General features: G+C 70.8%; 196 protein-coding genes, 4 tRNA genes and 1 pseudogene (1 of these 201 running past the window's edge). 123 read left to right on the top strand and 78 right to left on the bottom strand.

Annotation, left to right across the window (positions count from 1 at the left end; all coding sequences use genetic code 11):
* From CHC09_RS03655 to CHC09_RS46100, 3 genes are all read left to right on the top strand, one after another.
* A protein-coding gene (locus CHC09_RS03655; protein ID WP_275407849.1) for an NAD(P)-dependent malic enzyme crosses the window boundary here: on the top strand, positions 1-16 show its end. 1,217 nt of this gene lie to the left of the window's left edge; the window shows 16 of its 1,233 coding nt (coding positions 1,218-1,233); the start codon falls outside the window, past its left edge; it ends in the stop codon at positions 14-16.
* A gap of 337 nt (positions 17-353) precedes the next feature.
* Positions 354-1,295, top strand: a complete 942-nt coding sequence (locus tag CHC09_RS03650; RefSeq protein WP_089291481.1) for a zinc-binding dehydrogenase — start codon at positions 354-356, stop codon at positions 1,293-1,295.
* 149 nt (positions 1,296-1,444) lie between these two features.
* On the top strand, positions 1,445-1,600 hold the full coding sequence (locus tag CHC09_RS46100; RefSeq protein ID WP_179276927.1) for a hypothetical protein: 156 nt from the start codon (positions 1,445-1,447) through the stop codon (positions 1,598-1,600).
* Positions 1,601-1,694: 94 nt separating this feature from the next.
* Here the strand turns inward: CHC09_RS46100 and CHC09_RS03645 are convergent, their stop codons facing one another.
* From CHC09_RS03645 to CHC09_RS03625, 5 genes are all read right to left on the bottom strand, one after another.
* Complete coding sequence (locus CHC09_RS03645) at positions 1,695-2,810, bottom strand: acetate/propionate family kinase (RefSeq protein WP_089291480.1); 1,116 nt, start codon at positions 2,808-2,810, stop codon at positions 1,695-1,697.
* Complete coding sequence (gene pta, locus CHC09_RS03640; RefSeq protein ID WP_089291832.1) at positions 2,807-4,885, bottom strand: phosphate acetyltransferase; 2,079 nt, start codon at positions 4,883-4,885, stop codon at positions 2,807-2,809. Before pta ends, CHC09_RS03645 begins: the two co-directional genes overlap by 4 nt.
* A gap of 69 nt (positions 4,886-4,954) precedes the next feature.
* Entirely contained in the window at positions 4,955-5,131 is a 177-nt protein-coding gene (locus CHC09_RS46095) for a DUF6104 family protein (protein ID WP_089291479.1), read from the bottom strand.
* 58 nt (positions 5,132-5,189) lie between these two features.
* Positions 5,190-8,903: a multifunctional oxoglutarate decarboxylase/oxoglutarate dehydrogenase thiamine pyrophosphate-binding subunit/dihydrolipoyllysine-residue succinyltransferase subunit gene (locus tag CHC09_RS03630; protein WP_089291478.1), complete on the bottom strand. Its 3,714-nt coding sequence runs from the start codon at positions 8,901-8,903 to the stop codon at positions 5,190-5,192.
* A gap of 167 nt (positions 8,904-9,070) precedes the next feature.
* On the bottom strand, positions 9,071-9,733 hold the full coding sequence (locus CHC09_RS03625) for a hypothetical protein (protein ID WP_089291477.1): 663 nt from the start codon (positions 9,731-9,733) through the stop codon (positions 9,071-9,073).
* 93 nt (positions 9,734-9,826) lie between these two features.
* Here CHC09_RS03625 and CHC09_RS03620 point away from each other — a divergent pair, with 93 nt between their 5' ends.
* The 7 genes from CHC09_RS03620 to CHC09_RS03590 all read left to right on the top strand — a co-directional run bounded on the left by CHC09_RS03620 (position 9,827) and on the right by CHC09_RS03590 (position 18,889).
* The gene (locus CHC09_RS03620) at positions 9,827-10,588 is read left to right on the top strand and encodes a GNAT family N-acetyltransferase (protein WP_089291476.1); all 762 of its coding nucleotides are present in this window, start codon (positions 9,827-9,829) and stop codon (positions 10,586-10,588) included.
* Complete coding sequence (locus tag CHC09_RS03615) at positions 10,585-11,352, top strand: lysophospholipid acyltransferase family protein (RefSeq protein WP_089291475.1); 768 nt, start codon at positions 10,585-10,587, stop codon at positions 11,350-11,352. The genes CHC09_RS03620 and CHC09_RS03615 overlap by 4 nt, the downstream gene beginning before the upstream one ends.
* A 74-nt stretch (positions 11,353-11,426) precedes the next feature.
* Positions 11,427-12,140 (top strand): response regulator transcription factor, encoded by a 714-nt coding sequence (locus CHC09_RS03610; RefSeq protein ID WP_089291474.1) that lies wholly within the window; start codon positions 11,427-11,429, stop codon positions 12,138-12,140.
* 8 nt (positions 12,141-12,148) lie between these two features.
* On the top strand, positions 12,149-13,699 hold the full coding sequence (locus CHC09_RS03605; protein WP_089291473.1) for a sensor histidine kinase: 1,551 nt from the start codon (positions 12,149-12,151) through the stop codon (positions 13,697-13,699).
* Between the two features lie 39 nt (positions 13,700-13,738).
* A complete protein-coding gene (locus CHC09_RS03600) occupies positions 13,739-15,307 on the top strand; it encodes a S1C family serine protease (RefSeq protein ID WP_089291472.1) in 1,569 nt (522 codons plus the stop codon).
* Between the two features lie 221 nt (positions 15,308-15,528).
* A complete protein-coding gene (locus CHC09_RS03595; protein WP_089291471.1) occupies positions 15,529-18,648 on the top strand; it encodes a cyclic nucleotide-binding protein in 3,120 nt (1,039 codons plus the stop codon).
* A gap of 25 nt (positions 18,649-18,673) precedes the next feature.
* A complete protein-coding gene (locus CHC09_RS03590; RefSeq protein ID WP_089291470.1) occupies positions 18,674-18,889 on the top strand; it encodes a hypothetical protein in 216 nt (71 codons plus the stop codon).
* A gap of 197 nt (positions 18,890-19,086) precedes the next feature.
* Here the strand turns inward: CHC09_RS03590 and CHC09_RS03585 are convergent, their stop codons facing one another.
* Positions 19,087-19,434 (bottom strand): thioredoxin family protein, encoded by a 348-nt coding sequence (locus CHC09_RS03585; protein ID WP_089291469.1) that lies wholly within the window; start codon positions 19,432-19,434, stop codon positions 19,087-19,089.
* Positions 19,416-19,808: a MerR family transcriptional regulator gene (locus tag CHC09_RS03580; protein ID WP_089291468.1), complete on the bottom strand. Its 393-nt coding sequence runs from the start codon at positions 19,806-19,808 to the stop codon at positions 19,416-19,418. The genes CHC09_RS03585 and CHC09_RS03580 overlap by 19 nt, the downstream gene beginning before the upstream one ends.
* 339 nt (positions 19,809-20,147) lie before the next feature.
* On the opposite strand from CHC09_RS03580, the gene CHC09_RS03575 reads away from it, so the two are divergent.
* Both CHC09_RS03575 and CHC09_RS03570 read left to right on the top strand, forming a co-directional pair.
* Positions 20,148-21,005 carry a patatin-like phospholipase family protein gene (locus tag CHC09_RS03575; RefSeq protein WP_089291467.1) on the top strand — a complete coding sequence of 286 codons (858 nt, stop codon included), beginning with the start codon at positions 20,148-20,150 and terminating at the stop codon, positions 21,003-21,005.
* The gene (locus CHC09_RS03570) at positions 21,002-22,054 is read left to right on the top strand and encodes a 1-acyl-sn-glycerol-3-phosphate acyltransferase (RefSeq protein WP_089291466.1); all 1,053 of its coding nucleotides are present in this window, start codon (positions 21,002-21,004) and stop codon (positions 22,052-22,054) included. The genes CHC09_RS03575 and CHC09_RS03570 overlap by 4 nt, the downstream gene beginning before the upstream one ends.
* Positions 22,055-22,057: 3 nt before the next feature.
* Here CHC09_RS03570 and CHC09_RS03565 read toward each other — a convergent pair whose 3' ends face one another.
* On the bottom strand, positions 22,058-22,858 hold the full coding sequence (locus CHC09_RS03565; RefSeq protein WP_089291465.1) for an SCO4651 family lipoprotein: 801 nt from the start codon (positions 22,856-22,858) through the stop codon (positions 22,058-22,060).
* A 177-nt stretch (positions 22,859-23,035) separates the two neighbouring features.
* On the opposite strand from CHC09_RS03565, the gene CHC09_RS03560 reads away from it, so the two are divergent.
* Complete coding sequence (locus tag CHC09_RS03560; RefSeq protein ID WP_089291464.1) at positions 23,036-24,184, top strand: FHA domain-containing protein; 1,149 nt, start codon at positions 23,036-23,038, stop codon at positions 24,182-24,184.
* 58 nt (positions 24,185-24,242) lie between these two features.
* Here the strand turns inward: CHC09_RS03560 and rocD are convergent, their stop codons facing one another.
* The 4 genes from rocD to CHC09_RS03540 all read right to left on the bottom strand — a co-directional run bounded on the left by rocD (position 24,243) and on the right by CHC09_RS03540 (position 27,799).
* Positions 24,243-25,457 carry an ornithine--oxo-acid transaminase gene (rocD, locus tag CHC09_RS03555; protein WP_089291463.1) on the bottom strand — a complete coding sequence of 405 codons (1,215 nt, stop codon included), beginning with the start codon at positions 25,455-25,457 and terminating at the stop codon, positions 24,243-24,245.
* Positions 25,454-26,251, bottom strand: a complete 798-nt coding sequence (ddaH, locus tag CHC09_RS03550) for a dimethylargininase (protein WP_089291462.1) — start codon at positions 26,249-26,251, stop codon at positions 25,454-25,456. Before ddaH ends, rocD begins: the two co-directional genes overlap by 4 nt.
* Positions 26,252-26,544: 293 nt before the next feature.
* Positions 26,545-27,069, bottom strand: coding sequence for a hypothetical protein (locus CHC09_RS03545; protein ID WP_143232200.1), 525 nt, complete (start codon positions 27,067-27,069; stop codon positions 26,545-26,547).
* Between the two features lie 124 nt (positions 27,070-27,193).
* Positions 27,194-27,799 (bottom strand): ATP-dependent Clp protease proteolytic subunit, encoded by a 606-nt coding sequence (locus tag CHC09_RS03540; protein WP_089291460.1) that lies wholly within the window; start codon positions 27,797-27,799, stop codon positions 27,194-27,196.
* A gap of 176 nt (positions 27,800-27,975) precedes the next feature.
* On the opposite strand from CHC09_RS03540, the gene CHC09_RS03535 reads away from it, so the two are divergent.
* Positions 27,976-28,782 carry an Fpg/Nei family DNA glycosylase gene (locus CHC09_RS03535; protein ID WP_089291459.1) on the top strand — a complete coding sequence of 269 codons (807 nt, stop codon included), beginning with the start codon at positions 27,976-27,978 and terminating at the stop codon, positions 28,780-28,782.
* 49 nt (positions 28,783-28,831) lie between these two features.
* On the opposite strand, the gene CHC09_RS03530 is transcribed toward CHC09_RS03535, so the two are convergent.
* Positions 28,832-30,088 carry a polysaccharide deacetylase family protein gene (locus tag CHC09_RS03530; protein WP_239138026.1) on the bottom strand — a complete coding sequence of 419 codons (1,257 nt, stop codon included), beginning with the start codon at positions 30,086-30,088 and terminating at the stop codon, positions 28,832-28,834.
* A 292-nt stretch (positions 30,089-30,380) separates the two neighbouring features.
* Entirely contained in the window at positions 30,381-31,541 is a 1,161-nt protein-coding gene (locus CHC09_RS03525; RefSeq protein WP_089291458.1) for a carboxylate-amine ligase, read from the bottom strand.
* Positions 31,542-31,608: 67 nt separating this feature from the next.
* Here CHC09_RS03525 and CHC09_RS03520 point away from each other — a divergent pair, with 67 nt between their 5' ends.
* From CHC09_RS03520 to CHC09_RS03500, 5 genes are all read left to right on the top strand, one after another.
* Entirely contained in the window at positions 31,609-31,881 is a 273-nt protein-coding gene (locus tag CHC09_RS03520; protein ID WP_089291457.1) for a hypothetical protein, read from the top strand.
* A 97-nt stretch (positions 31,882-31,978) separates the two neighbouring features.
* Positions 31,979-32,683 carry a YidC/Oxa1 family membrane protein insertase gene (locus CHC09_RS03515; protein ID WP_089291456.1) on the top strand — a complete coding sequence of 235 codons (705 nt, stop codon included), beginning with the start codon at positions 31,979-31,981 and terminating at the stop codon, positions 32,681-32,683.
* 95 nt (positions 32,684-32,778) lie between these two features.
* The gene (locus CHC09_RS03510; RefSeq protein WP_089291455.1) at positions 32,779-34,152 is read left to right on the top strand and encodes a carbohydrate-binding protein; all 1,374 of its coding nucleotides are present in this window, start codon (positions 32,779-32,781) and stop codon (positions 34,150-34,152) included.
* Between the two features lie 178 nt (positions 34,153-34,330).
* The gene (locus tag CHC09_RS03505) at positions 34,331-35,605 is read left to right on the top strand and encodes a chitinase (RefSeq protein WP_089291454.1); all 1,275 of its coding nucleotides are present in this window, start codon (positions 34,331-34,333) and stop codon (positions 35,603-35,605) included.
* A gap of 77 nt (positions 35,606-35,682) precedes the next feature.
* Positions 35,683-36,864, top strand: coding sequence for a chitinase (locus tag CHC09_RS03500; RefSeq protein WP_089291453.1), 1,182 nt, complete (start codon positions 35,683-35,685; stop codon positions 36,862-36,864).
* Here the strand turns inward: CHC09_RS03500 and CHC09_RS03495 are convergent.
* Complete coding sequence (locus CHC09_RS03495; protein ID WP_089291452.1) at positions 36,848-37,504, bottom strand: DedA family protein; 657 nt, start codon at positions 37,502-37,504, stop codon at positions 36,848-36,850. The genes CHC09_RS03500 and CHC09_RS03495 overlap by 17 nt on opposite strands.
* Positions 37,505-37,576: 72 nt before the next feature.
* Between CHC09_RS03495 and CHC09_RS03490 the strand changes: the two genes are divergently transcribed.
* The 6 genes from CHC09_RS03490 (at position 37,577) to CHC09_RS03465 (ending at position 43,351) form a co-directional block, all read left to right on the top strand.
* On the top strand, positions 37,577-37,924 hold the full coding sequence (locus CHC09_RS03490; RefSeq protein ID WP_089291451.1) for a PadR family transcriptional regulator: 348 nt from the start codon (positions 37,577-37,579) through the stop codon (positions 37,922-37,924).
* Entirely contained in the window at positions 37,921-38,910 is a 990-nt protein-coding gene (locus CHC09_RS03485; RefSeq protein WP_143232199.1) for a hypothetical protein, read from the top strand. Before CHC09_RS03490 ends, CHC09_RS03485 begins: the two co-directional genes overlap by 4 nt.
* A gap of 64 nt (positions 38,911-38,974) precedes the next feature.
* Entirely contained in the window at positions 38,975-40,621 is a 1,647-nt protein-coding gene (locus CHC09_RS03480; protein ID WP_089291449.1) for an alpha-amylase family protein, read from the top strand.
* Positions 40,622-40,674: 53 nt separating this feature from the next.
* Positions 40,675-41,439: a 3-oxoacyl-ACP reductase FabG gene (gene fabG, locus CHC09_RS03475; RefSeq protein WP_089291448.1), complete on the top strand. Its 765-nt coding sequence runs from the start codon at positions 40,675-40,677 to the stop codon at positions 41,437-41,439.
* Positions 41,440-41,475: 36 nt separating this feature from the next.
* Positions 41,476-41,883 carry a hypothetical protein gene (locus tag CHC09_RS03470; protein WP_239138028.1) on the top strand — a complete coding sequence of 136 codons (408 nt, stop codon included), beginning with the start codon at positions 41,476-41,478 and terminating at the stop codon, positions 41,881-41,883.
* 4 nt (positions 41,884-41,887) lie between these two features.
* Complete coding sequence (locus tag CHC09_RS03465; protein ID WP_089291446.1) at positions 41,888-43,351, top strand: glutathionylspermidine synthase family protein; 1,464 nt, start codon at positions 41,888-41,890, stop codon at positions 43,349-43,351.
* 241 nt (positions 43,352-43,592) lie between these two features.
* On the opposite strand, the gene CHC09_RS03460 is transcribed toward CHC09_RS03465, so the two are convergent.
* Both CHC09_RS03460 and CHC09_RS03455 read right to left on the bottom strand, forming a co-directional pair.
* Complete coding sequence (locus CHC09_RS03460; protein WP_089291445.1) at positions 43,593-44,033, bottom strand: hypothetical protein; 441 nt, start codon at positions 44,031-44,033, stop codon at positions 43,593-43,595.
* A complete protein-coding gene (locus tag CHC09_RS03455) occupies positions 44,026-44,391 on the bottom strand; it encodes a hypothetical protein (protein ID WP_089291831.1) in 366 nt (121 codons plus the stop codon). Before CHC09_RS03455 ends, CHC09_RS03460 begins: the two co-directional genes overlap by 8 nt.
* 77 nt (positions 44,392-44,468) lie before the next feature.
* On the opposite strand from CHC09_RS03455, the gene CHC09_RS03450 reads away from it, so the two are divergent.
* Positions 44,469-45,365, top strand: a complete 897-nt coding sequence (locus CHC09_RS03450) for a Gfo/Idh/MocA family protein (RefSeq protein WP_089291444.1) — start codon at positions 44,469-44,471, stop codon at positions 45,363-45,365.
* Between the two features lie 68 nt (positions 45,366-45,433).
* Here the strand turns inward: CHC09_RS03450 and CHC09_RS03445 are convergent, their stop codons facing one another.
* A complete protein-coding gene (locus CHC09_RS03445) occupies positions 45,434-45,625 on the bottom strand; it encodes a hypothetical protein (protein ID WP_089291443.1) in 192 nt (63 codons plus the stop codon).
* A gap of 380 nt (positions 45,626-46,005) precedes the next feature.
* On the opposite strand from CHC09_RS03445, the gene CHC09_RS03440 reads away from it, so the two are divergent.
* Positions 46,006-46,365 carry a hypothetical protein gene (locus CHC09_RS03440; RefSeq protein ID WP_089291442.1) on the top strand — a complete coding sequence of 120 codons (360 nt, stop codon included), beginning with the start codon at positions 46,006-46,008 and terminating at the stop codon, positions 46,363-46,365.
* Between the two features lie 145 nt (positions 46,366-46,510).
* Here the strand turns inward: CHC09_RS03440 and CHC09_RS03435 are convergent, their stop codons facing one another.
* On the bottom strand, positions 46,511-47,506 hold the full coding sequence (locus tag CHC09_RS03435; protein ID WP_089291441.1) for a helix-turn-helix transcriptional regulator: 996 nt from the start codon (positions 47,504-47,506) through the stop codon (positions 46,511-46,513).
* 287 nt (positions 47,507-47,793) lie between these two features.
* Here CHC09_RS03435 and CHC09_RS03430 point away from each other — a divergent pair, with 287 nt between their 5' ends.
* Positions 47,794-48,150, top strand: a complete 357-nt coding sequence (locus CHC09_RS03430) for an STAS domain-containing protein (protein ID WP_089291440.1) — start codon at positions 47,794-47,796, stop codon at positions 48,148-48,150.
* Between the two features lie 123 nt (positions 48,151-48,273).
* Here the strand turns inward: CHC09_RS03430 and CHC09_RS03425 are convergent, their stop codons facing one another.
* A complete protein-coding gene (locus tag CHC09_RS03425) occupies positions 48,274-48,732 on the bottom strand; it encodes a hypothetical protein (RefSeq protein ID WP_089291439.1) in 459 nt (152 codons plus the stop codon).
* Positions 48,725-50,377 carry a CocE/NonD family hydrolase gene (locus tag CHC09_RS03420; RefSeq protein ID WP_089291438.1) on the bottom strand — a complete coding sequence of 551 codons (1,653 nt, stop codon included), beginning with the start codon at positions 50,375-50,377 and terminating at the stop codon, positions 48,725-48,727. Before CHC09_RS03420 ends, CHC09_RS03425 begins: the two co-directional genes overlap by 8 nt.
* Before the next feature lie 119 nt (positions 50,378-50,496).
* Between CHC09_RS03420 and CHC09_RS03415 the strand changes: the two genes are divergently transcribed.
* A complete protein-coding gene (locus CHC09_RS03415) occupies positions 50,497-51,987 on the top strand; it encodes a serine/threonine-protein kinase (protein ID WP_089291437.1) in 1,491 nt (496 codons plus the stop codon).
* 47 nt (positions 51,988-52,034) lie between these two features.
* Positions 52,035-52,421 carry a VOC family protein gene (locus tag CHC09_RS03410; protein ID WP_089291436.1) on the top strand — a complete coding sequence of 129 codons (387 nt, stop codon included), beginning with the start codon at positions 52,035-52,037 and terminating at the stop codon, positions 52,419-52,421.
* Between the two features lie 113 nt (positions 52,422-52,534).
* Here the strand turns inward: CHC09_RS03410 and CHC09_RS03405 are convergent, their stop codons facing one another.
* A complete protein-coding gene (locus tag CHC09_RS03405) occupies positions 52,535-54,292 on the bottom strand; it encodes an FAD-binding dehydrogenase (RefSeq protein ID WP_089291435.1) in 1,758 nt (585 codons plus the stop codon).
* Between the two features lie 212 nt (positions 54,293-54,504).
* On the opposite strand from CHC09_RS03405, the gene valS reads away from it, so the two are divergent.
* From valS to CHC09_RS03385, 4 genes are all read left to right on the top strand, one after another.
* A complete protein-coding gene (gene valS, locus CHC09_RS03400) occupies positions 54,505-57,039 on the top strand; it encodes a valine--tRNA ligase (RefSeq protein WP_089291830.1) in 2,535 nt (844 codons plus the stop codon).
* Positions 57,040-57,107: 68 nt separating this feature from the next.
* On the top strand, positions 57,108-57,743 hold the full coding sequence (lepB, locus tag CHC09_RS03395; RefSeq protein WP_089291434.1) for a signal peptidase I: 636 nt from the start codon (positions 57,108-57,110) through the stop codon (positions 57,741-57,743).
* Between the two features lie 79 nt (positions 57,744-57,822).
* Complete coding sequence (locus tag CHC09_RS03390; protein WP_089291433.1) at positions 57,823-58,641, top strand: MOSC domain-containing protein; 819 nt, start codon at positions 57,823-57,825, stop codon at positions 58,639-58,641.
* A gap of 372 nt (positions 58,642-59,013) precedes the next feature.
* On the top strand, positions 59,014-61,884 hold the full coding sequence (locus CHC09_RS03385) for an NACHT domain-containing protein (RefSeq protein WP_089291432.1): 2,871 nt from the start codon (positions 59,014-59,016) through the stop codon (positions 61,882-61,884).
* 366 nt (positions 61,885-62,250) lie between these two features.
* On the opposite strand, the gene CHC09_RS03380 is transcribed toward CHC09_RS03385, so the two are convergent.
* The 3 genes from CHC09_RS03380 to CHC09_RS03370 form a co-directional block, all read right to left on the bottom strand.
* A tRNA-Arg gene (locus CHC09_RS03380) sits at positions 62,251-62,322 on the bottom strand.
* A 54-nt stretch (positions 62,323-62,376) separates the two neighbouring features.
* A complete protein-coding gene (locus CHC09_RS03375) occupies positions 62,377-63,036 on the bottom strand; it encodes a DUF305 domain-containing protein (RefSeq protein ID WP_089291431.1) in 660 nt (219 codons plus the stop codon).
* Complete coding sequence (locus tag CHC09_RS03370) at positions 63,036-63,875, bottom strand: thioredoxin-like domain-containing protein (protein WP_089291430.1); 840 nt, start codon at positions 63,873-63,875, stop codon at positions 63,036-63,038. Before CHC09_RS03370 ends, CHC09_RS03375 begins: the two co-directional genes overlap by 1 nt.
* An 86-nt stretch (positions 63,876-63,961) precedes the next feature.
* Between CHC09_RS03370 and argS the strand changes: the two genes are divergently transcribed.
* From argS to thrC, 5 genes are all read left to right on the top strand, one after another.
* The gene (gene argS, locus CHC09_RS03365; protein WP_089291429.1) at positions 63,962-65,626 is read left to right on the top strand and encodes an arginine--tRNA ligase; all 1,665 of its coding nucleotides are present in this window, start codon (positions 63,962-63,964) and stop codon (positions 65,624-65,626) included.
* Positions 65,627-65,628: 2 nt separating this feature from the next.
* Entirely contained in the window at positions 65,629-67,014 is a 1,386-nt protein-coding gene (gene lysA, locus CHC09_RS03360; protein ID WP_089291428.1) for a diaminopimelate decarboxylase, read from the top strand.
* Entirely contained in the window at positions 67,011-68,309 is a 1,299-nt protein-coding gene (locus CHC09_RS03355) for a homoserine dehydrogenase (protein WP_089291427.1), read from the top strand. The genes lysA and CHC09_RS03355 overlap by 4 nt, the downstream gene beginning before the upstream one ends.
* Complete coding sequence (locus CHC09_RS03350; protein WP_089291426.1) at positions 68,309-68,677, top strand: VOC family protein; 369 nt, start codon at positions 68,309-68,311, stop codon at positions 68,675-68,677. The genes CHC09_RS03355 and CHC09_RS03350 overlap by 1 nt, the downstream gene beginning before the upstream one ends.
* Positions 68,678-68,753: 76 nt before the next feature.
* On the top strand, positions 68,754-69,803 hold the full coding sequence (thrC, locus tag CHC09_RS03345; protein WP_089291425.1) for a threonine synthase: 1,050 nt from the start codon (positions 68,754-68,756) through the stop codon (positions 69,801-69,803).
* On the opposite strand, the gene CHC09_RS03340 is transcribed toward thrC, so the two are convergent.
* Positions 69,789-70,214 carry a MarR family transcriptional regulator gene (locus tag CHC09_RS03340; protein ID WP_239138030.1) on the bottom strand — a complete coding sequence of 142 codons (426 nt, stop codon included), beginning with the start codon at positions 70,212-70,214 and terminating at the stop codon, positions 69,789-69,791. The genes thrC and CHC09_RS03340 overlap by 15 nt on opposite strands.
* 174 nt (positions 70,215-70,388) lie before the next feature.
* On the opposite strand from CHC09_RS03340, the gene CHC09_RS03335 reads away from it, so the two are divergent.
* From CHC09_RS03335 to CHC09_RS03315, 5 genes are all read left to right on the top strand, one after another.
* A complete protein-coding gene (locus CHC09_RS03335) occupies positions 70,389-73,634 on the top strand; it encodes an efflux RND transporter permease subunit (RefSeq protein ID WP_089291423.1) in 3,246 nt (1,081 codons plus the stop codon).
* Positions 73,635-73,726: 92 nt separating this feature from the next.
* Positions 73,727-74,977, top strand: coding sequence for an MFS transporter (locus CHC09_RS03330; protein ID WP_089291422.1), 1,251 nt, complete (start codon positions 73,727-73,729; stop codon positions 74,975-74,977).
* 25 nt (positions 74,978-75,002) lie between these two features.
* Positions 75,003-75,947: a homoserine kinase gene (gene thrB / locus CHC09_RS03325; protein ID WP_089291421.1), complete on the top strand. Its 945-nt coding sequence runs from the start codon at positions 75,003-75,005 to the stop codon at positions 75,945-75,947.
* A 297-nt stretch (positions 75,948-76,244) separates the two neighbouring features.
* Positions 76,245-78,260, top strand: a complete 2,016-nt coding sequence (gene rho, locus CHC09_RS03320; RefSeq protein WP_089291420.1) for a transcription termination factor Rho — start codon at positions 76,245-76,247, stop codon at positions 78,258-78,260.
* A gap of 132 nt (positions 78,261-78,392) precedes the next feature.
* Positions 78,393-79,562, top strand: coding sequence for a nitric oxide synthase oxygenase (locus CHC09_RS03315; protein ID WP_089291419.1), 1,170 nt, complete (start codon positions 78,393-78,395; stop codon positions 79,560-79,562).
* 155 nt (positions 79,563-79,717) lie between these two features.
* Here CHC09_RS03315 and CHC09_RS03310 read toward each other — a convergent pair whose 3' ends face one another.
* The 3 genes from CHC09_RS03310 to CHC09_RS03300 are packed head-to-tail and all read right to left on the bottom strand — an operon-like array spanning position 79,718 to position 82,303.
* Positions 79,718-80,338: an RNA ligase family protein gene (locus tag CHC09_RS03310; protein WP_089291418.1), complete on the bottom strand. Its 621-nt coding sequence runs from the start codon at positions 80,336-80,338 to the stop codon at positions 79,718-79,720.
* 1 nt (position 80,339) lies between these two features.
* Positions 80,340-81,236 carry a phosphatase domain-containing protein gene (locus CHC09_RS03305; RefSeq protein WP_089291417.1) on the bottom strand — a complete coding sequence of 299 codons (897 nt, stop codon included), beginning with the start codon at positions 81,234-81,236 and terminating at the stop codon, positions 80,340-80,342.
* Entirely contained in the window at positions 81,233-82,303 is a 1,071-nt protein-coding gene (locus CHC09_RS03300) for an RNA ligase (RefSeq protein WP_089291416.1), read from the bottom strand. Before CHC09_RS03300 ends, CHC09_RS03305 begins: the two co-directional genes overlap by 4 nt.
* Before the next feature lie 215 nt (positions 82,304-82,518).
* Between CHC09_RS03300 and rpmE the strand changes: the two genes are divergently transcribed.
* Positions 82,519-82,743, top strand: coding sequence for a 50S ribosomal protein L31 (gene rpmE, locus CHC09_RS03295; protein ID WP_089291415.1), 225 nt, complete (start codon positions 82,519-82,521; stop codon positions 82,741-82,743).
* Positions 82,744-82,828: 85 nt separating this feature from the next.
* Positions 82,829-83,920, top strand: coding sequence for a peptide chain release factor 1 (gene prfA / locus CHC09_RS03290; protein ID WP_089291414.1), 1,092 nt, complete (start codon positions 82,829-82,831; stop codon positions 83,918-83,920).
* Here prfA and CHC09_RS03285 read toward each other — a convergent pair.
* The 3 genes from CHC09_RS03285 to CHC09_RS03275 form a co-directional block, all read right to left on the bottom strand.
* On the bottom strand, positions 83,904-85,211 hold the full coding sequence (locus CHC09_RS03285; RefSeq protein WP_089291413.1) for an outer membrane protein assembly factor BamB family protein: 1,308 nt from the start codon (positions 85,209-85,211) through the stop codon (positions 83,904-83,906). The genes prfA and CHC09_RS03285 overlap by 17 nt on opposite strands.
* A gap of 50 nt (positions 85,212-85,261) precedes the next feature.
* Positions 85,262-86,575, bottom strand: coding sequence for a PQQ-binding-like beta-propeller repeat protein (locus CHC09_RS03280; RefSeq protein ID WP_089291412.1), 1,314 nt, complete (start codon positions 86,573-86,575; stop codon positions 85,262-85,264).
* A 92-nt stretch (positions 86,576-86,667) separates the two neighbouring features.
* Positions 86,668-88,164 carry a GGDEF domain-containing protein gene (locus CHC09_RS03275; RefSeq protein ID WP_089291411.1) on the bottom strand — a complete coding sequence of 499 codons (1,497 nt, stop codon included), beginning with the start codon at positions 88,162-88,164 and terminating at the stop codon, positions 86,668-86,670.
* 82 nt (positions 88,165-88,246) lie between these two features.
* Here CHC09_RS03275 and prmC point away from each other — a divergent pair, with 82 nt between their 5' ends.
* From prmC to CHC09_RS03255, 4 genes are read left to right on the top strand one after another with little or no spacing between them, the layout of a single operon-like run.
* Positions 88,247-89,119 carry a peptide chain release factor N(5)-glutamine methyltransferase gene (gene prmC, locus CHC09_RS03270; protein ID WP_089291410.1) on the top strand — a complete coding sequence of 291 codons (873 nt, stop codon included), beginning with the start codon at positions 88,247-88,249 and terminating at the stop codon, positions 89,117-89,119.
* Positions 89,120-89,156: 37 nt separating this feature from the next.
* A complete protein-coding gene (locus tag CHC09_RS03265) occupies positions 89,157-89,801 on the top strand; it encodes an L-threonylcarbamoyladenylate synthase (RefSeq protein ID WP_089291409.1) in 645 nt (214 codons plus the stop codon).
* A gap of 1 nt (position 89,802) precedes the next feature.
* Positions 89,803-90,393, top strand: a complete 591-nt coding sequence (locus tag CHC09_RS03260) for an arsenate reductase/protein-tyrosine-phosphatase family protein (protein WP_089291408.1) — start codon at positions 89,803-89,805, stop codon at positions 90,391-90,393.
* Positions 90,390-91,352, top strand: coding sequence for an L-threonylcarbamoyladenylate synthase (locus CHC09_RS03255; protein WP_089291407.1), 963 nt, complete (start codon positions 90,390-90,392; stop codon positions 91,350-91,352). The genes CHC09_RS03260 and CHC09_RS03255 overlap by 4 nt, the downstream gene beginning before the upstream one ends.
* Before the next feature lie 72 nt (positions 91,353-91,424).
* Here the strand turns inward: CHC09_RS03255 and CHC09_RS03250 are convergent, their stop codons facing one another.
* Positions 91,425-92,873, bottom strand: a complete 1,449-nt coding sequence (locus CHC09_RS03250) for an SDR family oxidoreductase (protein WP_089291406.1) — start codon at positions 92,871-92,873, stop codon at positions 91,425-91,427.
* Between the two features lie 81 nt (positions 92,874-92,954).
* On the opposite strand from CHC09_RS03250, the gene CHC09_RS03245 reads away from it, so the two are divergent.
* From CHC09_RS03245 to CHC09_RS03185, 14 genes are all read left to right on the top strand, one after another.
* Complete coding sequence (locus CHC09_RS03245; RefSeq protein WP_275407850.1) at positions 92,955-94,244, top strand: serine hydroxymethyltransferase; 1,290 nt, start codon at positions 92,955-92,957, stop codon at positions 94,242-94,244.
* Positions 94,241-94,696 carry a hypothetical protein gene (locus tag CHC09_RS03240; protein WP_089291404.1) on the top strand — a complete coding sequence of 152 codons (456 nt, stop codon included), beginning with the start codon at positions 94,241-94,243 and terminating at the stop codon, positions 94,694-94,696. The genes CHC09_RS03245 and CHC09_RS03240 overlap by 4 nt, the downstream gene beginning before the upstream one ends.
* A 210-nt stretch (positions 94,697-94,906) precedes the next feature.
* Complete coding sequence (locus CHC09_RS44915; protein ID WP_143232197.1) at positions 94,907-95,140, top strand: AtpZ/AtpI family protein; 234 nt, start codon at positions 94,907-94,909, stop codon at positions 95,138-95,140.
* A 12-nt stretch (positions 95,141-95,152) separates the two neighbouring features.
* On the top strand, positions 95,153-95,944 hold the full coding sequence (atpB, locus tag CHC09_RS03235) for a F0F1 ATP synthase subunit A (RefSeq protein WP_373871879.1): 792 nt from the start codon (positions 95,153-95,155) through the stop codon (positions 95,942-95,944).
* Between the two features lie 76 nt (positions 95,945-96,020).
* A complete protein-coding gene (locus tag CHC09_RS03230; RefSeq protein WP_089291403.1) occupies positions 96,021-96,257 on the top strand; it encodes an ATP synthase F0 subunit C in 237 nt (78 codons plus the stop codon).
* A gap of 47 nt (positions 96,258-96,304) precedes the next feature.
* On the top strand, positions 96,305-96,853 hold the full coding sequence (locus CHC09_RS03225) for a F0F1 ATP synthase subunit B (RefSeq protein ID WP_089291828.1): 549 nt from the start codon (positions 96,305-96,307) through the stop codon (positions 96,851-96,853).
* Positions 96,853-97,671, top strand: a complete 819-nt coding sequence (locus CHC09_RS03220; protein WP_089291402.1) for a F0F1 ATP synthase subunit delta — start codon at positions 96,853-96,855, stop codon at positions 97,669-97,671. The genes CHC09_RS03225 and CHC09_RS03220 overlap by 1 nt, the downstream gene beginning before the upstream one ends.
* A gap of 78 nt (positions 97,672-97,749) precedes the next feature.
* A complete protein-coding gene (gene atpA, locus CHC09_RS03215) occupies positions 97,750-99,318 on the top strand; it encodes a F0F1 ATP synthase subunit alpha (RefSeq protein WP_089291401.1) in 1,569 nt (522 codons plus the stop codon).
* Between the two features lie 2 nt (positions 99,319-99,320).
* Complete coding sequence (locus CHC09_RS03210; RefSeq protein ID WP_089291400.1) at positions 99,321-100,253, top strand: F0F1 ATP synthase subunit gamma; 933 nt, start codon at positions 99,321-99,323, stop codon at positions 100,251-100,253.
* Positions 100,253-101,695 (top strand): F0F1 ATP synthase subunit beta, encoded by a 1,443-nt coding sequence (gene atpD / locus CHC09_RS03205; protein WP_089291399.1) that lies wholly within the window; start codon positions 100,253-100,255, stop codon positions 101,693-101,695. Before CHC09_RS03210 ends, atpD begins: the two co-directional genes overlap by 1 nt.
* 89 nt (positions 101,696-101,784) lie before the next feature.
* Positions 101,785-102,933, top strand: coding sequence for an LCP family protein (locus CHC09_RS03200; protein WP_239138039.1), 1,149 nt, complete (start codon positions 101,785-101,787; stop codon positions 102,931-102,933).
* Between the two features lie 74 nt (positions 102,934-103,007).
* Positions 103,008-103,289 (top strand): F0F1 ATP synthase subunit epsilon, encoded by a 282-nt coding sequence (locus CHC09_RS03195; RefSeq protein ID WP_089291398.1) that lies wholly within the window; start codon positions 103,008-103,010, stop codon positions 103,287-103,289.
* A gap of 8 nt (positions 103,290-103,297) precedes the next feature.
* The gene (locus tag CHC09_RS03190; protein ID WP_089291397.1) at positions 103,298-103,765 is read left to right on the top strand and encodes a DUF2550 domain-containing protein; all 468 of its coding nucleotides are present in this window, start codon (positions 103,298-103,300) and stop codon (positions 103,763-103,765) included.
* Positions 103,766-103,822: 57 nt separating this feature from the next.
* Positions 103,823-104,641 (top strand): PhzF family phenazine biosynthesis protein, encoded by an 819-nt coding sequence (locus tag CHC09_RS03185; RefSeq protein WP_089291396.1) that lies wholly within the window; start codon positions 103,823-103,825, stop codon positions 104,639-104,641.
* 59 nt (positions 104,642-104,700) lie between these two features.
* On the opposite strand, the gene CHC09_RS03180 is transcribed toward CHC09_RS03185, so the two are convergent.
* The gene (locus CHC09_RS03180) at positions 104,701-105,276 is read right to left on the bottom strand and encodes a cob(I)yrinic acid a,c-diamide adenosyltransferase (RefSeq protein WP_089291395.1); all 576 of its coding nucleotides are present in this window, start codon (positions 105,274-105,276) and stop codon (positions 104,701-104,703) included.
* Positions 105,277-105,318: 42 nt separating this feature from the next.
* Between CHC09_RS03180 and murA the strand changes: the two genes are divergently transcribed.
* The gene (murA, locus tag CHC09_RS03175) at positions 105,319-106,608 is read left to right on the top strand and encodes a UDP-N-acetylglucosamine 1-carboxyvinyltransferase (RefSeq protein WP_089291394.1); all 1,290 of its coding nucleotides are present in this window, start codon (positions 105,319-105,321) and stop codon (positions 106,606-106,608) included.
* A 149-nt stretch (positions 106,609-106,757) separates the two neighbouring features.
* On the opposite strand, the gene CHC09_RS03170 is transcribed toward murA, so the two are convergent.
* Entirely contained in the window at positions 106,758-107,129 is a 372-nt protein-coding gene (locus tag CHC09_RS03170; RefSeq protein WP_089291393.1) for a hypothetical protein, read from the bottom strand.
* Between the two features lie 120 nt (positions 107,130-107,249).
* Between CHC09_RS03170 and CHC09_RS03165 the strand changes: the two genes are divergently transcribed.
* A complete protein-coding gene (locus CHC09_RS03165; RefSeq protein ID WP_089291392.1) occupies positions 107,250-108,098 on the top strand; it encodes a 3-hydroxyacyl-CoA dehydrogenase family protein in 849 nt (282 codons plus the stop codon).
* 58 nt (positions 108,099-108,156) lie between these two features.
* Here the strand turns inward: CHC09_RS03165 and CHC09_RS03160 are convergent, their stop codons facing one another.
* From CHC09_RS03160 to CHC09_RS03145, 4 genes are read right to left on the bottom strand one after another with little or no spacing between them, the layout of a single operon-like run.
* A complete protein-coding gene (locus tag CHC09_RS03160; RefSeq protein ID WP_089291391.1) occupies positions 108,157-108,927 on the bottom strand; it encodes a hypothetical protein in 771 nt (256 codons plus the stop codon).
* Entirely contained in the window at positions 108,914-111,511 is a 2,598-nt protein-coding gene (locus CHC09_RS03155) for an FtsK/SpoIIIE domain-containing protein (protein WP_089291390.1), read from the bottom strand. The genes CHC09_RS03160 and CHC09_RS03155 overlap by 14 nt, the downstream gene beginning before the upstream one ends.
* Before the next feature lie 47 nt (positions 111,512-111,558).
* Positions 111,559-112,884, bottom strand: a complete 1,326-nt coding sequence (locus CHC09_RS03150; protein WP_239138040.1) for a hypothetical protein — start codon at positions 112,882-112,884, stop codon at positions 111,559-111,561.
* Between the two features lie 8 nt (positions 112,885-112,892).
* The gene (locus CHC09_RS03145) at positions 112,893-113,513 is read right to left on the bottom strand and encodes a DUF4126 domain-containing protein (protein WP_089291388.1); all 621 of its coding nucleotides are present in this window, start codon (positions 113,511-113,513) and stop codon (positions 112,893-112,895) included.
* Between the two features lie 92 nt (positions 113,514-113,605).
* Between CHC09_RS03145 and nucS the strand changes: the two genes are divergently transcribed.
* Positions 113,606-114,265, top strand: a complete 660-nt coding sequence (nucS, locus tag CHC09_RS03140; RefSeq protein WP_089291387.1) for an endonuclease NucS — start codon at positions 113,606-113,608, stop codon at positions 114,263-114,265.
* Here the strand turns inward: nucS and CHC09_RS03135 are convergent.
* From CHC09_RS03135 to CHC09_RS03120, 4 genes are all read right to left on the bottom strand, one after another.
* Complete coding sequence (locus CHC09_RS03135; RefSeq protein WP_089291386.1) at positions 114,252-114,653, bottom strand: hypothetical protein; 402 nt, start codon at positions 114,651-114,653, stop codon at positions 114,252-114,254. The genes nucS and CHC09_RS03135 overlap by 14 nt on opposite strands.
* Before the next feature lie 74 nt (positions 114,654-114,727).
* On the bottom strand, positions 114,728-116,218 hold the full coding sequence (locus CHC09_RS03130; protein WP_089291385.1) for a DUF6297 family protein: 1,491 nt from the start codon (positions 116,216-116,218) through the stop codon (positions 114,728-114,730).
* The gene (locus tag CHC09_RS03125; RefSeq protein ID WP_089291384.1) at positions 116,215-116,853 is read right to left on the bottom strand and encodes an ABC transporter ATP-binding protein; all 639 of its coding nucleotides are present in this window, start codon (positions 116,851-116,853) and stop codon (positions 116,215-116,217) included. The genes CHC09_RS03130 and CHC09_RS03125 overlap by 4 nt, the downstream gene beginning before the upstream one ends.
* A 9-nt stretch (positions 116,854-116,862) precedes the next feature.
* Positions 116,863-118,356, bottom strand: a complete 1,494-nt coding sequence (locus CHC09_RS03120) for an aldehyde dehydrogenase family protein (RefSeq protein WP_089291383.1) — start codon at positions 118,354-118,356, stop codon at positions 116,863-116,865.
* A gap of 70 nt (positions 118,357-118,426) precedes the next feature.
* Here CHC09_RS03120 and CHC09_RS03115 point away from each other — a divergent pair, with 70 nt between their 5' ends.
* From CHC09_RS03115 to CHC09_RS03105, 3 genes are all read left to right on the top strand, one after another.
* On the top strand, positions 118,427-118,768 hold the full coding sequence (locus CHC09_RS03115; RefSeq protein ID WP_203833017.1) for a hypothetical protein: 342 nt from the start codon (positions 118,427-118,429) through the stop codon (positions 118,766-118,768).
* Between the two features lie 62 nt (positions 118,769-118,830).
* Entirely contained in the window at positions 118,831-119,631 is an 801-nt protein-coding gene (locus CHC09_RS03110; RefSeq protein WP_089291381.1) for an alpha/beta hydrolase, read from the top strand.
* A 66-nt stretch (positions 119,632-119,697) separates the two neighbouring features.
* Positions 119,698-120,054, top strand: a complete 357-nt coding sequence (locus CHC09_RS03105; RefSeq protein WP_089291380.1) for a DUF6401 family natural product biosynthesis protein — start codon at positions 119,698-119,700, stop codon at positions 120,052-120,054.
* 10 nt (positions 120,055-120,064) lie between these two features.
* On the opposite strand, the gene CHC09_RS03100 is transcribed toward CHC09_RS03105, so the two are convergent.
* The 4 genes from CHC09_RS03100 to mce all read right to left on the bottom strand — a co-directional run bounded on the left by CHC09_RS03100 (position 120,065) and on the right by mce (position 124,957).
* Positions 120,065-121,198: an AI-2E family transporter gene (locus CHC09_RS03100; protein WP_089291379.1), complete on the bottom strand. Its 1,134-nt coding sequence runs from the start codon at positions 121,196-121,198 to the stop codon at positions 120,065-120,067.
* Positions 121,199-121,266: 68 nt separating this feature from the next.
* On the bottom strand, positions 121,267-122,652 hold the full coding sequence (locus CHC09_RS03095) for a coiled-coil domain-containing protein (protein ID WP_089291378.1): 1,386 nt from the start codon (positions 122,650-122,652) through the stop codon (positions 121,267-121,269).
* 237 nt (positions 122,653-122,889) lie between these two features.
* Positions 122,890-124,209 carry a coiled-coil domain-containing protein gene (locus CHC09_RS03090; RefSeq protein WP_089291377.1) on the bottom strand — a complete coding sequence of 440 codons (1,320 nt, stop codon included), beginning with the start codon at positions 124,207-124,209 and terminating at the stop codon, positions 122,890-122,892.
* Positions 124,210-124,459: 250 nt separating this feature from the next.
* Positions 124,460-124,957: a methylmalonyl-CoA epimerase gene (mce, locus tag CHC09_RS03085; protein ID WP_089291376.1), complete on the bottom strand. Its 498-nt coding sequence runs from the start codon at positions 124,955-124,957 to the stop codon at positions 124,460-124,462.
* A gap of 76 nt (positions 124,958-125,033) precedes the next feature.
* Here mce and CHC09_RS03080 point away from each other — a divergent pair, with 76 nt between their 5' ends.
* On the top strand, positions 125,034-126,221 hold the full coding sequence (locus tag CHC09_RS03080; protein ID WP_089291375.1) for an acetyl-CoA C-acetyltransferase: 1,188 nt from the start codon (positions 125,034-125,036) through the stop codon (positions 126,219-126,221).
* Positions 126,218-127,189, top strand: coding sequence for a methylmalonyl Co-A mutase-associated GTPase MeaB (gene meaB, locus CHC09_RS03075; RefSeq protein WP_089291374.1), 972 nt, complete (start codon positions 126,218-126,220; stop codon positions 127,187-127,189). The genes CHC09_RS03080 and meaB overlap by 4 nt, the downstream gene beginning before the upstream one ends.
* A 140-nt stretch (positions 127,190-127,329) precedes the next feature.
* Here the strand turns inward: meaB and CHC09_RS03070 are convergent, their stop codons facing one another.
* On the bottom strand, positions 127,330-127,914 hold the full coding sequence (locus CHC09_RS03070) for a PadR family transcriptional regulator (protein ID WP_089291373.1): 585 nt from the start codon (positions 127,912-127,914) through the stop codon (positions 127,330-127,332).
* Positions 127,915-127,970: 56 nt separating this feature from the next.
* Between CHC09_RS03070 and CHC09_RS03065 the strand changes: the two genes are divergently transcribed.
* The 4 genes and pseudogenes from CHC09_RS03065 to CHC09_RS47380 all read left to right on the top strand — a co-directional run.
* Positions 127,971-129,152 (top strand): FAD-dependent oxidoreductase, encoded by a 1,182-nt coding sequence (locus CHC09_RS03065; protein WP_239138041.1) that lies wholly within the window; start codon positions 127,971-127,973, stop codon positions 129,150-129,152.
* 52 nt (positions 129,153-129,204) lie between these two features.
* Entirely contained in the window at positions 129,205-130,878 is a 1,674-nt protein-coding gene (icmA, locus tag CHC09_RS03060) for a coenzyme B12-dependent isobutyryl-CoA mutase large subunit (protein WP_089291371.1), read from the top strand.
* A gap of 154 nt (positions 130,879-131,032) precedes the next feature.
* A complete protein-coding gene (locus tag CHC09_RS03055) occupies positions 131,033-131,971 on the top strand; it encodes a tetratricopeptide repeat protein (RefSeq protein WP_089291370.1) in 939 nt (312 codons plus the stop codon).
* Positions 131,972-132,920, top strand: a pseudogene (locus tag CHC09_RS47380) (arginase family protein); the annotation flags it as partial.
* 842 nt (positions 132,921-133,762) lie between these two features.
* Here the strand turns inward: CHC09_RS47380 and CHC09_RS03045 are convergent.
* Complete coding sequence (locus CHC09_RS03045; protein WP_089291368.1) at positions 133,763-135,667, bottom strand: penicillin-binding transpeptidase domain-containing protein; 1,905 nt, start codon at positions 135,665-135,667, stop codon at positions 133,763-133,765.
* A 211-nt stretch (positions 135,668-135,878) separates the two neighbouring features.
* Here CHC09_RS03045 and CHC09_RS03040 point away from each other — a divergent pair, with 211 nt between their 5' ends.
* The gene (locus CHC09_RS03040) at positions 135,879-140,825 is read left to right on the top strand and encodes an NAD-glutamate dehydrogenase (RefSeq protein WP_089291367.1); all 4,947 of its coding nucleotides are present in this window, start codon (positions 135,879-135,881) and stop codon (positions 140,823-140,825) included.
* A 583-nt stretch (positions 140,826-141,408) separates the two neighbouring features.
* Here the strand turns inward: CHC09_RS03040 and CHC09_RS03035 are convergent.
* On the bottom strand, positions 141,409-142,032 hold the full coding sequence (locus tag CHC09_RS03035) for a type IV toxin-antitoxin system AbiEi family antitoxin domain-containing protein (RefSeq protein WP_089291366.1): 624 nt from the start codon (positions 142,030-142,032) through the stop codon (positions 141,409-141,411).
* Between the two features lie 556 nt (positions 142,033-142,588).
* On the bottom strand, positions 142,589-144,073 hold the full coding sequence (locus tag CHC09_RS03030) for a glycoside hydrolase family 3 N-terminal domain-containing protein (RefSeq protein ID WP_089291365.1): 1,485 nt from the start codon (positions 144,071-144,073) through the stop codon (positions 142,589-142,591).
* Positions 144,074-144,245: 172 nt separating this feature from the next.
* Between CHC09_RS03030 and CHC09_RS03025 the strand changes: the two genes are divergently transcribed.
* The 3 genes from CHC09_RS03025 to CHC09_RS03015 all read left to right on the top strand — a co-directional run bounded on the left by CHC09_RS03025 (position 144,246) and on the right by CHC09_RS03015 (position 147,215).
* Positions 144,246-145,424, top strand: coding sequence for an ROK family transcriptional regulator (locus CHC09_RS03025; protein WP_089291364.1), 1,179 nt, complete (start codon positions 144,246-144,248; stop codon positions 145,422-145,424).
* 74 nt (positions 145,425-145,498) lie between these two features.
* Positions 145,499-146,323: an ABC transporter ATP-binding protein gene (locus tag CHC09_RS03020; protein WP_089291363.1), complete on the top strand. Its 825-nt coding sequence runs from the start codon at positions 145,499-145,501 to the stop codon at positions 146,321-146,323.
* 1 nt (position 146,324) lies between these two features.
* The gene (locus tag CHC09_RS03015; protein WP_089291362.1) at positions 146,325-147,215 is read left to right on the top strand and encodes a ribokinase; all 891 of its coding nucleotides are present in this window, start codon (positions 146,325-146,327) and stop codon (positions 147,213-147,215) included.
* 7 nt (positions 147,216-147,222) lie between these two features.
* Here the strand turns inward: CHC09_RS03015 and CHC09_RS48300 are convergent, their stop codons facing one another.
* Genes CHC09_RS48300 through CHC09_RS03000 form a run of 3 tightly spaced genes read right to left on the bottom strand, consistent with a single transcriptional unit; the run spans position 147,223 to position 149,191 of the window.
* Complete coding sequence (locus CHC09_RS48300; RefSeq protein ID WP_275407851.1) at positions 147,223-148,110, bottom strand: methyl-accepting chemotaxis protein; 888 nt, start codon at positions 148,108-148,110, stop codon at positions 147,223-147,225.
* A 23-nt stretch (positions 148,111-148,133) separates the two neighbouring features.
* A complete protein-coding gene (locus CHC09_RS03005; RefSeq protein WP_089291360.1) occupies positions 148,134-148,676 on the bottom strand; it encodes a PAS domain-containing protein in 543 nt (180 codons plus the stop codon).
* Between the two features lie 53 nt (positions 148,677-148,729).
* On the bottom strand, positions 148,730-149,191 hold the full coding sequence (locus tag CHC09_RS03000) for a DUF6232 family protein (protein ID WP_089291359.1): 462 nt from the start codon (positions 149,189-149,191) through the stop codon (positions 148,730-148,732).
* 87 nt (positions 149,192-149,278) lie between these two features.
* Here CHC09_RS03000 and CHC09_RS02995 point away from each other — a divergent pair, with 87 nt between their 5' ends.
* Both CHC09_RS02995 and CHC09_RS02990 read left to right on the top strand, forming a co-directional pair.
* Positions 149,279-150,052, top strand: coding sequence for an enoyl-CoA hydratase/isomerase family protein (locus tag CHC09_RS02995; protein ID WP_089291358.1), 774 nt, complete (start codon positions 149,279-149,281; stop codon positions 150,050-150,052).
* 42 nt (positions 150,053-150,094) lie between these two features.
* On the top strand, positions 150,095-152,038 hold the full coding sequence (locus tag CHC09_RS02990; RefSeq protein WP_089291357.1) for an Hsp70 family protein: 1,944 nt from the start codon (positions 150,095-150,097) through the stop codon (positions 152,036-152,038).
* 14 nt (positions 152,039-152,052) lie between these two features.
* Here CHC09_RS02990 and CHC09_RS02985 read toward each other — a convergent pair whose 3' ends face one another.
* The 3 genes from CHC09_RS02985 to CHC09_RS02975 are packed head-to-tail and all read right to left on the bottom strand — an operon-like array spanning position 152,053 to position 153,104.
* A complete protein-coding gene (locus CHC09_RS02985) occupies positions 152,053-152,379 on the bottom strand; it encodes a PLD nuclease N-terminal domain-containing protein (protein ID WP_089291356.1) in 327 nt (108 codons plus the stop codon).
* 39 nt (positions 152,380-152,418) lie between these two features.
* On the bottom strand, positions 152,419-152,721 hold the full coding sequence (locus CHC09_RS02980) for a DUF202 domain-containing protein (protein ID WP_089291355.1): 303 nt from the start codon (positions 152,719-152,721) through the stop codon (positions 152,419-152,421).
* The gene (locus CHC09_RS02975; protein ID WP_089291354.1) at positions 152,718-153,104 is read right to left on the bottom strand and encodes a YidH family protein; all 387 of its coding nucleotides are present in this window, start codon (positions 153,102-153,104) and stop codon (positions 152,718-152,720) included. The genes CHC09_RS02980 and CHC09_RS02975 overlap by 4 nt, the downstream gene beginning before the upstream one ends.
* Positions 153,105-153,509: 405 nt before the next feature.
* Between CHC09_RS02975 and CHC09_RS02970 the strand changes: the two genes are divergently transcribed.
* From CHC09_RS02970 to gatA, 8 genes are all read left to right on the top strand, one after another.
* Entirely contained in the window at positions 153,510-154,289 is a 780-nt protein-coding gene (locus CHC09_RS02970; protein WP_089291353.1) for an electron transfer flavoprotein subunit beta/FixA family protein, read from the top strand.
* Between the two features lie 14 nt (positions 154,290-154,303).
* Positions 154,304-155,236, top strand: a complete 933-nt coding sequence (locus tag CHC09_RS02965; protein WP_089291352.1) for an electron transfer flavoprotein subunit alpha/FixB family protein — start codon at positions 154,304-154,306, stop codon at positions 155,234-155,236.
* Positions 155,237-155,376: 140 nt separating this feature from the next.
* Positions 155,377-156,552, top strand: coding sequence for a cysteine desulfurase family protein (locus CHC09_RS02960; protein WP_089291351.1), 1,176 nt, complete (start codon positions 155,377-155,379; stop codon positions 156,550-156,552).
* 9 nt (positions 156,553-156,561) lie between these two features.
* A complete protein-coding gene (gene mnmA / locus CHC09_RS02955; RefSeq protein WP_089291350.1) occupies positions 156,562-157,650 on the top strand; it encodes a tRNA 2-thiouridine(34) synthase MnmA in 1,089 nt (362 codons plus the stop codon).
* On the top strand, positions 157,643-158,638 hold the full coding sequence (locus tag CHC09_RS02950) for a methionine synthase (protein ID WP_089291349.1): 996 nt from the start codon (positions 157,643-157,645) through the stop codon (positions 158,636-158,638). The genes mnmA and CHC09_RS02950 overlap by 8 nt, the downstream gene beginning before the upstream one ends.
* Positions 158,639-158,797: 159 nt before the next feature.
* Complete coding sequence (locus CHC09_RS02945; protein ID WP_089291348.1) at positions 158,798-160,822, top strand: putative bifunctional diguanylate cyclase/phosphodiesterase; 2,025 nt, start codon at positions 158,798-158,800, stop codon at positions 160,820-160,822.
* Positions 160,823-160,869: 47 nt separating this feature from the next.
* Positions 160,870-161,169, top strand: a complete 300-nt coding sequence (gene gatC, locus CHC09_RS02940) for an Asp-tRNA(Asn)/Glu-tRNA(Gln) amidotransferase subunit GatC (protein WP_089291347.1) — start codon at positions 160,870-160,872, stop codon at positions 161,167-161,169.
* A gap of 2 nt (positions 161,170-161,171) precedes the next feature.
* Positions 161,172-162,635: an Asp-tRNA(Asn)/Glu-tRNA(Gln) amidotransferase subunit GatA gene (gene gatA, locus CHC09_RS02935; protein ID WP_089291826.1), complete on the top strand. Its 1,464-nt coding sequence runs from the start codon at positions 161,172-161,174 to the stop codon at positions 162,633-162,635.
* Positions 162,636-162,751: 116 nt separating this feature from the next.
* Here gatA and CHC09_RS02930 read toward each other — a convergent pair whose 3' ends face one another.
* Positions 162,752-164,200: a M1 family metallopeptidase gene (locus tag CHC09_RS02930; RefSeq protein ID WP_089291346.1), complete on the bottom strand. Its 1,449-nt coding sequence runs from the start codon at positions 164,198-164,200 to the stop codon at positions 162,752-162,754.
* Positions 164,201-164,344: 144 nt separating this feature from the next.
* Here CHC09_RS02930 and gatB point away from each other — a divergent pair, with 144 nt between their 5' ends.
* Both gatB and CHC09_RS02920 read left to right on the top strand, forming a co-directional pair.
* Positions 164,345-165,844: an Asp-tRNA(Asn)/Glu-tRNA(Gln) amidotransferase subunit GatB gene (gatB, locus tag CHC09_RS02925; protein ID WP_089291345.1), complete on the top strand. Its 1,500-nt coding sequence runs from the start codon at positions 164,345-164,347 to the stop codon at positions 165,842-165,844.
* 434 nt (positions 165,845-166,278) lie between these two features.
* On the top strand, positions 166,279-167,217 hold the full coding sequence (locus CHC09_RS02920; RefSeq protein WP_089291344.1) for a tetratricopeptide repeat protein: 939 nt from the start codon (positions 166,279-166,281) through the stop codon (positions 167,215-167,217).
* 412 nt (positions 167,218-167,629) lie between these two features.
* Here the strand turns inward: CHC09_RS02920 and CHC09_RS02915 are convergent, their stop codons facing one another.
* From CHC09_RS02915 to CHC09_RS02905, 3 genes are all read right to left on the bottom strand, one after another.
* Positions 167,630-169,276 (bottom strand): metallophosphoesterase family protein, encoded by a 1,647-nt coding sequence (locus tag CHC09_RS02915; protein ID WP_089291343.1) that lies wholly within the window; start codon positions 169,274-169,276, stop codon positions 167,630-167,632.
* 49 nt (positions 169,277-169,325) lie between these two features.
* Positions 169,326-170,486, bottom strand: a complete 1,161-nt coding sequence (locus CHC09_RS02910; protein ID WP_089291342.1) for a PQQ-dependent sugar dehydrogenase — start codon at positions 170,484-170,486, stop codon at positions 169,326-169,328.
* A gap of 71 nt (positions 170,487-170,557) precedes the next feature.
* A complete protein-coding gene (locus CHC09_RS02905; protein ID WP_239138045.1) occupies positions 170,558-170,989 on the bottom strand; it encodes a PH domain-containing protein in 432 nt (143 codons plus the stop codon).
* A 199-nt stretch (positions 170,990-171,188) separates the two neighbouring features.
* Between CHC09_RS02905 and CHC09_RS02900 the strand changes: the two genes are divergently transcribed.
* A complete protein-coding gene (locus CHC09_RS02900; RefSeq protein WP_089291340.1) occupies positions 171,189-173,807 on the top strand; it encodes an EAL domain-containing protein in 2,619 nt (872 codons plus the stop codon).
* A 28-nt stretch (positions 173,808-173,835) separates the two neighbouring features.
* On the opposite strand, the gene CHC09_RS02895 is transcribed toward CHC09_RS02900, so the two are convergent.
* Positions 173,836-174,852 (bottom strand): LacI family DNA-binding transcriptional regulator, encoded by a 1,017-nt coding sequence (locus tag CHC09_RS02895; RefSeq protein WP_089291339.1) that lies wholly within the window; start codon positions 174,850-174,852, stop codon positions 173,836-173,838.
* 273 nt (positions 174,853-175,125) lie between these two features.
* Between CHC09_RS02895 and CHC09_RS02890 the strand changes: the two genes are divergently transcribed.
* A complete protein-coding gene (locus CHC09_RS02890; protein WP_089291338.1) occupies positions 175,126-177,255 on the top strand; it encodes a PKD domain-containing protein in 2,130 nt (709 codons plus the stop codon).
* 33 nt (positions 177,256-177,288) lie between these two features.
* On the opposite strand, the gene CHC09_RS02885 is transcribed toward CHC09_RS02890, so the two are convergent.
* Positions 177,289-179,016: an AfsR/SARP family transcriptional regulator gene (locus tag CHC09_RS02885; RefSeq protein ID WP_179276924.1), complete on the bottom strand. Its 1,728-nt coding sequence runs from the start codon at positions 179,014-179,016 to the stop codon at positions 177,289-177,291.
* A 131-nt stretch (positions 179,017-179,147) separates the two neighbouring features.
* Between CHC09_RS02885 and CHC09_RS02880 the strand changes: the two genes are divergently transcribed.
* The 3 genes from CHC09_RS02880 to CHC09_RS02870 all read left to right on the top strand — a co-directional run bounded on the left by CHC09_RS02880 (position 179,148) and on the right by CHC09_RS02870 (position 186,810).
* Positions 179,148-180,827: a multicopper oxidase family protein gene (locus CHC09_RS02880; protein ID WP_089291336.1), complete on the top strand. Its 1,680-nt coding sequence runs from the start codon at positions 179,148-179,150 to the stop codon at positions 180,825-180,827.
* Positions 180,827-181,594 (top strand): hypothetical protein, encoded by a 768-nt coding sequence (locus tag CHC09_RS02875; protein WP_089291335.1) that lies wholly within the window; start codon positions 180,827-180,829, stop codon positions 181,592-181,594. Before CHC09_RS02880 ends, CHC09_RS02875 begins: the two co-directional genes overlap by 1 nt.
* A 143-nt stretch (positions 181,595-181,737) precedes the next feature.
* Entirely contained in the window at positions 181,738-186,810 is a 5,073-nt protein-coding gene (locus tag CHC09_RS02870) for a peroxidase family protein (RefSeq protein ID WP_089291334.1), read from the top strand.
* A 323-nt stretch (positions 186,811-187,133) separates the two neighbouring features.
* Here the strand turns inward: CHC09_RS02870 and ilvD are convergent, their stop codons facing one another.
* Complete coding sequence (ilvD, locus tag CHC09_RS02865) at positions 187,134-188,981, bottom strand: dihydroxy-acid dehydratase (protein ID WP_089291333.1); 1,848 nt, start codon at positions 188,979-188,981, stop codon at positions 187,134-187,136.
* 119 nt (positions 188,982-189,100) lie between these two features.
* On the opposite strand from ilvD, the gene CHC09_RS02860 reads away from it, so the two are divergent.
* The 5 genes from CHC09_RS02860 to serA all read left to right on the top strand — a co-directional run bounded on the left by CHC09_RS02860 (position 189,101) and on the right by serA (position 196,728).
* Entirely contained in the window at positions 189,101-191,446 is a 2,346-nt protein-coding gene (locus tag CHC09_RS02860) for a putative bifunctional diguanylate cyclase/phosphodiesterase (RefSeq protein WP_179276950.1), read from the top strand.
* A gap of 144 nt (positions 191,447-191,590) precedes the next feature.
* A complete protein-coding gene (locus CHC09_RS02855) occupies positions 191,591-193,420 on the top strand; it encodes an acetolactate synthase large subunit (RefSeq protein WP_089291331.1) in 1,830 nt (609 codons plus the stop codon).
* Positions 193,420-193,938 carry an acetolactate synthase small subunit gene (gene ilvN / locus CHC09_RS02850; protein WP_089291330.1) on the top strand — a complete coding sequence of 173 codons (519 nt, stop codon included), beginning with the start codon at positions 193,420-193,422 and terminating at the stop codon, positions 193,936-193,938. The genes CHC09_RS02855 and ilvN overlap by 1 nt, the downstream gene beginning before the upstream one ends.
* A gap of 73 nt (positions 193,939-194,011) precedes the next feature.
* Positions 194,012-195,025 (top strand): ketol-acid reductoisomerase, encoded by a 1,014-nt coding sequence (gene ilvC / locus CHC09_RS02845; RefSeq protein ID WP_089291329.1) that lies wholly within the window; start codon positions 194,012-194,014, stop codon positions 195,023-195,025.
* A 128-nt stretch (positions 195,026-195,153) separates the two neighbouring features.
* The gene (gene serA, locus CHC09_RS02840; RefSeq protein ID WP_089291328.1) at positions 195,154-196,728 is read left to right on the top strand and encodes a phosphoglycerate dehydrogenase; all 1,575 of its coding nucleotides are present in this window, start codon (positions 195,154-195,156) and stop codon (positions 196,726-196,728) included.
* On the opposite strand, the gene CHC09_RS02835 is transcribed toward serA, so the two are convergent.
* Positions 196,725-197,060, bottom strand: coding sequence for a hypothetical protein (locus tag CHC09_RS02835; protein WP_373871880.1), 336 nt, complete (start codon positions 197,058-197,060; stop codon positions 196,725-196,727). The two genes, serA and CHC09_RS02835, sit on opposite strands and share 4 nt — an antisense overlap.
* Before the next feature lie 366 nt (positions 197,061-197,426).
* Here CHC09_RS02835 and CHC09_RS02830 point away from each other — a divergent pair, with 366 nt between their 5' ends.
* Positions 197,427-198,458: a 3-isopropylmalate dehydrogenase gene (locus tag CHC09_RS02830; RefSeq protein WP_089291326.1), complete on the top strand. Its 1,032-nt coding sequence runs from the start codon at positions 197,427-197,429 to the stop codon at positions 198,456-198,458.
* Positions 198,459-198,585: 127 nt separating this feature from the next.
* On the top strand, positions 198,586-199,683 hold the full coding sequence (locus tag CHC09_RS02825) for a branched-chain amino acid aminotransferase (RefSeq protein WP_089291325.1): 1,098 nt from the start codon (positions 198,586-198,588) through the stop codon (positions 199,681-199,683).
* A 182-nt stretch (positions 199,684-199,865) separates the two neighbouring features.
* On the opposite strand, the gene CHC09_RS02820 is transcribed toward CHC09_RS02825, so the two are convergent.
* Positions 199,866-200,609: a tyrosine-protein phosphatase gene (locus CHC09_RS02820; RefSeq protein WP_239138047.1), complete on the bottom strand. Its 744-nt coding sequence runs from the start codon at positions 200,607-200,609 to the stop codon at positions 199,866-199,868.
* A gap of 195 nt (positions 200,610-200,804) precedes the next feature.
* Between CHC09_RS02820 and cimA the strand changes: the two genes are divergently transcribed.
* A complete protein-coding gene (gene cimA / locus CHC09_RS02815; protein ID WP_089291323.1) occupies positions 200,805-202,379 on the top strand; it encodes a citramalate synthase in 1,575 nt (524 codons plus the stop codon).
* 149 nt (positions 202,380-202,528) lie between these two features.
* Here cimA and thrS read toward each other — a convergent pair whose 3' ends face one another.
* From thrS to CHC09_RS02790, 5 genes are all read right to left on the bottom strand, one after another.
* A complete protein-coding gene (gene thrS, locus CHC09_RS02810; RefSeq protein ID WP_089291322.1) occupies positions 202,529-203,725 on the bottom strand; it encodes a threonine--tRNA ligase in 1,197 nt (398 codons plus the stop codon).
* A 136-nt stretch (positions 203,726-203,861) separates the two neighbouring features.
* Entirely contained in the window at positions 203,862-204,398 is a 537-nt protein-coding gene (locus CHC09_RS02805; protein ID WP_089291321.1) for a GNAT family N-acetyltransferase, read from the bottom strand.
* Positions 204,395-205,405 carry an endonuclease/exonuclease/phosphatase family protein gene (locus CHC09_RS02800; RefSeq protein ID WP_089291320.1) on the bottom strand — a complete coding sequence of 337 codons (1,011 nt, stop codon included), beginning with the start codon at positions 205,403-205,405 and terminating at the stop codon, positions 204,395-204,397. Before CHC09_RS02800 ends, CHC09_RS02805 begins: the two co-directional genes overlap by 4 nt.
* A 69-nt stretch (positions 205,406-205,474) precedes the next feature.
* The gene (locus CHC09_RS02795) at positions 205,475-206,815 is read right to left on the bottom strand and encodes a M16 family metallopeptidase (RefSeq protein WP_089291319.1); all 1,341 of its coding nucleotides are present in this window, start codon (positions 206,813-206,815) and stop codon (positions 205,475-205,477) included.
* On the bottom strand, positions 206,812-208,143 hold the full coding sequence (locus CHC09_RS02790; RefSeq protein ID WP_239138067.1) for a M16 family metallopeptidase: 1,332 nt from the start codon (positions 208,141-208,143) through the stop codon (positions 206,812-206,814). Before CHC09_RS02790 ends, CHC09_RS02795 begins: the two co-directional genes overlap by 4 nt.
* 263 nt (positions 208,144-208,406) lie before the next feature.
* On the opposite strand from CHC09_RS02790, the gene arfB reads away from it, so the two are divergent.
* On the top strand, positions 208,407-208,829 hold the full coding sequence (gene arfB / locus CHC09_RS02780) for an alternative ribosome rescue aminoacyl-tRNA hydrolase ArfB (protein ID WP_089291317.1): 423 nt from the start codon (positions 208,407-208,409) through the stop codon (positions 208,827-208,829).
* 782 nt (positions 208,830-209,611) lie between these two features.
* Here arfB and CHC09_RS02775 read toward each other — a convergent pair.
* A complete protein-coding gene (locus CHC09_RS02775; RefSeq protein ID WP_089291316.1) occupies positions 209,612-210,553 on the bottom strand; it encodes a 3-methyladenine DNA glycosylase in 942 nt (313 codons plus the stop codon).
* Positions 210,554-210,920: 367 nt separating this feature from the next.
* Between CHC09_RS02775 and CHC09_RS02770 the strand changes: the two genes are divergently transcribed.
* From CHC09_RS02770 to CHC09_RS02730, 9 genes are all read left to right on the top strand, one after another.
* Positions 210,921-211,766 carry an ABC transporter ATP-binding protein gene (locus CHC09_RS02770; RefSeq protein ID WP_239138068.1) on the top strand — a complete coding sequence of 282 codons (846 nt, stop codon included), beginning with the start codon at positions 210,921-210,923 and terminating at the stop codon, positions 211,764-211,766.
* A 150-nt stretch (positions 211,767-211,916) separates the two neighbouring features.
* Positions 211,917-212,756: an ABC transporter permease gene (locus CHC09_RS02765; RefSeq protein ID WP_089291315.1), complete on the top strand. Its 840-nt coding sequence runs from the start codon at positions 211,917-211,919 to the stop codon at positions 212,754-212,756.
* A gap of 7 nt (positions 212,757-212,763) precedes the next feature.
* Positions 212,764-213,021, top strand: coding sequence for a helix-turn-helix transcriptional regulator (locus CHC09_RS02760; protein WP_089291314.1), 258 nt, complete (start codon positions 212,764-212,766; stop codon positions 213,019-213,021).
* Positions 213,022-213,059: 38 nt separating this feature from the next.
* Entirely contained in the window at positions 213,060-213,854 is a 795-nt protein-coding gene (locus CHC09_RS02755; RefSeq protein ID WP_089291313.1) for a fumarylacetoacetate hydrolase family protein, read from the top strand.
* A gap of 23 nt (positions 213,855-213,877) precedes the next feature.
* Positions 213,878-214,681, top strand: coding sequence for an NAD(P)H-binding protein (locus CHC09_RS02750; RefSeq protein ID WP_089291312.1), 804 nt, complete (start codon positions 213,878-213,880; stop codon positions 214,679-214,681).
* A 63-nt stretch (positions 214,682-214,744) separates the two neighbouring features.
* Positions 214,745-214,816, top strand: a tRNA-Gln gene (locus tag CHC09_RS02745).
* 59 nt (positions 214,817-214,875) lie between these two features.
* Positions 214,876-214,948, top strand: a tRNA-Glu gene (locus CHC09_RS02740).
* Positions 214,949-215,638: 690 nt separating this feature from the next.
* Positions 215,639-215,714: transfer RNA gene (locus CHC09_RS02735), tRNA-Glu, on the top strand.
* A gap of 683 nt (positions 215,715-216,397) precedes the next feature.
* Entirely contained in the window at positions 216,398-217,066 is a 669-nt protein-coding gene (locus CHC09_RS02730) for an N-acyl homoserine lactonase family protein (protein WP_089291311.1), read from the top strand.
* A 608-nt stretch (positions 217,067-217,674) separates the two neighbouring features.
* On the opposite strand, the gene CHC09_RS02725 is transcribed toward CHC09_RS02730, so the two are convergent.
* Complete coding sequence (locus CHC09_RS02725; RefSeq protein WP_014447202.1) at positions 217,675-218,361, bottom strand: IclR family transcriptional regulator; 687 nt, start codon at positions 218,359-218,361, stop codon at positions 217,675-217,677.
* Positions 218,362-218,410: 49 nt separating this feature from the next.
* Here CHC09_RS02725 and leuC point away from each other — a divergent pair, with 49 nt between their 5' ends.
* From leuC to CHC09_RS02705, 4 genes are all read left to right on the top strand, one after another.
* Positions 218,411-219,865 carry a 3-isopropylmalate dehydratase large subunit gene (gene leuC, locus CHC09_RS02720; protein ID WP_089291310.1) on the top strand — a complete coding sequence of 485 codons (1,455 nt, stop codon included), beginning with the start codon at positions 218,411-218,413 and terminating at the stop codon, positions 219,863-219,865.
* Positions 219,866-219,882: 17 nt separating this feature from the next.
* Positions 219,883-220,473 (top strand): 3-isopropylmalate dehydratase small subunit, encoded by a 591-nt coding sequence (leuD, locus tag CHC09_RS02715; protein WP_089291309.1) that lies wholly within the window; start codon positions 219,883-219,885, stop codon positions 220,471-220,473.
* A 161-nt stretch (positions 220,474-220,634) separates the two neighbouring features.
* Positions 220,635-221,456 (top strand): HU family DNA-binding protein, encoded by an 822-nt coding sequence (locus tag CHC09_RS02710; protein ID WP_089291308.1) that lies wholly within the window; start codon positions 220,635-220,637, stop codon positions 221,454-221,456.
* A gap of 91 nt (positions 221,457-221,547) precedes the next feature.
* Entirely contained in the window at positions 221,548-221,958 is a 411-nt protein-coding gene (locus tag CHC09_RS02705) for a hypothetical protein (protein ID WP_089291307.1), read from the top strand.
* On the opposite strand, the gene CHC09_RS02700 is transcribed toward CHC09_RS02705, so the two are convergent.
* From CHC09_RS02700 to cofC, 4 genes are read right to left on the bottom strand one after another with little or no spacing between them, the layout of a single operon-like run.
* Positions 221,915-222,793 carry an NUDIX hydrolase gene (locus tag CHC09_RS02700; protein ID WP_089291306.1) on the bottom strand — a complete coding sequence of 293 codons (879 nt, stop codon included), beginning with the start codon at positions 222,791-222,793 and terminating at the stop codon, positions 221,915-221,917. The genes CHC09_RS02705 and CHC09_RS02700 overlap by 44 nt on opposite strands.
* On the bottom strand, positions 222,793-225,060 hold the full coding sequence (locus CHC09_RS02695) for an RNA degradosome polyphosphate kinase (RefSeq protein WP_089291305.1): 2,268 nt from the start codon (positions 225,058-225,060) through the stop codon (positions 222,793-222,795). The genes CHC09_RS02700 and CHC09_RS02695 overlap by 1 nt, the downstream gene beginning before the upstream one ends.
* A gap of 55 nt (positions 225,061-225,115) precedes the next feature.
* A complete protein-coding gene (locus CHC09_RS02690; RefSeq protein ID WP_089291304.1) occupies positions 225,116-225,313 on the bottom strand; it encodes a cold-shock protein in 198 nt (65 codons plus the stop codon).
* A 10-nt stretch (positions 225,314-225,323) separates the two neighbouring features.
* The gene (cofC, locus tag CHC09_RS02685) at positions 225,324-225,959 is read right to left on the bottom strand and encodes a 2-phospho-L-lactate guanylyltransferase (protein ID WP_089291303.1); all 636 of its coding nucleotides are present in this window, start codon (positions 225,957-225,959) and stop codon (positions 225,324-225,326) included.
* Positions 225,960-226,098: 139 nt separating this feature from the next.
* On the opposite strand from cofC, the gene CHC09_RS02680 reads away from it, so the two are divergent.
* From CHC09_RS02680 to CHC09_RS02665, 4 genes are read left to right on the top strand one after another with little or no spacing between them, the layout of a single operon-like run.
* Positions 226,099-226,824, top strand: coding sequence for a lysophospholipid acyltransferase family protein (locus CHC09_RS02680; RefSeq protein WP_089291302.1), 726 nt, complete (start codon positions 226,099-226,101; stop codon positions 226,822-226,824).
* Positions 226,821-227,813 carry an NAD(P)H-dependent glycerol-3-phosphate dehydrogenase gene (locus tag CHC09_RS02675; RefSeq protein WP_089291301.1) on the top strand — a complete coding sequence of 331 codons (993 nt, stop codon included), beginning with the start codon at positions 226,821-226,823 and terminating at the stop codon, positions 227,811-227,813. The genes CHC09_RS02680 and CHC09_RS02675 overlap by 4 nt, the downstream gene beginning before the upstream one ends.
* Positions 227,810-228,913 carry a cystathionine gamma-lyase gene (locus CHC09_RS02670; protein ID WP_089291300.1) on the top strand — a complete coding sequence of 368 codons (1,104 nt, stop codon included), beginning with the start codon at positions 227,810-227,812 and terminating at the stop codon, positions 228,911-228,913. Before CHC09_RS02675 ends, CHC09_RS02670 begins: the two co-directional genes overlap by 4 nt.
* The gene (locus tag CHC09_RS02665) at positions 228,910-229,269 is read left to right on the top strand and encodes a hypothetical protein (RefSeq protein ID WP_089291299.1); all 360 of its coding nucleotides are present in this window, start codon (positions 228,910-228,912) and stop codon (positions 229,267-229,269) included. Before CHC09_RS02670 ends, CHC09_RS02665 begins: the two co-directional genes overlap by 4 nt.
* A gap of 35 nt (positions 229,270-229,304) precedes the next feature.
* On the opposite strand, the gene CHC09_RS02660 is transcribed toward CHC09_RS02665, so the two are convergent.
* Complete coding sequence (locus CHC09_RS02660; RefSeq protein ID WP_244911589.1) at positions 229,305-229,697, bottom strand: hypothetical protein; 393 nt, start codon at positions 229,695-229,697, stop codon at positions 229,305-229,307.
* Between the last annotated feature and the right edge of the window lie 115 nt (positions 229,698-229,812).

Below are 229,812 nucleotides of genomic sequence, written 5' to 3'. Positions count from 1 at the left end.
CCGCCAGCACGCCTGACCCGCTGTCACCCCACGCGCCGCCCTGCCTCCCGCAGGGCGGCGCGTCGCTTCCCCCTCGCTCTCCTCCTCCCGCCCCGACCTTTCCGACGTGCGCTTCAACCCCGAACGCATTGCGCCCCCGATGTCGAGGCGCCGAAACCGCAAGCACCGCGTGGTCCAGCCGTATCCCACTCGCGTTGCGCCCGCCGATGTCGAGAGGCCCGAAAACGACTAGCGAAGCGTGGTTGTTTTCGGGCCTCTCGACATCGGCCGCTAAGGGCGCAATGCCTGCGAGCCGAAGGCGACGCCGGTCAGCACAGCTTGCGAGCCGAAGGCGGCGCCGGTAGACAGAGTTCATGCGCGCCGCCTATGCCTCCTCGCTTCAGCCCGACACGCCGCTGAGCGCGTTGACCGTGGGCGACCTGCCCTTCTCTGTGCCCGAGGGCTGGGTGCCGATCGACGTCCGGGCCAGCTCCCTCAACCAGCACGACATCTGGTCGCTGCGGGGTGTCGGCCTGCCCGCCGACCGCCTCCCGATGATCCTCGGCTGTGACGCCGCCGGTGTGACCCCGGACGGCGCGCCGGTCCTGGTCTACCCGGTGGTCGAGGACAAAGCCGACCCGCGTGGTTACTCGCTCTTCTCCGAGCGCTATCCCGGCACGCTCGCCGAGCGGATCGCCGTCCCCCGGGAGAACCTGCTCCCGATCCCCGACGGAGTCTCCTTCGCCGAGGCGGCCTGCCTGCCCACGGCCTGGCTCACCGCGTACCACATGCTCGTGACCCGCGGTCGTGCCGCGGAGGCCGGCGCGGTCCTGGTCCAGGGCGCCGGGGGCGGCGTCGCCACCGCCGCGATCGCACTGGCGGTCGCGCTCGGCAAGCGGGTCTACGCAACCAGCCGTGAGCAGTGGAAACGTGACCGGGTCGCGGAGCTGGGCGCGATCCCGGCCGAGCCCGGCGCGCGTCTTCCGGAGCGTGTCGAGGTGGTGATCGAGTCCGTCGGCGAGCCGACCTTCGAGCACTCGATGAAGTGCGCCGCTCCCGGGGCCCGCATCGTCGTCTGTGGCGCGACCGGCGGCCACCTGGCCCGGGTCGATCTGCGCCGGGTCTTCGCCATGCAGTTGGAGATCCTCGGCAGCAGCATGGGCACCCCCGCCGAACTGGCCGAACTGCTCCAGATGTGCGCCACCGCCCAGATCCACCCCGTGATCGATTCCCGGTACCCGTTCGACTCGGTCGCCGACGCCTTCGCCCGGCTCTCCTCCGGCGACGTCTTCGGCAAGGTCGTCATCGAACACTGACCGCACCGTCATCGAGCGCCGACCAAGCCCGGCCGGGCGCCGGGCACCCCGGCACCGGCCGGGTGACCTGATCGATGGGTCGGACACGCTGTCCGTCGGGTGCCGGTCATCTTGGCGAAAGGGTGCGCGGCTTGGTTAGGGTCGGGCCCATGCCTGACAACAGCGTCGACCCGAGCGGCAACACCGAGGCGTTCCGGGCCTTCACCCGGACCCCCGATGACGCGGCACGGTCCAAGATGCCCTACCTCATCGGCGGTGTGGCCGCAGTGGTCCTCATCGCCCTGATCGCCTGGCTCGTCCTGTAACACTTCGCGGACCGGTTCCGGCCCGGCTCCGCTCAGCGCGTGCCGGATGCCGAGCGGGTACAGGGAAGCCGCCGGGCCGCCCGGCCGCGGGGACCTAGGCCGGCAACGAGAGCGCCTTACGGGCCTCGTCGGCGATCTCCAGCTCCTCCTCGGTGGGTACGACGCATACCGCGACCGGTGCGCCGTCGGCCGAGATGATCAGGTCGTTGCGCTGGTTGCGTGCCTCGTCCACGGTGATGCCGAGGGGTTCGAGCCCGGCCAGCGCGGCCGCGCGCACATGCGCCGAGTTCTCCCCGACGCCCGCGGTGAAGGTGATCGCGTCCACCCGGCCCAGCAGCGCCAGGTACGACCCGACGTACTCCCGGAGCCGCCGGGTGTAGATCGCGAAAGCGAGCTCCGCGTCCGGGTCACCGGCCGTGAGCCGCTGTTCCACCTCACGCATGTCGTTCGCGCCGGTCAGGCCGGCCATACCGCCGCGCCGGGTCAGCGACTCCTCGATCTCGTCCACCGACAGCCCGGCCACCCGGTGCAGGTGGAACACCAGGCTCGGGTCGATGTCGCCCGATCGGGTCCCCATCACCAGGCCGCTGAGCGGGGTCATCCCCATCGAGGTGGCCTCGCAGCGGCCGCCGCGCACCGCAGCGGCACTGGCACCGTTGCCCAGGTGCAGGGTGATCACATTTGTCTCGGCGACCGGCGTGCCGAGGAGCCGGGCGGTCTCCCGGGAGACGTACGCGTGGGAGGTCCCGTGAAATCCGTATCGCCGCAGCCCCCACCGCTGGGTGAGCTCCCGATCGACGGCCCAGAGCACCCCCTCCGGCGGGATCGTCGCGTGGAAGGCCGTGTCGAAGACCGCCACCTGGGGCACGTCCGGCAGCAGCTTGCGGGTCGCCCGGATGCCGGTCAGCGCGCCGGGGTTGTGCAGCGGCGCCAGCGGGATCAGCTCCTCGATGGCGGCCACCACCTCGTCGGTGATCACAGTGGCCTCGGTGAACCGCTCGCCGCCGTGCACCACCCGATGTCCGACCGCGGCCAGCCCGCTGAGGTCAAGCCGGTCCATCAGGTTCTGCAACGCCTCGCGATGGTCGGCGGCGTCGCCACCCTCCTCGCCGATCTGCTGGATCAGGCCCTTGGCGTGCACCTCGGTGCCGTCGAACAGCCTGTACCGCACTGACGAGGAGCCGCAGTTGAGCACCAGTACCCGGGTCATTTCGCCCCCGCCTGGATCGCCGTGATGGCCACGGTGTTGATGATGTCCTTGACCGTCGCGCCGCGGGACAGGTCGTTGACCGGGCGGCGCAGGCCCTGCATGACCGGGCCGACCGCGACCGCGTTCGCCGAGCGCTGCACAGCCTTGTAGGTGTTGTTGCCGGTATTCAGGTCGGGGAAGACGAACACCGTCGCCTGACCGGCCACCGTGCTGCCGGGCAGCTTCGCGGCGGCCACGGCGGGGTCGACCGCCGCGTCGTACTGGATCGGGCCCTCCACCGGCAGGTCCGGACGGCGTTCCCGGACCAGGGCGGTGGCGGCGGCGACCTTCTCCACGTCGGCACCGGCGCCGGACTTGCCGGTCGAGTAGGAGAGCATCGCGACCCGCGGCTCGATACCGAACGCGGCAGCGGTCGTCGCCGAGGAGAGCGCGATGTCGGCGAGCTGTGCGGCGTCCGGGTCGGGGTTGACCGCGCAGTCGCCGTAGACCAGCACCCGGTCGGCCAGGAGCATGAAGAACACGCTGGAGGCGACGGACAGCTCGGGCACCGTCTTGATGATCTCGAAGGCCGGCCGGATGGTGGCGGCCGTCGTATGGACCGAGCCGGAGACCATGCCGTCAGCGTAACCGGCGGAGACCATCATGGTGCCGAAGTAGTTGACGTCCCGAACCACGTCGTACGCCAGGTCGAGCGTGACCGCCCGCCCCTTGCGCAGTTCGGCGTAGCGCTCGGCGAAGTCGTCCCGCCAGGGGCTGGTGGACGGATCGACCAGCCGGGCGTCGCCGATCTCCACGCCCAGCTCCCGGGCCCGTCGGCTGATCTCGGCCGGGTCGCCGAGCAGGGTCAGGTCGGCCACCCCGCGCCGCAGCAGGGTCTCGGCGGCGCGCAGGATCCGATCCTCGGTCCCCTCCGGCAGCACCAGGTGGCGGCGATCGGCGCGGGCCCGGTCGATCAGGTCGTTCTCGAACATCAGCGGGGTGACCCGGGCGGAGCGGGCCACGTCGAGCACCTTGGAGAGCGCCACGGTGTCCACGTGCGTCTCGAACACCCCGAGCGCGGTCTGCACCTTGCGGGGCGTGCTGAGCTGCGCCTGGACCCGGCCGGAGTGGGCGATGGTGTGGAAGCTGTCGGCCTTGGTGACCAGCATCGCGAGGCCGGTGTTGAGCCGCTCGATGACCCGCACCACCCGCGGGTCCGGCGGCTCGCCGAGGGTGAGCACCAGCCCGGCCAGGGCGACCGTGCCGGCCGCGTGCGCGGCGCTCGCTGCGACCAGCAGGTCGGACCGGTCGCCCGGGGTGATCAGCAGTGCCCCGTCGGTCAGATGCTCCAGAACGGTGGGCACGTGCGCGGCGCCGACGAGGTAGTCGAGCACGTCCCGCTCGAGGGCGCCGGGTGGACCGTAGAGGACCGTCGCCCCCAGGGCGTCGGCGACCTCGCCGACCGTCGGGGCCGCGATCGCCGCGACCTCGGGGATCGCCCAGAAGGGGACCGGAAGGCTCGGCTCCGGGCCGCCGAGGGCGGTCGGCGGCACCCGGTTGGCGATCACCGCGGCCACCGTCGCACCGAGGTCGGTGAGGGAGTGGTACGCACTGCCCACCGCCGCCGCGAGCGAGCTCTCGTTGCGGCCGGCACCGCTGACCACCGGCACCACCACGCTGCCGAACTCGGTCGACAGCCGGGCGTTGAAGGCCAGCTCGCGAGGCAGGGGCAGCTCGTCGTGGGTCTCGGCGTCACGATCGGCGAAATCGCCACCGATGACCACGACCGAGGAGCTCTGCCGCTCGACGGCGCGGTAACGCTCGACGATCCGGCCGATCAGCTCCTCCCGCCGGCCCTCCGCGATCAGCGCCGTCGCCTCGGAGAGGGTGACCCCGAACGACTCCGCGGGGGACACCGGACCGGGATAACGCTCGCGGAGGGTGGTCAGAAGCGGGTCACGGTCGGCGGCCGGGACCAACGGCCGGAACACCGAGACTCCGGCGACCTGCCGGGACAGCAGCTCCACGATCCCGAGGGCGACCACGCCCTTACCGACAGCCGGGCCCAAGCCTGCTACATAGACACTGCGCGCCACACCCACAACCTACCGACACGAGGTGACGGCCGCCGGGTCAAACGTCCCGGCTGTGGAAGACCGCAGGTCCTACTCTTCGTCCTCGTCGTCGCGGGCCAGCCAGGTGGCCAGGCGCTCGATCGGCGTCTCGAACTCCGGGTTCAGGTCGACGAAGGTGCGCAGCTGCTCGCCGAGCCACTCCAGCGTCACGGTCTCCTGACCACGCCGCTCGACCAGCTCCTCGATGCCCCGATCGGTGAAGTACATGCACGGATAGTAAGAGGGGGCGCTCCGCGATCGCGGAGCGCCCCCTTTCCTCAGGAGATCACGGGCGCGGCAGCGACGCCTCGATCAGGGCCTGCTGCTCGGCCTCGTGCATCTTGGCCGAGCCGACCGCCGGAGCGGCCGCCGCGGGGCGGGAGATCCGGCGCAGCCGCACGCCCTCCAGGTGCTCCAGCAGGTTGAGCGCGACGAACGACCAGGCACCCTGGTTGGCCGGCTCCTCCTGGACCCAGGCGAAGTCCTCGGCGTTCGGGTACAGCGCCAGGATCGCCTTGAGCTCCTCGACGGGCAGCGGGTAGATCTGCTCCATCCGGATGATCGCGGTGTCGGTGTTACCGCGGTCGGCCCTGGCCTGCAGCAGGTCGTAGTAGACCTTGCCGGAGCAGAGCAGCACCCGCTTCACCGAACCGGCGTCCAGCGGCTGACCGTTGATCCCGGCGTCGCCGAGGACCGGCTGGAAGGTGCCCTGGGTGAAGTCGGCCACCGTGGAGACCGCGAGCTTGTGCCGCAGCAGCGACTTCGGCGAGAACACCACCAGCGGCTTGCGCTTGGTGGAGAGCGCCTGGCGACGCAGCAGGTGGAAGTAGTTCGCCGGGGTGGTCGGGTTCGCCACCCGCATGTTGTCCTGGGCGCAGAGCTGGAGGAACCGCTCCGGACGGCCGGACGAGTGGTCCGGGCCCTGGCCCTCCATGCCGTGCGGCAGCAGCAGCACCAGCGACGACTGCTGGCCCCACTTCACCTCGCCGGAGGAGAGGAACTCGTCGACGATCGACTGGGCGCCGTTGACGAAGTCGCCGAACTGGGCCTCCCAGAGGACCAGCGCGTCCGGGTTCTCCACCGAGTAGCCGTACTCGAAGCCCATCGCGGCGTACTCGGAGAGCAGCGAGTCGTGCACGAAGAACCGGGCGTTGCCGGTGGCCAGCGTGCTGACCGGCAGGAAGTCCTTGCCGGTCTTCGAGTCCACGATCGCGGCGTGCCGCGAGGTGAACGTGCCACGCCGCGAGTCCTGTCCGGCGAGCCGGACGGTGACGCCCTGGGCGAGCAGCGAGCCGAACGCGATCAGCTCGCCGAAGCCCCAGTCGATGCCGCCGTCGGTGGACATCTTGGCGCGCCGGTCGAGCAGCTGCTGGACCCGCTTGTGCGGGGTGAAGCCCTCGGGCAGCTCGATGTGCGCCTGGCCGACCGCCCGCACCGTGTCGGCGTCGACCTTGGTCTCGGCCTCGGGCTCCGGCGCTTCCGCGATGATGTGCGGCCGCGGCGGGTTCTTGACCGAGTCTCGGGTGGCCTTGAAGACCTCCTCCAGCCGGGACTGGTAGTCGCGCAGCTGCTCCTCGGCGTCCTGCACGGTGATGTCGCCGCGGCCGATCAGCTCCTCGGTGTAGAGCTTCCGCACGCTGCGCTTGGTGTCGATGATCTGGTACATCCGGGGGTTGGTCATCGACGGGTCGTCGCCCTCGTTGTGACCGCGGCGGCGGTAGCAGATCATGTCGATCACGACGTCCTTGTTGAACGTCTGCCTGTACTCGAAGGCCAGCTTGGCGACCCGCACCACGGCCTCGGGGTCGTCCCCGTTGACGTGGAAGATCGGGGCCTCGACCATCCGTGCGACGTCGGTGGAGTACATCGAGGAGCGGCTGTACTCCGGCGCGGTGGTGAAGCCGACCTGGTTGTTCACGATCACGTGGACCGTGCCACCGGTGCGGTAACCGCGCAGCTGGGAGAGGTTCAGCGTCTCGGCGACCACGCCCTGGCCGGCGAACGCGGCGTCGCCGTGCACCAGCACCGGGAGCACCGTGTAGCCGTGCAGGCCCAGGTCCAGGCGGTCCTGCTTGGCCCGGACGATGCCCTCCAGAACCGGGTCGACGGCCTCCAGGTGCGACGGGTTGGCGACGACGCTGACCTGAGTGGAGTGCGAGCCGTCCGGCGTCGTGTACTTGCCGGTCTGGCCGAGGTGGTACTTGACGTCACCGGAGCCGTGCGCCGACTTCGGGTCCATCCAGCCTTCGAACTCGTTGAACAGCTTCTCGTACGGCTTGCCGACGATGTTGGTGAGCACGTTCAGCCGGCCGCGGTGGGCCATGCCGATCACCATCTCGTCCAGCCCCGCCTCGGCGGAGGACTGGAGCACCGCGTCCAGCAGCGGGATCAGCGACTCGCCGCCCTCCAGCGAGAACCGCTTCTGCCCCACGTACTTCGTCTGCAGGAACGTCTCGAACGCCTCGGCCCGGTTGAGCCGCAGCAGGATGTGCTTCTGCTCGTCGGTGTCCGGCTTCGCGTACTTGACCTCGATGCGCTCCTGGACCCAGCGGCGCTCCTCCGGGTCCTGGATGTGCATGTACTCGATGCCGATGCGCCGGCAGTAGCTGTCCCGCAGCACGCCGAGCACGTCGCGCAGCTTCATCTTCTCCTTGCCGGCGAAGCCGCCGACCGGGAAGGTGCGGTCCAGGTCCCACAGGGTCAGGCCGTGCTGGAGCACGTCCAGGTCGGGGTGCTTGCGGATGGTGTACTCGAGCGGGTCGGTGTCGGCCATCAGGTGACCGCGCACCCGGTACGCGTGGATCAGCTCGATCACCCGCGCGGCCTTGTCGATCTGGCCCTCGGAGGTCCGGGCCACGTCCCGCACCCAGCGGACCGGCTCGTACGGAATCCGCAGCGAGGTGAAGATGTCGTCGTAGAAGTCGTGCCCGCCGAGCAGCAGCTCGTGCATCACCTTGAGGAACTCGCCGGACTGCGCGCCCTGGATGACCCGGTGGTCGTAGGTGCTGGTCAGCGTGGTGACCTTGCTTACGCCGTGCTCGGTGAGCATCTCGTCGCTCATGCCGGAGTAGGGCGCCGGGTACTCCATCGCGCCGACGCCGATGATCGCGCTCTGCCCGTTCATCAGGCGCGGGATGGAGTGCACCGTGCCGATGCCGCCCGGGTTCGTCAGCGAGATCGTCGTACCGGTGTAGTCGTCCATGGTCAGCTCGTTGCGGCGGGCGCGCCGGACGACGTCCTCGTACGCCTGCCAGAACTGCCGGAAGTCCATCTGCCCGCAGTTCTTGATGGAGGGCACGACCAGGGTGCGCGACCCGTCCTTCTTGGCCAGGTCGATCGCGATGCCGAGATTGATCTGCTCCGGCTCGACCAGGGTGGGCTTGCCGTTGATCTCGGAGTAGCTGTAGTTCATCTCCGGGTGCGCGACGACCGCCCGGATCAGCGCCCAGCCGATCAGGTGGGTGAAGCTGACCTTGCCGCCCCGCCCGCGGGAGAGGTGGTTGTTGATGACGATGCGGTTGTCGACCATCAGCTTCGCCGGGACCGCCCGCACCGAGGTGGCGGTGGGAACCTGCAGCGAGGCTTCCATGTTCTGGACGATCTTGCCGGCGACGCCGCGCAGGACCGTGGTCTTGGCGCCCGCCGGGGCGACGCCGTCCGCCGCCTTGGGTGCGGCCTTCTCCGCCGGGGCCTGGGCGGGCGCCGGCTTCGCCGCGGGTGTGGGCGGGGTCACCGGCTTGGCCGGTGCCACGGTCGCCGCCGCGGGCGCGTCGGTGCCGGCCTTGGCGGCGGACTTGGTCGCGTTGGCCGCGGTCGCCTCGTCGGGCGTCGCGATCGAACCCGAGGCCATCGCCGGTTTGTAATCCGCGAAGAAATCGTGCCAAGCAGGGTCGACGCTGGTCGGATCGGCCAGGTACCGCTGATACATCTCGTCGACGATCCACTCGTTGGGACCGAAGTCCGCGAGCGGATTGTCCTGCGAAGTCTGCTGCGTCGACACTGCCGCGTTCGCCTCTTTCACCGTGTTTGTCATCACGTGACTACCTCGTCACGCGGGACGGGCTCGAATCCGGTACCAGGCTACGCCGTGCGCGAGCGCTGTCCGTTCGGACGTCCGGTCTGTGACCTACCACCACCCGCGGACTCTGCTCGCACACCGCGTGGACCTCAGGTGGTGCTGATCCAGGTGGCACGGGCCACGGCCAGCCGTCGCCCGTCCGGCCCGTAGGCCGCGGAGTCCACCAGAGCCTTGCGTCCGGCCAGTTCCGCCACCTCGCCGGTGATGACGCATCTCACGCCCGGCTCGGGGAGAGCGTCGACGGCCACCGCGATCCGGCCCAGGACGTACGGGCGGTCCTCCTTGATCGCGGTCCATCCGCCCGGGCAGTCCAGCGCCGCCCAGAGCAGCGGCAGGCTCACCTCGTCCGGAACCGTCCAGGGCGCCGCGGTCCGGCCGTCCGGCAGCGGGCCCGGGAAGATCCGCAGTCCGTCGCCCTCGGCCCGCTCCGGCCCGCAGACGAAACAGGTGGGGAAGGGGTGGTGGGTGAAGCCGGGATAGTCCCGCGCGGCGGCGACCGCGGTCTCCCAGGAGACCGGATCGGTCCCGGGGCCGGGGCCGGTGGCCTCGGCGACCTCGGCGACCAGGGCGCCGTCGGCGTACACCGAATCGCCGCGGACCTGGAGCTCCGTCTCCAGCGGTGGCGGCAGCCGGAGGGTGACCTGACGGGCCGCGCCGCCGGGCGCCGCGCCGGTGGCGGCGGCGAAGACCCCCGCGCACCAGCCACCGTTGCCGGAGCCGGGCGGGCCGTTGAAACGTGCCGGGATACGCATCTCCCGACCATCGCACAAGCCGTTCATCAATCGGTCACACATCGCCACCTGCCGCGACACTCCATCGGCAATTGTCAGCCTTACACAGATCACATGGCAGTTCTGATGACAGCCGCCGCACCCACCGGGACCAGCGGCTACACGCTTCTCATCGCGGACGACGCGGCTCAGGTGAAGGCCGCACAGCGACTGCGCCACGATGTCTTCGCCGGCGAGCTCGGGGCGACCCTCACGACCGCCGTCGAGGGGATCGACGTGGACGAGTTCGATGAGTTCTGCGACCACCTCATCGTTCGCGACGACGCGACCGGTGACGTGGTCGGCACCTACCGGATGCTTCCGCCGGGCGCCGCCGAGCGGGCCGGTCGCCGGTACGGCGACGCCGAGTTCGATCTGAGCGCCCTGCGCCCGCTGCGTGATCAGCTGGTGGAGATCGGCCGCTCCTGCGTGCACCCGGACCACCGGTCCGGCGCCGTGGTCAACCTGATGTGGGCCGGCATCGCCCGCTACCTGCACCTGAACAACCTGCGCTGGCTCGGCGGATGCGCCTCGGTGCCGCTCGCCGACGGCGGGGTCGTCGCGGCCGGTGTCCGCGAGCGGATCAACAACAGGCACCTGGCCCCGCCGGCGCTGCGGGCCCACCCGCACCGCCCGTGGACGCCGCCGGCGGACCTGGTGGCCGACCCCAAGGTGACGGTCCCCGCGCTGCTCAAGGGCTACCTGCGGCTGGGCAGCTGGGTCTGCGGCGAGCCGGCCTTCGACCCGGACTTCGACTGCGCCGACTTCTACGTCCTGTTCTCCCTGGACCGTCTGGACCCGCGGTACCGGCGGCACTTCCTGGGCTCGGAGCGATGAACACGCTCTGGCATCCGGGCTCGGTCTGCGACGACCGGTGCCGGCCGGGCGGCGGGCCGCACGTCGCGGCCGGGCGAGCCGGGCTGCGGCTGGCCGGGTTGTTCACCGTGCTGCTCCTGGGGCTGCTGCCGGTGGCGCTGCTGCGCGGGGCCGCCGCCCGGACCCTGTGCCGTGCGTTGCTCGCGGTCCTCGGGGTGCGGCTGGTCCTGCGTGGCCCGGCGCCGCGCCCGGGCAGCCTGCTGGTCGCCAACCACGTCTCCTGGATGGACATCCTGGCGCTGGTCGCGGTCTCGCCGGTGCGGCTGGTGGCCAAGCACGACGTGCGTGCCTGGCCGGCGGTGGGCGTCACGGCCCGGCGCAGCGGCACGATCTTCATCGACCGGAGCAGGCCGCGGGACCTGCCGGTGACGGTCGGCGAGGTGGCCGGCGCGCTGCGGGCGGGCCGGTCGGTCGCGGCCTTCCCGGAGGGCACGACGTTCTGCGGCGCCGAACACGGGCGGTTCCGTCCCGCGCTGTTCCAGGCGGCGATCGACGCCGGCGCCCCGGTGGTGCCGACCTCGATCATGTACGACAGCGCCGAGGCCGCGTTCATCGGCGACGACACGCTGCTCGCATCGCTGGTGCGGGTGGCCCGGGTCCGCCGGTTGACGTTGACGGTGATCACGGCACCGGCCCTGCGGCCGGCTCCGGGGGCGGACCGGCGGGCACTGGCCCGGGCGGCCGAGCGCAGCATGGGCGGTCACGGCTACCGGCTGGCCGCGTGACCTGACGTACTCCTCACAGATAATTTTCAGCAAGCGCGCAGCAGAGGCGCAGGGGCCGGGGAAAGAATGGCCGCATGGCCGTTCAGACCCAGCCCAAGCAGAGTGAGGCCAAGTTGCTCGTCGTCGAGGACGACGCGAACATCCTGGAATTGCTCTCCGCCAGCCTGCGCTTCGCCGGGTTCGACGTCACCACCGCGACCAGTGGCAGCGCCGCGGTCAGCGCGGCCCGCAGCGCGGCGCCCGACCTGGTCGTGCTCGACGTGATGCTCCCCGACCTCGACGGTTTCGAGGTGATCCGGTTGATGCGCGAGGGCGGCCAGCGCACCCCGGTGGTCTTCCTGACCGCCCGCGACGGCACCGAGGACAAGATCCGTGGGCTCACTCTGGGCGGCGACGACTACGTCACCAAGCCGTTCAGCCTGGAGGAGCTCACCGCCCGGATCCGGGCCGTCCTGCGCCGCACCACAGCCGGCGAGGAGCAGCCGTCCCGGCTGGTCTTCGCCGATCTGGAGCTCGACGAGGAGACCCATGAGGTCTACCGGGCGGGCACCCGGGTGCAGCTCTCGCCGACCGAGTTCAAGCTCCTGCGCTACCTGATGCTCAACGCCAACCGGGTGCTCTCCAAGGCGCAGATCCTCGACCACGTGTGGAAGTACGACTTCCGCGGTGACGACAACATCGTCGAGTCGTACATCTCCTACCTGCGGCGGAAGGTCGACAACGTGCAGCCGCGCCTGATCCACACCCTTCGCGGGGTGGGCTACGTGCTGCGCAAGCCAGCCGTCTAGGTCGCCGGATGACCCTCACCGAGCGGGCACGCGCCACGTTCCCGCCGCAGGCCAGCCTGCGCAGAGTCTCGCTCCGCACCAAGCTGGTCGCCTCGGTGCTGATCCTGGTGTTCGCCGCGCTGACGCTGATCAGCTCGGCCAGCACGATCGCATTGCACACGTACATGGTCGATCGGATGGATGCCCAGCTGAAGAGGGTTGCCGAGGACCTGCCGCTGCTGAGCCTGTACGACTATGTATATATGCCGACCGATTGGATGGTCGCCTACACATCCGTCAGTGGCACCGGCCGGATCGCGAAACCGGACAGAGTCTCGGAAAACGACCTTCCGGTGCTGGCCGCCGGCATCGAAGCGGTCGAGGCGCACACCGGCAAGCCATATACGGCCCGCTCGCGGAACGGGAAGGTCATGTGGCGCATCCTGGTCGAGCGGGACGACGGTGGCAGCGTCGTTCACGTCGCCCAAGCCATGACCGGCGTGGACGACGTGATCGCCCGGCTGGTCTGGGTGGACATCCTGGTCGGTGCCGGCGTGCTGCTGGCGCTGGCGATCGTCGGCGCGGCCCTGGTCCGGCAGAGCCTGATCCCGCTGTTGCAGATCGAGCGGACCGCCGGGCGGATCGCCGCGGGAGATTACAGCCAGCGGGTCCCCGACCCGGAGGTGGACGGCGGCGAGCCGACCACCGAGCTGGGCCAGCTCTCGACGGCGCTGAACGTGATGCTGGCGCAGATCGAGATGGCCTTCCACGCCCGGGCCGCGTCCGAGCAGCGGGCCATGGAGGCGGCCGAGGCCGCTCAGCTCTCCGAGGGCCGCGCGGTGCGGTCCGAGGAGAAGATGCGGCAGTTCGTCGCAGACGCCTCACACGAGCTGCGTACGCCGCTGACCACCATCCGTGGCTTCGCGGAGCTGTTCCGCCAGGGCGCGGTCTCCGAACCCGAGGCGGTGGCCCGGCTGGTCCGGCGGATCGAGGACGAGGCGGCCCGGATGGGCCTGCTCGTCGAGGACCTGCTGCTGCTCGCCCGGCTGGACCGGGAACGGCCGTTCAACTTCGCGCCGGTGGAGCTGCCGGTTCTCGCCGTGGACGCGGTGCAGGCCGCCCAGGCGGTCGCGCCGGACCGCGTCATCGAGCTGGACGTGCGCGACGATCATGAGCGGTTGGTGGCGTACGGGGACGATGCCCGGCTGCGCCAGGTGATCGGCAACCTGATGACGAACGCACTGGTGCACACCCCGTCGGGCGCCACCGTGACGCTGCGGCTCTACGCCGAGGGGGAGGACCGCGCGGTGGTCGAGGTGGCCGACACCGGCCCGGGCCTCACCGAGGAGCAGCGGGCGCGGGTCTTCGAGCGTTTCTATCGCGTGGACGGCGCGCGGACCCGCGACACCACCCGGGCGGACACCGGGACGGGCCTCGGACTGGCCATTGTGGCGGCTATCGTGCGATCGCACAACGGCACCGTCGACGTGCTCGGGGAATCCGGCCAGGGAGCTACGTTCCGGGTCACGCTGCCGACCATAAATGTGTATAAAGGGTTCACAGAAAACATCCAGGACTAGCACAGTTCGGTACGAGTCGCACAGGGCAGAGTTAGGAACATGAACGAGAACGAGACCAACCCGCGGCCCGCGGACGCCGGCGCTGAGCACAGCAGCACGGAGCGGGTGGAGTCTGAGCAGCCGACTGCGACGCAGCCGCCGGCCGCCTCGCAATACGCCGCTCACCAGTCCGCGGCTCCCACCTCAGAGGGCACGCACCCCACGCAACCGCTGCACCCCGCGCAGCCCACCGTCCCGCAGCTGCTGAATCCCTGGAACCAGCCCGCTGCCCACCAGCCCGCTGCCCACCAGCCCGCCGCCCCGCAGCCGCCGCAGTCGCCGTGGCAGCAGGCGCCGGTCTCCGCGGCCCCCGGCTCCGGCCAGCCCTACAGCACCGGTTACCAGCCCTACGGGCAGCAGCCCGGCTACGGGCAGCAGCCCGGCTACCACCCCGGCACCTGGCAGCAGCCGGGCGCGACCCAGCCCGAGGGCGCCGTCCCGGCCTGGGCCCAGTCCGGCGGAAACGAGCCGCCTGGCAAAGGTCGCGGCCGCAAGTTCGTCCTGGTCGGAGCGGCGGTAGTGCTGCTCTCACTGCTGTCGGGCGGGGTCGGCGCCGCTACCGCGCTGGCGCTGCACGACGATTCGACCCCGGCCTCGGTCAAGTCCGGCAACACGACGGTCAGCCGGACCGTGGACCGCTCGTCGCTGGCCCAGATCGCCGCGGCGGTGCAGGACAGCGTCGTCTCCATCACCACGCAGACCGGCGAGGGCTCCGGGGTGGTGCTCACCGCCGACGGCTACATCGTGACCAACAACCACGTGGTCGCGAACGCCACCGGAAGCACCGTGAACATCATCTTCGCGGACGGCAAGAAGGCCAGCGCGACGATCGTCGGCACCGACCCGCGGACCGACCTGGCCGTGGTCAAGGCGAGCGGGGTGTCCGGGCTGAAGGCCGCGACCTTCGGTGACAGCTCGCAGATGCAGGTCGGCGACACCGTGCTGGCGCTCGGCAGTCCGCTCGGCCTGGAGGGCTCGGTCACCGCCGGCATCATCAGCGCCAAGGACCGCAGCATCGAGTCCAGCAGCGAGGACGAGCGGCAGGGGCAGGGCGCGGACCCGTTCGGCCAGTCGCAGCAGCAACAGGCGGCCCCGACCACGATGACCGGCCTGCTGCAGACCGACGCCCCGATCAACCCGGGTAACTCGGGCGGTGCGCTGGTCAACGTCAACGGCGAGGTGATCGGCATCAACTCGGCGATCGCCACCTCCGGCTCCGGCTCCGGCAACATCGGCCTGGGCTTCGCCATCCCGAGCAACAAGGTGAAGACCGTCGCCGACGCCCTGATGTCCGGCAAGAAGGTCAGCCACCCGGCGCTCGGCGTCAGTGTCACCACCGCGGAGAACGGGGGCGCCCTGGTCAGCCAGGTCACCGCCGGCAGTGCCGCGGCCAAGGCCGGCCTGCAGCAGGGTGACGTGATCACCAAGGTCGACGGCAAGGACATCAGCGAGTCCGACGACCTGGTGGCGGCGGTCCAGGCGGCCGCCGTCGGGCAGAAGATGGACATCACCTTCACCCGGAACGGGAGCGAGAAGCAGGCCAGCGTCACGCTCCAGGAATCGAAGTAAGACCTCAGCTCCTTTCGCTACGGCGGGTGACGTGACCAGGGGTGGGCACGTCACCCGCCGTATTCCTATCTATGCCGTGATTCGGGACTTTCGCGACAAATAGGAAGGTTTCCGCGCGGGGGGCTCGCGTTTTGGTGGGGCGACCTTCTAATCTCCTTTCGCCGTCGGTAGTGCCAGGCCGCGGCGCGGTTTCGCTTCGGCGGAGTGAGAGGCCCTACGAGTTGACCTACGTCGAGACCCGGACCAACGTCTGGGAAGCTTTGGCCGGCCGGTCCCCCGGAGCCGGTTCCGGCGCTGCGGACTCCGGCCTCTGGCACGCTGTCGCCGACCGGCTGAACCCGGCCCGGGCCCGCCCCGAGTTGCGCGGCGGCATCGAGGTCCGGCACCGCACCACGGTCCGTGGCGGTCGGTACGTGATGCTCCGCTCGCCCGAGGACGGCGGCCGCAGCTGCTACCTCCGGCTCAGCCCGGAGGAGTACCAGCTGGCCCTGATGATGGACGGCACCTGCACGGTCGCCCGGCTGGTCGCCGAGTTCGCCCGGATCGCCGGCCGGCTCGCCCCGGACCAGGTCCGCCGGGTGGTCGCCGACCTGGCCGGCAACCGGATGCTGCAAGACCTCCCCGGGGACGCCTTCCGCCCGCTCCGGGAGATGAGCCGTGAGCCGCTGCCGAAGCGGGTCGGCGGCTCGCTGCTGGCGGCCGTGCGCGGGCGCCGGATGCTCTCGGTGCACCCCGACGGCGCGCTCACCAGCCTTTACAACGGCTTCGGCCGGCTGCTCTTCACCCGGCCCGCGGTCTGGCTCGGCACGTTGCTGTCGATCGTCGGCGCCGTGCTGTTCGTGGTCAGCTGGCAGCGGGGCGGCCACGCGCTTTTCCTCACGGGCGACTCCTACCTACTCGGTGCGATCACGCTGTTGTTACTCAACGTGGTCGCTATGGCTCTGCATGAGCTCGGGCACGCGCTCGCCGCGAAACGGGTCGGCCGCGAGGTGCCGGCCGCCGGCCTGATGCTGCACTTCGGGCTGCCCACGGTCTTCGTCGACACCAGCGACGTCTGGATGGCCGGCCGGCGGGCCCGGATCGCGGTCACCGCGGCCGGCCCGGCCACCGGGCTGGCGCTGGCCGGTTTGTTTCAGGTGATCGGGCTGACCGTGCCGGGCGCCGGTGGTCTCGGCTTCAAGCTGGCCTTCCTCTTCTACCTGCACGCCTTCTTCAACCTGAGCCCGCTCCTGCCGCTGGACGGGCAGTACCTCCTGATGGACTGGCTGGAGATCCCGGACCTGCGCGCCCGCGGCCTGGCCTGGCTCGGCGGCCGGCTGCGCAGGCGCGGTCCGCGCTGGTCGGTGCTGGACCGCGAGGGCCGGCTGATCGCCCTGTACGGCGTGCTCGCCCTCTTCTGGCTGGCCGCCGCCGTGGTGCTGGGTTACCGCCTGTGGTCCGACCGGGTGTCCGGTCTCGTCCTCGGCCTCTGGTACGAGGGCTCCGCCGCCCGTCTGCTGCTCGCCGTGATGCTGCTCGGCCTCGCCGCTCCGCCGCTCTACTTCCTGCTCGGCCGGCTGGGCAGCGGCTGGCGCCGGTGGCGGCGGCGCGCCGTGGAGCAGGACCAGGAAGCCGACATGCCACACCGGCTCGCCGCGCTGTACGCGTCCGACCTGGGCGGACTGCCCGAGCCGGCGCTGCAGTCGCTGGCCGCCCGGGCGCGCTGGGAGCATCCTCGGGTCGGCCGTCAGCTCGTCCTCGCGGGTGAGCACCAGGGCGCGGTCTACGTGGTGGTCGAGGGCGCCCTGCACGGCCGCCGTCCCGGCGACCCGGGCGGCAGCCTCCGGCACCACGCCGGTCCGGGCAGCGTCGTCGGCCTGGCCGCCGCGCTCACCGGCCGCAGTTCCGTGATGGACTGGCACGCCGCCGGCGGCGTCAGCCTGCTGGCGGTGCCCACCTCCACGGTGGCCACCGTGGTCGGCCCGCTGCCGGGGCCGCCGCCGATGGAGCTGGCCGAGGCCGAGGCGCTCTTCGCCGACACCCCGGCGCTGGCCGGCCTCGAAGAGGACCAGCAGCTCGCGCTGATCGCCGCCGCCCACGCGGTCGACCTGGAGCCGGGCGCTCCGGTGGTGCTGCACGGACCGACCCACGCGGTCGTGGTCGAGTCCGGTGTGATCGCCATGCCGGACGGCGTCGAGCTACGCCGCGGCACGCTGGTCGGCCCGGTCGGTGACGGCACCCCGGGCATGGTGGCGCAGACCCGGACCCCGGTCCGGCTCTGGATCATCCCGGACGCCTCCGACCTGCCGCCGCTGATCGGACTCGAGGCCCGTCCCGGCGCGCCGATGCCCAGACTTCGGCCCGGCAGCCCGCTCTCGGCGCGCCCGGGCGCCGCGCACCCGCCACTGGCGGTGCCGCCCGGACCGCCGGACCTCAACGACGAGTTCGACGTCGACCGCCACTTCGAGAAGCGGATGTGGGCGTTCGTCAGCCTGCTGCTGGTCGTCGTGCTCGGCGGCCTCACCCTGGATCTGAGCGCCGGCCCGGCCTGGGCCGAGATGCCGAGCGAGAACGCGCTGTTCACCATCGACCGGGGTCAGGCCATCGTGCAGAACGGTGACGCCAAGGAGACGCTGCTGCCGGGCGACCAGCGGTACCTCAGCGCCGGTATGCAGATCGAGACGCCGCGCAGGAGCCTGGCACGGCTCACCTTCCCCGGTGGCGGCGTGCTGCTGATCTGCCAGAACGCCCGGATCACGCTGAACGCGGCGGCGGTGGCGAGCGGCCGGGCGGCGGCTCCGTCCGCGAAGGTGACCCTGGACAGCGGGCGGGTGCTCGCCGCCACGGCCGGCACGAGCGGCGCGTACCGGCCGCTCTCCCTGAACATCGCCCGGGTCACGGGCGACGTCGTGAACGCGGGCAAGGCGTGGTACTCGGTCGAGCCGACGGGGATCATCGTCGCCAACGGCACGGTCACCGCCGGAGGCGTCACGAGCGAGCCCAACGGCGCGGACCTGACCTGCGGCGACGGCGTCAAGGTGCCCCAGCCGTCGACCACCGGGGGCGACGATCCGTCGGACGAGCCGCTCCCGTCCGACCCGGCCGCCAGTGACTCGGCGAGCCCGAGCGGCGCGAGCCCGAGCGCCACCGCCGATCCGTCGGCGAGCACCAGCTCGACGCCGAAACCGACCGTGACGGTCGCCCCGACCAACACGTCCACCAGGCCGTCGAGCAAGCCGACCAGCAAGCCGACGACCGTACCGACCACGAATCCGACGACGGAGACCACGCCGACGGAGACGACGGATCCGCCGACGGAGACGCCGACGACTACGACGGATCCGGCGACGACTACCAGTTAGCCGGCGCGAACGGGAGGAGCTGTCCATGCTGTGCTGGTTCTGCGCCGAGGCGGCCCGGGCCACGTGCCGCTTCTGCGGGCGCGGGGTCTGCGTGGAACACGCGCGGTTCGGGCCGTACCTGTTGGAGATCAGCAGGTCGGCGGTCCGGGACCGAGCGGAGGCGCTGGTGGTGGAGGACGCCGTGCAGTGCGGCACCTGCCACCCCCGGCCGCAGCCGGTGGCGATGCCCGAGTTGGACTGAATTCCAACCAAAGATCAAGATTCATATTTAATACGAACAATGGGGCCCTCTGGCTAGGCTCGAGCCGACTCCCGTGCCTGTCGGCAATCGGGACGCGCGGCCGCGGCCCGGTTCCGCGCGTGCGTCGCGCGAGAGCGGCACGGGACCTGGCTCGTGGCCTGGCCACGGTGCCCCATTGTTCGTACCGGGAAAAGGTTTCAGCGGTTGACGTAGGGGGTGACCGCGCCGCTGAGCGCGGCCCGCAGCACGGATTTCGGCCGTGCCCCGACGATCGACGAGGTCACCTCGCCGTTCGAGAAGAAGAGCAGGGTGGGCATGGCCAGCACCCGGTACGCGCGGGTGGTGATCGGGTTCTCGTCGGCGTCCAGCGTGCCGATCAGCAGCCGCCCGTCGAACTCGCCGGCCAGCTCCCCGAGCAGCCGCGACATCGGGCCGCAGGGTGGGCACCACTTCGCCCAGAAGTCGACCACCACCGGCTGCCGGGCCTGGAGGACCAGCTCGTCGAAGGTGGCGTCGGTGATCGTGATCAGCGTCTCGTCCGGCATCTCGTCTCCTGAGGATCTGAGCGGTTCTCGAGGGCCTGGTCCAACTGGTCGTGCAGCCGCTGCCGGACCTCGGTGAGCTGGCCGAGGTAGTCGTCCACCTCGGCGATCTTGCGGCGCAGCACCGCGACCGAATCCGGACACACGTGGCCGGCGCTGTTGCCGGCCCGCAGGCACTCGACGAAGGGCCGGATGTCGTCCAGGCCGAAGCCGGAGGCCAGCAGCGTGCGGATCTCGTGCACCACGCGCAGTTCGCCGTCGTCGTACTGCCGGTATCCATTGGCGTCCCGCCCCGCCCGGACCAGCCCGTGCTCCTCGTAATACCGGAGCGTGCGCGGGCTGGTCCCGGCCCGCTCCGCGAGCTCCCCGATCAACATGCACCCGACGCTACGGCTTAACACCAACGTCAAGGCAACCCCTCGCAACCCTCCACCCCGCAAAACACCACCCCTCCACCCCGCAAAACACCACCCTCCAGTCCGCAAAACACCATCCCTGCAGTTCGCGAAACGCCGCCGGTGAGGAGACAGGTGGTTTTCTGACGCCCACGGTTTTCGGGCGGCAGAAAACCACCTGTCTCCTCACCGGTTACAAGGCGTTTTGCGCGCGGAGCGAAGCGGAGCCAAGCTAGCAACCCGTTTCGCGCGCGGAGCGAAGCGGAGCCAAACCAGCAACCCGTTTTGCATGCGGAGCGAAGCGGAGCCAAGCTAGCCCATATGGTCGACGGTCCGGTTGCGTTCGTGCTCGGCGGTGGCGGTGTGCTCGGGGCGGTCGAGGTGGGCATGCTGCGCGCCCTCTTCCGGGCCGGGTTCCGGCCGGATCTGGTGGTCGGCACGTCGATCGGCGCGGTCAACGGCGCCCTGGTCGCCGCCGAGCCGGGTGAGGCGGTCACCGACCGGCTGGTCCGGCTCTGGGCGTCACCTGAGGCGGCGGCGGTCTACGGCGACTCGATCGGCCGGCAGCTGCGGCGGTTCGCGGCGCGGACCCATCTGCATTCGCCGCTCCCGCTGCGCCGGCTGCTGGAGGGGGAGCTCGGCGATGCGGTCTCCTTCGCCGACCTGAAGGTGCCGTTCCACTGCTGCGCCGCCAGCATCGAGCGGGCCGCCGAGCACTGGTTCGACAGCGGCCCGCTGGTCGACGCGGTGCTCGCCTCGTCGGCCGTGCCCGGCCTGCTGCCGCCGATGGAGATCGACGGGGAGCACTATGTGGACGGTGGGATCGTAAACTCGATCCCGATCAGCGAAGCGGTCCGGCTCGGCGCGAAGCTCGTCTTCGTGCTCCAGGTGGGCCGGGTGGAGAGACAGCTCAGCGTGCCCAAGCGGCCGTGGGAGGTGGCACAGGTGGCGTTCGAGATCGCCCGGCGGCACCGCTTCGCGCGGGACATGGCGACGCTGCCTGACGGCGTCCGGGTGCATGTCCTGCCCAGCGGTGGCGGCGAGGCCGGCGACGACTCGCCCTGGGCGTATCGGGACATGGCGCGAGTGGGCCGGCGGATCAGCCGGGCCTACACCGCCTCCCGCCGCTACCTGACCGCGAATGTTCATCCGCTGCCGGATCCGGGCGGCCGCTGGTGAGCCTCCCGCCGATCTGGGTCCGCCGCCTGGTGATCGCCCCGGCCGTCGTGCTGCTCGCCGTCACGCTGCTGGTCAGTCTGCCGGTCTGGCTGCTCTTCGCGTTCGCCGTGTCGCCGCTGGTCCCGGGTCGGCTGCGGGTGCCCCGGCTGGCCTTCCTGCTGATCGTCTACGTGGTCTGGGACGCCGCCGCGCTGATCGTGCTCACCGTGCTCTGGGTGGCGTCCGGCTTCGGCAGGTGGATCCGGGAGCCGTTCTTCCAGCGCGCGCACTACGTGGTGACCGGCTGGTTCCTGCGCACGCTCTTCTGGTTCGCCCGCTGGTCGCTGCACCTGGCGATTGATGTCGTCGGCACCGATCCGGACACCGCGCAGCCGGGCCGCCCGGAGATCGTGGTGAGCCGGCATGCCGGCCCGGGCGACTCGTTCACCCTGATCCACGCGCTGGTCAACTGGTTCGCGCGGGAGCCGCGGATCGTGCTGAAGGCCGCCCTGCAGTGGGATCCCGCGGTGGACGTGCTGCTCAACCGGCTGCCCAACCGGTTCATCACGCCGGGCCGGATCGCCACGGCGACGCTGGAGGAGCAGATCGGTGACCTCGCCACCGGGCTGGACGACAACGACGCCTTCGTGATCTTCCCGGAGGGCGGTAACTTCACCCCGCGCCGCAAGATCAATGCGATTGCCCGGCTGCGGGCCAGCGGCCTGGACGAGATGGCGGTCAAGGCGGAGGGCCTGCGCAACCTGCTGCCGCCGAAACCGGGTGGCCTGCTGGCGGCGATCGACGCGGCTCCGGACGCCGGAGTGATCTTCGTGGCGCACACCGGCCTGGACCGGATGATGACCGTCGGCGACGTGTGGCGTGAGCTGCCGATGGACAAGCGCCTGGTGATGCGCTTCTGGAGCGTTCCGCCGGACGAGGTGCCGACCGGCGAACAGGACCGGATCGACTGGCTCTACGCCTGGTGGGCCCGCATCGACGCGTGGATCGAGGAGAACCGGCCGGCGCCGCGACCACTCTGGATCGACCGCGGCACCGAACCCGCCGGCTGACCGTCACTTGCCGCCGAGCGCCTGGTAGACGTCGGCCGGCGCCTCGGTGATCTGGCCGGCCGGCGGTTTCTCCGCGGTCGAGGTCCGGCCGTAGTCGCTGTACTTGACCACCAGTGGCTGCGCCTCGCGCTGGTCCGCCGTGGGCAGCCGCAGGGTCAGCGTCTCGAGCCGGTTCTGCTGGTCCAGGGTGGCCTCGAACGGCACACGCTGGGCGTCGGCGCCGTATCCGTCGATGGTGACCTTGCTGATCCCGGCCATACCGGCGGCCCGGGTCAGGTCCAGCGTCCCGGCGTACGAACCCTCGCCGTTGCGTTGCACATCGGTGCTGGACCCGATCAGCTCGGCGGTGTTCGCCGGATCGATCTGGCCGGGCTTCAGCCCGACGTTCGAACCGTCCGGCAACCGCGTCATGTCCAGGTGGGTCCAGGTCGTGCCCTGGGTGACGCCGGGAATCTGGGCGTACAGGTCCTGGCCGAACAGCAGCGTCCTGACGGTGAGCGCGGTGTTGGTGCCCTTGGCGGTCATCTCCGCGTCGCCGTTGCCGTGCGGCGCGTCGATGTTCGCGGTCAGTTGGAAGCCGCTGCCCTGCGTCATGGTCATCGTGAAGCTGGAGTCGCCGAGGGTGGCCGCCGCGTCCGAGAGCGCCTTGACCGCTGCCGGGTCCGCGCTGCTGACGGGCGCCGCCGATGCTTCCGGCGCTTTCGAGGCCGACGTCGCGGGCGTACTGTCCGCGGTGCAGCCGGTGACGGCGAAAGCGGCCGTGGCCACCGCGAGACCGAGCCCGGTGAGCCGTGCTGTCCGCATGATCGTCCTTTCTGTTCCTGACTATGGCGATCGATGGACACGTTCCCGATCGACGGAGTCGGCAAACGGACACCCCGGGCGAAGCGTGGCGCGGCGTCCGCCCGATTAGCCGCGCAGATCATGGCCGGGGCATGATGAACCGGACCTAATCCGTGCTTGCAGGACAGGGGAGGGCTCGTGAGATTCGAGGTCAGCAAGGTCCTTGACGCTATCGAGATCCGGCTCACCACCGATCCGGCTCTCGCCCGGGCCGTGGTGGATCTTTCCGAGGTGGTGCGCTACGCCGACCTCGACGGCGGCCGGCCGGCCAGCCTGGTTCGTCTCGGTCTGCTGGTCGACGCCCTCGGGAGGTACGTCGCCGAGGAGAACGTCCCGGTCTACGTGATCGCCCCACGGGGTCTGCTCTCCGACACCGATCTCACCTCGAACGAGCGCATGGTGGTGCGCCGCTGGGCCGACGACGGCAAGGTCGAGGTGGTGCCGCAGATGGAGGACCGGGTGCTGGAGGTGGCCGAGATGCTCGGCCTGCCGGTGCTCACCCGTGACCGGGAGGACCGTTTCCGGGCCAACCGTCCGTGGGTCGCCGCGCCGGGCCGGTTGCTCGCCCTGGTGTCGCAGCAGGGCAGCCCGACGCTGGTGGCCCGGGTGGGCCGGGGCGAGGCGGTCCCGCCGACGCCTCGGTCACCGCTGGGGGAGCGGCTGCTCTCGCGCATCTGGAAATGCCCCGACCTCAACTGCACCACGTTCGGCAGCGGCGGGCAGTCGGACAGCCCGTTCGCGGACATGCGGACCTTCACCAGCCCGGTGGCGCAGCCGCCGCCGGCCCTGCGGGCGGGGGTGCCGACCTGTCCACGGCACGGGGAGCGGCTCAAGGACGCCGGCCCGCGTCCGGCGACCGAGGTGCTCTCGGTCCGCATCGACGGTGTGATCCGTAAGCGCTTCACCGTCTCGGAGGATCAGCCGGTGGTGGTCGGCCGGGCGCCGGAGGGCGGCGGCGGGGTCATGCTGGGCCAGTGGCTCACCCAGGACGCCCGGAAATGGATCAGCCGGGGACACGTCCGGCTCGCCCTGCGCGCCGGCGAGATCATCGCGAAGGACGTCAGCACCAACGGCACGGGGGTGCGCCCGGGCGGCTCGGCCGACGACGACGAGCGCGTCACCCTGCACCGGGACGAGTCCCGTGTCCTCGCCGCGGACGACATCATCGAGCTGTACGCGGGTGTGCACGTGGGCCGGGCCAAGCTCTGGTCGAACGGCGGCGTGGTGCAGCCGCAGTCGGTGATGGCCGAGGCCCCCACCATGGCGATCCGCCCGGTCGGCCGCTGACAGACCGAAAAAGGCGCCGCTGCCGGGAACGGCAGCGGCGCCTTTCGTCTTCGGGAGGTCAGCTCGCGAGCACCGCGGCGAGCTGGGCGACCGCGTGGTCGAGGTCCTCCTCGGTGATCACCAGCGGCGGGGCCAGCCGGATCGTCGAACCGTGGGTGTCCTTGGCGAGCACGCCCCGCGCGGCCAGCCGCTCACAGGCCTGCCGCCCGGTCATCAGCGCCGGGTCGATGTCCACCCCGGCCCACAGCCCACGGCAGCGGACCGCGACCAGACCCTTGCCGACCAGCGCCTCCAGGCCGGCCTGGAGGCGCGCACCGAGCCGCGCCGACCGCTCCTGGAACTCACCGGTGCGCAGCAGCCCGATCACCGCGCTGCCGACCGCGCAGGCCAGCGCGTTGCCGCCGAAGGTGGAGCCGTGCTCGCCCGGCTTGAGCACGCCGAGCACGTCCCGGTCGGCGGCGACCGCGGAGACCGGCACGATGCCGCCGCCGAGCGCCTTGCCGAGCACGTACATGTCCGGGACGACGTCCTCGTGCTCGATCGCGAAGGTCTTCCCGGTCCGGCCCAGGCCGGACTGGATCTCGTCGGCCACCATCAGCACGTTGTTCGCGGTGCACGCCGCACGGACCTGGGCCAGGTAGCCGGCCGGCGGGATCACCACGCCGCCCTCGCCCTGGATCGGCTCCAGCAGCACGGCGACCGTGTTCGGGGTGATCGCCGCGGCCAGCGCCTCGGCGTCGCCGTAGGGCACGACCACGAAGCCCGGCGTGTACGGCCCGAAGTCGGCCCGCGCCTCCGGGTCGGTGGAGAAGCTGACGATCGTGGTGGTCCGGCCGTGGAAGTTGCCGTCCGCGACGATGATCTCGGCCTGCCCGTCCGGCACGCCCTTGACCTGGTAACCCCACTTGCGGGCCACCTTGACCGCGGTCTCGACGGCCTCGGCGCCGGTGTTCATCGGCAGCACCAGGTCCTTGCCGCACAGCTCGGCCAGGCCCTGGCAGAACTCGGCGAACTGGTCGTGCACGAACGCGCGGCTGGTCAGGGTGAGCCGGTCGAGCTGGGCGTGCGCGGCGGCGATCAGCCCGGGGTGCCGGTGACCGAAGTTCAGCGCCGAGTACCCGGCCAGCATGTCCAGGTAGCGGCGGCCGTCCACGTCGGTGACCCAGGCACCCTCGGCCTCGGCGACGACCACCGGCAGCGGGTGGTAGTTGTGCGCGGTCCAGCGCTCCGCGTCAGCGAGCGCCTCCGGCGTACGAAGATCGACGGTGGTCATGCGCGCACCTCCAGCGTGCAGCACTTGGGGCCGCCGCCGGCCTTGCGCAGCTCGGAGACGTCGACCCCGATCGGGTTGTAACCGGCCTTGCGCAGCGCCTCGGTCAGGTGCTCGGCCTGCACCGGCAGCACCACGTTGTGGCCGTCGCTGACCGCGTTGAGGCCGAGCACGGCGGCGTCCTCGGATGTTGCGATGATCGCATTCGGGAACAGCTGCCGCAGGACGGCCTGGGAACCCGGGGAGAAAGCCGACGGCAGGTACGCGATGTTCGTCTCGTCGAGCACGCAGAGCGCGGTGTCCAGGTGGTAGTACGCCGGGTCGACCAACTGCAGCGTGATCACGGGCCGGCGCAGGAACTCCTGGGTCTCGGCGTGCGACGCGTGCGAGGTGCGGAACCCGGTCCCGGCCAGCAGCACGTCACCGGCGAGCAGGATGTCGCCCTCGCCCTCGTTGTCGTGCTTGGGCATCTCGACCTCGAAGCCGCTCTCCCGGAACCACGCGGCGTACGCCGGGGCCTCGTCGGCCCGCTCGGCGTCCCGGAACTGCACGCCCAGGGCGCGGCCGTCGACGATCGTCCCGCCGTTCGCGGCGAAGACCATGTCGGGCAGGCCGGGCAGCGGGTCGATCTCCTCGACGGTGTGGCCCAGGTCGAGGAAGGCCTGGCGCAGGTTCGCCCACTGGCGGACGGCAAGCGCGTTGTCGTAAGGCGCGGTGGGATCCATCCACGGGTTGATCCGGTAGGTGACGGCGAAGTGGGTGGGCCGGCACATCAGGTAGCGACGCTTGGCGGTCATGCAGGAAACGGTAGGTGCGAGAGACCGTCGGACACCCTAGTTCATCCATGCGTTCCGCAGCGGATCGTTGCGTGATCACTTGGTCGCGCGGCGAATCGTTGCGTAGACACGACACGGGCGCCGGGAGCGACGTTTCCACATCACTCCCGGCGCCCGTGCGGGTCGTCCGGCGAACCGCCGGAGCCCGGTCCGGCGAACCGCCGGAGGGTCTCGGGGCGGGCCGACCATTGGCCGTCCCGGTTCCGAGGGGTGTACCAGCAAGCGTATCGCCGCCGGTAAATGTCAGTTACCCATCAGAACCGGTTCGCAAACTGTGCGTCAAGCCACTCGCGCAGGTCCGACGGCGGCTGGGTGTCGGTGCCGAGCCAGCTCAGCTGCCCGTTGAGGGCGAGCACTCCGAGCACGATCGCGCCGAGCGCGACCACGATGCCGATCAGCGCGTCGGCCTTGCCGGCCACGTGCTGCTTGCGGGTCGCGCTCAGCCCGAGCAGCGAGAGGAGCAGGCCGAGGCCGGCCACGCCGAGGCCCCAGCCGGCGAGCGGGCCGGAGAGCACCAGGGCGAGCCCCGCCACGCCGGCGATCAGGCCGAACGTCGCGAGACCGCTGGCGCGGGGCCGGCGGACCGGGGCGGGGGCGGGGGCGGCCGGGCGGCCGACCACGACGGGCTTGCGTTCGGCCTCGGTCGGCGGGGTGACCGTGCTGGCCGGGGGCTTGGTGATGGTCTGGGTGGTGGCGTCCTCGTCCCGGCGGGGCCGAACGGGGACCCGGGCCGTTTCGGTATCGCTCGTGGCCGTACGCGAGAAGGTAGGCATCCTCACGTCAGCACCTCCTTGGCGAGTATCTCGGGGGTCTATGACGTCGCTCTATACCCCGATCGCCGAGAAACGACACGAGGGGTGCACAGCCGCGCTGTGTACCCCTCGTGGACGGACCCCGCCGGCGTCAGACCAGCGAGGGGGCCGCGTTCACGTCGGAGGCCTTGGAGATCACGTGATCGACCAGGCCGTACTCCTTGGCCTGCCGGGCGGTGAACCAGCGGTCCCGGTCGGAGTCGCGCTCGATCTCTTCCGGGGTGTGCCCGCTGTGGAAGGCGATCCGCTCGTTCATGACCTGCTTGATGTGCAGCATGCTCTCGGCCTGGATGGCGATGTCCGCCGCGGTGCCGCCGATGCCACCGGAGAGCTGGTGCATCATCACCCGGGCGTGGGGCAGCGCGTAGCGCTTACCGGGGGTGCCGGCGCAGAGCAGGAACTGGCCCATCGAGGCGGCCATGCCCATCGCGATGGTGGCCACGTCGTTCTTGATGTACTGCATGGTGTCGTACACCGCCATCCCGGCGCTGATCGAGCCACCGGGGGAGTTGATGTACAGCGCGATGTCGCGCTCCGCGTCCTCCGAGGCGAGCAGCAGCATCTGGGCGCAGATGCGGTTGGTCACCTCGTCGTTGACCTCGCTGCCGAGGAAGATGATCCGCTCTCGGAGCAGACGCTCGAAGACCTGGTCGTCGAAGGACGCGCCGCCACCGCGCATGGTCGTGTCAACACTCATGGGTCAACCCTTTCGCATCCGCTCTTCTACGTCTCACACCTTCTACCAAAGCGGGCGTCGAGGCCCAGTGATTCCCCTCTGGGCGAATCCGCTCACGGCAGAATGCCCCCCGAACCCGGAGTGGCGCTGATCACGGGCGATCCGTTCGGATGCTTCCCGGCGGATACCTTTGGCGCGTGCCGGAGGGACATACCATTCACCGTCTTGCCACCCGTCACCGTGAGCTGTTCGCCGGTCATCCGGTGCGGCTCGCCAGCCCGCAGGGCCGGTTCGCGAGCGGCGCCGCGCTGCTCGACGGGCGGGTGCTGCGCGACACCGAGGCGTACGGCAAGCATCTGCTGCACCACTACGAGGGTGACCGCACCCTGCATGTCCACCTCGGGCTCTACGGCAAGTTCACCGAGGGCGAGCCGCCGCTGCCCGAGCCGGTGGGCCAGGTCAGGATGCGGATGATCGGCCCCGCGCACTGGCTCGACCTGCGCGGCCCGACCGCCTGCGAGGTGCTCGAGCCGCCGGCGGTGGAGGCGCTGCGGGCCCGGCTCGGCGCCGACCCGTTGCGCGACGACGCCGATCCCGCGCGATCGCACACGAGGATCCGGTCCAGCACCAAGCCGCTCTTCGCGCTCCTGCTCGACCAGTCCATCGTGGCCGGCTGCGGCCTGATCTACGCCAACGAGGTGCTGTTCCGGGCCGGTCTCTCCCCGCTCACCCCGGGCACCGCGATCGACCGGGAGGGCTGGACCGCGCTCTGGGACGACCTGCGCGCCCTGATGAAGGAGGGCGTGGCGCGCGGCCGGATCGACACCGTGCACACCCAGCACACCCCGGAGGCGATGCGGCGGGCGCCGCGCGTCGACCGGCACGGCGGCGAGGTGTACGTGTATCGCCGGTTCGGCCAGCCGTGCCTGGTCTGCGGCACGGATGTGGCCCGTGGCCCGCTCGCCGGCCGCAACCTCTACTGGTGCCCTGTTTGTCAGAAATGATCGATGACCGCGACCCGTGCGGGTTGCGGTCATCAATCGATCGAGCCTGCTATTCGCCGGTCGGGGCTTGCGTGGCCGGGGCCTCCACAGCGGCGGCGTTGGCTGGGGCGACCGGGGCGGTGGTTTCGCTGGCGGACGGGGCCGGGGTCGGCTCGGTCGTGGGCGGGGTGGCCGGGGCGGTCGGGGTTTCGCCGGTGCCGGAGGGGATGCCGAGTTCGAAGTTCTCGGCGAGCCAGGGCAGGAGTTCCTTGTAGGCGGCGATGGTGTCGGGCTGGTTGAAGTCGTGCGAGAGCACGATCGCGCCCGGCTTGACCTGCTTCTTCACCGTCGCCACCACGCGCTTGATGTGCTCGGCGTCGGTCTCGTTCTCGAGGTGTTCCCAGTCGCGGGGGTCGACCTCCCAGTAGAGGGAGGCCATCCCGACGCCGTGCGCGACCTTCACCAGTTTGTCGTTGAAGTTGCCGCCCGGGGCGCGGAAGAACGGGATCGGCGCGTCCGGCACCGCGGCCCGGATCGCCGCGTTGGTCTTCTTCAGGTCGGCCCGGATCTGCGAAGGGCTCTTCTTCGCGATCGACAGGTCGTGGTCGAACGTGTGGTTGCACAGCGAGTGCCCGGCGGCGACGATGTCCCGGACCAGGTCGGGGTGCTTCTCCGCCTGCGAGCCGACGAGGCAGAAGGTCGCCTTCACGCCGTACTGGTCGAGCATCGCCAGGATCTTCGGGGTCTGCTCCGGGTCCGGCCCGTCGTCGAAGGTCAGCGCGACCTGCCGGCCGCCCGTGGTGAGCAGTGACTTGCCCGGCCCGGCGCCCAGCGGCACGGTCGCGGCCGGGTCCAGCCCGCCCGGCTTGGTGACGGTCGCCTCCGGGGTGGGCTTCGCGGTCTTGTCGACGATCGGCTGCGCCTGCGGAGCGTCCTGCTGCTGGCCGCCGACGGAGCCGGACTTGCCGCGCTGCGCCGCCTGGGCCGAGGCGGTCGCCGCCGCGGCGGCGGTCAGCGAACCCGGGTCGTTGCCGTCCGGCTGGGCGAGCGGCACGGCGGTGACCAGCAGGCCGGCCATGACCAGGGTGCCGAGCACGGTGGTCGGCCGGTTCTTGGCCGCTTCCAGCCAGGCTTCCAGGGGCAGCGTGTTCGGCGCGCGGTGGGTGCCGGTGATCGGGCGCTTCGTGCGGGATCGCCGGGGCCCCGCGGAACGCCGGGAGCGCTGGGGGTCGTTCGTGGCGCGAATGGTGCTGTACGACCCGGTGTCCCCGGCACGGTGGCGGGCCGACCTCGTCCCGGTCGTCTGTGCGGAGCTGGTGGAGTCCACAGGGGAGCGCAGCGACGGCCCGAGGATCGCCGTGCGGGGCCGGGCCCACGAAGCGGTCCTGGATCCGTCGTCTGTCTCCGGCCGACGGTGCCGCCCACCCGTCGCGGCTGCGTCGCCGGAGCTCGTCAACTGAGGCGAGGTATACGGCGGCATTCGTCATGCCTACCGTGCGACAAGATCAGATGCGATACCAGATCGGTCATCACATCGTTACTTGTCGTGGTCTTGCCTGCTCACTCACCGTATTGCTGTGTGCAATATCTGTTGTTATTCAGCCGAAATTCTCAACCCGTCACGTCTCACCGCGGGTCGTACGAGCCAGCCAGTCCACCACGCCCGCCACCGGCGTGCCCTTGGCCAGCAGCGCGCGCTGCCGTGCCGCGCCGGTGCCGCGGGACCGCAGCCGATCCAGCAGGACGGTGGTCAGCTCCAGGTCGCCGTACCGTTCCAGCTCCGGGCGCACATACGCGACGAGCTGCCGCAGCAGTCGCCAGGCGGGGCGCGGCTCCCGGCTGGCCATGTCCAGGCCGAGACCCTCCAGCCCGTCCTTGGCGGCCCGCCAGTGCGCGGCCATCAGCAGCGGATGCGGCACGTCCGGGGCCTCGGCGCCGGACCGCACCTCGTTCAGCAGGGTGGTGACCAGCGCCCGGGCCAGGGCGGCGAGCAGGATCGCGTCGTCCAGAGTGGGCGTCACGTCGCCCATCCGGAGCTCCACGGTCGGATAGTTCGCGGAGAGCCGGGCGTACCAGTAGAGCATTCCCTCGTCGAGCATCGCGCCGCTCGCCCGGAGGTCCGCGAGCAGCGTCAGGTAGTGCTCGTGGCTGTGCAGGTACGGCGTCGGACCCACGGTCGGCCAGCGCTCCCACATCATCGAGCGCCAGCTGGCGTAGCCGGTGTCGTGCCCGCCGAAGAGGGGCGAGTTCGCCGCCGCCGCTTGTAGCACCGGCAGCCAGGGTCGCAGGTGGTTGAGCACCCGCACGCCGGTCTCCGGGTCCGGGATGCTGACGTGCACGTGCGTGCCGCACAGGCCCTGACCGGGGGCGAGGTCGCCGAACTGCTCCCGCATCCGGTGGTACCGCGGGTTGTCCACCAGCCGGCTGTTCGGGCCGGCGGCCGGTCCGGCCCCGGCCGCGACGAGCCGGGAGCCGGCCCGTTCGGCCGCGTCGGCCACCCCGGTGCGCAGCCGGCTCATCGCCGCGTAGAGCCCGGCCAGCTCCAGCTGCGGCGGGCTCGCCACCTCGATCTGGCTGCGCAGGTATTCGTGCTGAACGCTCGGCCGCAGCTCCTCCGGCACCTCGTCGAGGACCGCCTCGACGGTCTCCACGCCGCGCGGTTCGACCGCGTCGACCAGCAGGTACTCCTCCTCCATTCCGAGGGTCAGCAGATCGCCCCGTTCGGCGCGGGCGGCGAGTTGCGGAGAGATCGTCGTCGTGCCGTGGGCCGCGGCTTCCATGCGCGTGAATTACCCGCCGGATCTTCGCCGGAAACCGGCGCTTGACCACCGGCGTTAGGCTGCCGCCATGCTGCTGGTCGGGTACTGGGTACTGGCGGGTTCCGCCCTGCTCGAGCCCGGTCTGGGCGGTGGCCCGCGCCTGGTTCTGGCGCTGGCCCTGGTCACCGCCGCGCTGCTGCTGGTCGCCGCGGTCGCGGTGCCGGTCCTGGCCGCCGGGCTGATCCCGGGCATCCGGGCGTTCGCCCGCCGGGCCCGCGCGTCGGCTCCGCGCCTGCTCGACCCCGGTGCCGCCGGGCGCCCGCGCCCCAGAGCACCCACCGCCCGCCCCGCAGCCGCGTAGCCCTTCTTCCGTACACCCCGCGATCTTCTGCCCGCGGGGATCGCCGCTTCGCCGCTGCCTCGGTGTCCACTCCGCTTCGGACCCTTGGGGTACGTCCATGTCTGTCTCCAGCCTCTTCCACGCCGTCGTCAGCGCTGCCCACACCGCCATCACCGGCCTCGCCGAGGGCCTCGAACCGGTCGCCGGAGGGCTCGCCGCGGCGCTCGCGATCGTCGTCTTCACGCTGCTCGTCCGGGCTTCGCTGACCCCGCTCACCTACCTGCAGATCCGCACCGAACGCCGCCGCGCCGCGCTCGCGCCGGAGCTCGAGAAGCTCCGCAAGAAGCACCGGGATCCGCTGGAACTGGCCACCGCCACCCTCGCGCTGCAGCGGGAACACGGGATCGGGCCGTTCGCCGGGCTGCTGCCGGCGCTGGCCCAGGCGCCGTTCTTCATGGTCATGTACCGGGTGGCGCTCGATCCGCCGGCCGGGTCGATCGCCGGTGTGCCGCTCACCGCGCACCTCGGTGCGGGCCTGCCGGTCTTCGCCGTCCTGCTGACCCTGGCCGCGGCGATCGCCTGGTGGTCCTCGCGCCGCGCGATCGCTCTCGCGCTGCCGGCGACGGCCGGACCGGGAGCCGAGAGCCAGCAGCGAGCGGCCGCGCTCACCGCCTCGATGATGAAGTACCTGCCTTGGCTGACCGTGCTCGCGGTGGCCTGGCTGCCGTTGGCCGGTGGTCTCTACCTGGTCACCTCGTCGGCCTGGACCGCCGGTGAGCAGATCGTCCGCCGCCGGCTCGTGCCTGCTCGCACCAGCGATTGACGCATTTACAAACGTTGACAAGTGACGGAAACAAGCGTGAAATCTTTGTGAGAGCGCTCTCACGACTGAATTCCCCCTCGAAAGGCATGTCCCCCATGGCACCTCCTCGAAGATTTCTCGCGGTAGCCACGGCCGTCGTGGCCGTCGCCGCGTCCGTGGTGTTCGTGAACCAGGCCGAAGCGGCTGTCCCGGCCCCGCCGTCCGGTATGTCGCTGGTGTTCGGCGACGACTTCACCGGTGCCGCCGGCACCGGGCTGAACCGGTCGAACTGGCTCTACGACATCGGCACCGGCTATCCCGGTGGTGCCGCGAACTGGGGCACCGGCGAGATCGAGACGATGACCGACTCGACCGCGAACGTCTACCAGGACGGTGCCGGCAACCTGGTGATCAAGCCGATCCGTGACTCGGCCGGCCGCTGGACCTCGGGCCGGGTGGAGACGCAGCGCACCGACTTCGCCGCGCCCACCGGCGGCAAGGTGCGGATCGAGGCGCGTCTGCAGCAGCCGAACGTGAGTGGCGCCGCGGCGGCCGGGTACTGGCCGGCGTTCTGGGCCCTCGGCGACGCGGCCCGGCCGGTCGGCGCGACGAACTGGCCGAGCATCGGCGAGTGGGACATCATGGAGGACATCAACGGCCGGTCCTCGGTCTTCGCGGCGCTGCACTGCGGGACCAACCCGGGCGGGGTGTGCAACGAGACGACCGGTCTCACCAGCGGTGAGCGGGCCTGTTCCGGCTGCCAGACCGCCTTCCACACGTACGCGATCGAGTACGACCGCAGCACCTCCCCGGAGCAGCTGCGCTGGTACCTCGACGGCAACAACTACTTCACCCTGAACTCGTCCCAGGTCGACGCGACCACCTGGAACAACGCCACCCACCACGGGATGTTCGTGATCCTCAACGTGGCGATCGGCGGTGGCTTCCCGGCCGCGTTCGGTGGCGGGCCGACCTCGGCCACCCAGTCCGGCGTGCCGATGCTGGTCGACTACGTGGCGGTGTGGCAGTCGTCCGGCGGCGGCACGCCGACCACCTCGCCGACCACTTCGCCGACCTCGGGGACCACTCGGGACGCGTACGCGCAGATCCAGGCGGAGTCGTACAACTCCTCCGCCGGGGTGCAGGTGGAGACGTGTTCCGAGGGTGGGCAGGACGTCGCGTACATCGCGAACGGCGACTGGCTGCAGTTCAACAACGTGAACTTCGGGACCGGTGGGGTGAAGGACTTCGTGGCCCGGGTCGCGTCCGGCGCGGCGAGCGGGGTGAGTGGCCTGGTCGAGGTGCGGTTGGACAGCCGCAGCAACACTCCGATCGGCAGCTTCGCGCTGGGCAGCACCGGTGGCTGGCAGACCTGGACCTCGATCCCGGGCAACGTGTCGAGCGTGACCGGAACGCACACGGTCTACCTGACCTTCACCAGCGGCCAGCCCGCGGACTTCGTCAACGTGAACTGGATCCAGTTCCGGTAAATATTTTTATCGACCGATAACGATGGGTCGTAGTCGCTGACCTGCGGCTGCGGCCCATCGTCATGTCGTGATCACGCATCGAGTTTTAAAGATGTTTAAGGTTCTCACCCCCTTTACATTTACTGTTAACAGTCCTAAAGATTGACGTATCTCAACGGAGGCGCATGGAAGGACAGCTATGAAGCGCTCCCGATCGGTACTCCTCGCGACGGTCACGGCGGTGGCCGCGGCCGGTACGGCGACCTGGTTCGCGGGCGACGCCTCCGCGGCCGCCGCCTGCGCCTCGGCGTGGAGCTCGACCGCGGTGTACGTGAAGGACAACAGTGCCTCGCAGAACGGGCACAACTACACCGCGAAGTGGTGGACCCAGAACGAGTCTCCGGCCACCCACAGTGGCCAGTGGGACGTCTGGATCGACAACGGCACCTGCGGCGGCACGACGCCGACCTCGTCCCCGACGTCGTCACCCACCTCCTCGCCGACCTCGTCGCCGACCAGTTCCCCGACGAGCTCGCCCACCACATCCCCGACCACCCAGCCGACCGGTACCGGTTCCCTGCCCGCCCACTTCCTCACCGGGTACTGGCAGAACTTCGTCAACGGCGCGACCCCGCTCAAGCTGGCCGCCGTGCCCAGCACGTACGACCTGATCGCGGTCTCCTTCGCGGACGCCACCTCGACCCCGGGCGCGGTCTCCTTCACCCTCGACCCCGGCCTGTCGAGCGCCGTCGGCGGCTACACCGACGCGCAGTTCAAGGCGGACATCGCCACGATGCACTCGCGCGGCAAGAAGGTGATCATCTCGGTCGGCGGTGAGAAGGGCTCGGTCAGCGTCTCCAGTGACGCCGCGGCCACCGCGTTCGCGAACTCGGTCTACTCGCTGATCCAGACGTACGGCTTCGACGGCGTCGACATCGACCTGGAGAACGGGCTCAACCCGACCTACATGGCGAGTGCGCTGCGCTCGCTGCGGAGCAAGGCCGGCGCGAACCTGATCATCACGATGGCGCCGCAGACGATCGACATGCAGAGCACCGGCTCGTCGTACTTCGCGCTGGCGCTGGCGATCAAGGACATCCTCACGGTCGTCCACACCCAGTACTACAACTCCGGCGCGATGCTGGGCTGCGACCAGATGAACGCGTACAGCCAGGGCAGTGAGAACTTCCTGACCGCGCTCGCCTGCATTCAGACCCAGAACGGCCTGCGGCCCGACCAGGTCGCTCTCGGCCTGCCGGCCAGCACCAGCGCCGCCGGCGGCGGTTACGTCGCCCCGTCGGTGGTCAACGCCGCCCTGGACTGCCTGGCCCGTGGCACCAACTGCGGCACCTTCAAGCCGCCGGCCACCTACCCGGGCATCCGCGGAGCGATGACGTGGTCCATCAACTGGGACGTCACCAACGGCAACAACTGGGCCAACACCATCGACCCGCACCTCGCCACCCTCCCCTGATCCACCCCCACCCATCCCTGATCCCCTCCCGCCGACCCATTCCTGATCCCCTCCCGCCGACCCATGGAGAGTTCCCCGTGAAACTCAGCAGAAAGATCGCCCTCGTGGCCTCGGTGGCCAGCGTGGGCGCGATCACCGCCGTCCTGCCGATGACCGCGTCCAACGCCGCGGCCGCGTGCGCCGCCGCCTGGAGCTCCACCGCGGTGTACGTGAAGGACAACAGCGCCTCGCAGAACGGGCACAACTACACCGCGAAGTGGTGGACCCAGAACGAGTCGCCGGCTACCCACAGTGGCCAGTGGGACGTCTGGATCGACAACGGCACCTGCGGTGGCACCACGCCGCCACCCACCGACCCGACCACCCCGCCGCCCACCACCGGCACCAAGATGGCCTCGGCGCCGTACGTCTACCCGGGCTGGGGCAACCCGCCGGCGCCGTCCACGGTCGTCAGCGCCACCGGCATCAAGTCCTTCACCATGGCGTTCGTGCTGGCCAGCGGCGGCTGCAACCCGGCGTGGGACGGTGAGTCCGGCCTGACCGGCGGCGTGCACGCGAACTACATCAACCAGATCAGGGCTGCCGGCGCGGACGTGATCCCGTCGATCAGCGGCTGGCAGGGCAACAAGCTCGGCCCGAACTGCTCGACGCCGGAGGCGCTCGCCGGGGCGTACCAGAAGGTGATCAACGCCTTCGGCCTGAAGGCGATCGACATCGACATCGAGAACACCGACGAGTTCGAGAACACCACGGTGCAGGACCGGATCCTGACCGCTCTGAAGATCATCAAGACGAACAACCCGTCGGTGAAGACCATCGTCACGTTCGGCACCACGCCGAGCGGCCCGAGCTACTACGGCACCCGGCTGATCCAGCAGGCCAAGGCGCTGGGCTCGAACATCGACATCTTCACCCAGATGCCGTTCGACTTCGGTGGCGGCTCGGACATGTACACCGCCACGGTCAACGCCACCGAGGGCCTGAAGAACACGTTGAAGTCGACGTTCGGCTACACCGACGCGCAGGCGTACTCGCACATGGGCATCTCCGGCATGAACGGCCTCTCCGACCAGCAGGAGGTCACCTCGGTCGACACCTGGACCCGGATCCGCGACTACGCCAAGAACAAGGGCCTTTCCCGGTTCACGTTCTGGGCGGTCAACCGGGACCGCGGCTGCGCCGGTGGCGGCGTGGTCTCCGACTGCTCCGGCATCGCGCAGGACAACTGGGCGTTCACCAGGGTCAGCGCCGGCTTCTGACCTGATCGCCGGTACGCGGTCGCTCGTTCTTCGAGCGGCCGCGTACCTTTTTCGTCACCCACCAGCCGATCGTGACCGCGAAGAACGACCAGATCGCGTAGTCGAACCAGTGGCTGTATCGCGCGACGTCCTGCCAGCGGGAGCCGAGCGCATAGCCGGCGCCGATGAAGAGCGCGTTCCACATCCCGCTGCCGATCGTGGTGAAGAGCGTGAACTGCCCGAGCGGCATGCGGTCGGCGCCGGCCGGGATCGAGACCAGGCTGCGGACGACCGGAGTGCACCGCCCGAACAGCACCGCAGCCTTCTCGTGGCGCTCGAACCACCGGTCCGCCCGGTCCAGGTCCTCCAGGTCGACCAGCGGGATCCGGTCCAGCCAGCGGCGCAGCCGCTCCTCGCCGAGGCCGCGCCCGAGCCAGTAGAGCAGCAGCGCCCCGATCAGTGACCCGAGTGTGGCGGCCACCCACACCAGCGCCAGGTTCACCCGCCCCTCCCCGGCCAGATAGCCGGCCATGGAGAGCACGATCTCGCTGGGGATCGGCGGCACCAGGTTCTCCAACGCCACGAGCAGGCCGACGCCGGCCTCGCCGAGCGTGTCGACGACCGAGGCCACCCAGCCGGCCAGTCCACTCAGTTCCGCCATCCATCTCTCGTACCCGGCATCCCGCGGGACAACCACTTCCGTATATACCGATGAACAGTATATGCTTCGAGCATGAGTGACGTTCCCATGCGGGAGCCCACGTTTCTGGTGCTCACCGCTCTGGCCGAGGAGCCGAGGCACGGCTATGCCGTGATCGAGGACGTGGCCACGATGACCAGCGGGCGGGTCCGGCTGCGCGCCGGGACGCTCTACGCCGCCCTCGACCGCCTGCGCGTCGACGGCCTGATCGAGGTCGACCGCGAGGAGGTCGTCCAGTCCCGGCTGCGGCGCTACTACCGGCTGACGGGGGCGGGCGAGCAGAGCCTGGCCGCGGAGTCCGCCCGCCTGCGGCTGCAGGCCACCATCGCTGAAAGCCGGCTGCGAACTCGTCGTACCACCCTCGGGGGAGCCACCGCATGACCACATTGGAGCTTCGTTATCGCAGGTTGCTGCGGGTCTATCCGGCGGCGCACCGGGCGGTCTACGAGGAGGAGATGCTCGGGGTTCTGATGGCCGGCTCGGCGCCGGGCCGCCGGTTCCCGACCCCGGCCGACGCGATGGACCTGCTGCGCTCGGGCCTCACGGCCCGCTTCGGCCGGGTTTTCGAGACCCAGCGGCGTACGGGGTGGCGCGACGCCGCCGCGATCGTCGCGCTGCTGACCGCGGTCCTGCTGGCCGCGATCGCCGCCCGTCGGCTGGGCCAGGGCCTGCAGTTGATGGGCGAGGGCGACGCGATGCGGGCCCTCGGCGTCGACGGGCTGCTGCTGCTCGACGTGGCGGCCCGCTCGGTCGCCTGGTCGGTGACGGCGGTCCTGGCGCTGCTCGGCCGCCCACGCGCCACCGCGATCATGGCGACCGTGGCCGGCCTGGTCGAACTCGCCGCCCAGGTGGGCTGGTCGGTCCGGCTGCGCGGCGCGTTCGAGGTGCCCTGGCAGCTGACCGCTGTCCTTACCGCGGTGACCTGCGCGATCGTCGCGGTGCGGGCCCACTCGGCACGTGAGTCGCTGGGCCGTCGTGGCGTCGCCCTGGCGGCCGTCGCCGCGGGTGCCGCCGTGCTGACCGGCCGGCTGAACGACTTCATGCCGTGGTGGCTGACCAGTGAGATCTGGTTCGACCGGGACCAGTCGTTCGGGCTGCCCAGCCCGATCGTCCTGATGATCGGCGTCCTGCTCCTCGCCGCGTTGTGGCCCGCCCCGGCCCCGCTGCGCCGGCGGACGATCGCGCTGCTGGCCCCGGTCGCCGCGGCCGCCGTGGTCCGGGCGAGCTTCTACCGGAACTACCTGGACACCAGCCGCTACATCGACCAGGCCGTGTTGAAGACGGCGCTGATGCTGGCCGTCACGGCGGCGGTGTTCGCCGTGGGCGTGGCCGTGGTGCGCCGCCGCGAGCGGGCGACCGTCCGGTGACTGGCCCGGCGCACCCGGTGGGACGGAGGTTTCCCGGCCGGGTGCGCCGGACAACTACAGGGGCATGAGTGACCGGTGGTATCAGCAAGCGGTCGTCTACTGCCTCGACATCGACACGTTCGCCGACTCGAACGGCGACGGCTGCGGGGACCTCCCCGGCCTGATCGGCCGCCTCGACTACCTCGCCCGCCTCGGTGTGACCTGCCTCTGGCTCAACCCGATCCACCCCTCGCCGGGCCGTGACGACGGGTACGACGTCGCGGACTTCTACAACGTCGACCCGCGGTTCGGCACCCTCGGAGACTTCGCGGAGTTGCTGCACCAGGCCGGTAACCGGGGCATCAAGGTGATCATCGACCTGGTGGTGAACCACACCTCCGACCAGCACTCGTGGTTCCGGTCCGCGCGGTCGTCGCCGGATTCGCCGTACCGGGACTGGTATGTCTGGAGCGAGACCGCGCCGGCGGACCGCCACCAGGGGATGGTCTTCCCCGGCGAACAGGCGGAGACCTGGAGTTACGACCGGACCGCGAAGCTCTGGTACTACCACCGGTTCTACGAGTTCCAGCCGGACCTCAACATCAGGAACCCGGAGGTGCGCGCGGAGATCAAGAAGATCTGCGCGTTCTGGACACAGCTCGGCGTCGCCGGCTTCCGGGTGGACGCGGTGCCGTTCATCATCGAGGAGACCGACCCGGGCAATCCGGACCCGCCCAAGAACTTCGACTTCCTCACCGAGCTGCGCCAGCACCTGCAGTGGCGCAAGAGCGACGCGGTGCTGCTCGCCGAGGCCAATGTGGAGCCCGCGCGGCTGGCCGGCTACTTCGGTGACGGCGGCGGCTCCGGCAACCGGATCCACATGCTCTTCGATTTCATGCTCAACGCGAAGCTGGTGCTGGCGCTGGCCCGGGAGGATCCCGAGCCGATCATCGACGGGCTGCGGGACACCCCGGAGCTGCCACCGGGTGGGCAGTGGGCCACCTTCCTGCGCAATCACGACGAGATCGATCTGTCCCGGCTCACCGCCGAACAGCGCGCGGACGTCTTCGCCAGGTTCGGCCCGGAGCCGGAGATGCAGCTCTACGACCGGGGCATCCGCCGTCGGCTGGCGCCGATGCTGGGCAACGACCGGCGCCTGCTGGAGCTGGCCTACGCGTTGCAGTTCAGCCTGCGCGGCACGCCGGTGCTGCGGTACGGCGAGGAGATCGGCATGGGCGACGACCTGGCGCTGAAGGGCCGGGACTCGATCCGCACCCCGATGCAGTGGTCGGCGCTGCCCAACGCCGGTTTCTCCACAGCGGACCCGGAGCTGCTGATCCGCCCGGTGGTCGAGAGCGGCGACTTCGGCTACGAACAGGTGAACGTGACCCTGCAACGGCAGGACCCGTCCTCGCTGCTCTCCTGGTTCGAACGGATGATCCGGACGCTGCGCGAGGCGCCCGAGATCGGCACCGGCGCGTGCACGCATGTCGACCTGCCCGTGCCCCGTGGCCTGCTCGTGCACCGGGCCGACAACGGCACCGGAAGCATGCTCTTCCTGCACAACCTCGGGCCGGACGCGGTGACGGCCGACCTGAGCGGCATCGGCGACGAGGCGGAGCTACCGAACGACGTTCTCGCCGACTCCGAGTACCCGGATCCCGGCGAACTCGCCGACCTTCCGGTGTCCGGTCACGGATACCGGTGGATCCGCCTTCGCAGGAGGCCGTGAGCCGGATTAGAGTCACCCGGCAAGAGCAGCGAAGATCACAACCGGAGGCCGCAGTGTCGCAGTCCGCATCGTCGAGGATCGCCATCGTCACCGGAGCCGCCCGCGGCATCGGTGAGGCCGTCGCCCTCAAACTCGCCGCGGACGGCCTGGCCGTCGCGGTTGTCGACCTGGACGAGGGCGCCTGCGCCAACACGGTCACCGAGATCCACGACGCCGGTGGCACCGCGGTCGCGATCGGCGCCGACGTCTCCGACCCGGCGCAGGTGACCGCCGCCGTGGAGCGGGTGGTGGCCGAGCTCGGCCCGCCGACCGTGCTGGTCAACAACGCCGGCGTGCTCCGCGACAACCTGCTCTTCAAGATGACCGAGGACGACTGGGACACCGTGATGGCGGTGCACCTGCGCGGCGCGTTCCTGTTCAGCCGCGCGGTGCAGAAGCACATGGTGGATGCCGGATACGGCCGGATCGTCAGCCTCTCCAGCACCTCGGCGCTCGGCAACCGCGGACAGGCCAACTACGCCGCGGCCAAGGCGGGTATCCAGGGGTTCACCAAGACCCTGGCGATCGAGCTGGGCAAGTTCGGCATCACCGCCAACGCGGTGGCGCCCGGCTTCATCGTCACCGACATGACCCGGGCCACCGCGGCGCGTGTCGGCGTGGACTTCACCGACTTCGAGAAGGCGACCGTCAGCCAGATCCCGGTGGGCCGCTCCGGCCGGCCGGAGGACGTGGCCAACACCGTCTCGTTCCTGGCGAGCGAGGGGGCCGGATTCGTCTCCGGCCAGGTCATCTACGTGGCCGGGGGGCCGAAAGACTGATGCTGAGACCTTGATGAGAACGGCTACAAAGAAGTGATGAACCGACGCATGAGCTCCCGCAGCGTGTCGCTGACGAGCACATTCCTGCTGCTCGCCGCGGGCGGCGCGGCGGCCTGCGGCAACGACAGCTCGCCAGAGGGCTTCTACTGCGCTGACGAGAACGGCGTGATCGTCGACGAGGACAACTGCGACGACAACGACGGCAGCGGCGGTAGCGGCCATCGCAGCGGCGGGCCGTATTACATCTATCACTCGCCGAAGTACCGTTCCGGCTACGCCGTCGGCAGCAAGCTGCCCGACGGTGGGGCCCGGTTCTCGTACAATGATTCGGCCACCCGGAGCATGTACGGGCTGCCGTCCACCGGGCGGGTCGGGAACGGGACGGTCAAGAGCGGCGTGGTCGGCAAGGGTGGCAGTGGCGGTCACGGCTCCTCGGGCGGCTGAGTAGATGCGACGGATTCCGTACGGGCCGGTCCGGGACGGTTGGCAGCTGACCAATTTCAGTCTCGGGCTGACCTACAACGACGACGTGCTGCCCGACGGGTCGATGTACTCGTACTGGCGCGAGGGGCCGTACTACGACTTCACCGCCGGCGAGATCGAGGAGTTGGAGCAGGCCACCGCGACGCTCTACGAGATGTGCCTGGAGGCCGGCGACTGGATGGTCGAGCAGTGCCCACGGCGTACCGTCGAGGGTCGTAAGCGGGGTTTCTTCACCTCGGTCTGTGACCCGCAGACGTGCTTCCTGAGCCGGATCGGCATCCCGGAGTACACCCACGAGCAGATCATCCGGACCTGGTTCGACGGCGACGCGGAGACGTGGACGCACTACGACAAGGACCCGGACATGCGCCTGCCCATGCAGACGCCGGACTTCTCGCCGACCGTCTACGGCCGCTTCGACCTCTGGTACAACGGCGCCGGCAGCACGCCGAGATTGATCGAGTTCAACGCGCAGACGCCGACGTCGCTGGTCGAGGCCGCCGTGATCCAGTGGCACTGGATGGACCAGACCGGGGTCACCGAGCACCCGTGGCGGCAGTGGAACTCAATCCACGACCGGCTGGTCGGCTGGGAGGCCACGGACGGTGAGCCGGGCGACCCGGGCGCCTGGCGTCGCAACATCGCCAAGCTGCGCGAGGCCCGCACCTGGTTGCCGGAGAAACCCAAGATCTTCTTCGCGTACGAGACGTCGGACACCTCCGGCGAGGACCGGATGAACGTGGCGTACTTGATGGCCACGGCGGAGGAAGCCGGCTTTCCGGTCGAGCTGATCGCGATGAGTCAGATCGGCTGGGATGTGGCCGGCGACCGGGTCCTCTTCGTGCCGGCGCCGGGCCGGGAGCACGAGGCCCAGCCGATCGACGTGATCTTCATGCTCTATCCGTGGGAATGGTTCTGGCACGAGGAGGGCGGTAAGGCGTTCTTCCGGAACATGGCCGACCCGTCGAAGCGCGGGACGGTGTGGATCGAGCCGCCGTACAAGGCCGCGCTGCTCGGCAACAAGGCACTGCTCCCGGTGTTGTGGAAGCTCTTCGGCAAGGACCCGGAGCGGGGGAAGTACCTGCTCCCGGCGTACTTCGCGGACTCCAAGGGCGCGGCGACGCTGACGTCGTACGCGAAAAAGCCCGTCTGGGGGCGCGAGGGCGGTTCGGTCACCCTGGTCCGCGACGGGGTGCCGATCACCGACAACCCCTCCGAGTACGGCTCGGACGGGCGCTATGTCGTGCAGGAGCTTTGTGAGCTGCCGTCGTTCGACGGGCTCGAGGGCACGGTGCATCCGGTGATCGGATCCTGGCTGATCGACGGCGAACCGGCCGGCATGGGGATCCGTGAAGGGATCGGCGTCGAGGGACTGGTCACAAAGGACAACTGCCACTTCCTGCCCCATACCATCGAATCGAAGAACTGAGCGGGGCTAACCGGCGTTGCCTTCGGCTCGCGGGCAGGGCTGACCGGCGTCGCCTTCGGCTCGCGGGCAGGGCTGACCGGCGTCGCCTTCGGCTCGCGGGCAGGGCTGACCGGCGTCGCCTTCGGCTCGCGGGCATTGCGCCCTTGGCGGCCGATGCCGAGAGGCCCGAAAACAACCACGCTTCGCTAGTCGTTTTCGGGCCTCTCGGCATCGGCGGGCGCAATGCGTTCGGGGCTGCGGGTTACCCCGCGCGGTCAGGGCGATGCCGCCAGATCCACCAGAGGCCGATGAAGGGCAGGATCAGGGGGACATAGCCGTAGCCGCTGCCGTAACGGGACCAGACGGTGTCGTCCGGGAAGGCGACCGCGTCGGCGATGCTGAGGGTGCCGACGATCAGCACGCCGATCAGCTCGATGGTGCAACCGACCAGGGCGATCAGGCGTCCCCGGGTGCCGCCGACCGCCAGGCCGATGGTCGCGGCGATGTAGACCGCGCCGGCCAGGGCGGAAAGCAGGTAGGCGAGCGGGGCCTCGGAGAAGTGCGTGCTGATCTGGACCAGAGCGCGGGCGCTCGCGGAGAGCGCGAACGTGCCGTAGACCAGTAGCAGCACCCGGCCGACGCCGGTGCCGAGCGCAGCGTCCGTCGGTCGCTTGGCGGCCGGGGTGGTGGGATTCTCAGGCACCGGTCACCGCCGCGATCTGCTGCAGGCGCAGCACCAGGACGGGCAGGACGATCGCGCCGACGCCGAGGATCAGCGAACCCCAGCGGGTCGGCTCGAGCTTGGCCATCCAGGTCGCGGCCGGCGCGAAGCAGACCGTGGTGATCAGGTAACCGCAGAAGGTGGCGGTGTCCGACGGGCGGGTGCCGTCGAACAGGCCGATCACGGCGACCACGATGAGGACCGTGACCAGGGCGCTCAGCGCGCTCATGGCCAGCAGATCGGGGCGGCTGGGCGCGCGGTCCAGCGCGCTGCGCAAGAAATACCACGCCGCCAGCAGAAGGGCGACGACGATCGTCGCCACCGATAGGGGACCGTTCACCGGCACAGGTTACTGAGGTGCCTCTGGGCTGGTAACTTCCGGCCCGGGGATACCTTGGCGGAGAGGTGGGCAAATCAGTGCGCTTCGGATTGTTCGGTACGGGCCCATGGGCGCACATGGTGCACGCGGCGGCCCTGGCACAGCATCCGGGCGTCGAGCTGGCCGGGGTCTGGGGGCGGAACCCGGAGAAGGCGGCGGACCTCGCCGCCAAGCACGGGACGCGGGCCTACCCGGACGTGGACCAGCTGATCGCCGATGTGGACGCGGTGGCGATCGCGCTGCCGCCGGACGTGCAGGCGCCGATCGCCATCCGCGCGGCGCTGGCCGGGCGGCACCTGATGCTGGACAAGCCGATCGCGCTGCGTACCGAGGAGGCCGCTGAACTGGCCTCGGCCGTCGCCGACCGCGGCGTGGCGTCGGTGGTCTTCTTCACCCGGCGCTTCGTACCGGAGACCGAGAAGTTCATCAACGACGCGGTGGCCGCCGGTGACTGGACCGAGGCGCGGGTCGACCACCTCGGCTCGATCTTCACGCCGGACAATCCGTTCGGCGCCTCGCCGTGGCGCCGTGAGCGCGGTGGCCTCTGGGACGTCGGCCCGCACGCGCTCGCGCTGGTGCTGCCGGTGCTCGGGCCGGTGACCGAGGTGACCGGCCTGGCCGGCCCACGCGACCTGACCTCGCTCGTGCTGCGGCACGAGAGCGGGGCGATCAGCCGCCTCACCGTCTCGGTGGACGCGCCGGCGGCGGCTGCCCGGGAGGCGGCCGAGTTCGCCGGGGAGTCCGGTGTGTGGATAGCGCCGGCCGTGCGGTTCGCCCCGGCCGAGCTCTTCGGAAAGGCGCTGGACCAACTGCTGGCGGCCGCCGCGGGCGGCCCGGCGCCGGCCTGTGACGTGCGCTTCGGTCAGCAGGTGACCGCGGTGCTGGTGGCAGCGGCGGAGTCGATCGCCCAGCATCGGGCGGTGCGGCTCACCTGAGCCGTCCGGCCGTCGAGTCCGGACCGCCGGACGGCTGCCGATCGCCGCGATCACGGCGGAACGACGGGTCAGGGGACGGTGCGCTCGATCGCCGCCGCGCCGTCCCGCTCGAGCTCGGCACGGGCGCGGGCGATGTTCGCCGGCGTCGGGTCCTTGCCCTGGGCGATCGCCAGATCCTCGGGATCCCAGGGCTGCTCGGCGCCGGTACGCCAGACCGGCGGCGTGGCCGACTCCTCCAACGGTGTCCGGATCGTGCTCATGATGACCTCCTCCAGGTGATCGGCCAGGCTGTCGCGATGGCCGGCACCTCATTCTGTACGCCGGGAAGGGGCAAGGGGGCCTGAACTGAGCGCTAACTGGACAGAACCTGCGCGTTACGGATGGACGCAAAGTAGCGAGCCGAATACATTTTTGCCTGTCACGTGCGCCCGGGACGGACTGTCCCGACGGCGATCCCGCGGGTTGGCCGTCGGCGCGCGTGAGGGGTGAGGGGACAGATCTGCATGACGCACCGCACCGCAGCGAAACGAATGCCGACAGGCCGGGGGATCGATCTCGACGGGGCGGGCGGCCTTACCGCGCGCGCCGGTTGCGCCCTGGCGGGTGACTGCCGGGAGGGTGCGGCGAAGGCGGGGCCGGAATGACCGGCCTGTGGGACGCCGAGCGGGACGCCGGTGAGGTGGTGCAGGCGCTGATCGGCCTGGCCGCCCTGCTGGGCCGCGGCCCGGAGAGCGCGCCGCCGGACACGGAGACGCTGCAGATCATGCGTCGGCTGGTCGACAACGGGGCGTCGTCGGCTACCCGGGTGCAGGGTTTCCTCCAGGATCGACGGGGAGCCGGGGACGGCGACGCGGTCGCGGTCTCGCCCGTCCTGGCTCCGTGGCGCGAATGGGTGCCGTCCCGGGGACACCTCTTCGGTGCGGGCCATGCGCCCCGGGCGCATGGCGCCCGCCGGATCAACGAGGTGCCCCAGCCCCGCAGGTGCGACCCGGGCGAGTGACTCCGCGCCGTACCGACCCCGGCCGCCGGCGCGGCCCGGGGGCCTGACTCCGCGCCGTACCGACCCTGGCCGCCGGGCAGAGCCTCGCCGGCGCGGCCCGGGGGCCTGACTCCGCGCCGTGGCGGCCCTGGCCGCCCGGGCGTGCTCAGGCCGATCGGCGCAGGGTCTCCGAGGGTGACACGCCGAACCGCGCGCGGTAGGCCGACGCGAACCGTCCCAGGTGGGCGAAGCCCCAGCGGTTCGCGACCGCGGCCACGGTGAGCCCCGCCGGGTTGGCCCCGCGCAGCGTCTCGTGGGCCCGGGCGAGCCGGGTCTGCTGCAGGTAGGCCATCGGTGTGCAGCCCAGATGCCGCCGGAAGCCCTCCTGCAGCGAGCGCACGCTGGTGCCCGCGATCCCCGCCAGGTCCGCGACCGTGAACGCTCGGTCCGGCTCCTCGTTTATCGCGTCCAGCACCCGCCGGATCGCCCGGGGCGGCCCGGCGGTGGCCGGCGCGACCAACTCCTCGTGGTAGCGGTGCGGCACGCTCAGCAGTAGCCCGCTCAGCACGCTGTTGCAGAGGTGCTCGCCGATCAGCGGCTGGAAGACCAGGCTCGTCTCGTGTTCCAGCTCGTCGTGCAGCAGCCGGATCAGCCGGCTCCAGCTGTGCGCCGGGCCGTTGGTGAGATCGAAGGCCGGTGGCAGGTCGATCGGTCCATCGATCGGGTGACCGAGGAGCGCGGTCAATTCACTCTCCAGGGCCCACCGCTCGATGCGCACGTCGATCTCCGCGGACGGTCCCTCGGGTCGCAGGTAGACCGGATCGCCGGGGCGGAACGCGACCGCGGTGGCCGGCCCGGCGATGACCTCCCGGCCGTTGCGTCGGGCCAGCACCTGGCCGGTGACCGGCAAAGTCACGTGGTAGGCGTCCATCTCCCGGGCGACCAGGGTTACGCGTCCAGCGAACGTCAGGTGACCGACGGTGAGCGGTCCGAGCTGGATCACCTCCACTCCGACCTTCGCGTCTCCGCTGTCCGGGACGCCGAGCGACATCGGGTGGTAGAAACGATTCACAACGTCATGGGCCTCGCGAACGCCGACGCTGTCGAAGTAGACGGTGCCTGGGGCCGGCGTGGGACCGGCGCCCGGTACGGCGTCACGCATGCCGTTCGGTGCTCCATCGCATACGGTGAGTATTCGGCCAGATTCAGTGGACAGTCAACGTGGCCGCCACGCACTGACCGTTCCAGCACATTCCGGCCATATGAACTACTCTGGCGTTCCGCGCCTACGTGGCGTAACTTGCAGACCAGCGGATTGTTGTAGGAACGCGGGTTCCTGTGGCGTCTCCCAGCGAACGCCGCGTGCAAGGACCTCTTATCTCCGGTCTGCGCACCGTGTCCCGCGGCAAGTCGGCGTCGGACCTCCCGATGCCAGAAGAGAGGGCAGCTGTGTATCTGCCGATCACGACCCGCCAGCTGGCCGACGGCACCGTCGAGATCGTCCCGAGCGGGGAGATCGACCTGGACAACGCGCACGTCATGCGGGACGCCGTCAACGACGTCCTGACCACCATGAACCCGAGCAAGATCTGCCTCGATCTGCAACGCGTCATGCTGATCGACAGCATCGGGATCGGCATCCTGGTGGCCTGCTTCCACACCGCCGCCGCCAGCGGCATCAAGCTGGTGGTCAGCCACCCCAGTGCCACGGTCTACCGCCAGCTCTGGGTCTCGGGCCTGGTTGGCCTGCTCGGCTGCGCCGAGCCACCCTCGCCGCGCACTTCGGTGGGGCTGCGCCCCTCCTGATCCTCCGCGCGCTTCCCACAGCCGGTTCACCCCGCTGGGGCGACGGCAATCCGAATTCGATCTGAGAAAACGCACGGCCCTCTCCCGAACAGGGGAGAGGGCCGTTTGCGCGAGCCGCTCGGGTCAGTCGTTCAGCTGGGTGTGCTGGATCTCGGTGAGCGCGGCGGTCAGCCACGCCCGGATCTCCCGCCCGGCCAGCAGGTCGGTGATCAGCAGCGCGGCGTTGCGGGCCAGTTCCTGTGGCGCCGGCGCCGGGCTGTTCTCCTCGTCCAGCACGCCGAGGGCGCCGGCCAGCAGCCAGAGGACGACCTGCGGGTGCGCGTCGGGGTGGGCGCGGACGCAGGCCGCCAGGGCCTCGCGGATGTCGTCGGCGGTGAGTCCGTCCGGGTGCCCGTCCTCCAGCAGCAGGCGGACGGTGGTGCCGAGGATCAGCCCGGTGTGCGCGGGGTCGAGCGAGGCCAGCTCACTGACCGCCTTGTCGAACTCCTCGGCCGAGCCGTCCCGGACTGCGGCGACAGCCGCGCTGCCGGCCGCCGCGACCGGGCGGGCCGGAGGCGGCAGATCCCGCCAGCTTTCAGTCATCCAGCGACCTTATGGGGGATGGGGGCGCCACGGCCACCGGCAGGTCGAGCCGGGACCCGGCGATGTCGACGGTGTGCCGGGTGGCGGCCAGGCCGCCGTCGTCCGTGCCCGGATTGCGGGCGAACCGCGGGAACGCGCCCCCGGAGATCTGCAGCCGCAGCCGGTGTCCGGCGAGCAGGCGATGGAAGCACGGGTCCAGGGTGAGCGTGAGCCGCTGTCGCGCGCCGGCCGGAAGCGTCGCGTCGAGACGGCGGTGCCGGTCGGTGAAGTTGCGCGAGCGGCCGGCCGGGTCGACGTCGCAGAGCCGGACGAACACGTCCGCGTGCGGGTTGTCCACCGAGACGGTCAGCTCCAGCACCGGGCTGCCGATCACGTCGACCGCGGTGGGCAGCGGATCGGTAGTGAAGACCAGCACGTCCCGCCGTGCCTCCAGGGCCCGGTTGTCCTTCACGCCCATCGAGCCGGTCAGGGTCCGCCCGCCGGCCGACGGGGTCGGGTCGGCCGGGTCGTAGCGGAATTCGGCGACGCCCTCCGAGCCGTCCGGTCCGGTCGTGGTCAGCCGGCGTCCGGCCCTCAGGTGGAAGGCGACCGGCTCGGACGGTGGGGGCCAGGCGGGCAGCTCGTGCCAGGCGCGCTCGCCGGTCCGGTGCACCCGGACGGGTGACTTGCGGGCCGCCGGGCCACCGGCCAGATGTTGATCGAGCCAAGCCAGGCTCTCCCGGCTGACCGTGCCGGCCGCATGCAGCGCGACCTGCAAATGTGTCCACGGGCCGACGGTCAGGGCGACGTCGACGCCGCGGGAGTGCAGTGCCTCGTACTGTTGCAGGGTCTGGTCCAGGAAGAGGTCCTGCCAGCCGCCGATCAGCAGGATCGGGACATCGGCGGTGGTCAGCGCGGAACCCGCCCGGTACGGCTCCCACCACGGGTCGTCGCCGTCCGGATGGGCCAGCCATTCGCGGTACCACGGCGCCCGTCCGCGCAGCACCGGCTCGGCGGCGGCGGCCAGCGGGAGCCCGCCGAGCGCGGGCCGGAGCCGGCGCTGCGCGGTGGCCAGGCTGAGGACCCGGCGCAGGCCGCCGTCCTCCTGATGGACGATCTGGTCACTCCAGCCGAGGAAGTCACCGAGGGTGAACGAGCCCGTTCCGTAGACCGCCTCCCGGAAGTCGTGGGGGCCGACGTAGATCACCGCGGCGCGCAGCTCGGGCGGCGGATCCTGAAGCAGCGTCCACTGGGTCCAGCCCAGGTAGGAGGCGCCGAGCGTGGCGAGCCTGCCGTCGAACCAGGGCTGCTCGCGCAGCCACGCGACGGTGTCCTGACCGTCCTCGGTCTCCTGGGCCATCGGGGTGAACTCGCCCTCGGAGCCGAACGTGCCCCGCACGCTCTGTAACAGAACGTGGTAGCCGCGGGCGGCGAACAACCGGCCGTTGAGCGCCGAGGTGGGCAGGCCGCGACCGTAGGGAGTGCGGATCAGCACGGTGCCGTGGGGCCGGTCGGTGTGGGGTGCGAAGTGGTCGCCGAGCAACCGGACGCCGTCGCGCATCGGGGTCCGGACCCGCTCCGCCGAATAGCCGTGCAACGCCGGTGCCTGGCCGAGGAGACGGCTCAGTGTCGCGTCGACCAGTCGCTGCCGTTTCGAGATCGCCATACCGCCCCCTTTTATCCGGGAACCCGACGATATCCGTGAGGTGCGGAATATGAAAGACGAATGGCATTCACGGGATTGCCGATGTGCGAATTGGCGCGTAATTCGGCAAACTGCCTCGGGTGGACGAGGGAAGTAAGCTCGGCGGTCGGTACCGGCTGCTGGATGAACTCGGCCGCGGCGGGATGGCCGTGGTCTGGCGGGCCGCTGACGAGGTACTGAACCGGCCGGTCGCGGTGAAGGTACTGGCCGGGCGTTACGCCGATGACGAACGCTTCCGGTCGCGGATTCTGCACGAGGCGCGTGCGGCGGCGACCCTCTCGCACCCGAACATCGCGCAGATCTACGACTTCGGGGAATCGGACGAGGACGGGATTCTCGTTCCGTACGTCGTCATGGAATTGATCAACGGACCCACCCTGCAGCAACGGCTGGCGGAGGCCCCGATGCCGCCCCGGCGGGTCTTCCGGATCTGCGGCGAGGTGGCCGCGGCGCTCGCCGCGGCACACGAGGACGGCCTGGTGCACCGGGACATCAAGCTGGCCAACGTGATGGTCACGCCGGCCGGCGCCAAGGTGGTGGACTTCGGTATCGCCGCGGCGGCCGGCGACTCCGAGCCGGAGGAGGGCCTGCTCGGCACGCCCGCCTACCTGGCCCCGGAGCGTCTGATCGGCAGCGCGATCGAACCGGCCTCCGACGTATACGCGCTCGGCGTGCTGCTCTACCGGCTGCTCGCCGAGGCGTCGCCGTGGAGCGTGGAGACCACGACGCAGATGCTCAACGCGCACATCTACGCGGAGCCGGCGCCCATGCCCGACCTGCCCGGGGTGCCGCGGGCCGTGGCCGAACTGGTCGACCGCTGCCTGGCCAAGGAGCCGGCGGACCGGCCGGCCGCGGCCGAGGTGTCGGAGATCCTCGGGGACGCGGCCGAGGCGGCCTCTGCCCGGCCCCCGGTGCCCGAACCGGCGCCGGAGCCGCTTCTGCCGACCCGGTTCGACGAGGAGACGGAGTACATCCCCGGGGCGTTGCCGCCGGCGAACGCCGCTCCGGCGGACGCGGACCGGCGCAAGCTCGTACTGGCCGGTGGTGTCCTGGCGACGCTGATCACCGCCCTCGCCACGATGTGGCTCACCCGTGCGGGTGAAACCGGTGCTCCGGCGGCCGATGTCGCGCCCCCGGCCAGCAACGGGGTCGTGCCGCCGGACGCCGCCGCCCGCTCGGCGGTCGCCTCGCCGGTTCCGAGCGCCACCCGGCACTCTTCGCCCCCGGTGGTCGTGGCCAGCGGACTGCCGGTGAATGCCGACGCCCCACCGCCGGGCTCGGCGGCGCCCTCCGTGGTGCCGGAGCCGAGCCTCGGCGGCAGCGCCCCGCCCAGCGCGGCGGCGCTGGAGGGGACCTGGCTGGAGTCGAAGGGTGGCGCGGTCTACGCGGTCTGCGGGCCCGGGGGCGCTCGGCTGCTCGACTGGGAGGCGGCCGAGGGTTTCGTGGTGCAGCGGGTCGACCCCGGTCCGGGGCTCACCCCGGCGATCGTGTTCGCGAACGACCTCAGTCGCTACCGGATGTCGGTCAACTGCTTCTCCGGCAAGCCTGCCGCTGTCGTGCTTCCCCTCTAGGCTGGGCGCTCGAGCAGTTCACCGGTGCGCCGGCCGGGAGGTTTCGCATGGCCAGCAAGTTGACCGACCTCGCGATCGACTGTGCCGATCCCGGCGCTCTCGCCCGGTTCTGGTGCGCGGTCCTCGACTACGAGGTGCGGGACGAGGAGGACGGGCTGGTCACCATCGGCTCGCCCGCCGTCCCGGAGGGCGGGCGCCGGGCCGGCCCGGTGCCGCCGACCCTGACCTTCGCGCGTGTGCCCGAACCCAAGATCGTGAAGAACAGGCTCCACTTCGACGTCAACCCCACCGATCGGGAGCAGGGCGACGAGGTCCGTCGCCTGCTCGACCTGGGCGCTCGGCGCGCCGACGTCGGTCAGGGCGCCGAGAGCTGGGTCGTGCTCGCCGACCCGGAGGGAAACGAGTTCTGCGTCCTCGCGAGCCGGCACCCCTGAGGGTCAGCGCGGCGCCGTGAGCAACGCCTCCGCGGCGGAGGTGCGGGAGTTGAGCAGCAGGCGGCCCTCGCGATGGGTGGTCGAACCGTCGTACCGGAAACGGGTCTTGATCTTTATGCCGCGGCGGCCGCCGCGGCCCGGCCGGCCTGCCGCCCGGAGAAGAGGCAGCCGCCCAGGAACGTGCCCTCCAGGGAGCGGTAGCCGTGTACCCCGCCGCCACCGAAGCCGGCCACCTCGCCGGCCGCGTAGAGGCCCGGCACGGGCGTGCCGGCGGCGTTGAGGACCCGGCCCGCCAGGTCGGTCTGCAAGCCGCCGAGGGTCTTGCGGGTGAGGAGGTTGAGGCGGACCGCGACCAGCGGGCCGGCGCTCGTGTCCAGGAGCTTGTGGATCGAGGCGGTCCGGCTGATCTGATCACCGAGATAGTCCAGCGCGTTGCGGATCCCCATCACCTGGGCGTCCTTGCTGTACGTGTTGTCGATCTCCCGGTCCCGGGCCTCGACCTGCCGCTTCAGATCGGCCACGTCGATCAGATCGTTCCCGGTCAGCCGGTTCATCCCGGCGACCAGTTCGGGCAGCGTGGCGGCCTGCACGAAGTCGACGCCGTACTTCTGGAACTTCTGGATCGGCTCCGGGGTCTGCCAGATGCGCGACAGCAGCAACCACAGGTTCTTGCCGGTCAGATCGGGGTTCTGCTCGGAGCCGGAGAGCGCGAACTCCTTGTCGACGATCTTCTGCGTGGTGACGAACCAGGAGTAGTCATAACCGGACGCGGCGATCGTGCCGAGCGTGTGCAGGGTGTCGTAGCCCGGCATGTCCGGCGCGCTGAACCGCCGGCCCTTGGCGTCGAACCACATCGACGACGGGCCGGGGAGGATCCGGATGCCGTGGTTCGGCCAGATCGGCGCGAAGTTCCGCAGCCCCTCGGTGTAGTGCCACATCCGGTCCGGGTTCACGATCCGGCCACCGGCGCGCGCGGTGATCGCCAGCATCCGCCCGTCCACGTGCGCCGGCACGCCGGTGATCATGGAGGCCGGGGCGGGACCGAGCCGGGCCGGCCAGTTCTGCCGGATCAGGTCCTGGTTCGCGCCGATGCCGCCGGAGGTCACGATCACGATCGGTGCCTTCAGATCGAAATCGCCGATCACGGTACGGGAGCTGGCCGTCCCGCGCGCCGCCGAGCTGGCCTCCAGGATCGCCCCGCGCACGCCGGTGACCGCCCCGTTGGTGACCACCACCTCGTCCACCCGGTGCCGGAACTTGAAGACCACCTTGCCGGCGGCCACCCCGGCCCGCACCTTCTTCTCGAACGGCTCGACGATCGCCGGACCGGTGCCCCACGTCACGTGGAACCGCGGCACCGAGTTGCCGTGGCCGGTCGCCAGCCCGCCGCCGCGCTCCGCCCAGCCCACCGCGGGGAACCACTGCAGACCGAGCCCGGCCAGCCACGATCGCTTCTCCCCAGCGGCGAACTGCACGTACGCCTGCGCCCACTTGTACGCCCAGTAGTCCTGCCCGGCCGGATCGTCGACGCCGCGGTCGAACCCGGCCGTACCCAGCCAGTCCTGCCACGCCAGGTCGTAGGAGTCCTTGACCCCCATCAGCCGCTGCTCCTCGGAGTTGACGAAGAACAACCCGCCGAACGACCAGTACGCCTGCCCGCCCAGGCTCGCCTCCGGCTCCTGGTCCAGCAGCAACACCTTGCGGCCGGCGGCGACCAACTCGGACGTGGCGACCAGGCCGGCCAGGCCGTGACCGATGACGATCGCGTCCGCGTCGGTCGCCGCGGCGGCGCCGAACGCCGGGGTGGCCTGGGCCGCCAGGGCGGTCGCGGCCGTGGTCGCCAGGACGCTACGCCGGCTGATCCCGTTCATGGGGCCTCCTTGCCTCGGAGTCGATGCGCTTCGAGCGGACCTCGATCCAAACAAGGGGCCGATCCGGGGCGGTAGTCGCTCGAGTCCAAAGGCGACGGTGGACGTTGTCGCCCGTTGCCGTTGCACAGGGCTATTTCGGGTGACCGGCCTCGCCGGAACTGCGTAGGGTTTTCCGGGTGACCGACATCGCATCCGCGCAGTCGCGGATCCCCGTGCCCGACAAGCCCACCCTCGACGGACTCGAGCGGAAGTGGCGTGCGGTATGGGATGAGCGGGGCACCTACACCTTCGACCGGACGGCGCCGCGGTCCAGGGTCTTCTCGATCGACACCCCGCCGCCCACGGTGAGCGGGTCGCTGCACGTCGGCCACGTGTTCTCGTTCACCCACGCCGACGCCATCGCCCGCTACCAGCGGATGACCGGGCGCGAGGTGTTCTACCCGATGGGGTGGGACGACAACGGGCTGCCGACCGAGCGGCGGGTGCAGAACCACTACGGCGTGCAGTGCGATCCCTCGCTGCCGTACGACCCGGACTTCACCCCGCCGGAGACACCGCCGAGCCGGCCGCTGCACGTCTCCCGGCGCAACTTCGTCGAGCTGTGCCAGCGGCTGACTGCGATCGACGAGCAGGCGTTCGAGGAGCTGTGGCGCCAGCTCGGGCTCTCGGTCGACTGGTCGCTGCAGTACAGCACGATCAACGACGTCAGCCGGGCCGTGTCGCAGCGGGCCTTCCTGCGGAATCTGGCGCGCGGGGAGGCGTACCTCGCGGACGCGCCGACGCTCTGGGACGTCTCGTTCCACACCGCGGTGGCCCAGGCCGAGCTGGAGGACCGGGAGCGACAGGGGGCGTACTACCGGCTCGTCTTCGGCCTGCCCGGCGGCGGCGACGTGCGGATCGAGACCACCCGGCCCGAGCTGCTCCCGGCCTGCGTGGCGCTGGTCGCCCACCCGGACGACGAGCGCTACCGGCACCTGTTCGGCACGGTCGCGACCACGCCGGTCTTCGGGGTCGAGGTGCCGATCAGGGCGCACCCGCTGGCCCAGCCCGACAAGGGTTCCGGCATCGCGATGATCTGCACCTTCGGTGACCTCACCGACGTGATCTGGTGGCGCGAGCTGGACCTGCCGACCCGCCCGGTGATGGGCCGCGACGGGCGTCTGCTGCCCCAGCCGCCCGCCGGCTTCTCCGCCGCCGCGGCCGCGGCCTATGCCGAGCTCGCCGGAAAGACCGCCTTCTCGGCCAAGGAGAAGGCGGCCGAGTTGCTGCGCGCGGCGGGCGCGCTGGACGGTGAGCCGCGGCCCACCACCCAGCAGGTGAAGTTCTACGAGCGGGGCGACAAGCCGCTCGAGATCGTCACCACCCGGCAGTGGTACATCCGCAACGGTGGCCGGGACGCCGCGCTGCGCTCCGCCCTGCTCGACCGCGGCCGGGAGATGACCTGGTCGCCGGGCTTCATGCGGAACCGGTACGAGAACTGGGTGGAGGGCCTGGCCGGCGACTGGATCATCAGCCGCCAGCGCTTTTTCGGCGTCCCGTTCCCGGTCTGGTACCCGCTGGACGCGGCCGGCGAGCCGGACCACTCGTCCCCGATCACCCCGGACGAGGCGGCGCTGCCGATCGACCCGAGCAGCGACACCCCGCCCGGCTACGACGAGAGCCAGCGGGGCCGGCCGGGCGGCTTCACCGGGGACCCGGACGTCATGGACACCTGGGCCACCTCCTCGCTCACCCCGGAGATCGCCGGCGGGTGGGGCCGGGACGACGACCTGTTCGCCCGGGTCTTCCCGATGGACCTGCGCCCGCAGGCCCACGAGATCATCCGGACCTGGCTGTTCGCCACCGTGCTCCGCGCCCACCAGGAGTTCGACAGCCTGCCGTTCCGCACGACCCTGATCTCCGGCTGGATCCTCGACCCGGACCGCAAGAAGATGTCGAAGTCCAAGGGCAACACTGTCACCCCGGCGGGGCTGCTGGCGGAACAGGGCTCGGACGCGGTCCGGTACTGGGCGGTCAGCGCGCGCCCGGGCACCGACACCGCCTTCGACACCGGCCAGATGAAGGTCGGCCGCCGGCTGGCCATCAAGATCCTGAACGCGACGAAGTTCGTCCTGCGCTTCGGCGTCTCCGCCGATCCCGGCGCCGGCGACGTCACCGAGCCGCTGGACCGCGCGATGCTCACCGAGCTGGCCGCGGTGGTGGCGGACGCCACCAGGCACTTCGAGGGGTACGACTACGCCCGCGCCCTGGAACGTACCGAGCAGTTCTTCTGGACGTTCTGCGACGACTACCTGGAGCTGGTGAAGGAGCGGGCGTACGGCCCCGTCTCCGCCCCGGCCACCCGGTCCGCGCACGCCGCGCTCGCCCTCGCGCTCCGGGCACTCCTGCGGCTGTTCGCGCCGATGCTGCCGTTCGTCACCGAGGAGGCCTGGTCCTGGTGGCAGGAGGGCTCGGTGCACCGCGCCGCATGGCCGTCCACGAACGAGTTCGCCGAGGCGCTGGACCCGGCCCTCCCGGGCGGCCTGCTCACCCTCGCCGGGGCCGTGCTCGGCCTGGTGCGCAAGGCGAAGTCCGAGGCCAGGCAGTCGATGCGCAGCGAGGTGGCGCACCTGACCCTGCGGGGTCCCGAGGCCGACCTGATCTCCTTCGACCTGGTCGGCCCGGACGTGCTGGCGGCCGGCGTGATCCGCGAGGTGACCACCGAGGCGGTCGGCGACCCGCTCGGCGCCGAGGTCCGGCTCGCCTGATCATGTGCGGAAGGGGCCCGCTCAAGGGTCCCTTCCGCAGAGTTCCCCCCGCCGGGCTTTGGCGATTGATGTACGCTCCGGCCGTGTCCGAGGACAAGATCACCGATCGTCCCTTTTACCGTTCCAAGGGCTTTGAGCTCTTGGTTCTCATCGTGGTGGGGGTGCTGGTCGCCGCCGGAGTGCGGACGTACCTGCTTCAGACCTTCTACATCCCCTCCGGGTCGATGGAGAACACCCTTCTCCTGAACGACAAGGTGTTGGTGAACAAGGTGCTCTACCGGTTCCGGGAGCCGCACCGCGGGGAGGTCGTGGTTTTCCAGCCCCCGGTGGCGTGGGGTGCCGGCCCCGCCGAGCAGGAGTACATCAAGCGCATCATCGGCGTCGGTGGCGACCACGTCGTCTGCTGCGACACGCAGAAGCGGCTCACCGTGAACGGGCAGGCCCTCGACGAGGACTACCTCTACCCCGGCGACGCCCCCTCTGACGACACCTTCGACGTGACCGTTCCGGCCGGGCGCCTCTTCGTGATGGGCGACCACCGTTCCGACTCCGCCGACTCGCGGGCCCACCTCGACTCCGATCTGGGCACGGTGCCCGTCGACCGGGTCGCGGGCCGGGCCTTCGCGATCTACTGGCCGGTGTCGCGCTGGACTTCGCTGTCGGTCCCCAAGACCTTCGAGGCGGTTCCCGCTCCGGCCGGCTGACCCGTGCGCCGGCCGCGCCGGCCGCGCAAAGGTCCCTCGACATTGGATATCTTGGACGCCGCGGACGTCGGGGGTGCCCATGGGTGAATTGGTGTGGCTGGGCCGATATCCGGTCAAATCCATGCGCGGCGAAGAGCTCGAAGAGGCGCACCTCGACGCCTCGGGTGTCGCGGGCGACCGCCGGTACGCCCTGATCGACGAGGAGACCGGCCTGGTCGCCAGCGCCAAGAACCCTCGTCGCTGGCGCACCCTGCTCTCGATGGCGGCCCGGCACCGCCCGGACGGCCGAACGGTCGTCACCTGCCCGGACGGCACGACGATCCACGCCGATACGCCCACCGTTGACGCCGCGCTGTCGCGAGTGGTGGGCCGGACCGTACGGCTCACCGGCACCCGCCCGGACGACGCCGGCATGGAGCGCCTGACCCCGCCGACCGAGCCCGGATCCGGCACGATGACCCGGAGCAGCCTGGCGGCCGGCACCCCGGGCGACACTTTCGTCGACTTCGCCGCCATACACGTGATCACCACCGCCACGCTCGACGCACTGGCCCGGCAGCATCCCAGCGGCACGATGGACCTACGGCGATTCCGCCCGAACCTCGTGGTGCGCGTGGACGACGCCACACCCTTCGCGGAGAACACCTGGCAGGGCCGCACCATGATCGTCGCCGGCCAGGCCGAGATCCAGATCATCACCCCCACCCCGCGCTGCGCGGTGCCCACCCTCGCCCAGGGCGACGATCTGCCGGACGACCCGGCGGTCCTGCGTGCCGCCGCCCGGCTCAACCGGGTCCCGCTCTTCGACGGCCCTCCACTCACTTGTGTCGGCGCCTACGCCGCGGTGCACTGCGGGGGCACGGTACGAGTCGGCGACCGCATCACGATCGCCGACTGACCCAGCTCGGCCTGCCCGCGCCATCAGCAATTCGACCCGCGTCATATTGCCGCTGGTATCGCCGGTCGCGCCGCCGCGATCGTGACCTGGATTCCCGCTGATTCCCCCGTCGAAGACATGTCGCCGCTGACCCCGACTGACCTCGATCGGCTCATCCACCACGGCTGGTGTGCCGGCGTTCGCTCAACGGCCACGGGCGATGCCGGTCGCCGGAGATCGAGTCTGATCGTCGGCACCTGGGCATCAGCCGAGCTCCGTGGAACCGGCTCGGAGCAAAAGGCTCGCGGGTTGAATGGCGCTGGACGATCAGACGCGCAATGCATTGACTACCTATAGTGTCGCTGATAGGTACTCATTGTGTCTCTTAGAGCGATGGTCCGGAGGAAGCGCGGTCGGGCCTGGATCATCGTCGGCCTCCTCGCGTGCTTTCTGTGCGTCTGCGGTGTTGCTTTCGTCCTGCGGCTCAACGGCCTGCAGAACGCGGCCAATGTGGCGCAGCTGACATCGATCCCGATCGCACTCGTTGAGGTCGTGCTGCTGCTCGTCACAGGCTGGCAGAGTTTGCGCCCATCGGCGGTTACCGTCAGTGCGGTCGCGGAGGGCCGCGAAATGCTCGCCCGGCGGCTGCTCGTGCAGTGGCAGGAGGAATCGCGCGCCCGGGCCCTCGACGATCCCGATCCAATTCCCGTGCGCTGGCGCATCACCGAACACGAGGACCTGATCGACTTGCCGAGCAATCGGACGGCTGACGTCCTCACGGTTGCGTCCAGCGCTGACGTACTCGGCCTGATCGACGAATTTCGCAAGCTGCGCCGACATCGGCTGGTGATTCTCGGAGACGCTGGCGCAGGTAAGACGACACTTGCCGTACAGATCCTGCTCGCGCTGCTCGGCAGCCGCGCAGACCATCCCGGCGAGCCGGTTCCGGTGCTCTTCTCACTTACCGGCTGGCGGCCGGCCGACTACCACGGCGACGTCCGGAAGTGGCTGGCCGACCGGCTGGACACCGACTATCCCGAACTGCCCGCCGGCGTGGTTGGCGCGCTCCTCGAGGAGGGGCAGATCCTTCCGATTCTCGACGGCCTCGACGAAGCACCGTACGAGGCGCGCGAACACTTCATCCCGGCACTGCACCGCTCGCTCGGCGCCGACACGCAGCTGATCCTCACCAGCCGCACTGATGAGTTCGCCGCGGCCGTCGAGTCGGGAGGCCGCGTCATGTCGTCGGCCGTTGTCATCCAGCCAGACGCGTTGAGCCCGGAGGCTGCCGCCGAATACCTGCGCCGTTGCCTTCCCCCGGATCCGGGTTCGACCTGGTCCGAGATCCTTGAACGGCTCGCTGATCCCGCCGCTCGACAAGGACCGGTAGCCGCGCTCGCCGAGGTCGCCTCGACGCCCTTGGGTCTCTGGCTGATCCGTGCCGCTTACATCTCGCCGCGGGCCGATCCGTCTCTGTTGCTCGATGACACTCTTGGCGCCGCGCCGGCGATGCAGGCGCACCTGTTTGAGGTGCTGGTAGCGGCCTGCATCACGGCCCGCCGACCCAGCGCCGATCCCGCCCAGTTATTTCGGCCGCGGCGCGAATACAGCCCCGTAGAGGCCGAGGCCTGGCTACGGTTTCTCGCGCAGAACCTGCAACGCTGGAAGACAAACGACCTCAACTGGGCATGGCGCACCGTCGACTTGGCCGCGCCACCTCGCTGGACCGATCCACTGATCATTGCCGCGGAGCGGATCTCCACAGCGGTGGACCGCTTCGCGGAGCAGCCGATCAGAACTCGCCGCGCGATCGGGGTCGGTGCCCTGCTCGGCGTACCGCTGTTGTTCTGCGGATCCGCGACCGCCGGAGATGTAGGTTTTCTACCGTTCCTCGCGCTGTGCACCGCCGTCGTTCTCGTCATCCGCATTCTGATCATCAGGATCGAGCATGCCGGCTCGGGAGGCCCCTACTGGCCTGCGGCGGTCGAACACGACTGGTACGCCGTACGCGCCTTTGTCGTCCGTGCCGGCCCGACGCTGGCGTTCAGCTTCTGTTATGCCTCGGTCACCGGGCTGCCTGCTGGCATAGTGACCGAACTGATCCTGCGCGACGGCAGCGGCATGCCGGTCGGCCTCGCGGTGGGCGCCGTCGTCGGCCTACTGGCGCTACTGATCTACGTGGACGGGCTCTTGATCTCCGCAGGCATTGAGCCGAACCGGCCGTGGTACGGCATTGGGCCGGGACCTGGCCTGCGAAGTGGCCTTTTCTGGGCCGCGATAGCCGGGATCCTCGGTGGCTTCCTGCTTGTCGGCGCCTATGGGGGCGCTGTCGGTCCGACGACTACCGTGGGTGTCGCCTTCTTTCTCGTATCGACGGCAGCCGGCTGCTTCTTGATCGTGCCCTTCCGCGCGGTGATCGTGCCTTTGCTCTTCACGGTCTCGAACCTGGGTGCGGCGATCTTGGCTCCGCGATCAGGCCGTCCAAACCTCAACGACACCATCTCAATCTGGGAGTCGGAGCGGATCGGGCAGATCCGGCGGTTGGTCCGCGTTGGCATTCTCACCAGCATGGCGGCCCTACTGGGTGGGCTTGCGTGGCGTTACCTGCGGAACTCGGCGATAGGTGCGGATCTATTCCGGCAGACCCCTACCGCGTTCCTGTCGAAGCACGTACCCGACTTCGACCTGACCTGGACCGGGCACCTCCGATATGTGGCGGCGGCTGCAGTCGGATGGTTTCTCACGATTCCGCTGGCTCAGCCGTACCGGCGTTGGCGCGGGTGGGGCGCCTGGTTGCTGGCTGCCTCGCTGGTGGTGGGCTTATGGCCGAAGGAGTGGGAGGCTGACAACTTCCGGCTCCATCTTGTCGGCAGGCTGGACGGCGCCGACCCGACTATCACGATGAACGCTTCTGCCCGGTTCGCTGAGCACTCCGGTGCCCACTCGGCCCCATCCCTCCACCTCGCGGAGATGCTGTCGGGCGCGGATCTGCGCGTCGCAGTGCTGATTTGGCTCGGCGTCGTCGGGTTTTTCGCCGTCGCGACGATCCTGGGTCGTATCGAGGGCGGCTACTCCCGGGTCTGGTGGTCGACCTGGATGGCCACGCGCTGGCACGTGGTTCAGGGACGGCTGCCGTACGACCCGATCGCGTTCTTCGACGACGCGCACCGGCTCGGCCTGCTTCGCAGGATCGGGCTGGTGTACCAATTCCGGCATGCAGAGTTCCAGGATCATCTCGTGACGCCCGATGAAGCCGGAACATAGTCCGTCGAGGAGGACGGCTCACTCGACGGTGTAGGGCGGTCGGCCGCTCGGCAATCGGGTTAGTTCGGGCGGGGATCTCCGGGAATCCGCTCGAAAGCGCCCGCAACCTGTCATGAGACCGAGCTGCTATTTACTCACGGTCGCAGAAAACGCCGCTACGAGGACGGGAGCAGCCTATGGCGTACTCGAACAGGGCTTGAAGGTTGGAACAACTTCGACCTCGGCCCAGGATCGCTGCATCTTCAGAGCGGCCTGATGGGGCTCCGGGGTATCCCCGGCGCGGGGTCTGGGGCTCGGGCCCCAGGGATGAAAGCACGATGGGCACCGGTTCGCGCTTTCTGCGAACAACGGTGCCCGATCACATCGTGCCCCCGGCAGGATTCGAACCTGCGCTTTCGCCTCCGGAGGGCGACGCTCTATCCCCTGAGCTACGGGGGCCCAGTGGTTCAGAAGCCTAGCAGGCTCCTGGAGACCACCGCCAACCGGTGCCGGTCAGCTGGATCGGGCCTGCTTGAGCAGGTCGTCGATCAGCTGGATCTCGCCCTGCTGGGCGGCCACCATGCTGTTCGCCAGCCAGTCCACGTCCTTGTTGTCGGACAGTTCCTCGGCCTCCTGGGCCATGTGGATGCCGCCCAGGTGATGCGCCCGCATCAGCTCGAGGAACTGGATGTCCAGGTCCTTGCCGGTGGCCTTGCGCAGCGACGCGAGCTGTTCCGGGTTGGCCATGCCGGGCATCAGCCCGTTGACCACCGAGCCGGCCGAGTCCGGCATCCACGCCATCGCGGTGTTGTCGCTGGTCGGGCTCAGGTCCCAGTCGCGCAGCCAGGCCTGCATGTAGCCGATCTGGGCCTGCTGGGTGGTGGCGATGTCGGCCGACAGGGTGACGATGCTCGGGGTTGCCGAGCCGGCGTGGGCGATCATCGACATCTCGACGGCTTGGGCGTGATGGGTCGACATGTCGCGGAAGAAGCCCGCCTCGACCGAGTCGTCGCCCGGGGTCCGGAACTGCGGGATCACCAGGCCGATCGCGGCGCCGAGCACGATGCCGACGAGCAGCAGGGCGAGCGCGGCGTAGCCGAACCGCTGGCGGTCCGCGGTGGGGGTCACCCCGGACGCCGAGTCGGCGTCCGGGGTGGTCAGGTCGCGGATCATCAGCTGCCGGCGGAGGGCACGGCCGCGGCGTTGCTCGGGGCGGCGGAGGGCATGGTCGCGCCGTTGTTCTGGGCGGCGGTGACCGGGCCGGTGGTGGTGTTGCCGCTGGAGCAGCCCGCGCCGGGCTCCATCGACGCCTTTACCCGGGCCGCCGCGATGAAGTCGTCGATCCGGCCGTCGTTGACGTCGTCGGTCTTGAGCTGGTAGCCCCAGGCCTGGACGGAGACGTTCTTGTCGAGGCCGGCGTAGGGAGACAGGAGCATGTAGTCCTTGCCCTCGACCTTGTCCTGCAGGGTCGCGACCTGGTCGGCGGCGAGGCCCTGCTTGTAGGTGATCCAGACCGCGCCGTGCTCCAGGCTGTGCACCGCGTGCTCGTTGGCGATCGGCGCGGAGTACACGTCACCCATGCAGTTCTGCCAGGTGCCGTTGTGCGCGCCGCCGACGGGCGGGCTGGTCACGTAGGTGAGCGCGCCGTCCTTGTGGGTGCGGTCGTCGATCTGCGGATTCTTCTGCGCGCGGTAGTCGACGACGCCCTGGATGTCGGCCATCTTCTCGGTCCAGTCGCGGGAGCCCTGGACCGAGGCGTACACGCCGTATCCGATGATGCCGACGGCGACCAGTACGACCGCTCCGGCCACGGCGATCGGCCCCCAGTTACGACCGCCGCTCACCTTGACCGGGGTGACCGGCTTGCGGCCCTTGCCGCCCTTTCCTGCCTGGCCCTTGCCGGCCGGCCGGTTCTGGCCCGGCTTGCCGGTCGGCGGCTTACCCTGACCAGTGGTCTTACCGACCTTCACGGTGGAGGGGACCCGTTCGGGCCCCGGCGTGCTCATACTCATCGCGCCTCGTCGATTCGTGGATAAGGGGGAAGGCGGGGCTCGGGTGGCCGCCGAACGGTGAAGTGTACCCCCGATAGCATGGTCTGGTGACTCCCGCCAACCTTGCTGACACCGTTCTCTCAGCTGCTCGTGCCGTATTCGAGACGCGTGGCCTGGACCTGGCCGCGCTGCCCGCGACCACGGCGATGGAGCGGCCCCGCAACCCCGAGCACGGCGACTACGCCTCCACGCTCGCCCTGCAATTGGGCAAGAAGGTCGGGATGGCGCCGCGTGAGCTGGCCGCCGCCCTCGCCGAGGAGTTGGGGCGGCGTGACGGGATCAAATCGGTGGAGATCGCCGGCCCGGGCTTCCTGAACATCCGCCTGGACGCCGCGGTCACCGGCACTATCGCCCGCACGGTCGTCGAAGCGGGTCCGGCGTACGGCCGGAACAGCAAGCTTGCCGGTCAGAAAATTAACCTGGAGTTCGTCTCGGCGAACCCGACCGGGCCGATCCACCTGGGGCACACCCGGTGGGCCGCGGTCGGTGACTCGCTGCGCCGCATCCTGGCCGCCGCCGGCGCCGAGGTGACCAGCGAGTACTACATCAACGACGCCGGCGCGCAGGTGGACCGCTTCGCCCGGTCGCTGTATGCGGCGGCGAACGGCGAGCCGGCCCCGGAGGACGGCTACGGCGGCGACTACATCGGCGAGATCGCCCAGCAGATCCTCAGCGAGGAGCCGGAGCTGGCCGGCCAGGAGGCGGAGACCGCGCTGCCGGTCTTCTGGGCCCACGGCTACGCGCTGATGCTCAAGGAGATCCGGGAGAGCCTCGAGCGGTTCGGCGTGCACTTCGACGTCTGGTTCTCGGAGAAGGAGCTGCACGACGGCGGCGCGGTCGAGCACGCCCTCGACGAGCTGCGCAAGCAGGGGCACATCTTCGAGGACGGGGGCGCGGTCTGGCTGCGCACCACCGACTTCACCGACGACAAGGACCGGGTGCTGATCCGGTCGAACGGTGAGAAGACCTACTTCGCGGCCGACGCGGCGTACTACATCAACAAGCGCGAGCGCGGCTTCGACCGGTGCCTCTACCTGCTCGGGGCGGACCACCACGGCTACATCGGCCGGCTCAAGGCGATCGCGGCGTGTGCCGGCGACGACCCGAAGGAGCACATCGAGATCCTGATCGGCCAGCTGGTGAACCTGGTCCGGGCCGGCCAGCCGGTGCGGCTGTCGAAGCGGGCCGGCAACATCATCACGCTGGACGAGATGCTCGAGGCGGTCGGCGTGGACGCCGCGCGGTACTCGCTGGCCCGTTCCTCCACCGACTCCACGCTCACGCTGGACATCGAGGAGATCACCAAGAACTCCAGCGACAACCCGGTCTTCTACGTGCAGTACGCGCACGCCCGGATCGCCTCGCTGCTGCGCAACGCCGCCGAGAAGCAGATCACCCGTGCCGCCGACTACGACCCCGCGCTGCTCTCCCACGAGCGGGAGAAGAACCTGCTCAAGACGCTCGGCGAGTTCCCGAGCGTGGTGGCCACCGCGGCCGAGCTGCGCGAGCCGCACCGGATCGCGGTCTACCTGGAGGAGCGGGTGGCCACCGACTACCACCGGTTCTACGACGTCTGCCAGGTGCTGCCGAAGACGGTCGACGAGCCGGTGACCGAACTCACCCACGCCCGGCTCTGGCTGGCCGAGGCCACTCGTACGGTGATCGCGAACGGGTTGGACCTGCTCGGGGTCTCCGCGCCGGAGAGGATGTAGTCATGCGCGCACACGAGGCCGGGGCGCTGCACGGCGACCTCGGCAACCGCGGGCCTGCCTGGTTGCGTACCCCGGAGGACGTGAACGCCCTCGTACCGCAACTCTGGCCACGCACCGTGAGCCGCACCGACGCCGGGTCCCTCCAGATCGGCGGCGTCAGCGTCACCGACCTGGCCGCCGATTACGGCACCCCGGCGTACCTGCTCGACGAGGACGATCTGCGGGCGCGCTGCCGCGATTTCGCGGCCGCCTTCGCCGAGGCGGACGTCTACTACGCCGGCAAGTCGTTCCTCTGCAAGGCGGTCATCCGGATCGTCGAGGAGGAGGGCCTCTTCCTCGACGTCTGTTCCGGCGGTGAGCTGGCGGTGGCGCTGGCGGCCGGGTTCCCGCCGGAGCGGATCGGCTTCCACGGCAACAACAAGTCGCTCTCCGAGTTGCGCCGGGCGCTGGACGCCGGGGTGGGCCGGATCGTCGTCGATTCGTTCCACGAGATCGCCCGGCTGACCGAGCTCTCCCGGGAGAGCGGCAAGCGGCCCAGCGTGCTGGTCCGGGTCACCGTGGGCGTCGAGGCGCACACCCACGAGTTCATCGCGACCGCGCACGAGGACCAGAAGTTCGGCTTCTCGCTGGCCGGTGGGGCGGCGTTCGCGGCCTGCGCGCAGATCCTCGACGAGGACGTGCTCGAGCTGCGCGGGCTGCACTCGCACATCGGTTCGCAGATCTTCGACACCAGCGGGTTCGAGGTGGCCGCCCGGCGGATCCTGGAGCTGCAGGCGCAGGTTCGCGACGCGCGCGGGGTGGAGCTGCCGGAGCTCGACCTGGGCGGTGGGTTCGGTATCGCGTACACCACACAGGACGACCCGTCGACGCCGGGTGATCTGGCCAAGCGGATCAACAAGATCGTCGAGTCGGAGTGTGAGCTGGCCTCGTTGCGGATGCCGAGGCTCTCCATCGAGCCGGGCCGGGCGATCGTCGGGCCGGCCGTCTTCACCCTCTACGAGGTGGGCACGGTCAAGGACGTCGACGGGATCCGGACGTACGTGAGTGTGGACGGCGGGATGAGCGACAACATCCGGACCGCGCTCTACGACGCGTCCTACTCCGCGACCCTGGCGAACCGGACGTCCGACACGGAGCCGATGCTCGCCCGCGTTGTGGGAAAACATTGTGAGTCCGGGGACATCGTCGTGAAGGATGAATTCCTGCCCGCCGACGTGCAGCCCGGAGATCTTGTTGCCGTTCCGGGTACCGGTGCCTACTGCCGGAGTATGGCCAGCAACTACAACCACGTTCCTCGGCCGCCCGTGGTGGCGGTGCGCGACGGCGCGGCCCGCGTCATCGTGCGGCGCGAGACCGAGGACGACCTGCTTGCATTGGATGTTGGATGAACCCAGCGAAGCCAGTCCGTCTAGCCCTTCTGGGTTGCGGCACCGTCGGCACCGAAGTCGTCCGACTGTTGCACGAGCAGGCCGAGGATCTGACCGCCCGGATCGGCGCCCCGCTGGAGCTGGCGGGCATCGCCGTGCGCCGGCTCGGCCGCGAGCGCGGTGATCTGCCGGTCGACCCGGCCCTGTTCACCACGGACGCGCTCGGCCTGATCAAGCGGGACGACGTGGACGTGGTGATCGAGGTGGTCGGCGGCATCGAGCCGGCCCGGACCTGGCTGGTCGAGGCGCTGCGGGCCGGCAAGAGCGTGGTCACCGCGAACAAGGCGCTGCTCGCCGAGGACGGCGGCACGCTGCACGATGCGGCGGCCGAGGGCAACGCCGACCTGTACTACGAGGCGTCGGTGGCCGGCGCGATCCCACTGCTGCGGCCGATGCGCGAGTCGTTGCACGGGGACCGGGTCACCGCTGTCACCGGCATCGTGAACGGCACCACCAACTTCATCCTCTCCTCGATGGCGTCCACCGGGGCCGGCTTCAACGAGGCCCTGGAGGAGGCCACCGAGCTGGGTTACGCCGAGGCCGACCCGACCGCCGACGTCGAGGGCTTCGACGCCGCCGCGAAGGCCGCGATCCTCGCCTCGCTCGCCTTCCACACCCGGGTCACCGCCGCGGACGTGTTCCGTGAGGGCATGACCGGCGTGACCGCCGGCGACATGGCCAGCGCCAAGGAGATGGGCTGCACCATCAAGCTGCTCTGCATCGCCCAGCGCACCGCCGATTCGGTGAGTGTCCGGGTGCACCCGGCGATGATTCCGCTGAGCCACCCGCTGGCCGGGGTCGGCGACGCGTTCAACGCGGTGTTCGTGGAGGCCGAGGCGGCCGGGCCGCTGATGTTCTACGGCCGTGGTGCCGGCGGCCGTCCGACCGCCAGCGCGGTGCTCGGCGACATCGTCGCGGCGGCCCGCAACAAGCTTACCGGCACCCGGGCGCCCAGCGAGAGCAACTACGCCGAGCTGACGGTGCGCCCGATCGGCGAGTCGATGACCCGGTACCACATCAGCCTGGACGTGGCCGAGCGCCCGGGCGTGCTGGCCACCGTGGCCGGTGTCTTCGCCCAGCACGAGGTCTCGATCGCCACGGTCCGGCAGTCCGGCCGGGCGGACGATGCGAAACTGGTCATCGTCACCCATATCGCCCCGGACGCCGCGCTGGCCGCCACCGTCGAGTCGCTGGCGAGCCTGGACATCGTCCGGTCGATCGCGAGTGTGCTTCGAGTCGAAGGAGGAGCCGGATAGTGCTGGACCACGTGGGTTTCCAATGTGCGGACCTGGCGGCGAGCGCCGCGTTCTACGACGCGGTGCTGGCCCCGCTGGGCGTGACCCGGCAGATGGACTTCCAGGTCGCCATCGGGTACGGCACCGACCACCCGGACTTCTGGATCGGCGGCTTCAACGAGGGTGAGGGCTTCCGCGAGTCGCACATCGCGTTCGCGGCCGCCGACCGGGCCGCGGTCGACGCGTTCTTCGCCGCGGCCGTGGCGTTCGGCGCCGAGGTGCTGCACGAGCCGAAGGTGCATCCGGAGTACCACGAGCACTATTACGGTGTTTTCGTACGCGATCCGGACGGGAACAACGTCGAGGCAGTGTGTCACCGTCCCGAATAGTGGACTCATAGTCCCAAAGATCGGATGCGTCGGGCACGCTGTGCGCGATTGCCCGGCTTGAGTGAGGAGTACGGCCATGTGGCGGGGTTTGATCGAGGCGTACCGGGACCGGCTGCCGGTGACCGAGGCCACCCCGGTGGTCACACTGCACGAGGGCAACACGCCGCTGGTGCCGGCGCCGGTGTTGTCCCAGCAGATCGGTGCGGACGTCTACCTGAAGGTGGAGGGCGCCAACCCGACCGGTTCGTTCAAGGACCGTGGCATGACCATGGCCGTCTCCAAGGCGGTCGAGGAGGGTGCCAAGGCGATCATCTGCGCCTCCACCGGCAACACCTCGGCCTCCGCCGCGGCGTACGCGGCCCGCGCCGGGATCACCTGCGCGGTGCTGGTGCCGCAGGGCAAGATCGCGCTGGGCAAGCTGGCCCAGGCCCTGGTGCACGGGGCCCGGCTGCTCCAGGTGGACGGCAACTTCGACGACTGCCTCGCGCTCGCCTCGAAGCTCTCCCAGGACTACCCCGTCGCCCTGGTCAACTCGGTGAACATCTTCCGCCTGCACGGGCAGAAGACCGCCGCGTTCGAGATCGTCGAGGCGCTCGGTGACGCGCCGGACATCCACTGCCTCCCGGTCGGCAACGCCGGCAACATCTCCGCGTACTGGATGGGGTACCAGGAGGACGAGGCGGCCGGGAACAGCACGAAGCTGCCGAAGATGTACGGCTTCCAGGCCTCCGGCGCCGCCCCGATCGTCAACGGCAAGGTGGTCGAGCAGCCCTCCACCATCGCCACCGCGATCCGCATCGGCAACCCGGCGAGCTGGACGAAGGCCCTCGACGCCCGGGACGCCTCGGGCGGCCTGATCGCCGCGGTCACCGACCGGGACATCCTCAACGCGTACCGCCTGCTCGCCCGTGAGGTGGGCGTCTTCGTCGAGTTGGGCAGCGCGGCCAGCGTGGCCGGCCTGCTGCAGCAGGCGGCGGCCGGCCGGATCCCGGCCGGCTCGCGGGTGGTCTGCACGGTCACCGGGCACGGTCTGAAGGACCCGGAGTGGGCGATCTCCACCGCGCCGTCGCCGACCGTGGTGGCGAACGACGCGTTGATCGCCGCGAAGGCGCTAGACCTCGCCTGACGCCTCGGCGATGCGGGCGGCCTCGCGCAACAGCAGGTCCGTCGCCTGAGACACCAGCGCGAGCTCCTCGGCTGTGAGCCGGCTGAGGAGCTCGCGCTGTTTCGCCATTCCGGCGGTGATGATGCCGTCGATGAGCTCGGTGCCCGCTTTCGTGAGGCCGATCCGGCGGACCCGCCGGTCGTGCAGGTCCTCCGTGCGCGTGACCAGTTCCTGCACCACCAGCCGGTCGACCATGCCGCTCAGCGCGGCGGCTCCGACGCCGACGAGCCGAGCCAGCTCACCGCCCGCCAGATTGCCGTGCCGGGCGAGCAGCAGAAGGATCTTCAGCTGCGACATCGTCAGGTGTGACGAGAAAAGCGGGTCGGATCGGTCATCTGCGAACAGGTGCTGCAGCCGGATCTGCGCGCCCATGATCTCCGCGATGAGCTTGTCTTTTTCGCTCAGCACCTGCTCCTTGGTGACGTACTTGTGGCCGTATCGGGTCTGGCCGGCGACGAAGGTTACCAGCGGACCCCCATCGAAAATCATTTGTTCGCGTCATGCAAACTATCAGCGTCAGACGAAATTATCTCGGGGGGAGCGCCCATGTCAGCTCTGACACGGTTAAGCCTTGCCAATCGAGGTCTGGTAGCCCTGATCGCAATCGTGATCAGCGGCTTCGGCCTCTTCGCGATCCCGTCTTTGAAGCAGCAGCTCTTCCCCTCGATTGAGCTGCCCGCCGCGTTCGTCAGCGCGGTGTTGCCCGGCGCGTCGCCGGAGACGGTCGAGGAGCAGCTCACCAAGCCGATCGAGGATGCCGTCAAGGGCATCGACGGCATCGACACGGTCACCTCGACGTCGCGCGAGAACGTGACGAGCGTCGTGGTGCTGTTCGAGTACGGCACGGACATCGAGTCCGCCGTCAACCAGGTCACCACCTCGATCAACCGAATCCAGTCGCAGCTGCCGGACGGCGTGGACCCGCAGGTCTTCGCCGGCGGCACCGACGACATCCCGGCCATCGTGCTCGCCGCGTCCGGCGGGACCGACGAGAGTGACCTGCTCAACAAGCTGAACCAGACCGTGGTTCCGGAGCTGAACGGGATCGCCGGGGTCCGCGACACGCAGGTCGCCGGCGCCCGGAGCAAGCAGGTCGTGATCACGCCGGACCTGGCGAAGCTGGGTGCGGCCGGGGTCTCACCGGCCTCGCTGACCACGGTGCTGCAGGCCAACGGGATCTCCATCCCGGCCGGCGCGGTGACCGACGGCAACAACTCGCTCACCGTGCAGGTGGGCACCCCGATCACCACCGTCGAGCAGTTGCAGGACGTCTACCTGACCGGCTCGCGCGGGCCGGTGCGCCTCGGTGACGTCGCCAAGGTGGAGAGCAAGCTGCCGGTCGCGGAGTCGTACACCCGCACCGACGGCGTGGACAGCCTCGGCATCGCGGTCACCGCGCGGCCGGACGGCAACCCGGTGGAGATCTCCCACAAGGTCCGGGAGATGCTCTCCGACCTGGAGAAGGACTCCGGCGCCAAGCTCACCGTGATCACCGACCAGGCGCCGTTCGTGGAGCGCTCGATCAAGAGCCTCACCACCGAGGGCCTGCTCGGCCTGGCGATGGCCGTCGTGGTCATCCTGGTCTTCCTGCTCAGCGTCCGCTCGACGCTGGTCACCGCGGTCTCCATCCCGCTCTCCGTGCTGATCGCGCTGATCGCGCTCTGGGCCGGCGACTACACGCTGAACCTGCTCACCCTCGGCGCGCTGACGATCGCGGTGGGCCGGGTGGTCGACGACTCGATCGTCGTTCTGGAGAACATCAAGCGACACCTCGAGTACGGCGAGGAGAAGGTTCCCGCCATCCTCGGTGCGGTCCGCGAGGTGTCCGGCGCGGTCGTCGCCTCGACGCTCACCACGGTCGCCGTGTTCGCCCCGATCGCGCTGGTCGGCGGCCTGATCGGGCAGATCTTCTCGTCCTTCGCGATCACCGTCACCGTGGCGCTGCTGGCGTCTCTGGTGGTGTCGCTGACCGTGGTGCCGGTCCTGGCCTACTGGTTCCTCAAGCCGTCGAACGGCGGCGCCGAGGCCGAGGAGATCCGCCGGGCCGCCGAGGAGAAGGAGCTGCGCAGCCCGCTTCAGCGCGGTTACCTGCCGGTCATCCGGTTCGCCACCACCTACCGCTGGGCCACGGTGCTGATCGGCATCGTGGTGCTGATCGGGACGTTCGGTCTCTCCACCAGGCTGAAGACGAACTTCCTGGACGAGTCCGGCCAGGACAGCATCACCATCACCCAGGAGCTGCCGGCCGGCACCAGCCTGGCGGCCACCGACAACGCGGCCAAGAAGGTCGAGGCGATCGTCGCCGGCCGCGACGACGTGAAGAACTACCAGGTCACCGTGGGTGGCAACTCGGCGAACCCGTTCGCCGGGGGCGGCGGCGCCGGCACCGCCAACTTCAACGTGGCGCTGGAGGAGGACGCCGACGCGGAGAAGGTCTCCGACCAGCTGCGCGCCGAGTTCGCCAAGCTCACCGACGCCGGTGAGATCAAGATCGGTCAGGAGAGCTCCGGGCTGGGCAGCAGCCAGCTCTCCGTCGAGGTGACGGCCGCCGACACCGCCGCGCTGACCAGCGCGACCGAGCAGGTCCGGACCGCGATGACCGGGATCGCCGGCGTCGCGGACGTGGACACCACGCTGGCCGCCAGCGTGCCGCGGCTGGACGTGGCGGTGAACCGCAAGGCCGCCGCCGCGGCCGGGCTCACCGAGGCGCAGGTGGCTCAGACCGTCGCCGGCATGTTCCGCTCCGCCCCGGCCGGTCAGATCTCCGTCGACGGTGCGAGCCAGGACGTGGTCATCTCGTTCGGGTCCGCGCCGGCCGACACGGCCGCGCTCAAGGCGCTGCCGCTGACCACCGCCAAGGGCGTCGTGCCGCTCAGCCAGATTGCCGAGATCAAGCAGGTCAACGGCCCTGAGCAGGTGACCCGGACGGACGGTAACCGGACCGTCACGGTGACCGGCACGGTCACCGGCGCCAACCTCACCAAGGTCTCCCAGGACCTGACGAAGGAGCTGGACAAGCTGGAGCTGCCGGCCGGCGCCTCGTACTCGGTCGGTGGCGTCAGCGCCGACCAGCAGGAGGCGTTCGAGCAGCTCGGCCTCGCCGTGCTGGCGGCCATCGCGATCGTCTTCATCATCATGGTGGCGACGTTCCGGAGCATCGTTCAGCCGATCATCCTGCTGGTCTCCATCCCGTTCGCGGCGACCGGCGCGATCGGCCTGCTGCTGGCCACCGGAACCGCGCTCGGCGTGCCGGCCCTGATCGGTGTGCTGATGCTGGTGGGGATCGTGGTCACCAACGCGATCGTGCTGATGGACCTGATCAACACGTATCGGGCGGACGGTATGAGCGTTCAGGACGCGGTGATCGAGGGTGGCCGGCACCGCCTGCGCCCGATCCTGATGACCGCCATCGCGACGATCTTCGCGCTCATCCCGATGGCGCTCGGCCTCACCGGCGAGGGTGGCTTCATCTCCCAGCCGCTGGCCATCGTGGTGATCGGTGGTCTGGTCAGCTCGACGCTGCTCACCCTGGTGCTGGTGCCGACGCTCTACACCATGGTGGAGAGCGGGAAGGAGCGCCGGAAGGCCAAGCGCGAGGCCAGGCGGGCCGCCCAGGCCGCCCAGTCCGGCCTGCCCGAGCCCCGCAAGAGCCCGGAGGATGCGGAGACGGTGCCGGACGACGCGCCGGTCGAGGCGGCGCCGCAGCCGGCTGCCAGCGGCGCGCTGCGTGGCTACACCGACCAGTTCGAGGTGCTGAAGATGCCCAAGGGTCCGGCCAAGCCGCAGGAGTAGGTCGCACAGAAATAAGCGAAAAATAAGGAACCGATGCCCGGCCCTCGCGGCCGGGCATCGGCCGTTTCTATGGAACGGCTAGATTCCGGTACGTGCCACCAACGCTCACGGTCCTTACCCGCAACCGAGATTTCCGCCGCTTGTTCGCCGCTGAGCTGGTGGTCTTCGGCGCGGACTGGTTCGTCATGGTGCCGCTGCTCGTGCTGCTGCCGGAGCTCACCGGGCACGGCTTCTGGGGCGGCCTGGTGCTGGCCGTCGACACCGGGATCAACGCGCTTCTGCTGCCGTACACCGGGACGATCGCCGACCGCCTGGACCGGCGGAAGATCCTGATCGCCGCCAACCTCGCCTCGTTCGCCGCGGTCCTGGTGCTGTTCGCGGTCCGGTCGGCGGCCACCGCGCCGCTCGCCCTGGTCGCGATCGGGGCGATGGCCGTGGCGAAGGCGTTCTACCAGCCGGCCAGCTCGGCCGCGCTGCCGAACGTGGTGGACCCCGCCGATCTGACCGCCGCGAACGCGATCGCCGGCTCGGCGTGGGGCACCATGACCGTGCTCGGCGCGTCGCTCGGTGGCGTGGTGAGCAGCGTGTTCGGGCCGTACGTCAGCTTCTCGGTGACCGCCGTGTTCCTCCTGACGGCGGTGCTCCTCACCGCCCTGGTCCGCCGCCCGCTGCAGGCGGAGCGTCCGGCCGAAACCGCGCGCCCGCGGCCTGGCCGGGCCTTGATCGAGGCGCTGCGCCACATCGCCGCCCGGCCCCGGCTCCGTGCGCTGATAACCGTCAAATCAGCGGTGGGGCTGGGCAACGGGGTGCTGACCGTCTTTCCGCTGATCGCCGCCGCGCACGGAATGGGCGAGCTGGGCGCCGGCCTGCTCTTCGCGGTCCGCGGCCTCGGCGCGCTGGTCGGCCCGCTCGTCATGCGGCCCATGCTGGCGCGCCCGTCCTGGCTGTTCACCGGCCTGGCCCTGTCGATGAGCCTGTACGGCCTCGGCTACCTCGGCGTCGCCTACGCCCCGTGGTTCCCGCTGGTGCTGCTGCTGGTCTTCGTCGCGCACTTCGCCGGCGGCTCGAACTGGGTGCTTTCCAACTACGCCCTGCAGTCCGAGGTGCCCGACCAGTTGCGGGGCCGGGTCTTCGCCACCGACATGATGCTGGCGACCCTGGCGATAGCGGTCAGCCAGCTGGGCGCGAGCGCCGTGGTCGACCACGTGGACCAGTCGGTGGTGCTCGCGGTGTGCGGCCTGATCACGGTGGTCTACGCGATCGGCTGGCGGCTGGCGACCCGGCGGCTCGGCGCGGCGAGGAGGGCCGGGAATGGGATTCCCCGGGCGCGGCGGACACCCTGAGAAGATCACGTCCTAGCATGTGGCGATGGGCCTGACCTTCGTCACCGATCCGGTTTCCGTCAGCACCCCGGCGACCAGTGCGAACCTGGGCCCGGGCTTCGACGCGCTGGGCCTGGCGCTGACCCTCTACGACGACCTGACCGCCCGGGTGGCCGAGGCCGGCTTCAGCGTCGAGGTCAGCGGTCAGGGCTCCGGTGAGCTGCCGGCCGACGAGGAGCACCTGGTGGTCCAGGCCATGCTGGCCACCTTCGACGAGCTCGGCGAGCGCCCGCCCGGCCTGGCCGTGCGATGCGTCAACCGGATCCCGCAGGCGCGCGGCCTGGGCAGCTCGTCGGCGGCCATCGTCGGCGGCGTACAGCTGGCCCGTGGCCTGGTCCGGGGCGGTCTGGAGCTGATCGACGACGCCGAGGCGCTGCGCATCGCGGCGAAGATCGAGGGGCACCCGGACAACGTGGCGCCGTGCCTGCTCGGCGGGTTCACGGTGGCGTGGACCGAGGGCACGGGCGCGCGCGCCGTGCGTCTGAACCCGGCCGACGGCGTACGTCCGACAGTTTTCATCCCGGCCGAGCGGGGGTATACGGCGACCGCACGCGCCGCGCTGCCGTCCGAGGTTCCGCACCGGGACGCCGCGTTCAACGCGGGCCGGTCCGCCCTGTTCACGCACGCTCTCACGAGTGATCCGGCGCTGTTGTTCCCGGCCACCGAGGACCGGCTGCACCAGGGATATCGGGCCGCCGGGATGCCGGGCACGACATCCCTGGTCGCGGCCCTGCGGTCGGTGGGCGTCGCGGCCGTGGTCAGCGGTGCCGGGCCGACCGTGCTGGCATTGACCGAGGTCCCGGGCGATTTCCACCCGGGCACGCACTGGCACAGCGAAGTGCTGGGCGTGGACGGCGCCGGTGCTGTTGTGAAAGGGGGTATGGTGGAACACGCCGAGCGGGGCCCTGTTGCCGCAGGTCGCAAGAGTTGATTACGCTCTAGACCTAGCACAGCCGCGAAGCAAGCGATCTCTGCGGTTCGGCGCACCCCCGAGATTTCTGGGCCGTCCTGGCTCGTCTCACTTCTCATCAAGGCATACGCCGATCAGCAGACCCATAGATCGCTGCACTCGCCGAGACCTACCCGTCAAGGTATGACGGGCAGGGACACCGTCGAGCTGCCGTGCTGTACGAAAACCCCGCGCCGCTGCTGCGAAGCGGGTTCCGAGGGCATCCGGCCCGAGCTGCAGTTCCGGGTGGACTCGGATTTTTCCGACGGAAGGAATCCATTGAGCGACACCACCGACGTGACGTCGGGTGTTTCTGACGTCGCTGACGGCGCCGGCACCACCGCGACCGCCACGAAGCGCCGCCGCGGCGGCACCGGGCTGTCCGCGATGCTGCTGCCCGAGTTGCAGAGCCTTGCCGCGTCCCTGGGCATCTCCGGCACCGCCCGGATGCGCAAGGGTGAGCTGATCACCGCGATCACCGAGCGGCAGAGCGGTGGCTCGGCCGCTACCGAGTCGGCGCCCCGGCCGCGTACCGAGGCCTCCGCCCCGGTGCGGTCGGCCCCGGCTCAGGTCGCCCCCGCCCAGCCGGCCCCGGCCGAGAAGGCGCAGGCCCCGGCCGAGAGCACCCCCGCCGCGACGCCGGCCGCCGAGGCCGCCCCGGCTGCGGAGCGCCCGTCCCGGCGCAGCCGCGAGCGTGTCGTCCGCGAGCCGGCCCCCAGCGAGTCGGCTCGGCGTGAGTCCGCTCCGGCCGAGCCGGCCCCGGCCGTCGCCGCCGCGACCGAGGCCGCGCAGGCCCCGGCCGACACCACCGAGCGTCACGAGCGGGGCGACCGTCCCGAGCGTGGCGACCGCAACCGTCAGCGCGCGCCGCGCGACGGCGAGCGTTCCGACCGTGGCGAGCGTTCGGAGCGCAACGAGCGCACCGACCGTGGTGAGCGTTCGGACCGCGGCGACCGTTCGAACGACCGCGGTGACCGTTCGAACGACCGCGGCCCGCGTGCCGACCAGGGTCACGACGACGATGACAACGACGGCGACGGTGGCCGCCGGAGCCGGCGCAGCCGCTTCCGGGACCGCCGCCGGGGCCGCGACCGCGACGACAACACGCGTGAGGGTGGCCAGCGCGAGAGCCGGGAGCCGCACGTCGCCGACGACGAGGTGCTCGTCCCGGTGGCCGGCATCCTGGACGTGCTCGACAACTACGCGTTCGTCCGGACCACCGGTTACCTCTCCGGCCCGAACGACGTCTACGTGTCGATGTCGCAGGTGAAGAAGCACGGCCTGCGTCGCGGCGACGCGGTCACCGGCGCGGTGCGTTCGGCGCCCCGTGACGGCGGCGGTGAGCAGCGCCGGGACAAGTACAACCCGCTCGTCCGCCTGGACACCATCAACGGGATGGAGCCCGAGGAGGCGCGCCGGCGTCCCGAGTTCTACAAGCTCACCCCGCTCTACCCGCAGGAGCGCCTGCGGCTGGAGACCGAGCCGCACATCCTCACCACCCGGATCATCGACCTGGTGATGCCGATCGGTAAGGGCCAGCGTGCCCTGATCGTCTCCCCGCCGAAGGCCGGTAAGACGATGGTGCTGCAGGCGCTGGCCAACGCGATCACCCGCAACAACCCCGAGTGCCACCTGATGGTCGTGCTCGTGGACGAGCGGCCCGAAGAGGTCACCGACATGCAGCGCACGGTGAAGGGCGAGGTCATCGCGGCCACGTTCGACCGTCCGCCGCAGGACCACACCACGGTCGCCGAGCTCGCCATCGAGCGGGCCAAGCGGCTGGTCGAGCTGGGCCACGACGTCGTCGTGCTGCTCGACTCGGTGACCCGGCTCGGCCGGTCGTACAACCTGGCCGCGCCGGCCTCCGGCCGGATCATGTCGGGTGGTATCGACTCGACCGCGCTGTACCCGCCGAAGCGGTTCCTCGGCGCCGCGCGCAACATCGAGAACGGTGGCTCGCTCACCATTCTCGCGACCGCGCTGGTCGAGACCGGGTCGATGATGGACACGGTGATCTTCGAGGAGTTCAAGGGCACGGGTAACGCCGAGCTCAAGCTCGACCGCAAGATCGCGGACAAGCGCGTCTTCCCGGCCGTGGACGTCTCCGCCTCCAGCACCCGTAAGGAAGAGATCCTGCTGGGCAAGGAGGAGCTGGCGATCATCCACAAGCTCCGCAAGGTGCTCAGCTCGCTGGAGTCCGGCGCTGCCCTGGACCTGCTGATGGACCGGCTCAAGCAGACCCGGACCAACATCGAGTTCCTGATGCAGATCGCCAAGTCGACGCCTGGCGAGTAATCGCGTAAAAGCGACGAGGCCCACCCGATCGGGTGGGCCTCGTCGCTTTTGTCGCACAGCTTGTCTGATTCGCCCCGTACGGGGTCGTGCGAACCTCCGGTGTCCTCATCCCTCGATTCCCGGAGGATTCCGATGATCGTGCCCGGTTACCGGGACCAGCCCACTGAGCCCTGGGATCGGGACGCACCCGTCGACCCGGCCGAAGCGGAAGACTTTCTACGGCGCTGCTACACCGAGAACCCACGGCTCGGCCCGGTCGAAGCCCGGCTCGCCATCGTCCGCGCCCAGATCGCCGCTACCGGCTCCTACGTGCACACCCCGGACGAGTTGACCCACGGCGCCCGGATGGCCTGGCGCAACGCCAGCCGCTGCATCGGCCGGCTCTACTGGCGCAGCCTGCTCGTGCTGGACCGGCGGCGGGCGCGGACCGCCGACGAGATCTACTCGCTGCTGGTACAGCACCTGCAGAGCGCCGGGGACGGCCAGATCCGTCCGGTGATCAGCGTCTTCGCGCCGGCGCAGCCGGGCCAGCCGTACGCCCGGGTCTGGAACGAGCAGCTGATCCGCTACGCCGGTTACCGCACCGAGGACAGCGAACCGGTCGGCGACTCCCGGCTGCGGGAGTTCACCACCGCGGTCCGGGCGTTCGGCTGGCAGGGCAAGGGCGAGGCGTTCGACGTACTGCCCCTGGTGATCGAGACGCCGGCGGACGGCATCCGGCTCTACGAGCTGCCGGAGCGCTCCATCCGGGAGGTCCCGATCAGCCACCCCGACCACGCCTGGTTCACCGAGCTCGGGCTGCGCTGGCACGCCGTACCGGCGATCTCCAACATGCGGCTCACGATCGGCGGCGTGCACTATCCGCTCGCCCCGTTCAACGGCTGGTACCTGGGCACCGAGATCGGCGCGCGCAATTTCGCCGACGCCGACCGCTACAACATGCTCCCGGTGATCGCCGCCCGGATGGGACTGGACACCAGCCGGGAGTCGACGCTGTGGCGTGACCGCGCGCTGATCGAGCTGAACGTGGCAGTGCTGCACAGCTTCGAGCGCGCCGGCGTGAAGATGAGCGACCATCACACCGAGTCGCAGCGCTTCCTCAAACACATCAGCAACGAGGAGAAGGCCGGCCGGCCGGTGCCGGCGGACTGGACCTGGATCGTGCCGCCGATCTCCGGCGGGATCACCCCGGTCTTCCACCGCTACTACGACGAGATGGATCTTCGCCCGGCCTTCTACCTGGACGATGAGGCGGCCGCGCTGGCCAGGGAGGGCATGCGTCGCTGCCCCCACCAACCCTGAAACCCGCCCGCCGGCGCACGGCCGCTGTCGTTCCAGGTCAATTCTTGCGGCGGTACGACCGATGGAGTCCCGCCACCGGGCCTCCCGGCCCAAGCCCCGTGCCCGACTCGCGCGCGGCAATCCCGCCTCCGGGCCGCACCGCGCGCCACGGCTCGCTAGGCGAACTCGTTGACCGCGAAGTCGTCCCGGTGGCGCCAGGCGGCCTCGGTCCGGACATGCTCGGCGCGGACCCATTTGAGCAGCTTGACCGGGAACTCGGCGGCCGGGATCCGGCCGGCGGCGCGCACCACGAACCCCTCGGAGGTCTCCGTGGTGCGCTGCGCCGCCCACGCGGCCCGCGCCTCGGAGAGGCTGCCGCCGCGGTAGAGCACCGGGACCATCGGCAACTCCAGCCGGCGCGCCCAGTCGACGGTGTCGTCCCAACCCAGCAGCGTGTCCGTCTCGTCCCAGATGCCGAAGACCAGGAACACCCCGGGCAGATCGGAGTAGGCGACGCTGCGGCGAGCCCACATGGACTCGCCGCAGACCCGCCAACCGTCCGGGATCCGGTACGCCGTCATCGCCCACAACGCCTTCGCCGGCCGATCCCACGCGTGGGTGCCGGAGTCGGGGGAGCGGGCGTACATGGCGTCCCGGGTGAAGGTGAGATTCCCGCCGTCCATCTTCTCGGTCACCACGAGCTCGCCGTCCAGCCACGACAGATCCGTCTGGATCCGGTCGTCGGTGGACGCGCCCGGAGAATCCGGCAGATGGAACGTACGCGGATACTTCCTCACCTCAGAAGTCCCCCTCCGCCACCTGGAACACGGTCAGGCCGAGCGCACGCCACATACGTACCACCTGCTGACGGTCGTCGAACACCCCTACGACCCGCCAGCGCTCCCGGATCTCCTGATCGAAGATCTCCCGCTTGACGATCGAGTCCTTCCGGCTGTCCCCGGCCGGACGCATGAACAACGCCTCGTAGGGCACGCCCACGAACAGCTCCAGCCACGCCTCGGTCTCCGCGCGGCACCCCTCGTCACGCCCGGAGCAGAAGACGACGGCGTGCCCCGCCGCGTGCATCGCCCGGACCGCCGCGATCACCGCGGGATTCGGCAGATCCTCGCCGACCCGGCTCCAGTCGTACGGACTCCGCCCGGCCATCAGCGCGACCGTCCCGTCGATGTCGACCAGAACCACCGGCGGCAGCTCGGGATCGGCCTCGTAGACCACGCCGGGACCGCCCGGGTCGACGAACGGCACCGGCAGCGGCAGGTTCCTCCCGGCCAGATAACGCCCGTGCATCCGGCGGATCGCGTCCTCGCCCACCCGGTCGTCCTCCGGCCGGTCGGCGTCCCGCCGGAGGCACTCCTCGAGCGGGACGTCGGTGAAGTCGTGCACCTCGAACGACGCGCCGAACCGGGCCGCCATCTCGGCCCACTCCCGCACCGTCTTGGCCCGCAGGTTGGTGTCGTCGACGATCACGCTCGCGCGCACCCGCAGCAGCGCCTCGACCGCGGCCCGTTGTGCGTGCGTCACCTGTCCCTCGGCCCACTGCGTGAAGAGCCGCTGCCCGTGCAGCATCCGCCGCAGGTCGTCGCGGTTGACCCGGACCACGCCCGGCTGCAGCTTGCGCGCGAACGTGGTCTTCCCCGACGCGGGCAGGCCCCGCGTGATCAACAGTCGTGTCATTCCTCGGCTCCCTCACCGGCCGGCTTGTCTCCCGACGGCCGGACCCGCTGCCACAGACCAGGACGGTAATCATGGCCGTCCAGGCGCTGGAACAGCTCAGCGCGGTACGGGCCGCGCACGGCGGCGAGCGCGAACTCCTTGCGGCTGAACCCCGCGGGCAGCCCGGCGATGATCTCGGCGTAGGCCGTCTCGATCGCCGCGGCGCGCGCGTCGACCGCGGCGGTCAGCTCCGCGGCGATGCCACGGGCCCAGACGTGGAATTCGTCCGGGAGCGGCTCCAGCAGGGCGTCCAGGCTTTCGCCGTGGGCGAGGAGGTCCCACACGGTACGTGGGGTGAGTCCCGTCACCAGGCGGTGCAGCCGTACGTAATCCGCGTATTTGATCTTCACGCGCTGATCGGCCTCGGTGAAGTGCACGACCAGCCCCTCCTTGCCGTCGCGTGGGGAGGCCGCGAGCGCCTCGGCCAGCGTCGCGTACCCGAACGTCTCGACCACCGGCCCCGGCCAGTCCGGCACCGCCGACGGGCCGTGCGAACGCCCGGTCGCGATCTCCACCGCACCGAGCAGCACCAGGTCGTCGAGGCCCTGATAATCCACAACGATCCGGTTGTCCGGGTAGATGATCTCGACGAGCACGGTCAGGCCCTCGGGCGGGACGAACGACGCGTACCGCGTACGCAGTATCTCCGTCGCGTGCACCGCCTGCTCGGAGGCGAAGGACCCGCGCGTGGCAACGGCGAAGCCGGAGCCGTCGTGATAGAGGATGCCGAGACTCCCGTCCGCCTTGTCGGTGACCGTCACCTTCGCGACGGGGTCCAGGACCGGTGCCTGCGACTCCGTGTGGTTGAAGAACTTGCTCAGCGGACGGGCGACGACCTTCCCCGACCCGTCCACGATCAGGCCCCGGCAGGCGAGGGTGACCGGCGACCAGGCGCCGGAGTACTGACAGGCCTCGGTGTAGTTGTAGATGGTGAACGGCAGGCGGGGATGACGCTGCGTCCGGATCAGTCCGTTCTCGACCGCGCTGGTCAGTTCGACCGGATCGAAGACGTCGTGGAGCAGCGTCATGGGGGGTGCCTTTCGTGAGCGGGAATTCCCGGAGGGGCGCTCACGTTATCGACCACGAAACCAGTTGCACCTCCTGATTTCCGGCCGGTACGGGAGGCATGGCAGACTGGTACATCGGCCAGTAAGGGTTCCGGTTCACGCCTTTGAGTCAGCACAGGCTCGACTCAGCCCAGGGCGACCCGGCGACCTGCATCATCGAGAGGGACCGAGAAGACATGAAGAGCGGCATTCACCCGGAGTACACGACCACCGAGGTCATCTGCTCCTGCGGCAGCAGCTTCACCACCCGTAGCACCGCCAAGGGCGACGAGATCCGCGTCGAGACCTGCAGCGCCTGCCACCCGTTCTACACCGGCAAGCAGCGCGTCCTCGACACCGCGGGCCGGGTCGCGAAGTTCCAGGCGAAGTACGCCAAGGTGACTGCCGCGAAGAAGAAGTAACCGCTTCAACGGCGCCCGTCCCGGGAAACCGGGGCGGGCGCCGTTCGCGTGTGGGTCCGTTTCCGCGACGCCTTGGGAGAATTCGATGAGCAACGACCGTTTGAGCATGCTTCTCGCCGAGTACGCGGATCTGGAGAAGCGGATGGAGGATCCGTCGATCCACGCCGACCAGGCGCTGGTCCGCCGGGTCGGCCGGCGCTTCGCCGAGCTGGCGCCGCTCTACGCGGCGAACGCTGAGCTGGAGGCGGCCCGCGAGGATCTGGTCGCCGCCAAGGAGCTGGCCGCCGAGGACCCGGCGTTCGCCGGTGAGGTCGAGGCGGTCGCCGCCACCCTCCCCGCGCTGGAGGCGAAGCTCGGCGAGATGCTCATCCCGCGCGACCCCAGCGACGCCAAGGACGTGATCATCGAGATCAAGGCGGGTGAGGGCGGCCAGGAGTCCGCGCTCTTCGCCGGTGACCTGCTGCGCATGTACACGCGGTACGCGGAGCGCCGCGGCTGGGTGATCGAGGTGATCGACTCGCAGGAGTCGGACCTCGGCGGGGTCAAGGACATCTCGGTCGCGGTGAAGACCAAGGGCGTGCCCGAGGGCGGCAACGGCGTCTGGTCCCGGATGAAGTGGGAGGGCGGCGTGCACCGGGTGCAGCGGGTCCCGGTCACCGAGTCGCAGGGCCGGATCCACACCTCGGCGGCGGGCGTGCTGGTGCTGCCCGAGGCCGAGGAGGTCGACGTCCAGATCGAGCCGGGTGACCTGCGGATCGACGTGTACCGCTCGTCCGGCCCGGGCGGCCAGTCCGTCAACACCACCGACTCCGCCGTGCGGATCACCCACCTGCCCACCGGCACCGTGGTGAGCTGCCAGAACGAGAAGAGCCAGCTGCAGAACAAGGAGTCGGCGATGCGCATTCTGCGGTCCCGGCTGCTGGTGGCGGCCCAGGAGGCGGCGAACGCCGCGGCGTCCGACTCGCGCAAGGCCCAGGTGCGTACGGTAGACCGCTCGGAGCGCGTCCGTACGTACAACTTCCCGCAGAACCGGATCACCGACCACCGGATCGGCTACACCGCGTACAACCTGGACCTGGTGCTCGGCGGTGAGCTGGACGGGGTGCTGGACGCGCTGGCCGAGGCCGACCGGGCGGCCCGCCTGGCTGGGGACACGGAGCTCAACCGACGTCAGTGACGCCGGTCCGGTCCGCCCCCTGGCAGATCAGGCGACGGCCGCTCACCTGACACCGGTCGGCCTGTCCGGCGACCGCGCCGAGCAGGGTCATCCGGCCGGTCGCCGGGTCCCAGCGGGAGACCGCCACCCGGTACGGCGCGGTTTTGGTGCCTCGGAGCGCCAGCAGGTCGCCGTCGTCCAGGGCCAGGATCGTGGTGCCGCCCGGAGCGGCGCCGATCACCCTGGCGGTCGACGCGTCGATCACGCTCTGGCCCTCCGGCGTGTTCTGGTGGGAGACGAGCAGGCGACCGTCCCCGATCGGGGCGAAGTCGGTGCCGGGTAGCTCCCACCGCGCGGCGCCGGTCGCCGGGTCGATCCCGACGGAGTCGACCGCGTCGCTGGCGCAGATCGCCGGGCCGCAGTCATGCAGGTACACGTCCTTCGAGGTGTTGTACCGCCAGAGTTCGGTCAGGGTGTCCGTCCGGTACGTGGTCACCGTGGTTCCCCGCGTTCCACGGCGGATGTCGTAGAACCGTCCGTCCAGCACCTGCGGATTCCAATCAGGCCAGGCCTCCGGCGGGGGCACATGACGGGTGGCGATCGGGACCCCGTCCGAGTACCGCAGGGTGGTCAGCGTGCCGGTATCCGTGCCGTAGATGATCTGGGCAGAGTCCGCCGGACCGTCGGAGACCACCACGTTCATGGCGGTGCCGATCGAGCGGTCCCAGATCGGCGCGCCGTCCCGGGCCCGGACGAGAGACAGCCGGTTGACCCGGCCGAGCTCGTCCCGGTCGCCGAGCAGCACCTGTTCGGCTGTCGCGGCCAGTTGATCGCCGGAGTGCTTCCAGAGCATCCTCCCGGTGTCGCCGTCCAGCGCGGTGGTGTCCGTCCCGAAGAAGATCGAGGAGCTGGGCCGTTCGACGGTGCGGGTCTGCCCGGCGACGTAGAGCTGATTGCTCTCCGGGTCGTGGCTCATCCAGCGGGCCGTCGTGCCGCGCCCGGAGGTCCACCGCACCTTTCCGGTAGCCATGTCGTACGCGGTTATCGTCTCGCCGCTGGGCGTGCCCTGGCTGATCAGCAGGACCTCGCGAAAAGGGTACGGGTAGTGGTCCGGCCCGATCTGCATCGACCAGCTCTCGGCGAGGAGGGGCGGTGCGGGGCGCCCCGCACCGGTCAGGCCGGTCGCGCAGAGCGCGGCGAGGACGGCGGCGATGATCCTGGTCCGTTTCGGGCGGGGCAACGGGCGCGTCTCGGCCGCGGGCTCGTCCACGGAGTCCGACGGGTTGACTTCGCCCAGTTCGATGAGGCCCATGGTCCGCAGATCCTAATCGGAGAGGGTCCCTCGAGGTGGCCGCCGGAAGCTCAGCCGAGGTCGGTGACGCCGATCCGGCCGGCTCGCTGGCAGAGCAGGCGACGGCCGGTGACCTGGCAGGAGTCGGCCTGACCGGGAACCGCACCGAGCATGATGCTCCGGCCGGTCGCCGGGTCCCAGAGGGAGACCGCCACCCGGTACGGCGCGGTCCGCGTGTTCCGCAGCGCCAGCAGGTCGCCGTCGTCCAGGGCCAGGATCGTGCTGTCGTCCGGCGCGGCGCGGATCACCCGCCCGGTCGACGCGTCCACCAGGCTCTGTTCGTCCTGCCTCTCCGGGCTGCCGATCAGCAGGCGGCCGCCCGCGATCGGGGTGACACCGTTGCCCGGCAGCTGCCACCGCCGGGCCCCGGTCGCCGGGTCGACCCCGGTGATGAGGAACCCCTCGCCGAAACAGAGCACCGGGCCGCAATCCTGCACGTACAGGTCGCCCGACGTGTCGTACCGCCACAACTCGGTCAGGGTGTCGGTCTGGTACACGGTCACCGTTCGCTCCGGCACCCCGCCACGGACGTCGAAGAACTGTCCGTTCACCATCTGGGGAAGCCAGTTCAGCAAGGTCGGCGGGGTCACGCGGCGGGTGGCGAGCGGGACCCCGTCCGTGTACCGCAGGGTGGTCAGCGTGCCGGCCTCCGCGCCGTAGACGATCCGGGTCGAGTCCGCCGGGCCGTCGGAGACCGCGACGTTCAGGGCGGGGGCGATCACGCGGTCCCAGATCGGCGCGCCGTCCCGGGCCCGGACCAGGTACAGCCGGGTGACCCGGCCGAGCTCGTCCCGGTCGCCGAGCAGCACCTGCTCGGTCGTCGCGGCCATTTGGTCCCCGGTGTGCCGCCAGAGCACCGCTCCGGTGTCGCCGTCCACCGCCTTGGTGTCGATGCCGAAGACGTTCGTGAAGTCGGACTGCTGGACCGTACGGCTGTGCTCGGGGCTGTAGAGCTGGTTGCTCTCCAGGTCCGGGTTCAGCCAGCCGGCGAGTGGCCCGGTCCCGCCCTCGGCTGTCCACCGTTTCGCTCCGGTGGCCAGGTCGTAGGCGGTGGTCCCGAGGTTGCTGCCGGGCCTGTCCTGGTTGATCAGCATGAGGTCGCCGAACGGGAACGGGTAGGCGTCCGACCCGATCTGTACCGACCAGCTCTCGGTGAGAGCGGGCGGGGCGGGCCGCCCCGAGCCGGTCAGGGCGGCCGTGCACAGCAGGGCGAGGGCGGCGGCGACGAGCCGGGACAGCCCGCGGCGGGACAGCGGGCGCGCCGCCGTGGCGGGCTCTTCCACGAAGTCCGGCGCGCTGACGTCGCCCAGTTCGATGATGGCCATGGTGCCGCGATCCTATGCGGCGCCCGCCGGTGGTGGCCGGTCAACGCGATGCGGCCGAGGCGCCGGTGGACGGGAACCGCGGACGGCCCGGGTCAGGTCGGTTTGCGGCTGGCCGCCGCGGCGGCCAGGGCGGGACTCAGCCCGCGGCCGTTGGTGCCGATCTCGGACCAGCCGGCGGCCAGTCCGATCGGCGTGCCCGGGACCAGGACCTGCCAGTTCTCCGCCGCGGCCGCGGCGCTGATCCGCCGGGCCACCTCGGCCGCGTGGTGCGGGCCGGCACCCGGCAGGACCAGGACGAACTCGTCGCCGGCGAACCGGGCCACGAAGTCGCCCCGGCGCATCACCCGGGCCAGCACCCCGGCGATCCGTTGCAGCACCAGGTCGCCGCAGTGCCGGCCGTGCCGCATGTTGACCGTGGTGAAGCCGACGATGTCGCAGACCCCGACCGCGGCGCGCTCGCCGCGGGCCAGCAGGGCGTCCACGTAGTGTTCCAACTGGCGGCGGTTGGGCAGGCCGGTGAGTGGGTCGGTCAGGGTCTCGTCGCCGTAGCGGTGCGGGTCGCGCTGGGTCTCCTGGGCGTCCAGCCGGGCCGCGACGCCGTCCAGGTAGCCGTCCCGCAGCCGGTCGATGCGCTGGGCGGCGAGGCGGAACGCGTACCGGTCGGCGGCGTGCGCGGCGGCGTGGTCACCGGCGCTGGCGTGGCAGATGCTGCGCAACCGGGCGGGTTCCGGGGCCCCGAGCACCTCGGCGGAGACCGGGATCGCCTCCAACATGGTCAGTGCCCGCTCCGGCTTGCCGCTCGCGATGGTCAGGCAGACCGATCCGAGATGCCGCAGGTCACGGGTGCGCACGCTGTCGCCGCCGCCGGTCAGCCACTTGGCCGCGCCCTCCTCGGTGGGCTCGCCCAGGGCGGCGCGGCGGGCGAGGGCGTACCCGTAGACGGCTCGGCTGCCCGGACGCAGCTGGTCGGTGGCGACGTACCGGGAGAGCTCGGCGTCGATGTCGCGCAGCACCCGCAGGCAGCCGTCGGTGTCGCCCTGGTGGTCGAGGGAGACCGCGTTGCGCAGCCGGATGCCGGGCGCCGCGAACACCTCCGGGGTCAGGCCGGCGCTGGCGCCGACCTCCCGGGCCTGTTCGATCGCGGTCAGCGCCTGGCCGTGAAACCCCAGGTACGAATACGCCATCGCGAGGTCGTGCCAGCCCCAGGCGGTCTCCTGGTCGTGCTCCGGCACCGCCGCGAGAGCGCGGGACGCCTGCACCAGGTGGGTCACCCCACGGTCCAGATTGCTCTGCAGGTGGGCGCCGAGCGCGGCGAAGGCGTGCATCTGGCCGCGCAGGTAGGGGTCCGGCACCTCGCGGACCGCCTCGGCGGCGGCCGCCATCGCGGCGGCCAGCTCGGCCACCCGGCCCAGGTTGATCAGTGCGCCGAAGCGTTGGATCAGCGCGTACGCCCGGGCGGTGGGATCGGTGCTCGTGGCCAGCACGGCGTCCAGGATCGGCAGGGCCTGCGCCGAGCGGCCGTTCTGCTGCAGATCTCCGGCCCGGCGGAGATCCTCGACATGTTCCGCGAGCTGGTCCAACCAACCCACCAGGCGCCTCCCACGACCTCGGCGCCGCGCTGGGCGACCCGGCCGATCCTCAGCGTGCGCGACGTCTCATGATTATGCCGTGATGGCGCGTGACGAACACCCCCGAGACCGGCCGGATCGGACCCGGCTGGCACCCGAGTTGGCATCGGCGACCGCCGAACTCTCCGCGTCCGGTGTGTCCTCGCCGCGGGTCGACGCCGAGCTGCTCGCCGCGTACGTGCTGGACGTGCCCCGGAGCCGTCTGATCCTGGTCGACACGATCCGCGCCGCCGAGCTGGACCGGTTCCGCGCGCTGGTCGCCGAGCGGGCCCGGCGGATCCCGTTGCAGCACCTGGTTGGCACCGCCGCGTTCCGTCATGTGGAACTCGCGGTCGGCGACGGGGTCTTCGTGCCGCGCCCGGAGACGGAGCTGCTGGCCGGCTGGGGTATCGAGCGGACCGTGCCCGGCGCGACCGTGGTCGACCTGTGCAGCGGGAGCGGGGCGATCGCGGTGTCGGTCGCCGACGAGTCGAAGGCCGGCCGGGTGATCGCGGTGGAGCGTTCGCCGGCCGCGCTGCCGTGGCTGCGGCGCAACGCCGCCGGCTACGAGCGGCTGGAGGTCGTCGAGGGTGACGTGACCGATCCGGAGCTGCTGGCCGGCCTGCGCGGGCAGGTGGACGTGCTGCTCTGCAACCCGCCGTACGTCCCCGACGGCACCCCCGTCCCGCCCGAGGTGTCCGATCACGACCCGGTTGAGGCGGTCTTCGGCGGCGCAGACGGGCTCTGCGTGATCCGGCCCGTCATCGGGAACGCCGCGGCCCTGCTCAAACCGGGCGGATGGGTCGGGATCGAGCACGACGACGTGCACGGCGCCGCGGTACCCGACCTGCTCCGCGCCGACGGCCGGTTCACCGAGGTGACCGCCCACGACGATTTCACCGGCCGCCCCCGCTTCGCGACCGCCCGCCGCCGATAGATCAGCAGATGACACGCATGGCACACTGCATCACGTGATGCTCTACGACTGCGCTGCCATCGCCGATCGTGATCGCGGCATCGCCGCCGCCGTCGAGGCTGCCAAGAGCGGTGAGCTCGTGGTCATGCCCACCGACACGGTGTACGGGGTCGGTGCGGACGCCTTCACCGCGCACGCGATCACCCAGCTGCACCACAGCCGCGGCTCGGACCGCCGGATGCCGCCGCCGGTGCTGGTCGGTTCCCGGCACACCCTGGACGGGCTGGTCTACTCCCTGCCCCGGGCCGCCCGGGACCTGGCCGACGCGTTCTGGCCGGGCGCGCTGACCATCATCGTGGAGCACTCGCCGAGCCTGCAGTGGGACCTGGGCGACACCGGCGGGGTGATCGCCGTGCGGATGCCGCTGCACCCGGTGGCGCTGGAGGTGCTGCGTGAGGTCGGCCCGATGGCGGTGACCACCGCCAACAAGGTCGGTTCGCCGTCGCCGCTGACCGCCGAGGAGGCCCGCGAGCAGCTGGAGTACTCGGTGCGTGTCTACCTGGAGGCCGGTCCGGCGGTCGACCCCTGGCCCAGCACGGTGGTCGACGTGACCGGCGACGTCCCGCGGGTGCTGCGGACCGGCTCGATCCCGGTGGAGAAGCTCCGCGACGTGGTGCCCGAGATCGTCGAGGGGCAGGCCTGAGGTGGCGCCCTTCACCGTCCTGCACGTCTGCATGGGCAACATCTGCCGGTCGCCGATGGCCGAGCGGCTGCTGGCCCGGGCGGTCCGGGACCGCTCCGGTTCCGACGAGGCACTGGTCCGCAGCGTCAGCGCCGGCACCGGCGGCTGGCACGAGGGTGAGGAGATGAACCCGCCCGCGGCCCGCCAGGTGCGCGCCCGGCGCGGTTCCGACGACGGCTTCCTGGCCCGCAAGCTGCGCGGCGACTTCATCGACGAGGCCGACCTGATCCTCACCGCCACCGCCGACCAGGTCGACTACGTCGTCGCGTTGCGCCCGGACGCGGCCGACCGCACGTTCGTGCTCGGCGAGTTCGGCCGGCTGCTCGGCGCGGTGGACCAGGCTGCGCTGCCGCCGGCTGAGCCCAAGCCGGAGGTTGTGCATCAGCGTGGGACGGCGATCGTCGCGGCCGTCCACCGCCTGCGGGCCGGCGAGACGCCGCTGCTCACCGATGACCTGGACGACCCGTGGGGTCGTGGCGACCAGACGTTCCAGCGGGTCGGCGACGAGATCGAGGACACCACCGTCCCCCTCGCCGCGTTGTTGTTTCCATGAGCCGTGTCGTCTTCCCCGATGCCGAAGGACTGAGCCGGGCGGTCGAGATCCTGCGCGCCGACTCGGTCGTCGCGTTCCCCACCGAGACGGTCTACGGTCTCGGCGCCAACGCGTTCTCCAAGCGGGCGATCGGTGAGATCTACCGGTTGAAGAACCGGCCGAGCTGGAATCCGTTGATCGTGCACGTGGCGTCGGTCGAGGCGGCCCGGGACCTGGCCGCCGAGTGGCCCGCCGCCGCGGACGAACTGGCCACGCGTTTCTGGCCCGGCCCGCTCACCATGGTCGTGCGCCGTGCCGAGCACCTGTCCGGGGTCGGCGCGGACAACGACACCATCGCCATCCGGATCCCCGCGCACGAGGTGGCGCTGCGCCTGCTGGAGGCGTCCGGCCTGCCGCTCGCCGCGCCCAGTGCGAACCGCTCCGAGTCGATCTCGCCGACCACCGCCGAGCATGTCGTGCGCAGCCTGCCGGACGTGCCGCTGGTGCTGGACGGCGGCCCGTGCTCGTGGGGCATCGAGTCGACCGTGCTGGACCTGACCACACCGGTGCCGACGCTGCTGCGACCGGGGGCGCTCAGTCTGCGCGCGCTGCGGGACGTGACGGGAGCGATCGCGCTGCCGCAGGAGCAGACGGCGGACGGCTCGGCGCGGCCGTCGCCCGGGATGAGCCGGCGGCACTACGCGCCGCGCGCTAAGGTGCTGTTGGTCGGTGACGTGCGCGCGGCGGACCGGTCCGGGCTGGCGGCGCCGGTTGCCGCTCTGACGTACGAGGGAGCCGGCGATCCCGGCTGCTCCCACAGCGAGGTGCTCTCCGCCGATCCGCGGGAGTACGCCGCCGATTTGTACGCGGCCCTGCACCGCCTGGACGACGCGGGCGTCGGCACGATCCTGGTTCAGGAGCCCCCGCGTACCGAGGACTGGCTCGCGATTCGCGACCGGCTCTCCCGAGCCGCCGCCTGACCATTCCCGACCTATTTTTCATTTCCTCCTATCGATCCGTGGAAACCTTTGTGGTCCGCTGATGAACTTTGGTCATCTGGCGGCGCCGCGGGCGATGTTGCGGGCCATGCCGCTGAAGACGATGCCGTGGAACGGCCAGACCGTTGCCCAGTACAGGTGCCCGGCCAGGCCGCGGGGCAGGAAGACCGCCCGCTGGCGGTAGACCGAGCCGTCGGGGCCGGCCGGTTCGGCGCGCATCTCCAGCCAGGCGCGCCCGGGCACCCGCATCTCGGCCCGCAGCCGCAACAGCTCGCCGGGCACGATCTCCTCGACCCGCCACCAGTCGAGCGCCTCGCCGACCCGCAGGTGGTGCCGGTCGCGACGGCCCCGGCGCAGCCCCACCCCGCCGGCCAGCCGGTCCAGCCAGCCGCGCACCGACCAGGCGAGCGGGAACGAGTACCAGCCGTTCTCGCCACCGACCCCCTCGATCACCCGCCACAGCCGGTCGGCCGGTGCGGACACCGGGCGGGAGCGCTCGTCGGTGTAGACGCTGCCGCCGGACCAGTCCGGGTCGCTGGGCAGCGGCTCGGCGGCGGCGTCCCGCCCGCAGGCGCTGCTCCAGCGGGTCTCCACCTCCGCCGTGCGGATCCGGCCCAGGGCCAGCCGGACGGCCTCGTCGAAGCCCAAGGGAGGGGGCCCAGGAAGCAGGCCGGCCAGGTCGTTCTCGCGGGCCACCGCCTCGTGCACCAGGCTGGCGACCAGTGGCCGGGCGATGGTGTTCGGCACCGGCGTGACCAGGCCGACCCAGTGCGCGGACAGCCACGGGCTGAGCACCCGGGTGGGCAGGATGAAACGCCGGGGGAGGCCGGCGACCACGGCGTACCGCCGCATCATCTCGGCGTAGGTCAGCACGTCGGCGCCGCCGATGTCGAAGCCGCGGTGCACCTCCGGGGGCAGGCCGGCGGCGTCGATCAGGTAGCGCAGCACATCCCGGACCGCGATCGGCTGGATCCGGTTGCACACCCAGCGCGGGGTGACCATGGCCGGCAGCCGCTCGGTCAGGTAGCGCAGCATCTCGAAGGAGGCCGAGCCGGAGCCGATGATCACCGGGGCGCGCAGCACCGCGGTCGGCACGCCGCTCGCCAGCAGGATCCGGGCCACCTCGGCGCGCGAGCGCAGGTGTGGTGAGGGGCGGTCGCCGGGCGGGGGCTCAGGGCCGCCCAGGTAGATGATCCGGCGTACCCCGGCGGCTCGGGCCGCGGTGGCGAAGTTCGCCGCCGCCTCGCGGTCGCGGTGCTCGAAGTCCTTCTGCCCGAGCGAGTGCATCAGGAAGTAGGCGACCTCGACGCCCTCGAAGGCCGGGGGCAGGCCGGCCGGGTCGGAGAGGTCGGCCTCGACGACCTCCACCTGCCCGGCCCAGGGAACGTCGCGCAGCCGGCCGGCGTCGCGGGACAGACAGCGGACCCGATGGCCGGCCTCCACCAGCCGGGGCGCCAGCCGACCGCCGATGTACCCGGTCGCTCCCGTGACAAGACAGTGCATAACTTCAGACTGTGCCCCGAATCACGGTGTTTCAGCCATATGCTCGTTCCAGGCCGCGTTCACCGAGCTCGGGGAGACCAGGTGAGCACCTTCTGGGGTCCGGACTTCGCCGCGCTGGAGCGCGACGACCCGGAGATCGCCGATGTTCTTCTCGACGAGATGGCGCGCCAGCGTGACACGCTGCAGCTGATCGCCAGCGAGAGCTTCACCTCGCCGGCGGTGCTGGCCGCGCTCGGCTCCACGCTGGCCAACAAGTACGCCGAGGGCTATCCGGGGCAGCGTTACTACGGCGGGTGCCGGCTGGTGGACCGTGCCGAGGAGCTGGCCGTCGAACGGGCCCGGGAGCTGTTCGGCGCCGAGCACGCGAACGTGCAGCCGCACTCCGGGGCGTCGGCGAACCTGGCCGCGTACGCGGCGCTGGCCGAGCCGGGCGATCCGGTGCTGGCCATGGGGCTGCCCTACGGCGGGCACCTGACCCACGGGAGCAAGGCGAACTTCTCCGGCAAGTGGTTCCATCCGATCGCGTACCGGGTGGCCCCGGAGACCGACCTGATCGACTACGACGAGGTGCGCGACCTGGCCCTGGCGCACCAGCCCAAGATGATCATCTGTGGCGCGACCTCGTACCCCAGGCTGATCGACTTCGCCCGGTTCCGGGAGATCGCTGACGAGGTGGGCGCCTATCTGCTGGTCGACGCGGCACACTTCATCGGCCTGGTGGCCGGGCGGGCCATCCCGTCGCCGGTGCCGTACGCCGACGTGGTCACCTGCACCACCCACAAGGCGCTGCGTGGCCCGCGCGGCGGCATGATCCTGTGCCGTGCCGAGCTGGCCCAGCGGGTGGACAAGGCGGTCTTCCCGTTCGCCCAGGGCGGTCCGATGATGCACGCGGTGGCGGCCAAGGCGGTGGCCCTCCGCGAGGCGGCCACCCCGGCGTTCCGGGGGTACGCTTCCCAGACCGTGCGTAACGCGCAGGCGCTCGCCTCCGGGCTGGCCGCCGAGGGGATGCGCCCGGTCACCGGTGGCACCGACACCCATCTCGCCGTGCTCGATCTGCGCGAGCTGGGCGTCAGCGGCCGGGACGCGGAGGCGCGCTGCGCCACCGCGGGGATCGCGCTCAACAAGAACACCATTCCGTACGACCCGGAGCGAGCCGCTGTGGCGTCCGGGATCCGGGTCGGTGCGCCGAGTGTCACCTCGCAGGGGATGCGGGAGGCCGAGATGCGCCGGATCGCGGAGCTCATCGGGGTGGCGGTGCGTTGCGATCCGGAGACGGCCGCCGGGGTGTCCGGGCTGGCCGCTGTCGGCGAGGAGGTGACCGGCCTGGTGCGGCGCTTCCCCTTCTACAAACAGCAGGAGGTTCTGGCGTGAGCGGCGTTGCCCCCGCACCGGAGAAAGACGACGACCTTCCGTTGCCGGACCTGCCTCCGCTGCCGAAGGATCCGCGCTGGAAGGTGGAGCACCTCGGCTTCCTGACCGCGGTCTCGTTCGCGCTGGTCACCTGTGCCGCGTCGGTGGGGTTCCTGGTCAGCGGGCCGACCGCCGCGCTGGCCGCGGCCGGCGGCGTGCTGATCGTGACCGTCAGCCACACCCTGACCACCCTGGTGGTCGCGTGGGCGGACACCGTGCGCCCGGCTCTGGTCATGCCGTTGGGGATGTTGACGTATGTCGTCAAATATTCTTTGCTGGGGATTATTCTGGCTGTAGGCGTCTCGTCCGATTGGTCGGGTAAGAAGGCGCTGGGCCTCGGGGTTGTCGCCGGAGTGCTGGTCTGGACCGCGGTCCAGGCTTGGTGGGTAACCCGTAAGACTCTCGGAAAGTGATCTACAGCACGAGCTTTCTCCCTGCTCAGCGGGGGTTTGACTGTTCAACTACCCCGATCCGGTGATGTGTCCACCCGCGCCTTGTTCCGTTTTGGCGGGACAGGAGTACCGTGTCCTTCCAGTTGCGAGACTCCTGACGCCTGGACAACTGCGGTTGTGCGGGGGGTCCCGCTCATCCTCGTATTGCCTGCTGATATCGTTCGGGCCGTCATGACTGGCCAAGAACCCCCCCTCGGCAAGCACGGTGACAATGGCCCGACCCCGCCCGATTCCGGTGCGGGAATGACGGCGGTCACCTACCTCATTGCGGGCATGTTGGTGTGGGGCGGGATCGGTTGGCTGGTCGACCACTACGTCGGGACCAAGGGTGTGTTCGCCGGCATCGGCGCCGTCCTCGGCATCGGCCTAGGTGTGTACCTCATCGTGCGCCGGCTCGGCGCCTGACAGGAAAGGGCCATGGTGATCGCTCAGTCGGCGGTCCTCGCGGCGGAGTTCCCGCCCAGTGTCGAGGACTTCTACCTGCCCAGCATCCTGCCGTGGGGCGCGGAGAACAATTACTGGTTCACCAAGATCACGGTGCTGGTCTGGGTGGCGGTAGCGGCGATCATCGTCTACTTCCTCGCGTCGTACCGGAAGCCGCAGCTCGTTCCGACCAAGAAGCAGTGGCTGGCGGAGAGCATCTACGGCTTCGTCCGGAACAACATCGCGGTCGACATGATCGGCCCGCGCGGGGTGGCCTTCGCGCCGTACCTGACAACGCTCTTCATGTTCATCCTGGTGAACAACTTCTTCGGGATCGTGCCGTTCGTCCAGATCTCGCCGAACTCGCACATCGCTTTCCCAGCGATTCTCGCGGTCATCAGCTATGTGATGTTCATCTATGTCGGTGTCCGGCACCACGGCTTCGTGAAGTACTTCAAGCACGCGCTGATCCCGCCGGCGCCGTGGTTCATCCTGCCGCTGCTGATCCCGATCGAGTTCTTCTCGAACTTCCTGGTCCGCCCGTTCTCACTGGCCGTCCGTCTGTTCGCCAACATGTTCGCCGGCCACATGCTGCTGCTGGTGTTCACGCTCGGCGGCTTCGCGATGATCAGCGCCAACGTGGCGCTCGCGCCGGTCTCGGTCCTCTCCTGGGTCCTGACCATCGCGCTGACCTTCCTCGAGTTCCTGGTGATCTGCCTCCAGGCCTACGTCTTCACGGTGCTGACCGCGAGCTACGTCCAGGGCGCGCTCGCCGACGAGCACTGAGTTTCACCCCGCACGAAGTACCACCCCGTTTGTCGTCCCGCGTGACAGTCACGCGAGATACCAGGAGGAACTGAGAATGCTTCTCGCCGAAGTTGTTGGTAGCACCGCCGCCATCGGTTACGGCCTCGCTGCCATCGGCCCGGGTATCGGTGTCGGTCTGGTCTTCTCTGCCTACATCCAGTCCACCGCCCGTCAGCCGGAGTCGTCCCGCCTGACCCTGCCGTACGTCTGGATCGGCTTCGCCGTTGTCGAGGCGCTCGCCCTGCTGGGCATCGCGTTCGGCTTCATCTGGGCCGGCACCCCGGTCGGCTGACCCAGGCCTAGCTGACCTCGACAGGAGGTTCCGTGATCAACACGTTTGTGGTTCTGGCCGAGGCGGCCACCAAGGAGACCGAGCACAACCCGATCCAGCCGATCTGGCAGGAGCTCGTGGTCGGCTCGGTTGCCTTCGCGGTCCTCTGCTTCGTCCTGATCAAGTTCGTCTTCCCGCAGATGGAGAAGACGTTCCAGGCTCGCGTGGACGCCATCGAGGGTGGCATCAAGCGTGCCGAGGCCGCCCAGGCCGAGGCGAACGAGCTGCTCGAGCAGTACCGCGCGCAGCTCGCCGAGGCCCGGACCGAGGCCGCTCGCATCCGCGACGAGGCCCGTGCCGACGCCGAGGGCATCCGGCAGGATGTGCTCGCCAAGGCTCGCGAGGAGTCGGACCGCATCATCGCGGCCGGCAACGAGCAGCTCGCGGCGCAGCGCGAGTCGATCGTCCGGGAGCTCCGCTCCGAGGTCGGGACGCTGGCCGTCGACCTGGCCGGCAAGATCGTCGGCGAGGCGCTGGCCGATGAGGCCCGCACTCGCGGCACCGTCGAGCGTTTCATCGCGGACCTCGACACCGCCGGCACGGCGGGCGGGCGCTGATGGCGTCAGGCGTGTCCAACCAGGCCTACGCGGACGCGGCGGAGCGGCTCCACGCCGACACCGCCAAGTCCACGGGCGCGCAGCTGGCAACGGTCGCCGACGAGATCCTGTCGGTGGCCGGCCTGCTGCGAGGCCAGCCCCGGCTGCGCCGGGCGCTGACCGACCCGTCTCGGCCGGGCGCCGACCGCTCCGAGCTGTTCCGCTCGTTGCTGTCCGGCAAGGCCGCCGCGGTGACCGTCGACGCGCTGACCACCCTGGTGGCCGGCCGGTTCTCCAAGCCCAGTGACCTGCTGGACGCGACCGAGCGGCTGGGTGTCGACACCCTGCTCGCCTCGACGCAGAAGGACGGCAAGCTGGCGGAGGTCGAGGACGAGCTGTTCCGGTTCTCGCAGATCGTCGCCGGGACGCCGCAGCTCGCGGCCACGCTCAGCGACATCGGCGCCCCGGTGGCGCCCCGGGCTAAGCTGGTCGGTGACCTGCTCGAGGGCAAGGTCGAGGCGATCACGGTCCGCCTCGTCCAGGTCGCGCTCGAGGGACTCGGTGGCCGCGGCTTCGAGGCCTCGCTGAGCCGGCTGGTCGAGCTGACCGCCGCGCAGCGCGACCGCGAGGTGGCGTATGTGACGGTCGCCAAGCCGCTCAGTGACGCCGAGGAGACGGCGCTGGCCGCCAAGCTGTCCACCATCTACGGCCGTGAGGTCTCGCTGAAGGTGGACGTGAACCCGGCGATCATCGGTGGGGTCAGCGTCCGGGTCGGTTCCGATCTCTACGACGGCACGATCCTGCGTCGGCTGAACGCCGCCAAGCAGGCGTTCGCTTAACAGTCCTTTCCCCTCGATTCCTTATCGAGAAGCCCCTCGGTGGCGGCGACGTCCCGAGCTAGACAGAGAAGGCAGAGGATGGCCGAGCTGACCATCTCCTCGGACGAGATCCGGGGGGCGCTAGAGCGCTACGTCTCGTCCTATTCGCCCGAGGTCTCCCGCGAGGAGGTCGGCATCGTCTCCGATGCGGGCGACGGCATCGCGCACGTCGAGGGCCTGCCCTCGACGATGGCGAACGAACTGCTGGAGTTCTCCGACGGCACGCTGGGCGTGGCGCTGAACCTGGACGTCCGCGAGATCGGCGCCGTGATCCTGGGCGACTACGCGAACATCGAGGAGGGGCAGCAGGTCAAGCGGACCGGCCGGGTCCTCTCCGTCCCGGTGGGCGACGCCTTCCTGGGTCGCGTCGTCGACGCCCTGGGTAACCCGATCGACGGCCACGGCGAGATCGCGAACGAAGGCTTCCGCGAGCTCGAGCTCCAGGCCCCGAACGTGATGGCGCGGCAGCCGGTGAAGCAGCCGCTGCAGACCGGCATCAAGGCGATCGACGCCATGACGCCGATCGGCCGCGGCCAGCGCCAGCTGATCATCGGCGACCGCAAGACCGGCAAGACCACGGTCGCGATCGACACGATCATCAACCAGAAGGCGAACTGGGAGTCGGGCGACCCGACCAAGCAGGTTCGCTGCATCTACGTGGCGATCGGCCAGAAGGCCTCCACCATCGCCAGCATCCGGGGCACCCTGGAGGCGCAGGGCGCGCTGGAGTACACGACGATCGTCGCCGCTCCGGCCTCCGACCCGGCCGGCTTCAAGTACATCGCGCCGTACACCGGTTCCTCGATCGGTCAGCACTGGATGTACAACGGCAAGCACGTCCTGATCGTCTTCGACGACCTGACCAAGCAGGCCGAGGCCTACCGCGCCGTGTCGCTGCTGCTGCGCCGCCCGCCGGGCCGCGAGGCGTACCCGGGTGACGTCTTCTACTTGCACTCCCGCCTGCTGGAGCGCTGCGCCAAGCTCTCCGACGAGCTGGGTGGCGGCTCGATGACCGGTCTGCCGATCATCGAGACCAAGGCCAACGACATCTCGGCCTACATCCCGACCAACGTCATCTCGATCACCGACGGCCAGATCTTCCTGGAGTCCGACCTGTTCGCCTCGGGTGTCCGCCCGGCGATCAACGTCGGCACCTCGGTCTCCCGGGTCGGCGGTTCGGCGCAGGTCAAGGGCATGAAGCGGGTCTCCGGCCGGCTCCGCCTCGACCTGGCCCAGTTCCGTGAGCTGGAGGCCTTCTCGGCCTTCGCCTCCGACCTGGACCGGGCGTCGCGCGCTCAGCTCGAGAAGGGCATCCGCCTGGTCGAGCTGCTCAAGCAGCCGCAGTACTCGCCGTACTCGGTCACCGACCAGACCATCGTGATCTGGGCCGGCACCACCGGCCAGCTCGACGACATCCCGGTCAGCGACGTGCGGAAGTTCGAGCAGGAGCTGCTGGAGCACATCAAGCGGCACCTGAGCGACGTCTACACCTCGATCGAGTCGACGAACAACCTGACCGACGACAACATCGCGAGCCTCGAGACCGCGGTCGTCGAGTTCAAGAAGTCGTTCCAGTCGAGCGTCTCGGCGACCGAGAGCGGTAACTGAGCATGGCCGGTCAGGTACAGGCGCTGCGTCGGCGCATCCGAACCGTCAAGTCGACCAAGAAGATCGCCAAGGCGCAGGAGCTGGTCGCGACCAGCCGCATCGCCAAGGCGCAGGAGCGCGTCAACGCCTCCCGGCCGTACTCGGTGGCGATCACCAAGGTGCTGGCCGCGCTGGCGTCGAACGCTTCGGTCGACAACCCGCTGCTGGTCGCGCGTGAGCGCGTCCAGCGGGCGGGGGTCCTGCTGATCACCAGTGACCGTGGCCTGGCCGGCGCTTACAACGCCAACGCCATCCGGACCGCCGAGCAGCTGATCGCTCAGCTCCGCTCGGAGGGCAAGGAGGTCGCGCTCTACGTGGTGGGCCGCAAGGGCACCGGTTACTACCGGTTCCGTAATCGGGAGATCGCGGCCAGCTGGACCGGCTTCTCGGAGCGCCCGTCCTTCGCCGACGCCAAGAAGATCGGCGACGCGCTGATCGAGGGCTTCGCGGCGGGCTCGGAGACCGAGGGCACCTTCGGTCCCGAGGGCATCGCGGGTGTGGACGAGCTCCACATCGTGAGCACCGAGTTCAAGTCCCTGATGACTCAGAACGCGAACGCGAAGCCGCTGGCGCCGGTGAGTGTCGACGAGGACGACCAGGGGCAGTCCGAGGGGCTGCGCCCGGCGTACGAGTTCGAGCCGGACGCTGACGAGCTGCTCGACGCGCTGCTGCCGAAGTACCTCAACACGCGGATCTACGCGGCGTTGCTGGACTCGGCGGCGAGCGAGTCGGCCTCCCGGCGGCGGGCGATGAAGAGCGCGTCGGACAACGCCGACGACCTCCTCAAGCGGTACACGCGCGAGATGAACTCCGCGCGGCAGGCTGCGATCACCCAGGAAATCAGTGAGATCGTCGGCGGCGCCAACGCGCTGGCCGCGGCGGGAAGTGATGTGTGATGACTGCTGTTGCTGAGCCCACCAAGGCGGAGACCGCTGTCGGCCGTGTCGTCCGGGTCATCGGCCCGGTCGTCGACGTCGAGTTTCCCCGTGACGCCATCCCCGCGATCTTCAACGCGCTGCACGTTGAGGTCACCCTCTCCGAGGGCACCAAGAAGCTGACCATGGAGGTCGCCCAGCACCTGGGTGACAACCTGCTCCGCGCGATCTCGATGCAGCCGACCGACGGCCTGGTCCGTGGGGCCGAGGTCACCGACACCGGCGCGCCGATCTCGGTGCCGGTCGGTGACGTGACCAAGGGCCACGTGTTCAACGCCCTCGGCGAGGTGCTCAACGCCGACCCGGCGACCCTGGACATCCAGGAGCGCTGGTCGATCCACCGCAAGCCCCCGGCGTTCGCGGACCTCGAGCCGAAGACCGAGATGCTGGAGACCGGCATCAAGGTGCTCGACCTGCTCGCGCCGTACGTGCGCGGTGGCAAGATCGGCCTGTTCGGCGGCGCGGGCGTCGGCAAGACCGTTCTGATCCAGGAGATGATCATCCGGGTCGCCCGGAACTTCGGTGGCACCTCGGTGTTCGCCGGCGTCGGCGAGCGCACCCGTGAGGGCAACGACCTCATCCTGGAGATGGACGAGGGTGGCGTTCTGGACAAGACCGCCCTGGTCTTCGGCCAGATGGACGAGCCGCCGGGCACCCGTCTGCGGGTCGCCCTGACCGCTCTGACCATGGCGGAGTACTTCCGGGACGTCCAGAACCAGGAGGTGCTGCTCTTCATCGACAACATCTTCCGGTTCACCCAGGCCGGTTCCGAGGTCTCCACGCTGCTCGGCCGTATGCCGTCCGCGGTGGGTTACCAGCCCACCCTGGCGGACGAGATGGGTGAGCTGCAGGAGCGGATCACCTCGGTCCGGGGCAAGGCGATCACCTCGCTGCAGGCGATCTACGTGCCCGCCGACGACTACACCGACCCGGCGCCGGCCACCACCTTCGCCCACCTGGACGCGACCACCAACCTCGAGCGGTCGATCTCCGACAAGGGCATCTACCCGGCCGTGGACCCGCTGGCCTCCAGCTCGCGGATCCTGGCCCCGGAGTTCGTCGGCGCCGAGCACTACACGGTCGCCCGTGAGGTCCAGCGGATCCTCCAGAAGTACAAGGACCTGCAGGACATCATCGCCATCCTCGGTATGGACGAGCTCTCCGAGGAGGACAAGGTCACGGTCGCCCGGGCCCGCCGCATCGAGCGGTTCCTGTCGCAGAACACCTACGCGGCGGAGCAGTTCACCGGCGTCCCCGGCTCGACGGTCCCGCTGAAGGAGACCATCGAGGCGTTCAAGAAGATCGCCGAGGGTGAGTACGACAACTACCCGGAGCAGGCCTTCTTCATGTGCGGTGGTCTCGAGGACCTGGAGAAGAACGCGCACGAGCTGATGAAGGGCTGACCCCAGCTCTTCGGAAACTCCAACGAACAAAGAAGCCGTGCCGGTACTCACCGGCACGGCTTCTCGTTGTGTACAGGGTGAAGCCCGGGATGCGCGGCGAGGTTGGGGATCGTGTGGACAAGTCCGCGAAGCGTGCACCGCTGTGGGCCAGGCTGAGCGCGGTCTTCGGCGCGGTGCTGATGGCGGCCAGCGGTGGTGTTCTGGTCACCGGCTCGGCCCTGCTCTCGAAGTACACCGATTCGCTCGACGCCGACGGCCGCCTCATCGGCTCGGGCGCCCCGGGCGACAGCAGGACGGCCCCGGCGGACATCAAGGGCCCGCTCAACATCCTGATGGCCGGGATCGATCCGCGTGACGATCACAGCCCGCCGCTCTCCGACTCGATCATCGTGGCGCACATCCCGGCGGGGATGAACCAGGTCTACATGTTCTCCATCCCCCGGGACCTGTATGTCGACATCCCGCCGTTCGAGCCGACCGGGTTCGGCGGCGGCAAGTCGAAGATCAACGCGGCGATGTCGTACGGCAGCTCGGTGGGCGGTGGCCGGCACGACGTCAAGCAGGGCTTCCAGTTGCTCGCCAGGACGGTCAGCCAGCTGACCGGTATCGACGACTTCCAGGCCGGTGCGATCATCAACTTCGGCGGCTTCAAGCAGATCGTCGAGGCGATGGGTGGGGTCACCATGACCGTCGACATGCCGGTCCGGTCCGAGCACCTGCAGCCCGACGGCACGCCGCGGCACCGCCGGCCGGAGTGCGCCGACAACTCGTGCGCGCACCCGTACATCGGCCCGCAGAAGATGTACCCGCCCGGTAGGTACCACCTGGCGGCCTGGGAGGCGCTGGACTACGTCCGCCAGCGGTACGGCCTGCCCAACAGCGATTACGACCGCCAGCGGCACCAGCAGCAGTTCATCAAGGCGATGGCCAAGCAGGCGATGAGCAAGGGTGTGGTGAGCGACCCGGCCAGGATGCTGAAGATCCTGGACTCGGCCGGTGACGCCCTCACCTTCGACGGCAACGGCCACGGCGTACTCGACTGGGCGCTCGCGTTGCGGAACCTGAACACCGACAGCATGATCTCGGTCAAGCTGACCGGAGACGGCGCCTACGAGGGCGGCAGGTACCTGGGTGAGACGCTCGCGCCCGGCTCCGAGGAGTTCTTCGCGGCGGTCCGGGAGGACCGGATTCAGGAGTTTCTGCTGGCCCACCCGGAGTTCGTGAACAAGAACAGCTAGCCCCGGCCGAACGGTTGCGGTGGGCGCCGATTAGACTTTCACCCGTTCGGTTCGCAGCGTCAGAGGGAGACAGCGTGGCCAACCAACTTCACGTCGAGGTCGTCGCCGTCGAGGAGAAGGTCTGGGCCGGTGAGGCCGAGATGCTAGTCGCGCGCACCACCGAGGGTGAGATCGGTGTGCTGCCCGGCCACTCGCCGCTGCTGGGCCTGCTCAAGGAGCCGTCCCAGGTGCGGGTGAAGCTCGCTGGTGGCGAGCAGCTCACCTACGACGTCGCCGGGGGCTTCCTCTCCATCGACGCGAACGGCGTCACCGTGCTCGCCGAGAGCGCGACCGCCGCCACGCCCGAGCAGCACTGACACCGGCGATGCGGGTTCTGGAAGTCCTCGGAATCTGCTTCGTCACGCTGCTCGCGCTCATGTTCGCCATTTTCTTCCGCCGCCGCCTGCTCAGGCTCGGCGGCGGCACCATCCGCCTTCAGGTCCGCACCAACACCATGGTGCCGGGCCGCGGATGGTCGCCCGGGCTTGGTCAGTTCGTCGGTGACGAGCTCCGCTTCCACAAGATGTTCAGCCTGGCCATCCGCCCCAAGCGGGTGCTCGACCGGCGAGTTCTGACGATCACCGAGCGCCGGCTGCCGGCCGGCCCGGAGCGGCTGACCATGCCCGTGCACTGGGTGGTGCTGCGCTGCGCGATGGGCGGCACCGACGTCGAGATCGCCATGGCCGAGACCACGGTCACCGGTTTCCTCTCCTGGCTGGAGGCCGGCCCGCCGCGCGACCCGGGCAGCGTCCCCGGCCGCTCCATCTTCGGTCCACGCCCGCTGGAGGGCTGACCACCGATCGGGAATTGGCCGTGCCGACCGGTTTCCCGGACTCCTAGTGTCGAGTCCATGCGGATCCGAATCGTCGACGCCTTCACCGACCGCCCCTTCGCCGGTAACCCGGCCGGCGTGCTGATCCTCGACGGGGACGCGTTCCCCGCCGACGACTGGATGCAGCGGGTCGCCGCCGAGGTCAACCTCTCCGAGACCGCCTTCCTGCACCGGATCGACGCGGCGGACGCCGACTGGGCGCTGCGCTGGTTCACCCCGGAGGTCGAGGTCGCGCTGTGCGGCCACGCCACCCTGGGCACGGCCCACGTCCTGCACCGGGCTGGGCTGGTCGAGGCGGGCGCACCGGTCCGGTTCCGTACCAGGAGCGGGATCCTGACCGCCGAGGTCGACGGCGACGGCCTGATCACCCTGAACTTCCCGACCGCCCCGCTCAGCCCGCAAGACGTCGATCCGGCGCTGGTCGCGGCCCTCGGCATAGCGGCGACGACCTGCCACTGGACCGGCCCGAACACCGACGATCTGCTGTTCGAGGTGGCCGATGAGAAGACGGTCCGGGGCCTCGTCCCCGATCTCGGGGCGGTCGCCCGGCTCACCCGTCGCGGAGTGATCGTCACGGCCCGCGCGGACGATCCGGCCGCCGGCTACGACTTCGTCTCGCGCTTCTTCGGTCCGGCGGTCGGGGTGGACGAGGACCCGGTGACCGGCAGCGCGCATACCGCCCTGACGCCGTACTGGTGCGAACGTCTGGGACGCGACGAGCTCACCGGTTACCAGGCCTCATCGCGTGGCGGCCTGGTCCGTGTCGTCCTGAGGGGTGACCGGGTCCAGCTGTCCGGCCACGCCGTCACGACGATCGACGGCGAACTCCTGGTCTGAGCCGGAGGTGCCGGGGTGTCAGCGGCGCCCGCCGCCCCGGCACCGACCCGGCCGGGGTGTCAGGCGCGGTTGCCGCCCGGCACCCACTTGACGTCGCCGTTCGGGTTGGCGACCCGGGACAGGATGAAGAGCAGGTCCGAGAGGCGGTTCAGGTACTTGGCCGGCAACACGCTGGTCCGCTCCGGGTCCGCCTCGATCAGGGCCCACGCCGAACGCTCCGCGCGCCGCGCCACGGTCCGTGCCACGTGCAGCAGGGCCGCTCCCGGGGTGCCACCCGGCAGGATGAAACTGTCCAGCGCGGGCAGGTTCTCGTTGAACGTGTCGCACCAGCCCTCCAGACGGGTCACGTACTCCTCGGTGACCCGCAGCGGCGGGAACGGTGGGTTCTCGGCGAGCGGATTGCCGAGATCCGCCCCCAGGTCGAACAGATCGTTCTGAATCCGGCTCAGCACCTCCCGTACGTCCTCGGGGAGCTCGCCGAGGGCGAGCGCGACGCCCAGCGCCGCGTTGCACTCGTCGGAGTCGGCGTAGGCCGCGATGCGCGGGTCGGTCTTCGCCGCCACGTCGTTGTTGACCAGACGGGTCTGGCCGGCGTCGCCGGTACGGGTGTAGATGCGGGTGAGATGCACAGCCATGGGCCCCACCCTACGGAGTGGAGGTGGGCCGCGGCCCATACGATGGCCCGCGTGGATGTGATCAGGGTCAAGGGCGGCGCCCCGCTCACCGGTGACGTCACGGTCGGTGGCGCGAAGAATTCGGCACTCAAGCTCATGGCGGTCGCGCTGCTCGCCGAGGGACGTAGCGTGGTCGCGAACGTGCCCCGGATCACCGACATAGCGATCATGGCCGAGGTGCTCCGCCGGCTGGGTTGCGACGTGGTGCTGGACGGCACCGAGGCGATCATCGACGTGCCGCTGGAGCCGGGTGCCGAGGCGGATTACGACCTGGTCCGCCGGCTGCGCGCGTCGATCTGCGTGCTCGGCCCGCTGCTGGCCCGCCGCGGTTACGTCCGGGTGGCGCTCCCCGGCGGCGACATGATCGGCTCCCGGGGCCTGGACATGCACGTGTCCGGCCTGGCCCGGATGGGTGCGGAGATCTCCAACGAGCACGGTTTCGTGATCGCCTCGGCCCCGGCCGGGCTGCGTGGCACCAAGATCTGGCTGGACTTCCCGAGCGTCGGCGCCACCGAGAACCTGTTGATGGCCGCGGTGCTGGCGAAGGGCGTCACGGAGATCGACAACGCCGCCCGGGAACCCGAGATCGTGGACATCTGCGAGATGCTCAACGCGATGGGCGCCCGGATCGCCGGGGCCGGAACGTCGACGCTGATCATCGAGGGCGTGGACGGGCCGCTCAAGCCGGTCCGGCACACCACGGTCGGCGACCGGATCGTCGGCGGGACCTGGGCGTACGGCGCGGTGATGACCCGTGGCGACGTGACGGTGCACGGAGTCCGGCCCGAGTTCCTGGACATCGCGCTGGACAAGTTGGTGGCGGCCGGGGCGACGGTCGAGCCGGGTGACAACCGGTTCCGGGTCCGGATGACCGAGCGCCCCAGGCACGTCGACATCGTGACGCTGCCGTTCCCGGGCTTCGCCACGGACCTGCTGCCGATGGCGATCGGCCTGGCCTCGGTCGCCGAGGGGTCGTCGCTGATTACCGAGAACATCTTCGACGGCCGGTTCATGTTCGTGAACGAGATGGTGCGGCTGGGCGCGGACATCCGCACCGACGGGCACCACGCGGTCGTCAACGGGCGGGAGCGGCTCTCCGGGGCCCCGGTCCGGGCCACCGACATCCGGGCCGGTGCCGGCCTGGTCATCGCCGGGCTGTGCGCGGACGGGGTGACCGAGGTGGGCGAGGTGCACCACATCGACCGGGGTTACCCGGATTTCGTCGCCGACCTGGCCCGCCTCGGCGTCGAGGTGGAGCGCACCGACGTCCCGGAGCCCACCTTCGACTTCTGATCGGGGACGCGGAACCGCCGACGATCAGGAACCCGGGATCCGCCGACGATCAGGAGCCTGGGAGCCGCCGACGATCAGGAGCCTGGGAGCCGCCGACGATCAGGGGCGCGGAAGCCGCCGGCGATCGGAGGCTCGGAACCCGCCGAAGATCAAAGAGTGGGGGAGTCACCGACCAGGCGTCGTGCCTCCTCCACCTCCTCGGCGAAGACCAGCACACTGACCCGGCCGTCGCGCCCGGTCACCTGGGTGGTGCGGATGCCCGCGTCGGAGAGCAACCGCCGGATCTCGTCGGCGACCTCGGGCTCGCCGGTGACCGCGGCGGGCCACAGCAGGCCGTAGTCCTCCTGCTCACCCCGCTCGCCGAAGATCGCCAAGCCGTCCGGGCGCCCGCTCCGGAGCGGCTCCCCGTCCAGGGGGCCGGTGGATTGCAGGCCCATACGCCAGAAGACGGCACCGAGAAAGCCGACCAGACCGACGGCGATCAGCGGGCCGATGAGGTACCAGCCGTCGCTCGTGGCCATGCGCACAGTCTGGCACCGTGGATCGCGGTTTTCCGGCGATTCGCCCCGACCGGGAGTCGTCCTAAGTTTCCGTTCAGTAGCCCCGCTAGACTGTCGGCGCCTCTAACGAAGGAGTTGAGCATGGCGGGTCGTCTCGCGGTCATCGGTTCCGGTTTGATGGGTTCCGGGATCGCACAGGTCTCGGCGCAGGCCGGATGGCAGGTCACCATGCGGGACGTCGACGACGCCTCGCTCCGGCGGGGTCTCGGCGCGATCCGTGACTCGCTGACCCGCTTCGCGGCCAAGGGCAAGATCGCGGAGGAGGACGTCGAGGCCACCCTCCAGCGGATCACGCCGACCACCGACCTGGAAGCGGTCGCCGAGGCGGACGTCGTGGTCGAGGCCATCTTCGAGAAGGTGGAGGCCAAGCACGACCTCTTCAAGCAGCTCGACAAGATCTGCAAGTCCGGCACGGTGCTCGGCACCAACACCTCGGCCATCCCGATCACCCAGATCGCCGCGGTCACGTCCCGGCCGGAGTCGGTGGTCGGCATCCACTTCTTCTCCCCGGTCCCGATGATGAAGCTGGTCGAGCTGGTCCGCGGTTACCAGACCTCCGACGAGACCCTCGCCGCCGCCCGCGACTTCGCCGAGGAGGTCGGCAAGACCTGCGTCGAGGTCAAGCGCGACGTCGCCGGCTTCGTCTCCAACCGCCTCTTCTCGGCGCTGCTGGTCGAGGCCATCAAGCTGGTCGAGTCCGGCGTCGTCTCCGCCGCCGACCTCGACACGGTCATGAAGCTCGGCTTCGGGCACGCCATGGGCCCGCTGGCCACGGTCGACCTGACCGGCCTCGACGTCATGCTCAACGCGGCCGGCAACATCTACCGCGACACCCAGGACGAGAAGTTCTTCCCGCCGGAGCTGCTCCAGCGCATGGTCACCGCCGGTGACCTCGGTCGTAAGACCGGCAAGGGCTTCTACAGCTACTGAGCCCGCTCACCAGAAAGCCCCGGAGACAGGCGTCTCCGGGGCTTTCTCGTGTGCGGCTTCAGTGTGCGGCGAAGGAGAGGGAGAGGAGCGTGGCGGCGATCATGCCGCCCAGCAGTGTCAGGCCGATGCCGCCGATGTCCAGGCGGGCGTGGAGACGCTGGTGGGCGAGGTAGGCCGCGGCGGGCACCCCGGCCGAGGGCGCGATGATGAAGGCGAGCCAGCCCAGGCCGCGGATCAGCAGGCCGCCGAAGACGGCGGTCTGACCGAAAGTGACCAGACCGGCGGCGACCAGGCCGGCCAGTGACGAGGCGATCGCGCCGATCATCGGGAGCAGCGGCAGGGACCAGCGCGGCAGGGGGCGCCGGCTGGTGGGGCGCAGGCGGTCCTCGATGCGGTCGGCGGCCCGGGCGAGCAGCGCCCGGGGGGACTGCCGGCCGTTGCCGGTGACGACGCCGTCCAGGTCCGAGGGGAGGGCCGAGGAGGGGCGGCGCTGCAGGGCGACCCGCGGCAGGGTCTCTATCGGCGCCGGGTCCGGCACCTCGCCGAGGGCGCGGACCCGCAACCCGCGAGCCCGCCGCAGCTGGGCCCAGAGCCGTGCCGCCTCCCGGTCCACGTCGAGGACCTGGGCGGCGGCGGCGCCGGCCCACCGGTCGGCGGAGAGCGCGTCGTTCTCGGCGTGGGCCAATTCGCCGGCGGCGCGGGCGGCGCTGTCCTGGTACGCCTGCTCGGCCTCGTCCAGTTCGGCGTCGCGCCGCCGGGTCACGTCGGCCAGGGCGCTCACCATCAACTGGTAGTCGCGGCTGGGCGGCTGCCGGTCACGTGTGGTCATGGTTCACCTCGTACGGGATGATGACTTCGGGTGTGCGGTGCACCGAGCGGTCGAAGAACAACGCCCGGCGCGGCCGCGGATACCAGACCGGGCCGCCGGGTTGCGGATAGAGCGGGGTCAGGTCGCCGCCCTGGACATCGAGCGCCACCCAGGCGCCGATGGTGTCGAACCGCGCGCCCGCCCCGCCCAGGTCGTCGCGGAGCCGGGGAACCGACCGCCACCAGCCGAGCACGTGGGTGCGGTGTTCCGGGCCCTCGGTCAGCATCCGCTTGAGGGCCGGGTCCCGGGCGGCGTCCATGGCGTAGCCCAGCACGTAGTGCGGGACCGTCAGGGACTGCGGGGTGAAGCCAGCGCCGGGGGTGTCGTACCAGTCCGCCGACGGCAGTTCGGCGAAGAGCCGCTTGGCGGCCGCCGAGGCGTCCCGGTCGAGGCAGATCACGCTGAAGTGCGCCGGACCCTGCGCGGCCAGGCTGAGGGCGGCGGCGGCCAGGACGGCGCAGGCCTCCTCGGTACGGGTGCCGAGCACCGCCAGGTTCCGCCCCGGCATCCGCCCGAGCCGGAGCCGGGCCGGTTGGGCCGCCACGTCGATGCGCTCGCCGAGCACGGCGCCGGGCGACGACCCGACATCGTCGGTGGGCGTCCGCCCGGACGGCCGCAGGAAGGCCGGTAGCCGGGGCACCGTGTCGCCGTCGAAGAGCCGTGGCTCCGCCCAGCCGGGCTCCCGGTCGCGCCAGAGCCTGCGCTGCAGGGCCCGCCACGCGGTCCGGTCACCGGCGTCCGGCAGGCGAACGATCCGGTTCGCCCCGGACATCCCGGATTCGGTGTTCACCACCGCGTGGAAGCGGGGGATGACCGCGGCCGCCAGGTTGTCGTCGGCCAGGATCCGGCGTGCCTTGGGCAGCGCGATCCGGAGCGTGAACTGGGCGATCAGCCCGGGACGGCCCCACAGTGCCTGGATCCCGGCCACGTCCTGACTGGCCAGCACCAGGTGGATGCCCTGTGAGCGGCCCCGCCGGGCGAGGTCCTCGAGCAGGTCGACGGCCTCGTCGGCGACCGCGTCCCGCCCGGCCAGCAGCACCTGGAACTCGTCGATCACCGCGACGATCCGCGGCCAGTGGCCGGCCGGGTCCTCGGCTCGCAGTTCGGACAGCTTGCCGGCGTCGTGGCGCTTCGCCGCCTGGGCCCGGTTGCGCAGCTCCTCACCCAGGTGCCGGAGCATGGCCAGGCCGAACTCGCGGTCGCCGTTCACGTTGATGCCGGCCAGCCGGACCTGCGGGAGCCAGCTGGGGTCCCGGGGGCCGGGGGTGTAGCGGGCGAAGGAGACGCCCTCCTTGAAGTCGAGCAGGTAGAGCGCGAGCTCCTCGGGGCCGTACCGGGTGGCCAGCGAGCCGAGCCAGGTGTAGATCAGGTTGGTCTTGCCGGAGCCGGACGGGCCGCCGATCAGCGCGTGGGGCGGGTCGTCGCCGAGCGGGACCTCGACCAGGGTGCCGTCGGTGCTGTCGCCGATCGGTGCGGTCAGGCCGTGCTGCGAGGACTCGGACCAGTACTTGGCCGGCTCCAGGTCGGCCAGCCGGGCGGGGGCCGGTCCGTCCTGGGTCCGCTCGGCGGTGGTCCGGCAGAACGCCGCGATCCGCTCGGGCGGGGGCGGCGGGTCGAGACGGACCTCCAGGTTGCCGAGCGAGTCGCAGATGGCGATCTGGTCGCGGACCACGATCCGTTCGACCGTCGGGTCGTCGTCCAGCTTCAGCCCGCGGACCACCAGGTGCACCCCACAGGCCACCCCGGTACGTACGATCCGGTCCAGCTGCGCCCGCTGCGTCGTGGTCATCTCGACCGAGGTGGCCCGGTCGGCGAGCAGCACCACCAGCCGCCACGGCTCGAGGCGTGGTCCGGGCCGGGCGGTGGCCATCTCGGCCAGCGACGGGTACTGCCCGCCGAGCGACTCGTGCACCCGGCAGATGTGTTCGGCCAGGTCGTCGAGGAGGGAGCCGAGTCCGCCCGGTCCGACGAAGGTCGGGTTCAGCGGCGCGAACGGGGCGAGCGTGCCACCCAGGTTCTCCGGGTCGTACACGGTCAGGTGCACGTCGCCGGCCCGGGTGCTGCCCAGCGCTCGCAGCAGTACCCCGCTGATCAGGTCGTCCACCTGCGGGGACGGCCCGGAGACGTGCAGGTGCACGGCGTCCAGCAGCGGGATCAGCCCGGGCAGCGCGGCGATCTCCTCGAACGTGATCGCGCCGATCCGCAGCAGCCCGGGCCGGCTGCCCGGGTCGGGCTCGCTCGGTGACCACAACCGCCAGGGCGCGCCGGCCGCGCCGGTGGCGCTGGAGGTGGCCAGGCCGCGCAGGTGGCCGGCGAGCCGGGTGGCGTCGCCCCGGTAACGCTGCTGGATGTCGTCGCGGGCCACCTCGCGCGCGGTGGCGAGCTGGTTCAGGCAGGTGGTGTACGCGTCGCGGACCAGGCGCCGCCGGTTCTGGGCCTCGCCCCGGGCGGACTCCGCCGCGGCCAGCAGGGCCCGAGCGGAGCCGCGGGCCTCGGCGAGTTCCTGCCGGACCACGGCGACCAGCGCGTTGCGTTGACTACCCACGCGACCCCCCGGAATCCATGTGGGGGGATTTTAACGATTTTCGCCCATTAAGACCGATTAGTGACTGCGTGTCGTGCTTTGTCGTTTGAAAAGGCTTCTGACCAAAGTTGACCCGCGACGATCATCGCGGCCTCCCGCTGCCACTGCCGCATGGTGTCGCGCGGCACGTTGCGCCGGAACCAGTCCACCGCCATCCGCGCCTCCCGGCTCAGGCCGTCCACCCGCAGCCGCCGGGCGTACGGATTGAGCCCGAGCACCCCGCAGAACTGCAGCGTGTTGTAGTACCACCAGTCCTCGCTGGTGCCGAACGGCCCCGGTGGGCGCAGCGCCGACACCGACTCGCGCAGCACCGCCCGCAGCTCCCGGGCCCGGGCCCGCGGCTGATCGTCGCCGCGTCCGGCCACCCGCACGGCCACCACCGGCAGATCGGTCAGCGGGCTGCGGGACAGCCGGTTCAGGTCGTTGAAATCGGCCAGCGCCCGGCGGGTCATCCGGAGGAACTCCGGCTCACCCACCTCGGACAGCGTCCGGCGCTCCTGCAGGCGCAGCAGCGCGTCCGCGTTCAGCAACAGCATCGCCCGGTTCTGGCGCAGCCGGTCGTCGCCGGCCAGCGCGATCCGGTCCAGGATCCGGCTCAGCCGCCCGGCCAGCCCGGCCGCGGTCGCGGCCACCGCGAGCGGCACGAACTGGAGCACGGTCACCAGGTCGTCGCCGGAGGCGGCGTACATGGTCAGCGTCGCCGGCAGCCCGACCAGCACCAGCACGACGAGCACGGCGACCAGCGAGCGCCGCAGGTCCGGTCGCAGCCGCTCGCCGTCGGCCACCGCCTGGGCCACCGCGATGAGGTAACCGAAGACGAGCAGGTCCAGGCCGGACGCGGCGAGCGCCGGGATCGGGCCGCCGGCGTCGACCGGGAGCAGCAGGACGGCCAGGCTCGCCGCGTACAGCAGCGCCATGACGGTCATCGCGAGCGGCAGGCTGCGCGGAACCACCTGCCCGTGCCCCCGCCACAGCAGGATCAGGGCGCCGACCAGCGGAATCAGCCCGACCAGCTTGCCGGCGCCGGGCAGCGCGACCACCATCAACTGGAAGCTGACGCCGAGGATCAGGGCGCCGATGTCGATCGGCCGGCGCTCCGCCGGCGTCAGCGGCAGCAGCGCCACCAGGCTGCCGGCCCAGGCGAGGGCCGGCAGGCAGATGAGGACCTGGGTGGTCTGGCCACCCGGCGCCGTGAGCCAGGCGACCACCGCGATCGCGTACGCCATGAGGCCCGCGCACGCCCAGCGCAACGCCGGCCGTCCGGGATCACGGCCGATCAGATAGCCGGCGAGCCACCAAGCGAGAGTGAAGGAGAGTACGGCGAACGCGGGCACCCGGTGAGTCAATCAAACAGCTGACGCGTTTCGACACCCGCCGCCTTCGATTGCCTACGGCGTTTGCGGCGCTGGAACACCCAGACCGTGGCCCAGATCATCAGCGCGAGTCCGATCAGGACCAGCACCGGCAGCAGAATCGCGAGCACTGACAGCAGCACGCTGCCGATGTCCTCGGCCGTGCTCGCCACCGGGGCGCCGAGTCCGCCGGTGGTGACGTTGACCACCGGCCGGGCGGCCGCCTTCACCCCGTGTACGCAGAGCGCGATCAGCACGCCCGCGGCGATCGGCACCCACTGATGGGAGCTGAAGAACGTGCCCGGGTCGGAGACGGTCACCGTCTCGGCGGAGGAGCCCGCGCCGAAGGCCAGGCCGCCGGCGGTCGGGCGGACCACGGTCTGCACCACGTCGTTGATGTGGTCGACCACGGGCACCTTGTCGGCGACCACCTCGATGGCGAGCAGGATCGTCAGGATCGCGATGATCCAGCCGTTCTCGAGCCAGGACCAGCCGCTCGGCAGATTGACGGCGTCCGTGTATCGGGCGAGCAGGGCCATGCTGAGCAGGGGGATGTATGCGTTCAGCCCGGCGGAGGCCGCCAGACCGGTACCGGTCAATGCTTCGAACACGATGCCAGCATCGCACCGGCGCGCTCGTCCCGCCCGGCGGGCCGGGCCCCGGCTACTCCGTGGGGGAAGTGGTCGTCGGGTAGTGTCGCCCGGTGCGTCTGGTCATCGCGAAATGCTCCGTCGATTACGTCGGACGGTTGTCCGCCCACCTGCCACTCGCCACGCGGCTGCTGATGGTGAAGGCCGACGGCTCGGTGTCGATCCACGCCGACGACCGTGCCTACAAGCCGCTGAACTGGATGAGTCCGCCCTGCAAGCTGCAGGAGGCGCCGGGCGTCTGGAAGGTGGTGAACAAGGCCGGCGAGGAGCTGCGGATCACCCTCGAGGAGATCTTCCAGGATTACTCGTACGAGCTGGGCGTCGACCCGGGCCTGGTGAAGGACGGCGTCGAGGCGCATCTGCAGGAGCTGCTCGCCGAGCACCCGGAGACGTTCGGTGAGGGCTACACCCTGGTCCGGCGCGAGTTCATGACCGCGATCGGCCCGGTCGACCTGCTGCTGAAGGACGAGTCGGGCGGCTCGGTCGCCGTCGAGGTGAAGCGGCGCGGCGAGATCGACGGCGTCGAGCAGCTCACGCGGTACCTCGAACTGATGAATCGGGACCCGCTGCTCGCCCCGGTCCAGGGCGTGTTCGCGGCCCAGGAGATCAAGCCGCAGGCCCGCGTCCTCGCCACCGACCGCGGCATCCGCTGCGTGACCGTCGACTACGACAAGCTCCGCGGCATGGAGCGCGACGAGCTCACTCTGTTCTGAGCAGCTGATCGGCGACCCGCTGCGCCGCCTCGCGGCCGGCACGCTGCTTGATCAGCCCTTCCTTGGCCACCCCACGGAGGTGGACGGTGGTCTTCTCCAGGCCGTCCGGGGCGAGGGTCACCGTGACCACGGCCGGGTTGAGACCCATGGCGCCGGCGCCCAGGACCGCCTGCAGGGGGCCGGCCGGGGTGCCGAACAACTCGCGGACCCGGGACTCCGTCTCGGTGTGCGGCAGCGGCACCGTCACCTCGGTCTCGAAGACGTCGGCGGGCAGGAGCTTGGCAGCCAGCCGGGCGCCCCATCCGCCGCCGTTGTTCACCGTCGCGCCGACCCGTCCCAGGCCGCTGACCAGCAACGAGTTCTCTTCCGCGGTCAGTTCCGATGTCATGATGGCCCCTGTCCGATCCGATGGTGCGCGGATTAGATCATGACGTCGGGCCGCTTCCCCACTCGGAAGCGGTGTCAGGCCTGAAGCTCGACGCGCTCGGGGTCGGTGGTGCCGGCGAGGTAGGCGCGGGCGCCGATCAGGGCCAGCGCGGTCTGGAAGAGCAGCGTGGTCGCCGTCAGCGGCGTCTCCTGACTGATCGCGATCAGCGTGGGGATGCCCAGGATCAGGGCGTCCGGGCCGGCGAACGCGTGCACCAGCGGGCCGGTGGAGACGGTGCCCATCGGGGTGTCCAGCGGCAGCAGGTCGTTGCGGACGAAACCGGAGCGGGCCCGGCGCACCGCGGCCACCCCGCCGGCCACCCCGACCGGGACGCTGAGCAGGAACCACGGCCCGGCCGGCAGGTCGCCGGCGACCTGCATCAGCACCAGGGCGATCAGCGACCAGCCGAAGGCCAGCGCGCCCGGGATCCACAGCCGCTGCAGCAGCGCCTGGCGGGAGCTCAGCCCGAGCAGGCGGAGCAGCACCGGGTTCCCCGCGTCGGTGTTCACCGTCGCGGTCGTGGTGCCCCCGGCGATCATCGCGCCGAGCAGCAGGGCGGCGCCGGTGACCCAGGCCGGGGCGGTGGTCAGCAGCAGCGGGATCGGAGTGGCCGCCAGCAGCCACAGCAGCCGGGGCAGGCGGCGGCGCGCGACCAGGAAGTCCTGGCCGGTCAGGACCGGGAGCCGGGCCGGCGGGCGGGTGCTGGTCAGCCGCCGCCGGGTCCAGTAGCGCCGGGCCACCATGTCGGTGATGAACGAGGGCTCCATCCCGAACGCGGTGTCGAAGATGGTTCCGGTGGTCTTCGCGGCCTCCAGGACGCGGTCGTCCGGGGTCAGGGCCAGCCCGCGTACGGTCGAAGCAGCCCCGACACCAACCAGGACCGCGACCGAGCCGACCACCGCGACCAGCACGGAGCTCGATGGCCATCCGTCGATCGCGGGCGGATCGGCGACCACGAGATTGTCGACGATCAGCAGGAGCAGGCCGGCGGCCGCCACGGACGTCGCGAGCCGATCGGTGACCGTCGCCCACCCCCGCACCCGCTGCGCCACCACGGCGATCAGCAGCAGCCCCACCCCGAGCAGCGCCCCACCGGCGATCAGCGGCCCCGCGACGTCGCGCGGCGTGGCGTGCCCGGCGATCGCGGTGGCGATCAGCGCGGCGCTGGAGGCGGCCGCCAGCGCGGCCAGCCGCAGCGACGGCAGCAGCAGCCGGCGGCGGCTGACCGGGGCGGTGAGCAGGAAATACGCCGCGGGGCGGCCGAGCGTCACCGGGCCGGCCGCGCGCATCGCCATCAGCAGGAAGCCCGCGCCGAGCAGCGTCAGCGCGAGCGCGGGCAGCGCGCCCAGGTCGGGCCGGTCGGGCCAGAAGATCTTGGCGAGCTGCCGGTGCGTCATCGCGCCGAGAACGGCGATCAGCAGCGCGGCGACGTAGAGGTTGCTCAGCGTCGCACCACGCTCCCGGTGGGACACCTGGCGTTCGTGGATCCAGCGACGGACCGGCCGCAGCGGTACGAGAACGGTCACGCGACCAACGATTCCATCGTGGTCAGCTCGGCCCCGGAGGCGACCGCGAACTTGTCGTCGTGGCTGGCCATCAGCAGCGAACCGCCGGTCGCCACGAAGTCGGCGAGCATCTCGGCGACCGCGGCCCGGCCGTCCGGGTCCAGCCGGTGCTCCGGCTCGTCCAGGATGAGCAGGGAACTCGGCCGCAGCAGAGCCAGCGCCAGGGTGAGCCGCTGCTTCTGTCCGGACGAGAGCGACGGCGGGATGGCGTCGGCGTGGCCGGTCAGGCCGAAGCGGCTCAGGGCCTCGTCGACGCCGGCCTCGTCCGGGTCCTGCCCGTGCGCCCGGCAGATCAGCTCGGCGTGCTCCCGGGTGGTCAGTCCCGGATACCAGGTCGGCGGCTCCACCGTGGTCACCACCGCGGCCCAGAACTCGGGGCTGGAGCCGGGCGCGGCGCCGAAGACCCGGATCCGGCCGGAGTCCGGCCTCTGCAGGCCGCTGACGCAGCGCAGCAGGGTGGACTTGCCGATGCCGTTCTCCCCGGTCACGCAGACGCCGGTGCCGGCCGGGACGGTCAGCTCGACACCGGTCAGCACCGGTGTCGAGCCGTAGCTCACCGTCAGATCGCTTACCTCAACCGCGGGGTGGTCGGCCACCCGCACAGCCTATGGCTTGCGGCCGTAGAGCAGGCGCAGGGCCTTGACGATCTGGCGTACCTGAGCCGGGGTGCGCTCGAAGGTCATCGCCGGCAGCAGGGACTTCGCCCGGCGGACGGTGATCGCCTTGGGCCGGGCGAACTCGCGCAGCCCGTCCTCGCCGTGGATCCGGCCGAAACCGGACTCGCCCACCCCGCCGAACGGCAGGTTGCCCATCCCGACAAAGGTGAGCGTGCCGTTCACCGCGACCATGCCGGAGCGCAGCCGGCGGGCGGCGCGGACCGCGTTCTTCTTGCCGAAGACCGAGCCACCCAGGCCGTACGGGGAATCGTTGGCCTTGCTGATCGCCTCGTCCACGTCCGAGACCCTGGTAATGGTCAGTGTCGGCCCGAACGTCTCCTCGCGGATCTCCGACGAGTCCTCCGGGACGTCGACGAAGACGGTCGGGGCGACGTACGGCGCCTGCACCGCGTCGGCCCCGCCGAGCACCGCCCGACCGCCCTTGGCCAGAGCGTCCTCGATGTGGTCGCGGATGATGTCGAGCTGCCTGGGCATGGTGATCGGCCCGATCTCCTCGCCGGTCCGCAGCTTGCCGGCCTTCTCCACGACCGCGGCCACGAAGGCGTCGTAGACCGGGGCGACCGCGTAGACCCGCTCGATGCCGATGCAGGTCTGGCCCGCGTTCGTCATCGAGCCCCAGACGGCGGCCTCGGCCGCCGCCCGGACGTCCGCGTCGAAGTCCACGATCAGCGCGTCCTTGCCGCCGGCCTCGATCACCACCGGCACCAGGTTCTCCGCGCAGGCGGCCATCACCTTCTTGCCGGTGGCGGTGGAGCCGGTGAAGGAGACCTTGCCGACGCCGGAGCGGCACAGCGCGCCGCCGATGTCGCCCAGCCCGTGCACCGCCTGAAGGACCGGCTGCTCCGGGACGATCTCGGCGAACGTGTCGACCAGCCACTGGCCGACCACCGGCGTGTACTCGCTGGGCTTGAAGACGACCGCGTTGCCGGCGGCCAGCGCCCCGGAGATCGGGCCGATCGGGGTGACGATCGGGTAGTTCCACGGGCCGATCACGCCGACTACCCCGAACGGCTGATATTCCAGATGTCCGACGTGCTCGGCGAGCAGCAGCCGGGTGCGCATCCGGCGCGGACCGAGCACCTTCTTGGCATGCCGGGCGGCCCAGTCGAGATGCTCGACCGCCGCGGTGATCTCGATCAACCCGTCGTTTACCGGCTTGCCGCTCTCCAGCCGGGTGAGCTCGGCGAGTTCGTCGATCCGCTCGACCAGCAGGCTGCGCCAGCGCAGCAGCCGTGTCCTGCGACCGTCCCAGCCCAGGCCCTGCCACCAGGCGGCGGCCTCCTTCGCCCGCTCGACGGCGGCGCGGACCGCCTGCTCGTCGGCGGCCGGTACCCGGCCGGCCTCCTCGCCGGTGGCCGGGTTCGTGGAGATCAGCTGGTTGTCCTCGATCACCGGGAGGCCGGGAACGTGAGTCGCCGTCATGTGCGGAGTCTAGGCGGTAAGTTACCGACCAGTCACCAGGGCGATCGCGATGAATCCGTACGCTTGACCGGTGAGCCCCCGCCGCAACCACTCCCGTCGTCGTAATCCCGACCAACCGGAGCAGCCCCGCCTCGCCGGCGAGGGGGTGCGCCGTGGCATAGAGGGCGTCCAGCAGTGGCAGGACGGCGAGTGGATGGTGCGCTCGATCTTCGGCGGAGCGGCCGCGAAGACGTACCGTTGCCCGGGTTGCGTTCAGGAGATCCGGCCGGGTGTCGCGCATGTGGTGGCCTGGCCGATCGACGGCCGGGGCGACGAGAGCGACCGGCGGCACTGGCACACCGGCTGCTGGAAGGCGCGCGACCGGCGCATTCCGGGGGTGGAACGATCACGGAACGCGCCACGCTATGGGTGAGCTCCCCACGTAGCGCCCCAAAAAGCAATAGAGCCCCTTTAAATGGAAAAAGGCTTCTTACTGTGAGCAACTTGATCCGTGCCAACTCGATCCTGCCCGCCCATCGGGAGGAGATCGAGTTGCACACCGCGGACGGCGTCACCCTGGTCGGTGAGCTGGCCCGGCCGATGGACCGCGAGCCGGTGGCCACCCTCGTCTGCCTGCATCCGCTGCCCACCCACGGCGGGATGATGGACAGCCACATCTTCCGCAAGGCCGCGTGGCGGCTGCCGGCGCTGGCCGGTCTCGCGGTGCTGCGCTTCAACACCCGGGGCACCGGCAGCGTACGCGGCGTCAGCGGGGGCACCTTCTCGTCCGGCGTCGACGAGCGCTACGACGTGGCCGCCGCGATCGAGTACGCGGAGTTCGCCGACCTGCCCGACATCTGGCTGGTCGGCTGGTCGTTCGGCACCGACCTGACCCTGATGTACGGGCTGGAGCCGGCGGTCACCGGGGCGGTCCTGCTCTCCCCGCCGCTGCGCTTCTCCCGCCCCGAGCACCTGGCCGCCTGGGCCGCCGACGGCAAGCCACTGACCGCGCTGATCCCGGAGTTCGACGACTACCTGCGCCCGGCCGAGGCGCAGACCAGATTCGCGGCGATTCCGCAGGCCGAGGTGGTGCCGATGGCCGGCGCCAAGCACCTCTGGGTGGGCGACGCGGAGAACGTGCTGGACCGGATCGTCGGGCGCGTCGCGCCGGGCGTGCCCACCCCACTGCCGCGGTCGTGGGACGGCCCGATGGAGATGGGCGACATGAACGCGTACGCGGATCGCACCGTCGCCGCCTTCTCCGACGTCGAGGTCCCCCAGCCGCAGCGGGAGTAGCGGGTTCAACCGTTCCGCACCCGGAGGAGAACCGCCGGCCAACTTGCCGTCTCTAACTTTCTTCTCATGCCTGGTCTGTTCAGCAACGCCGCCGCCCGCGCCGCCCTGCGCTCCGCTCACGCCTCGCTCGCTGATCTCACCGCCGTCATCGGCGTCAGTGGTCTTGCCGCCGCGCACGCGGCTCCCGGCCTGATGTCCGTGATCGACCAGCACGCCGCCGGCGTCCGCGACAGTCTCGAGGCGGACACCCGCCCGCTGACCCCGATCCTGCTCGCCGCCTACGCCGAGGGCGTCCGCGACGCCGCCTACCAGCACGGCTGGATCGCCCCCGAGGGCGAGATCGACTGGTCCCAGAACGACTGGGTGCTGCGCCGCCTCCTCGCGGTCTGCCTGCTCGCCGGCACGATCCCGGCCGCCGGCTGACCCCTGCGGGTCAGCGCTGATCCATGCTGGGGACCAGCACCTCGCGCATGATCAGCTGGACGGCGGCCACCATCGGGATGGCGACCAGCGCGCCCACCACACCGAAGAGGGCCACGCCGAGCAACGCCGCCACCACCGCGGCCACGTCACTGACCTGAACCGAGCGGCGCATCACCCTCGGGTAGATCAGGTAGTTCTCGATCTGCTGGTAGATCAGGAAGAACGCGATGCAGACGACACCATCGGCGACCGAGGACGCCAGCCCGACCAGGCTGACGATCACGGCGCCGATGGTGGCGCCGATCTGCGGGATCAGGTCGCAGACCGCGACCACCACCGCGAGCGCGAACGGGTACGGCAGGTCGAGCAGCACGGCCATCACGAAGGTGCTCAGCCCGGCCAGGACCGCGATCGCGATCGCCCCGACCATGTAACCGCCGACCTTGGTCAGGATCTCGTCGGTGAGCAGCCGCACCCGGTCCCGGCGCGACGACGGGACCAGGGCGAACCCGGCCTCCTTGAGCCGCTCGAACGAGGCCATGAAGTAGATGGTCAGCACCAGCACGGTGAGGACGTTGAAGATCGTCCCGAAGATCAGTTTCGCGCCGCCGACCACCCCGCCCAGCGCGCCGCCGATGGTGCCCGCGTTCACCGCGCTCTGTACCTTGTTCACGATGTCGTAGCGCTGCACCAGCTCGTTGATCGTCTCGCTACGACGCAGGTTCTCGATCGTCTCCGGCGCGTTGTTGATCAGCTCGGTGGTCTGCGTCACCAGCGGCGGGATCAGCGCGACGAGGCCGCCGGCCAGCAGCGCCACCACCGAGAGCGAGACGATCGCCACGGCCGCGCCTCGGGGCAGGCCCCAGCGGCGCAGCCGGACCACGGCCGGGTTCAGCCCGATCGCCAGGAACAGCGCGATGAAGATCAGGACCAGGATCGAGGCGGCGTTCCGGACGCCCAGGAACAGCGCGTACGCCACGATCACGCCCAGTCCGAACAGGAAGCCGAACAGGAACGGGCTACGCCGGTTCAACGGCCGGCCGGGTGCGCCGAACCGGCTCGTACCGGCCTCCGGGTCCTCCTCCGCGGGCTCCGCGTCGTCCAGCGGTTCCTCGGCGACGGTTCGTGCCGGTTCGGATGACATGCGGGACCTCCACCTCGGACAGCGAGCTCCCGGAGGTTATCGCCGCCGTGCAAAGGCCGCCAGAGGCGTTACTCCGCGTCCGCCGGCACCCGGCTGGACCGCGGGGCGGCCACCTTGGCCGAAGCGGTCACCTTGCCGGTCTTCTCACCGGCGGCGTGCGGACTCTCCTCCGCGGGTGTCCCGGCGAGACCGTCGACCGGCGCCGGGTCGTCGGGTGAAGCGGCGGCGGCCAGCACCGCCGCGGCCGCCAGTTCGGCCACGCGCTTCGCCTCCAGCTGCACCTGGCGGCGGACGTCGGCGGCGTGCCGCTCGGCGGCCTCGCCGGCCCGCTTCGCCTCGCTGACCCGCTCCAGCTCGTCCTCCAGCTGTTGCGTGGTCTCGGCCAGCAGCTTGTTGACCTGCTCCGCCTCCTGCTCCCCGACCTGGGCCTTCTCGCTCGCGACGGCCAGCCGCCGCTCGGCCTCGGCCACCTTGGCCTGGGCGGCCTCCAGCTCGCGGCCCGCCTGGGCGATCTTCTCGTGCTGAGCGGCCAGCTCCTTACGGGTGGCGGTGGCCTGCTCGTCGGAGCGGCGGAGCACCTCCTCGGCGTACTTGTCCGCCTCGCTGCGCAGGTCGGCGCACTGCTTCTCGACGCCCGCGCGCATCTGGCCGAGCTCCTCGATCACCGCGTGGCGGCGCAGTGCCAGCTCGTGCTCGACGGCGGCCTTGAGATCGGACTGTTCACGCTCGGCCGCCGTCCGGCGGGCGGAGATCTCCTGGTTGGTCTTCTCCCGCAGCGCCTTCAACTCCTGCTCGGCCTGCATCCGGGTGGACTGAACGTAACCGTCCACTTCGGCCCGGGACCGCTGGGCCTCCTGGGTGGCCTTGTCGCCCAGGTGCTGCGCCTCGGTCCGGGCCCGGGCGAGCATGGCCTCGCTCTCGATGCGGATCTGCTCGGCGCTCTGCCGGGCGGCGGCGACGGCCTTCTCCGCGGCGGCCCGCTTGGCCGCGTCGACCTTCTCCTCGTCGGCCCGGCGAGCGGCCAGGGTGACCTCGAAGTCCCGGATGGCGTCGTGGGCGTGCGCCTCGGCCTCGGCCCGGATCCGCTCCGCCTCGGCGAGCCGGCCGGCGATGTCGTCGGTGGCCGAGGCCTTGATCGCTTCGGCCTGCTCCTCGGCCAGCACCAGGATCTGCTCCACCCGGGGGCCGAGGTGCCGGAAGGAGACCTCACCGGTCATGCCGGAGTTGCGTCGGGTCTGCGTGATCTCCTGTTGCAGGCGCTCGATCTGCGCGGCCATCGCCTGGATCTGCGAATACGCCTGTTCACGTTCGGCGGCCAGGGCGGCGATCTCGTTCTCGGCGCGGGCGACGTATCGCTCGACCTGCTTCCGTTCATAGCCACGCAGAGCGGTCTCGAAGCTGGGCTCGGTGGCCGAGTCTCCGCCAAGGCCGAAGATTTCACCGCCGTGCGACATGCTTTCCATCCTCACATACGCCTGGTCCAGCAGCGCGTTACACACCGGCTTGAGCGGGACTAGACGGGTAGTTGCGAATTGTCCGACCGGGCTCGTGAGAATCCAGGCTACGCGCCCAAACGAGTCAGGCCGTACCGGAGAAACTCCGGTACGGCCTGCAGCACAGAAGCCGCCGATCGGTCCTACCGTGGCGCACTCGCGAGGAGTCCGCAACCGGAGGACCCGGATGGGTGGGTGTCAGGAGTTCGTCTTGGCGGCCACCGGCGCGTCGCCGGACTCGGCCCCCTTCGCCGCGGCCTGCTGGTCGGGCTTGGCGGACTCGGCCTGCTTGGACTGGGCGGCCGCCGCCGCGGCGACGGCAGCCGCGGCCGGATTTCCGCCCACGCCGGGCACCAGGCCGGACAGGCCGGAGAGCATCTGGCCCAGCTGGCTGGTGACCGCGTCCTTCTGCCGGGTGAGGTCCTCGACCTCGCGGCGGGCCGCCTGGGTGGTCAGCTCGGCCTCGGTGCGTGCCTCGCTGAGCAGACGGTTCGCCTCGGAGCGAGCCTCGGAGACGGTCTTCTCGGACAGCGCGCGGGCCTTCTCCACGGTCTCGGAGGAGCTGCGCTCGGACTCGATCCGCCGGTTCTCGGCGCGCTGGTCGATCTCCTTGGCCCGGTCCTCCGCGGCGCGAGCCCGCTCCTCGGCCTCCGACACCATCTTCTGGGTGGCGGCGAGCTGAGCGGCGTGCCGCTGGGACTCCTCGGCCTCGGCCTTCTCCCGGCGCTCGGCGAGCTCCAGGGCCAGGGCCTGCAGGTCCTTCTCGCGCTTGTCACGCGCGTCGGCGAGCATCTTGGTGGCCTCGGCGCGCTTCTCCTCGGCCTCCCGGCCGGCCTTCGCGCGGGCCTGGGTGATCTCCCGCTCGGCGGTGGCCCGCAGCGAGGAGACCTCGCGCTCGACGGTCGACTTGAGCTCGGCGACCTCGTGCGCGGTGACCGTACGCAGCTGCTTGGTCTCGCGGTCGGCGTCCGAGCGGAGCGTGTCGGCCTCGCGCCGGGCCTGCACCCGGGTCTCTGCGGCCTCCCGCTCGGCGTGCGTGCGGACCTGACCGGCCTCGCGCTCGGCGGTCGCCTTCATCGCGGCGGCCTCGGCACGCGCCTTGTCGGTGATCTCGCGAGCCTCGAGACGGGCCGCGGAGAGGATGCCCTCGCTCTCCCGTTTCGCCTCACTCCGGTGGTCGTTCGCCTGTTCCTCGGCGAGCCGGAGGATCTGCTCGACCCGGGTGCCCAGTCCGGAGAGCGTCGGCCGGTTGTTCTCCTCCAACAGCTTGTTGCTGTCGGCGAGCTTCTGCTCCAGCACGTTCAGCCGCTGCTCCGCCTGGCGGAGCCGGCGCTGGGCGTCGTTCATGCGCTGCTCGGCCTCGCCGCGGGCCTGATACGCCTGGTTCAGCGCGGCGAGCAGTCTGCCGATGTGTCCGTCGACCTGCTGACGGTCGTAACCGCGCAGGACAACGGTGAAGTCGTGCTGAGTGTTCGCGGTTTCGAAGAAGTCCACGTGCTGATCCTGCTGCTGGGGCATTGCGCCATCCTGGCGAGAAGGGGGCGGACATGCAAGGGCGGTGTGGCGTGGAACCCCAATGTAGATCAGCTTTGAGCTGCTGCGCGGGCGGGTGGCCGGACCGTTCGGCGGACACCCGCCACTCACCGGCCGGTCCGGTGCCGTCCCGTCGCCTACCTGCCGACTCGGGGCCCCAGGTGATCGAAATCCCGCCGACGAGGCCGTCGGACCTGCTCAATGGCACCGATCCTGCCAGGCGGCCGGGCTCACGTCAGGCTGAATCACCCGGTAGGTGTACGGCGTCGGCGGGCTCCACGAGCTCGACGAGCACCCCGCCGGCGTCCTTCGGGTGGACGAAGTTGATCCGGGATCCGGCCGTGCCGCGCTTCGGGGCGTCGTAGAGCAGTCGCATGCCGCGGGCCCGCAGTGCGTCCGCCGCGACCTCCACGTCGGCCACCGTGTAGGCGAGTTGCTGCAGGCCGGGGCCGCTGCGGTCGATGAACTTGGCGATCGCCGAGTCGGGGCGGGCCGGTGCGAGCAGCTGGATCCGCGGTCCGGTGCCGTCACCGACGGCCAGCATCGCCTCTCGGACACCTTGCTCGTCATTGGTCTCTTGATGCACACACCGCAAACCGAGATTTACCTCGTAAAACCGGATCGCCTCGTCCAAGTCCGCTACAGCGATACCGACGTGGTCGATCCGCAGCAATTCGAGACCGGCGAGTGTGACATTCTCGCGCCGGCTGGAAGTCGATGTGTCGTCTGTCATGCCACTACTCTCTGACCTGATTCATCGTTAAGGCCCGCCCGGGTAATTACCGTATCCCGGCCGTCGCAGATCGGACATGACAGTGACCAGCTCCGTGATCATCAGTGGCGCCCGCACCCCGATGGGGCGGCTGCTCGGCAACCTCAAGCACCTGAGCGGCACCGCCCTCGGCGCGCACGCCATCGCCGCCGCCCTGACCCGTGGCGGCGTCGCGCCCGAGCAGGTGCAGTACGTCATCCTGGGCCAGGTGCTGCAGGCCGGCGCCGGGCAGATCCCGGCCCGCCAGGCGGCTGTCGCGGCCGGCATCCCGATGAGCACCCCGGCGCTCACGATCAACAAGGTGTGCCTCTCCGGCCTGGACGCGATCGCGCTGGCCGATCAGCTGATCCGCGCCGGCGAGTGCGAGATCGTGGTGGCCGGTGGCATGGAGTCGATGACGAACGCCCCGCACCTGCTGATGGACCAGCGCCGGGGAACCAAGTTCGGGGACACCGTGGTCCGCGACCACATGGCGCTGGACGGGCTGACCGACCCGTGGGCCGGCGTCTCGATGGGCGAGTCCACCGAGATCAGCGGTGCCGCGCTGAACATCAGCCGCGCCGAGCAGGACGCGTTCGCGGCGCTCAGCCACCAGCGGGCCGCCGCCGCGCAGCGCGAGGGCCGGTTCGCCGACGAGATCGCGCCGCTGCCGTCCGGTGACCGCAAGGCGCCGGGCCTGATCGACACCGACGAGGGGGTCCGGCCGGACACCACCGCGGAGTCGCTGGGCAAGCTCCGGCCGGCGTTCACCCCGGACGGGACGATCACCGCGGCCACCTCCTCGCCGATCTCCGACGGCGCCGCCGCGGTGGTGGTGATGAGCCGGGCCAAGGCCGAGGAGCTCGGGCTGACCTGGATCGCCGAGATCGTCGCCCACGGCAACGTGGCGGGGCCGGACAGCTCGCTGCAGTCCCAGCCGGCCAACGCCATCCGGCACGGGCTGGACAAGGCCGGGCTGACCGTGGAGGACCTCGACCTGATCGAGATCAACGAGGCGTTCGCGCAGGTCGCCATCCAGTCGATGCGCGAGCTGAAGGTGGACGAGAGCAAGGTCAACGTGAACGGCGGGGCGATCGCTCTCGGTCACCCGATCGGCATGTCCGGTGCCCGCGTGGTGCTCACCCTGGCGATGGAGCTGAAGCGGCGCGGCGGCGGCACCGGTGCGGCGGCCCTCTGCGGCGGCGGTGGTCAGGGCGACGCGCTCATCATCAAGGTGCCCGCGTGACCCGTTCCCGTGACGTTCCCTCCCTGGTCACGAACGCCAGGGAGGGTGACCCCCGCTCGGTGGCCCGGCTGATCAGCCTGGTCGAGAACGGCGACCCGGCGCTGCCCGAGGTCGCCGCCGCGATGGCGCCCTACGCCGGCCGGGCCCAGGTGGTCGGCCTCACCGGCGCGCCCGGGGTCGGCAAGTCGACCACCACGAACGAGCTGGTCAGAGCGTTGCGGCTGGCCGGTCGCCGGGTCGGTGTGCTGGCCGTGGACCCGTCCAGCCCGTTCACCGGTGGCGCCATCCTCGGCGACCGGGTGCGGATGCAGGAGCACACCGCGGACCGTGGCGTCTACATCCGCTCGATATCCAGCCGCGGTCAGCTCGGCGGGCTCTCCGCCGCCACCCCGCAGGCGGTCCGGGTGCTCGAGGGGGCCGGCTGCGACGTGGTGCTGGTCGAGACGGTCGGCGTGGGCCAGGCCGAGGTGGAGATCGCTTCGCTGGCCGACACGACGCTGGTGCTGCTCGCCCCTGGGATGGGCGACGCGATCCAGGCGGTCAAGGCCGGCGTACTGGAGATCGCGGACGTCTTCGTGATCAACAAGGCGGACCGGCCGGGCGCGGACAACACCTACCGCGACATCCAGGGGATGCTGGCGCTCGGCGAACGCGCCACCGGCGACTGGCGGCCACAGGTGGTCCGCGCGGTCGCCGTCAAGGGCGAGGGCATCGACGACGTGATCACCGCGATCGAGAAGCACCGCACCTGGCTGACGGAGACCGGCGAACTGCGAACCCGCCGCGAACACCGCGCCGCCGCCGAAATCTCCGCCCTGGCCCTGGGCACCCTCCGCGCCCGAATCGGCGACCTCCACGAGGGCACCGCCCTACCCGCCCTAGCGACCCAGGTCGCGGACGGCGACATTGATCCGTACGCCGCCGCCGACCGCTTGCTGGCCGGCCTCGACACCCGGCGCCTGGCTTAGCCAAGACCCCAAGCGCTTTGCGCCCGCCGATGTCGAGAGGCCCGAAAACGGCTAGCGAAGCGTGGTCGTTTTCGGGCCTCTCGACATCGGCCGCCAAGGGCACAATGCCCGCGAGCCGAAGGCGACGCCGATCAGCCCAGCTAGCCCTGGAACTGGGCCAGGGTTTTCTCGATCATGGCCCGGTTCCAGGTCAGTGTGCCGTTCTCCAGGTCGTTGACGACCGCGCGTAGCCAGTCCAGCTCGGCGCGGAGCATCGCGGCCCGGTACTCGTCCTCGAGCAGGAACAGCCGGGGCAGGCCGGGCGGCGCCTGCGCGTCGATCGCCGCGATCCGCTCCGCGACCACCCCGATCCGGCGCTCCAGCAGTTCCCTGCTCTCCGCCGGGCTGAGCATCGCGAGGAACGAGAGCGCCACCGGGAACTCGGGGAACTCCCGGGCGGGCGCCGGCAGCATCTCCAGCAGCCAGCGGCGCAGCGTCGCCGCGCCCTCCTCGGTGACCTCGTAGACGGTCCGCTCCGGCCGCCCGGCCTCCCGGGTGGTCTCCCCGGCGCGCGCCAGACCTTCCCGGACCAACCGGTCGAGCGCCTGGTAGACGCTGTTGCGCTGGGCCACGTTGACCAACTGGTCCTGCCCGCGCTCCTTGATCACCTGCTGCATCCGGTACGGGTGCATCGGCGCTTCCACCAGCAGTGCGAGCAGCAGCATCGCGAGTGGGGAGCGTTTCATGCCGATCAGCCTACGACCCCTTGACGGCGCATAGTCATTTTATGGATAGTCATTCTATGACTAAAACTGCTGCCGTGATCGGGGGTGGCGTCGCGGGCACCGCCGCGGCCATCGCCCTGCAGAGTGCCGGGTTCGACCCGGTCATCCACGAGCGCCACGAGCGCGGGGTCGCCGACGAGCGCGGCGCGTTCCTCTCCGTCGCGGTGAACGGGTTGAACGCGCTGCGCGCGCTCGGCCTCGACCCCGCGAAGGTGCTGGAACGCGGCTTCCCCACCCCGGTGATGGCGCTGCGCGGGGCGTCCGGGCGACTGCTCGCCGACCTGTCGCTGGGCGAGACCACCACGACCATCCGCCGCGCGGACCTCTACGCCGGGCTGCGCGCCGAGGCCGAGGCGCGTGGCATTCCGATCGTCTACGGCGCGGCGCTGACCGGGGCCGTCACCGGCCGGGACGGTGTCGAAGCGGAGTTCGCCGACGGTCGCCGGGTGCGAGCCGACCTGCTCGTCGGGGCGGACGGGCTGCGCTCCCGTACCAGGCAGGCGCTTGATCCGACCGCGTCGGTGCCGCACTACCTCGGGCTGCTCAACGCCGGCGGCTTCACCGCCGGCCCGGTCGAACCGCGCCTCGCGCCGCCGCCCGGGGTGATGCAGATGGCCTTCGGCCGGCGGGCCTTCTTCGGCTGGGTCACCGCGCCGGACGGCTCGGTCTGGTGGTTCGCGAACCCGCCGGCCAAGCGGCCGATCGAGGCGGACTCGTTCACCCCGGAATCCTGGAAGGCGCACCTGGTCGCGCTCTTCGAGGGGGATCCGTCGTCGCCGGCCGCCGAGCTGATCCGGGCCAGCGACGAGGTGGTCGGGCCGTGGAACACCGAGGATCTGGGCCCGGTCCGGGTCTGGCGCGACGACCGGGCGGTGCTGGTCGGCGACGCCGCGCACGCCATGGCGCCGACCTCGGGTCAGGGCGCCTCGCAGGCGCTCGAGGACGCCGTGGTGCTCGGGCACAGTCTGCGTGAGCACCGGGAGATCGCCGTCGGCCTGGCGGCGTACGAGGCGGTCCGCCGTCCCCGGGTCGAGAAGGTCGCGGCCCACGGCCGTCGCGGAAACAACAACAAGGTGCTCGGCCCGGTCGGTGCCGCGATCCGGGACGCGATGCTCCCGATGGTCTTCCGGATGTTGACGCGCAAGGGCGATCCGCAGGCATGGATCTACGACCACCGGCTGCCCCCGCTGGCGGCGTGACCGGCCGGATCCTCCCTTAATAATCGTTCAGTTTGGCTCTAGGATGGCTCGCATGGACGCAGCCGAGATCGACGCCGGGCGGGAGCGCTGGCAACGCCGCTATGACGCGGCCCGCAAGCGGGACGCCGACTTCACCACGCTCTCCGGTAACCAGGTGGAGCCGGTCTACGGCCCACCGCCCGGGACGCCGTACCCCGACTTCGAGCGGATCGGCTGGCCGGGCGAGTTCCCGTACACCCGCGGTCTCTATCCGACCGGATACCGCGGGCGGACCTGGACGATCCGGCAGTTCGCCGGGTTCGGCAACGCGCGGCAGACCAACGAGCGGTACAAGATGATCCTGGCCGCCGGCGGCGGCGGGCTCAGCGTGGCGTTCGACATGCCGACGCTGATGGGCCGGGACTCCGACGACGCGCAGTCGCTCGGCGAGGTCGGCCACTGCGGGGTGGCGATCGACTCGGCGGCCGACATGGACGTGCTGTTCGAGGGCATCCCGCTGCAGGACGTCACGACCAGCATGACCATCTCGGGCCCGGCCGTCCCGGTCTTCTGCATGTACCTGGTGGCCGCCGAGCGGCAGGGCGCCGACCTCAGCAAGCTCGACGGCACGTTGCAGACCGACATCTTCAAGGAGTACATCGCGCAGAAGGAGTGGCTCTTCGAGCCGGAGCCGCACCTGCGTCTGATCGGCGACCTGATGGAGTACTGCGCCGCGGAGATCCCGAAGTACAAGCCGCTGTCGGTCAGCGGCTACCACATCCGGGAGGCCGGGGCGACCGCCGCGCAGGAGCTGGCCTACACGCTGGCCGACGGCTTCGGGTACGTCGAGCTCGGGCTCTCCCGGGGGCTGGACGTCAACCAGTTCGCCCCCGGGCTGAGCTTCTTCTTCGACTCGCACCTCGACTTCTTCGAGGAGATCGCCAAGTTCCGCGCCGCCCGCCGCATCTGGGCCCGGCACCTGCGCGACGAGTACGGCGCGACCAGCGAGAAGGCGCTCTGGCTGAAGTTCCACACGCAGACCGCGGGGGTCTCGCTCACCGCCCAGCAGCCGGTCAACAACGTGGTGCGCACCGCGGTCGAGGCGCTCGCCGCGGTCCTCGGCGGCACCAACTCGCTGCACACCAACGCCCTCGACGAGACGCTCGCCCTGCCCACCGACGAGTCCGCGGAGATCGCCCTGCGTACCCAGCAGGTGCTGATGGAGGAGACCGGGGTGGTCAACGTGGCCGACCCGCTCGGCGGCTCGTGGTACGTGGAGGCGCTCACCGACCGGATCGAGGCGGAGGCCGAGGAGATCTTCGCCCGGATCCGCGAGCTCGGCCACGACGGCAGCATCACCGCCGGCATCCTGCGCGGCATCGAGGACGGCTGGTTCACCGCGCACATCGCCGAGGCCGCCTTCACCTACCAGCAGGCCCTGGAGAAGAACGCGAAGCGGATCGTCGGGGTCAACGCGCACACCGGCACCGTCGCCAAGGAGCTGGAGATCCTCCGGGTCTCCCACGAGGTCGAGGTGGAGCAGCGGCGCATGCTGGGCGCACGCCGGCAGGAGCGCGACCCGGTCCGGGTGAAGGCCGCCCTGGAGGAGCTCGTCGCGGTCTCCCGGACGCGGGAGAACATGATCCCGGCGATGCTGGAGGCGGCTCGCGCCGAGGCGACCCTCGGCGAGATCTGCGACGCGTTGCGGGGCGAGTGGGGCGTCTACCGGGAGCCGGCCCGCTTCTGAGCTTCCAGGGATGGATTCCGGGCGTGCCGCACGCCCGGAATCCATGCCGGAATGCGACCGGTCGGGACAGGCGGGGCAGGAGGGCTGTGACGTCCGATATCGCCCGCCCGGCGGCGGCGCGAACAGGCCGGACAGCGTGCGAGACTAAGTAACCATGAGCGACCCACGGACCACTCCGTCGATCTTCACCCGCGGCGCGGTCGATCTCAGCGCGCTGCGTACCCCGGCCCCGGCGAAGCCGGCCGCGCCGAGCCGTCCCGCCGCTACTGGCGGTGCGTCGGCGGCCACGGTGCCCGGCACCCTGCCGGGCCTCGCCCCGGAGACGATCGTCGATGTCACCGAGGCCAATTTCGAGAGCACCGTGCTGGAGCGATCGCTCACCACGCCGGTGATCCTCGACTTCTGGGCCGACTGGTGCGGGCCGTGCAAGCAGCTCTCCCCGGTCCTGGAGAAGCTGGCCGTCGAAGGTCAGGGCGCGTGGGTGCTGGGCAAGGTCGACGTGGACGCCAACCCGCGGCTCGCCCAGGCGTTCCGGGTGCAGGGCATCCCGATGGTGCTCGCGGTGATCCAGGGCCAGCCGGTCGAGGGCTTCAACGGCGTGCTGCCGGAAGTCCAGGTCAAGCAGTACATCGACGCGGTGCTCAAGGCCGCCGGGGCGTCCACCGGCGCGGCCGCACCGGAGGACCCGCGACTGGACGCGGCCGACGACGCGCTGATGGTCGGTGACCTGGACGCGGCCGAGGCGGCGTACCGGAAGATCCTGGCGGAGTCGCCGACCGACGCGGCTGCTGAGGCCGGCCTGGCCCAGGTCGAGCTGTACCGGCGGATCAACGGACAGGACGCGGCGGCGGTGCTGGCCCGCGCCGACGCGGACCCCACCGACCTCGAGGCGCACCGGCTCGCCGCCGACCTCGAGGTGCTCAACGGGCAGGCCGCGGAGGCGTACGCCCGGCTGGTCGCGCTGGTCAAGCGGAGCAGCGCAGAGGATCGTGACGCGGTGCGCAAGCACCTGCTGTCGCTCTTCGCCATGGCCGGGCCGGACGATCCGGCGGTGGCCGCCGCGCGGCGCGCACTGGCCAGCGCACTTTTCTAGATCCGACAGTCTCGAGAAGAGCGGGAGGGCGTCGTGCGACGCATCGCGGTTCTGGACGCGCCGTCCAATCTCGGCCTGCGCCCGCCGACCGCGACGTCGGTGCCGGGCTGCGCCAAGGCGCCCGGCGCCCTCCGCGACCACGGCCTGCTGACCCGGCTCGCCGCCCGGGACGCCGGATGCCTCACCCCGCCCCGGTACGACCCGGGCGACTGGCGGCCCGGCGACGGCGTGGCACACGCGGCGGAGATCGCGGCGTACTCGCGGGCGCTGGCCGACCGGATCGGCGCGATCATCGACGGTGGAGAGTTCCCGGTCGTGCTCGGTGGGGACTGCTCGATCCTGATCGGCTCGGGGCTGGCCATGCACCGGCTCGGCGAGGCGGTCGGCGGCCGGATCGGGCTGGTCTTCGTGGACGGCCACTCGGACTTCCGGCACCCCGGGAACGCGTCCTACGTCGGTGCGGCCGCCGGTGAGGACCTGGCCCTGGTCACCGGTCGCGGGCAGGCGAACCTGGCGGCGATCGAGAGCCGCCGGCCGTACTTCCGGGACATCGACGTGGTGGTCCTCGGCATCCGTGCCCAGGACGAGTACCGCCTCGACCTGCAGGCCGCCGGGATCGTCACCCGCCCGGTCCCGATCCTGCGGGCCGAGGGCGCGGCCCGCAGCGCGCAGTGGGCCCGCGACCAACTGGTCGACTGCGCGGGTTACTGGGTGCACGTCGACGTCGACGTCCTCGATCCGGCGGTGATGCCGGCCGTGGACGCGCCCGATCCGGGTGGCATCGCCTTTCCCGAGCTGGAGCTGCTGCTCACCGGTCTGGTGGAGTCACCGCACTGCCTCGGCGTGGAGATCACCGTCTTCGACCCGGACTACGACCCGGACGGGCGGTACGCGGCGGAGATCACCTCGGCGGTGGTGAGCGGGCTGGCGCCGGTCCGGTCGGTCACCGCCCGGCCCGACCTGATCGCCGCCCGTCGTGACCTGGCCACGCCGCCGAAGACCGGGGCCGCCGTCGCGGAATCCCGCGCGGCGAGGGAGGTCGCCGAGCCTGTCGCCCCGGCGGCCGCCTCTGCCGCGCCCGAGATGCCTGTTGTCGTCGCGACCACGCCCAAGGGGCCTCTTGTCGTCGCGACCACGCCCGAGGTGCCTGTTGTCGTCGCGACCACGTCCGAGGTCTCGGCTGACATCCCGGAGCCGGACGCCGCCGACGTGACCGGTGTTCTGGATCCCGAGGTCGCCGCGTCCGCGGAACCCGATTCGAGCGGTACGGGCGAGGTCGGCGCGGAGCCGGAGCCGGTCCTGGCCATCGACGATCTGGCGCCCGAGCAGGAGAGCGGGGACGAGGAGAGCGGGGACCAGGAGAGCGGGGACGAAGAGAGCGGCGACCAGGAGAGCGGGGACGAAGAGAGCGGCGACGAGGAGGCCGGCGACGAAGAGGCCCGGTCCGACGCGGACGGCGGTCAGTCGGCTCGAGTCGCGCCGGCGGTTCCTGAGGTGCGGCTGCTGACCCGGCCGCTGGGCTCCGCGCCGATGCTCGACTCCGATCCGTTGCCGGCCACCCGGCCCGGGATGCTGCGTCCACGGCCGCCCGCCGACCCGCCGGCGGCCGGTGCCTTCACCACGAGCACGTTCGGGTCCGGCCCGGCGATTCCGCCGGGCGTCGCCTGACGACAGTCGAGCGGGTCGTCAGGCGACAGCCCGTCACTTGCTCAGCACGATCCCTGTCGCTTGCTCAGCACGATCCCTGTCAGTCGCTCAGCGCGGTTGCGTCAGTTGCTCAGTGCGTCTTCGTCACCTGTTCAGGGTGGTGAGGAAGCGCTTGACGATCGGGACCGCGGCCTCGGCGCCCGCGCCGCCCTTCTGCACCATCACCGCGAAGGCCACGTCGCCCTGGTAGCCGATGAACCAGGAGTGCGTCGCGTCCGAGCCCTCCGCGAACTCGGCGGTGCCGGTCTTGCCGTACACCGGCTTGCCCGGGACGCTCTTCAGCGCCGTGCCGGTGCCGCCGGTGACCACCTCGCGCATCATCGACCGCAGCGCGGTCACCGCGTTCGGGTCCAGCGCCGTGGTCGGACCGGCCGCGGCCGGCGCCGGGTCCAGCACCAGCTTGGGCGGTTGGAAACCGCCCTTCGCCACCGCCGCGGTGGCGGCCGCCATCGAGATCGGGCTGACCGCGGTGCTGCCCTGGCCGAAGGTGGCGGCCGCCAGCTCGGGCCCGGTCGCGCCGTCGGAGACCTTGCCGGTGTACGCGTCGATGCCGATGTTCCAGCCCCCGCCGATGCCCAGGGCGCTCGACGCGGACGCCAGCCCCTCCGCGCCCAGCTTCGGCGCCAGCCCGGCGAAGGCGGTGTTGCACGACTTGGCGAAGTCGACGTGGAACGGCACCTTGCCGAGCTCCTCGTCGTGTGAGTTCTTGAAGGTACGGCCGTCCACCGTCACCGTCTTCGGGCAGTTCACCGTGCTGTCGGCGGTGACCTTCGCCGAGGCCAGCAGCCCGTACGCGGAAACCATCTTGTAGGTCGAGCCGGGCGGCACCTGCCCGGTCAGCGCGGTGTTCACCCCGCCCGCGTCGGGACCGTTCGCCACCGCCAGCACCGCGCCGTCGCTGATCCGCAGCGCCACCATCGAGCTGGGCTGCTTCTCCGCGACGAGCGCCTGGTCGGCCGCGTTCTGGGTGGCGGTGTCCAGGGTGATCTTGATGTTCTTGCCGGCCACCGGCTTCGCGGTGAAGACCGGCTCGTCCTGCACCGATTCGTCGGCGGCCTCGGCGGAGACGACCACGGAGAGGCCGGGGGTGCCGCGCAGCACCGGATCGTACTTGCCCTGGAGACCGCCGTGCCCGACCTGGTCGCCGGCGGTCAGCTCCTCGGGCCGCTTGTCCAGGTCCTCCTTGGTGGCCGGATCCACGGTGCCGAGCAGTGCGCGCGCGAACACGCGGGTGGGGGCGAGCTGCCGGGTCTCCTCCCGGAAGACGGTGCCGGGCAGTGGCCGTACCGCATCCCTGATCTTGTCGTAGTCGGCCCGGCGCAGGGTGACCAGCTCGAGGAACGCGCCCGGGTCGGCCTTGCCGACCCGCTCCTTGAGGCCGGCGACGTCGACGTCGACGCTGACCTTCTTGAACGCCGCGGTCAGGGACCCGCTCAGCGACTTCAGATCCTTGATCTTCTCGGGGCTGACCCCGATGGTGACCACCTTCTGCGGGCCGATCAGGGCCTTGCCGCTCGCGTCCAGGATCGTGCCCCGCTCCGCGGCGACCCGGCGCAGCCGGAACTTCTCGCCGCGCTCCAGCGTGGGATGGAGCACGGCGGGTTCCCAGATCACCTGCCAGCCGTCGCCGCTGCGCTTGGTCATCTGGACGCTGGACTTGTATTCCCATTTCACGTTCCCCGGAAGGGTCCACTTCAGGTCGATCGGGGTGGTGGCGATGTCTCCGGTGGTCTTCGGGTCGCCGGCCACCGAGACGGCGAGCGGCTGGTCCTTGAGATCGCCGTAGAAGTCCTTGATCCCGGTCAGCACGTCGGCGGAGGAGATCTTGCCGCCATCGGCCGTGACGAAGCCCACTTTGCTAAGGTCGCCGCTCTTCCAGCCGTTGAGGAACGCCACGACGGTGTCCTGCGACTCCTCCCCGGAGCAGCCGGCCAGCCCGCCCGTGACCAGCACAAGCAGGGTCGTCAATCCGATGATGGGTCGGCGCATGAGGTTTCCCCCTGTGTGTCGGTCTCGCTGGCTGATCGCACGGTAGCCGTCGGAGGGGCGTCAACGCCGCCCCGCGCTATGCGAAACCTCGCATATCAGCCCATCTGTCGGGCTGGCACACCCTGGGTGTGAAGGCCCCGAGCCCGCTCGTTCTAGGCTGTGCCCGACACGTTCGAACCCACAGTGCCGTGGGTGAGGGGAGCGCCGGACCATGCCTGTCACAGACGAGGCAGCGACCGATTCTGATCAGACCGTGCCCGATTCGCCGGGACCCGGTCCCGGGCTTGCCCTCACCGGGCGGCTCGGTGCGTCCACCGACTCCGGAGAGCTCGATGAGCCACTCCCGAACGCCGAGCGGCTGGTCGCTCTGGCGGTGGAGCGGGCCGGCGAAGATCACACCACCGCGTCGCTGGTCGACCGCTTCTGGCGGTTCGCACCCGACGAGGAGCTGGTCGGGTACACCCCGGAGGAGATGTTCACGGCCGCCGTCGAGCATCGTGAACTGGCCCGCAACCGGCTGCCCGGCGAGCTGAAGCTGACCCTCACCGAGCCGCGTGGCTCGCAGGGGCACAGCGTGCTGCAGATCGTCACCGACGACATGCCGTTCCTGGTCGACTCGGTGATAGCGCTGCTGACCGCGCACAACCTGCAGGTCTACCTGATGGTGCACCCGCTGATCGTGGTGCGCCGCGAGCCGCTCGGCGCGCTCAGCGAGCTGGAGGCGGAGGTCGAGCCGGACGACGCCATCGAGGGTGACCTGGTGGAGAGCTGGATCCGGATCGAGATCGACCCGGTCCGCCGCGCCGACGTCCGTGAGCAGCTGCTCAACGAGGTCCGCCGGGTGCTCACCGACGTGCGTGACGCGGTCGAGGACTGGCCGCGGATGCGCCAGCGGGCCGTGGTCATCTCCGACGAACTCGCCGCCGCACGCGGGTCGGACCGCAAGCTGCCGGTACCGGAGAAGGACGTCACCGACTCGATCGAGCTGCTCAAGTGGCTCGCGAACGATCACTTCACGTTCCTGGGCTACCGCGAGTACCGGCTGGACCGCGACGGCGTCCTGCACTCGGTGCACGGCACCGGGCTGGGCATCCTGCGCGGCGACAGCAAGCCCCGGCGGCTCGACACCATGGCGCCAGAGGCGTACCAGCGGGCCATGGAGAAGCGGCTGCTGGTGATCACCAAGGCGAACTCGCGGGCCACCGTGCACCGCTCCGCCTACCTGGACTACATCAGCGTCAAGGTCTTCGACAACGACGGCAACGTGGTCGGCGAGAAGCGCTTCCTCGGCCTCTTCTCCAGCTCCGCCTACCGGACCAGCGTCCGGGAACTGCCCGTGGTCAAGCGCAAGGTCACCGAGGTGATGGACCGCTCCGGTCTGTCGCCGCGCGGGCACTCCGGCAAGGACCTGCTGCAGATCCTGGAGACGTACCCGCGCGACGAGCTCTTCCAGATCAAGACCGATGACCTGTACGAGGCGGTGATCGGCGTCCTGCGGATGGCCGGCCGCCGGCAGCTGCGCCTGTTCCTGCGCCGGGACGGGTACGGCCGCTTCATCTCCTGCCTGATCTACCTGCCCCGGGACAGGTTCACCACCGGCAACCGGCTGCGCATGCAGGAGATCCTGCTGCGCGAGCTGAACGGCGTCGGCGTCGACTACACCACCCGGGTGACCGAGCGGATGCTGGCGCGGGTGCACTTCATCGTGCGCACCGACCCGACCGCGCCGCCCGGGCCGCTCGACCCGAACGCGCTGGCCGAACTGCTCGCCGACGCCACCCGGATGTGGGACGACGACTTCAGCCTGGTGCTGGAGCGCAAGCTGGGCGACGAGCCGGCCAAGGAGCTGTTCAGCCGGTACGCGCACGCCTACCCGGAGAGCTACAAGAACGGCCACACCCCGTACGAGGGGATGCAGGACCTGGCCAAGCTGGAGCTGCTCGAAGAGCCCGGCCAGCTGGAGATGCACCTGTACCGGCGGCGCAAACTCGGCGCGGGCGGGGCACCGGAGCCGGACGAGCACGACATCCGGTTCAAGGTCTACCGGTTCGGCGAGCCGATGATGCTCTCCGCGGTGCTGCCGGTGCTGCACTCGCTCGGCGTGCAGGTCAGCGACGAGCGGCCGTACGAGATCCGGCGCGAAGACGGACTGATCTACCTGTACGACTTCGGCCTGACGCCGCCCAAGGTGCACCGCGAGCTGGCCGAGGTCCGGCCGCAGGTGGAGAACGCGTTCGCGAGCACCTGGCGGGGCGAGGCCGAGGTGGACGGGTTCAACGAGCTGGTGCTGCGGGCCGGGCTCACCTGGCGGCAGGTCGTGGTGCTGCGGGCGTACGCGAAGTACCTCCGCCAGGCCGGCACCGTCTTCTCCCAGCGGTACGTCGAGTCGACGTTCATCGAGTACCCGGAGATCGCCCGGCTGCTGGTGAAGCTCTTCGAGGCCCGCTTCTCGCCGGCGCTGCAGATCGGCGAAACCGAACGCGGCCGGCGTTCCGCCGAGGTGGCCGGCCGGATCACCGAGCTGCTCGACCAGGTGGAGAGCCTGGACCAGGACCGGATCCTGCGCTCCTACCTGACGCTGATCGAGGCGACCCTGCGGACCAGCTTCTTCCAGCGGGGGGCGGACGGGCGGCCGAAGTCGTACGTCGCCTTCAAGCTGAACCCGGAAGCCATCCCGGACCTCCCGCAGCCCCGCCCGAAGTACGAGATCTTCGTCTACTCGCCCCGCTTCGAGGGCGTGCACCTGCGCTTCGGTGCCGTCGCCCGGGGTGGCCTGCGCTGGTCGGACCGGCGCGAGGACTTCCGGACCGAGGTGCTCGGCCTGGTCAAGGCGCAGATGGTGAAGAACTCGGTGATCGTGCCGGTGGGCGCCAAGGGCGGCTTCGTGCTCAAGCAGAAGCCGGGCGACCGGGACGAGGCGGTGGAGTGCTACAAGCGCTTCGTCACCGCGCTGATGGACGTCACCGACAACATCCAGAGCGGCAAGATCGTGCCGCCGCGGGACGTGGTGCGGCACGACGGCGACGACCCGTACCTGGTGGTCGCCGCGGACAAGGGCACCGCGACGTTCAGCGACATCGCCAACGAGATCTCGGTCCGGAAGGAGTTCTGGCTCGGCGACGCGTTCGCCAGCGGTGGCTCCGCCGGTTACGACCACAAGAAGATGGGGATCACCGCTCGGGGCGCCTGGGAATCGGTCAAGAAGCACTTCCGCGACCTGGGCAAGGACACCCAGAGCGAGGAGTTCACGGTGGTCGGCGTCGGCGACATGTCCGGCGACGTCTTCGGCAACGGCATGCTGCTCTCCCAGCACATCCGGCTGGTGGCGGCGTTCGACCACCGGCACATCTTCCTGGACCCCACGCCGGACGCCGCCGCGTCCTATGCGGAGCGCCACCGCCTCTTCGAGCTGCCGCGGTCGTCCTGGGCGGACTACGACCCGTCCCTGATCAGCAAGGGCGGCGGGGTATACCCGCGAAGCGCCAAGTCGATCCCGGTCAGCCCGGAGATCCGGGCGGCTCTCGGCCTCGCCGTCGAGACGAGCGCCATCAGCCCCGGCGAACTGATGCGGGCGATCCTCAAGGCGCCGGTCGACCTGCTGTTCAACGGCGGCATCGGAACGTACGTGAAGGCCGCCTCCGAGTCGCACGCCGACGTCGGTGACAAGGGCAACGACTCGATCCGGGTGAACGGGGCCGAGCTGCGGGTCAAGGTCGTCGGCGAGGGCGGCAACCTGGGTCTGACCCAGCGCGGGCGGATCGAGTTCGCCCGCGCCGGCGGCCGGGTCTTCACCGACTTCATCGACAACTCGGCCGGGGTGGACTGCTCCGACCACGAGGTCAACATCAAGATCCTGCTCGGCGGCGCGGTGGCGGACGGCGAGCTGTCGCTGCCCGAGCGGGACGAACTGCTGGCCGCGATGACCGACGAGGTCGGTGCGCTGGTGCTGCGGGACAACTACGCGCAGGCGACGGCGCTGGGCAACGCGCGGGCGCAGGCGCACTCGCTGCTGCCGGTGCACCGGCGGATGCTGAACTCGCTGGAGCAACGCGGCGAGCTGAACCGGGAGCTCGAGGCGCTGCCCGGCGACAAGGAACTGGCCATCCGGTACGAGAACGGCGAGGGACTGAGCGCGCCCGAGTTCGCCGTGCTGCTCGCGTACGTCAAGATCAGCCTGGAGCGTCAGGTCCTCGCCGACGAACTGGTCGACGAGGCCTGGACCGACGAGGTGCTGCACCGGTACTTCCCGAGCCCGCTGCGCGAGCGGTACGCCGCCCGGATGGCCGGCCACCGGCTGCGCCGCGAGATCATCTCGACCTCGCTGGTCAACGAGGTGGTCAACCGGGGCGGCACGTCGTTCGTCTTCCGGGCCATGGAGGAGAGCGGCGCCTCCGCCGCCGACGTCATCCGGGCGTACGTCGTGGTCCGCGACGTCTACCGCCTCGGCGAGATCTGGGCGGCCGCCGAGGCGCTGGACAACAAGGTGCCGACCTCCGCGCAGACGCTGGTCCTCCTGGAGACCCGGCGGTTGCTCGACCGGGCGGTCCGCTGGTTGGTCAGCACCCGCCGCTCGCCGATCGACGTGGCCGGCGAGATCGCCAAGCTGCGCCTCGGCATCGCCACCCTGCTGCCTCAGCTCTCGACGGTGATCGTCGGCGCCGAACGGCGCTCGTTCGAGGAGCGGGTGGCCACCCTGGCGGGCAAGGGCGTCCCGGACCACCTCGCCGACCAGGTGTCCCGGGTGTTCTACGGCTTCGGCCTGCTGGACATCCTGGAGACGGCGAGCGCCGTCGACCGGGACGTCACCGAGGTGGCCCAGGTCTACTTCGTGCTCTCCGAGCGCTTCGGCGTGGACATGCTGCTGACCCACATCTCCCGCCTCCCGCGCGGCGATCGTTGGCAGACCCTGGCCCGGATGGCGCTCCGCTACGACCTGTACGCGGCGCTGGCCGCGCTGACCGCAGAGGTGCTGCAGTCGACGCCGGCGTCGGCCGCCCCCGAGGACCGGGTCTCCCAGTGGGAACAGGTCAACGCGGCGTCGATCGCCCGCGCGTCCAACGCCATGGGCGACGTCGACGAATCACCGGCCGACCTGGCGGCGCTGTCGGTGCTGCTCCGCCAGATCCGCACCCTGGTGAAGACCTCGTCGGCCAGCTGAATCCCGTCCCGGCTCGCCGGCCCGCGCTCACCTCGCGGGCCGGCGACCGGGACTCATCGTTCCCTAGCTCTCCTTTCTCGAGATGTTCCGGAACAGGCCGCGCGTTGAACGGGGGGCGATCAGCGGCGCGCGGCCGGTCAGTGGCGACTCCGGCGCGTCAACTCCATGCCGCAGTTGGTCAGCGGTCCGTGTCGCAGTTGGTCAGTGTTCGGTGATCGGTCTGGGACGTGGCTGATCAGCCGTCTGTGCCGTGGTCGGTGATCGGTCTGGGACGTGGCTGATCAGCCCTGCGCGCCGTGGTCGGTGATCGGTATGGGACGTGGCTGATCAGCCCTCCGCGCCGTGGTCGGTGATCAGCGTGGGACGCGGCTCATTAGCCAGCCCTCCGCGCCGCAATTGGTCATCGGTCTGTGACGCAGTTATTTAGCGGTCTGCGCCGCAGCCGATCAGCCGTCCATGCCGCAGTCGGTCATCGGTCTGTGACGTGGCTGAGTAACCGTCCACGCCGCAGTTGGTCATCGGCCTTGCCGCAGTTGGTTAGCGGTCTATGCCGCAGTCGATCAGCTGTCCGCGTCGCAGTCGGTCAGCGGAGGTCCGCTGACACGGTGGGCCAGCGGGGAAGCGCTGACGTGTGGCCGGCGGCGTTGGCCAGCACGGCGGTCACCTCCCGGCGGCGCGCCAGGCGGGTGCGGCGCTGCAGGGCGTGAGCGATGCGGTCCGGAGTGGTGAGCCGCCGGGCGCAGGCGGTCGTGATCCAGTGCAGCGCCTCCTCCGCGTCGGCCGAGGCCGATGCCAGGTCGAGGACGGTCTCCTCCAGCCGGGTCTGGGGCGGGCGCCGATGCGGATGCCGCCGGGCCTTGGCGTGCCGGGAGCGGTGCACCACGACGCCGGACGCCGGACGGACCCGGCGCCTCTCCGGGATCAGCACGTGGACGGCGCCGGGGCCAGGCTCGGCGAGGCCCGCCTCCTCCGCCGCCGAGCGGTGGCACAGCATCGCCCCGGGGCCGGAGTAGAGGATCGCGGCCCACCGCGCCGCAGCCGGCGGCGGGCGGCCGGAGAACGTCGCGTAGATCCCGGGCATCAGCCGTTGCCACCGACCGGTCCTCACCCGGCGGTGCAGGACGTCGGCGGAGATGCCGCCCTGGAGGGCCTGCTGGCGGGTCACCACCCCGTGCTGGCGTCGGGTGGTCTCGTCGAGTTGTGCCATGGCCGGAACTCTGCCGTCGGCGGCTGGCGCCTGCTTCGGCCCCTGTGGACAGCCGCGCAGTGTGGATAACGCCAACGCGGAACATCCGAGGCGACAGCCGTCAGCGCTCAACCCGGAGGGCACGACCTGAGCCGCACGGAATCCCGCAGACTGCGGCGGCGGTCAGGCGAGACGGAGTCCCCGCGGACTGTGGCGGGGATCTGGCGGAGCGGAGGTCCTGGCGGACTGCGGCGGCGGTCAGGCGGAGCGGAGGTCCTTGCGGACTGCGGCCGGGGATCTGGCGGAGCGGATGGTCGCGCGAACCGGGGGCGGATGTGGGTGAGCCGGGCGACGGCGGACTGCTCCCGAAGTCCTGCCGTGCCCGGCCCACCAGTGGCGTCGCGACCGCACTGTCTCCCGACGGCGATCCGCAACGTCTCCCCAGATCCACCTGCGATCATGACGCTACGTGATCTCGACCCCCGCAAGGAAGTACTTAGCGTGTTCTCTGGCCGTTCGTATGAGCACATTTATCAGTCAGTGGTGTGCTTTTTCGGATACCTGTTACTGACTGTGACTACGGCACATCCTGACGTTCGGTGACCAGGCCCAGCGCCTCCGCCGCCACCCGGCAACTCGCCAAGCTCGCGCCGTGCGTGACCAGGAACGCCCGCACCCCCTCCGGCCGCCACGCCGACGGCCAGCCCAGCTCGACCACCCCGCTGGGCCAAGCCGCGGCAAGCTTCTCCGCCAGCCCCCGGCTCGCCGCGGCCTCGTGCACCCGCCGGCCCACCAGCACGATCGGGCGTCCCCCCGCACGCTCGATCAGCTCGTCCGCCGTGACCTCCGACGCCACGACGTCGATCTGCTCCACCTCGCCGAGGAACGGCCGCAGCCCCCACGGCACCTTCCCCTCCGCGATCGAGTAGCCGCTGATGAGCTGCACGACCAGGGGATCGGCGAGCGCCGCGGGCTCACCGTCCACCAGGAGCGCCCGCCGTGCCGCCGAGATCCCCAGCTCCTGGGAGGTGAGCTCGGGACCGGCCGAGCGGGTGACGCGCGCGTGCGCCGCCCACGCCGCCAGCTCGGCGTTCCGCGCGACCGCCTGCTCCAGGCGTACCAACTCGAGTCGTCCATCACCGACCGCGGCCGCGACCTCGTCGGCGACCGCGAGCACCAACTCCCGGTCGACCACCGCCCCGATGCACAGCAGATCCGCACCGGCGGCGAGAGCCGCCACCGCCGCCTTCGGGATCCCGCCGGCCGCCCCGGCCGCCCCGCGCATCTCCAGCGCGTCGGTGACGATCACCCCGTCGAACCCGTACTCCGAGCGCAGCAGCCCTTCCAGTGCCGCCCGGCTGAAGGTCGCCGGCCCGTCCCCGGTCAGCGCCGGCACCCGGATGTGCGCGCTCATCACGGCGCGCGCCCCGGCCGCCACCGCCGCCGCGAACGGCGGCAGGTCCCGGGAACGCAGCAGCTCGAGTGGCGCGTCGACGGTGGGCAGTTCCAGGTGCGAGTCGGTCACCGTCGCCCCGTGCCCCGGGAAGTGCTTGGCGCACGCCGCCACGCCGGCCGATTGCAGGCCCGCGACGGCGGCCGCGGTGTGCCGCGCCACCAGTGCGGTGTCCGCGCCGAACGAGCGCGTCCCGATGATCGGGTTCTCCGCCGCGGTGTTCACGTCGACGGTCGGCGCCAGGTTCAGGTTGACGCCGGTCGCGGCGAGGTCGTCACCCATGGCCGCGTACACCTGCCGGGTGAGTTCCGGGTCGTCGGCGGCCCCGAGCGCGGCGTTTCCGGGGTACGCGCTGCCGGTGCGGTGCCCGAGCCGGGTGACGTCGCCGCCCTCCTCGTCGATGGCGATCAGCGCGTCCGGCCGGGCTGACCGCAGCCGGGCGGTGAGCTGGGCCAGCTGGGCGGGGTCGCTCACGTTGGTGCCGAAGAGGGTGTGCCCGGCGAGCCCGTCGGCGAGCAGGTCGAGCCCCCAGTCGGGTGCGGACGGCCCGGGGAAGGCGGCGAGCAGGGTGCGCAGGGCAAGGCGTCGGAGTCCGCGGTCGATGGACATGCTGTCCTTCCGGTGATGTTGCTCTGGCCACCAAGGGCGGCGAGCTGCCATGATCGCTCGGAGTCGATAACCACCGTACGGACGGGCACCATCGCCGACCGTTACGCTGCGGCTGCGTTCCGAGCGCCGACACTGTAACAGGAAAGAACCTTTACCATTTAGGGGTACGACCATGGCCGCCACTCGCCTTCCGGGCACGCCCCGGTTGCTGCGCGCGCTCAACGACCGCGCGGCGCTGGACCTGTTGCTCGCCCGAGGCGCTCTGACCAGGGCTCAGATCGGTGAGCTGACCGGCCTCAGCAAAGTCACCGCCTCCCAGCTGGTCGAGCGGCTGGAGGAGCGCGGCCTGGTCCGACGGGTCGGCGAGCAGGCCGGTGGCCGCGGCCCGAACGCGCAGCTCTACGCGGTTGCCCCGGGCAGCGCGCACGTGATCGGTGTGGACGTCGGCCCGGACTCGGTGATCGCGGCCTGCGCGGACATCACCGGCGCGGTGATCGGCCGGTCCGAGCTGAGCACCAAGGACACCGACGACCCGGTCGGGGTCGTGCACCGGGCGGTGGTCCAGGCGGCGAGCGACGCCGGGGCCGACATGACCTCGGTACGCCGCGTCGTGCTCGGCACCCCCGGCCTGGTCGACCCGGCCTCCGGGGAGATCTCGTTCGCCTGGGACCTGCCCCGCTGGCACCGGGGCCTCCTCGCCGACCTGCGCCGGGACCTGAGCACCACGGTCGTCTTCGGCAACGACGTGAACCTCGCCGCGATCGCCGAGCAGAGCACCGGCGCGGCCACCGGGGTGTCCGACTTCGCGCTGGTCTGGATCGGTCGCGGCATCGGTCTGGCCAGCGTCATCGGCGGCCGGCTGCACCAGGGCGCGACCGGGGCCGCCGGCGAGATCGGCTACCTGCCGGTGAGCGGCGCCGAGGTGCCGCACAACGCCACGAAGCGCGGCGTGAAGGGTGCCTTCCAGACCCTCGCGGCGGCCGAGGCGGTCAAGGCGATCGGCAAACAGTACGGCTTCCGTGGCGCCGAGGCCGCCGACGTGGTGCGCGCCGCGGTCGCCGCCGGCCCGGCCGGTGAGCCGGTGCTGGACGAGCTGGCGCGCCGCCTGGCGCTCGGCGTCGGTGCCACCTGCCTGGTGCTGGACCCGCCGCTGGTGGTGCTGGCCGGCGAGGTGGGCCGGGCCGGTGGCCCGGCGCTGGCCGACCGGGTGGAGCGCGAGGTGGCCGCGATCACGCTGGTCTCGCCCCGGGTCGTGGTGACCGGGGTGGCCGCCGAGCCGGTGCTGCACGGCGCTCTGCATACCGCTCTGGACGCCGTCCGTGACGAGGTGTTCGGCTCGACCACCGACTGAGAAGCCCGACCACCGATGGAGAAGGCGGTAACGACCGGCACGCCGTCGGGTCGGCCCCATGCGCACATGGTTGGATGGACGGCGTGCTGGAGGCTGCCGTAACCGTTCCGCCCGACGAGGACACCGTCATCGCGTTCGACCGCGTCAGCGTGGTCCGCAGCGGGAATCACCTGATCAACGGTCTGTCCTGGCAGGTCGAGCTGGATGAGCGATGGGTGGTGCTGGGCCCCAACGGCGCCGGGAAGACCACTCTGCTCAACATCGCGTCCGGCGGCCTGCACCCGACCCGCGGGCAGGCCTGGGTGCTGGGCGAGCGGCTGGGCCGGGTCGACGTCAACGAGCTGCGTACCCGGGTCGGGATCACCACCGGCCGGCTGGCCGACCGGATCCCGCCGGAGGAGAAGGTGCTCGACGTCGTGGTCACCGCCGCCTGGTCCGTGGTCGGCCGCTGGCACGAGTCGTACGACCCGCAGGACGAGGTCCGCGCCCGGCAGCTCCTCGCCCAGCTGGGCATGAGCGGCTTCCTGGACCGGGAGTTCGGCACCCTCTCCGAGGGGGAGCGCAAGCGCACCCAGATCGCCCGCGCGCTGATGACCGACCCGGAGCTGATGCTGCTCGACGAGCCGACCGCCGGTCTCGACCTGGGCGGTCGAGAGATCCTGATCGGACACCTGACCGAGCTCGCCCTGGACCCGGACGCGCCGGCCATGGTGCTGGTCACGCACCACGTCGAGGAGATCCCGCCGGGCTTCACCCACGGCCTGCTGCTGCGTGAGGGCAATGTGGTCGCGGCCGGGCTGCTCGGCGAGGTGATGACCGCGGAGAACCTGACGAAGACGTTCGGGCTGCCGCTGCTCGTGGACCGGTTCGGCGACCGTTACACCGCACGGGCCGCCTGACGTGTCCCCGAAGGTGGTGGTCGTCGGCAGCGCGAACATGGACCTGGTCGGGCTCGCCGAGAAGCTGCCCCGGCCGGGCGAGACCGTGCTCGGCGACGACTTCGTGATGACCCCGGGTGGCAAGGGCGCCAATCAGGCGATCGCGGCCGCCCGTGCGGGCGGCACGACCACGTTCCTGGGGGCGATCGGGTCGGACTCGTTCGGCGTCACCCTGAGCTCCCGGCTTGCGTCCACCGGCGTGGACACCAGCCAGGTGCGGACCAGTTACGGCTCGTCCGGCGTCGCGGTGATCATGGTGGATCGCGCCGGGGAGAACTCGATCCTGGTCAGCCCGGGAGCCAACCGGACCTTCCTCGACCTCACCGACGACGAGCGCGCCCGCGTCGCCGAGGCCGACGTGCTGCTCTGCCAGCAGGAGATCCCGATGGGGACGGTGGCCGCGGCGCTGGCCGCCGCCCGGGAGTCCGGGACACGGACGATCCTGAACGCGGCGCCCGCCCGGGAGCTGCCGCCCGGCCTGCTCGACCAGGTCGACCTGCTGGTGGTGAACGAGACCGAGGCCCAGACGATCACCGGCGGGTCGGCGGCGGACCTGGCCGCATTGCTCGCCCTGGTGCCCCGCGTGGTGCTGACGCTCAGCGGCGACGGCTCGCGCTACGCCGACCGGGACGGCCGCGACGTGCACGTGCCCGCCTTCTCGGTGGAGGTCGTGGACACCACGGCCGCGGGCGACGCGTTCTGCGGAGCGCTCGCCGTCGCCTGGGCCGAGGGGCGCGAACTGCTCGACGCCGTACGCTGGGCGAACGCGGCGGGTGCCGCCGCGGTCCGCAAGATCGGCGCCAGCAACGCCCTGCCCAGCCGCGCCGAGATCGAAGCGATCTTCGCAGGCTGAGGCCGCGCTATTTCCGGGCGTTGACCAGGAATCGGCTGACCTCGGCGCGCAGCACCTCGGCCAGCTGGGACAACCCGGTTATCCCGGCGGCGCCGCCGCCGTCCACCGCGACCGCGATGCCGCCGATCAGGTTGTTGATCTCGCGGAAGCTCTGGGTCACGGTCTCCAGCACCGAGACCGCGTCCGCCGCCGCCTGCTGGACCGTGTTGACCTGACCCATGATCTCCTCGCTGGACGAGCTGGTCTCGTTGGCGAGATCCTTGACCTCGTTCGCCACCACGGCGAAGCCGCGCCCCGCCTCACCCGCCCGGGCCGCCTCGATCGTCGCGTTCAGCGCCAGCAGCCGGGTCTGCGAGGCCACCTGGTTGATCAGGTCGACCGCGTGCCGGATCTGCTCGGAGGCGCTGCGCAGGGAGGTGACCGTGCCCAGCCCGCGTTCCGCGTCACCGACCGCGCCCCGGGCGAACCGGGCCAGCTCGTTCGCGGACGCGCCCATCTCCGTCGCCGCTGTCGCGACCTGCTCGGAGACGGTCAGCACGGCGGACTCGAGCTCGTCGGCGAGCGCCAGCCGGGCACGGTCACCCTCGGCGATCTGCTCCGCGTTGTGGTGCATCGCGGTCACCGACTCGTTGATCTGCTCGGCCGCCAGCTTGAACGTGCCGTGCAGCCCGGTGGTCAGGACCCGCCGGTAGAACCGGCCGTGGGCGGCCGCGGTGGAGGCGGCGCCGGCCTCGCGGGTGAACGCGTCGATCACGTCGAGCAGGCCGTTCAGCGCGGTCCGGGTGGCCACCGACGTCTCGTCCTCGCCGATCGGGGCGAGCCGGGCCTCGAAATCGCCGGCCCTCACCCGGCGGCAGGTGTCGGTGATCGCCTGGAGTACCGGGTCCGGCCGCACCGCCGGTCCTTGTGCCGCGCGCCTCATCGGCCGGCGCCGGTGGTCAGCGACCAAACCAGCTCGTCGTAGTTCTGGCCACGCTCCGCGAGGACGTCCTGCAGAGCCCGGTATCCGGCCTTGACCGCATCCGGGGTATGGCTCTCCCGGGCCTCGACGGCGTGCAGGTGCCGGTACAGGTCGTTCGCCGCGGCCACCGCGCCGGGCGTCGGGCGCCGGCGGTTGGAGTGGTACCCGATGACCCGTCCGGTGCGGTCGTAGGAAGGGGTCACGTGGGCCAGCACCCAGTAGTGGGCGCCGTCGGTGGCCAGATTCATGACGTACGCGAAGATCTCCTCCCGCTCCGCGAGCACGTCCCAGAGCAGCTTGAACACCGCGCGTGGCATGTCCGGGTGCCGGATCAGGCTGTGCGGCTGCCCGATCGCCTCAGCCTCGGAGAGTGCGGAGACGCGCAGGAAGACATCGTTGGCGTAGGTGATGACGCCACGCGGATCGGTCTTCGTGACGATCATCTCGTCTTCGCCGAAGGTGCGCTCGATGCCGGTGGGTCGTACCCGCGTCGCTCTCATGGTTCTCTAAGCGTGCCGAATTCGGTCCGGTCTTCGTGCTGAATCGGGACAACTCACGACCGCGCGGCCGGTTCCAGCGCTCGTAGCAGAGCCCGGTAGACGCGGCCGAAGCGCTGCGCGTCCGTCGTGCGCAGCAGCAGCACATCGCCGGTGCGCAGCCGGCCCCAGATCTCGATGGTGCGGGTGCCCGCGTCGTACGACCGATCGACCCGCTCCAGCAGCAGGTCGGCGACCGGCAGCACGGCCAGGCCGACCAGCACTCCGCCGAGCACCAGCGCGAGGCCGTGGACGAAACTGGTGTGGATCAGCAGCGCCACCCCGACGGCGAGCACGCCGGCCAGCAGCGGGGTCAGGATGGCGAGGCCCATGACGCCCCGCTTGGCGATCACCGTCCAGGAGCGGCCGCTCCGGATGTGCCAGACCCGCAGCAACTCGGGCAGGCGGAACTCCTGGCCGTTCATGTGGATCCCGGACGAGGTGATCAGCACGTCCGGATCCCGGTAGTACGTGGTCATCTCTCCTCCCCGGGGTCCCAATCTAGTTTGTACCCGTCGTAGGCTGGCGGGGAAACGGCACTCATCGGTGAGTTGACGGAGGCGGGCGTGGGCGAGTTCGTACGGCTGGAGATCGCGGACGGCATCGGCACGATCCGGCTCGAACGACCCCCGATGAACGCCCTGAACACCCAGGTCCAGGAGGAGTTGCGGGAGGCGGCCCTCGCCGCGGCCGGCGACGACGCCGTGCGTGCCGTGGTCGTCTGGGGCGGCGAGAAGGTGTTCGCCGCCGGCGCCGACATCACCGAGTTCACCACGGTCAGCTACCAGCACATGGTCGGCCGGGCCGCGGCGCTCTCCGGGGCGTTCGACGCGGTCGCCCGGATCCCCAAGCCGGTGGTGGCCGCGGTCACCGGGTTCGCCCTGGGCGGCGGCTGCGAACTGGCCCTGGCCTGCGACTGGCGGGTGGTCGCCGACGACGCCAAGCTCGGCCAGCCGGAGATCAGGCTGGGCATCATCCCGGGCGCCGGCGGCACCCAGCGACTGGCCCGGCTGATCGGCCCGGCCCGGGCCAAGGATCTGATCTTCTCCGGCCGGATGGTGGAGGCCGAGGAGGCGCTGCGGATCGGCCTGGCCGATCGGGTGGTCCCGGCCGACCGGGTGTACGCGACGGCCGTCGAGTTGGTCAAGCCGTACACGACCGGCCCGGCGCTCGCCCTGCGCGCCGCCAAACAGGCGGTCGACGCCGGCCTCAGCATGGACCTCGCGGCCGGCCTTGCGTTGGAGTCGCACCTGTTCGCGGGCCTGTTCGCCACCGACGATCGGGTGGAGGGAACGACCGCTTTCGTCGAGAAGCGCAAGCCGAAGTTCACCGGGCGGTAGTCGATCCCGCAACCGGTCCCGGGGACCGCCTAGACTGCGCTCATGTCCATCGACCAGGGTGGTCCGAAGTACGCCCTCGGCATCGACTTCGGTACATCGAACACCGTTGCCGTCGCACGATGGCCGGACGGTCGCGCGCGGCCGATCCTGGTCGACGGCTCGCCGCTGCTGCCCTCCGCCGTCTTCGCCGACGCCGAGGGCAACCTGCTGGTCGGCCGGGACGCGGTGCACAGCGCCCGGCTCGAGCCGGCCCGTTTCGAGCCGAATCCGAAACGCCGAGTCGACGACGGCCTGGTCCTGCTCGGCGAGCAGGAGTTCAACGTCGTCGACCTGATCACGGCGGTGCTCGCCCGGGTGGTGGAGGAGTGGCATCGCGCGGTCGGGCCGTACAAGCCCGAGACCACGCTGACCTGCCCGGCGACCTGGGGTGCCACCCGTCGGACCCTGCTCGCCGAGGCGGCCGCTCGCGCCGGGCTCTCGGGCGCGCGGCTGGTCGCCGAGCCGGTCGCCGCCGCCACCTACTTCGCCGAGGTGCTGGGCCGGGAGGTGCCGATCGGCTCGGTCCTGATGGTGCACGACTTCGGCGCCGGCACCTTCGACGCCAGCCTGGTCTCCCGCACGGCCACCGGTTTCGAGGTGCTCGCCGTCGACGGCCACGACGACCTGGGCGGCCTGGACGTGGACGCGGGGCTCGTCGAGCACCTGCAGACCGACGCCTGGCAGCGCCTGCTGGAGCCGTCCACGATCGAGGAGCGCCGCGCCCGCCGCCAGCTCTGGGACGACGTGCGGATCGCCAAGGAGCGGCTGTCCCGGGCCCAGGCCGCCGACTTCGTGGTGCCGCTGATCGACGCCGAGGTGCACCTGACGCGGGAGGAGCTGGAGCGGGTCGCCCGCCCGGTGCTGGAGCAGACGGTCCGGATCACGCGGAACCTGCTGAAGTTCGCCGACCTGCCGGAGGGGCGGCTGGCCGGGGTCTTCCTGGTCGGCGGGGCGAGCCGGATCCCGCTGGTGGCCACCCTGCTCCACCGTGAGCTGGGTGAACCGCCGGTGGTGATCGAGCAGCCGGAGCTGGTGGTGGCCGAGGGCAGCATCCTGGCCGGTGCCGCGCTGCTGGCCTCCGAGCCGGCCGCGCCGGGGCCGACCGCGCAGCTGCGGCTGCCGTCCAGGACCGTGCCGGAGTTCGCGGCCGAGGCGGCCCAGGCGACCTGGGCGGCCGAGGCGGTCGAGGCGACCGAGGTGGCGCCCCGGCTGGAGAAGATGCCGGTCGCCACGCAGCCGGTGCAGGTCCAGTCGATTCCCGAGGCCGCGGGTGCGACGCTGCCGACACGGACGCCGGGCACCGCGGTGGAACCGGAACCGGAGCCGGATCCCGTGGAGCAGGAGCCGGAGTCGCCGGAGGTCGTGGTCGACAACCGGGAGACCGAGGTCCGCCCGGAGCTGGTCGTCCCGCCGCACATGCGGCCACCGGTCGACCCCTGGCCGGACGCCGACCCGCCGCAGTGGCGGCCGGATCCGGACGCGACGATGCCCACCAGCCCGCCCCAGCACGAGGCGCGCTCGCCGGCGCGGCCCAGGCCGGCGTCCGTACCGAAGAAGCAATCGCCGCCGAAGCCGGTCGCGAACCGCCCCGCCCGTCAGGTGATGGCGCAGGGCCGACCGGTCTCGCCGCCTGCGCCAACTTCTGGCCGGGTGGCCGGCCCGGCTTCCGGCCGGGCCGTGGTGACGCCGGCTCGCCCGGCGCGCGCACCCGAGCAGCGGAAACAGTCGGCACCGGCCGGGCCGAAACCGGGGGCCAGAGTGCGCAAGCGGCGCGGGCGGCGCGTGCTCCGGTTCTTCCAGATCCTGCTCAGTGTGCTGACGATGATCTGTGTTCCGCTGGCCGCGCTGATCCTGGCGTACGGCTACGGCAACGGCTTCTCCTGGCAGCAGGACGCGATCGACGTCTTCAACGACATCGCGAGCCTTTTCAATGTGATGACGAAGTGACCGGGGACGGCGGGTTACGGCTCGTCGTCCTGGTGCAGGTCGCGTTCCCACTGGGCGAGCAGTTCCCGGTCCCGGCGGGACTGCTCGGTGTCCATCGAGCGCAGGAAGTCCGGGTCGTCGTCGGGTGAGGACGGGCGGGCGGCGGGCCGGCGGATGGCTGGATCGCCGGGACGGCCCCAGAAGAAATACGCGACAGGGCCGGCGAACGGGATGAACAACACGATCAGCACCCACAGCAGTCGTGGCAGGGCACGCACGCGCTCCGCCGACAGGCAGGCGATGAGTCCCAGGATCAGTAGGACGAGCTCAATCGCGGCCAAGAGGATGAACAACCGGACCATGGGGCCAATGATGCCCCGCTGGCGCGCGTCCGGCGACGATCAGAGCATGACAACCAGTCCACCGATGACCGCCAGGGCCGTGGTGATCAGCGCGTAGGCCCGGATCGTCCGGGCCGCCGTTCGTGGCGGGCGGACGCGCAGGCCGGGCGCGCGTTGCAGGGCGAGCGCCGCGCAGGCCGCCCAGCCGGCCATCGAGGCGGCCGCGACCAGCCATTCCGCCGGCCCGGCGCCGGGGGAGAAGGCCGGCCGGGTGGCGAGCAGGGCCACCGCGGCCGCGGACATCCCGGTACGCCGCCAGGCGAGCCGGGTGCGTTCCGGGGCGGCGCCGGGATCGCGGGTCACGCGAGGACCCGGTGCAGCACGGTGACCACCAGTACCACCGCGCCGATCGCCACGATGATCGCCAGGATCGCGGGGAAGCGGGAGCGGGGCAGGTCGACGCCGAGCCGCATGGCCCGCTCGGCTCGCGCCCAGTGATCGACGGCGCGCAGCGCGACCAGGCCGCCGAGCACCAGCAGCGCGATCGAGATGATCTCCCGGAGCCGGGCGATCGGGAGCGGCGGCAGGAATTGGGCACAGGCCAGCCCGCCGGCGATCAGCGCCAGCCCGGTACGGATCCAGGCCAGGAACGTCCGTTCGTTGGCGAGCGAGAACCGGTAGTCCGGAGTGGTGCCCTCGGAGTGGGCGCTCTCCGGGTCGAACCACTGTTTCAAGCCGCCGAACACCTGCCGATTATTGACCTGATCGGTCGAGAAGGTGGCACCAGAGACTGCGTACTTCGTCACTCACGCAAACCTCTCGTGGGCGTCCGCAGCGGCACCACGGGGAGTCCGGACCGGATTGGCCATGGGTCTGTGGCGTCGCGTCGTGAGACGTTGGGAGAGTATGGGGGCCAGGCAGGCGGACCCCGTCCAATAGCGATGCTTTTTGGCCGGACATGTCACGGGACCTCCTCATTGCCATGCTAGCGATGCTGATCGTCGGCTGGGTGAGGTGTGTCACTCTGGGTGGCTGGCAACAGCAAAGCTACTGACGGGTAACCTTGCCGACATGTCCGCGGCCAGGCGACGCCGGCCGACAGACCGGCTCGACCGCAATGGTGCGTTCAATACAGGAGGGTCAATAGCGCGATGAATATCGTCGTACTGGTGAAGCAGGTGCCCGACTCCGGTGCCGAGCGCACCCTGAGCGCGAGCGACAACACCGTCGAGCGCGGCTCGGCGAGCAACGTCATCAACGAGATGGACGAGTACGCCATCGAGGAGGCGTTGAAGATCAAGGAGGCGCACGGCGGCGAGGTGACCGTGCTGACGGTCGGCCCGGCCGGTGCGACCGACTCGATCCGCAAGGCGCTCTCCATGGGCCCCGACAAGGCCGTTCACGTGCAGGACGACGCCATGCACGGCTCCTGCGCGGTGGCCACCTCCAAGGTGCTCGCGGCCGCCCTCGGCCGGCTGAACGCCGACCTCATCCTGTGTGGCGCCGAGTCCACCGATGGCCGGGTCCAGGTCATCCCGCACATGCTGGCCGAGCGCCTGGGCGTGGCCGCGCTGACCGGCGCGCGCAAGCTCACCGTGGACGGCGCGCAGCTGACCATCGAGCGGCAGACCGACGAGGGCTACGAGGTGGTCACCGCCGCCACGCCGGCCATCGTCAGCGTCTGGGACACCATCAACGAGCCTCGGTACCCGTCCTTCAAGGGCATCATGGCCGCCAAGAAGAAGCCGCTGGAGAGCCTCTCCCTCGGCGACCTGGGCGTCTCCGCCGACGAGGTCGGCACCGCCGGCGCCACCAGCGCCGTGCTGGAGTTCTCCAAGCGTCCGGCCCGCACCGGCGGCGCGAAGGTCACCGACGAGGGCACCGGCGGCGAGCAGCTCGTCGCGTACCTCGCCACCGAGAAGTTCGTCTGAGAGGGGAGATCATCATGGCTGAGGTACTGGTCGTCGTCGAGAGCGGCGTCAAGAAGGTCACCCTCGAGATGCTCACGATCGCCCGTGGGCTCGGGTCGGTCTCGGCGGTGGTGTTCGGCGACGCCGACACCGACAAGCTCGCCGAGTTCGGCGCCGAGAAGATCTACACCGCGTCCGGTGACGACGTAGCGAACCACCTGGTCGCGCCGAAGGCCACCGTCGTCGCCGAACTGGTCAAGCGCGTGCAGCCGGCCGCCGTGCTGCTCGGCTCCACCCAGGAGGGCAAGGAGATCGCCGCCCGCCTGGCGATCAAGCTGGACAACGGCCTGCTCACCGACGCGGTCGACTTCGCCGCGGACGGCACCGCCACCCAGGTGGTCTTCGCCGGCTCCACGATCGTCAAGTCCAAGGTCACCAAGGGCCTGCCGATCGTCACCATCCGTCCCAACTCGACCACCCCGGTGGCGGCTCCGGCCACCCCCTCGGTCGAGGAGCTGACGGTCGCGGTCTCCGACACCGACAAGCTGGCCAAGGTCGTCGAGCGGGTCGCCGAGCAGAAGGGCTCCCGCCCCGAGCTCACCGAGGCCGGCATCGTCGTCTCCGGCGGCCGCGGCGTCGCCAGCGCGGACAACTTCAAGCTCGTCGAGGAGCTCGCCGACCTGCTCGGCGGCGCTGTCGGTGCCTCCCGCGCCGCGGTCGACTCCGGCTACTACCCGCACCAGTTCCAGGTCGGGCAGACCGGCAAGACGGTGTCCCCGCAGCTCTACATCGCGCTCGGCATCTCCGGCGCGATCCAGCACCGGGCCGGCATGCAGACCTCGAAGACCATTGTCGCGGTCAACAAGGACGCTGAGGCGCCGATCTTCGAGCTGGCCGACTTCGGCGTGGTCGGCGACCTGAACAAGGTCGTCCCCCAGGCCGCGGACGAGATCCGCAAGCGCAAGTAGTTCCGTTCTCGGTCACGGCCCGGCGGTCTTCCGCCGGGCCGTCTCCTGTTCCGGTACGGCGCGATGAGGGAGACTGGAAACGCCTTCCGCGGTGAGACTGGAGAAAGTTGCTTCGAGGAACAGGTTCTAGAGTGGGAAAAATGGCCTACCTCGATCATGCGGCGACCACGCCGATGCTCTCCGCCGCGCTGGACGCCTACACGGCCGCGGCGCGGGAGATCGGCAATCCGTCCTCCCTGCACGCGGCGGGACGCGCCGCTCGCCGGATGGTCGAGGAGTCCCGGGAGCGGATCGCGGCGGTGATCGGCGCCCGGCCCTCCGAGGTGATCTTCACCGGTGGCGGGACCGAGGCGGACAACCTCGCCACGAAGGGAATCTTCTGGGCGCGGCGGGACGCGGACCCGAAGCGACTGCGGATGGTCGCCTCGGCGGTCGAGCACCACGCCGTGCTCGACGCGGTCGACTGGCTGGGGCGGCATGAGGGGGCCGAGGTGGCCTACCTGCCGGTGGACGCGGCCGGGCGGGTGGACCCGGAGGTGTTCGCCGAGCTGGTGCGCGCGCACGGCGACGAGATCGCGCTGGTCACCGTGCAGTGGGCGAACAACGAGGTGGGCACCGTCCACCCGGTTCCGGAGCTGGCGGCCGTCGCCGCGGCGGCGGGTGTCCCGTTCCACACCGACGCGGTGCAGGCGGTCGGGCAGGTGCCGGTCGACTTCGCGGCGAGCGGGGTGGCGGCGCTCACCCTGACCGGGCACAAGCTGGGCGGGCCGGTCGGGACCGGCGCGCTGGTGCTCGGGCGGGACGTGGCCTGCACGCCGCTGCTGCACGGTGGCGGGCAGGAGCGCGACGTGCGCTCCGGGACGCTGGACACCGCGGGTGTGGTGGCGTTCGCGGTCGCCGTCGAGACGACCGTGCAGGCCCGGCTGGAGTACGCCGGGCGGGTCGCGAAGCTGCGGGACGAGCTGGTCCGGCGGGTGCTCGCGGCGGTCCCGGAAGCGATCTACAACGGTGATCCCGAGCACCGGCTGCCGGGTAACGCCCACTTCTCCTTCCCCGGCTGCGAGGGCGACGCGCTGCTGCTGCTCCTGGACGCGCAGGGGATCTACTGCTCGACCGGCTCGGCCTGCTCGGCCGGGGTGGCGCAGCCCAGCCACGTGTTGCTGGCGATGGGCGCCGACGACGCCCGGGCCCGGTCGTCGCTGCGGTTCTCGCTCGGGCACGACAGCACCGAGGCGGACCTGGACGTGCTGCTGGCCACGCTCCCGGCCGTGGTGGAGCGCGCCCGCCGGGCCGGAGCTTGGAAGACACCCAGATAGGCTTGACGTATGCGAGTTCTTGCGGCCATGTCCGGCGGTGTCGACTCCGCGGTCGCCGCGGCCCGCGCCAAGGATGCCGGGCACGACGTCACCGGAGTGCACCTGGCGCTGGCACGTAATCCACAGACGTACCGGACCGGCGCGCGCGGCTGCTGCACCCTGGAGGACTCCCGGGACGCGCGGCGCGCCGCCGACGTGATCGGTATCCCGTTCTACGTGTGGGACATGGCCGACGAGTTCCACGCCAGCGTCGTCGACGACTTCGTCGACGAGTACGCGGCCGGCCGTACGCCGAATCCGTGCCTGCGCTGCAACGAGAAGATCAAGTTCGCGGCGGTGCTGGACCGGGCGGTGGCGCTGGGGTTCGACGCCGTGGTGACCGGGCATCACGCCCGGCTCGGGGCCGACGGGCTGCTGCGGCGCAGCGTCGACCTGGCCAAGGACCAGTCGTACGTGCTGGCCGTGCTGACCCGGGCGCAGCTGGACCGGGCGGCGTTTCCGCTCGGGGACTCGACCAAGGAGCAGGTTCGCCTGGAGGCCGCGGATCGTGGTCTGGCCGTGGCGGACAAACCGGACTCCCACGACATCTGCTTCATCGCGGACGGTGACACCCGCGGATTCCTGGAGAAGCGACTCGGCTCCGCGCCCGGCGACATCGTCGACGGGCGGAGCGGGGAGAAGCTCGGCACCCACAACGGGGCGTACGGGTACACCATCGGCCAGCGCAAGGGACTGAACCTGCGGGTCCCCGCGGCCGACGGGCGGCCTCGATACGTGCTCTCCATCACCCCGGTGACGAACACGGTGACCGTGGGGCCGCGCGAGGACCTCGAGGTCGACACCGTGACGGCGGAGCGCCCGATCTGGCACGAGACCGCGGACCGGGTCGACTGTGAGGTGCAGCTCCGCGCCCATGGCGAGGTCGTGCCGGCGTCCGTGACGGTCACCCCGTCCGGGTTGACCGCGACCTTGGCGACTCCGGCGCGGGGTGTCGCCGCCGGCCAGGCCATCGTCGCCTACCGCCCCGACCCGGCCGGTGACGTCGTCCTCGGCTCGGCGACCATCACCGCCGGCACCCGTGAGTCGGCGAATGTCTGACTTCCCGTGGCCGTCCGGCGCCGCCACCGGCATCGGCTCGCTTCCCGGCACCGATATCGCCGAGGCCCAGCGCGTCGTCCTCGGTGAGCTCCCCGACCTCCCGCACCTCCCCGAGCTGCCGGAACGCGGCCCGGGCGCGGACCTCATCGGCCGCGGCGCCGGCTTCCTGGTCGACCTGCCGGTGCAGCTCTACGCCGGCCGGTGGCAGATCGCCGGCCGCCCCGGCGCGGACCTGCGGCGCACCGCCGATCTGCTGGAACGCGATCTGGACCAGCTCACCGAGCAGGCCGACGGCTTCACCGGCACCCTCAAGATCCAGGCGGCCGGCCCGTGGACCCTGGCGGCGAGCCTCGACCTGCCGATCGGCGGGCGGATGCTGCGCGACCCGGGCGCGGTCCGCGACCTGACCGACTCGCTCGCCGAAGGGCTCCGGCGTCACCTCGCCAACGTGCGCAAACGGGTGCCGGGCGCGACCGTGCTGCTGCAGCTCGACGAGCCGTCGCTGCCCGCGGTGCTGGCCGGGCGGGTGCCGACGGAGAGCGGCTTGAGCGCGTACCGGACGGTCAGCGCTCCGGCCGCCGCGTCCCGGCTGCGGACCGTGATCGAGGCGGTGGACGCGCCGGTGGTGGTGCACTGCTGCGCGCCGGATCTGCCGCTGCAGGTGTTCCGGGACGCCTCGGCGAGGGCGGTGGCGTTCGATCTGTCACTGATCAAGGACCTCGATCCGCTGGGTGAGGCGATCGAGGCGGGGCTGGGGCTGTTCGTGGGCGCCGCCCCGACCCGTCCGGTGGCCGGCGGGCGACCGGAGGCGAAGCAGGTCGCGGAGCGGGTGCGCAAGCTGTGGCAGCGGCTCGGCTTCCCGGCCGCCCGGCTGCCGGAGCAGGTGGTGATCACGCCGGCCTGCGGCCTGGCGGGAGCCTCTCCGGCGTACGTACGAGCGCTGCTCAAAGCCTGTCAGGAAGCGGGACGCCGGATCTCCGAGGTGTGATCCCGCTCCATCACGGATGGCCGAACCGTTGCACTATCGGGTGAATTAGGTGTTTGGTTACCTATGCCGATCTAATAACGGCTAATCCATTTCACGGCATACGCACCATGTGGATCTATGGTGGTTGCGATCGGTGATCGAGGCCATCGTGGAGGTCGTATGGATGCCGTTCGTCCCCGGACGGTTGCCTCCGGTCTCCGGTGGCGTCGCACGCTGCTCGTCACCGTGGGCCTGACGGCCGGCGTCGACCTGGTGCTCTGGGCGGCCGCCCCAGGGCTGTTCCGCGCGCTGCCCACCGCGTACTGGATCATGGCGGTCCTCGCGGTGGTGGCCGACGCCCATCCGCACCCGCTGCCCGGCAGGCGGGTCAGCCGGGTGATCCTGCCGTCCGTCTGCTTCACCTTCGCCATCGCGCTGGCCTGGGGCTTCGTGCCGGCGCTCGCGGTGCAGGCGGTGGCGGTGGCGGTCGCCGGGGTGCGGATGCGCCACCCCGTGCCCCGCTCGATCCACCTCGGCCTGCAACACGCCGCCGGCCTGGCCGCGGCGTCGATCGTGGCCGGGCTGGCGTCCTGGCGGATCGGGGCGCGTCCCGGCCTCGGCGACGCCGCGCTGACCTGCGCCGCGGCGGCCGCCTGGATCGCCGCCCGCTACTGCGTGGCGGCCCTGGTGCGGCGGTGGACGTCGGAGCGGCGTACCCGTCATCGCCGGCGCGGCCGCGCCGACCTCCTGGCCACCGCCGCCCTGCTGCTGCTCGCCCCGCTCCTGCTGGTCGCCGCCCAGGTCAGCCCGGCCCTGCTGCCGCTGAGCCTGCTCGCCCTGCACGCCGTGCACCGGATGGTCCGCTGGGCCGGGGAGTCCGAGCGGGCCACCCGGGTCGACTCGCTCACCGGCCTGCCGAACCGGCGCGCCCTGCAGTCCACCATGTCCGACCGCGGACCGGACCGGCAGCGCGCGCTGATCCTGCTCGACCTGGACCGGTTCCGCATGGTGAACGACGCGCTCGGGCACGGCGCCGGTGACCGGCTGCTGGCCCGGGTCGCCGACCGGCTCACCGCCGCGGTGCCCCGGCACGACCTGGTGGTCCGGCTCGGCGGCGACGAGTTCGCGGTGCTCGCCACCCGGGTCGAGGGCACCGCCTCGGCCCGGCGGATCGCCGAGCACCTGACCGAGGCGCTGAGCCGGCCCTTCCCGATGGACGGCACACCGGTCGAGCTGACCGCCTCGATCGGCATCGCGTTGCAGTCGGGCCGCCGGGACGGCGCCACCCTGCTGCGCGAGGCGGAGACCGCGATGTACGAGGCGAAGCAGCGCGGCGACCAGGTCGCGGTGCACGGACCGGACGCCGCGCACGACTCGCCGGACCGGCTGGCCCTGCTCGCCGACCTGCGCGCCGCGCTGCGCCAGGACCCGCCCAAGGACGGGATAGTGCTCTATTACCAGCCACAGATCGCCATCGCGACCGGCGAGGTGATCGGAGTCGAGGCGCTACTGCGCTGGCGACATCCCAAACGCGGGCTGGTCGGGCCGGAGGAGCTGCTCCGGGTGGCCGAGCCGACCCCGGTGATGCGGTTGCTCACCGCCCGGGTGCTGGAGGAGGTGGTGGCCCAGCTGGCGGATTGGCGCGCGAGGAAGACGCCGCTGCGCGCCGCGGTCAACGTCAGCGCCCGCGATCTGCACGCCGGGGACATCGCCGACCGGATCGGGCGACTGCTGCGCGAGTACGAGGTCCCGTCCGACCTGCTCCAACTGGAGATCACCGAGAGCGCGCTGATGACCGACCCGCACCGGGTGCTGGACACCATCACGCGGCTGGACCGGATGGGCGTGGCGATCTCCCTGGACGACTTCGGCACCGGCTTCTCCTCCCTGCAGCACCTGCGGCGGCTGCCGCTCTCCGAAGTGAAGATCGACCGGTCCTTCGTCCTGGGGATGGCGGGCGACCGCGGGGACGCGGCGATCGTCGAGTCGGTGATCGGGCTGGCCGGCTCGCTCGGCCTGCGCGCGGTCGCCGAGGGGGTGGAGGACGAGGTCACGTGGCGGCTGCTCGCGGCGACCGGCTGCCACGCCGCGCAGGGCTGGTTCCACGCCCGGCCGATGCCCGCCGACGAGCTGGCGGAGTGGCTGGCGCGCTACCGGCCGATTCGGCCCGGGGTTCTTCGCGGCCCGTGGATACCGGCGAAATAGACTCTGGGTGTTTGCACACCGACTGAAGAAGTGAACGAGGGGGCAGGATGGCCGCCATCTCCCGCGAAGAGGTAGCGCACCTGGCGCGCCTGTCGCGGCTCGCCGTGACCGAAGAGGAGCTCGATCGATTCGCGGGGCAGCTCGACGTGATCCTGCAATCGGTCGCCCGGGTCGGTGAGGTGGCCGCGGAGGACATTCCGCCGACCTCGCACTCGGTTCCGCTGACCAACGTGTACCGCGACGACGTTCCCCAGCCGAGCCTGACGCAGGATGCCGCCCTCTCCGGCGCGCCCGACGCGTACGAGGGCCGGTTCCGGGTGCCGCGCATCCTGGACGAGGAGGAATGATCGTGAGCGACCTGACCCGGAAGACGGCGGTCGAGCTGCGCGCGCTGCTCGACGCGAAAGAGGTCTCCGCCGTCGAGGTGGCCACCGCCCACCTGGACCGGATCGCGGCGGTGGACGGACAGGTGCACGCGTTCCTGCACGTGGACCGCGAGGGCGCGCTGGCCGCGGCGAAGCGGGTCGACGCCGGTGAGATCACCGGGCCGCTGGCCGGCGTGCCGATCGCGGTCAAGGACGTGGTGACCACCAAGGGCATCCCGACCACCGCCGCCTCGAAGATTCTCGAGGGCTGGAAGCCGCCGTACGACGCGACGATCGTCGAGCGGCTGAAGAAGGCGGGCATGCCGATCCTCGGCAAGACCAACATGGACGAGTTCGCCATGGGCTCGTCCACCGAGTACAGCGCCTACGGCCCCACCAACAACCCGTGGGACCTGGGCCGGATCCCGGGCGGTTCCGGTGGTGGCTCGGCGGCGGCGCTCGCGGCGTACGAGGCCCCGCTCGCGATCGGCACCGACACCGGTGGCTCGATCCGCCAGCCGGGCGCGGTGACCGGCACGGTCGGTGCGAAGCCGACCTACGGCGGCACCTCCCGCTACGGCCTGATCGCCTTCTCCTCCTCGCTCGACACCCCCGGCCCCTGTGCCCGTACGGTCGAGGACACCGCGCTGCTGCACGCCGCGATCGCCGGCCACGACCCGCGCGACTCCACCTCGATCGCGCAGCCGGTGCCGGACGTGGTCGCCGCGGCCCGCCTCGGCCTGCGGGGCGACCTGACCGGCGTCAAGCTCGGCATCGTCAAGGAGTTCACCGGCGAGGGCTCCGAGCCGGGCGTGCTGGCCGCCTTCAAGGAGTCACTGGAGGCGCTGGTCAAGCTGGGTGCCGAGGTCGTCGAGGTGTCCTGCCCGAACTTCCAGTACGCCCTCCCGGCCTACTACCTGATCGCCCCCAGCGAGTGCTCGTCCAACCTGGCCCGTTTCGACGGCGTCCGGTACGGCCTGCGCGCCGGTGACGACGGCGACCGCTCGCTCGAGGAGGTCATGTCGCTGACCCGCGAGGCCGGCTTCGGCCCCGAGGTCAAGCGCCGGATCATCATCGGGACGTACGCGCTGTCCAGCGGCTACTACGACGCGTACTACGGGCAGGCGCAGAAGGTTCGCACCCTGATCACCCGCGACTTCGAGGCCGCGTTCGAGAAGGTGGACGTGCTGGTCTCGCCGACCACGCCGTTCGTCGCGTTCCCGTTCGGCTCGCGCACGTCGGACCCGTACCAGATGTACCTGGCCGACCTGTTCACGATCCCGACGAACCTGTACGGCGGCCCGGCCATCTCGGTCCCGTGCGGCCTCTCCGAGGGCCTCCCGGTCGGCTTCCAGATCATGGCCCCGACCATGGCCGACGACCGCATGTACCGGGTCGCCGGCGCCCTGGAGTCCGCCATCGGCACCTTCACGCCGCCGGCCCTGTAACAGCGGCGCTGGATTGTGGCCGGCCGGCCGTCGACAGGGTGACTGTCGACGGCCGGCCGGTGAGGGCGCGGCTGTCGCCGTACCGGAAAGCAGGTTTTGATCTGGTTCGGCGAGGACTACTTCGGGGTGGACTTGGAGTCGAGCCAGGCGTTGATCAGCTTGCTGTAGTCCTTGCCGGTCTTCTCCTTGACGAACGCGATGAACGCCGCCCGGTCCTGGTTGGTGTCCTTGTGCTCGGCCACCCAGGCCTTCATCAGGGCGAAGAACTTCTTGTCGCCGAGGGCGTCGTTCAGTTCCTTCAGCATGCCCGCGCCACAGACGTAGACGTTGCTCTCGGCGAAGTTGGCCGCCTTGGGCTTGCCGGGCGGGCCGACGGACTTGCGCAGCTCAGCGTCTCGCTTGCGGATGAACCGCTCCAGGTCGGCGTCGCTGAACTTGTACAGCTTCTGCTCGTACAGGTACTGCATGTACTGGGCGAAGCCCTCGTTCAGCCACAGGTCGGTCCAGCCGGTCGGCGTGACGGTGTCACCGAACCACTGGTGGGCGTACTCGTGGACCAGGATCTCCTCGAAGAATTCCTGTTCGGTCTTCGTCCACTTGCCGGTGGGGCGTCCCAGGCTCAGCATCTGCTGGGTCTCCATGGCCGAGACCGAGCCGTTGACCAGGGCGCCGGCCGTCTCGAACGGGTACGGCCCGAGGTTCGACTCCAGCCAGCTGATCAGCGCCGGTGACTTCTTGAGCACCGGCAGCAGCTTGTCGTCGGTCTTCGGAAGGACCCAGTAGCTGAGCTTCAGCCCGTGCGGCCCGGTCTGGGTGACCTGGCGGTACTTGTCCACCGCGAGCGTGGTCAGGTAGGCCGCGGTCGGTACCGCCGAGGTGTACCGGTACGTGCTGCCCTCGACCGGGCCCGGCGTGCCGCTCGCGGCGGCCGCCCAGCCCTTCGGCACGGTGACCGCGATGTCGTACATCGCCTTGTCTGAGATCAGCTCGTTCGCGGGATACCAGGTCATGGCGCCCCACGGTTCCTGCATGGTCCACAGGCCGCCGGTCTTGGTCGGGCGCAGGCCCACGCCCTCCTTGGCGTCGCGGCGATGCGACGGGTAGCTCACCTGTTTCGGCGTGCCGTGATATTCGACGACGACGGTCACCGGCTGGTCGGCGACCAGCGTGGCGGGGATGGTGAGTTTCTCCTTGGCGAGCGTGCCGGTGGCCGACTTCTCGTCGACGGTCACCGTGTCGACGGAGAGGTTCGCGAAGTCCAGCTTGATCTCGCTGGCCGCGACGGTCGGGCGGACGCGCAGGGTCGCCCTACCGGTGAGGAGTTTCTCGGTGGGCTTCCAGTCGAGCTTCAGGTCGTACTGGAGGACGTCCAGGCCGGCGTTGCCGTGTTCGGGGTAGAGCTTGTCGGCGACCGGGGTGGACCGTCCGGCCTGCCAGGCGGTGTAGTCGATGGCCGGTGCGGCGTTCGACGGCGCGGCGGAGGGGGTCACCGCGGGAGGAGTATCCGTGCAACTCGCGCACAGAACCGTCATGGCCAGGGCCACGCCGGTGAGATATCGAAACATGCGCGACAGGCTATCTAGAAGATCATTTTTGGTGGGGGTAATTAATCGGGGGCAGGCAAACCCGGCGTCGTCGCTTCATACCAGGCGACTAGGCTTGACCTCTGTCCGTATGTCCGATGCCGCAGTGAGCCGGAGCCGAAGCACATGACCACCATCGCGCTGCCGTCCTACGACGACGCCCTCAGTCGCTACGAGCCGGTCATCGGCCTGGAGACGCACGTCGAGCTGGGCACCCAGACGAAGATGTTCTGCGGGTGCCGGACCGAGTTCGGCGCCGAGCCGAACACCCAGGTCTGCCCGGTCTGCCTGGCACTGCCCGGCGCCCTGCCGGTGATGAACCGGGCCGCGATCGAGGCGACCATCCGGATCGGCCTCGCGCTGAACTGTGACATCGCCCCGTGGTGCCGGATGGCCCGGAAGAACTACTTCTACCCGGACATGCCGAAGAACTTCCAGACCTCGCAGTACGACGAGCCGCTCTGCGTCGAGGGCTACGTCGACGTGACCGTCGACGGCAAGGAGTACCGGATCGGCATCGAGCGGGTGCACATCGAGGAGGACACCGGCAAGACCCTGCACGTCGGCGGGGCCACCGGTCGCATCCACGGCGCCACCGAGTCGCTGGTCGACTACAACCGGGCCGGTATTCCGCTGGTCGAGATCGTCACCAAGCCGGTCCCGGGTCTCGGCGCCCTCGCCCCCGACGTCGCGAAGGCGTACGTCGCTGAGCTGCGCGACATCATCCGCTCGCTGGGCGTCTCCGACGTCCGGATGGAGCAGGGTTCGCTGCGCTGCGACGTCAACACCTCGCTGAACAAGCCCGGCGAGGAGTGGGGCACCCGCACCGAGACCAAGAACGTGAACTCGTTGCGTTCCGTCGAGCGCGCGGTCCGCTCCGAGATCATCCGGCAGGCCGGCCTGCTCGACGAGGGCACCCGGATCTTCCAGGAGACGCGGCACTTCCAGGAGACCACCGGCGACACCCGCCCGGGCCGCTCCAAGGAGACCGCGACCGACTACCGGTACTTCCCCGAGCCCGACCTGGTCCCGATCGCGCCGGACCCGGCGTGGGTCGAGTCGCTGCGCGCGTCGCAGCCGGAGAAGCCGAGCGTCAAGCGGGCCCGGCTCCGCGAGGATTGGGGCATCTCCGAGCTCGAGATGCAGTCGGCGGTCAACGCCGGTGCGGTCGAGCTGATCGAGGAGACCATCGCGGCGGGTTCCTCCCCGGCCGGTGCCCGCAAGTGGTGGCTGGGCGAGCTGGCCCGTCGCGCCAACGAGCAGGGCATCGAGCTGTCCGAGGTGGGCGCGACCCCGGCCCAGGTCGCGGCCCTGCAGAAGCTGGTCGACGATGGCAAGCTCAACGACAAGCTGGCCCGTCAGGTCCTCGAGGGTGTCGTCGCCGGCGAGGGTGACCCGGCCGCGGTGATGACCGCGCGCGGTCTCGGGGTGGTCTCCGACACCGGTGCGCTGCAGGCGGCCGTCGACGAGGCCATCGCGGCGAACCCGGACATCGCCGCGAAGATCCGCGACGGCAAGGTCGCCGCGGCGGGTGCTCTGGTGGGCGCGGTCATGAAGACCACGCGAGGCCAGGCCGACGCCAAGACCGTCCGCGACCTCATCCTTTCCCGGCTCGGCGCTTCCTGATTTCTGGCGTACGACGTTTCGCCCGGCTCGCTTCACGGTGAGCCGGGCGATGCCGTTTCGGGTACTCGTGACCGTCGATTAGAGTCGGCCGGCGGCCGTCCGGTCGCATCGATCACGGGGAACCCGACATGACCGACGTCCCGCCGTCCACCAGCGACGCCGCACCCGTTCCCGAAGCGCCGGTTCCCGCCGCGCCGGTTTCTCCCGCGCCTGGTCCTCTCGCGTCGGTTTCTCCCGGGTCTGGTCCTCTCGCGTCGGTTTCTCCCGGGTCTGGTCCTCTCGCGTCGGTTTCTCCCGCGCCTGATCCTCTCGCGTCGGCTTCTACCGCGCCCGGTCCTCTCACGCCGGCTCCTCCTGCGCCCGGTCCCGAAGGGCCGCGCCCGGCCGCGCCCGGTTCGACGGCCGGGCCTGATCCGGAGGCCGCGGCGTGGCCCATGCCCTCCGGGGCGCCCGCGCTGCCCTTCGTCCCTCCCACCGCGGCGGCTCCGACCCTGCCGGTGCCCTACGGGCCACCGGTCCCGCCTCAGGCGAGCCAGCCGGACGACGACGAGCCGACGCTGGTGGCCGAGGCGAAGACGGCGGTGCTCGAGGAGCGGTTCGCGGACGCGGTCAAGCTGCTCGAGGAGTTCCTGCGGGAGCACCCGGCGGATGCGCGGGCGTGGCATCGGCTGTCCGGCGCGCGGACCGGGCTCGGCCTGTACCAGTGGGCGCTCGAGGCGGCCGACCGCTCGGTCGAGCTGGACCCGGAGTGCGCACCGGCGCATCTCATGCGTGCGGTCGCCCTGTACGGGCTGCACCGGTGGAGCGAGGTGGAACAGGCCGCGGCCCGGTCGATCGAGCTGGACCCGAGCAAGGCCGACGCGCATGCGCTGCTCGCCGAGGCGCTCTCCCGGCGGGGCGCTGTCGAGGCCGCAGAGGAGGCCGCCCGCGTCGCACTGGCCATCGATCCGGGTCAGCGGGCAGCCCTGCGGGTGCTCGCCAGGAACGCCCCGTCGATCGCCCGCTGGCTGCCGCTCGTGACCGCCGCCTCGGTCCCGGCCGGCACGGTGCTGGGCGTCCTGACCTTGATGACGAAGGGTTCACCGGATGCCGCGGTCTTCGGTGGGTTCGCTGTCGGGGCCTTTCTGCCCCTGTTCACGGCGGTCCTCAGGTGGGCGCTCGGCAGCCGCGACGCGGTGGTCCGGACGCGGCCACGCCGCTTCTTCCCGCTGGTCCCGATCGCCGCGACGGCTTACGTGGCGATCCCCCTCGTGATCGCCGACACCCGCTGGCCCGGCGCCCCGGTCGTGCTGCAGCTGACTGCCGCCTTCGCCGTCGCCTGCACCATCGGCCTGTACCGCGACACCGCCCGTCACACCCGCGGCGACGGGTGAGGCGCGGCCGGGTCAGCGGCTCGGCCGTGACCGTCACGCCCGCGGCGACGGGCGAACCAGTCCAGGTCAGCGGGTCGGCACGTGACCGTCACGCCTTCGGCGACGGGTGAGGCGCGGCCGGTTCAGCGGCTCGGCACGTGACCGTCACGCCTTCGGCGACGGGTGAGGCGCGGCCGGTTCAGCGGGTCGGCACGTGACCGTCACGCCTTCGGCGACGGGTGAGGCGCGGCCGGTTCAGCGGGTCGGCACGTGACCGTCACGCCTGCGGCGACGGGCGAACCAGTCCGGTTCAGCGGCTCGGCACGTGACCGTCACGCCTGCGGCGACGGGCGAACCAGTCCGGGTCAGCGGCTCGGCATCTGACCGCGCCGCTGTCCGTCATGCCTGCGGCGACGAGTGCGGCGCCGCCGGGTCAGCGGCTCGGCTGGCCGACCGGGGTGGCGGCGGGGCCGGACGTCGCGGGGGTGGACGGCGCCGGGCTCTCCTTGTCGAGGCCGACGACGTTGCGCTGCATTTCGACGTTGGACTGGCCGGTGCCACCGAGCTGGATGTCGTCGTACGCCTTCAGATCGTGGTTCTCGTCGAAGTAGAGGACCGACAGGGCGAGCGGGAGCGGCTCCTCCTTCTTCTCCAGCCCGCGGAGGCCGGCGCCGCCGGTGGACCCTTCGACCATGAGCCGGGTCGGCATCGGGGCCTGCACGGCCGTCGACGCGGATGGGCCAGGGGAGGGGACGGCCGACGCGGACGGATCGGGGGTGGGCGGGGTGGGCGCCGGCAGCATGATCACCTCGCGATTGTGCTTGTGACCGGCGAGGACCAGCGGGACCACGCCGGAGAGGGGTGGGGCCATCGCGGGATCGTGGACCAGGGCGACGTCCACCTCCTTGCCGGAGTCGCGGATCGTCGTGGCCAGGCGCTCGCCGGCGGCGGTGAGCAGCCCGGCGTCGGCGTTGTCGCCGGCCGTGTTCGACGTGCTCTTGTCCGGGGTGAACTGCGGGTCGCCGATGCCGGCGATGGTCAGGCCGTCGACGGTGGTGAGCGCGTTGTCGAGGACGATCGCGTTGCGCTGTTTGCCGACGGCGGCCTGGATCGCCATCGAGTCGTGATTGCCGCGGACGTAGATGTAGGGGACGCCGATCGACGGGATCGAGGCGGCGTACGACGTCTCGGCGCTGCTGCCCCAGTCGACCATGTCGCCGGTGTCGACGACCGCGTCGATGTCGAACGTCTGCACCACGGTGCGGATCAGTCCCCACGACGACGGGTTCAGGTGCAGGTCGGAGACGTGCAGGATGCGGGTGGTGTTGCCGGCCGGCTCGTACACCGGCAGCGCCGACATCGTGGTGTAGATCCGGCTGACGTTGCTGACGATCTGCTGGAGTTGCTCCGCGTACCGCCCGTAGTTGTCCGCGATCCGGCGCGCGTCACCGACCACGGCCGGGGCGTTGACCAGCAGACCCTCGTAACGGGGCTCGCTGATCGCGTCAGGCCGGATGGTGGCGACCGCCAGCCCGATGCTGCCCGCGCTCGCGATCAGCGCGGTCAGTCCGGCCGCGGCGGTGCGGCGGACGTTTCGGAAGATCAGCGCGGCGGCGAGGATCGCGCTCAGCACGGCCAGGCCCATCGTGCGGAGGGCGAGCTGGGACACCCCGGCGGTGACCTCGTCGACCGCCCGGTCGCCGGCCGAGCTGATCGCCGTCGGGTTGTCGATCAGCTCCTCCGTCCGGCTCTGGTCGAGGGACCCGAGCGCGACCTTGAGGTGCAGCGTCCCGCGGTGGCTGTCCAGGTGCAGCGACCCGAGCGGCGGGATGGCCACCTCGGTGCCGCCGACCAGGGTCGGGCTGATCGACATCTCGGCCCGGAACGGCCCCACGTTGATGTCGGTGTGCGCGAACGACATCACGCTGATGATCGCCGCGATCAGGCTGACCAGGCCGACCGCGGCGCTGATCCGGAGGTTGCGGAACCATCGGTGTCGCCATCCGCGCACCGCCAGAGCGGCCGCCGTGCGCAGGTGTTGACGCCAGGGGGGTGTGGCCGGGGCCGTCAGCTCACTCATCGCGGCTCATCTGCCCACCCTGGCCCGAGACAAAACAGTCATACCCGTCTCAACTCCGGCCGGCGCCGCCGTCCGAGAAGACGAGCCGGATCAGGCGATCGTCCTCCGGGTCCGGCTCGCCGGCGTCCTCCTGGTTGGAGGTGCTCACCCAGAGAGACCCGTCCGGCGCCGCGACCAGGGCGCGAAGCCGGCCGTACTTGTCGTTGAGCAGATCCTGCGGGTTGCCCAGAACGGTGCCGTTGCCGGTGACGTTGAGCAGGTAGATCCGCTTGCCGAGCAGGCAGGCGGTGGCAACGGTGGTCTCGAACGAGGCTACCCCGCCGCAGGACGACTCGGCGGCCGGCCAGGCGACCAGCGGGTTGGCGAACTCACCGCCGGTGGTCGTGCCGTCGGCCCGCGGCCAGCCGTAGTCCTTGCCCTTCTGCACCACGTTCAGCTCGGAGAACTTGGGCTGGGTGTTCTCCGTGGCGAACATCCGCTTGGTCTTGTCCCAGGTCAGGCCCGGCACGTTGCGGTGGCCGGAGGACCAGACCAGCGAGCCCTTCACCGGGTTGCCCGGGGCCGGCTTCCCGGCCGTGGTCATGCGCAGGATCTTGCCGCCCAGGCTCTTCGGGTCCTGGGCCTGGGTGCCGGTGGCGGTGCCGTCGCCGGTGCCGGCGTAGAGGTAACCGTCCGGGCCGAAGGCCAGGGCGCCGCCGTTCTGCCCCGCCGAGCGGGGGATGCCGGTGAGGATCGGCTCCAGCGTCTTACCGAGGACCAGCTTGCCGATCCGGTTCTCGGTGGCGGTGGAGTAGTAGACGAACACCGTCTTGTCGGAGGCGTATTTCGGGGAGACGGCGATGCCGAGCAGGCCGCCGTCGCCGGAGGGGCGCACCTCGGCGAGGCGGGCCACCTCGGCGACCTTGAGGCCGTCGGCGCCCGACTCCGGTCCGACCTTCAGGATGCGGGCCGTGTCGCGCTCGGTGACCAGGGCGGATCCGTCCGGCAGGAAGGCGATGCCCCACGGCACCTCGAGGCCCTTGGCCAGCACGGTGACCGCGATCTCCTGCTCGTCCGGACCGGCGCTCGCGGTGGCGGCGATCGACGGGCCGGGCAGGTTGGGCGCGGTGCCGGCCTTGTCCGGCCCGGGTGGGCCGAAGCTGCATCCCGAGGTCAGCGCCAGCACGACGGCCAGTGTCGCGACCGCGGCACGACCCCGTCGGGAACGCACGGCCAGACCACCCCCTCAGCTTCTCTGCCGACCAGGGTAACCGCGCCGGCTGACAGTTCTTGAGAAGGTGGTCACGCCTCCATGGAGGCTGCCTCGCCCTCCTCGTCGGCCGGATCCTCGGCGGACGGCGAGGGATCGGCGCTCGGGCTCCTGCCGGCGGCGGCCAGCACCAGCGACAGGTTGTCCCGGGTGACACCGGTCAGCCGGATCACGTTCCCGTTGTCCAGCAGCGCGGAGACCCGGCCCCGCTGGTCGGGCGCGAGCTCGGTGATCCGGCTCCAGGGCACCCGGTTGCCGCCGAACAGGGCGCGGACCCGCACCTCGTCCTGGTAGACGTCGGTCCCGGCGCGCCAGGACCAGGCCAGCGCACCGAGCGGGACCAGCAGCACCGGAGCGAGCGCCCAGGAGGTGCCGGCCAGCGGCACCGTGCCGACGAACGCGATGCCGGAGGCCACCAGGGCGGTGCCGGACTTGCGAACCCGCAGGGCAGGACGTTTCCTCACGTTCCCATCCTCGCACCCGGCACCCGGACGTTTTCCACAGGCCCGAGTTGACCCGTGTCCGTCCATCCTCGACGATCCCTGAAGAGGCCGGCCCGTAACCCGATCCGGTGGTGATTCGTTATTCGGGTACAACGACCTCTTGTTCCGCCCCGCCCGCCGGGGGCCGACCCCCCCCGGCACGAACGCAGAGGACATCGTCGTGGCCGTGCCGCCCCTCGTGCCGGCCCGGCCCAGCAACGCCGGCCGGCCGGTCCTGCTCACCGTCGCATCGATGGCCGTCCTGGTGCTGCTGGCCGGTGCCGCGGGCCTGCTGCCTGGCCCGGTCGCGCTGGCCGTTGGCGTGGGCTCCGCAGGCCTCTGCGCCTCCGCCTACCTGGTGCGCTCGGCCCTCGACATCCATCATGCCGACGGCACGTTCGTGGCCTGCCGGGGCGCGGGTTTCGTCGGGATGGGCGCGCTGGCCACCGCCCTGACCCTGGTGGTGCCCGGGTGGTCCCCGCCGGGCGCGGTCACCTGGCTGACCGCCGGGCTGGCGGTGGCCACCGGTTGCTACGTGCTCGGTGCCACTCTGCTGCCGGGCGCGGCACGTAACTGGGCGGTCCGGTTGCGGCGGGCGTTCGACGGGCTCGGCCTCGGCGTCAGCCTGGGCTTCGCGGCCTACCTGGTCCCGCCCGACGGCCAGCCCAGTCCGGCCGCGCTGCCCGCCGTCCTGATCGCCGTCGGTGGCGTCTCGATCGTCACCGTCGTGGTGCTGCGCGCCCGGCCCCGGCCGGTCCCGGCGGTCTGGTGCGCCGTCGGCGCGGCGCTGGTGCTCGTCTCGCTCGCGGCGCTGGCCGAGGTGATGGCGCTCGGCGTGACCGGTCCGGCCGTACCGCTGCTGGGTCTTCCGATGGTGGCCGGCCTGGCCGCGGCCGCGGGCGGCGGCTCACGCCGGGGGCTGCCGGTGCCACCCGCCGAGCCGCGGAATCCGGATCAATATCTCGCGAGCTATCCGCTGCTCGGGATCCCGGCCGCGGTCGGCGTGATCGCCGCGGTGTGGCACCTGCTGACCGGCCCCGGCTTCGACACCACGGGGATCGTCTTCGGCCTGGTGATGGTCACCGTCCTGGTCCTGCGGGAGCTGCTGGTGGTCCGGGACATCCGGCGCTACGCGGGCCGGCTGCGCGTCGCCGAGGCGCACTTCCGATCGCTGGTGGCCGGCGCCACCGACCTGACCCTGGTGCTCGACGAGCGGCTCACCGTCCGCTGGCAGTCGCCGGCCGCGGCTCGGCTTTTCGGGCTCTGCGACGCCGAGGTGATCGGCCGGCCGTTCGGCGAGCTGATCCATCCCGACGATGCCGGGGACGCGCTCGCGGTGATCGGGTCGGTGCTCGCCGGTGAGCACGAGGGTGGCCCACCGGTGCTGGTCAGCGCCCGGCTGCGGGACGGTGACCAGATCTGGCGGGACACCGAGTCGACCATCTCCGACCAGCGCGCGGTGCCCGAGGTGGCCGCCCTGGTGGTGCACGTGCGGGACGTGGGCGAGCGGCGGCACCTGGAGCGCACCCTGCACCGGCTCGCCTACCTGGACCAGCTCACCGGCCTGGCGAACAGGCGGGCGCTGATGCGTGACCTGCTCGCCGCCCGCCGCCGGGCGGGGCAGCCCGGCACCCTGCTCGTCGTCGACCTGCACGGGCTCGCCGAGGTGAACGACGCGCGGGGCCGGGCGGTCGGCGACGCGGTCCTGACCGAGGTGGCCCGCCGGCTGCGGGCGCTGACCGGCGGCGAGGACGTGCCGGCCCGGCTGGGTGGTGACGAGTTCGCGGTGCTCACCCCCGAGTCGGCCGTTCCGGCGTACGCGCTGGCCAGCCGGATCGTGGCCGCCCTCGCCGAGCCGTTCTCGCTGCCCGGGGCGCAGGTGCGCCTGCACACCAGCGTCGGGCTGGCCGAGCTGGCCGGCGCCGGCGACCCGGACGAGGTGCTGCGGCATGCCGACCTGGCCCGGCAGCGGGCCCACCAGCTCGGCCGGGACGCGGTCGAGTGGTACGACCCGGACGTCGAGCTACAGCTGCAGCGCCGGATGGAGCTGGAGCGACAGCTGGCCGGCGCGGCCGGTCGGGGCGAGCTCGACCTGGTCTTCCAGCCGGTGACCGGGCTGCGCGACGGCCGCCCGGCCGGCGTCGAGGCGCTGCTGCGCTGGCGGCACCCGGAGCTCGGCACGGTCCTGCCCGAGGAGTTCCTGCCGATCGCCGCGGCGCTGGGCGTCACCGCCGAGCTGAACGAGTGGGCGCTCGACGCCGCCTGTCGGCACCTGCGGAACTGGACCGGCGGTGACGACGAGTTCTGGATGTCGGTCAACGTCGGCCCGCGTGAGCTGCTCGCCGCCCGCTTCCCGGAGCAGATCGCGGCCACCCTGCGCCGGCACGGGGTGGTCCCGGACCGGCTGGTCGTGGAGGTCGCCGAGACGTGGATCGCCGAGGACGTGCCGGCGATCGTCGCGGCCCTCTCCGGGCTGCGCGGGCTGGGCGTCCGCGCCGCGCTGGACGACTTCGGCTCCAGCCAGACCTCGCTGACCCACCTGCGGCGGCTCCCGGTGGACATGCTGAAGCTGAACGCCGCCCTGGCCGGTGACGAGTCGGAGAAGGCGGTGCTGGAGGTCGTGGTGGGGCTGGCCCGGCGGATCGGGCTGGACATCGTGGCGAAGGGCCTGGAGACGCCGGAGCGGATCGAGCGCGCGATGGCGGCGGGCTGCCGGTACGGCCAGGGCACCGCGCTGGCGGGCCCGGCCCCGGCCGAGCGGATCGAGGCGTACCTCGAGTCCCACCGCGCGGAACGTTAGCCCGAGTCCGGTCGACCCGGCGTCGACGCTAGGCCCGTGGCGGAGCGGTGCTGCCCCGCGGGGTGAGGTGGGCGGTCTGCGCCTTGACGTTGCCGACCTTCTTACCGTCGATCGCGTTCAGCAGCTCCCGTGCGGCCTGTGCGCCGTAACCCGAGACGTCCCTGCTCAGCGCGGTCAGCGGCGGGTGCACCAGGCTGCACAGCGGCGAGTCGTCCCAGGCCACGATCGACAGGTCGCCCGGCACCGACAGGCCCATCTCCTGCGCCACGGCCAGCCCGGCCACCGCCATCACGTCGTTGTCGTAGATGATCGCGGTCGGCCGGCCGCCGCCGATCAACAACCGCCGGGTCGCGCGGCTGCCCTCCTCGCCGGTGTAGTCGGCGGGCACGGTCACCGCGTCACCGAGCCCGAGCGACGCGCACACCTCGTTGAACGCCTTGGTCCGCACCTGGGTGTGCAGCAGGTCCGGGACACCGCTGACCCGGGCGATCCTGGTGTGACCGAGGGCCACCAGGTAGCGCACCGCCTCGGTGACCGCCCCGCCGTCATCGGACCAGATCTGGGTGACCGCACCGGGCTCGCCGGAGCCGCCGATCACCACCGCGGGCAGTTGGAGTTGGTGCAGCACCGGGATGCGGATGTCGTTCTCCCGCAGGTCGGTGACGATCACGCCGTCGATCCGGCGCTCGCCCCACCAGCGGCGGTAGACCTCCACCTCCTGCTCCGGGCTGGCCACGACCTGCAGCGTCAACGCGTACGACTGCGCGCCGAGTTCGGCCTCGAAGCCGCTGATCAGCCCCATGAACCAGGGTTCGATGCCGAGGATCCGGGCCGGCCGGCAGAGGGTCAGGCCGACCGCGCGGGCGCGTGCCCCGGAGAGCGCCCGGGCGGCGCTGTTGGCGTTGAAGCCGATCTCCTGCGCGATGGCGAGGATCCGTTTGCGGGTCGCCTCGGAGACGCCGGGCTGACCGTTCAGCGCGTAGGACACGGCGCCCTTGGACACACCCGCACGCCGGGCGATATCGGCGATCGTGGGACGTTTCACTCAGTCTCCCCTGTCCCGCCCTGACGGTGCGACTTTGCCGCTGAGCTTATCGGGCGGCCAAACCCGGTCATCCGATCCCACCAGGCGATCCATAGTGTACTTGACCGGTTAAGTGAGGGTGTGGTCGACAGCGGTACCCGCGAAGCAGAGGGGGTACGAATCCGATGCCTCGAGGGTTTTGCCGGAGCGGACTCAGGAATCGCTCAGGTTTCCGTGAGGCGGGCCAACGTGGGACGCGCAATCGTGTCGGATCCGAAGCAACCAAGGAGTCCGATGAGAAACCATCTGGTCCGTTGGTCGGTCACGGTGGGGGTGACGCTCGCGGTGGTCACCCCGCTCGCGGGGAGCGCCAACGCCACCGTGGTCACGCCACCGACCGCCCGGGACGGCCGACTCACCCAGGTCGGCCCGATCGCCGAATTCGGCTATCCGTCGTGGTACCGGGACAGCACCGGGCTGCGGCTGGAAGCCTGCTACACCATGGACGACCCGCTGTGTGCGGTAGCGCCGGATGAGGTGCCCGACCCCGACCGGCCGGTCTCCTACCCCGACAACTTCCCGGGCGAGTTCTTCTACCAGCTCGCCGACGGCTCCTTGACTCTGGCCGACGGCAGCGACGCCACGATCAGCATGAACGTGGAGGGCGCTTGGGCCGCCGAAGAGGTGAAGGATGGGGACCAGATCGTCTTCGGTCGGGTCCGCATCCGCTTCGACGCCGCCGCCGGTCGGCGTTTCAAGATCACTCACCCGTACGGCATCGACGACCTCGTCGCCGGTGACAAGGGCGTCCGGATGACCGAGGACATCGGTATCGCGGCCGGCGCGTTCGGGCAGGTCATGAACAGCCGGATCGGCCCGTTCCTGAGGTGGGACCCGAGCGTCGCACCGGCCGCCCCGACCGGCTACACCGGTGACCCGGGCGTCGAGCACAAGGTGATCGGCAGCCCGTACAACACCAACTTCATCCGGATCGAGGAGCTCAACCCGACGACCGGCGCGGTGATCGGCCAGGTCGGGTACACCGATCTGTTCAGCGTGCAGGGCCGGATGGCGACCAACGCCGGCGTCGACGTGGACCAGGCCACCTACACCACTGGCTCGGACGGCAACGGTGTGGTCGAGGTCTACGCGACCAGCGAGCCCGGTCAGGCGATCGAGATCGTCGCGAACCCGGCGCTCGGCATCCACAACACCCGCCTGCGCGGCTCGAACGGCCACTACTACGGCCGCTTCCCGCTCACCGGCCCGCTGCCGGCCGACGCGAGCGTCGAGATCGTCAACGCCTCGGACCGTCCGGTCGCGACCAAGATCCGCAAGCTGGTCGACGTCGTGCAGGTCACCCGGGCGGAGTACGACGCCGACGCGCACACCCTCACCGTCGCCGCCACCAGCAGCGACCGTGACTCGAACCCGGGCGTGCTGAGCGTCACCGGCTACGGGCCGATCACCGGCACCGCGTTCACCAACGTGCTCGCGCCACCCGCCGCGATCACCGTGACCTCGTCCAGCGGCGGCTCGGCGACGGCCTCCCTGGTCGGCTCGGGCGCGACGTTCGGCCTGGACGCCCCGATTGCGGCGGCCACCGCGAACAGCACCGCGGTGACCGGGCAGACCGTGAAGCTGGACGGCACCGGCTCGGCGGGCGAGATCGGCTCGTACCGCTGGGAGCAGACCGCGGGTCCGGCTGTGACGCTGACCGGCGGGACCACCTCCTCCGCCTCGTTCGTGCCGACCGCGGCCGCTACCTACACCTTCGCGCTGACCGTGACCGGCCCCGGTGGCCAGAGCATTCCCGCCACCGTCACGGTGACCGTGGTTCCGGCCACGGTGCCGGTCGCGAACGCGGGAGCCGACCAGACCGTGACCCGTGGCAAGGCGGTCACGCTGAACGGCTCGTCGTCCTCCAACGTCGAGTCGTACAGCTGGAAGCAGGTGTCCGGCCCGGCGGTGACGCTGGCCGGGGCCACCTCGGCGAAGCCGACCTTCACCTACCCGTCCCAGGCCCTGCCGGCCTCGCCCGGGCCCAACGCGTCGTTCGTCTACAACAACGACCCGGTGGTGTTCGAGCTGACGGTGACCAACCCGAACGGTAAGGCCACCGCTCTGGTCACCATCAAGCCGCAGCCGGAGAGCCTCACCGGGTTGACCGTCCGCTACCGCACCGGCAACAACGAGTGGCGGATCAGCGGCAACAGCAACCTGCTCGTCGGTCAGCGGATCACCGCGGTGCTGGGTGGCACGCTCACCGGCCGGGTGATCGGCACGGCGACGGTGGACGCGGCGGGCGCGTTCAGCATCCGGGTCACCGGGCCGGCGCCGGTCCTCAACCCGACCCCGACGATCAGCCTGGTCACCACGACAGGCGGGCGGCAGCTCGCCTTCACGGTGAACGTCACCAACTGACGTTTCTCGCCCCCAAAACTGGCGGCGGTCGCCCTAGGCGGCCGCCGCCAGTTGTTTGCGCAGGTAGAGCACGGTCGCACCGGAGATCTGGGCGGCCACCGCGTCACGCACCAGCGAGCTTGCGTGACCGACCCGGCCGTCCGGGCACTCGCGCAACAGGTGGGCGTGCACCAGCGCGTCCACGCAGGTCAGCACCTCGGTCACCGGCTTGCCGGTGAGCGCGGTCAGCTCGGCCGCGCCCAGGTCGCCGAGCGCGGCGCAGAGCCGGAGCAGCTCCCAGGCCGGCGGCGGCATCCACTCGGTACGCCGCCGGGCGACCTGCATGGCCACCGCGCCCGCCACCGCGGGCGGCCGCCGGAAGACCGCGACCAGGGCCGGGATGCCGCCGGTCAGCTGCAGTACGCACGGATCGCCGAGCGGCTCCAGCTCCTGGACGGTGAGCGGGTCCAGCCGCATCACCACCGGCGTGCCCAGCCCGGCCAGCGGCTGTCCGGACAGCTGCGACGGATAGTCGTAGGTCAGCACGATCCGCAGGCCCGGGCAGTGCCCGTTCAGCCAGGCCAGCTCGGCGACGCTGGCCGTGTCCAGGCCCAGGGCGTCGTCGATGGCCAGGTACACCGGCTCCGGCCGGTCGAACGTCTCCGCGATCAGCTCCAGATCGGCCTGGCACAGCGGGTGGTCGGGCAGTGCCCGGTCGACCGCCTCGATCGTCTCCGGGGCGGCGTCCAGATCGGTGAGGACGCTGCGCAGCCAGCTCAGACGCAGCACGCCGACGGCCGGCCCGGCGTTGCCGATGCCGATCCGTCCGGGTGTGTGCCGGCCGAGTTCGGCCAGGAACGCGGACTTGCCGGCACCGCTCGGCCCGACGAAGTGCACCACCGGAGGGGTCCCCGGTTCGACCATCAGCCGGATCTCGGTGAGCCGGCCGAGGAACCGCTCGCTCGGCCTCGTCACCACCGGCGCGGGCGCGGAGGCCGGGATCGGTGCCGGCGCGCTCTCCGCCGCCGGCGCGCGCCCGGCCAGCACCGACTGCTTGATCACGGCCAGTTCGGCCGAGGGCGCCACGCCCAGTTCGCGGTCCAGCACCTGCCGGCAGCGCTCGAAGATGCGCAGCGCGTCGTCCGGGCGGCCCATCGCCACCGCGGCGTTCATCGCGGCCTGGTAGCCGGACTCCAGGAACGGGTTGAGCTCGATCGCCTCGTTGGCCAGCCGCAGCGAGCGCGGGGCGTCGTCGGTCAGGGCCGCTGCGGCGACCCGGAGCAGGGCGTTCACCGCGGCGATGGAGACCTCGGTGCGGATCGGCTCGGCCCACTCGGCGTATGGGTCCTCGGGGAACGGCAGATCGCGGGCGAGCCCGAGGATCTCCTCGTGAACCTGCAGCTCCTCCGGCTCGCCGGGACACAGCGTGTCCAGCTTGCGGACGAGTTGCCGCAGTTCGGCGATGTCGAGGGCGGCGCGTGAGGTGTCGAAGAGGTACCCGCCGGAGCGCGTGACGATGAACCAGGTCGCCGGCGAGCCCTGTGGTTGCAGCCGACGGCGGATCACCGAGACGTAGTGCTCCAGGGCGCCCGCGTGGTTGCCCGGCAGATCCTCACCCCAGACCGCGTCGGCCAGGGCGTCCTTGGACTGGATCCGGTCGTGCCGGGCGGCCAGCACGGCCAGCACCTGGCGGGCGCGGCGGGGCAGCTCGGATGCGGGCAGCACGCTTCCGTCACCGTCGGTGACGGTCAGCTGGCCCAGAACCTTGACCCCCAGTCTCACGTCATGGTCATCGCCAGAAACCGACCGGAGTTGAGAAGCGGCGGCGGACCTCAGCATCACCAACGGAACACCTCAGCACGTCTCTCTAGGTTTCGGCTTCCTGAGTAAGCCCTGGGAAGAAGAGGTGTTCGATGGCACGCGAGAGTCTGAGCCGGCGTGACCTGCTCAAGGGAGCACTCGCGCTGGGTGGCGGTGGACTGTTCGTGGTGACCGCCGGTGGCGAGGTCTTCGCGAAGGATTCCACCAGTCAGCTCTCGTCCAAGAACATGCCGACGCCGTACACGAACATGTTCCGCCGCCCGCCGGTGCTGATGCCGGTCGAGGAGGGTGTGGACGAGCAGGGCCCGTTCCAGAAGTACCGGCTCACCCAGAAGCTGGGGAAGGCCAACATCGTGCCCGGCTTGACCACCACGGTCGCCGGCTACAACGGGATCTTCCCGGGCCCGACTATTCGGGTCAATCAGGGCACTCGTACCGAGGTTCGGATCACGAACGCCCTCTCCAACGTGAACACGCTCAACGGGCGGCCTTTCAGCACGGTCACCCACCTGCACGGCTCCGCCTCCCTGCCGCAGTACGACGGTTATGCCAATGATCAGACAAAACCTGGTCAGGCGAAGACGTACAAGTACCCGAACTGGCAGCAGGGTCGGACCCTTTGGTACCACGATCACAACCATGGGGACACCGCCGAGAACGTTTACTCCGGCCTGGCTGCCCAATATCACCTGAAAGACCCGTACGAAACGGCACAGTTGCCGCAGGGTGAGTTCGACGTGCCGCTGGTCGTCAGCGACATCGCGTTCAAGGCCGACGGCTCGATCGCCTTCTGGCCGGACGGGAACGCCGGCTTCATGGGCGACATCATCATGGTCAACGGCGTGCCGTGGCCGAAGATGAAGGTGAAGCCGCGGGTCTACCGGTTCCGGGTGCTGGCCGCCACCATCTCCCGGTCGTTCCGGTACGCGCTCAGCACCGGCGACCCGATCTACATCGTCGGCACCGACGCGGGTATGACGCCGAAGGTGGCCGCGGTGTCGTCCTTCCGGCAGGGTGGCGCCGAGCGGTACGAGATCCTGATCGACTTCCGCAAGTACAAGGTCGGCACGAAGATCGAGCTGAAGAACCTCAGCAACAAGAACAACGTCGACTTCTCCAACACCGGCAAGGTGATGCAGTTCGAGGTCGTCGCGGACTCCGGTCCGGCGGACACCTACCAGATCCCGACGACGCTGGACCTGGGCCCGCAGCCGTACGCCAACCGCGGCGCGATCGAGGTCAACAAGCTCAAGCCGGAGATGGCGACCGTCCGGCGCCGGCTGCGCGTCGAGCGCAAGAACTCGACGTGGACCGTCAACGGGGAGACCTGGGCGGACGTCGAGCGCTCCGAGTTCAAGCGGGTCCTGGGCAACCCGAAGCCGTACGACGTGGAGATCTGGGACCTGGTCAATGAGTCCGGTGGCTGGTTCCACTCGTTCCACATCCACCTGATCGACGCCCAGATCATCGGGCGCAACACCACCTCGGACGGCAAGGCGCACCCGTGGGAGGGTGGCGGCAAGGACGTCTTCTACCTCGGCGAGAACGAGACGGTCACCGCGCTCATGCAGTTCACCACCGGTGACGGCAACGAGGGTGGGCGGTACATGACGCACTGCCACAACCTGGTGCACGAGGACAGCGACATGATGATCCAGTTCGCGGTCGGCGACCTGGAGACCAACAACCCGATCACGATGGACCCGCCCAGGGCCGAGACCGAGGCCGAGTTGCCGGTGGTCTACGCCCCGAGCTACCCGCTGGGCACCTGATGGGTGCGAGGTTCCGCGGGGTCGGGTACACCCTGGCCCTGCTGCTGGTCGCGTTCGCGGTGGCGGCCTGGTCGGGTGGCTGGTTCGGCACGGCTCCGGTCGAGACGCCGGCCGAGGCCGCCACGATCAGTGACGACGCCGGTGACGAACTGGCCACCACCACGTTCGATGGGCCGATGGTGCGCAAGCGGGCGGCGATCGCGGTGCACCCGGCCAAGGGAGCGGACCGGGCGCACATCGCCGCGGAGCTGCGCGCCGCGGCGAAGAGCGACGGCCTCGGCGAGCTGAGCGACGCGACGTTCGCGGTGTTCAGCGCCGACATGCTGAAGTACCTGGTGCCGGAGGTGACGCTGGTGCTGCCGGAGGGCGTCACGGTGCAGCGGGCCGGGGCGTTCATGCGCGACCACCAGCCGGCCGACGTCGCGTTCTTCGTGACCCAGACGGTGCTGGTGCACGACATCACGTTCGCCGTGATGCCCAACGGGGTCACCCCGGCGGAGGCGGCGAAGCGGCAGGACGCCGAGGGGATCCTCAGCGACTCGCTGAACCACTACGTGACCAGCGTGCAGCCGGCCGGGCTGACCGTCCGGTACTTCGGGGCGCTGCTCAGCGACGGGCAGATCGGCGCGGTACGGGAGGCGATGGCGCGGGCGTCCGGCACGTCGGCGGACCGGGTGACCGTGAGTGCCAACGGGCCCGGACCGGGAGTGGAACTCTCCGGCGGTGTACCGGATCTCGATGGCGAATCGGGACACAGCGGGCACTGACCGTGTGGATCGGGGGTGAGGAGGGCCATCTCGCGTGAGCGGGGTGGCCCTCCTCAGCTTTCTTAGAGCTGGACCTCAGCTCCGCACTTCAGCATTCATCCGAAATTTCCTTGCTAATCGGACATGCGTTCTGGAGTGCGTCTGTGCTGAAGCTCCGTTCCGTCGTCACCGCGGTGGCCGTGCTCGTCTCCGCGATCCTCTTCGCCCCCGCCGCGCACGCCGCGCCGATCGGGCAGGGGTTCACCGTGACCGCCGCCGACCTGGCCTACATCCTCAAGCAGATCAAGATCGCTGAGGCGCACGTCGCGAACACCACCGCGGCGAACGGCCCGTGCGGCGCCCTGGCCGTCGCGCCGAACCAGTCTCTCGGGCTGCGGACCGTCGACGGCTCCTGCAACCACCTCGGTGCCGGCCAGGAGACCTACGGCGCGGCCGGTCAGACCTTCCCCCGGCTGACCCCGGCGCGGCTGCGCCCCGGGTACACCGAGCGGAACGCGACCGACGCCCAGCCTCGGATGATCAGCAACCTGATCGCGGACCAGAGTGCGAACAACCCGGCCGCGGTCGCGGCGGCGCACGGCGGCGACCCGGCGGCCGGCATCCCGAACGTCACCCCGGACGCCGGCCTCTCCGCGCCGTACAACTCCTGGTTCACCCTCTTCGGGCAGTTCTTCGACCACGGCATCGACCTGACGGTCAAGGGCGGCGGGGCGGTGATCGTCCCGCTCGCGGCCGACGATCCGCTGGTGATCAGCGAGAACCTGCCGCCGTCGCTGCGGTTCATGGTGCTGAGCCGGGCCGGCGGCGGCACGGCCGCCAAGAACATCGACACGCCGTACGTGGACAACTCCCAGACGTACACCTCGAACGCCGCCCACCAGGTCTTCCTGCGCGAGTACGACGGGCAGGCGAAGGACACCGGCCGGCTGCTGACCGGCGCCGCGGGCGGGCTGCCCACCTGGGCCGAGGTGAAGCAGCAGGCCGGCCAGGTGCTCGGGCTCCGGCTGAGCGACGCGGACGTGCTGAATGTGCCGATGGTGCTCGCCGACGCGTACGGCAAGTTCGTCCCGGGCCCCGCGCGCGGTCTTCCCCAGTACGTGACCAGCACCGGCCTGGTCGAGGGCGACACCGCAGCCCCGGTCTCCGCGCCGGCGAACGTGCTGCACTTCGACACGCCGTTCCTGGCCGACATCGCCCACGCCGCCGACCCGTCCCGGCCGGGCTACGACGCCGCGCTGCTGGACCGGCACTACGTGGCCGGTGACGGCCGGGTCAACGAGAACATCGGGCTGACCGCGATCCACCAGATCTTCCACACCGAGCACAACCGGCTGGTCGGGGACATCCAGCGGGTGGCCGGCGAGGCGGGAACCGCCGCGGAGTGGACCGGGGACCGGCTCTTCCAGGGTGCGAAGTTCATCAACGAGATGGAGTACCAGCACATCGTCTTCGAGGAGTTCGCCCGGAAGATCCAGCCGGCGATCGACCCGTTCGACGTCTACCAGGAGGAACTCGACCCGGCGGTACGGGCGGAGTTCGCGCACGCGGTCTACCGGTTCGGGCACTCGATGCTGACCGAGACGATCACGCGGCGGACCGGCGACGGCTCCGACGACTCGATCACGCTGCTCGACGGCTTCCTCAACCCGGACGCGTTCACCGACGGCGGCACGCTCAGCCCGGAACAGGCCGCCGGTGCGGTGGCCGCCGGGATGTCCGGGCAGGTCGGCAACGAGATCGACGAGTTCGTGACCGAGACGCTGCGCAACAAGCTGCTCGGGCTGCCGAGCGACCTGGCCGCGATCAACATCGCGCGGGGCCGGTCCGAAGGGGTGCCGCCGCTGAACGCGTTCCGGCGGGCGGTCGGGCTCACGCCGTACGTCAACTGGGTCGACTTCGGTGAGCACCTGAGGTACTCGGAATCGCTGGTCAACTTCATCGCCGCGTACGGAACCGACCCGTCGATCAAGGCCGCCTCCGGAACCACCGCGAAGCGGGCCGCGGCGCGGGCGCTGATGGACTCGCCCGACTTCCTCTACGCGTCCGCGGCCACCTCCGGGCTGGACGACGTGGACCTGTGGATCGGTGGGCTCGCCGAGGCCGGCGAGCCGTTCGGTGGCCTGCTCGGCAGCACGTTCAACCAGGTCTTCGAGAACCAGATGGACGTGCTGCAGAACGGCGACCGGCTCTACTACCTGGCCCGCACGCCCGGGATGAACCTGCGTGCCCAGCTCGAGGGCAACACGTTCGCCGAACTGATCATGCGGACCACCGGTGTGCAGGGGCTGCGGGCGGACTCGTTCGCCACCACCGACTGCACCTACGACCTGTCCCGCCTCCGGTTCTCCGGCAGCCGCGTCCTCGACGACCCGTCCTCGGAGTGCGACGAGTCCGTGAAGCTGCTGCGCATGCCCGACGGCACGATCAAGCAGCGGGCGACCGCTCTCGATCAGTCGGTCTGGCTCGGCACGGACGAGACCGACCGGGTGAGCGCCGGCGTCGACAACGACACCGTGTGGGGCGGGGAGGGCGACGACGTCCTCGAGGGCGGCACCGGCGACGACTCGGTGATCGGCGGCGAGGGCGATGACGTCCTGACCGACGCCGGCGGCGCCGACATGCCGCGTGGCGGGCCGGGCAACGACGCGATCGACGCCGGCCCCGGGATCGACATCGTTCTCGGCGGCGACGGGAAGGACTTCACCGACGGCGGCGCCAACGCGAACGAGACGTTCGGCGGCGAGGACGACGACCTGATGCTCGCCGGTGACGGCGTGGACACCGTGTGGGGCGACGCGGGCGACGACTGGTCCGAGGGTGGTAACGGATCCGACCTGCTCCAGGGCGACAGCGGTAACCCGTTCGTCCTCGACGACGCGAACCGGCCCGGCCACGACGTGCTGATCGGCCAGGGCGGCGACGACGAGTACGTCCTGGAGGGTGGCGACGACATCGGGGTCCAGGGCCCGGGCGTCGACCGGTATGACGGCGGCTCCGGCTTCGACTGGTCCATCGCGTCCGATCCTGATCAGGGCGGCGACGACCTGCCGATGGACGCGGACCTGGCCCGGCTGCCGGTGGAGGAGGTGACCGCGGAACTCCTGGACCGCTACCGCGAGGTGGAGGCGCTCTCCGGCGGCACCCGCGACGACGTGCTGCGTGGCGACGACGTCATCCCGGCCGACAGCGACCGGTTCGGCTGCGACGCGCTGGACGCGGCCGGGGTCGCCCGGATCCGCGGCCTCGACCGGGTGGTGACCTCGCTGCCGACACCGGTCTCCGCGCTGGCCAACCGCACCGGCCGCGATTGTGACCTGCACGGCGGCGTCTGGGGAGCGGGCAATGTGCTGCTCGGTGGGCCTGGTAGCGACACGCTCCAGGGTCGTGCCGGGGACGACATCATCGACGGTGATCGCTATCTGACGGTCCGGCTCAGCGTCCGCGATGCGGACGGCAACGAGGTGCGGTCGGCGCGGAACCTGGCCTCGCTCAAGGCGGACGTCTTCGCCGGGAAGATCAACCCCAAGGACATCCATCTCGTACGGGAGATCGCGTCGTCGCCGACCCGGGACGTGGACACGGCCGTCTTCTCCGGGGCCCGGGCGTCCTACGCGGTGACGCCGGTCGACGGGGGCGTGCAGGTCTCCGGGCCGGACGGGACCGACATGGTGCGCAACGTCGAACTGCTCCGCTTCGACGACCAGACCGTGGACGTCACCGGGCTGCAGGCGTTCCTGGGCGTCTCGGCGTTCGCCGGTGACCGCACGGCGACCGTGCTGATCACCGTTCCGGACGGTGTCCCGGTGAGTGGCCTGACGCTGTCGCGGAGCGGCTCGGACGGGTCCGAGGTGCGGACCTCGCTCGCGGCGGACGTTCGTGAGCTGGTGGTCTCCGGCTTGACGAACGGGGTTTCGTACACCTTCCGGGTCCGGGCGGAGACCCCGGTCGGCAGCGGGGCTTTCAGCGAGCCGTCCGCCGCGGTGACGCCGGTCGCCGCGGACCCGGGCTCGACCACCCCGTCCCCGTCGCCATCGGTGACCACCCCGCCCGTCACCCCCACCCCCACGACCCCTGTTCCCACCACTCCCGTCCCCACGACCCCGGCGCCGACGGTTGCGCCGACGCGGACGGGTGCTCCCGTGGCGCCGGGCGCGCCGGTGATCGGTATCGCCACGGCCGGCGACGAGAGCGCCGTTGTCTGCTGGACGCCGCCGGTCGACGACGGCGGAAGCCCGATCTACGGGTACGAGGTGCAGGTGCTCGACGACGAGACCGGCATCGTGGTGGGCGTGGACGCGAGCGGTCCGGAGGTCACCGAACTGACGATGACCGGTCTCACCAACGACCTGCCGTACGCCTTCTGGGTCCGGGCTGTGAACGCCGCCGGCGCCAGTGAGTTCTCCGCCGTCTCCAACCGGGTGATCCCCACCGCCGCCGGCGTTCCCGGCCCGGGTGGTGATCCGGGTGACGGTTCTCCCGATGGCGGTTCACCGACCCCGACCCCGACCACCCCACCCGGCGACCCGGCTACCCCGACCGGAAACCCGACCACCCCGACCGGAGACCCGACCACTTCTCCCACGACTCCACCGGCCACCACACGGACCGTCCCCGGCGCGCCGCGCATCGGTACGCCGGCCGCTGGAAAGGGTCTGGCCGTGGTCCGCTGGGCCGCCCCGGCCAGCAACGGCGGATCCCCGATCCTGCGCTACGAGATCCGTGTCCTGGACGCCAGGAACAAGCAGGTGGGGGCCGTGCGCACGGCTCCGGCCGCCGCCTCGTCGCAGAACGTGACAGGACTGACGAACGGGACCGCCTACCACTTCCAGGTCCGAGCCGTGAACCGGATCGGTACCGGCTCCTGGTCGGCGGGCAGCAAGACGGTCATCCCACGGACCAATCCGTCCGCGCCGCGCTCGCTCAGCGCTACCCCCGGTGGCGTCGGAGGGGCCCGGACCAACACGCTCCGCTGGACCACGCCGGCCACTGCCGGAGGCGCCCCGATCACCGGTTACCGCCTCACGATCCAGCGCCTGAACAGCAAGGGCACACCGACCGGAGCGCCGTTCGTGCTCACCACCACGGCCTCGAAGCGATCCGCGACGTTCACCGCACCCAGCGGTGTCCGAGCGGGCGCCCGCTACCGCTTCACCGTCTGTGCCCTGAACGCCGTCGGCCCCGGCCCCGGCCGTTCGACGACCGGCACGGTCCGCTGACGAAGCCCCGGCCGATCCCGCCGGTGGTATCCCCACCGGCCTGACAACGACGAGAGCCAGCCGAACCCCTCGGCTGGCTCTCGTTGTCCTGTCGAAGCCCGGAGGTGAGGCAGTTGGGCTGGGTTTCGTGGGCCGGGGTGCGGCAACCGGGTCCAGCCGAGTGGGTGGCGTCGGGGCTTGGTCGTGGGCTTTGGGCTCCATTGGTCGTACAAGGGAATTGGGGTTGTGGCAGGCCGGAGGCGAAAGGGCGGCCGGGAGCGGTAGCGGCCTGAAATGCGGCGCCGGCCGAGAACGAGGTTCTCGGCCGGCGCTGGAAGAGCTACCTACTCGGGGACTCGGCGGTATGCGCCGTCGCTGGCGCTGGTGGCCATCGACGCGTATGCGCGCAGGGCCGCGGAGACCGGGCGCTGGCGGTTCGCCGGCGAGTACGGCTTGGGGCGCCGCTCCTGCTCGTGCCGGCGCTGGGCCAGCACGTCGTCGTGGACGTTCAGGGTGATGCTGCGGCCCGGGATGTCGATGGTGATCTCGTCGCCCGTCTCGACCAGGGCGATCAGGCCGCCGCCGGCCGCCTCGGGGGAGACGTGGCCGATGGAGAGGCCGGACGTGCCGCCGGAGAAGCGGCCGTCGGTGATCAGCGCGCACGCCTTGCCCAGGCCCCGGCCCTTCAGGAACGACGTCGGGTAGAGCATCTCCTGCATGCCCGGGCCGCCCTTGGGGCCTTCGTACCGGATGATGACGACGTCGCCCTCGACGACCTCCTTGCCCAGGATGCCGGTGACCGCGTCGTCCTGCGACTCGTAGACCCGGGCCGGGCCGGTGAACTTCCAGATCGACTCGTCGACGCCGGCGGTCTTGACGACGCAGCCGTCCGGGGCGAGGTTGCCGAAGAGGATGGCCAGGCCACCGTCGACCGTGTAAGCGTGCTCGGCCGACCGGATGCAGCCCTCGACCGCGTCGGTGTCCAGTTTTGCCCACCGGTTCGTGGTGCTGAACGGCTCGGTGGTGCGGACCCCGCCGGGGGCGGCGTGGAACAGCTCCAGCGCCTCGGGAGCCGGCGATCCGCCGCGGATATCCCACTTGGCCAGCCAGGACTCCAGCGTGGGGGAGTGCACGGAACGGACGTCGGTCTTGAGCGCGCCGGCCCGGTTCAGCTCGCCGAGCAGGGCGGGGATGCCGCCGGCCCGGTGCACGTCCTCCATGTGGTACTTCGGGCTGTTCGGCGCGACCTTGGACAGGCACGGCACCCGGCGCGAGATGGCGTCGATGTCGGAGACGCTGAAGTCCAGCTCCGCCTCGCGGGCCGCGGCGAGCAGGTGCAGCACGGTGTTGGTGGAGCCGCCCATCGCGACGTCCAGGGCGACCGCGTTCTCGAAGGCGCTCAGGCTGGCGATCGAGCGCGGCAGCACCGACTCGTCGTTCTTCTCGTAGTAGTCCTTGGCGATCTCGACGATCAGCCGCCCGGCCTCCTCGAACAGGGCCTTGCGGGAGGCGTGCGTGGCCAGCGTCGAGCCGTTGCCGGGCAGCGACAGGCCGATCGCCTCGGTCAGACAGTTCATCGAGTTGGCGGTGAACATGCCGGAGCAGGAGCCGCAGGTCGGGCACGCCGAGCGCTCGATGGTGTCGAGCTGAGCGTCGGTGACGTTGTCGTTGGCGGCCGCGCTCATCGCGTCGACCAGGTCGAGCTTCTCGTGCACGATGCCCTCGATGGCGACCGTCTTGCCGGCCTCCATCGGGCCGCCGGAGACGAAGACCGTCGGGATGTTGAGCCGCAGCGCCGCGATCAGCATGCCCGGGGTGATCTTGTCGCAGTTCGAGATGCAGACGAGGGCGTCGGCGCAGTGCGCGTTCACCATGTACTCCACCGCGTCGGCGATCAGCTCGCGGCTGGGCAGCGAGTAGAGCATGCCGCCGTGCCCCATCGCGATGCCGTCGTCGACCGCGATGGTGTTGAACTCCCGGCCGACGCCGCCGGCCGCGGCGATCGACTCGGCGACCAGGCCGCCGAGGTCCTTGAGGTGCACATGCCCCGGTACGAACTGGGTGTAGCTGTTGGCGATGGCGACGATCGGCTTGCCGAAGTCGTCGTCGGTCATACCGGTGGCGCGCCAAAGGGCGCGCGCGCCGGCCATCGTGCGACCGTGGGTCGAGGTCCGGGAGCGCAGCTCAGGCATTTCCCAATAGTGCCACCGAGCAGCGGCGGAACTGCCACACACGTCCACAGCGCGGGACGCCAAGGGTTTTGCAATCGATGAAGATCCGGCACAGTGTGTGCGTGCACTCACCGTCCGGTATGGAGCTGGCGGGCCTCGCGGGCCTGCTCGCCGCGGTCCCGGCGGTCGGTCTGCTCGGCCAGTCGGGGCGCCGGCACACCGGCGCCGCCCGCCGGGCACATCTGCTGCTCGCCGCGGGCGGAGCGGTGGTCACCGCGGCCGCCCTGGCCGGCCTGGCCACCGCGCTGCTCACCGCGCATCGGCATGATCATGGGCTGGCGCCCGGGAGCCGGCCGCTGGCCACCGCGATGGCGGTCGGCATGGCGATCGGCATGCTCGCCCTGCTGGCCGGCACGGTGGCGCTGCCCGGAGCGGCGCGCGGCCCGGCCGCCGCGCTCCGGCACGTGCTGGACGGCCTGGTCATCGCGGCGTCGGTCTGGTTCGTCGGCTGGTCGCTGCTGGCCCGCCCGACCCGGATCCTCGGCGACGCCACGCCCTACCGGTGCGCCGCGGTGATCCTGCCGGCCGTGCTGGCGGTGGTCGCGCTCGGCCTGACCGGCGTGCTGGCGCTGCACGCGCACCGGCCACGGCGGCACACCGTGCGGGTCGGCGCCGGGGTGAGCCTGACCGCGATCGCCTCGGCCGGGGTGTCCAGCGGCATCTGCCGCAAGGACGACGAGTTGGTGCTGACCGCGGTGCTGCTGCTCTGCGCCGGGCTGATCCTGGTGGCCTGGGCGGTGCGGGCCGCCGACCGGCCGGTGCAGGCGACCGGCGACGTGCTGGAGCGCGGCGGGGCGTACGCGGTGATCCCGATGCTCGGGGTGGTCGCCGCGCTCGGCTACCACCTGGCCCAGGGTGGGACGCTGGACGCGTTCGGATATTTCGGCATCAGCATCGAGGGGCTGGCCCTGGTGGCCCGGCAGTTCCTGGCGCTGGACGACGTCCGGCGCTACACGGTGCAGCTGCGCCAGCGGGAACGGCACTTCCGCGACCTGGCCCACACCGACCCGCTCACCGGCCTGGCCAACCGCCGCGGCCTGCAACTGGCGCTCCGCGGCTCCGATGCTCCCGCCGCGTTGATCGGCATCGACATGGACGGCTTCAAGACGGTCAACGACCTGCGCGGCCACGACGTCGGGGACGCGGTGCTGGTCGAGGTGGGCGCCCGGCTCAAGCGCAACCTGCTCGCCGGCGACGTGGCGGCCCGGTTGGGCGGTGACGAGTTCGCGGTGCTGATGCACGGCGACGTGGACGAGGCCGTGCTCGCGGCGCACCGGCTGCTCGCCGTGCTGGGTGAGTCGTACGACGTGGATGGCGGCCAGATCTTCCTCTCCGCCAGCATCGGCGTGGCCTCCACCGGTGAGCTCCTGCACGACGCCGACCTCGCGCTGCGGTACGCGAAGCAGCGCGGCAAGAACCGGGTCGAGCAGTACCAGGCGGGCTACGACGAGCTGCTGCGCCGCCGCGGCACGCTGACCGGCGAGCTGCGTCACGCGATCGACCGCGACCAGCTGCGCCTGGTGTTCCAGCCGGTGGTGGCGTTGCCGTCGATGCGGCCGGTGGGCGCCGAGGCGCTGCTCCGCTGGACCCATCCGGAGCTGGGCCCGGTCCGGCCGGACGAGTTCATCCCGGTCGCCGAGGAGTCCGGGCTGATCAACCGGATCGGCGCCTGGGTGCTGGAGCAGGCCTGCCGGCAGCTCGCCGACTGGCTGGCGGCCGGCCACGACATCTGGATGTCGGTGAACCTGTCGCCCAAGGAGTTGCACAACGCCGACTACGCCGCCCAGGTCGCGGACATCCTGGCCGAGCTGGGCGTCCCGCCGCAGCGGCTGGTGCTGGAGGTGACCGAGCACGCGGTCGCCACCGACATGGAGGAGCTGGTCCGCCGGCTGGCCGAGCTGCGCGAGACGGGGGTGCGGATCGCGCTCGACGACTTCGGCGCGGGGTATTCGTCCCTGACCCAGCTGCGCACCCTGCCGGTGGACATCCTGAAGATCGATCATGCGCTGGTGGCCGAGCCGGAGTCCCGCACCGGCACCGCCGCGCCGCTGGTCGACGTGGTGGTCCGGCTGGGTCACCGGCTGGGGCTGGAGGTGCTGGCCGAGGGGATCGGGACGCCGGCCCAGCGGGAGGTGGTCGAGGAGGCGGGCTGCCGCCTCGGCCAGGGCTCGCTCTTCGGGTGGGGCGTTCCGGCCGAGCACTTCGAGTCGCGCCTGCAGTCACTGCGCCCGACCGGTCCCCGGCCGCTGCCGGCCCCACGCTCCGGGGCGCCGGCGAGCGCACCGGCCCGCAGTCAGGTGGTCCGCCTCGGTCCCGGAATGCGGCAGCTCAGAGCGTTGTTGCCGACCGATCCGGAGTTCGTGGCGGCGGCGGGTGATCAAAATGTGGGATCAGTTGACTCAGGCCGTGAGATGGGGCAAGGTTAGTCGCATGTGCTTCGCGTCCCGAGTACTTATCTGAGCGCACCGCTCCTGTCCCATCAGGAGGGTGCGCTAGGTCCCGTGCTTCTGCACGTGGGCCTTTTTTGTTGCTCAAGTGCCGGACGCCAACCCGAAAAGGTCTGAACTGCCATGACGAGACCCACGCCTGAAACCCTCGCCAACCGAGTTACGCCGGCCACCGTCGCGGCGGCCGTGAACACCGCTCCGGCCGTGACGGCTCCGGTAGCCACCACGGGCGCGGGCGCCCTCGTCCGGTCACTCGAGGCACTCGGCGTCGAGGTCGCGTTCGGCATTCCCGGCGGGGCGATCCTGCCGGCGTACGACCCGCTCTTCGACTCCAGGGTCCGGCACATCCTGGTCCGGCACGAGCAGGGCGCGGGGCACGCCGCCACCGGGTACGCGCAGGCAACCGGCAAGGTCGGGGTCTGCATCGCGACCAGCGGCCCGGGCGCGACGAACCTGGTCACGCCGATCGCGGACGCGTACATGGACTCGGTTCCGATCGTCGCCATCACCGGCCAGGTGGCCCGCCCGGCGATCGGCACGGACGCCTTCCAGGAAGCGGACATCCAGGGCATCACCCTGCCGATCACCAAGCACAACTTCCTGGTCCAGACCGCCGATGAGCTGCCCCGGGTCGTCGCCGAGGCGTTCCACCTGGCGCTCACCGGCCGGCCCGGCCCGGTCCTGGTCGACATCCCCAAGGACGTCCTGCAGGCACAGACCACGTTCAACTGGCCGCCGGCCCTGGACCTGCCCGGGTACCGGCCGACCCTGCACCCGCACGGCAAGCAGATCCGCGAGGCGGCCCGGCTGATCGCCGCGGCCAAGCGCCCGGTGCTGTACGTCGGCGGCGGCGTGCTGAAGGCCGGCGCCACCGACGGCCTGCGCAAGCTGGCCGAGCTGACCGGCATGCCGGTGGTCACCACGCTGATGGCGCTCGGCGCGTTCCCCGACTCGCACCCGCAGCACCTGGGCATGCCCGGCATGCACGGCACGGTCCCGGCGGTCTACGCGCTGCAGAAGGCCGACCTGCTGGTCACCCTGGGCGCCCGGTTCGACGACCGGGTCACCGGCAAGCTCGACTCGTTCGCGCCGGAAGCCAAGGTGGTGCACGCCGACATCGACCCGGCCGAGATCGGCAAGAACCGGCACGCCGACGTCCCGATCGTCGGTGACGCCCGGCACGTGATCGACGAGCTGATCGCCGCGGTCTCCGCCACCGCCGGCGGCGTCGACCAGTACCCCGGCTGGTGGAGCCAGCTCAACGACCTGCGTGAGCGGTACCCGCTGGGTTACGACGAGCCGACCGACGGCACCCTGGCCCCGCAGTACGTGATCGAGCGGATCGGCGCGCTGGTCGGCCCGGACGCGATCTACTGCGCCGGCGTCGGGCAGCACCAGATGTGGGCGTCCCAGTTCATCAAGTACGAGAAGCCGGGCACCTGGCTCAACTCGGGCGGCGCCGGGACCATGGGTTACGCCGTTCCGGCCGCGATGGGCGCCAAGGTGGCCCAGCCCGACCTCCAGGTCTGGGCGATCGACGGCGACGGCTGCTTCCAGATGACCAACCAGGAGCTCGCCACCTGCGCGCTGGAGGGCATCCCGATCAAGGTCGCCGTCATCAACAACGGCAACCTGGGCATGGTCCGGCAGTGGCAGACCCTGTTCTACGACGGCCGGTACTCGAACACCGAACTGGGCACGCACAAGCACCGGATCCCGGACTTCGTGAAGCTGGCCGAGGCGCTCGGCTGCGTCGGCCTGCGCTGCGAGTCGAAGGACGACGTCGACAAGGTCATCCAGCAGGCCATGGAGATCAACGACGCCCCGGTGGTCATCGACTTCACGGTCGGCAAGGACGCCATGGTGTGGCCGATGGTCGCGGCCGGCACCAGCAATGACGAGATCATGTTCGCCCGGGACGTTCGTCCCACCTTCGATGAGGACGACCTCTGATGACGAACAAGCACACGCTCAGCGTGCTGGTCGAGAACAAGCCCGGTGTGCTGGCCCGGGTCAGCGGGCTGTTCTCCCGGCGCAGCTTCAACATCGACTCACTGGCGGTCGGCGAGACGGAGAACCCGGACGTCAGCCGCATCACGATCGTGGTCAACGCGGACTCCTCCCCGCTGGAGCAGGTCACCAAGCAGCTCAACAAGCTGGTGAACGTCCTGAAGATCGTGGAACTGGACGCGGCCCAGTCGGTCCAGCGTGAGCTCCTGCTGGTCAAGGTGCGTGCTGATCGGGCGCAGCGTGGCCAGGTGCTCGAGACCGTCGAACTGTTCCGGGCGCGGGTGATCGACGTCGCTCCGGACACCCTGACGATCGAGGCCACCGGCAATCCCGACAAACTGGATGCGTTGCTGCGCGACCTCGAGCCGTACGGCATCAAGGAGATGGTCCAGTCGGGCCTCGTGGCCATCGGCCGCGGATCCCGCTCCATCACCACGGGCCCCGCGCTCCGTGCCGCTTAGTTTTCTTCCCGTCCGACCGCCCCACCCACCGCCCTAAAGCGGACTGAAGGCTCAACATTCAAAGAAGGAAGTCATGACCGCGGAAGTGTTCTACGACGACGACGCCGACCTGTCGATCATCCAGGGCAAGAAGGTCGCCGTTATCGGCTACGGCAGCCAGGGCCACGCGCACTCGCTGTCGCTGCGCGACTCGGGTGTCGAGGTCGTTGTCGGCCTGCAGGAGGGCTCGAAGAGCCGGGCCAAGGCCGAGGAGCAGGGCCTCACGGTGAAGACCCCGGCCGAGGCGTCCGCGTGGGCCGACGTGATCATGGTGCTGGCGCCGGACACCGCGCAGCGCAAGATCTACACCGAGTCGATCGCGCCGAACCTGTCCGCGGGCAAGGCGCTCTTCTTCGGCCACGGCCTGAACATCCGCTTCGAGCTGATCAAGCCGCCGGCCGACGTGACCGTCGCGATGGTCGCCCCGAAGGGCCCGGGTCACCTGGTCCGCCGTCAGTACGTGGACGGCAAGGGCGTGCCCGCCCTGATCGCGGTCGAGCAGGACCCGACCGGCAACGGCCAGGCGCTCGCCCTGTCGTACGCGAAGGCGATCGGCGGCACCCGCGCCGGCGTCATCAAGACGACGTTCAAGGAGGAGACCGAGACCGACCTCTTCGGTGAGCAGGCCGTGCTCTGCGGCGGCACCGCGGCGCTGGTGCAGACCGGCTTCGAGGTGCTCACGGAGGCCGGCTACGCGCCGGAGATCGCGTACTTCGAGTGCCTGCACGAGCTGAAGCTGATCGTCGACCTGATGTACGAGGGCGGCATCTCCCGGATGCGGTACAGCGTCTCGGACACCGCCGAGTTCGGTGACTACGTCTCCGGTCCGCGCGTGATCAACGCGGAGACCAAGAAGGAGATGAAGGCGATCCTGGCCGACATCCAGTCCGGCGAGTTCACCCGTCGCCTGATCGCCGACGACGAGGCCGGCGGCCCCGAGCTCAAGAAGTACCGTGAGCAGGGCGCCGAGCACCCGATCGAGATCACCGGCAAGAAGCTGCGCGGCATGATGAGCTGGGTCGACCGGCCCATCACCGAAACCGCCTGATCTGTCGGAAGACGAAGGGCCCGGCCGGGGTGACCGGCCGGGCCTTCTTCGTGAGTGAACTGAACCAGCGGTTCCCGCGGTCCGTACCATCTGGGTCCGTCAATGCCGACGAACCTGGATGGAGAGCCATGGCTTCAGTCGTCCTGGTAACCGAGGAATTGGCGCCCGCCGCGATCGATGTGCTGGCCACCGAATATGAGGTCAAATCGGTGGATGGTACGGACCGGCCCGCGCTGCTCAACGCACTGGAAGAAGCCGAGGCGGTGATCGTCCGGAGCGCCACCCGGATCGACGCCGAGGCACTGGCCGCCGCACCTCACCTGCGCGTCGTGGCGCGGGCCGGGGTCGGCCTGGACAACGTCGACATCCCCGCCGCGACCGCCCGTGGCGTGCTGGTGGTGAACGCCCCGACCAGCAACATCATCTCGGCCGCCGAGCAGGCGGTCGCGCTGCTGCTGACCACGGCCCGGCACACCGCGAGCGCCAGCGCGGCGCTCAAGGCGGGCCGATGGAAGCGCTCCGCCTACACCGGGGTCGAGATGTACGGCAAGACCGTCGGAGTGGTCGGGCTCGGCCGGATCGGCGTGCTGGTGGCGCAGCGGATGGCGGCCTTCGGGACGAATCTGATCGCGTACGACCCGTACGTCCAGCCGGCCCGGGCCGCGCAGCTCGGGGTCCGCCTGGTCGCCCTGGACGAGCTCATCCGGGAGAGCGACTTCATCTCGGTGCATCTGCCGCGCACCCCGGAGACCGTGGGTCTGATCGGCGAGAAGGAACTGGCCCTGGTCAAGCCGGGGGTGCGGATCGTGAACGCGGCCCGCGGCGGCCTGGTCGACGAGCGGGCGCTGGCCGAGGCGATCGCCGACGGCCGGGTGGCCGGGGCCGGGCTGGACGTGTTCGAGACCGAGCCGCTGACCTCGTCGCCGCTGTTCGAGCTCGACAACGTGACGGTCACCCCGCACCTGGGCGCGTCCACCGTCGAGGCACAGGACAAGGCCGGTGTCGCGGTGGCGCGCAGTGTCCGGCTGGCGCTGCGCGGCGAGTTCGTGCCGGAGGCGGTGAACGTGAGCGCCGGTGGGGCGGTGGACGAGGACGTACGCCCGCTGCTCCCGCTCGCCGAGAAGCTCGGCCGGGTGTTCACCGCGGTCGCCGGCGGGGTGGCTGACCGGCTGACGGTGGAGGTGCGCGGCGAGGTCGCCACGCACGACGTCACGGTGCTCCGGCTGGCCGTCACGAAGGGCCTGTTCGCCTCGGTGGTGGCGGAGCGGGTGACCTATGTGAACGCGCCGAAGCTGGCCGCGGACCGGGGTGTCGAGGTGGAGCTGGCGACCTCGGAGGAGGCCGGCGAACACGCCGGCATGATCGTGGTGCGGGGCGCCCTGGCGGACGGCCGCACCATCGCGGTGGCCGGAGCCGGCTCGAAGCTGGTCGAGGTGGACGGCTTCGAACTGGACCTGCCGGCGGACGGTGTGCTGCTGTTCTTCCGCTACCGGGACCGTCCCGGCGTGGTCGGCCGGATCGGCACCACCCTGGGCCGGGCCGGCGTCAACATCGCCGCGATGCAGGTGGCCCGGGAGGCGGCCGGCGGCGAGGCGCTGATGACGCTGACGGTGGACTCGTCGGTCGACCCCGACCTGCTCGCCGCCGTCGCCGCCGAGATCGGTTCCTCGAACGCGGCGATGGTCGACCTGCGGGCGGACTAGTGGGCCCGGACGGGTGGTGGGTAGACCGTTCCGTCCTGCAGGTCGAGAAGATCCAGTTTCAGCTCGGCGGCCAGGCGCTCGATCATCTCCAGCACCACGTCCGGACAGCTCTCGTCCAGCCGCATCTGGATGTGGTCCGCGGCGGCGTGCAGCGGCGCGCTGGCCCACGGCGAGCCGGGCGCCGTCGCGCGCGGTCCGCGATCGGGGTAACTGCTGGTCAAGGCGTCGTAGAAGGCAACGACGCGGGGGTCGGCGGGGCGCTGCGGGTGTACGCCGTCGGCGCACCGCGCATTGGCTTCGCGCACGGCGTCCGGCGTCGCCGCGGGATCCATCGCCCACACCACTAGGTCGAAACTCACCGGCGCATGGTGCCACTACCACGGCTCCAGGTTGAGAACCGGTCGGCCGACACGCGGGGATGCGTCTTGCGCGTCATTAGTCCGCATCGCTAGCGTTGTCCCAGCCGCACGATCTGGGTGGTCACGTCTTCGGGTGACGGAGTCCGCCGTGGGTCGCGCGGTGAGAATCTGGCGGGACCGAGCCACGCGTACTCGTCGCACAACCCCCGGGACCGTTTGCCGCGGTCCCGGGGGTTGTTTGCTTTCCTGGCATGTTCAAAACATGGGATCAGCGTTCCGTCTCTCGGGACCGCACGCTACGGTGTGTGCTTAATGTCGGGACGTGTGCAGGGAGTCGACGTGAGCGTGGCGCGGATCGCGGTGGTGGCCGGCGACGGCATCGGTACCGAGGTGACCGCGCAGGCCCGCAAGGTGATCGACGCGGTCCTCCCCGGCGTCGACTACAACGAGTACGACCTGGGCGCCCGCCTCTACAACCGCACCGGCGAGGTCCTGCCGCAGGCGATCGAGGACGAACTGGCCGCCCACGACGCGATCCTGCTGGGCGCGATCGGTGACCCGAGCGTCCCGCCGGGCATCCTGGAGCGCGGCCTGCTGCTGAAGCTCCGCTTCGACTTCGACCAGTACGTGAACCTGCGCCCCTCCAAGCTCTGGCCCGGCACCACCAGCCCGCTGGCCGGGGTCAAGCCCGGCGAGATCGACATGGTCGTGGTCCGCGAGGGCACCGAGGGTCTCTACGTCGGCGCCGGCGGCGTCCTGCACAAGGACACCCCCGCCGAGATCGCCACCGAGGAGAGCCTGAACACCCGGCACGGCGTCGAGCGGGTGATCCGGGACGCGTTCGACCGCGCCCAGCGCCGCGAGCGCCGCCACCTGACGCTGGTGCACAAGACCAACGTGCTCACCCACGCGGGCAACCTGTGGTCCCGCACGTTCAACGCGGTCGCCGCGGAGTACCCCGAGGTCACCACCGAGTACCAGCACATCGACGCGGCCAGCATGTTCATGGTCAGCAACCCGCAGCGGTTCGATGTGGTCGTCACCGACAACCTGTTCGGCGACATCCTCACCGACATCGCCGCCGCCGTCACCGGTGGCATCGGCATGGCGGCCAGCGGCTCGGTCAACCCGGAGCGTAAGTACCCGTCGACCTTCGAGCCGGTGCACGGCTCCGCGCCGGACATCGCCGGCCAGGGCATAGCCGACCCGGCCGCGGCCATCCTCTCCGCGGCCCTGCTGCTGGAGCACCTCGGCAAGCACGGCGAGGCGGCCCGAGTAACCGAGGCGGTCGCGGCCGAGGTCGCGTCCCGCACGCCGGGCGCGCCGCTGCGTACCGCCGAGGTCGGCGACCGGGTCGTCGCCGCGCTCTGAGCCGGACGGCTGATCTTCACTGAAGCCCTGCGGTCATTGTTTTAACGACCGTTCGGGGTAGATTCATGGGCGCACTCAGGGTGCCCCCTCGCATGCTTGATTTCCGCAGAAAGCAGGTCCCTTTGTCATGAGCGGTGGTGACAGCCTCGACTTCGAGATCCGTCCGAACCCGGCACCCGTAGGCGACGGCGAGCGTGCCGCCCTGCTGGCCAACCCCGGATTCGGCCGGGTCTTCACCGATCACATGGTCACCGTGCGCTACGCCGACGGCAAAGGCTGGTACGAGCCCCGGGTCGAGGCTCGCGCCCCGATCCCGATGGACCCGGCCAGCGCTGTCCTGCACTATGCCCAGGAGATCTTCGAGGGCCTGAAGGTCTACACGCTGCCGGACGGTGGCGTGGCGATGTTCCGCCCCGAAGCCAACGCCGCGCGTTTCGCCCTGTCCGCCCAGCGGATGGCGATGCCGGCGCTGCCCGAGGAGCTCTTCCTCAAGTCGCTGCACGAGATCATCTCGATCGACCGGAAGTGGATCCCCGAGGGCGAGGACGGCAGCCTCTACCTGCGGCCGTTCGCCTACGCCAGCGAGGTCTTCCTCGGCGTGCGCCCCGCGCTCGAGTACCTCTACCTGGTGATCGCGTCGCCCGTCGGGCCGTACTTCTCCGGTGGTGTCAAGCCGGTGTCGGTCTGGGTCACCCCGGACTACACCCGCGCCGCCCCCGGCGGCACGGGCGCGGCCAAGTGCGGCGGCAACTACGCCGCCGGTCTCTCCGCCCAGGCCGAGGCCGCCGGGCACGGCTGCGACCAGGTCGTCTACCTGGACGCGGTGGAGCGCAAGTACATCGACGAGCTCGGCGGGATGAACGTCTTCCTGGTGCTCGACGACGGCAGCCTGGTCACCCCGCCGCTGACCGGCACGATCCTGCCGGGCATCACGCGTGACTCGGTGATCAAGCTGGCCGAGCGGGCCGGCCGCCGGGTCGACGAGCGCGCGATCAGCCTCGAGGAGTGGCGCGAGGGTGCCGCCTCCGGCCGGGTCCGTGAGGCCTTCGCCTGCGGCACCGCCGCGGTGATCACCCCGATCGGCACGATCAAGAGCCCCGACGGCGAGTTCAAGGTCGCCGACGGTGGCCCGGGCGAGGTGACGATGGGCCTCCGCAAGGAGCTCGTCGACATCCAGCGCGGCCGCGCCGAAGACACCTTCGGCTGGGTCCACCGCGTCCTCTGACGATTCCGCAGATCAGCGGGGGCGTTTTGCCTCCGCTGATCAGCGGTCCGGCTCAGAGATTTTCTCCGGTACGAACGATCGGGCCGGAGTCCGTAGGCCGATCGGCCACGTCCCGTTCGTGACCCGCGCGGCGCCTTGCCCACTCCCGGCCGCTACGCGCTGCCCGGTCCCGGCCCACGCCTTCAGCCGTCGAGCAGATGGTGACGGAGTGTGGCGATCTCGGTGTCGGTCAGTCCGATCTCACGGACGTACCCCTCGACCGAGCCGTGCAGGGCGCGCAGGTCGTCCAGGAACAGCCGCATCGCGGCCGGCGGGGAGTCGAACATGTGCTCGTTGCCGTTGACCGCCTCGGGGTTCGTCCGCAGCAGGTATGCGGTCAGCGGGGCCATCGCCGACGTGGTCAGCGCGTAGTCGGTGGCGATGTCGGCGTCGGAGACCCCGAGCAGCGAGAGCGTGAGCGCACAGATCGTGCCGGTCCGGTCCTTGCCGGCCATGCAGTGCACCACCACCGGCGCGGCGACCGGGTCGGCGATCAGGCGGAGCGAGTCGAGGATGCCCTCGCGGCCGTCCTCGGCGAAGTTGAGGTATCGATCGGCGAGCCAGCGTTCGTGCACCGTCCCCTCGGGGTGCTCGATCTCCTCCCAGTCGATGTGCTTGAGGACCAGGTTGCGGTAGTCGGTGCCGTACCGCTCGTGCACCCGGCCGAACTTCTCGACCTCCGCCGGGCGACGCAGGTCGATCACGGTCCGGATGCCCAGGGCGGTGAAGGCGGGGGCGTCGTCCTCGCTGATCCGGTGCAGCGAGTCGGCCCGGAAGAGCCGTCGCCACCGGACGGTCCGGCCGTCGAGGCCGGTGTATCCGCCGACGTCGCGGAAGTTGTAGGTGGCGGAGAACCCGAGATTTCGTGAGTAAGATTCGGCGACCACGCGGACAAACCTAGTCTCGATACGTGGAACAACGCTCCCCTCGAAGCCGGATAGTGGCATGCTTCATCTCGTGGCCCACCTCGTGCTGATTATTCGCACTTAGCGCGCCGGCTGACTTCCGCCGACGCGCAGACCTCCCGCATCCGCGGGGGGTCTTTTTGTTGTGTGGGTGACCGACTGAAAGGACCATCCTCGATGGACTACCAGGTGTTCGACACGACGCTGCGCGACGGTGGGCAGCGCGAGGGAATCAGCTACACGGTGGCCGACAAGCTCGCAGTCGCGCGGTTGCTGGACGAGTTCGGCGTGGGTTTCATCGAGGGTGGGTGGCCGGGCGCCATGCCCAAGGACACCGAGTTCTTCGAACGCGCGAAACGCGAACTGGAGCTGCGGCACGCGGTGCTGGTCGCGTTCGGCGCGACCCGCAAAGCCGGTGTGGACGTGGCCGCGGACCCGCAGGTGCGGGCCCTGCTCGACGCCGAGACCCCGGTGGTCTGCGTGGTCGCGAAGTCGGACCTCCGGCACGTGGAGCGGGCCCTGCGCACCACCGGCGACGAGAACCTCGCGATGGTCCGGGACACGGTTCGCCACCTGGTCGCCAACGGCCGGCGGGCGTTCGTCGACTGCGAGCACTTCTTCGACGGCTTCCGGTACGACCCCGCCTACGCGGCGAGCGTGGTCCAGGCGGCCATCGACGCCGGCGCCGAGCGGGTGGTCATGTGCGACACGAACGGCGGCATGCTCCCCTCGATGATCACCAAGGCCATCACCGAGGTGGTCGAACGGACCGGGGTGAGCGCCGACCGGCTCGGCATCCACTGCCAGAACGACACCGCCTGCGCGGTCGCCAACACGATCGCCGCGGTCGAGGCCGGGGTGAAGCACTTCCAGTGCACCGCGAACGGGTACGGCGAGCGCCCCGGCAACGCCGACCTGTTCGCCACGGTCAGCAACCTGCAACTGAAGCTCGGGCTGAAGGTCCTACCGGACGGATGCCTGGAGAAGGCGACGCGGGTCTCCACCGCGCTCGCCGAGATCGCCAACATCGCCCCCGACACCCACCAGGCCTACGTCGGGGCCGCCGCCTTCGCCCACAAGGCCGGGCTGCACGCGAGCGCGATCAAGGTGGATCCGCTGCTGTACAACCACATCGACCCGGTGGTCGTCGGCAACGACATGCGGATCCTGGTGACCGAGATGGCCGGCCGGGCGAGCATCGAACTCAAGAGCCGTGAGCTCGGGCTCGACCTGGCCGACCATCCGGACACGCTCTCCACCATCACCCGCAAGGTGAAGGACCTGGAGGCGGGCGGCTGGTCGTTCGAGGCCGCGGACGCCTCGTTCGAGCTGCTGGTCCGCAACGAGCTGCCGGGCGCGGACGTCACCAGGCCGTTCGCCCTGGAGTCGTACCGGGTGCTGGTCGAGCACCGCGAGGACGGCAAGGTGATCTCCGAGGCCACCGTCAAGGTCCGGGTCAAGGGCGAGCGGGTGATCGCCACCGCCGAGGGCAACGGCCCGGTCAACGCCCTCGACGAGGCGCTGCGCACCGCGCTCTCCAACCACTACCCGGCCCTGAAGTCGTTCGAGCTCAACGACTACAAGGTGCGGATCCTGGAGGGGAGCCACGGCACCAACGCGATCACCCGGGTGCTGCTCGAGACCAGCGACCACAGCCGGGAGTGGACCACGGTCGGCGTCCACGAGAACGTGGTCGAGGCCAGCTGGACCGCCCTCGTCGACGCGCTCACCTACGGCCTCGCCAAGAGCTGAGCTCGGCTAGTTGGCTTCGCTTCGCTCCGCGGGTGATTGCCTGGTAACCGGTGAGTTGGTGGCCGGTTTCCCGCCGCCCGCAAACCCCGCGGGCGTCGGCAAACCGGCCACCAACTCACCGGCGGCAATCACCTTTGGTGAGAGTGGGCCTATGGCAGGAGTGCGTGTCCATGGTTAGCGGCGACTGCGCTGATCAGTGCGATCGCGTCCGCCCCCGGCATCGGGTCCAGCTGTCGGCCGTCTCGCAGGCGGAGCGAGACCAGGCCGTCGGCGGCCTCCCGGGCGCCGATCACCGCGAGGTACGGGACCTTGGCGGCCGCTCGGATCCGTGACCCGAGGGAGCCGTCCCAGCGCTCCTCGACCCGCAGTCCGGCGGCGATCGCCTCCTGGGCGAACGACGACCGGGCCCCGGCGATCGGGAGCACAGCCACCTGCACCGGTGCGTACCAGACCGGGAACGCCCCGCCGTGCTCCTCGATCAGCTGCCCGAACAGCCGCTCCATCGACCCCGCCAGGCTGCGGTGCACCATCACCGGCCGGGCCTTGGCGCCGGACGCGTCGACGAACGACAGCTCGAACCGCTCCGGCTGATGGAAGTCGATCTGGACGGTGGCGATGGTCCACTCCCGGCCGGCCGCGTCCAGCACCTGCACGTCGATCTTCGGACCGTAGAAGGCGGCCTCACCGGCCACCTCGGCGTACGGGATCCCCTCGGCGGCGAGCGCGTCCCGCAGCATCGCCTCCGCCCGCACCCACACCGCGTCCGGACCGCCGTACTTCTTCCCCGGCCCGCGCAGCGACAGCTGAAACGACGCCGGCCGCAGACCGAGCGCGGCATGCGCCTCGCGCATCAGCCGCAGCACCCCGGCGACCTCGGCGGACGCCTGATCCGGCGGGCAGAAGACGTGCGAGTCGTTGAGCGCGATCGACCGCACCCGGGACAGCCCGCCGAGCACGCCGGAGCGCTCCTGCCGGTACATCTGCCCCAGCTCGGCGATCCGCAACGGCAACTCCCGGTACGACCGCTGCCGCGCCTTGAAGATCAGCGCGTGGTGCGGGCACATGCTGGGTCGCAGCACCAACTCGTCGTCGCCGACCGGCATCGGCGGGAACATGTCGCCGGCGAAGTTCGCCAGGTGACCGGAGAGCTCGTAGAGCTGCCGTTTGCCCAGGGCGGGCGAGTAGACGTGCTGATAGCCGTTGCGGCGCTCGAGTTCGTAGAGATACGACTCGACCTCGCGGCGGGCGGCGGCACCGGCCGGGAGCCAGAACGGCAGGCCGGCGCCGATCAGCGGGTCGGAGTCGAAGAGGTCCAGCTCGCGGCCGAGTCTGCGGTGGTCGTGCATCAGGAATCTCCTTCGCGGAAATGCCCGTGCGACCCACCGATGCCCCAGGCGGATCGCCCGGGGCCGTGAGTCAGCGCGACTCGACGCCGGGGTGTCCCGGCGTGGTCGTGAACGCGCTGCTGTGCATGGCGCGATGCTATTCGCCCGAAGGAGCGGACCCCAACCAGTTTTCCGCGACGATCTGGAACAGGTAGTGGTCCTGCCACTCACCGGCGATCTTCAGGTAGCGCGGCGCCATCCCGATCCGCTCGAAACCGCTCTTGAGCAGTACGCGCTGCGACCGCTCGTTGTGCAGCAGCGTGCAGGCTTCCACCCGGTGCAGGTCGTACTCGGTGAAGGCGAGCCGCAGCGCCTCGGCGACCGCGAGCGTCGCGACCCCGCGCCCGGCCCGTGACGGGGCGACCCAGTAACCCAGGCTGCTCGACTGGAACGGGCCGCGGACGATGCCGCTCAGGTTCATCCGGCCGGCGATCGCGCCGTCCTCCAGGATCACGTGGTGCAGGAGGTTGTCGGCGCGCAGGACCTCCTCGACGACCTGCGCCTGTCCGTCGGGGGTGAAGAAGCTCTCGTCGCGGACCGGCTCCCACGGCGTCAAATACGCCCGGCTGGCGATCAGTACCTCGGTCAGTTCCGGCACGTCGTCCAGGGACAGCGGGCGGAGGGTGACGGTCATGACGCCGCCGGGAGGATCAGCGTGGCGATCACCGCGCGGTGGTCCGAACCCTTGACCCCGTGCACGGAGATGTCCTTCACTCCGATCTGCTCGTCGGCCAGCACATGATCGATCGTGACCGGCGGGATCAGGTCACCGTCGTACGGCCCCCAGGAGCCGATCAGGCCCTTGCCCACGGTGTCCGCCGCGTCCCGGTAACCGTGCGAGATCAGCTCCCGCAGCGCTCCGTGGTCCAGCGTCGAGTTGAAGTCACCGAGCAGGATCCGTCGCGGGTTGTCACCGTCCGAGTGCGGTTCATGCGCCAGGTCGCTCCTCCAGCCGGCGAACCACTGCGGCAGGGCCGGGGCCAGCGGGTGCACCGACTCGACGAACACCGGCGAGGCGCCGTCCGGCGCGATCGTCCCGTACGTCTGAAGGAAGCGGTAGCCGCCCGGGTTGCGCCGCGAACCGGGATCGGTGAGCGGGAACCGCGAATACAGTCCGGAGCCGCTGGCTCCCTGCTCCGCAGCCAGCGAGTGGTAGGGGAGCAGATCGCCGAGGCCGGCCGCGGCCAGCCGGGTCACCGCGCTCGGCGACAACTCCTGCACCGCCAGCACGGCCACGTCGTTCTCCCGGACCAGCCGGACCACATCCGCCGCGTCCGCGGTGCCGAACAGCAGGTTCGACGTCATCAGCCGCACCTCGGTGCCCGCGGTCGCCCCCTTGTCGAGGTCGGGCAGGGCACGCGGCAGGACGCACGCCGCCAGGACGACGGCGATCAGGGCCGCCACCACGCCCGCCGCCCAGCGCCGGCAGGCCAGGGCCAGCACGGCGGGGATCAAGGACCCGATCGCGACGTACGGAGTGAAAGCCAGCAGCTGGATCAACCGCCCGGGCTCCCAGCCGCCGAGCCGGAAGACCGTCCACACCAGGCCGGGAATCAGCAGCAACCAGAGCAGGACCGTGACCGTGGTCCGGCGGCCGCGGACAGCCGGGCTCGCGTCGGCCGGCGCGTCGGTGATCGTCATGGCGGCGAGATTATCGGTCCGTGGCGAGCCGGGGGCGTCACTGGTCGAGTGACACCCCCTTCGGACCGCTCAGACCGTGGCTTCGGTCAGGTCACCGAACTCGGCCAGATCAGCCTTGATCTTCTCGCCGTCGCCCTCGACCACCAGCGTCAGGCCGTCCACCGCCAGATGCCGGCCGGCGGCAGCGGACACCTGCTCGACCGTCGCCTCCAGGTACTCCCGGCGGAGCGTCTCGTAGTAGTCGTCCGGCAGGCCGTGCACGACCAGCGACGCCAGCGCACCGGCGATCGCGCCCGGGGTCTGCATCTCCACCGAGAGCTGGCCGGCCCGCCACGAACGGGCCACCTCCAGCTCCGCCTCGGTCACCCCCTCCGCCTGGGTCCGCCGGATCTCGCCGAGCGTGTCCAGGATCGCCGGCCCGGTCACCGCGGTCTGCACCCCGGCGGCCACCTCGAAACGGCCGGCCCGGCGGGTCATCGCGTACGACCCCCGGATGCCGTAGGTGTACCCCTTCACCTCGCGGATCAGGTGGTTCAGCCGGGAGGTGAACGCCCCGCCGAGCACCGTCGCCGCGAGGGTCATCGGCACGTAGTCCGGGGTGGCCCGCTCCGGCGCCCGATGCCCGATCCGCAGCGTCGACTGCACCGAGCCGGGCCGGTCCACCAGGATCACCCGCGGTTTCGCCGGGACGCTCAGGCGCAGCGGCGCGTCCAGGGCCAGCGCCTGCCCGGTGGTGTCCGCGAACGCGGCCTCGGCCAGCTCGGCCAGGTCCAGCCCGTCCAGGTCACCGGCGACCAGCAGCACACCCGGGCGGAGCATCCACTCCTGGTGGAAGGCGAGCACGTCGTCGACGGTCACCGCGGCCACCGACGTCGGATCGCCGTGCAGCGGCCGGCTGTACCGCCCCTCGGCGGCGAACAGGTCGGCGCGCAGCGCGGCGTCGGCCCGCGGGCCCGGCTGCGCCCAGTCCATCCGCAGCGCGGTCACCTCGTCGTCGCGGACCCGGGCCACGTCCGAGGGGTCCAGCTTCGGGGTGCGGGCGGCCTCGGCGGCCAGCCGCACCGCGCCGGCCAGCCGCGGTGCCGGGGCGGAGACGCCGACCCGGAACGCGTCCCAGTCGACCGACGGCGAGAGCTCGGCGCCCAGCCCCTCCAGGGCCAGCGCGTACGCCGCCGAGTCGCGCTTCTTCGTGCCCTCCTCCAGGGACTTGGCGAGCACCGTCGCGGTGCCCTCGCGGCCCTCGGGCTCCCGGGCGCCGCTGGCGTCCAGCAGCAGCACCGCGGTGGCCAGGACCTGACCGGGCAGGTGGGCGGCGATCACGGTGCCGCCGTGCGCGGTGACCCGGTGGATCGCCGGGAAGGCGTACGGACGAGCGGTGCCGGGCGCCGGGCGGGTGGTGATCAGGGTCATGATTCCTCCCCGGACTTCTCCGGCAGGTAGGTCAGGGTGACGCGGGACGACGGCTGAAGCGTGTTCACGGCCGCCTCGGTGATGTCGTCGGCGGTCACCGCCTGCCAGGCCGGGAGGCGGTGACCGGCGGTCGCCGGGTCGCCGAACTGGGTGGTGTACCGCCCCAGCGTGTCGGCCCGCCCGCCGACCGTGGACACCTGCCGCCACCAGCTGGTGGTCAGCAGCGCCTTGGCCCGGTTCAGCTCGTCTTCGGTGACCGGCTCGTCGATCAGGCTCTGGACCACCTCGACGAGGCCGGCCTCCAGCGTCCCGGCGTCCACGCCGTCCTTCGCGGTGGCCGTGATGATCAGCGGGGCCGGCGCGTGCGCCAGATCGACGCCGTACGACCCGATGTAGTCCGGCTGGGCGATCCGCTTGCCGTCGGCAAGCCGCTGGTAGAGCCGGCTGCCCCGGCCACTGCCGAGCACGGTCGCGAGCACGGTGATCGCGTCGTAGCCGGCCGAGCCGAACGGGTAGGTCCGGTGCGAAAGGTAGATCCGCGGGGCCGGAACCGCCGCGGTGACCGTCTCCCGCGCCGGCTCGCCGGCCGGCCCGGCCAGGTGCCCGGACGGCGCCGGTGGAATGTCCGGCACGGTGTCGATCGCCCCGAAGTACTTCTCGGCCAGCGCGAACACCTCGGCCGGTGAAGCGTCCCCGGCGACCGTGAGCACGCAGTTGTTCGGCGCGTAGTACTGCTGGTGGAACGCCTTGAAGGTGTCGAGGCTCGCCGCGTTCAGGTCCTCCATCGACCCGATCGTGGCGTGATGGTACGGATGCCCCTGCGGGTAGAGCAGCGGCAACAGGCGCAGCCACGCATCCCCGTACGGCACGTTGTCGTACCGCTGGCGGCGCTCGTTCTTGACCACCTCGCGCTGGTTGTCCAGAGTCTCCTGGGTGAGCGCCGGGACCAGCCCGCCCAACCGGTCGGCCTCCAGCCAGAGCGCCAGCTCGAGATGCTCGGAGGGCATGCTCTCGAAGTAGTTCGTCCGGTCGGGGTTGGTCGTGGCGTTCAGCGAGCCGCCGTTGCCCTGCACGAGCTTCATGTGCTCGGTCTTCTTGACGTGCTGCGACCCTTCGAACATCAGGTGCTCGAAGAGGTGGGCGAAACCGGTCTGACCGGGCGGTTCGTGCCGGGAGCCGACGTCGTACCAGAGATTGACGCAGACGACCGGAGCGGTCCGATCCTCGCTGACGACGACACGCAGGCCATTCGCCAGCCGCGTGGTTTCGATGGGCCACGGATACCCGGTCGTGGCGACCGGTGCGGTTGGGGACGTCACCCGACCCATCATGCCCTGTAACGCCGGGCTTCGGCCCCGCTGCGCGGGTTCGTTCGCTCTGGGCGTCTCTCCCGGAGTCGATCTATAACCGGATGGCGGCGGGCCTGCCCGGGTGCGATGCTGGGCGGCGTGCTTGAGGACGTACGGGTGAACGACCGCCTGACCATCCCGGCGGCGGAGCTCTCGTGGCGTTTCTCCCGCTCCGGTGGTCCGGGCGGCCAACGAGTGCACACGACCGGCTCGCGGGTCCGGCTTTCTGCAAGGGGGACCACATGGCCGACGTGCTGATCCGGCCCGGCCTGGCTATCCCCGAGGCCGAGCTTTCGTGGCGCTTCTCGCGCTCCAGCGGTCCCGGCGGCCAGGGCGTGAACACGACCGACTCGCGGGTCGAGCTGTCGTGGAACCTGCTCGCGTCCAGCCTGCTCTCACCCGCGTTGAAGGAGCGGGCGGTCGAACGGCTCGGCAGCCGGCTGGTCGACGGCGTGCTGACCATCACGGCGTCCGAGCACCGTTCCCAGCTCCGCAACCGCGAGGCCGCCGAGGCCCGCCTCGCCATGCGGGTCGGCGAGGCCATCGCGCCACCACCGCGCCAGCGCCGTCCGACCAAACCGTCCCGTGGATCGGTCGAGCGTCGCATCGGCGAGAAGAAGCGCCGAGCCCAGATCAAGCGCAACCGCCGCGGAGAGATGGACTGACGCGGCCGGCAGGAGAAACAGCCCCGCTCCGGAGTGCTTCCGGGCGGGGCGTTCCTGTTCGAAGAGCGCGGTGATCGCGGGCGGCGCCTTCATCTGCTGTCGGCTGGGCACGGCGCGTTGCGTCGGCGGTGCTGTTCGCCGGGCTCGGGGCCGTGGGTCACCGTCCCCTTTCGGCTGATTGACGCGATCAGTGGACTTTGGCGGCCCTAGGCTTTGCGTGTGCCTGTATGGCCGAGGGCCGAGTCGATCACTGGAGGGATGACTGCAAGCCCGGGGCATTGATTCTGTCTCTGCAGGCGAAGGGCCGCTGATCAGTGGAGGCTGTGCTGGCCCGGTGCGGGGCGATTCCTACCAAGTATCGCTCCGGAAAGGAGCGCGAGCTCATGAACCTCGGTTAAGCAGCAGGCGATCTCGATCGCACTTACTCTTCTGGGCGGGATCGTCGGCAACGCCGCCTACGAGCTGCTCAAGAAGCTGATCGCGCACATATTGACCTGGCTCACCAGCCGTCCCGTGTCGCGGCGAAAATCAGCCGGGCGATCGCTTCCTTCGGTGCCGGCGGGATCACGGCCTTGTCGCCGCCGCCGTCAAACAAGGCGGCGTCGATTAGAAGACCTGTCTCACAGAACGGCCCGCGGACCGCCCTGCACCGGGCGGCGCGATCCGCCTCTGTGTCGCTGCGCTCGGGCGTGCGGCCGGAGCACTGGGCCGGGTGTTCGCCGGATCATGGCCACGCTGACGGCCGCCGCCGCTGGGCCGGTCCCGCCTGTCGGCGCCTCGCTTCAGCGCTGGTTGTAGGGAGCGACCGTCTCGCGGTTCCGGGCGGCGCCCTCGGGGCCGAGCAGCGCCTCACAGACGCGGATCAGGCGGCTGCGCAGGCCGGCGGCGCGGCGGGCCAGCTCGCGCTGGCGACCGACGTACTCCGCCTTGCCGTCCGGGGTTTCGATCTTGACCGGGGGATGACCGTAAGAGGTCAGGTCGTAGGGGCTCGCCTGCATGTCCAGCAGACGGATCTCGCCGGCCAGGGCGAAGCAGTCCAGCGCCAGCGCGCCGGGGACCGCCGGGCCCAGCTTCTGCGCCCATTTGTGCACGTCCATCGCGGCGTGCAGGCAGCCTGGCTGGTCCAGATCGACCTGTGTGGCGCGGGTGGGCTGCAGGCGGTTGAGGCCGATGGCCTCCGGGGTGAAGAAGCGGAACGCGTCGTAGTGCGTGCAGCGGATGGTGTGCTGCTCGACGACCTTGTCCGTTTCGGACTGGCCGAGGCGGAGCGGCAGCGGATGGCGGTGCTCGGGGTCGCGGTAGACCATCGCCCACTCGTGCAGGCCGAAGCAGCCGGAGAAGACCGGGCGCGACGCGGTCGCGGAGAGCAGGCCGTGGATGTAGCGGATGCTCTCGCCGCGAGCCTGCACGAAGGCGTCCTGGTCGAGGGCGACCGTGCCGTCCTCGTAGGTCGCGTAGAACTTCCACCCGGACTGCTCGGCCACGCCGCTCGGGGCCGGGGCCAGGCCGGCGCCGACGCCCGGATGCCAGCGGCCCAGCTGTGCCGGGCGGGTGCCGTAGTAGTCGTAGAGGAAGTCCTCGATCGCGTGTTTCTCACCCGTCGCCCGGCGGGCACGGTGGCCCGCGGTCATCTGGTCGGCGCGCTCGGCGTGCGCCCGGGCGAGGGGTATCCAGGTGACCGAGGGCAGCGTGGTGGTGAGTGCCCTCACCTGCTTGATCCCCATCGCACCAATGTATCTAGCCGAAGCGATCAACACGATCACCGTTAGGCGCGAATGAGGTCCGCCACGGCAAGTTCTTGCGGCTCGGTCGCGGCGGTATTTGGCTCTTCTTCAGATTTAGGGGGATTTGTCGATGCTGGCCGAGGTCTCGGCGGCCAGCCGAACCCGGGCGCGCCGGGCAGTGCGAAGCCCAGCCGGGGACCGAACCCCAGAGTCAGGGCGACGACAGAAGCCATACTCAGCAATGTAGTACATCTACTACGACTTTGATAGCGTGGTGGACATGACGGAGACGGTAGTGGTGGGGGCGTTCGGCGCCGGCGAGCGGCTGCCGGCGGCCGAGCCGGTCATCGAGGTCCGTGACCTGCGGATGCGTTACGGGGCCAAGGAGGTTCTGGACGGCATCGACTTCTCCGCCCGGCCCGGCGAGGTGATCGCGCTGCTCGGGCCGAACGGGGCCGGCAAGACCACCACCATCGAGATCCTGGAGGGCTTCCGGCGTCGCTCGGCCGGGCACGTCCGGGTGCTCGGCGTCGATCCGGAGCGCGGTGACGAGCGCTGGCGGTCCCGGCTCGGCGTGGTCCTGCAATCCTGGCGCGACCACGGCCGGTGGCGGGTCCGCGACCTGTTGGAGCACGTCGGGCTGCACTACGCCCCGTTCGGCACCGACCGGATCCCGCGCCCCTGGCCGGTCGACGACCTGATCGAGGCGGTCGGCCTGACCGCCGCCGCGAAGACCCGGGTCAGTCGTCTCTCCGGCGGCCAGCGCCGCCGGCTGGACGTGGCGATCGGCATCGCCGGCCGTCCCGAGCTGCTGTTCCTGGACGAGCCGACGGTCGGGTTCGACCCCGCCGCCCGGCGTGAGTTCCACGACCTGATCCACGAGCTGACCGACCTGGTCGAGACCACGGTCCTGCTGACCACGCACGACCTGGACGAGGCGGAGAAACTGGCCGACCGGATCCTGATCCTGGCCGGTGGCCGGATCATCGCGAGCGGCTCGGCCGACGAGCTGTCCCGGCAGGTCGCGGGGGAGACCGAGATCCGCTGGACCCGGGACGGCCAGCGGTTCGTGCACTCGACCGCGGACGCCACGGCCTACGTGCACCACCTCTTCCTGCAGTACGGCGAGGCGATCGGTGACCTGGAGGTGCGCCGGTCCAGTCTGGAGGACACGTACATGAAGCTGGTCCTGGAAGCGGAGGTGGCGCGATGAGCGAGCTTGCGAGCGAATCCGTAGGCACAGTTATCGGCTCATTGCGGCGCCGGAGCGCAGCGGAGGTGGCGCGATGAGCGAGCTTGCGAGCGAATCCATAAGCTCAGTTGTCAGCTCATTGCGGCGCCGGAGCGCAGCGGAGGTGGCGCGATGAGCTCGATGAGGCTGGGACTTCGCCGGGGCTGGATCGACATCCGGCACACCTTCACCAGCCCGGCCGAGCTGTGGCAGTACGTCTTTCCCGCGATCCTGCTGCTCGGCACGGCCTTCTTCATGCGGAACGCGACCGTTCCCGGCACCTCGTTCTCGCTCGGCGCCCGCACCCTGCCGAGCGCCTTCGGCATGGGGATCGCGATGGGCGGCCTGGTGGCGACGGCGCAGATGCTGATAGTCGACCGGGAGGACGGCACGCTGCTGCGGGCCAAAGCGGTCCCGCGCGGGATGACCAGCTACCTGATCGGCAAGGTGGTGACGATCGGCGGGATGTCGCTGATCAGCTTCCTGCTCCAGCTGATCCCCGGCCTCCTCCTGGTGAAGGGCCTGGATGCCGGTGGGACCGATTGGCTCACCCTGTTCTGGCTGCTGCCGCTCGGCTTCGTGGCCACCCTGCCGCTCGGTGCGGCGATCGGCTCGCTCTTCGACGATCCGCGCAACATGGCCATGGTGATGTTCCCGATCCTCGGGCTGATCGCGATCTCCGGCATCTTCTACCCGATCAGCGGCTTCCCCGGCTGGTTGCAGGGCGTCGCGCAGGCCTTCCCGATGTACTGGCTAGGGTTGGGCATGCGTTCGGCCTTCCTGCCCGATTCGATGGCGTCGGTGGAGATCGCACACTCCTGGCGCCACCTGGCGACTTTCGGGGTGCTGACCGGCTGGGCGATCATCGGCCTGACCCTGGCACCGATGCTGCTGCGGCGGATGGCCGCCCGCGAGTCCGGCTCGGCCGTGGCGGCGCGGCGCGAGCGGGCGCTGACCCGGGTCGGGCGCTGAGCCGGCGATGGCGAGCGAGATCACGTACAACCGGATCGCGATGCTGCGCGCCGAGCGCGGCATCTCGCGCCGGCAGCTGGCGGACGCTCTCGGGGTGCACTACCAGACCGTCGGCTACCTGGAGCGGGGCGAGTTCAGCCCCAGCCTCCACCTGGCGCTGCGGATCTGTCAGTACTTCGAGGTGCCGGTCGAGGTGGTGTTCGCCCTGGACCCGTTCCCACGGCTCGGTGCCGCACCCGGCGTCGATTCCTCGCGCCCGGCGTAGATTTCAGGGGTCGGTCCTTCTGAAGATGGGGATTACCCGTGCGCTTCGCCCGTTTTGTTCATGCCGCTGGAGTGTCGTTCGGCGTCGTCGAGGGTGACGGCGCCTCCGGCCTCACGGTGGCCGAGATCAGCAGCCTGCCGTTCGAGAAGGTGGTCTTCACCGGGCAGCGCTGGGCGCTCCCGGACGTACGCCTGCTCGCGCCGATCTTCTCCAGCAAGGTGATCGGGGTCGGCCGCAACTACGCCGAGCACGCCGCCGAGATGGGCAACGAGGTGCCCAAGGAGCCGCTGATCTTCATCAAGCCGTCCACCTCGGTGATCGGCCCGAACGACGCGATCCGGATCCCGTCCGTGACGCAGCAGGTCGAGGAGGAGGCCGAGCTCGCCGTGGTGATCGGCGCGACCGGCGCCCGCCGCGTCGACCGGGCCGGCGCCGAGAAGGCGATCTTCGGCTACACCTGCGCCAACGACGTGACCGCCCGCGACCTGCAGCGCAAGGATCCGCAGTGGACCCGGGCCAAGGGGTTCGACTCGTTCTGCCCGCTCGGCCCGTGGATCGAGACCGAGCTGGACGTCAGCGACCTGGAGGTGCGCTGCGAGGTCGGCCGGGACCCGAACAACATGGAGGTCCGGCAGATCGGGCGGACCAAGGACATGGTGTTCGACATCCCCGGACTGGTGTCGTACGTCTCGCACGTGATGACCCTGCTGCCCGGTGACGTGATCCTGACCGGGACACCGGCCGGGGTCAGCAAGATCGAGCCCGGCGACACCGTGTCGGTGACCGTGCAGGGCATCGGTGAGCTGCGCAACACTGTGGTCGCCCTGGACTGAGCCGGCTCTCCCCTGGAGGCAGCGTGGTGATCCTGGTTACCGGAGCCACCGGAAACGTCGGCCGGATGGTCGTCGACGAGCTGCTCGCACTCGGCGCGACGTCGGTGCGGGCGCTCACCGCCGACCCGGAACGGGCCGCGCTGCCGCCCGGGGTCGAGGTGGTGCGCGGCCATTTCGGCCGCCTGGCGACCGTCTCCGACGCCCTGGCCGGCGTCGAGCGGATGTATCTGGCGCCACATCCGCCGTCGGCCGCGGCGGTCTCCCGGCTCGCCGCCGACCATGGGGTACGGCACATCGTCGACATGTCCGGCCCCAAAGGCGCGCACTGGCAGGCCGTCGAGGACGGGGTCGAGGCGTCCGGCGTTCCGTTCACCCATCTGGAGCCGGGCGAGTTCATGGCGAACGGGTTGCTCTGGGCACCGCAGATCCAGGCCGGGGATCTCGTCCGGGACGCGTACCCGGAGGTGGTCAACGCGCCGATCGCCCAGGAGGACATCGCGGCGGTGGCGGCCCGGGTGCTGCTCTCCGACGGTCATGTCGGCGAGTCCTACGAGCTGACCGGCCCGGTGGCACTCAGCCGCCGGCGGAAGGTGTCGGAGATCGGCGCCGGGCTGGGGCGCACGCTGCGGTACGTGGAGCTGACCGGGGACGCCGCCCGAGCTCACTTCACGTCGGCCATGGGTGATTACGGCGCCTGGTACCTGGAGGGTCTCGCTGCCCTGGAGTCGTCCCCGCAGCAGGCGACATCGACGGTCTTCGACCTGCTCGGCCGCCCTGCGATGAGTTACCGTGAGTGGGCGAGCCGCCACCCAGACCAGTTTCGGTAACCCGATTTGGTGGTCGGGGAGGGCTCGGGTAAAGTTCTCAACGGCTCGGCAAGCCGGGCCAAATGGGGTATGGGGTAATTGGCAGCCCGACTGATTCTGGTTCAGTTAGTCTAGGTTCGAGTCCTGGTACCCCAGCGATGTCAACCCATGTGGTTGGCAGAGCTGGAGCGTGAGTTTGACGCAGCAGCAGTTCTGGTCCCGTCGTCTAGCGGCCTAGGACGCCGCCCTCTCAAGGCGGTAGCGAGGGTTCGAATCCCTTCGGGACTACTTTCAGACAACAGCCTGCATCCACTGGATGTGGGCTGTTGCCGTTTCCGGGCAGGTCATGGTCGCTCCCGGATGAGCTTCACCTTTCTGTGGTGGGCCCGATCGTCGCGGTAGCGGACGTCACTCCGCCCATCCCGGCACCTGGCCCTCTCGCGCTTGCCTCCCGCATCCGCCTCTTGGGCTTGCCTTCCGCGCCGCCCCGCCGCCTCCGGTTCCTGCCCTGACTGGCTGCTTCTGGTTTCTGCCTCGGGCCGGCTGCTCTGCTCCTGCCTCGGGCTGGCTGCTTCTGGTTCCTGCCCTGGCCAGTTGCTTCTGCTTCCCTGCCTTGGCTGGCTGCTTCTGCTTCCTCTGCCCCTGGGCGGCTGCTTTTGCTTCCCTGCCCTGGCCGGCTGTTTCGGGTTCCTGCCCTGGCCGGCTGCAGTTTCCGTGCTGGCGTTGCTTCTGGCTCTCGTGCTGGCCTGGCGTGCGGGCCCGTGTGCCCGCCTCTTGCGTCTGGCCCTGGCGATCGTTGGCGGCGGGCAGATGAGGGCTTTGCTGTGACTGCGAGTTGGCGTGGATCGCACACGATTTCTGGGTGTCTGTGGGCCCGATCACGGTAGTGCTGGGGAGGGGGCTGCCGATTCGAGGATTGGCCAAAGGTGCTGATAGAGTTCAGCGCGCCGCTCCGGCAGGGCGGTGCAAGAAGGTTCTGGTCCCGTCGTCTAGCGGCCTAGGACGCCGCCCTCTCAAGGCGGTAGCGAGGGTTCGAATCCCTTCGGGACTACCACTGAAAGTGGCCCGCACCGATCACGGTGCGGGCCACTTTCGTCTATGGCTCTACCTGACTCGCCAACGCAAACCGTGGCCTTGTCTTGCCGCCTTGCCTTGCTGCTCCGCCTTGCCTTGCCGCCTCGCCGCCCCACAACAGGCATGGACAACTGCGGTCAGCCTCGGCGGACCCGACAGCCCGCCCGTCCAGACCGATGCCACCCTGCACCGCTGCCTCGTGGCCGCACCGGCGCCATCGCCGTCGCCGGGCACCGCACCTACGCCGGGCACCGCACCTACGCCGGCACCGCACCTACGCCGGCACCGCACCTACGCCGGCACCGCACCTACGCCGGCACCGCCTCCGCCGGCACCGCCTCCGCCGGCACCGCCGTCACCGCCATTCGCGACGGCAGCCACGTCATCATCTACATCTCGGACGGCCAATCCATCGGCCACCTGCACTTCGACCCCGACAAGAACCACATCACCCTCACCCGAACCCTCATGATCAACAGCCCGTGGCACATCTATCGGGACTTCCCCTTGATGCGTGTCTCGGGACAGCACAGCTGCTATTTGGGTGTAGGTCGCCAAGATCGCAGCGGGTGGGACTGCGGCGAGCGTGGTCGGCCACGGTGTCGGATCTGCTGCGGGCAGAGTTTTGAGGGGCGACGGCGGCATCGTGGGGATACTTCGGCGATGAGCGATGTCGCCCTCAGGCGGGTTGATTTCGGGTATTTCGTCCGGCCGGCTGAGGAGACCGGGACCGGTTCGGCCCGGGCCGAACCCGCTCTCGGCTATCTGATCGATCATCCGGACGGGCGGATCCTGGTGGACACCGGGATGGGGCATGTTCCGGGTGTCGACGCGCACTACCGACCGCGCCGGGTCGCGCTGGGCGAGGCGCTCGCGGTCGCCGGGAGCAAGATCGACGATATTCGGTACGTCGTCAACTGCCACCTGCACTTCGATCACTGTGGCGGCAACGCGGAGCTGGCCGGCCGCCCGGTCTTCACGCAGCGCTCCGAACTCGCCCTGGCCCGGACTTCCGAGCAGTATCTTGCCGCGCTGGTCGATCATCCCGGTGCGGTCCTGGAGGAACTGGACGGTGAGGCCGAGATCCTTCCCGGCGTGCTGATCGTGCCCACTCCCGGGCACACCGCCGGCCACCAGTCCGTCGTGGTCGTCACCGGCGACGGCGCTGTGATCGTCGCCGGTCAGAGTCACGATCACGCGACCGCGTTCACCGGCGACGTCCTCGGTCATCGCGCCGGCGTCGGCGTTTCGCCGCCCTGGCTGGACCGGTTGCTGTCCCTCGACCCCCGGCAGGTGCTCTTCGCGCACGACAACGCCGTCTGGACCCCCTGAACGAAGCCCTGGACAGCCAACTCAGCAAACCACCATCTGAGCCAGCCAGCCAGGTTGGTTGGGCTGGTTGTGGTGATGTCGGGTCGCTTAATACCCGTGTGTGGGCCAGCCGGGCCAGCCGGGCTGGTCGGGCTGTCGGGCCGTCGGTTGCCGGCATGTGGGCCAACCCGACCGGTTGGGCTGTCCGGGCCGTTGGTTACCGGCGTGTGGGCCAGCCCGGCTGGGTTGGGCTGGTTGGGCTGTCGGGCCGTTGGTTGCCGGCGTGTAGGCCAACCCGACCGGTTGGGCTGTCCGGGCCGTTGGTTGCCGGTGTGTGGGCCAACCGGGCTGGTTGGGGTGTCGGGCCGCCGGATACCAGCATGTGAATCAGCTGGACTGCCTGAGCGGTCGAGGATCCGGGACGTGAAGACCCCGACCTGCGTTGCCGACGTGAACCAAGGGGTGCTGCCGGCGTACGGGAACGGGATTTTGACGGCGGAAGGGCATCAGACGCGGCAGCCGCCGAGGGTGAAGCGGACGCCGCGGAAAAACGCGGCGCGCCCGACGGACGCGAAAGCGGCCATCGGGCGCGAGAGGTAACGCGGACAGGGGCTACCGGGGACCGGGAATCAGAGGCCGGAGAGGCGCTGACCGGCCCGGACGACGGCCATCGCATGGCGCTCGCCGGGACGACGCCCCAGCCGCTCGATCGGTCCACTTATCGAGATGGAGGCGATCACCCGCCCGGTCCGGTCCCGGATCGGTGCGGAGACGCTGGCGACGCCCGGCTCGCGCTCGGCCACGCTCTGCGCCCAGCCGCGACGGCGTACCTCGGCCAGCGTGCGGCCGGTGAACTTGCAGCGTGGCAGCAACGGCATCACCGCCTCGGGTGGCTCCCAGGCGAGCAGGATCTGGGCGGCCGAGCCGGCCACCATCGGCAGCACCGAGCCGACCGGCACGGTGTCGCGCAGGCCGCTGGCGCGCTCGGCCGCTGCGACGCAGATGCGTTCGTCCGCACGCCGGAGGTAGAGCTGGGCGCTCTCGCCGGTGGCGTCCCGCAATGCGGAAAGCAGCGGCTCCGCAGCGGTGAGCAGAACGTCCGGCGCGGCGTTCGCCAACTCGCCGAGACGAGGACCGGGGCGCCATCTTCCTTGAGTGTCCCGGACCAGCATCCGATGGATCTCCAAGGCCTGGGCCAGGCGATGTGCGGTCGCCCGTGGCAGCTTGGTGCGTTCGACTAACTCGGCCAGGCTGGCGCCGTCGACACATGCGGCGAGGATGACAACCGCCTTGTCGAGAACGCCAACACCGCTCATACTGTGTCCCACAAGCCGAAACATACATTCCAGAATTTAGGATGTCCAGATGGTGGGAGTCACTCCCCAGAGCGGGAAACCCAGGACCCTGGCCGAGAAGGTCTGGGATGACCACGTGGTGCGCACGGCCGAGGGCGAGCCGGACCTGCTCTTCATCGACCTGCACCTGCTGCACGAGGTCACCAGTCCGCAGGCGTTCGACGGTCTGCGGATGGCCGGTCGGCGGGTTCGCCGGACCGACCTCACGCTCGCGACGGAGGACCACAACACCCCGACCGGATATTCGGATCCTGCGTTCAACACCCGGCGTGGTGAGCTGCTGACCATCACCGACACGGTCTCCCGCACGCAGATCGAGACCCTGCGGAAGAACTGCGCCGAGTTCGGTGTCGAGATCCGTCCGCTCGGCGACGTCAACCAGGGCATCGTGCACGTGATCGGCCCGCAGCTGGGTCTGACCCAGCCCGGCACGACGATCGTCTGCGGCGACTCGCACACCGCGACCCACGGCGCGTTCGGCGCGCTGGCCTTCGGCATCGGCACCAGCGAGGTCGAGCACGTGCTCGCCACCCAGACGCTGCCGCAGTCGAAGCCGAAGACGATGGCCGTCACGGTCGTCGGCGAGCTGCGCCCCGGCGTCTCGGCGAAGGACCTGATCCTCGCGCTGATCACGCAGACCGGCACCGGCGGCGGCAACGGCCACATCGTGGAATACCGCGGTGAGGCGATCCGCGGGCTCTCCATGGAGGGCCGGATGACGATCTGCAACATGTCGATCGAGTGGGGCGCCAAGGCCGGCATGATCGCGCCGGACGAGACCACGTTCGCCTACCTGAAGGGCCGCGCTCACGCGCCGCAGGGCGCCGACTGGGACACCGCCGTCGAGTACTGGAAGACCCTCGCCACCGACGAGGGCGCCGAGTACGACACCGAGATCATCCTGGACGCCGCGGCGATCAGCCCGTTCATCACCTGGGGCACCAACCCGGGCCAGGGTGCCGCGCTGGACGGTGTCGTGCCGAGCCCGGAGGACTTCCTGGACGAGCAGGAGCGCAGCGCCGCCGAGCGCGCGCTGGCGTACATGGACCTGACTCCCGGCACCCCGTTCCGGGACGTCCCGGTCGACGTGGTCTTCGTCGGCTCGTGCACCAACGGCCGGCTGGAGGACCTGCGGGCCGCGGCCGAGGTGATCCGCGGGCACAAGGTCGCCGACGGCGTCCGAATGATGATCGTCCCCGGTTCGTACGTCGTGCGTGAGCAGGCCGAGGCCGAGGGCCTGGACAAGGTCTTCACGGACGCGGGCGCCGAGTGGCGGTTCGCCGGCTGCTCGATGTGCCTCGGCATGAACCCGGACACGCTCGAGCCCGGGCAGCGTGCGGCCTCCACCTCCAACCGTAACTTCGAGGGCCGGCAGGGCAAGGGTGGCCGCACCCACCTGGTCTCGCCGCAGGTCGCCGCCGCCACCGCCGTGGTCGGCCGACTGGCCGCCCCCGCCGACCTCTGAGACCGGAGGAGAGACTCATGGACAAGTTCGTCACCCACAGCGGCAAGGTCATGCCGCTGCGCCGCTCCGACGTGGACACCGACCAGATCATTCCGGCGGTCTACCTGAAGCGGGTCACCCGCACCGGCTTCGAGGACGGCCTCTTCAGCGCCTGGCGCGAGGACCCGGGCTTCGTGCTGCGCAACCCGGCCCACGCCGGCGCCACCATCCTGGTCGCCGGGCCGAACTTCGGCACCGGCTCGTCCCGCCAGCACGCGGTCTGGGCGCTGCGGGACTGGGGCTTCAAGGTGGTGATCGCGGCCCGGTTCGGTGACATCTTCCGGGGCAACGCGCTCAAGGAGGGCCTGCTGCCGGTCCAGCTCGACCAGAAGATCGTGGAGAGCCTCTGGGATCTGGCGGAGAGCGAGCCGGAAAAGCAGATCACCGTCGACCTGGCCGAGCGGGTGGTCCGCGTGGACGACGCGGCCTACCCGTTCCCCATCGACGATTTCAGCCGCTGGCGTCTCCTCGAAGGGCTCGACGACATCGGACTGACCTTGCGCCACGAGGACGCGATTAGCGCGTACGAGAAGGGTCGCCCGTCTTTCAAGCCGGTCGTCGTTCTTTAGCCTCGACCTCGAATTTGCCCCTGTCGGTGTCGCCGACAGGGGCGAATTTCGTTAGGACACAACGGATTTTTGCCACGAATGTTTGTGTCTCCAGGTCAGAGGGCATACCGTGCGCGCAGAATGGCCTGCGACGGGCCAGTTCTCACGTCCGGGAGGAAACCGTGAACAAGGCCGAGCTCATTGAGGCGCTCGCCCTCAAGCTGGGTGACAAGAAGACGGCGACCACTGCGCTGGACGCGTTCATCAGTGAGGTGCAGAACGCCGTCGCCAAGGGAGACAAGGTCTCCCTTACCGGCTTCGGCTCCTGGGAGAAGCGGACGCGCAATGCGCGCACCGCGCGAAATCCGCGAACCGGTGAGGCGGTGAAGGTGAAGAAGACGTCGGTCGCCGCATTCCGGGCCGGCAACACCTTCCGGGAACTTGTCGCCAGTGGAAAACCGGCCAAGGCCACGGCGGCGGTGAAGAAGACCGCGACCGCGGGGGCTGCCAAGAAGACCACGGCCACCGCGGCCGCCAAGAAGACCGCGACCACGGGGGCCGCCAAGAAGACGGCGGCCAGCAAGACCGTGCCGTCGAAGGCGGCGACCACCGCGGCGAAGAAGACGACGGCCACGGCGGCGAAGAAGACCGCCGTCAAGACCGTCGCCAAGTCCGCGGCGACCAAGGCGTCGGCGACCAAGGCGTCGGCGGCGGCGAAGAAGACGGCCACGGCGGCTGCCAAGAAGACGACAGCCACCGCGGCGAAGAAGACGGTCGGCAAGGCCACCGCGGCCAAGGCGACCACCACCAAGGCGACCACCACCAAGGCCACTGCCACCAAGGCCGGCGCTACGAAGGCCACCGCCACCAAGGCCGCGGCCACGAAGAAGACGAGCACGCCGGCGAAGAAGACGAGCCGTAAGACCGCCGCGCCTGCGGCGGTCTCGGCTCGTGCCAAGGGCGTGACCACGGTCCGGGCGGCAGCCAGCCGCAAGGCCCGCTGACCCTCTCGAAGATCGGCAAGGCGTCCACCGTACGGTGGACGCCTTTTCGTTTCTTCGCGGGCGAACCGCGCGCCGGGCCTACGGTCCGGGCATGGAACGCAGACCGAGAGGACTGGTCGCCCGCGCGAGCCTCGCCGCAGCCCTGTTCGCGGTGGCGATCGTGCCCGGGTGGACGCTCGGCGAGCTGGTCGAGCGGGCGACCGGCTGGCCGGCGCTGGACTGGCTGATCACCTGTGGCTGGTCCGGCCTGGCGGTGGCCGGGTTCGCACCCTGGGCCTCGTACCGCGCGCGGGACGGGCTGACCGGCGCCGTCCCGCTCTACGGCTGGTACCTGGCCGGGGTGCTGAGCTGGCGGGTCGCCCTGCTGCCCTACCGGGACTGGGAGCCCCGCCGCGACGAGCTGTGGCGGGCCCGTTGGCTCACCGGTGACCTGGTCGGCCACTGGCGGGCCGATCAGGTCACCAGCGGGAGAGCCCCAGCAGTTTCTCGCCGGACCAGGTGAGCAGCCAGCCCTCGCCCTTGCGGGTGTGGTGGACCGACACGTCCGGGTTGTGGTCGAGGGACGCCAGCAGCGGCGGTATCACCTTGCCCTGGCTGCACACCACCACGCGGCCGAGGGTGCGCGCCTCGGCCAGCTGGGCGCGGGCCGCGGCCAGCCGTCCCGGCAGGTCGGCGGCGTCGTCCGGTTCACTGAACGCGCTGTCCGCCACCACCGGCAGCCCGGTCGCCGCGGAGAGCGGCCGCAGGGTCTGCGCGCAGCGCGCCGGCGTGGCCGCGATCAGTCGCTTCGGACGGAACGTGGCCAGGCGCGCGGCGATCCGGGCGGACTGTGTGACCCCGTGCGGACTGAGCGGGCGCAGCGAGTCCGGGCCGTCCCAGTCCTTCCGCTCACCGGCGTGCGCGTGCCGGACCAGCGCCACCACCGAGGTGATCGGCGGCAGGCAGGCCACCAGGTCCAGCAGCGGACGCTCGTCGGGATAGCTGATCCGCTCGACGGCCTCCGGCAACGGCAGCCAGACCAGCTGGTCCACCTCGTCGGTGTCCTGGATCGGTCCGTCGTCGGCGGCCCGCATCAGCCAGAACCGCACGGTCTTCGGCCGTCCACCGGGCAGCCGGTATGCGACGTCGGGCAGCCCGAACTCCGGGATGCCCACGACGCCGGTCTCCTCGGTCACCTCCCGGACCGCCGTGGCCAGCGCCGGCTCATCGCCTGCGCGCGTGCCCTTGGGCAGGCTCCAGTCGTCGTACCGGGGGCGGTGCACCAGGCACACCTCGGGCATGCCGTCGGCGCCCGGGCGGTAGAGGACCCCGCCCGCGGCGCGTACCGGTTCGAGCATCAGCTCTTCTTGCCGATGACTCGCCGCAACAGGGCCGCCTGGAGGTGGGTCTGCGGTCTGCCGGGGTCGCTGTTGTTGCGGTGCCAGACGCCGTCGCCGTCGAGGTCCCAGCCCTCGGTTTCGTCGGTCATGGACAGCTCCAGGACGTTGCGAATCTCGTCGCGGGCCGACGGCAGGGTGACCCTGACCAGCGCCTCCACCCGGCGGTCCAGGTTGCGATGCATCAGGTCGGCGGAGCCCATCCAGTACTCGGAGTCGTCGCCGGTGCCGAACCGGAAGATCCGGGAGTGCTCCAGGAACCGGCCGACGATCGAACGGACCCGGATGTTCTCCGAGAGGCCGGGCACGCCCGGGCGCAGGGCGCACATCCCGCGGATGATCAGGTCGATCCGCACGCCGTCCTGCGAGGCACGGTAGAGCGCGTCCGTGGTCTCCTCGTCGACCAGCGAGTTCACCTTGAACTGGACCAGCGCCTCGCCGCCCGCCCGGGCGATCTTCGCCTGCTCCTCGACCCGCTCCAGCAGGCCCTTGCGGACTCCGTGCGGCGCGACCAGCAGCCGGCGGAACGTGGTCTGCCGGCTGTACCCGGTGAGCACGTTGAACAGGTCGGTGACGTCCGCACCCACCTCGGGATCGGCGGTCAGCATGCCGAAGTCCTCGTAGAGCCGGGCGGTCTTCGGGTGGTAGTTGCCGGTGCCGATGTGGCAGTACCGTCGCAGCTGGTTGCCCTCCTGCCGGACCACCAGCGCGGTCTTGCAGTGGGTCTTGAGCCCGACCAGGCCGTAGACCACGTGGCAGCCGGCCCGCTCCAGGGTCCGCGCCCAGGCGATGTTGGCCACCTCGTCGAACCGGGCCTTCACCTCGACCAGCACGACCACCTGTTTGCCGGCGGCGGCCGCGTCGACCAGCGCGTCCACGATCGGTGAGTCGCCGGAGGTCCGGTAGAGCGTCTGCTTGATGGCCAGCACGTTCGGGTCGGCGGCGGCCTGCTCGATGAAGCGCTGCACGCTCGTCGAGAACGAGTGGTACGGGTGATGGACCAGGATGTCCGACTCGCGCAGCCGGTTGAACACGCTGCGCGGCACCTCGCCGTCCGCCAGCTGCGGATGGGTCGCCGGGACGAACGGGCGGTCCTTCAGATCGTCGCGGTCGCACTCGCCGAAGACCTGCCAGAGCGCCGACAGATCGAGCAGGCCGGGCACCCGGAGCACGTCGTGACTGTCCATGTCGAGCTCGCGGACCAGCAGGTCGAGCACGTGGTCGCTGATCGAGGCGGCCACCTCGAGCCGCACCGGCGGGCCGAACCGGCGCTGGGCCAGCTCCCGCTCCAGGGCCTGCAACAGGTCCTCGTCGCGGTCCTCGTCGACCTCCAGCTCCGCGTTGCGGGTCACCCGGAACGCGTGCGTCTCCAGGGTCTGCATGCCCGGGAAGAGCTGGTCGAGGTGGTTCGCGATCAGGTCCTCGATGGGCAGGAAACGCACCCCGCGGCTGTCGTTCTGCACGGTCACGAAGCGGGGCACGTTGTCCGGCACCTTGACCCGGGCGAACAGCTCGGGGTGGTCGCCGCCCGGGTAGCGCAGCGCCACGGCCAGGTTCAGCGAGCGGCTCGAGATGTAGGGGAACGGGTGCGCCGGGTCCACCGCGAGCGGGGTGAGCACCGGGAAGACCTGCTCCCGGAAGAAGGTGCGCAGCCGGCCCTGCTCCGGCGCGTCAAGCTCCTTCCAGCTGACCACCTCGATGCCCTCGGCGGCCAGTTTCGGCCGGACCTCGTCGGCGAAGCAGGCGGAGTGCCGGGTGACCAGGTCGGCGGTGCGCTCGGTGATGGTCTCGATCTGCTGGCGCAGCGGGGAGCGGTCACCGCCGCGGACCGGCAGGCCGGCGCTCAGCCGGCGCTTGAGCCCGGCGACCCGGACCATGTAGAACTCGTCGAGGTTGCTGGCGAAGATCGCGAGGAATTTCGCGCGCTCCAGCAGCGGGGTGCCCGGGTCCTCGGCCAGGGCGAGCACCCGGGCGTTGAAGTCGAGCCAGGACATCTCCCGGTTCAGGAACCGGTCGTCGGGCAGGTAGTACTGATCGTCTGTGGGCGCGTCGGGCTCGATCTCGACGAACTCGACGGGGCTGTCCGCCACTTTGTCGCTCTCCACCGCAACCTCCACCACGGGCTCGACCGGTCTGACCTCTGCTGCGGTGTCGGCAGCGGCCGAGCGGGGGAGATAGCGGCCGTTCGGGCCACGCCGGCGGGTCTCGGGGGTCCGGGGCGGGTTCATGCGTACATCATTGCCGCTTGCGGCGGAACGTGAAACGGACTAGCGGATGATCAACTCAGCCGATGCCAGGAATTAACATCCGGTGTATCCGGCCGTCCGGTTTCGCCTCGATCGAGACCCGTTGTCCGAGTCTCAGCAGGCGTAGCCCGGAGCGGGCGAACGCCTCCGCCTCGAAGGCCAGCTCAGAGCCGTCGTCGAGGAGCAGCGTGCCGGTGTGGGTGCCCTGATCGAAGGTGGCGATGGTGCCCTGCATGGCAGAGACGCTACCCGGCGCAGGCCGCCGGTGCGCACGCCCGGCTGAGTCCCAGATCACTCAGCAGCGCCCGGGTCCGCTCGCCGGCCCCCAGGCCCAGCACCGCCGCCAGATCCGCGGCGGTGTCCACGTCCTGTCGCAGGCCCGGCCAGTCGCCGGTCAGCGGGGTCGCGCCGGAGGCCCGGTGCGCGGCCGCCGAGTGCGGGCCGAAGCGCGGGTCGAGCGGTTGCCGGGGCGGGACGGCCAGCAGCACGGTGCCGGTGCCGGCCGCGTCCGGGACGAACGACCGCTCCCGCACGTCGGCGAGCGCGGCGTCCAGCTGCCCGGGACGCAGGGCCGGCAGGTCTCCGGTCAGGACCGCGCGATACCCGGAGAGGCCGGCGACCTCGTCGGCGCCGGAGCGCAGGGCCGCGTTCAGGCCGGCGCCGGGATCCCGCGCGACCTCGGCACCCAGCTCCCGGACGACCTCGGCCACCACCGGGTCGTCCGTGACCACGATCAGGTCGGTCACCGACGTGGCGCTCAACACAGCCGCCGCGGTGTCCCGCACCATCGCGAGCACCAGCTCCGGATGACGCTCGGGCGGCACCGCACCCCGCAACCGGCTCTTCGCCGAGTCCAGCCGCTTGACCGGAATTACCGTCATCCATCCACGTACCGCCACCAAGCCAGTCTGCCCGAAGCAACCAGAAACACCCCTACCTGGTACGGGGGTCAGCGAGGGGGCATGATTTCGTCGCAGATGAACGTGCGAATCAGTCGCCGATCGAGGGACGGGGGATGCCGTGACGCAGCAGAGGCTCGGATTCTGGCAGCGTTTCGCGGTGATGCTGGTAGTTCCCGTGATGACCGTCTTGACGAGGCGAGCCTGGCGAGGGATGGAGAAGATCCCGCGCTCCGGTGGCGTGATCCTGGTTCCGAACCACGTCTCGCACTTCGACCCGCTCGTCGTGGCGCACTACATCTACAAGGCCGGCCGCTGGCCCCGTTTCCTCGGCAAGGCCAGCATCTGGCGGGTTCCCCTCATCGGGCCGCTCTTGGTCAAGACCAAGCAGGTTCCGGTCGAACGGGGCAGTGTGGAGGCGGTGAAGTCGCTGGAGTCGCTGGTCCAGGCGCTGGACGACGGCGGCGCTGTGGTGATCTACCCGGAGGGCACCACGACCCGGCATCCCGACCTGTGGCCGATGCGCGGCAAGACCGGCGCCGCCCGGCTGGCACTGCTGACCGGCGCACCGGTGGTGCCGATCGCGAACTGGGGCGCGCAGGCGGTGTTCGACCCGCGGACCAACAAGTTGAAGGCGCGAAGGGCAGCGGTGACGGTCACCACCGGCGACCCGATCGATCTGAGCCGGTGGGCCGGTGTCGAGCCGACCCGCGAGGTGCTCGAAGAGATGACCGACGAGATCATGATCGGCATCCGTGACCTGCTCGGCACGATCCGCGACGGCGAACCGCCGGCGCTCTACGACCGGCCCGCTCGGCGGGCCAAGAACTCGGAGGACGCGTCATGAGGGCCGCCGTCATCGGATCCGGAGCCTGGGGCACGGCGTTCGCCAAGGTGCTCGGCGACGCCGGTTCGGAGGTGACCATGCGGGCGCGGCGGGAGCCGGTCGCCGCGGAGATCCGGGATCAGCACGGCAACGAGGGCTCGCTGCCCGGCGTGCGGCTGTCGAAGCGGGTGACCGCGACCACGGATCTCGCCGAGGCGGTGGACGGCGCCGAGCTGATCGCGATCGCGGTGCCCTCCCAGACGCTGCGCGGCAACCTCGCCGACTGGGCCCCCTTCTTCCCGAAGGACGCCACGGTGATCTCCCTGATGAAGGGCATCGAGCTGGGCACGCTCAAGCGGATGAGCGAGGTGATCATGGAGACGGCCGGCGTCGCGCCGGAGCGGATGGTAGTGGTCTCCGGGCCGAACCTCGCGCCCGAGATCGCCGCCGACCAGCCCACCGCGACCGTGGTGGCGTGCACCGACGAGGACCGCGCCCGGCAGGTGCAACACGCCCTGGCCACGCCCTACTTCCGGCCCTACACCAGCGACGACGTGCTCGGCTGCGAGCTGGGCGGTGCGGTGAAGAACGTGATCGCCCTGGCCTACGGGATGGCTACCGCCATCGGTCTCGGCGACAACACCAAGGCCTCGCTGATCACCCGTGGTCTGGCCGAGACGTCCCGTCTCGGCGTGGCGCTCGGCGCGGACCCGCTCACCTTCGCCGGCCTGGCCGGCCTCGGCGACCTGGTCGCCTCCTGCTCGTCCCGGCTGTCCCGCAACCGCACCTTCGGCGAGCACCTGGGTCGTGGCGAGAGCCTGGAGCAGGCGCAGACGGCCACCCGGCAGACCGCCGAGGGCGTGAAGAGCTGCCTGTCCATCCGCGACCTGGCCCGGGCGCACGGCGTGGAGATGCCGATCGTCGAACAGGTCGAACGGGTCTGCCACGAGGGGGTGGACCCGCGGGTCGCCGTGAAACTGCTGATGACACGAGAGATGAAGCCCGAGTGACGTTCCTGGATGGCACCCGTTCGGTCCACGCCGGCCTGCCCGAGCCGGAGGTGGGAAAGCCGTTCCTGCCCGGGCCGGTGTTCGCCGCGCCGTACCACCTGGACCCGGTGACCGGGCCCGGAGAGAACGGTTACGCCCGCACCGAGCACCCGACCCGCGAGGCCCTGGAGGCCGCGATCGGTGAGCTGGAGGGCGGTGCGGCGCTGGTCTTCGCCAGCGGCCAGGCGGCGATCACCGCCGCCCTGCTGGCGGTGCTCAGGGCGGGCGATCGGGTCGCGCTTCCCGCGGACGGCTATTTCCCGGTACGGGCGTTCGCCCGTGGCGCCCTGGCCGACCTGGGCGTCGAGAGCGTGCTGGTGCCGACCGCCGGGCCGTACCCGGACCTCACCGGACTGCGGCTGGTGCTGCTGGAGACCCCGGCGAACCCGGGCCTGGACGTCGCCGACATCCGGGCGCTGGCCGACGCCGCGCACGCCGCCGGGGCGCTGCTGGCGGTGGACAACACCGCGGCCACCCCGCTCGGGCAGAACCCCCTGGAGTTCGGCGCCGACCTCGTGGTGGCCTCCGGCACCAAGGCCCTCACCGGACACTCGGACCTGCTGCTGGGCTACGTCGCGGCGCGCGACTGCGGGCTCCTGGAGAAGGTGGAGACCTGGCGGAAGCTGACCGGTGGGGTGCCGGGAGCGTTCGACTGCTGGCTGGCGCACCGTTCGATCGCCACCATGGACCTGCGACTGGCCCGGCAGAGCGAGAACGCGGCCGCGATCGCCGAGCTTCTGGCCGGGCGCTCCGATGTGACCGGGGTGCGCTGGCCGGGGCTGCCGTCCGACCCGTCGTACGCGGTGGCCGGCCGGCAGATGCGCCGGATCCCCGGGATCGTCGCGTTCGACCTGGGCAGCGCCGAGCGGGTGGCCCGGTTCCTGCAGGCGGCGAAGCTGGTCTTCGCGGCGACCTCGTTCGGCGGGGTGCACACCACCGCGGACCGGCGGGCCCAGTTCGGGGACGACACGCCGCCCGGCTTCGTCCGGTTCTCCTGCGGCATCGAGGACACCGCCGACCTGGTCGCGGACGTGACTCAGGCGCTGGACGCCTCGAAGTGACGTCCTGGAGCAGCTTCAGCGGCGATCAGGTCGCGGCGCTGACCCAGGGCGAGAACTTCTTCGCGGCTCCCGGCGAGCGGGAGTGCCCGGCGTGCGGGGAGCGACGCCTGCGGGCGTACTTCACCGTGCCCGCGAACGCCCGCCGCCCCACCCTGGTCAGCTACGTCTGGTGCACCGACTGCGGCAAGTTCGTCGGCACCCGGGCGCGGCACCCGGAGGGCCTGGTCTTCTCCGACCCGCTGGCTGCGCTGCCGGCCGCCGAACGCCGTGCCCTGGAACAGAGCCTCACCGGCTTCCTCGCGCACCTGGACCACCTCTGGGAGTCCGGCGCCCTGCCCCAGACGTTCGCCGCCTGAGCCCGCCGGCCCCCGGAGGTGTCTCGTTCCGGGGGCTATCTGGCGACGAAGTCGTGCAGCCAGTCCTGAGGGACCGGTTGGCTGGGAGCGGCGCCGATTCGGCGCAGGGCCTCGCCCGGATGGATGCCCAGCAGCGTCAGGGTCATCGTGGCGAGGAGGGTCGTCCGGCCGAGATCGGCGCTCGACTGGGTGACCACGAAACGGCCGGAACGGACCTCGCGGGCGAGCCGGGTGGCCAGCGCGACCATCTCGGTGGCCTCCTTGCGGGGGGCCTTCTCGTCCGGATCGGGGTAGGCGACCAGCTCGATCCCGGCGCTGCCGGACGTGTCCGGGCGCTGTTCCGCGCCGCAGACCAGAATGTGGACGCCGGCTCGGGCCAGCGCGCCCATCTCCTGCGATGACCACGGTTCGTCATGGCGGCGTGCCATAGTGGCCAATTGCCCGGGGCCCGGGCCCGCGATCACGTGGAGTGCTGGTCCCATGAACTGTTCGTCTCCCCCTGCCTTGGCAGTGGCTGCGGCGATCCCAAATCTGGCTTACGCA

Origin of the sequence: Actinoplanes regularis (assembly GCF_900188005.1) — a bacterium.
In the GTDB taxonomy this organism is placed as follows: Bacteria; Actinomycetota; Actinomycetes; order Mycobacteriales; family Micromonosporaceae; genus Actinoplanes; species Actinoplanes regularis.
Note: the sequence above shows the minus strand (reverse complement) of the source record. Positions and strands in the feature narration are given on the sequence as shown.

Excerpts from the sequence above, each read along its gene's own strand:
- CHC09_RS03650 (WP_089291481.1), top strand. The coding sequence starts at position 354 with ATGCGCGCCGCCTATGCCTCCTCGCTTCAGCCCGACACGCCGCTGAGC.
- CHC09_RS46100 (WP_179276927.1), top strand. The coding sequence starts at position 1,445 with ATGCCTGACAACAGCGTCGACCCGAGCGGCAACACCGAGGCGTTCCGG.
- CHC09_RS03645 (WP_089291480.1), bottom strand. The coding sequence starts at position 2,810 with ATGACCCGGGTACTGGTGCTCAACTGCGGCTCCTCGTCAGTGCGGTAC.
- CHC09_RS46095 (WP_089291479.1), bottom strand. The coding sequence starts at position 5,131 with ATGTACTTCACCGATCGGGGCATCGAGGAGCTGGTCGAGCGGCGTGGT.
- CHC09_RS03625 (WP_089291477.1), bottom strand. The coding sequence starts at position 9,733 with ATGCGTATCCCGGCACGTTTCAACGGCCCGCCCGGCTCCGGCAACGGT.
- CHC09_RS03620 (WP_089291476.1), top strand. The coding sequence starts at position 9,827 with ATGGCAGTTCTGATGACAGCCGCCGCACCCACCGGGACCAGCGGCTAC.
- CHC09_RS03615 (WP_089291475.1), top strand. The coding sequence starts at position 10,585 with ATGAACACGCTCTGGCATCCGGGCTCGGTCTGCGACGACCGGTGCCGG.
- CHC09_RS03610 (WP_089291474.1), top strand. The coding sequence starts at position 11,427 with ATGGCCGTTCAGACCCAGCCCAAGCAGAGTGAGGCCAAGTTGCTCGTC.
- CHC09_RS03605 (WP_089291473.1), top strand. The coding sequence starts at position 12,149 with ATGACCCTCACCGAGCGGGCACGCGCCACGTTCCCGCCGCAGGCCAGC.
- CHC09_RS03600 (WP_089291472.1), top strand. The coding sequence starts at position 13,739 with ATGAACGAGAACGAGACCAACCCGCGGCCCGCGGACGCCGGCGCTGAG.
- CHC09_RS03590 (WP_089291470.1), top strand. The coding sequence starts at position 18,674 with ATGCTGTGCTGGTTCTGCGCCGAGGCGGCCCGGGCCACGTGCCGCTTC.
- CHC09_RS03585 (WP_089291469.1), bottom strand. The coding sequence starts at position 19,434 with ATGCCGGACGAGACGCTGATCACGATCACCGACGCCACCTTCGACGAG.
- CHC09_RS03580 (WP_089291468.1), bottom strand. The coding sequence starts at position 19,808 with ATGTTGATCGGGGAGCTCGCGGAGCGGGCCGGGACCAGCCCGCGCACG.
- CHC09_RS03575 (WP_089291467.1), top strand. The coding sequence starts at position 20,148 with ATGGTCGACGGTCCGGTTGCGTTCGTGCTCGGCGGTGGCGGTGTGCTC.
- CHC09_RS03565 (WP_089291465.1), bottom strand. The coding sequence starts at position 22,858 with ATGCGGACAGCACGGCTCACCGGGCTCGGTCTCGCGGTGGCCACGGCC.
- rocD (WP_089291463.1), bottom strand. The coding sequence starts at position 25,457 with ATGACCACCGTCGATCTTCGTACGCCGGAGGCGCTCGCTGACGCGGAG.
- ddaH (WP_089291462.1), bottom strand. The coding sequence starts at position 26,251 with ATGACCGCCAAGCGTCGCTACCTGATGTGCCGGCCCACCCACTTCGCC.
- CHC09_RS03540 (WP_089291460.1), bottom strand. The coding sequence starts at position 27,799 with ATGAGTGTTGACACGACCATGCGCGGTGGCGGCGCGTCCTTCGACGAC.
- CHC09_RS03525 (WP_089291458.1), bottom strand. The coding sequence starts at position 31,541 with ATGGAAGCCGCGGCCCACGGCACGACGACGATCTCTCCGCAACTCGCC.
- CHC09_RS03520 (WP_089291457.1), top strand. The coding sequence starts at position 31,609 with ATGCTGCTGGTCGGGTACTGGGTACTGGCGGGTTCCGCCCTGCTCGAG.
- CHC09_RS03515 (WP_089291456.1), top strand. The coding sequence starts at position 31,979 with ATGTCTGTCTCCAGCCTCTTCCACGCCGTCGTCAGCGCTGCCCACACC.
- CHC09_RS03510 (WP_089291455.1), top strand. The coding sequence starts at position 32,779 with ATGGCACCTCCTCGAAGATTTCTCGCGGTAGCCACGGCCGTCGTGGCC.
- CHC09_RS03505 (WP_089291454.1), top strand. The coding sequence starts at position 34,331 with ATGAAGCGCTCCCGATCGGTACTCCTCGCGACGGTCACGGCGGTGGCC.
- CHC09_RS03495 (WP_089291452.1), bottom strand. The coding sequence starts at position 37,504 with ATGGCGGAACTGAGTGGACTGGCCGGCTGGGTGGCCTCGGTCGTCGAC.
- CHC09_RS03490 (WP_089291451.1), top strand. The coding sequence starts at position 37,577 with ATGAGTGACGTTCCCATGCGGGAGCCCACGTTTCTGGTGCTCACCGCT.
- CHC09_RS03485 (WP_143232199.1), top strand. The coding sequence starts at position 37,921 with ATGACCACATTGGAGCTTCGTTATCGCAGGTTGCTGCGGGTCTATCCG.
- CHC09_RS03480 (WP_089291449.1), top strand. The coding sequence starts at position 38,975 with ATGAGTGACCGGTGGTATCAGCAAGCGGTCGTCTACTGCCTCGACATC.
- CHC09_RS03470 (WP_239138028.1), top strand. The coding sequence starts at position 41,476 with ATGAACCGACGCATGAGCTCCCGCAGCGTGTCGCTGACGAGCACATTC.
- CHC09_RS03465 (WP_089291446.1), top strand. The coding sequence starts at position 41,888 with ATGCGACGGATTCCGTACGGGCCGGTCCGGGACGGTTGGCAGCTGACC.
- CHC09_RS03445 (WP_089291443.1), bottom strand. The coding sequence starts at position 45,625 with ATGAGCACGATCCGGACACCGTTGGAGGAGTCGGCCACGCCGCCGGTC.
- CHC09_RS03440 (WP_089291442.1), top strand. The coding sequence starts at position 46,006 with ATGACCGGCCTGTGGGACGCCGAGCGGGACGCCGGTGAGGTGGTGCAG.
- CHC09_RS03435 (WP_089291441.1), bottom strand. The coding sequence starts at position 47,506 with ATGCGTGACGCCGTACCGGGCGCCGGTCCCACGCCGGCCCCAGGCACC.
- CHC09_RS03425 (WP_089291439.1), bottom strand. The coding sequence starts at position 48,732 with ATGACTGAAAGCTGGCGGGATCTGCCGCCTCCGGCCCGCCCGGTCGCG.
- CHC09_RS03420 (WP_089291438.1), bottom strand. The coding sequence starts at position 50,377 with ATGGCGATCTCGAAACGGCAGCGACTGGTCGACGCGACACTGAGCCGT.
- CHC09_RS03410 (WP_089291436.1), top strand. The coding sequence starts at position 52,035 with ATGGCCAGCAAGTTGACCGACCTCGCGATCGACTGTGCCGATCCCGGC.
- CHC09_RS03405 (WP_089291435.1), bottom strand. The coding sequence starts at position 54,292 with ATGAACGGGATCAGCCGGCGTAGCGTCCTGGCGACCACGGCCGCGACC.
- lepB (WP_089291434.1), top strand. The coding sequence starts at position 57,108 with ATGTACGCTCCGGCCGTGTCCGAGGACAAGATCACCGATCGTCCCTTT.
- CHC09_RS03390 (WP_089291433.1), top strand. The coding sequence starts at position 57,823 with ATGGGTGAATTGGTGTGGCTGGGCCGATATCCGGTCAAATCCATGCGC.
- CHC09_RS03385 (WP_089291432.1), top strand. The coding sequence starts at position 59,014 with ATGGTCCGGAGGAAGCGCGGTCGGGCCTGGATCATCGTCGGCCTCCTC.
- CHC09_RS03375 (WP_089291431.1), bottom strand. The coding sequence starts at position 63,036 with ATGATCCGCGACCTGACCACCCCGGACGCCGACTCGGCGTCCGGGGTG.
- CHC09_RS03370 (WP_089291430.1), bottom strand. The coding sequence starts at position 63,875 with ATGAGTATGAGCACGCCGGGGCCCGAACGGGTCCCCTCCACCGTGAAG.
- lysA (WP_089291428.1), top strand. The coding sequence starts at position 65,629 with ATGCGCGCACACGAGGCCGGGGCGCTGCACGGCGACCTCGGCAACCGC.
- CHC09_RS03355 (WP_089291427.1), top strand. The coding sequence starts at position 67,011 with ATGAACCCAGCGAAGCCAGTCCGTCTAGCCCTTCTGGGTTGCGGCACC.
- thrC (WP_089291425.1), top strand. The coding sequence starts at position 68,754 with ATGTGGCGGGGTTTGATCGAGGCGTACCGGGACCGGCTGCCGGTGACC.
- CHC09_RS03340 (WP_239138030.1), bottom strand. The coding sequence starts at position 70,214 with ATGGGCGCGCAGATCCGGCTGCAGCACCTGTTCGCAGATGACCGATCC.
- CHC09_RS03335 (WP_089291423.1), top strand. The coding sequence starts at position 70,389 with ATGTCAGCTCTGACACGGTTAAGCCTTGCCAATCGAGGTCTGGTAGCC.
- thrB (WP_089291421.1), top strand. The coding sequence starts at position 75,003 with ATGGGCCTGACCTTCGTCACCGATCCGGTTTCCGTCAGCACCCCGGCG.
- CHC09_RS03315 (WP_089291419.1), top strand. The coding sequence starts at position 78,393 with ATGATCGTGCCCGGTTACCGGGACCAGCCCACTGAGCCCTGGGATCGG.
- CHC09_RS03305 (WP_089291417.1), bottom strand. The coding sequence starts at position 81,236 with ATGACACGACTGTTGATCACGCGGGGCCTGCCCGCGTCGGGGAAGACC.
- CHC09_RS03300 (WP_089291416.1), bottom strand. The coding sequence starts at position 82,303 with ATGACGCTGCTCCACGACGTCTTCGATCCGGTCGAACTGACCAGCGCG.
- rpmE (WP_089291415.1), top strand. The coding sequence starts at position 82,519 with ATGAAGAGCGGCATTCACCCGGAGTACACGACCACCGAGGTCATCTGC.
- prfA (WP_089291414.1), top strand. The coding sequence starts at position 82,829 with ATGAGCAACGACCGTTTGAGCATGCTTCTCGCCGAGTACGCGGATCTG.
- CHC09_RS03285 (WP_089291413.1), bottom strand. The coding sequence starts at position 85,211 with ATGGGCCTCATCGAACTGGGCGAAGTCAACCCGTCGGACTCCGTGGAC.
- CHC09_RS03280 (WP_089291412.1), bottom strand. The coding sequence starts at position 86,575 with ATGGCCATCATCGAACTGGGCGACGTCAGCGCGCCGGACTTCGTGGAA.
- prmC (WP_089291410.1), top strand. The coding sequence starts at position 88,247 with ATGGCGCGTGACGAACACCCCCGAGACCGGCCGGATCGGACCCGGCTG.
- CHC09_RS03265 (WP_089291409.1), top strand. The coding sequence starts at position 89,157 with ATGCTCTACGACTGCGCTGCCATCGCCGATCGTGATCGCGGCATCGCC.
- CHC09_RS03255 (WP_089291407.1), top strand. The coding sequence starts at position 90,390 with ATGAGCCGTGTCGTCTTCCCCGATGCCGAAGGACTGAGCCGGGCGGTC.
- CHC09_RS03250 (WP_089291406.1), bottom strand. The coding sequence starts at position 92,873 with ATGCACTGTCTTGTCACGGGAGCGACCGGGTACATCGGCGGTCGGCTG.
- CHC09_RS44915 (WP_143232197.1), top strand. The coding sequence starts at position 94,907 with ATGACTGGCCAAGAACCCCCCCTCGGCAAGCACGGTGACAATGGCCCG.
- atpB (WP_373871879.1), top strand. The coding sequence starts at position 95,153 with ATGGTGATCGCTCAGTCGGCGGTCCTCGCGGCGGAGTTCCCGCCCAGT.
- CHC09_RS03230 (WP_089291403.1), top strand. The coding sequence starts at position 96,021 with ATGCTTCTCGCCGAAGTTGTTGGTAGCACCGCCGCCATCGGTTACGGC.
- CHC09_RS03220 (WP_089291402.1), top strand. The coding sequence starts at position 96,853 with ATGGCGTCAGGCGTGTCCAACCAGGCCTACGCGGACGCGGCGGAGCGG.
- atpA (WP_089291401.1), top strand. The coding sequence starts at position 97,750 with ATGGCCGAGCTGACCATCTCCTCGGACGAGATCCGGGGGGCGCTAGAG.
- CHC09_RS03210 (WP_089291400.1), top strand. The coding sequence starts at position 99,321 with ATGGCCGGTCAGGTACAGGCGCTGCGTCGGCGCATCCGAACCGTCAAG.
- atpD (WP_089291399.1), top strand. The coding sequence starts at position 100,253 with ATGACTGCTGTTGCTGAGCCCACCAAGGCGGAGACCGCTGTCGGCCGT.
- CHC09_RS03200 (WP_239138039.1), top strand. The coding sequence starts at position 101,785 with ATGCGCGGCGAGGTTGGGGATCGTGTGGACAAGTCCGCGAAGCGTGCA.
- CHC09_RS03190 (WP_089291397.1), top strand. The coding sequence starts at position 103,298 with ATGCGGGTTCTGGAAGTCCTCGGAATCTGCTTCGTCACGCTGCTCGCG.
- CHC09_RS03185 (WP_089291396.1), top strand. The coding sequence starts at position 103,823 with ATGCGGATCCGAATCGTCGACGCCTTCACCGACCGCCCCTTCGCCGGT.
- CHC09_RS03180 (WP_089291395.1), bottom strand. The coding sequence starts at position 105,276 with ATGGCTGTGCATCTCACCCGCATCTACACCCGTACCGGCGACGCCGGC.
- murA (WP_089291394.1), top strand. The coding sequence starts at position 105,319 with ATGGCCCGCGTGGATGTGATCAGGGTCAAGGGCGGCGCCCCGCTCACC.
- CHC09_RS03170 (WP_089291393.1), bottom strand. The coding sequence starts at position 107,129 with ATGGCCACGAGCGACGGCTGGTACCTCATCGGCCCGCTGATCGCCGTC.
- CHC09_RS03165 (WP_089291392.1), top strand. The coding sequence starts at position 107,250 with ATGGCGGGTCGTCTCGCGGTCATCGGTTCCGGTTTGATGGGTTCCGGG.
- CHC09_RS03160 (WP_089291391.1), bottom strand. The coding sequence starts at position 108,927 with ATGACCACACGTGACCGGCAGCCGCCCAGCCGCGACTACCAGTTGATG.
- CHC09_RS03135 (WP_089291386.1), bottom strand. The coding sequence starts at position 114,653 with ATGACATCGGAACTGACCGCGGAAGAGAACTCGTTGCTGGTCAGCGGC.
- CHC09_RS03120 (WP_089291383.1), bottom strand. The coding sequence starts at position 118,356 with ATGACGGCGACTCACGTTCCCGGCCTCCCGGTGATCGAGGACAACCAG.
- CHC09_RS03105 (WP_089291380.1), top strand. The coding sequence starts at position 119,698 with ATGCCTGGTCTGTTCAGCAACGCCGCCGCCCGCGCCGCCCTGCGCTCC.
- CHC09_RS03100 (WP_089291379.1), bottom strand. The coding sequence starts at position 121,198 with ATGTCATCCGAACCGGCACGAACCGTCGCCGAGGAACCGCTGGACGAC.
- CHC09_RS03095 (WP_089291378.1), bottom strand. The coding sequence starts at position 122,652 with ATGTCGCACGGCGGTGAAATCTTCGGCCTTGGCGGAGACTCGGCCACC.
- CHC09_RS03090 (WP_089291377.1), bottom strand. The coding sequence starts at position 124,209 with ATGCCCCAGCAGCAGGATCAGCACGTGGACTTCTTCGAAACCGCGAAC.
- mce (WP_089291376.1), bottom strand. The coding sequence starts at position 124,957 with ATGACAGACGACACATCGACTTCCAGCCGGCGCGAGAATGTCACACTC.
- CHC09_RS03080 (WP_089291375.1), top strand. The coding sequence starts at position 125,034 with ATGACAGTGACCAGCTCCGTGATCATCAGTGGCGCCCGCACCCCGATG.
- CHC09_RS03070 (WP_089291373.1), bottom strand. The coding sequence starts at position 127,914 with ATGAAACGCTCCCCACTCGCGATGCTGCTGCTCGCACTGCTGGTGGAA.
- CHC09_RS03065 (WP_239138041.1), top strand. The coding sequence starts at position 127,971 with ATGACTAAAACTGCTGCCGTGATCGGGGGTGGCGTCGCGGGCACCGCC.
- icmA (WP_089291371.1), top strand. The coding sequence starts at position 129,205 with ATGGACGCAGCCGAGATCGACGCCGGGCGGGAGCGCTGGCAACGCCGC.
- CHC09_RS03055 (WP_089291370.1), top strand. The coding sequence starts at position 131,033 with ATGAGCGACCCACGGACCACTCCGTCGATCTTCACCCGCGGCGCGGTC.
- CHC09_RS03045 (WP_089291368.1), bottom strand. The coding sequence starts at position 135,667 with ATGCGCCGACCCATCATCGGATTGACGACCCTGCTTGTGCTGGTCACG.
- CHC09_RS03040 (WP_089291367.1), top strand. The coding sequence starts at position 135,879 with ATGCCTGTCACAGACGAGGCAGCGACCGATTCTGATCAGACCGTGCCC.
- CHC09_RS03035 (WP_089291366.1), bottom strand. The coding sequence starts at position 142,032 with ATGGCACAACTCGACGAGACCACCCGACGCCAGCACGGGGTGGTGACC.
- CHC09_RS03030 (WP_089291365.1), bottom strand. The coding sequence starts at position 144,073 with ATGTCCATCGACCGCGGACTCCGACGCCTTGCCCTGCGCACCCTGCTC.
- CHC09_RS03025 (WP_089291364.1), top strand. The coding sequence starts at position 144,246 with ATGGCCGCCACTCGCCTTCCGGGCACGCCCCGGTTGCTGCGCGCGCTC.
- CHC09_RS03020 (WP_089291363.1), top strand. The coding sequence starts at position 145,499 with ATGGACGGCGTGCTGGAGGCTGCCGTAACCGTTCCGCCCGACGAGGAC.
- CHC09_RS03005 (WP_089291360.1), bottom strand. The coding sequence starts at position 148,676 with ATGAGAGCGACGCGGGTACGACCCACCGGCATCGAGCGCACCTTCGGC.
- CHC09_RS03000 (WP_089291359.1), bottom strand. The coding sequence starts at position 149,191 with ATGACCACGTACTACCGGGATCCGGACGTGCTGATCACCTCGTCCGGG.
- CHC09_RS02990 (WP_089291357.1), top strand. The coding sequence starts at position 150,095 with ATGTCCATCGACCAGGGTGGTCCGAAGTACGCCCTCGGCATCGACTTC.
- CHC09_RS02985 (WP_089291356.1), bottom strand. The coding sequence starts at position 152,379 with ATGGTCCGGTTGTTCATCCTCTTGGCCGCGATTGAGCTCGTCCTACTG.
- CHC09_RS02970 (WP_089291353.1), top strand. The coding sequence starts at position 153,510 with ATGAATATCGTCGTACTGGTGAAGCAGGTGCCCGACTCCGGTGCCGAG.
- CHC09_RS02965 (WP_089291352.1), top strand. The coding sequence starts at position 154,304 with ATGGCTGAGGTACTGGTCGTCGTCGAGAGCGGCGTCAAGAAGGTCACC.
- CHC09_RS02960 (WP_089291351.1), top strand. The coding sequence starts at position 155,377 with ATGGCCTACCTCGATCATGCGGCGACCACGCCGATGCTCTCCGCCGCG.
- mnmA (WP_089291350.1), top strand. The coding sequence starts at position 156,562 with ATGCGAGTTCTTGCGGCCATGTCCGGCGGTGTCGACTCCGCGGTCGCC.
- CHC09_RS02950 (WP_089291349.1), top strand. The coding sequence starts at position 157,643 with ATGTCTGACTTCCCGTGGCCGTCCGGCGCCGCCACCGGCATCGGCTCG.
- CHC09_RS02945 (WP_089291348.1), top strand. The coding sequence starts at position 158,798 with ATGGATGCCGTTCGTCCCCGGACGGTTGCCTCCGGTCTCCGGTGGCGT.
- gatC (WP_089291347.1), top strand. The coding sequence starts at position 160,870 with ATGGCCGCCATCTCCCGCGAAGAGGTAGCGCACCTGGCGCGCCTGTCG.
- CHC09_RS02930 (WP_089291346.1), bottom strand. The coding sequence starts at position 164,200 with ATGTTTCGATATCTCACCGGCGTGGCCCTGGCCATGACGGTTCTGTGC.
- gatB (WP_089291345.1), top strand. The coding sequence starts at position 164,345 with ATGACCACCATCGCGCTGCCGTCCTACGACGACGCCCTCAGTCGCTAC.
- CHC09_RS02920 (WP_089291344.1), top strand. The coding sequence starts at position 166,279 with ATGCCCTCCGGGGCGCCCGCGCTGCCCTTCGTCCCTCCCACCGCGGCG.
- CHC09_RS02915 (WP_089291343.1), bottom strand. The coding sequence starts at position 169,276 with ATGAGTGAGCTGACGGCCCCGGCCACACCCCCCTGGCGTCAACACCTG.
- CHC09_RS02890 (WP_089291338.1), top strand. The coding sequence starts at position 175,126 with ATGAGAAACCATCTGGTCCGTTGGTCGGTCACGGTGGGGGTGACGCTC.
- CHC09_RS02880 (WP_089291336.1), top strand. The coding sequence starts at position 179,148 with ATGGCACGCGAGAGTCTGAGCCGGCGTGACCTGCTCAAGGGAGCACTC.
- CHC09_RS02875 (WP_089291335.1), top strand. The coding sequence starts at position 180,827 with ATGGGTGCGAGGTTCCGCGGGGTCGGGTACACCCTGGCCCTGCTGCTG.
- ilvD (WP_089291333.1), bottom strand. The coding sequence starts at position 188,981 with ATGCCTGAGCTGCGCTCCCGGACCTCGACCCACGGTCGCACGATGGCC.
- CHC09_RS02860 (WP_179276950.1), top strand. The coding sequence starts at position 189,101 with ATGGAGCTGGCGGGCCTCGCGGGCCTGCTCGCCGCGGTCCCGGCGGTC.
- CHC09_RS02855 (WP_089291331.1), top strand. The coding sequence starts at position 191,591 with ATGACGAGACCCACGCCTGAAACCCTCGCCAACCGAGTTACGCCGGCC.
- ilvN (WP_089291330.1), top strand. The coding sequence starts at position 193,420 with ATGACGAACAAGCACACGCTCAGCGTGCTGGTCGAGAACAAGCCCGGT.
- ilvC (WP_089291329.1), top strand. The coding sequence starts at position 194,012 with ATGACCGCGGAAGTGTTCTACGACGACGACGCCGACCTGTCGATCATC.
- serA (WP_089291328.1), top strand. The coding sequence starts at position 195,154 with ATGGCTTCAGTCGTCCTGGTAACCGAGGAATTGGCGCCCGCCGCGATC.
- CHC09_RS02835 (WP_373871880.1), bottom strand. The coding sequence starts at position 197,060 with ATGGATCCCGCGGCGACGCCGGACGCCGTGCGCGAAGCCAATGCGCGG.
- CHC09_RS02825 (WP_089291325.1), top strand. The coding sequence starts at position 198,586 with ATGAGCGGTGGTGACAGCCTCGACTTCGAGATCCGTCCGAACCCGGCA.
- cimA (WP_089291323.1), top strand. The coding sequence starts at position 200,805 with ATGGACTACCAGGTGTTCGACACGACGCTGCGCGACGGTGGGCAGCGC.
- thrS (WP_089291322.1), bottom strand. The coding sequence starts at position 203,725 with ATGCACGACCACCGCAGACTCGGCCGCGAGCTGGACCTCTTCGACTCC.
- CHC09_RS02805 (WP_089291321.1), bottom strand. The coding sequence starts at position 204,398 with ATGACCGTCACCCTCCGCCCGCTGTCCCTGGACGACGTGCCGGAACTG.
- CHC09_RS02800 (WP_089291320.1), bottom strand. The coding sequence starts at position 205,405 with ATGACGATCACCGACGCGCCGGCCGACGCGAGCCCGGCTGTCCGCGGC.
- CHC09_RS02795 (WP_089291319.1), bottom strand. The coding sequence starts at position 206,815 with ATGACCCTGATCACCACCCGCCCGGCGCCCGGCACCGCTCGTCCGTAC.
- CHC09_RS02790 (WP_239138067.1), bottom strand. The coding sequence starts at position 208,143 with ATGGGTCGGGTGACGTCCCCAACCGCACCGGTCGCCACGACCGGGTAT.
- arfB (WP_089291317.1), top strand. The coding sequence starts at position 208,407 with ATGGCCGACGTGCTGATCCGGCCCGGCCTGGCTATCCCCGAGGCCGAG.
- CHC09_RS02775 (WP_089291316.1), bottom strand. The coding sequence starts at position 210,553 with ATGGGGATCAAGCAGGTGAGGGCACTCACCACCACGCTGCCCTCGGTC.
- CHC09_RS02770 (WP_239138068.1), top strand. The coding sequence starts at position 210,921 with ATGCGTTACGGGGCCAAGGAGGTTCTGGACGGCATCGACTTCTCCGCC.
- CHC09_RS02765 (WP_089291315.1), top strand. The coding sequence starts at position 211,917 with ATGAGCTCGATGAGGCTGGGACTTCGCCGGGGCTGGATCGACATCCGG.
- CHC09_RS02760 (WP_089291314.1), top strand. The coding sequence starts at position 212,764 with ATGGCGAGCGAGATCACGTACAACCGGATCGCGATGCTGCGCGCCGAG.
- CHC09_RS02730 (WP_089291311.1), top strand. The coding sequence starts at position 216,398 with ATGAGCGATGTCGCCCTCAGGCGGGTTGATTTCGGGTATTTCGTCCGG.
- CHC09_RS02725 (WP_014447202.1), bottom strand. The coding sequence starts at position 218,361 with ATGAGCGGTGTTGGCGTTCTCGACAAGGCGGTTGTCATCCTCGCCGCA.
- leuC (WP_089291310.1), top strand. The coding sequence starts at position 218,411 with ATGGTGGGAGTCACTCCCCAGAGCGGGAAACCCAGGACCCTGGCCGAG.
- leuD (WP_089291309.1), top strand. The coding sequence starts at position 219,883 with ATGGACAAGTTCGTCACCCACAGCGGCAAGGTCATGCCGCTGCGCCGC.
- CHC09_RS02705 (WP_089291307.1), top strand. The coding sequence starts at position 221,548 with ATGGAACGCAGACCGAGAGGACTGGTCGCCCGCGCGAGCCTCGCCGCA.
- CHC09_RS02700 (WP_089291306.1), bottom strand. The coding sequence starts at position 222,793 with ATGCTCGAACCGGTACGCGCCGCGGGCGGGGTCCTCTACCGCCCGGGC.
- CHC09_RS02695 (WP_089291305.1), bottom strand. The coding sequence starts at position 225,060 with ATGAACCCGCCCCGGACCCCCGAGACCCGCCGGCGTGGCCCGAACGGC.
- CHC09_RS02690 (WP_089291304.1), bottom strand. The coding sequence starts at position 225,313 with ATGCAGGGCACCATCGCCACCTTCGATCAGGGCACCCACACCGGCACG.
- cofC (WP_089291303.1), bottom strand. The coding sequence starts at position 225,959 with ATGACGGTAATTCCGGTCAAGCGGCTGGACTCGGCGAAGAGCCGGTTG.
- CHC09_RS02675 (WP_089291301.1), top strand. The coding sequence starts at position 226,821 with ATGAGGGCCGCCGTCATCGGATCCGGAGCCTGGGGCACGGCGTTCGCC.
- CHC09_RS02660 (WP_244911589.1), bottom strand. The coding sequence starts at position 229,697 with ATGGCACGCCGCCATGACGAACCGTGGTCATCGCAGGAGATGGGCGCG.